The 230,686-nt window shown below is 58.0% G+C and carries 195 protein-coding genes, 1 tRNA gene and 11 pseudogenes (1 of these 207 running past the window's edge); 119 read left to right on the forward strand and 88 right to left on the reverse strand.

The annotated features are described in order from the left end of the window. Positions 1–199: 199 nt before the first annotated feature. The 5 genes from ycaC to AC07PQ_RS02245 form a co-directional block, all read right to left on the reverse strand. Positions 200–826 (reverse strand): isochorismate family cysteine hydrolase YcaC, encoded by a 627-nt coding sequence (gene ycaC / locus AC07PQ_RS02225; RefSeq protein ID WP_007924341.1) that lies wholly within the window; start codon positions 824–826, stop codon positions 200–202. A gap of 68 nt (positions 827–894) precedes the next feature. After that, positions 895–2,733: an amidohydrolase gene (locus tag AC07PQ_RS02230; RefSeq protein ID WP_493184862.1), complete on the reverse strand. Its 1,839-nt coding sequence runs from the start codon at positions 2,731–2,733 to the stop codon at positions 895–897. A 118-nt stretch (positions 2,734–2,851) separates the two neighbouring features. Next, positions 2,852–3,481 carry an antibiotic biosynthesis monooxygenase gene (locus AC07PQ_RS02235; protein WP_493184580.1) on the reverse strand — a complete coding sequence of 210 codons (630 nt, stop codon included), beginning with the start codon at positions 3,479–3,481 and terminating at the stop codon, positions 2,852–2,854. Continuing rightward, on the reverse strand, positions 3,474–3,890 hold the full coding sequence (locus AC07PQ_RS02240; RefSeq protein ID WP_493184579.1) for a DoxX family protein: 417 nt from the start codon (positions 3,888–3,890) through the stop codon (positions 3,474–3,476). Before AC07PQ_RS02240 ends, AC07PQ_RS02235 begins: the two co-directional genes overlap by 8 nt. A gap of 125 nt (positions 3,891–4,015) precedes the next feature. Continuing rightward, positions 4,016–4,939 carry a LysR family transcriptional regulator gene (locus AC07PQ_RS02245; RefSeq protein ID WP_493184578.1) on the reverse strand — a complete coding sequence of 308 codons (924 nt, stop codon included), beginning with the start codon at positions 4,937–4,939 and terminating at the stop codon, positions 4,016–4,018. 306 nt (positions 4,940–5,245) lie between these two features. Between AC07PQ_RS02245 and AC07PQ_RS02250 the strand changes: the two genes are divergently transcribed. Then, a complete protein-coding gene (locus AC07PQ_RS02250) occupies positions 5,246–5,671 on the forward strand; it encodes a helix-turn-helix domain-containing protein (protein WP_493184577.1) in 426 nt (141 codons plus the stop codon). A gap of 94 nt (positions 5,672–5,765) precedes the next feature. Here the strand turns inward: AC07PQ_RS02250 and AC07PQ_RS02255 are convergent, their stop codons facing one another. Both AC07PQ_RS02255 and AC07PQ_RS02260 read right to left on the reverse strand, forming a co-directional pair. Then, entirely contained in the window at positions 5,766–6,590 is an 825-nt protein-coding gene (locus AC07PQ_RS02255; protein ID WP_007924364.1) for an alpha/beta fold hydrolase, read from the reverse strand. 33 nt (positions 6,591–6,623) lie between these two features. Next, positions 6,624–7,199, reverse strand: a complete 576-nt coding sequence (locus AC07PQ_RS02260; RefSeq protein WP_101338332.1) for a flavodoxin family protein — start codon at positions 7,197–7,199, stop codon at positions 6,624–6,626. A 389-nt stretch (positions 7,200–7,588) separates the two neighbouring features. On the opposite strand from AC07PQ_RS02260, the gene AC07PQ_RS02265 reads away from it, so the two are divergent. Next, the gene (locus AC07PQ_RS02265) at positions 7,589–10,405 is read left to right on the forward strand and encodes an ATP-binding protein (protein ID WP_493184576.1); all 2,817 of its coding nucleotides are present in this window, start codon (positions 7,589–7,591) and stop codon (positions 10,403–10,405) included. Here AC07PQ_RS02265 and AC07PQ_RS02270 read toward each other — a convergent pair. Both AC07PQ_RS02270 and AC07PQ_RS02275 read right to left on the reverse strand, forming a co-directional pair. Next, positions 10,352–11,848: an ATP-binding protein gene (locus tag AC07PQ_RS02270; RefSeq protein WP_493184575.1), complete on the reverse strand. Its 1,497-nt coding sequence runs from the start codon at positions 11,846–11,848 to the stop codon at positions 10,352–10,354. The two genes, AC07PQ_RS02265 and AC07PQ_RS02270, sit on opposite strands and share 54 nt — an antisense overlap. A 152-nt stretch (positions 11,849–12,000) precedes the next feature. Continuing rightward, positions 12,001–12,951, reverse strand: coding sequence for a GlxA family transcriptional regulator (locus AC07PQ_RS02275; protein WP_493184574.1), 951 nt, complete (start codon positions 12,949–12,951; stop codon positions 12,001–12,003). A 222-nt stretch (positions 12,952–13,173) separates the two neighbouring features. Between AC07PQ_RS02275 and AC07PQ_RS02280 the strand changes: the two genes are divergently transcribed. Further along, on the forward strand, positions 13,174–13,896 hold the full coding sequence (locus AC07PQ_RS02280) for a pirin family protein (RefSeq protein WP_493184573.1): 723 nt from the start codon (positions 13,174–13,176) through the stop codon (positions 13,894–13,896). A 210-nt stretch (positions 13,897–14,106) separates the two neighbouring features. Here the strand turns inward: AC07PQ_RS02280 and AC07PQ_RS02285 are convergent, their stop codons facing one another. Both AC07PQ_RS02285 and AC07PQ_RS02290 read right to left on the reverse strand, forming a co-directional pair. Next, positions 14,107–14,511, reverse strand: coding sequence for a DUF3077 domain-containing protein (locus AC07PQ_RS02285; RefSeq protein WP_101338336.1), 405 nt, complete (start codon positions 14,509–14,511; stop codon positions 14,107–14,109). Between the two features lie 672 nt (positions 14,512–15,183). Then, positions 15,184–15,309: pseudogene (locus AC07PQ_RS02290) on the reverse strand (hydrolase); the annotation flags it as partial. Positions 15,310–15,562: 253 nt separating this feature from the next. On the opposite strand from AC07PQ_RS02290, the gene AC07PQ_RS02295 reads away from it, so the two are divergent. Continuing rightward, complete coding sequence (locus tag AC07PQ_RS02295; RefSeq protein ID WP_493184572.1) at positions 15,563–16,924, forward strand: OprD family porin; 1,362 nt, start codon at positions 15,563–15,565, stop codon at positions 16,922–16,924. Here AC07PQ_RS02295 and AC07PQ_RS02300 read toward each other — a convergent pair. After that, a complete protein-coding gene (locus AC07PQ_RS02300) occupies positions 16,894–19,776 on the reverse strand; it encodes an ATP-binding protein (protein WP_493184571.1) in 2,883 nt (960 codons plus the stop codon). The two genes, AC07PQ_RS02295 and AC07PQ_RS02300, sit on opposite strands and share 31 nt — an antisense overlap. A gap of 307 nt (positions 19,777–20,083) precedes the next feature. Here AC07PQ_RS02300 and AC07PQ_RS02305 point away from each other — a divergent pair, with 307 nt between their 5' ends. The 19 genes from AC07PQ_RS02305 (at position 20,084) to AC07PQ_RS02395 (ending at position 44,431) form a co-directional block, all read left to right on the forward strand. After that, positions 20,084–20,602 carry a MarR family winged helix-turn-helix transcriptional regulator gene (locus tag AC07PQ_RS02305; RefSeq protein WP_007924376.1) on the forward strand — a complete coding sequence of 173 codons (519 nt, stop codon included), beginning with the start codon at positions 20,084–20,086 and terminating at the stop codon, positions 20,600–20,602. Between the two features lie 162 nt (positions 20,603–20,764). Further along, on the forward strand, positions 20,765–21,943 hold the full coding sequence (locus tag AC07PQ_RS02310; RefSeq protein WP_493184570.1) for an MFS transporter: 1,179 nt from the start codon (positions 20,765–20,767) through the stop codon (positions 21,941–21,943). 117 nt (positions 21,944–22,060) lie between these two features. Next, entirely contained in the window at positions 22,061–22,867 is an 807-nt protein-coding gene (locus tag AC07PQ_RS02315) for an AfsA-related hotdog domain-containing protein (RefSeq protein WP_007924378.1), read from the forward strand. 49 nt (positions 22,868–22,916) lie between these two features. Beyond that, entirely contained in the window at positions 22,917–23,615 is a 699-nt protein-coding gene (locus AC07PQ_RS02320; RefSeq protein ID WP_493184569.1) for an HAD family hydrolase, read from the forward strand. Continuing rightward, the gene (locus tag AC07PQ_RS02325; RefSeq protein WP_493184568.1) at positions 23,615–24,181 is read left to right on the forward strand and encodes a DUF2165 family protein; all 567 of its coding nucleotides are present in this window, start codon (positions 23,615–23,617) and stop codon (positions 24,179–24,181) included. Before AC07PQ_RS02320 ends, AC07PQ_RS02325 begins: the two co-directional genes overlap by 1 nt. Then, complete coding sequence (locus tag AC07PQ_RS02330) at positions 24,178–24,846, forward strand: hypothetical protein (protein WP_493184567.1); 669 nt, start codon at positions 24,178–24,180, stop codon at positions 24,844–24,846. The genes AC07PQ_RS02325 and AC07PQ_RS02330 overlap by 4 nt, the downstream gene beginning before the upstream one ends. Before the next feature lie 42 nt (positions 24,847–24,888). Beyond that, entirely contained in the window at positions 24,889–26,118 is a 1,230-nt protein-coding gene (locus tag AC07PQ_RS02335) for an efflux RND transporter periplasmic adaptor subunit (protein WP_493184566.1), read from the forward strand. After that, positions 26,115–29,297 carry an efflux RND transporter permease subunit gene (locus AC07PQ_RS02340; protein WP_493184565.1) on the forward strand — a complete coding sequence of 1,061 codons (3,183 nt, stop codon included), beginning with the start codon at positions 26,115–26,117 and terminating at the stop codon, positions 29,295–29,297. The genes AC07PQ_RS02335 and AC07PQ_RS02340 overlap by 4 nt, the downstream gene beginning before the upstream one ends. A 176-nt stretch (positions 29,298–29,473) precedes the next feature. Continuing rightward, positions 29,474–29,851 carry a RidA family protein gene (locus tag AC07PQ_RS02345; protein ID WP_493184564.1) on the forward strand — a complete coding sequence of 126 codons (378 nt, stop codon included), beginning with the start codon at positions 29,474–29,476 and terminating at the stop codon, positions 29,849–29,851. A 447-nt stretch (positions 29,852–30,298) separates the two neighbouring features. Further along, positions 30,299–31,288, forward strand: coding sequence for an AAA family ATPase (locus AC07PQ_RS02350; protein WP_007924387.1), 990 nt, complete (start codon positions 30,299–30,301; stop codon positions 31,286–31,288). Then, entirely contained in the window at positions 31,285–32,220 is a 936-nt protein-coding gene (locus tag AC07PQ_RS02355) for a DUF58 domain-containing protein (protein WP_493184563.1), read from the forward strand. The genes AC07PQ_RS02350 and AC07PQ_RS02355 overlap by 4 nt, the downstream gene beginning before the upstream one ends. Then, a complete protein-coding gene (locus AC07PQ_RS02360) occupies positions 32,217–32,717 on the forward strand; it encodes a DUF4381 domain-containing protein (RefSeq protein ID WP_007924391.1) in 501 nt (166 codons plus the stop codon). Before AC07PQ_RS02355 ends, AC07PQ_RS02360 begins: the two co-directional genes overlap by 4 nt. Beyond that, positions 32,704–33,693: a vWA domain-containing protein gene (locus AC07PQ_RS02365; protein ID WP_007924393.1), complete on the forward strand. Its 990-nt coding sequence runs from the start codon at positions 32,704–32,706 to the stop codon at positions 33,691–33,693. Before AC07PQ_RS02360 ends, AC07PQ_RS02365 begins: the two co-directional genes overlap by 14 nt. Before the next feature lies 1 nt (position 33,694). Next, entirely contained in the window at positions 33,695–35,272 is a 1,578-nt protein-coding gene (locus tag AC07PQ_RS02370; RefSeq protein ID WP_493184562.1) for a vWA domain-containing protein, read from the forward strand. Continuing rightward, the gene (locus AC07PQ_RS02375) at positions 35,269–36,621 is read left to right on the forward strand and encodes a BatD family protein (RefSeq protein ID WP_493184561.1); all 1,353 of its coding nucleotides are present in this window, start codon (positions 35,269–35,271) and stop codon (positions 36,619–36,621) included. The genes AC07PQ_RS02370 and AC07PQ_RS02375 overlap by 4 nt, the downstream gene beginning before the upstream one ends. Before the next feature lie 279 nt (positions 36,622–36,900). Further along, positions 36,901–39,426 (forward strand): fused MFS/spermidine synthase, encoded by a 2,526-nt coding sequence (locus tag AC07PQ_RS02380; RefSeq protein WP_493184560.1) that lies wholly within the window; start codon positions 36,901–36,903, stop codon positions 39,424–39,426. 106 nt (positions 39,427–39,532) lie between these two features. After that, positions 39,533–41,887: a tetratricopeptide repeat protein gene (locus AC07PQ_RS02385; RefSeq protein ID WP_493184559.1), complete on the forward strand. Its 2,355-nt coding sequence runs from the start codon at positions 39,533–39,535 to the stop codon at positions 41,885–41,887. A gap of 278 nt (positions 41,888–42,165) precedes the next feature. Beyond that, positions 42,166–43,473, forward strand: a complete 1,308-nt coding sequence (locus AC07PQ_RS02390) for an OmpP1/FadL family transporter (protein ID WP_007924400.1) — start codon at positions 42,166–42,168, stop codon at positions 43,471–43,473. A 148-nt stretch (positions 43,474–43,621) separates the two neighbouring features. Next, positions 43,622–44,431, forward strand: a complete 810-nt coding sequence (locus tag AC07PQ_RS02395; RefSeq protein ID WP_007924401.1) for a DUF2092 domain-containing protein — start codon at positions 43,622–43,624, stop codon at positions 44,429–44,431. A gap of 319 nt (positions 44,432–44,750) precedes the next feature. On the opposite strand, the gene AC07PQ_RS02400 is transcribed toward AC07PQ_RS02395, so the two are convergent. Next, a complete protein-coding gene (locus tag AC07PQ_RS02400; RefSeq protein ID WP_493184558.1) occupies positions 44,751–47,024 on the reverse strand; it encodes an FdhF/YdeP family oxidoreductase in 2,274 nt (757 codons plus the stop codon). A gap of 650 nt (positions 47,025–47,674) precedes the next feature. On the opposite strand from AC07PQ_RS02400, the gene AC07PQ_RS02405 reads away from it, so the two are divergent. From AC07PQ_RS02405 to AC07PQ_RS02425, 5 genes are all read left to right on the forward strand, one after another. Then, a complete protein-coding gene (locus AC07PQ_RS02405) occupies positions 47,675–48,541 on the forward strand; it encodes an alpha/beta hydrolase (protein ID WP_007924404.1) in 867 nt (288 codons plus the stop codon). Between the two features lie 394 nt (positions 48,542–48,935). Next, on the forward strand, positions 48,936–49,886 hold the full coding sequence (locus tag AC07PQ_RS02410) for a LysR family transcriptional regulator (RefSeq protein WP_493184557.1): 951 nt from the start codon (positions 48,936–48,938) through the stop codon (positions 49,884–49,886). Between the two features lie 93 nt (positions 49,887–49,979). Further along, the gene (locus tag AC07PQ_RS02415) at positions 49,980–50,111 is read left to right on the forward strand and encodes a hypothetical protein (RefSeq protein WP_007924406.1); all 132 of its coding nucleotides are present in this window, start codon (positions 49,980–49,982) and stop codon (positions 50,109–50,111) included. Positions 50,112–50,268: 157 nt separating this feature from the next. Continuing rightward, on the forward strand, positions 50,269–51,378 hold the full coding sequence (locus tag AC07PQ_RS02420) for an alkene reductase (RefSeq protein ID WP_493184556.1): 1,110 nt from the start codon (positions 50,269–50,271) through the stop codon (positions 51,376–51,378). Positions 51,379–51,491: 113 nt separating this feature from the next. Beyond that, positions 51,492–52,421 (forward strand): catalase family peroxidase, encoded by a 930-nt coding sequence (locus tag AC07PQ_RS02425; RefSeq protein WP_007924408.1) that lies wholly within the window; start codon positions 51,492–51,494, stop codon positions 52,419–52,421. A gap of 472 nt (positions 52,422–52,893) precedes the next feature. Here AC07PQ_RS02425 and AC07PQ_RS02430 read toward each other — a convergent pair whose 3' ends face one another. The 3 genes from AC07PQ_RS02430 to AC07PQ_RS02440 all read right to left on the reverse strand — a co-directional run bounded on the left by AC07PQ_RS02430 (position 52,894) and on the right by AC07PQ_RS02440 (position 57,740). Further along, positions 52,894–53,820 carry a LysR family transcriptional regulator gene (locus AC07PQ_RS02430; RefSeq protein WP_007924412.1) on the reverse strand — a complete coding sequence of 309 codons (927 nt, stop codon included), beginning with the start codon at positions 53,818–53,820 and terminating at the stop codon, positions 52,894–52,896. 1,244 nt (positions 53,821–55,064) lie between these two features. Continuing rightward, a complete protein-coding gene (locus AC07PQ_RS02435; protein ID WP_007924414.1) occupies positions 55,065–56,645 on the reverse strand; it encodes an arylsulfatase in 1,581 nt (526 codons plus the stop codon). 84 nt (positions 56,646–56,729) lie between these two features. Then, positions 56,730–57,740 carry an HAD family hydrolase gene (locus AC07PQ_RS02440; RefSeq protein WP_007924416.1) on the reverse strand — a complete coding sequence of 337 codons (1,011 nt, stop codon included), beginning with the start codon at positions 57,738–57,740 and terminating at the stop codon, positions 56,730–56,732. Between the two features lie 751 nt (positions 57,741–58,491). Here AC07PQ_RS02440 and AC07PQ_RS02445 point away from each other — a divergent pair. The 4 genes from AC07PQ_RS02445 (at position 58,492) to AC07PQ_RS02460 (ending at position 63,252) form a co-directional block, all read left to right on the forward strand. Beyond that, on the forward strand, positions 58,492–59,793 hold the full coding sequence (locus AC07PQ_RS02445; protein ID WP_007924419.1) for an OmpP1/FadL family transporter: 1,302 nt from the start codon (positions 58,492–58,494) through the stop codon (positions 59,791–59,793). 65 nt (positions 59,794–59,858) lie between these two features. After that, a complete protein-coding gene (locus tag AC07PQ_RS02450) occupies positions 59,859–60,530 on the forward strand; it encodes a DUF3313 domain-containing protein (protein ID WP_007924421.1) in 672 nt (223 codons plus the stop codon). A 606-nt stretch (positions 60,531–61,136) separates the two neighbouring features. Further along, positions 61,137–62,234, forward strand: a complete 1,098-nt coding sequence (locus AC07PQ_RS02455; RefSeq protein ID WP_007924423.1) for an AI-2E family transporter — start codon at positions 61,137–61,139, stop codon at positions 62,232–62,234. A gap of 16 nt (positions 62,235–62,250) precedes the next feature. After that, the gene (locus AC07PQ_RS02460; protein ID WP_037034343.1) at positions 62,251–63,252 is read left to right on the forward strand and encodes an AraC family transcriptional regulator; all 1,002 of its coding nucleotides are present in this window, start codon (positions 62,251–62,253) and stop codon (positions 63,250–63,252) included. A 184-nt stretch (positions 63,253–63,436) separates the two neighbouring features. Here the strand turns inward: AC07PQ_RS02460 and AC07PQ_RS02465 are convergent, their stop codons facing one another. Further along, positions 63,437–65,236, reverse strand: coding sequence for an ATP-binding protein (locus AC07PQ_RS02465; protein WP_493184555.1), 1,800 nt, complete (start codon positions 65,234–65,236; stop codon positions 63,437–63,439). A gap of 424 nt (positions 65,237–65,660) precedes the next feature. Here AC07PQ_RS02465 and AC07PQ_RS02470 point away from each other — a divergent pair, with 424 nt between their 5' ends. The 5 genes from AC07PQ_RS02470 to AC07PQ_RS02490 all read left to right on the forward strand — a co-directional run bounded on the left by AC07PQ_RS02470 (position 65,661) and on the right by AC07PQ_RS02490 (position 71,351). Continuing rightward, positions 65,661–66,206, forward strand: coding sequence for a fimbrial protein (locus AC07PQ_RS02470; RefSeq protein WP_493184554.1), 546 nt, complete (start codon positions 65,661–65,663; stop codon positions 66,204–66,206). Between the two features lie 46 nt (positions 66,207–66,252). Beyond that, on the forward strand, positions 66,253–66,990 hold the full coding sequence (locus tag AC07PQ_RS02475) for a fimbrial biogenesis chaperone (protein ID WP_493184553.1): 738 nt from the start codon (positions 66,253–66,255) through the stop codon (positions 66,988–66,990). A 53-nt stretch (positions 66,991–67,043) separates the two neighbouring features. Continuing rightward, a complete protein-coding gene (locus AC07PQ_RS02480; protein ID WP_493184552.1) occupies positions 67,044–69,632 on the forward strand; it encodes a fimbria/pilus outer membrane usher protein in 2,589 nt (862 codons plus the stop codon). A 15-nt stretch (positions 69,633–69,647) separates the two neighbouring features. Next, positions 69,648–70,658 carry a fimbrial protein gene (locus AC07PQ_RS02485; RefSeq protein ID WP_493184551.1) on the forward strand — a complete coding sequence of 337 codons (1,011 nt, stop codon included), beginning with the start codon at positions 69,648–69,650 and terminating at the stop codon, positions 70,656–70,658. A 69-nt stretch (positions 70,659–70,727) separates the two neighbouring features. Beyond that, complete coding sequence (locus AC07PQ_RS02490) at positions 70,728–71,351, forward strand: response regulator (RefSeq protein ID WP_493184550.1); 624 nt, start codon at positions 70,728–70,730, stop codon at positions 71,349–71,351. An 8-nt stretch (positions 71,352–71,359) separates the two neighbouring features. Here AC07PQ_RS02490 and AC07PQ_RS02495 read toward each other — a convergent pair whose 3' ends face one another. After that, positions 71,360–75,040, reverse strand: coding sequence for a transporter substrate-binding domain-containing protein (locus AC07PQ_RS02495; RefSeq protein ID WP_493184549.1), 3,681 nt, complete (start codon positions 75,038–75,040; stop codon positions 71,360–71,362). Between the two features lie 475 nt (positions 75,041–75,515). Here AC07PQ_RS02495 and AC07PQ_RS02500 point away from each other — a divergent pair, with 475 nt between their 5' ends. Continuing rightward, positions 75,516–76,706 (forward strand): EAL domain-containing protein, encoded by a 1,191-nt coding sequence (locus AC07PQ_RS02500; protein ID WP_493184548.1) that lies wholly within the window; start codon positions 75,516–75,518, stop codon positions 76,704–76,706. A gap of 617 nt (positions 76,707–77,323) precedes the next feature. Here AC07PQ_RS02500 and AC07PQ_RS02505 read toward each other — a convergent pair. Then, positions 77,324–77,548 carry a hypothetical protein gene (locus AC07PQ_RS02505; RefSeq protein ID WP_493184547.1) on the reverse strand — a complete coding sequence of 75 codons (225 nt, stop codon included), beginning with the start codon at positions 77,546–77,548 and terminating at the stop codon, positions 77,324–77,326. A gap of 121 nt (positions 77,549–77,669) precedes the next feature. Then, positions 77,670–77,924, reverse strand: coding sequence for a DUF2790 domain-containing protein (locus AC07PQ_RS02510; RefSeq protein ID WP_493184546.1), 255 nt, complete (start codon positions 77,922–77,924; stop codon positions 77,670–77,672). 371 nt (positions 77,925–78,295) lie between these two features. On the opposite strand from AC07PQ_RS02510, the gene AC07PQ_RS02515 reads away from it, so the two are divergent. From AC07PQ_RS02515 to AC07PQ_RS02535, 5 genes are read left to right on the forward strand one after another with little or no spacing between them, the layout of a single operon-like run. After that, positions 78,296–79,231 (forward strand): MBL fold metallo-hydrolase, encoded by a 936-nt coding sequence (locus AC07PQ_RS02515; RefSeq protein ID WP_493184545.1) that lies wholly within the window; start codon positions 78,296–78,298, stop codon positions 79,229–79,231. A 14-nt stretch (positions 79,232–79,245) separates the two neighbouring features. Next, a complete protein-coding gene (locus AC07PQ_RS02520; RefSeq protein WP_493184544.1) occupies positions 79,246–79,548 on the forward strand; it encodes a hypothetical protein in 303 nt (100 codons plus the stop codon). Continuing rightward, positions 79,545–80,378: an MbnB/TglH/ChrH family RiPP precursor modification enzyme gene (locus AC07PQ_RS02525; protein WP_493184543.1), complete on the forward strand. Its 834-nt coding sequence runs from the start codon at positions 79,545–79,547 to the stop codon at positions 80,376–80,378. The genes AC07PQ_RS02520 and AC07PQ_RS02525 overlap by 4 nt, the downstream gene beginning before the upstream one ends. Further along, a complete protein-coding gene (locus AC07PQ_RS02530; RefSeq protein WP_493184542.1) occupies positions 80,375–81,034 on the forward strand; it encodes a hypothetical protein in 660 nt (219 codons plus the stop codon). Before AC07PQ_RS02525 ends, AC07PQ_RS02530 begins: the two co-directional genes overlap by 4 nt. Before the next feature lie 12 nt (positions 81,035–81,046). After that, positions 81,047–81,637 (forward strand): HvfX family Cu-binding RiPP maturation protein, encoded by a 591-nt coding sequence (locus AC07PQ_RS02535; protein WP_493184541.1) that lies wholly within the window; start codon positions 81,047–81,049, stop codon positions 81,635–81,637. A 179-nt stretch (positions 81,638–81,816) separates the two neighbouring features. Here AC07PQ_RS02535 and AC07PQ_RS02540 read toward each other — a convergent pair whose 3' ends face one another. The 27 genes from AC07PQ_RS02540 to AC07PQ_RS02670 form a co-directional block, all read right to left on the reverse strand. Further along, positions 81,817–82,692, reverse strand: a complete 876-nt coding sequence (locus AC07PQ_RS02540) for a LysR substrate-binding domain-containing protein (protein WP_493184540.1) — start codon at positions 82,690–82,692, stop codon at positions 81,817–81,819. 298 nt (positions 82,693–82,990) lie between these two features. Further along, positions 82,991–83,983 (reverse strand): YopT-type cysteine protease domain-containing protein, encoded by a 993-nt coding sequence (locus tag AC07PQ_RS02545; RefSeq protein WP_493184539.1) that lies wholly within the window; start codon positions 83,981–83,983, stop codon positions 82,991–82,993. 172 nt (positions 83,984–84,155) lie between these two features. Next, positions 84,156–85,430, reverse strand: coding sequence for an OprD family porin (locus tag AC07PQ_RS02550; RefSeq protein ID WP_493184861.1), 1,275 nt, complete (start codon positions 85,428–85,430; stop codon positions 84,156–84,158). A gap of 224 nt (positions 85,431–85,654) precedes the next feature. Next, the gene (locus AC07PQ_RS02555) at positions 85,655–86,515 is read right to left on the reverse strand and encodes an IQM protein middle domain-containing protein (RefSeq protein ID WP_493184538.1); all 861 of its coding nucleotides are present in this window, start codon (positions 86,513–86,515) and stop codon (positions 85,655–85,657) included. A gap of 273 nt (positions 86,516–86,788) precedes the next feature. Then, complete coding sequence (locus AC07PQ_RS02560; RefSeq protein ID WP_493184537.1) at positions 86,789–87,403, reverse strand: thiol:disulfide interchange protein DsbA/DsbL; 615 nt, start codon at positions 87,401–87,403, stop codon at positions 86,789–86,791. A 641-nt stretch (positions 87,404–88,044) separates the two neighbouring features. Beyond that, a complete protein-coding gene (locus AC07PQ_RS02565) occupies positions 88,045–89,202 on the reverse strand; it encodes a TDT family transporter (protein ID WP_493184536.1) in 1,158 nt (385 codons plus the stop codon). 506 nt (positions 89,203–89,708) lie between these two features. Next, a complete protein-coding gene (locus AC07PQ_RS02570; RefSeq protein ID WP_493184535.1) occupies positions 89,709–90,569 on the reverse strand; it encodes an IQM protein middle domain-containing protein in 861 nt (286 codons plus the stop codon). 875 nt (positions 90,570–91,444) lie between these two features. Further along, positions 91,445–92,521: a hypothetical protein gene (locus AC07PQ_RS02575; protein ID WP_493184534.1), complete on the reverse strand. Its 1,077-nt coding sequence runs from the start codon at positions 92,519–92,521 to the stop codon at positions 91,445–91,447. A 68-nt stretch (positions 92,522–92,589) separates the two neighbouring features. Continuing rightward, positions 92,590–93,456, reverse strand: a complete 867-nt coding sequence (locus tag AC07PQ_RS02580; RefSeq protein ID WP_493184533.1) for a hypothetical protein — start codon at positions 93,454–93,456, stop codon at positions 92,590–92,592. Between the two features lie 166 nt (positions 93,457–93,622). Beyond that, positions 93,623–94,369: a hypothetical protein gene (locus AC07PQ_RS02585; protein ID WP_493184532.1), complete on the reverse strand. Its 747-nt coding sequence runs from the start codon at positions 94,367–94,369 to the stop codon at positions 93,623–93,625. Positions 94,370–94,452: 83 nt separating this feature from the next. After that, a complete protein-coding gene (locus AC07PQ_RS02590) occupies positions 94,453–95,352 on the reverse strand; it encodes a hypothetical protein (RefSeq protein WP_493184531.1) in 900 nt (299 codons plus the stop codon). Between the two features lie 107 nt (positions 95,353–95,459). Continuing rightward, positions 95,460–96,386 (reverse strand): Pvc16 family protein, encoded by a 927-nt coding sequence (locus AC07PQ_RS02595; RefSeq protein ID WP_493184530.1) that lies wholly within the window; start codon positions 96,384–96,386, stop codon positions 95,460–95,462. A gap of 29 nt (positions 96,387–96,415) precedes the next feature. Then, complete coding sequence (locus tag AC07PQ_RS02600; protein WP_493184529.1) at positions 96,416–98,533, reverse strand: ATP-binding protein; 2,118 nt, start codon at positions 98,531–98,533, stop codon at positions 96,416–96,418. Between the two features lie 169 nt (positions 98,534–98,702). Beyond that, a complete protein-coding gene (locus tag AC07PQ_RS02605; RefSeq protein ID WP_493184528.1) occupies positions 98,703–100,664 on the reverse strand; it encodes a contractile injection system tape measure protein in 1,962 nt (653 codons plus the stop codon). 19 nt (positions 100,665–100,683) lie between these two features. Further along, positions 100,684–102,021, reverse strand: a complete 1,338-nt coding sequence (locus tag AC07PQ_RS02610) for a hypothetical protein (protein ID WP_493184527.1) — start codon at positions 102,019–102,021, stop codon at positions 100,684–100,686. Positions 102,022–102,161: 140 nt separating this feature from the next. After that, entirely contained in the window at positions 102,162–104,960 is a 2,799-nt protein-coding gene (locus AC07PQ_RS02615; protein ID WP_493184526.1) for a baseplate wedge protein, read from the reverse strand. A gap of 8 nt (positions 104,961–104,968) precedes the next feature. Continuing rightward, entirely contained in the window at positions 104,969–107,680 is a 2,712-nt protein-coding gene (locus tag AC07PQ_RS02620) for a baseplate J/gp47 family protein (RefSeq protein WP_493184525.1), read from the reverse strand. 13 nt (positions 107,681–107,693) lie between these two features. Then, positions 107,694–108,110 carry a contractile injection system spike tip protein gene (locus tag AC07PQ_RS02625; RefSeq protein WP_087092654.1) on the reverse strand — a complete coding sequence of 139 codons (417 nt, stop codon included), beginning with the start codon at positions 108,108–108,110 and terminating at the stop codon, positions 107,694–107,696. Next, a complete protein-coding gene (locus tag AC07PQ_RS02630) occupies positions 108,107–108,526 on the reverse strand; it encodes a GPW/gp25 family protein (protein ID WP_493184524.1) in 420 nt (139 codons plus the stop codon). Before AC07PQ_RS02630 ends, AC07PQ_RS02625 begins: the two co-directional genes overlap by 4 nt. A gap of 42 nt (positions 108,527–108,568) precedes the next feature. Beyond that, complete coding sequence (locus AC07PQ_RS02635; RefSeq protein WP_493184523.1) at positions 108,569–110,152, reverse strand: phage baseplate assembly protein V; 1,584 nt, start codon at positions 110,150–110,152, stop codon at positions 108,569–108,571. After that, positions 110,149–110,823: a CIS tube protein gene (locus AC07PQ_RS02640; protein ID WP_493184522.1), complete on the reverse strand. Its 675-nt coding sequence runs from the start codon at positions 110,821–110,823 to the stop codon at positions 110,149–110,151. Before AC07PQ_RS02640 ends, AC07PQ_RS02635 begins: the two co-directional genes overlap by 4 nt. Continuing rightward, on the reverse strand, positions 110,823–110,999 hold the full coding sequence (locus AC07PQ_RS02645) for a DUF5908 family protein (protein ID WP_156376432.1): 177 nt from the start codon (positions 110,997–110,999) through the stop codon (positions 110,823–110,825). The genes AC07PQ_RS02640 and AC07PQ_RS02645 overlap by 1 nt, the downstream gene beginning before the upstream one ends. After that, positions 110,996–111,466 carry a phage tail protein gene (locus AC07PQ_RS02650; protein ID WP_087092650.1) on the reverse strand — a complete coding sequence of 157 codons (471 nt, stop codon included), beginning with the start codon at positions 111,464–111,466 and terminating at the stop codon, positions 110,996–110,998. The genes AC07PQ_RS02645 and AC07PQ_RS02650 overlap by 4 nt, the downstream gene beginning before the upstream one ends. Continuing rightward, complete coding sequence (locus AC07PQ_RS02655; protein ID WP_493184521.1) at positions 111,466–112,716, reverse strand: phage tail sheath family protein; 1,251 nt, start codon at positions 112,714–112,716, stop codon at positions 111,466–111,468. Before AC07PQ_RS02655 ends, AC07PQ_RS02650 begins: the two co-directional genes overlap by 1 nt. Before the next feature lie 69 nt (positions 112,717–112,785). Further along, positions 112,786–114,165: a phage tail sheath family protein gene (locus AC07PQ_RS02660; RefSeq protein ID WP_493184520.1), complete on the reverse strand. Its 1,380-nt coding sequence runs from the start codon at positions 114,163–114,165 to the stop codon at positions 112,786–112,788. Between the two features lie 57 nt (positions 114,166–114,222). After that, positions 114,223–115,278: a phage tail sheath family protein gene (locus AC07PQ_RS02665; protein ID WP_493184519.1), complete on the reverse strand. Its 1,056-nt coding sequence runs from the start codon at positions 115,276–115,278 to the stop codon at positions 114,223–114,225. Positions 115,279–115,349: 71 nt separating this feature from the next. Beyond that, complete coding sequence (locus tag AC07PQ_RS02670; protein ID WP_087092646.1) at positions 115,350–115,799, reverse strand: phage tail protein; 450 nt, start codon at positions 115,797–115,799, stop codon at positions 115,350–115,352. A gap of 304 nt (positions 115,800–116,103) precedes the next feature. On the opposite strand from AC07PQ_RS02670, the gene AC07PQ_RS02675 reads away from it, so the two are divergent. The 6 genes from AC07PQ_RS02675 to AC07PQ_RS02700 all read left to right on the forward strand — a co-directional run bounded on the left by AC07PQ_RS02675 (position 116,104) and on the right by AC07PQ_RS02700 (position 119,570). After that, the gene (locus AC07PQ_RS02675; protein ID WP_493184518.1) at positions 116,104–116,730 is read left to right on the forward strand and encodes a winged helix-turn-helix domain-containing protein; all 627 of its coding nucleotides are present in this window, start codon (positions 116,104–116,106) and stop codon (positions 116,728–116,730) included. Between the two features lie 234 nt (positions 116,731–116,964). Next, positions 116,965–117,282, forward strand: a complete 318-nt coding sequence (locus AC07PQ_RS02680) for a phage holin family protein (protein ID WP_493184517.1) — start codon at positions 116,965–116,967, stop codon at positions 117,280–117,282. Between the two features lie 5 nt (positions 117,283–117,287). Continuing rightward, positions 117,288–117,755, forward strand: coding sequence for a lysozyme (locus AC07PQ_RS02685; protein WP_493184516.1), 468 nt, complete (start codon positions 117,288–117,290; stop codon positions 117,753–117,755). Beyond that, the gene (locus AC07PQ_RS02690; protein ID WP_493184515.1) at positions 117,752–118,153 is read left to right on the forward strand and encodes a DUF2570 family protein; all 402 of its coding nucleotides are present in this window, start codon (positions 117,752–117,754) and stop codon (positions 118,151–118,153) included. Before AC07PQ_RS02685 ends, AC07PQ_RS02690 begins: the two co-directional genes overlap by 4 nt. Then, the gene (gene lysC, locus AC07PQ_RS02695; RefSeq protein WP_493184514.1) at positions 118,047–118,295 is read left to right on the forward strand and encodes an Rz1-like lysis system protein LysC; all 249 of its coding nucleotides are present in this window, start codon (positions 118,047–118,049) and stop codon (positions 118,293–118,295) included. Before AC07PQ_RS02690 ends, lysC begins: the two co-directional genes overlap by 107 nt. Before the next feature lie 852 nt (positions 118,296–119,147). After that, positions 119,148–119,570: a hypothetical protein gene (locus tag AC07PQ_RS02700; RefSeq protein ID WP_493184513.1), complete on the forward strand. Its 423-nt coding sequence runs from the start codon at positions 119,148–119,150 to the stop codon at positions 119,568–119,570. Here AC07PQ_RS02700 and AC07PQ_RS02705 read toward each other — a convergent pair. Both AC07PQ_RS02705 and AC07PQ_RS02710 read right to left on the reverse strand, forming a co-directional pair. Then, positions 119,567–126,106: a hypothetical protein gene (locus AC07PQ_RS02705; protein WP_493184512.1), complete on the reverse strand. Its 6,540-nt coding sequence runs from the start codon at positions 126,104–126,106 to the stop codon at positions 119,567–119,569. The two genes, AC07PQ_RS02700 and AC07PQ_RS02705, sit on opposite strands and share 4 nt — an antisense overlap. Positions 126,107–126,986: 880 nt before the next feature. After that, on the reverse strand, positions 126,987–127,877 hold the full coding sequence (locus AC07PQ_RS02710; RefSeq protein ID WP_493184511.1) for a LysR family transcriptional regulator: 891 nt from the start codon (positions 127,875–127,877) through the stop codon (positions 126,987–126,989). Between the two features lie 143 nt (positions 127,878–128,020). Between AC07PQ_RS02710 and lldD the strand changes: the two genes are divergently transcribed. Then, on the forward strand, positions 128,021–129,163 hold the full coding sequence (gene lldD / locus AC07PQ_RS02715) for an FMN-dependent L-lactate dehydrogenase LldD (RefSeq protein WP_493184510.1): 1,143 nt from the start codon (positions 128,021–128,023) through the stop codon (positions 129,161–129,163). Positions 129,164–129,519: 356 nt separating this feature from the next. Next, positions 129,520–129,780: a hypothetical protein gene (locus tag AC07PQ_RS02720; protein ID WP_493184509.1), complete on the forward strand. Its 261-nt coding sequence runs from the start codon at positions 129,520–129,522 to the stop codon at positions 129,778–129,780. A 188-nt stretch (positions 129,781–129,968) separates the two neighbouring features. Here AC07PQ_RS02720 and AC07PQ_RS02725 read toward each other — a convergent pair whose 3' ends face one another. From AC07PQ_RS02725 to AC07PQ_RS02755, 7 genes are all read right to left on the reverse strand, one after another. Beyond that, positions 129,969–130,568, reverse strand: coding sequence for a disulfide bond formation protein B (locus tag AC07PQ_RS02725; RefSeq protein WP_493184508.1), 600 nt, complete (start codon positions 130,566–130,568; stop codon positions 129,969–129,971). 11 nt (positions 130,569–130,579) lie between these two features. Beyond that, entirely contained in the window at positions 130,580–130,738 is a 159-nt protein-coding gene (locus tag AC07PQ_RS02730; RefSeq protein ID WP_219735174.1) for a DUF5993 family protein, read from the reverse strand. A 477-nt stretch (positions 130,739–131,215) separates the two neighbouring features. After that, on the reverse strand, positions 131,216–131,377 hold the full coding sequence (locus AC07PQ_RS02735) for a DUF2474 domain-containing protein (protein ID WP_102680949.1): 162 nt from the start codon (positions 131,375–131,377) through the stop codon (positions 131,216–131,218). 15 nt (positions 131,378–131,392) lie between these two features. Continuing rightward, positions 131,393–132,400: a cytochrome d ubiquinol oxidase subunit II gene (gene cydB, locus AC07PQ_RS02740; protein WP_493184507.1), complete on the reverse strand. Its 1,008-nt coding sequence runs from the start codon at positions 132,398–132,400 to the stop codon at positions 131,393–131,395. A gap of 3 nt (positions 132,401–132,403) precedes the next feature. After that, the gene (locus tag AC07PQ_RS02745) at positions 132,404–133,843 is read right to left on the reverse strand and encodes a cytochrome ubiquinol oxidase subunit I (protein ID WP_493184506.1); all 1,440 of its coding nucleotides are present in this window, start codon (positions 133,841–133,843) and stop codon (positions 132,404–132,406) included. Positions 133,844–134,110: 267 nt separating this feature from the next. Further along, a complete protein-coding gene (locus AC07PQ_RS02750) occupies positions 134,111–134,707 on the reverse strand; it encodes a disulfide bond formation protein B (RefSeq protein WP_493184505.1) in 597 nt (198 codons plus the stop codon). A 13-nt stretch (positions 134,708–134,720) separates the two neighbouring features. Further along, on the reverse strand, positions 134,721–134,879 hold the full coding sequence (locus AC07PQ_RS02755; RefSeq protein ID WP_495072379.1) for a DUF5993 family protein: 159 nt from the start codon (positions 134,877–134,879) through the stop codon (positions 134,721–134,723). 1,109 nt (positions 134,880–135,988) lie between these two features. Here AC07PQ_RS02755 and AC07PQ_RS02760 point away from each other — a divergent pair. The 12 genes and pseudogenes from AC07PQ_RS02760 to AC07PQ_RS02815 all read left to right on the forward strand — a co-directional run. Continuing rightward, positions 135,989–136,744, forward strand: a complete 756-nt coding sequence (locus tag AC07PQ_RS02760; protein WP_493184504.1) for a hypothetical protein — start codon at positions 135,989–135,991, stop codon at positions 136,742–136,744. A 108-nt stretch (positions 136,745–136,852) separates the two neighbouring features. Beyond that, positions 136,853–137,083 (forward strand): AlpA family transcriptional regulator, encoded by a 231-nt coding sequence (locus tag AC07PQ_RS02765; RefSeq protein WP_493184503.1) that lies wholly within the window; start codon positions 136,853–136,855, stop codon positions 137,081–137,083. Positions 137,084–137,087: 4 nt separating this feature from the next. Further along, positions 137,088–137,930, forward strand: coding sequence for a ParA family protein (locus tag AC07PQ_RS02770; protein ID WP_493184502.1), 843 nt, complete (start codon positions 137,088–137,090; stop codon positions 137,928–137,930). Positions 137,931–138,014: 84 nt separating this feature from the next. Further along, positions 138,015–138,224, forward strand: a complete 210-nt coding sequence (locus AC07PQ_RS02775; protein ID WP_493184501.1) for a hypothetical protein — start codon at positions 138,015–138,017, stop codon at positions 138,222–138,224. A gap of 14 nt (positions 138,225–138,238) precedes the next feature. Next, complete coding sequence (locus AC07PQ_RS02780) at positions 138,239–139,804, forward strand: ParB family protein (RefSeq protein ID WP_493184500.1); 1,566 nt, start codon at positions 138,239–138,241, stop codon at positions 139,802–139,804. Then, entirely contained in the window at positions 139,801–140,349 is a 549-nt protein-coding gene (locus AC07PQ_RS02785; protein WP_493184499.1) for a DUF2857 domain-containing protein, read from the forward strand. The genes AC07PQ_RS02780 and AC07PQ_RS02785 overlap by 4 nt, the downstream gene beginning before the upstream one ends. Next, positions 140,346–141,536 carry an STY4528 family pathogenicity island replication protein gene (locus tag AC07PQ_RS02790; RefSeq protein ID WP_493184498.1) on the forward strand — a complete coding sequence of 397 codons (1,191 nt, stop codon included), beginning with the start codon at positions 140,346–140,348 and terminating at the stop codon, positions 141,534–141,536. Before AC07PQ_RS02785 ends, AC07PQ_RS02790 begins: the two co-directional genes overlap by 4 nt. A gap of 233 nt (positions 141,537–141,769) precedes the next feature. Beyond that, positions 141,770–142,525, forward strand: a complete 756-nt coding sequence (locus AC07PQ_RS02795; RefSeq protein ID WP_493184497.1) for a PFL_4669 family integrating conjugative element protein — start codon at positions 141,770–141,772, stop codon at positions 142,523–142,525. After that, positions 142,522–143,040 (forward strand): DUF3158 family protein, encoded by a 519-nt coding sequence (locus AC07PQ_RS02800; protein WP_493184496.1) that lies wholly within the window; start codon positions 142,522–142,524, stop codon positions 143,038–143,040. The genes AC07PQ_RS02795 and AC07PQ_RS02800 overlap by 4 nt, the downstream gene beginning before the upstream one ends. After that, positions 143,037–143,508, forward strand: a pseudogene (locus tag AC07PQ_RS02805) (single-stranded DNA-binding protein). The gene AC07PQ_RS02800 and the pseudogene AC07PQ_RS02805 overlap by 4 nt, the downstream one beginning before the upstream one ends. A 223-nt stretch (positions 143,509–143,731) precedes the next feature. Then, positions 143,732–144,022: pseudogene (locus AC07PQ_RS02810) on the forward strand (DNA topoisomerase III); the annotation flags it as partial. Beyond that, positions 144,018–144,380: pseudogene (locus AC07PQ_RS02815) on the forward strand (topoisomerase DNA-binding C4 zinc finger domain-containing protein); the annotation flags it as partial. The pseudogenes AC07PQ_RS02810 and AC07PQ_RS02815, both read left to right, overlap by 5 nt. Before the next feature lie 44 nt (positions 144,381–144,424). Here the strand turns inward: AC07PQ_RS02815 and AC07PQ_RS02820 are convergent. After that, entirely contained in the window at positions 144,425–144,682 is a 258-nt protein-coding gene (locus tag AC07PQ_RS02820; RefSeq protein WP_087092619.1) for a hypothetical protein, read from the reverse strand. 209 nt (positions 144,683–144,891) lie between these two features. On the opposite strand from AC07PQ_RS02820, the gene AC07PQ_RS02825 reads away from it, so the two are divergent. The 12 genes from AC07PQ_RS02825 to AC07PQ_RS02880 all read left to right on the forward strand — a co-directional run bounded on the left by AC07PQ_RS02825 (position 144,892) and on the right by AC07PQ_RS02880 (position 154,467). Next, positions 144,892–145,233, forward strand: coding sequence for a helix-turn-helix domain-containing protein (locus tag AC07PQ_RS02825; RefSeq protein WP_493184495.1), 342 nt, complete (start codon positions 144,892–144,894; stop codon positions 145,231–145,233). Between the two features lie 905 nt (positions 145,234–146,138). Beyond that, positions 146,139–146,720, forward strand: coding sequence for an STY4534 family ICE replication protein (locus AC07PQ_RS02830; protein ID WP_493184494.1), 582 nt, complete (start codon positions 146,139–146,141; stop codon positions 146,718–146,720). A gap of 70 nt (positions 146,721–146,790) precedes the next feature. Continuing rightward, positions 146,791–147,048: a hypothetical protein gene (locus AC07PQ_RS02835; protein ID WP_493184859.1), complete on the forward strand. Its 258-nt coding sequence runs from the start codon at positions 146,791–146,793 to the stop codon at positions 147,046–147,048. Between the two features lie 100 nt (positions 147,049–147,148). Then, positions 147,149–147,643, forward strand: a complete 495-nt coding sequence (radC, locus tag AC07PQ_RS02840) for a RadC family protein (protein ID WP_493184493.1) — start codon at positions 147,149–147,151, stop codon at positions 147,641–147,643. Between the two features lie 52 nt (positions 147,644–147,695). Next, positions 147,696–148,442: a DUF5983 family protein gene (locus AC07PQ_RS02845; protein ID WP_493184492.1), complete on the forward strand. Its 747-nt coding sequence runs from the start codon at positions 147,696–147,698 to the stop codon at positions 148,440–148,442. A 106-nt stretch (positions 148,443–148,548) separates the two neighbouring features. Continuing rightward, entirely contained in the window at positions 148,549–149,091 is a 543-nt protein-coding gene (gene pilL2 / locus AC07PQ_RS02850) for a PFGI-1 class ICE element type IV pilus protein PilL2 (RefSeq protein WP_493184491.1), read from the forward strand. Continuing rightward, positions 149,088–149,759 (forward strand): chemotaxis protein, encoded by a 672-nt coding sequence (locus AC07PQ_RS02855; protein WP_493184490.1) that lies wholly within the window; start codon positions 149,088–149,090, stop codon positions 149,757–149,759. Before pilL2 ends, AC07PQ_RS02855 begins: the two co-directional genes overlap by 4 nt. Positions 149,760–149,768: 9 nt before the next feature. Next, a complete protein-coding gene (locus tag AC07PQ_RS02860; protein ID WP_493184489.1) occupies positions 149,769–150,488 on the forward strand; it encodes a TIGR03759 family integrating conjugative element protein in 720 nt (239 codons plus the stop codon). Next, a complete protein-coding gene (locus AC07PQ_RS02865; protein ID WP_493184488.1) occupies positions 150,470–151,018 on the forward strand; it encodes a lysozyme family protein in 549 nt (182 codons plus the stop codon). The genes AC07PQ_RS02860 and AC07PQ_RS02865 overlap by 19 nt, the downstream gene beginning before the upstream one ends. Continuing rightward, a complete protein-coding gene (locus AC07PQ_RS02870; protein ID WP_493184487.1) occupies positions 151,015–151,530 on the forward strand; it encodes an integrating conjugative element protein in 516 nt (171 codons plus the stop codon). The genes AC07PQ_RS02865 and AC07PQ_RS02870 overlap by 4 nt, the downstream gene beginning before the upstream one ends. A 9-nt stretch (positions 151,531–151,539) precedes the next feature. Beyond that, positions 151,540–153,645: a type IV conjugative transfer system coupling protein TraD gene (gene traD / locus AC07PQ_RS02875; RefSeq protein ID WP_493184486.1), complete on the forward strand. Its 2,106-nt coding sequence runs from the start codon at positions 151,540–151,542 to the stop codon at positions 153,643–153,645. A 90-nt stretch (positions 153,646–153,735) separates the two neighbouring features. Continuing rightward, the gene (locus AC07PQ_RS02880) at positions 153,736–154,467 is read left to right on the forward strand and encodes a TIGR03747 family integrating conjugative element membrane protein (RefSeq protein WP_493184485.1); all 732 of its coding nucleotides are present in this window, start codon (positions 153,736–153,738) and stop codon (positions 154,465–154,467) included. Between the two features lie 266 nt (positions 154,468–154,733). On the opposite strand, the gene AC07PQ_RS02885 is transcribed toward AC07PQ_RS02880, so the two are convergent. Further along, a complete protein-coding gene (locus AC07PQ_RS02885; protein WP_493184484.1) occupies positions 154,734–155,102 on the reverse strand; it encodes a histone-like nucleoid-structuring protein, MvaT/MvaU family in 369 nt (122 codons plus the stop codon). Positions 155,103–155,358: 256 nt separating this feature from the next. Here AC07PQ_RS02885 and AC07PQ_RS02890 point away from each other — a divergent pair, with 256 nt between their 5' ends. Genes AC07PQ_RS02890 through AC07PQ_RS02930 form a run of 9 tightly spaced genes read left to right on the forward strand, consistent with a single transcriptional unit; the run spans position 155,359 to position 162,826 of the window. Then, positions 155,359–155,694 carry an integrative conjugative element protein, RAQPRD family gene (locus AC07PQ_RS02890; protein ID WP_493184483.1) on the forward strand — a complete coding sequence of 112 codons (336 nt, stop codon included), beginning with the start codon at positions 155,359–155,361 and terminating at the stop codon, positions 155,692–155,694. Then, the gene (locus AC07PQ_RS02895) at positions 155,691–155,930 is read left to right on the forward strand and encodes a TIGR03758 family integrating conjugative element protein (protein WP_493184482.1); all 240 of its coding nucleotides are present in this window, start codon (positions 155,691–155,693) and stop codon (positions 155,928–155,930) included. Before AC07PQ_RS02890 ends, AC07PQ_RS02895 begins: the two co-directional genes overlap by 4 nt. A 17-nt stretch (positions 155,931–155,947) precedes the next feature. Beyond that, on the forward strand, positions 155,948–156,319 hold the full coding sequence (locus tag AC07PQ_RS02900) for a TIGR03745 family integrating conjugative element membrane protein (protein ID WP_493184481.1): 372 nt from the start codon (positions 155,948–155,950) through the stop codon (positions 156,317–156,319). A gap of 7 nt (positions 156,320–156,326) precedes the next feature. Then, entirely contained in the window at positions 156,327–156,740 is a 414-nt protein-coding gene (locus AC07PQ_RS02905) for a TIGR03750 family conjugal transfer protein (RefSeq protein ID WP_493184480.1), read from the forward strand. Then, positions 156,737–157,378, forward strand: coding sequence for a PFL_4703 family integrating conjugative element protein (locus AC07PQ_RS02910; protein WP_016978885.1), 642 nt, complete (start codon positions 156,737–156,739; stop codon positions 157,376–157,378). Before AC07PQ_RS02905 ends, AC07PQ_RS02910 begins: the two co-directional genes overlap by 4 nt. Further along, positions 157,375–158,187: a TIGR03749 family integrating conjugative element protein gene (locus AC07PQ_RS02915; protein WP_493184479.1), complete on the forward strand. Its 813-nt coding sequence runs from the start codon at positions 157,375–157,377 to the stop codon at positions 158,185–158,187. Before AC07PQ_RS02910 ends, AC07PQ_RS02915 begins: the two co-directional genes overlap by 4 nt. Next, entirely contained in the window at positions 158,177–159,694 is a 1,518-nt protein-coding gene (locus AC07PQ_RS02920; protein ID WP_493184478.1) for a TIGR03752 family integrating conjugative element protein, read from the forward strand. Before AC07PQ_RS02915 ends, AC07PQ_RS02920 begins: the two co-directional genes overlap by 11 nt. Next, positions 159,657–160,073 carry a TIGR03751 family conjugal transfer lipoprotein gene (locus AC07PQ_RS02925; protein WP_493184477.1) on the forward strand — a complete coding sequence of 139 codons (417 nt, stop codon included), beginning with the start codon at positions 159,657–159,659 and terminating at the stop codon, positions 160,071–160,073. The genes AC07PQ_RS02920 and AC07PQ_RS02925 overlap by 38 nt, the downstream gene beginning before the upstream one ends. Further along, a complete protein-coding gene (locus AC07PQ_RS02930) occupies positions 160,073–162,826 on the forward strand; it encodes a conjugative transfer ATPase (RefSeq protein WP_493184476.1) in 2,754 nt (917 codons plus the stop codon). The genes AC07PQ_RS02925 and AC07PQ_RS02930 overlap by 1 nt, the downstream gene beginning before the upstream one ends. Before the next feature lie 41 nt (positions 162,827–162,867). Here the strand turns inward: AC07PQ_RS02930 and AC07PQ_RS02935 are convergent, their stop codons facing one another. After that, positions 162,868–163,125, reverse strand: coding sequence for a LasR-specific antiactivator QslA (locus tag AC07PQ_RS02935; protein ID WP_087092598.1), 258 nt, complete (start codon positions 163,123–163,125; stop codon positions 162,868–162,870). 169 nt (positions 163,126–163,294) lie between these two features. On the opposite strand from AC07PQ_RS02935, the gene AC07PQ_RS02940 reads away from it, so the two are divergent. From AC07PQ_RS02940 to AC07PQ_RS02960, 5 genes are all read left to right on the forward strand, one after another. Continuing rightward, positions 163,295–163,549: a helix-turn-helix domain-containing protein gene (locus tag AC07PQ_RS02940; RefSeq protein WP_087092597.1), complete on the forward strand. Its 255-nt coding sequence runs from the start codon at positions 163,295–163,297 to the stop codon at positions 163,547–163,549. A 117-nt stretch (positions 163,550–163,666) separates the two neighbouring features. Next, a complete protein-coding gene (locus AC07PQ_RS02945; RefSeq protein WP_493184475.1) occupies positions 163,667–164,623 on the forward strand; it encodes a TIGR03756 family integrating conjugative element protein in 957 nt (318 codons plus the stop codon). After that, a complete protein-coding gene (locus tag AC07PQ_RS02950) occupies positions 164,620–166,002 on the forward strand; it encodes an integrating conjugative element protein (RefSeq protein WP_493184474.1) in 1,383 nt (460 codons plus the stop codon). Before AC07PQ_RS02945 ends, AC07PQ_RS02950 begins: the two co-directional genes overlap by 4 nt. Positions 166,003–166,005: 3 nt before the next feature. Next, on the forward strand, positions 166,006–166,320 hold the full coding sequence (locus tag AC07PQ_RS02955; protein ID WP_493184473.1) for a hypothetical protein: 315 nt from the start codon (positions 166,006–166,008) through the stop codon (positions 166,318–166,320). Between the two features lie 10 nt (positions 166,321–166,330). Beyond that, positions 166,331–167,875: a conjugal transfer protein TraG N-terminal domain-containing protein gene (locus AC07PQ_RS02960; RefSeq protein WP_493184472.1), complete on the forward strand. Its 1,545-nt coding sequence runs from the start codon at positions 166,331–166,333 to the stop codon at positions 167,873–167,875. A gap of 9 nt (positions 167,876–167,884) precedes the next feature. Here AC07PQ_RS02960 and AC07PQ_RS02965 read toward each other — a convergent pair whose 3' ends face one another. Next, positions 167,885–168,268: a DUF3742 family protein gene (locus AC07PQ_RS02965; protein WP_495072380.1), complete on the reverse strand. Its 384-nt coding sequence runs from the start codon at positions 168,266–168,268 to the stop codon at positions 167,885–167,887. Positions 168,269–168,723: 455 nt separating this feature from the next. Here AC07PQ_RS02965 and AC07PQ_RS02970 point away from each other — a divergent pair, with 455 nt between their 5' ends. Both AC07PQ_RS02970 and AC07PQ_RS02975 read left to right on the forward strand, forming a co-directional pair. Beyond that, a complete protein-coding gene (locus AC07PQ_RS02970) occupies positions 168,724–169,053 on the forward strand; it encodes a hypothetical protein (RefSeq protein ID WP_493184471.1) in 330 nt (109 codons plus the stop codon). Between the two features lie 131 nt (positions 169,054–169,184). Beyond that, on the forward strand, positions 169,185–170,144 hold the full coding sequence (locus AC07PQ_RS02975) for an ArdC family protein (RefSeq protein WP_493184470.1): 960 nt from the start codon (positions 169,185–169,187) through the stop codon (positions 170,142–170,144). A gap of 128 nt (positions 170,145–170,272) precedes the next feature. Here AC07PQ_RS02975 and AC07PQ_RS02980 read toward each other — a convergent pair whose 3' ends face one another. Beyond that, positions 170,273–170,470 carry a DUF7740 domain-containing protein gene (locus AC07PQ_RS02980; RefSeq protein ID WP_007901093.1) on the reverse strand — a complete coding sequence of 66 codons (198 nt, stop codon included), beginning with the start codon at positions 170,468–170,470 and terminating at the stop codon, positions 170,273–170,275. 221 nt (positions 170,471–170,691) lie between these two features. Here AC07PQ_RS02980 and mobH point away from each other — a divergent pair, with 221 nt between their 5' ends. After that, entirely contained in the window at positions 170,692–172,416 is a 1,725-nt protein-coding gene (gene mobH / locus AC07PQ_RS02985) for a MobH family relaxase (protein WP_493184469.1), read from the forward strand. A 182-nt stretch (positions 172,417–172,598) separates the two neighbouring features. On the opposite strand, the pseudogene AC07PQ_RS02990 reads toward mobH, so the two are convergent. The 11 genes and pseudogenes from AC07PQ_RS02990 to pgsA all read right to left on the reverse strand — a co-directional run. Next, positions 172,599–172,936 (reverse strand): annotated as a pseudogene (locus tag AC07PQ_RS02990) (ATP-binding protein); the annotation flags it as partial. A gap of 156 nt (positions 172,937–173,092) precedes the next feature. Then, positions 173,093–173,519 (reverse strand): annotated as a pseudogene (locus AC07PQ_RS02995) (IS21 family transposase); the annotation flags it as partial. Between the two features lie 76 nt (positions 173,520–173,595). Beyond that, positions 173,596–174,300 (reverse strand): response regulator, encoded by a 705-nt coding sequence (locus tag AC07PQ_RS03000; RefSeq protein WP_493184468.1) that lies wholly within the window; start codon positions 174,298–174,300, stop codon positions 173,596–173,598. A gap of 175 nt (positions 174,301–174,475) precedes the next feature. Then, a pseudogene (locus tag AC07PQ_RS03005) lies at positions 174,476–174,763 on the reverse strand (histidine kinase); the annotation flags it as partial. Between the two features lie 52 nt (positions 174,764–174,815). Continuing rightward, the gene (gene kdpC, locus AC07PQ_RS03010) at positions 174,816–175,367 is read right to left on the reverse strand and encodes a potassium-transporting ATPase subunit KdpC (RefSeq protein ID WP_037005296.1); all 552 of its coding nucleotides are present in this window, start codon (positions 175,365–175,367) and stop codon (positions 174,816–174,818) included. Between the two features lie 114 nt (positions 175,368–175,481). Further along, positions 175,482–177,523, reverse strand: a pseudogene (kdpB, locus tag AC07PQ_RS03015) (potassium-transporting ATPase subunit KdpB); the annotation flags it as partial. Positions 177,524–177,548: 25 nt separating this feature from the next. Then, positions 177,549–179,243, reverse strand: coding sequence for a potassium-transporting ATPase subunit KdpA (gene kdpA / locus AC07PQ_RS03020; protein ID WP_493184467.1), 1,695 nt, complete (start codon positions 179,241–179,243; stop codon positions 177,549–177,551). Between the two features lie 8 nt (positions 179,244–179,251). After that, complete coding sequence (gene kdpF / locus AC07PQ_RS03025; protein ID WP_087092744.1) at positions 179,252–179,341, reverse strand: K(+)-transporting ATPase subunit F; 90 nt, start codon at positions 179,339–179,341, stop codon at positions 179,252–179,254. Positions 179,342–180,383: 1,042 nt separating this feature from the next. Further along, positions 180,384–182,219 carry a tyrosine-type recombinase/integrase gene (locus AC07PQ_RS03030; RefSeq protein WP_493184466.1) on the reverse strand — a complete coding sequence of 612 codons (1,836 nt, stop codon included), beginning with the start codon at positions 182,217–182,219 and terminating at the stop codon, positions 180,384–180,386. Positions 182,220–182,441: 222 nt separating this feature from the next. Beyond that, a tRNA-Gly gene (locus AC07PQ_RS03035) sits at positions 182,442–182,517 on the reverse strand. 63 nt (positions 182,518–182,580) lie between these two features. Further along, complete coding sequence (pgsA, locus tag AC07PQ_RS03040; protein WP_493184465.1) at positions 182,581–183,141, reverse strand: CDP-diacylglycerol--glycerol-3-phosphate 3-phosphatidyltransferase; 561 nt, start codon at positions 183,139–183,141, stop codon at positions 182,581–182,583. Between the two features lie 319 nt (positions 183,142–183,460). On the opposite strand from pgsA, the pseudogene AC07PQ_RS03045 reads away from it, so the two are divergent. Together AC07PQ_RS03045 and AC07PQ_RS03050 are read left to right on the forward strand one after the other, a co-directional pair. Then, a pseudogene (locus AC07PQ_RS03045) lies at positions 183,461–184,560 on the forward strand (polymorphic toxin type 44 domain-containing protein). Next, positions 184,541–184,960 carry a hypothetical protein gene (locus AC07PQ_RS03050; RefSeq protein WP_037034347.1) on the forward strand — a complete coding sequence of 140 codons (420 nt, stop codon included), beginning with the start codon at positions 184,541–184,543 and terminating at the stop codon, positions 184,958–184,960. Before AC07PQ_RS03045 ends, AC07PQ_RS03050 begins: the two are co-directional and overlap by 20 nt. 8 nt (positions 184,961–184,968) lie before the next feature. Here AC07PQ_RS03050 and uvrC read toward each other — a convergent pair whose 3' ends face one another. The 3 genes from uvrC to AC07PQ_RS03065 all read right to left on the reverse strand — a co-directional run bounded on the left by uvrC (position 184,969) and on the right by AC07PQ_RS03065 (position 187,947). Beyond that, complete coding sequence (gene uvrC, locus AC07PQ_RS03055; protein WP_053279749.1) at positions 184,969–186,792, reverse strand: excinuclease ABC subunit UvrC; 1,824 nt, start codon at positions 186,790–186,792, stop codon at positions 184,969–184,971. Positions 186,793–186,794: 2 nt separating this feature from the next. Continuing rightward, positions 186,795–187,436: a response regulator transcription factor GacA gene (gene gacA / locus AC07PQ_RS03060; protein WP_020295157.1), complete on the reverse strand. Its 642-nt coding sequence runs from the start codon at positions 187,434–187,436 to the stop codon at positions 186,795–186,797. A 145-nt stretch (positions 187,437–187,581) separates the two neighbouring features. Next, positions 187,582–187,947: a helix-turn-helix domain-containing protein gene (locus tag AC07PQ_RS03065; protein ID WP_007924437.1), complete on the reverse strand. Its 366-nt coding sequence runs from the start codon at positions 187,945–187,947 to the stop codon at positions 187,582–187,584. A gap of 81 nt (positions 187,948–188,028) precedes the next feature. On the opposite strand from AC07PQ_RS03065, the gene AC07PQ_RS03070 reads away from it, so the two are divergent. Further along, entirely contained in the window at positions 188,029–188,259 is a 231-nt protein-coding gene (locus AC07PQ_RS03070; protein WP_007924438.1) for a DNA-binding protein, read from the forward strand. Positions 188,260–188,316: 57 nt separating this feature from the next. On the opposite strand, the gene AC07PQ_RS03075 is transcribed toward AC07PQ_RS03070, so the two are convergent. Both AC07PQ_RS03075 and AC07PQ_RS03080 read right to left on the reverse strand, forming a co-directional pair. Beyond that, on the reverse strand, positions 188,317–188,763 hold the full coding sequence (locus tag AC07PQ_RS03075; protein WP_277589117.1) for a GNAT family N-acetyltransferase: 447 nt from the start codon (positions 188,761–188,763) through the stop codon (positions 188,317–188,319). Further along, positions 188,760–189,518, reverse strand: coding sequence for a carbon-nitrogen hydrolase family protein (locus AC07PQ_RS03080; RefSeq protein WP_493184464.1), 759 nt, complete (start codon positions 189,516–189,518; stop codon positions 188,760–188,762). Before AC07PQ_RS03080 ends, AC07PQ_RS03075 begins: the two co-directional genes overlap by 4 nt. Before the next feature lie 641 nt (positions 189,519–190,159). On the opposite strand from AC07PQ_RS03080, the gene AC07PQ_RS03085 reads away from it, so the two are divergent. From AC07PQ_RS03085 to AC07PQ_RS03140, 12 genes are all read left to right on the forward strand, one after another. Next, the gene (locus tag AC07PQ_RS03085) at positions 190,160–191,251 is read left to right on the forward strand and encodes a 3-deoxy-7-phosphoheptulonate synthase (RefSeq protein WP_087092736.1); all 1,092 of its coding nucleotides are present in this window, start codon (positions 190,160–190,162) and stop codon (positions 191,249–191,251) included. Between the two features lie 212 nt (positions 191,252–191,463). Next, a complete protein-coding gene (locus AC07PQ_RS03090) occupies positions 191,464–191,745 on the forward strand; it encodes a peptidylprolyl isomerase (protein ID WP_007924449.1) in 282 nt (93 codons plus the stop codon). 135 nt (positions 191,746–191,880) lie between these two features. Next, on the forward strand, positions 191,881–193,749 hold the full coding sequence (locus tag AC07PQ_RS03095) for an extracellular solute-binding protein (protein WP_493184463.1): 1,869 nt from the start codon (positions 191,881–191,883) through the stop codon (positions 193,747–193,749). Beyond that, complete coding sequence (locus tag AC07PQ_RS03100) at positions 193,749–194,810, forward strand: microcin C ABC transporter permease YejB (RefSeq protein ID WP_493184462.1); 1,062 nt, start codon at positions 193,749–193,751, stop codon at positions 194,808–194,810. The genes AC07PQ_RS03095 and AC07PQ_RS03100 overlap by 1 nt, the downstream gene beginning before the upstream one ends. After that, positions 194,810–195,832 (forward strand): ABC transporter permease, encoded by a 1,023-nt coding sequence (locus tag AC07PQ_RS03105; RefSeq protein WP_062822787.1) that lies wholly within the window; start codon positions 194,810–194,812, stop codon positions 195,830–195,832. The genes AC07PQ_RS03100 and AC07PQ_RS03105 overlap by 1 nt, the downstream gene beginning before the upstream one ends. 17 nt (positions 195,833–195,849) lie before the next feature. Beyond that, a complete protein-coding gene (locus AC07PQ_RS03110; protein ID WP_007924455.1) occupies positions 195,850–197,424 on the forward strand; it encodes an ABC transporter ATP-binding protein in 1,575 nt (524 codons plus the stop codon). 275 nt (positions 197,425–197,699) lie between these two features. After that, positions 197,700–199,118: a sigma-54 interaction domain-containing protein gene (locus tag AC07PQ_RS03115; protein ID WP_493184461.1), complete on the forward strand. Its 1,419-nt coding sequence runs from the start codon at positions 197,700–197,702 to the stop codon at positions 199,116–199,118. Between the two features lie 285 nt (positions 199,119–199,403). Continuing rightward, complete coding sequence (locus tag AC07PQ_RS03120) at positions 199,404–200,795, forward strand: GntP family permease (protein WP_007924461.1); 1,392 nt, start codon at positions 199,404–199,406, stop codon at positions 200,793–200,795. Between the two features lie 7 nt (positions 200,796–200,802). After that, complete coding sequence (gene hbdH / locus AC07PQ_RS03125) at positions 200,803–201,588, forward strand: 3-hydroxybutyrate dehydrogenase (protein WP_493184460.1); 786 nt, start codon at positions 200,803–200,805, stop codon at positions 201,586–201,588. 157 nt (positions 201,589–201,745) lie between these two features. Next, positions 201,746–203,701, forward strand: coding sequence for an acetoacetate--CoA ligase (locus tag AC07PQ_RS03130; RefSeq protein ID WP_493184459.1), 1,956 nt, complete (start codon positions 201,746–201,748; stop codon positions 203,699–203,701). A 178-nt stretch (positions 203,702–203,879) separates the two neighbouring features. Further along, positions 203,880–206,417 (forward strand): PAS domain-containing protein, encoded by a 2,538-nt coding sequence (locus AC07PQ_RS03135; RefSeq protein ID WP_493184458.1) that lies wholly within the window; start codon positions 203,880–203,882, stop codon positions 206,415–206,417. Positions 206,418–206,469: 52 nt separating this feature from the next. Further along, positions 206,470–206,745, forward strand: coding sequence for a peptidylprolyl isomerase (locus tag AC07PQ_RS03140; RefSeq protein WP_007932676.1), 276 nt, complete (start codon positions 206,470–206,472; stop codon positions 206,743–206,745). 195 nt (positions 206,746–206,940) lie between these two features. Here AC07PQ_RS03140 and AC07PQ_RS03145 read toward each other — a convergent pair whose 3' ends face one another. From AC07PQ_RS03145 to AC07PQ_RS03160, 4 genes are all read right to left on the reverse strand, one after another. Beyond that, complete coding sequence (locus AC07PQ_RS03145; protein WP_493184457.1) at positions 206,941–207,858, reverse strand: sugar kinase; 918 nt, start codon at positions 207,856–207,858, stop codon at positions 206,941–206,943. Positions 207,859–208,018: 160 nt separating this feature from the next. Beyond that, entirely contained in the window at positions 208,019–209,236 is a 1,218-nt protein-coding gene (locus tag AC07PQ_RS03150) for an amino acid deaminase (RefSeq protein WP_493184456.1), read from the reverse strand. A gap of 37 nt (positions 209,237–209,273) precedes the next feature. Next, complete coding sequence (locus tag AC07PQ_RS03155) at positions 209,274–210,038, reverse strand: IclR family transcriptional regulator (RefSeq protein ID WP_009044425.1); 765 nt, start codon at positions 210,036–210,038, stop codon at positions 209,274–209,276. A 238-nt stretch (positions 210,039–210,276) separates the two neighbouring features. Then, the gene (locus AC07PQ_RS03160; RefSeq protein WP_007927369.1) at positions 210,277–210,663 is read right to left on the reverse strand and encodes a RidA family protein; all 387 of its coding nucleotides are present in this window, start codon (positions 210,661–210,663) and stop codon (positions 210,277–210,279) included. A gap of 738 nt (positions 210,664–211,401) precedes the next feature. Between AC07PQ_RS03160 and AC07PQ_RS03165 the strand changes: the two genes are divergently transcribed. The 3 genes from AC07PQ_RS03165 to AC07PQ_RS03175 all read left to right on the forward strand — a co-directional run bounded on the left by AC07PQ_RS03165 (position 211,402) and on the right by AC07PQ_RS03175 (position 213,344). Next, on the forward strand, positions 211,402–211,935 hold the full coding sequence (locus AC07PQ_RS03165) for a KwaA family protein (RefSeq protein WP_493184455.1): 534 nt from the start codon (positions 211,402–211,404) through the stop codon (positions 211,933–211,935). Beyond that, on the forward strand, positions 211,932–212,792 hold the full coding sequence (locus AC07PQ_RS03170; RefSeq protein WP_493184454.1) for a Kiwa anti-phage protein KwaB-like domain-containing protein: 861 nt from the start codon (positions 211,932–211,934) through the stop codon (positions 212,790–212,792). The genes AC07PQ_RS03165 and AC07PQ_RS03170 overlap by 4 nt, the downstream gene beginning before the upstream one ends. Before the next feature lie 279 nt (positions 212,793–213,071). Next, the gene (locus AC07PQ_RS03175) at positions 213,072–213,344 is read left to right on the forward strand and encodes a hypothetical protein (RefSeq protein ID WP_007927368.1); all 273 of its coding nucleotides are present in this window, start codon (positions 213,072–213,074) and stop codon (positions 213,342–213,344) included. Between the two features lie 470 nt (positions 213,345–213,814). Here AC07PQ_RS03175 and AC07PQ_RS03180 read toward each other — a convergent pair. Then, positions 213,815–213,988, reverse strand: a pseudogene (locus AC07PQ_RS03180) (ATP-binding protein); the annotation flags it as partial. Positions 213,989–214,078: 90 nt separating this feature from the next. Here AC07PQ_RS03180 and AC07PQ_RS03185 point away from each other — a divergent pair. From AC07PQ_RS03185 to AC07PQ_RS03195, 3 genes and pseudogenes are all read left to right on the forward strand, one after another. After that, positions 214,079–214,870, forward strand: a complete 792-nt coding sequence (locus tag AC07PQ_RS03185) for a class I SAM-dependent methyltransferase (RefSeq protein ID WP_007930528.1) — start codon at positions 214,079–214,081, stop codon at positions 214,868–214,870. Positions 214,871–215,335: 465 nt separating this feature from the next. Next, positions 215,336–215,837 (forward strand): annotated as a pseudogene (locus tag AC07PQ_RS03190) (acyl-CoA thioesterase). Positions 215,838–215,870: 33 nt separating this feature from the next. Beyond that, positions 215,871–217,520, forward strand: a complete 1,650-nt coding sequence (locus AC07PQ_RS03195; protein ID WP_007930525.1) for an FMN-binding glutamate synthase family protein — start codon at positions 215,871–215,873, stop codon at positions 217,518–217,520. A gap of 186 nt (positions 217,521–217,706) precedes the next feature. Here the strand turns inward: AC07PQ_RS03195 and AC07PQ_RS03200 are convergent, their stop codons facing one another. From AC07PQ_RS03200 to AC07PQ_RS03210, 3 genes are all read right to left on the reverse strand, one after another. After that, positions 217,707–217,988 carry a type II toxin-antitoxin system RelE family toxin gene (locus AC07PQ_RS03200; protein WP_007930524.1) on the reverse strand — a complete coding sequence of 94 codons (282 nt, stop codon included), beginning with the start codon at positions 217,986–217,988 and terminating at the stop codon, positions 217,707–217,709. Further along, the gene (locus AC07PQ_RS03205) at positions 217,978–218,226 is read right to left on the reverse strand and encodes a type II toxin-antitoxin system Phd/YefM family antitoxin (RefSeq protein ID WP_007930518.1); all 249 of its coding nucleotides are present in this window, start codon (positions 218,224–218,226) and stop codon (positions 217,978–217,980) included. Before AC07PQ_RS03205 ends, AC07PQ_RS03200 begins: the two co-directional genes overlap by 11 nt. A 95-nt stretch (positions 218,227–218,321) precedes the next feature. Continuing rightward, a complete protein-coding gene (locus AC07PQ_RS03210; protein ID WP_062822800.1) occupies positions 218,322–219,110 on the reverse strand; it encodes an AraC family transcriptional regulator in 789 nt (262 codons plus the stop codon). An 84-nt stretch (positions 219,111–219,194) separates the two neighbouring features. Between AC07PQ_RS03210 and AC07PQ_RS03215 the strand changes: the two genes are divergently transcribed. Continuing rightward, entirely contained in the window at positions 219,195–220,193 is a 999-nt protein-coding gene (locus AC07PQ_RS03215) for a bile acid:sodium symporter family protein (protein ID WP_007930514.1), read from the forward strand. A 153-nt stretch (positions 220,194–220,346) separates the two neighbouring features. Here the strand turns inward: AC07PQ_RS03215 and AC07PQ_RS03220 are convergent, their stop codons facing one another. Then, positions 220,347–221,102 carry a hypothetical protein gene (locus AC07PQ_RS03220; protein ID WP_493184453.1) on the reverse strand — a complete coding sequence of 252 codons (756 nt, stop codon included), beginning with the start codon at positions 221,100–221,102 and terminating at the stop codon, positions 220,347–220,349. A 363-nt stretch (positions 221,103–221,465) separates the two neighbouring features. On the opposite strand from AC07PQ_RS03220, the gene AC07PQ_RS03225 reads away from it, so the two are divergent. The 5 genes from AC07PQ_RS03225 (at position 221,466) to AC07PQ_RS03245 (ending at position 226,942) form a co-directional block, all read left to right on the forward strand. Continuing rightward, a complete protein-coding gene (locus tag AC07PQ_RS03225) occupies positions 221,466–223,232 on the forward strand; it encodes a hypothetical protein (protein ID WP_007930510.1) in 1,767 nt (588 codons plus the stop codon). A gap of 67 nt (positions 223,233–223,299) precedes the next feature. Then, positions 223,300–223,752, forward strand: coding sequence for a YccF domain-containing protein (locus AC07PQ_RS03230; RefSeq protein ID WP_007930508.1), 453 nt, complete (start codon positions 223,300–223,302; stop codon positions 223,750–223,752). Positions 223,753–223,859: 107 nt separating this feature from the next. After that, positions 223,860–224,936, forward strand: coding sequence for a GGDEF domain-containing protein (locus AC07PQ_RS03235; protein WP_007930501.1), 1,077 nt, complete (start codon positions 223,860–223,862; stop codon positions 224,934–224,936). A gap of 93 nt (positions 224,937–225,029) precedes the next feature. Further along, positions 225,030–226,004, forward strand: a complete 975-nt coding sequence (locus AC07PQ_RS03240) for a response regulator (RefSeq protein ID WP_007930498.1) — start codon at positions 225,030–225,032, stop codon at positions 226,002–226,004. Between the two features lie 20 nt (positions 226,005–226,024). After that, complete coding sequence (locus tag AC07PQ_RS03245; protein WP_493184452.1) at positions 226,025–226,942, forward strand: LysR family transcriptional regulator; 918 nt, start codon at positions 226,025–226,027, stop codon at positions 226,940–226,942. On the opposite strand, the gene AC07PQ_RS03250 is transcribed toward AC07PQ_RS03245, so the two are convergent. Together AC07PQ_RS03250 and AC07PQ_RS03255 are read right to left on the reverse strand one after the other, a co-directional pair. Further along, the gene (locus AC07PQ_RS03250; RefSeq protein ID WP_493184857.1) at positions 226,939–230,508 is read right to left on the reverse strand and encodes a PAS domain-containing protein; all 3,570 of its coding nucleotides are present in this window, start codon (positions 230,506–230,508) and stop codon (positions 226,939–226,941) included. The genes AC07PQ_RS03245 and AC07PQ_RS03250 overlap by 4 nt on opposite strands. Before the next feature lie 118 nt (positions 230,509–230,626). Next, positions 230,627–230,686 carry the 3' end of a TolC family outer membrane protein gene (locus tag AC07PQ_RS03255; protein WP_493184451.1) on the reverse strand. It continues 1,398 nt past the right edge of the window, so only the last 60 of its 1,458 coding nucleotides appear in the window; the start codon falls outside the window, past its right edge; it ends in the stop codon at positions 230,627–230,629.

Genomic DNA, 230,686 nt, shown 5'->3' on the forward strand with positions numbered 1-230,686 from the left:
TGCGAGGCTGCGAACGGCAACGCAGTTGCCGCAAAACCTGAGTCCGCGATCTGCCTGGAAAACCACCTCGCCTGGTTTTACGACGGCTGCGCCGCCGATCGCAGGCTACGCCAGCGGCTATAGGGATCGCGGTGTCCGCGAGGCAAAAAAATGCCCGCACAATGGCGGGCATTCATTCGTACCAGCGGTAGCGCAAGGTTTACTTGGCAGTGAACGCCGAGTAGCTGTTCATCAGGTTGCGATAGTTCGGGATACGCTGCGACAGCAGGTTGGCCAGGCCTTCCATGTCGTTGCGCCAGTCGCGCTGCAGCTCGCACGCCACGGAGAACCAGTTGACCAGTTGCGCGCCGGCGGCGGCCATGCGGGCCCAGGCAGCCTGCTGCACCACCTCGTTGAAGGTACCGGAAGCGTCGGTCACGACGAACACGTCAAAACCTTCTTCCAGTGCGCACAGGGTCGGGAACGCCACGCAGACGTCGGTCACCACGCCAGCGATGATCAGTTGCTTGCGGCCGGTGGCCTTGATTGCCTTGACGAAGTCTTCGTTGTCCCAGGCATTGATCTGGCCTGGACGAGCGATGTAGGGCGCATCCGGGAACATCTGTTTCAGCTCGGGCACCAGCGGGCCGTTCGGGCCGGATTCGAAGCTGGTGGTGAGGATGGTCGGCAGTTTGAAGAACTTGGCGCAGTCGGCCAGGGCCAGCACGTTGTTCTTGAACTCGTTCGGCGAGAAATCCTGGACCAGCGAGATCAGGCCGGTCTGGTGATCGACCAGCAGGACAACGGCGTCATTAATGTCCAGACGTTTGTAGGGTACGTTGCTCATGTGAAACTCCTAGGTGGATGGATGTCGCTATGGGCGCCGGCCACTGCGGCCGGCACTGTTGTTGATCGTCAGAAGGCAAAGCACGAGCAGCCGAAGGCGCCCCAGAAACCCTGGAAGTCACTGACCGGCACATTCGACAGGCGCGCCCGCTCGTGGCTGTGGGCATGCACCGCGCACGGGCCGCTGCACTGGTGCACCTGGGCCACCAGCGGCGAGGTCGGACGCCAGTGCCCCGGCACCTTGACCACCGGCGACCAGTCCGGCAGCACCGGCACCATCGGTGGCGAGAGCTTGGAGAAATCGCCGGCGGCGTACACCACCTTGCCGTCGACCACGGTCAGCACCGACTCGATCCACTTGATGGCCTCTTCCTCGACGCTGAAGAAGTCCGCAGACAGCGCCGCCAGGTCCGCCAGCTGGCCGACCTTGATCTGGCCCTTCTTGCCCTGCTCCGAGGAGAACCAGGCGCTGCCATGGGTGAACAGTTCCAGCGCGGTCTGCCGCGGCAGGCCTTCGGCATGCAGCTCCATGCCGCCCACGGTCTTGCCGCTGACCATCCAGTACAGGGACGTCCAGGGGTTGTAGCTGGAGACCCGGGTAGCATCGGTGCCGGCGCCCACCGGCACGCCTTCGGCCAGCATGCGTTTGATCGGCGGGGTCTGTTCGGCGGCCTTGGCGCCGTAGCGATCGACAAAGTATTCGCCCTGGAACGCCATGCGGTCCTGGATCGCGATGCCGCCACCCAGCGCCCTCACCCGCTCGATGTTTTTCGGCGTGATGGTTTCGGCGTGGTCGAAGAACCACGGCAGGCCATTGAACGGAATGTCGCGGTTGACCTTCTCGAACACGTCGAGCATGCGCGAGATCGACTCGTCGTAGGTGGCGTGCAGGCGGAACGGCCAGCGCTGTTCCACCAGATGGCGCACCACCGGTTCCAGCTCCTGTTCCATGGTCTGCGGCAGGTCCGGACGCGGTTCGAGGAAGTCCTCGAAGTCGGCGGCGGAGAACACCAGCATTTCCCCGGCGCCGTTATGGCGCAGGAAGTCGTCGCCCTGGTGCAGCTTGACGCTGCCGGTCCAGTTCTTGAAGTCGGTGAGTTCTTCCTTGGGCTTCTGGGTGAACAGGTTGTAGGCAATGCGCACCGTCAACTGCTGCTCCCGGGCCAGTTGCTCGATCACCGCGTAGTCGTCCGGGTAGTTCTGGAAACCGCCGCCGGCATCGATGGCGCTGGTCAGGCCCAGGCGATTGAGTTCACGCATGAACTGGCGGGTCGAGTTGACCTGGTATTCCAACGGCAGCTTCGGCCCCTTGGCCAGGGTCGAATAGAGAATCATCGCGTTCGGCCGCGCCACCAGCATGCCGGTGGGCTCGCCGTTGCTGTCGCGCACGATCTCGCCACCCGGCGGGTTCGGTGTGTTGCGGGTGTAGCCGGCGACCCGCAAGGCTGCGCGGTTGAGCAAGGCGCGGTCGTACAGGTGCAGGACGAACACCGGGGTGTCCGGCGCCGCCTGGTTGAGCTCTTCCAGGGTCGGCATGCGTTTTTCGGCGAACTGGAACTCGTTCCAGCCGCCCACCACCCGCACCCACTGCGGGGTTGGCGTGCGGTCGGCCTGGTCCTTGAGCATGCGCAGGGCGTCGGCCAGCGACGGCACGCCTTCCCAGCGCAGCTCCAGGTTGTAGTTCAGGCCACCGCGGATCAGGTGCAGGTGCGAGTCGTTGAGGCCGGGGATCACCGTGCGGCCCTTGAGGTCGATGACCTGGGTGGCGCTGCCGCGCAGGGCCATGGCCTCGGCATCGGTGCCCACCGCGACGAAGCGCCCCTGGCTGATGGCGACCGCGCTGGCGCGGGGCTTCCCGCGGTCGACGGTGTGGAATTGACCATTGAACAGAATCAGATCGGCGTTCATCGGATGTCCTTCTGAATGGGAAGAGGCAAGGGACAGGCGCGGCCAGAAAGCCGCCGCGGCGCTGAGCAAGGACCCGGCTGCGAGCAAGTGGCGGCGCAGCGGATCGGTCGGGTCATCGTTATTGGCCATGGCCGGGCTCCAGGTGTCGATCGGCGACAGAGGCTTGCAACCAGGGGGCGAACAGCCGGGTCGCCAGGGGCATGAACAGATAGACCACCGAGAGCACGATGGTCAGGGTGATCAGGAAAGTGGCGACCACGTAATTGCCAAGCCAGGCATTCAGTTGCAGCACAGGCCCCCAGATCAGCGGCACCAGCAGGGTGTGCGGCAGAATTACCAGCATAGTCAACAGCGCCTGCTTCCAGCGTGGCGGTGGCGAAGCGGCGTCGGTCTGGATAGAAAACCAGAACTCATGGACCGGGTGGACTTCGGTCTGGTCGCCGTCGGCCAGCATCGGCGCGGCTTCGTCCACCAGCGTCCGGCGTTGCGGCGAGTCGAGCCAGCGCTGCATCGCCTCGGTGGAGCAAAAGCGCAGCACGCAGGTGAACAGGTCGAGGCCGCCGCTCTTGCCGCGAATCACGTCCACGCCCAGGTGCCCCTCGTATTGCCCGGCCACCCCGACAATGCGCCGCAACCAGGCTTCATAGGGCGCTTCCAGGCCAGCCTTGACCCGGTGCTTGACGATCAGCGTCACGACCTCATCGGAGTCCGGCCGCGCAGTGGCTTCGAGGCGATTGGGATCAGACATAACGCAAGGCTCCGGCGAAACGATCATTGAGGGCCAGCCGTCCCGGGCCAGCGATAAAAATGCTGCTGAACAGGATCAACAGCAGCCAGGCGAACTGGCCTTCGGCCAGGCTCCACTGCGGATGCACCACCACCAGCGCCACCAGCAGCACCGCGAGGATCGGCAGGCAGGCAAGGCGTACCAGCACCCCGGCAACAATCAGCAACGGGCACAGCACCTCGGCGAAAATCGCCAGCATCAGCGTCAGGTTGGCGCCCAGCCGGAACGGGTCTTCGATGCGTTGCAGTTGCGCGCTGTAGTCGAGCAGTTTCGGCAGGCCGTGCACCCACAGCAGAAACAGCCCGGCGCTGACCCGCAAAAACAACAGCCCGAGATCCCGGGCTCGTTCATCCCATGGTGAAGCGTTCATTGGCGCACCCGCACAATTTGAAAATCCCCGGCATCGCCGCCGAGATTGCATGGTGCCGCTGCGCGGTCGGGAAAAATTGAATGTATGTGCTCTCTTGCCGCAGGGTCCGGAGCGACCGCCCGCGCCTAGGCGCCGTGGATCTTCAAGGGCTCGGACATGAACTGGGCAATCCGCGAGCGCAACCAGCGCTCGGCCGGATCGTTGTCATGCACCCCGCTCCAGGCCATGGACAGCTGCGCCGCCTCGATGGCGAACGGCGGGTCCTCGGCGCGCAAGGCGCAGCCTTCGACCAGGGCACAGGCCGCGTAGTCAGGCACGGTGGCGATCATCTCGGTGCCGGCGAGCAAGGCCCGCAGACCGCTGAACTGCGGCACCCCCAACACCACCCGGCGGCTGCGCCCGACCTTGGCCAGGTCGAGGTCGATATTGCCGCTCAGGTCGCCGGAGAACGACACCATGGCGTGGGGCCGCCGGCAGTATTCATCGAGGGTCAAGGGTTCGGGCCGGTTGTCGCCGCGCAGCACCTTGCAGCCGATGTCCCGCAGCTTCTTGCGCTTGGCATTGGCCGGCAACTCGGTGGTGTAGCTGACCCCGACCGAGATCTCGCCGGAGGCCAGCAAGGCCGGCATCAACAGATAGTTGGCCCGGCGCACCACCACGACTATGCCCGGGGCCTCCTCGCGCAACCGGCTCAACAACGGCGGAAACAGACCGAACTCGGCATCGTCCGACAGGCCGATGCGGAACAGGTCGCAGCTGGTCGCCGGGTCGAACTCCTTGGCTCGGCTGACCGCGCCCGAGATCGCATCCATCGCCGGTTGCAGCTCCTTGAGGATCACCAGCGCCCGGGCCGTCGGCTCCATGCCGCGACCGTTGCGCAACAGCAGCGGATCGTCGAACAGGTTGCGCAGGCGGCCCAGCGCGGCGCTCACCGCGGGCTGGCCCATGAACAGTTTTTCGGCGACCCGGGTCAGGTTCTTTTCGAACATCAGGGCCTCGAAAATCACCAGCAGGTTCATGTCGATGCGGCGCAGATCGTTACGGTTCATCGGTGCAGTTCCATTGTCTTGTCAGCCCTGTACGAACTATCCAGCGGTAGGCCGCCCCGGCTTGCGGCTTGCGGCTTGCGGCTTGCGGGAGCATGCACGCCTGTCCCACGGAAAAATTGCAGCCATGTGCTCAGTTGCCGCGAATACGTGACCTGCGACTGAGCGGAATTAACAACGTTTAACTCGCAAGCCCACCGCCCCGCCACCAAGATTGAAGCCCTCTGCGCAGACCTGTTTTCTAAATCGGGAAGCGCCCGGCTCACCCCGCGGTGCGCCGGCGCATGCCCACCGACACGGAATTTCGTCATGGCCCACGCTCAGCACAACGCCGTCAGGGCGTCCGTCCCGCAACCCCGAAAAACCACCCCTGGCGGCCTTTCTCCCTGGCGCGAAAGCCTGGTCAAGCAAATGATCCTCGACGGCCTGAGCGACACCCTGGAAGTCACCGAACTCGCCCGCGCCTGCGCCCTGTCCCGCAGCCATTTCTCCCGCGCCTTCAAGTGCAGCACCGGCCTGTCGCCCCAGGAATGGATTCGCTGCCAGCGCATCGCCCGGGCCAAGCAACTGATCCGCAACACCGACCTGACCCTGACGCAGATCAGCCTGGAATGCGGCTTCTGCGACCAGGCGCATTTCTGCCACATCTTCACCCACAGCGAAGGCATCAATCCGTTCGCCTGGCGGTGCCGGGTCCTGGGCGCCCGCCCCTGCCTCAACCAGGCGAACGCATAAGGCCGCGGCACGCTCGATAGCCGACAATAAAAAACGCCGGGGGGTAAAACCTCCCGGCGTTTTTTCATGGGTAAGGCGCGGGTCGCCGGGCGATTCAGGCCTCGATGAACGCCAGCAGGTCGGCGTTGAGCTGATCCTTGTGGGTGTCGGTCAGGCCATGGGGCGCGCCGGGGTAGACCAGCAGCTTCGCATCCTTGACCAGCCTGGCCGAGGCGATGCCGGCGGCTTCGATCGGCACGATCTGGTCGGCGTCGCCGTGCACCACCAGGGTCGGCACGTCGAACTTCTTCAGGTCTTCGGTGAAGTCGGTTTCGGAGAAGGCCTTGATGCAGTCATAAGCGTTCTTGTGGCCCGCCGTCATGCCCTGCATCCAGAACCAGTCGATCATGCCCTGGGACGGCTTGGCGCCAGGCTGGTTGAAACCGAAGAACGGCCCGCTGGCGACGTCCTTGTACAGCTGCGAACGGTCGGCCAGGGACGCTTCGCGCAGGCCGTCGAAGACCTCGATCGGCAGGCCGCCGGGGTTGGCCGCGGTCCTGAGCATCAGCGGCGGCACCGCGGAAATCAGCCCGGCCTTGGCGACCCGCGCCGTGCCGTGACGACCGATGTAGCGCGCCACTTCGCCACCGCCGGTGGAGAAGCCGAACAGCACCGCGTCTTGCAGGTCCAGGTGTTCGAGCAACTGCGCCAGGTCGTCGGCGTAGGTGTCCATCTCGTTGCCCGACCAGGGCTGGCTGGAACGGCCATGCCCGCGGCGGTCATGGGCGATGACCCGGTAGCCCCTGGATGCCAGGAAGATCATCTGCGCCTCCCAGCTGTCGGCATTCAGCGGCCAGCCATGGCTGAAGACGATGGGTTGGCCGCTGCCCCAGTCCTTGTAATAGATCTCGGTACCGTCGCGGGTGGTGAATGTGCTCATGGCGTTTTTGCTCCTTCAGGGGGGGTGGGTGACTCAAATCGATGAATGGCCCAGGCGCTCGGCCAGGCGCGCCACCCGCTCGCCCAGGTGCGCGGCGGTGCGGCGGTCTTCCAGGGGCGGCGCGTGTTCGGGGGACTGTTCGACATTCGACTGGGCCATGGCGCCCAGGGAACTGCCGAGGCGATTCAACTGGCCATCGAATACCCCGCGGCTGGAGCGCGCCGGCAGCAGGTCGAGGCCGACCCAGATCATCGAGTGCTGGGCCGCGAAGACCGCCATCTGCACCAGGGTGTTGAGCTTGTCGCCACACAGGCAACCGGAATTGGTGAAGCCGGCGGCGAGCTTGTCGCGCCAGGGCTGGGCCAGGTAGAACGCCGCGGTGGCCTCCATGAACCCCTTGAACGGCGCCGAGGCGCTGCCCATGTAGGTCGGCGCGCCGAAGATGATGGCGTCGGCCTGGTGCAGGCACTCCCACTGCTCGTGCACCGCCTCCACCGGAATCAGCCGGCAGGCGCTGCCCAGGTGACTCTCCACCCCCTGGGCCACGGCTTCGGCCATGACCCGGGTATGGCCATAGCCACTGTGATAGACCACCACCACCTTGCTCATTCCGGCATCCTCCAGAGGTGTTCATCCCTTTTTTCTTCGCGTGGCACGCACAACCGTCCCTTCGATTGGCCAAGGTGACGGCCTCGAGTTTTGGGCATAGAGCGCAGGCAGGACGAGTTAAACGTTGTTAATTTTCAATGGCGCGGGCACCGCCCCTGCTTGCTCGTCGCCAAGGCCGCGGTCAATGAATACAGGCGCCATCGCCGGCAAGAAGATTGCTGCGGCCAATGCAGTCGATGCACGCTCATCCGCGCCGCGTTGCGTTGTTCGGGAAACCTGAGGAACATGCTCGAAAACCGCGGGATAGAAGGCCGTGCCCTTCGTCCGCCCTTCCCGCCCAGGTGCAACGGGAAGCACTAGAAAAAGACCACAGCAGCAGGAGTGAGCCGTTGACCCTAGCCCCCGAACAGGCCGTGCATTTCGGCCCCTACCGGATCTACCCCGGGCAACGCCTGATCCTGGAAGCCGAGCGGCCCTTGCGCCTGGGCCGCCGCTCCATGGACATCCTGCTGATCCTGCTGGAGCACGCCGGCGAAGTGGTCAGCAAGCAGCAACTGATCGCCCGGGTCTGGCCCAGGAGCGTGGTCGAAGACACCAACCTGCGGGTGCACATGGCGGCGCTGCGCAAGGCCCTGGGCGACGGCCAGGCCGGCCAGCGCTATATCGTCACCGTGGCCCAGCGCGGCTACAGCTTCGTCGCGCCCTTCTCCCTGGAGCCGTTCGCCCCCGAGCGCTTCGAGCAAGGCCCCAAAGCCCCTTCGGCCGAGCCGGGCGGGCATAACCTGCCGGTGCGCCGCACCCGCCTGATCGGGCGCCAGGCCCTGGTGGACAATGTGATGACGCAACTGGCGCGCCAGCGCTTCATCACCCTGGTCGGCCCCGGCGGCATCGGCAAGACCACCGTGGCCCTGCGGGTCGCCGAACAGCTGATCGGCCAGTACCGGGACGGCATCCGCCTGCTGGACCTGGCCCCGCTCAACGACCCACGGATGATCACCAGCCACCTGGCGACCCTGCTCGACCTGGCGCTGCACGACGACGAACCGCTGGCCAGCCTGGCGAACTTCCTGCGCGAGCGGCAGATGCTGCTGGTGATCGACAACTGCGAGCACCTGCTCGACGCCATCGCGCCGCTCTGCGAAAGCATCCTGCGCGCTGCACCACAAGTGCATGTCCTGGCCACCAGCCGCGAGAGCCTGCGGGCCGAGGGCGAATTCGTGCAACGCCTGGAGTCCCTGGATTGCCCACCGCCCATCGCGGTGCTGGACCGCGCCCAGGCCCTGACTTTCTCGGCCCTGCAATTGTTCGTCGAGCGGGCGATGGCCAGCCACGACAGCTTCGAACTGAGCCAGGACGAACTGCCCCTGGCGATCGATATCTGCCGGCGCCTGGACGGCATTCCCCTGGCCATCGAACTGGCCGCCGCCCAGGTCGGCAACCTGGGGCTCGCGGGCTTGCTCAGCCAGTTGCACGGCAGTTTCCGCCTGCTGACCCAGGGCTGCCAGGTCACCCCGGGCCGTCATCAGACCCTGCGCGCCACCCTGGACTGGAGCTTCGAACTGCTCAGCGCCTGCGAGCAGGCCTGCCTGCGCCGGCTGGGCGTATTCAGGGGCGGCTTCACCCTGCCATCGGCCGCGGCGGTGATCGTCGACGCGCACATCGAAGCCAGCGCGGTTTTTACCGCGATCACCCAGTTGGTGGCCAAGTCCCTGCTGAACGTGGAGGTCGGCGACGAGGAAGTGTTCTATCGCCTGCTGGACACCACCCGCAGCTATGCCCTGGAAAAACTCGAGCAGGCCGCCGAACTGCCGGCTACCCGCAGGCGCCACGCCGAGCGTTGCCTGGCCTTGATGCATCAGGCCCGGGATGACTGGGAGCAGACGCCCTCGACGCTGTGGGTCGAGCGGCACGCCCGCAGCCTGGAAGACATCCGCGCGGCACTCGACTGGGGCTTGAATGCCCAGGGTCCGCAACAGCTGGCGATCCACCTGGCCGCGGCCTCCGCACCGCTGTGGCAGGAGCTGTCGCTGCTCAAGGAACACGGCGGCTATGTGCGCCAGGCCCTGGCCCTGCTTCATACGGCGGGCGAGGCCTGCCCGCGCCTGACCCAGGCCCTCAAGCTGGCCCTCGGCAGCGCCTGCTACCACACCCAGGGCAGCAGTACCGAGGCCATCGAGGCCTTCGTCGCGGCCAGGGCCCTGGCCGAAAGCACCGACGATGTGGCCGCCCAGCTCAAGGCGGTGTCCGGGCACATGGCGGTCAACCTCAGTTGCGGTCACTACCAACTGGCCCTGGAGCAAAGCCGGCAGTTCGACCACCTGGCGCGGCGCGGCGCCGGCCCGACCGCGATGTCCCTCAGCACCCAGCGCCTGCAGGTGCTGGCCCTGCACTTTGCCGGCGACCAACCACGGGCCCGGGACCAGGCCGAGCAAGTCATCCAGCTGATGGCCCAGAGCGGCAATCTGAGCCGCTTCACCCGCGGCTTTGGCGTGCAGTACGACCAGAGCGTCGCCGCCCTGACGATCCTGGCGCGGATCCTCTGGCTGCAAGGCCATCCGGAACAGGCCTGGCGCACCGCGCGCCAGGCCCTGGACATCGCCCTGCAGATCAACCACGGCACCTCTATCTGCTACACCCTGGCCCTGGCCGGCTGCCTGATCGCCCACTACAACGGCGACGCCGCGACCGCCCGCGAACTCCTGCGCCTGCTGCTGGAGCAGGCGCAGAAGCATTCGGTGCTGCTGTTCTACACCTGGGGCCGGCACTATGCGCAGGTCATCGAAGGCGCCCCGGAGTTCTCGCCGCCGCAATCCGGCACCGGGCTGATCGGCGAAATCATGGTGACCCTGGACGGCGCTTTCATCGACAACGCCTTGCTGCAACGGGCCGAAAGCGGCACCGCGGGCTGGAGCACGGCGGAGATCCTGCGCACCCGGGCCGAGGCGCTGCTGACCGACAATGCGCCTGACGCCGCCGAAGCGGTGCTGCACCAGGCGTTGGCAGTGGCCAGGGCCCAGGGCGCGCTGACCTGGGAATTGCGCAGCGCCACCTCGCTGGCCCGGCTCTGGCAGCGCCAGGGCCAGGCCCGGCGCGCCCATGAGCTGCTCGAACCGCTCTACGCCCGCTTCACCGAAGGTTTTGCCACGCCGGACCTAACCCGCGTCCGGGAGCTGCTCGATGAGCTGCAACGACAGGTGCCTGACTGACAGCCAGCGGGCCTTGCCGATGGCGTGGGCATGCCGCCTTTCGAACACCCGCAATTGCCCGCTGTGTTCCAGCTTCTGCAGCGCGTAGGCGCGGGTAGTGTTGAGAAAGCGGTAATGCGTCGTGCCCTGGCCGGGCTCCACCACCAGCAGCGATTTGCGCGCCAGTTGCGCCATCACCTCGGCCACGCACTCGGGCCGCAGCACCGCACAGCTGATGACGTCGGTGGCGGCCTGCACGGTGAAGGCCATGTCGAACACCGCCAGGCGCTGCAACAGGCTTTGCTCCAGCGGGCTCAGCCGCTGATAGCTCCAGTCCAGGGCGGACTCGAGCGTCCGATGCCGGGCCACGGCGGTGCGCCGGCCCTGGGTCAGCAATTGAAAGCAGTTGTCCAGCTGCGCTTGCAGCCCCACCAGCGCCAGCGCATCGATCTGCGCCGCCGCCAGCTCGATGGCCAATGGCAAGCCATCGAGCCGCCGACAGATTTCGCGCACCGCGGCCAGGTCCTGTTCCCGCAAGGCAAAGCCTTGCTGGCGGGCCCGGGCACGGCTGACCAACAGCTGCACCGCCGAATGGCTCATGACTTCCGCCACGCTGTGCAACGACGAAGCTGGCGGCACCGACAAGGCCGCCAGGCCATGCACCGTCTCCCCCGAAACCCGCAGCGGTTCGCGGCTGGTGGCCAGGATCGACAGCCGTGGCGCCGAGGCCAGCAACGGCTCAACCACGGCCCGGCAGCGTTCGAGCAGATGCTCGCAATTGTCCAGCACCAGCAAGGCATGCCGGGTTGCCAGCGCCTCCAGGCCGGCGTCCAGTTCGAGGCTGTGCCTGAGGTGCTCGACCAATTGCGCCGGGTTGTCGATGCTCGCCAGGTCGATAAACCACACGCCGTCGCGGTAGTGCTGCAACAGCAGCTCGGCGACCTGCAGCGCGACCGTGGTCTTGCCGATCCCCGCCGGACCGACCAGGGTCATGAACCGGCGCACCGGCAACTGCCGGACCAGGCTGCCGACCACCGGGTCGCGACCGATGACCGGGGTCAGCCGTGCCGGCAGGTTGTGCTGGGGCTTGTGCAGGCTTGCCAGCGCGACCGGCTCCCCTTGCGCCTCACGCCGCACCGGGGCGGTGAAGCAGTAACCGCGCTGCGGAATGTTGACGATGTAGCCTTGCCCGTCCTGGCCCTCGCCGAGGGCGCGGCGCAGGGCGGCGATGTGCACGCGCAGGTTGATGTCCTCGACCACCGAGTTCGGCCAGACACGAGCGATCAATTCGTCCTTGCCCACCACCTGGCCGGCGCGCTCGACCAGCACCCGCAGGATGTCCAGGGCACGCCCGCCCATGCGCAACGGCCGGTCGCCGTCCAGGACCAGCCGCTGCCGCAGGTGGAAGGCGTAGGGGCCGAACCGCAGCAGTCCGTCGCCGTTCAAATCTCTGATGCTGTTCATACGCATCCACATGCTGGAAACCTGGCCGGCGCCAGGCTCCCGCACCTCCTTTACCAAGGGTTCCCCGGTATCTTGGCAGGCACCGATGACGGTACAACCGCCCTGGAGGGAGCGTCACGGCCATCGCGGTGCGCCAGACGGACAAGCCGGCGCTAGCTGAACTGTTCGCGGTACTGGGTGGGGGTCAGGCCGAGCTTTTCGCTGAACAGGAAGCGCATGTGCCGCACACTGCCGAAGCCGCTTTTGTAGGCCACGGTCTTGAGCGGCAGGTCGCTGCTCTCCAACAGGTTCCGCGCCCGATCGATCCGTGCGCTTTGCAGGAACTCCATGGGTGTCATGTTCACTTCCCGGGCAAACACCCGGGCGAAATGCCGCGAACTCATGTTCGCCAGGCTGGCCATGCGCTCGATGCTGAAGGCTTCGTCCAGGCGTTCGAGCACATGGTTCTGCACCCGGGTCACCGGCGTCTCCTGCGGCGCCACCGTGGCCATCAACGGGCTGAACTGCGCCTGCCCGCCCTGGCGCTTCATCACCACCAGCAACACCTTGGCCACGTCCTGGGCGACTTTCTTGCCGTGGTCCCGGGCGACCACCGCCAGCGCCAGGTCGATGCCGGCGGTGACCCCGCCCGAGGTGATCAGGTTGCGATCCTCGACAAAGATCTGGTCGGTCTCCACCGTCGCCTCGGGGAAGGCCCGGATCAGGCGTTCCGTGTAGTGCCAGTGGGTCGTCACCCGATACCCGTCGAGCAAACCGGCGTGCCCGAGGATAAAGGCCCCGGTGCAGATCGAGCCATAGACCGCCGAGCGGCGCACGGCCGCCGCCAGCCAGTCGAGCAAGGGTCGGTGCTTTTCGTTGTAGGCCCCCGGCCCCCCGGGCACCAGCAGCAAGTCATAGCTGTCGCGCGCCTGATCGATATGCAGATCGGCCTGCACCTTGACGCCGTTGGAAGCGCGCAACGCGCCGTGCTCGGTGCCGATCGTCGAGAGCTGGTAATGGTCCTTCGGCTCCAGATAACGGTTGGCGATGGAAAACACCTCCATGGGCCCGGCCATGTCGAGCAGGAGAAAGTCTGGAAACAACACCATTGCCACGGTTTTCATGGGTAAATATCACTGATATCAAAGGGTTGGAAGCATAACGCCGACCCTGGACATTATGCCCGGACGGCGCGCGCTCATCGGGCAAGAATACGTGATTCATCGCACAAAATTGTCAACCTGAACCGGACAGTATTTCAGTTTCCATCTACTTATTGCGCCGCAGGGTAAACATTAGCCTTCTCCTCAACCGGACGAATTCCCGTTCCGACAGGAGATTCCCTCATGCTGACCCTTCGCAAAGCCTCTGATCGCGGCGCCGCCAACCACGGTTGGTTGAAGTCGTTCCACACCTTTTCCTTCGCCAACTATCGCAACCCGCGGGAACAGGGTTTTTCCGACCTGCTGGTGATCAACGACGACCGGGTCGCCGCCGGCAAAGGCTTCGGCCAACACCCGCACCGGGACATGGAGATTTTCTCCTATGTGCTCGAAGGCGCCCTGGAACACAAGGACACCCTGGGCACCGGTTCGGTGATCCGCCCTGGCGACGTGCAACTGATGAGCGCCGGCAGCGGCGTGGCGCACAGCGAGTACAACCACTCGGCCACCCAGCCGGTGCACTTCCTGCAGATATGGATCGTGCCGGATGTCAGCGGCGCCAAGCCGCGTTACCAGCAAGAGCATTTCAGCCCGCGGCAAAAGCGCGGCCGCCTGCAACTGATCATCTCCCCCGAGGGGGCCGACGGCTCGCTGCAGGTGCGCCAGGATGCGCGGGTGTATGCCGGGCTGATCGACGGCCAGGAAAGCGCCACCCTCAAGCTCGACGCCAACCGCTACGCCTACGTGCATGTGGCCCGCGGCTCGGTCGACCTCAACGGCCTGCTCTTGCAGGAAGGCGATGGCGTGCGGGTGCGCCAGGAGCAGGCGCTGACCTTGAGCAACGGCGTAGATGCCGAAGTGCTGGTGTTCGATCTGCGTGCGCAGGAACTGCCGGAAATGCCGTGACCGGCACCGGCCCGGGGGCTTGCGTCCCCGGGCCTTTTTTCGACGTTGACAGGCGCCCAGGGGCCGGTGGAAGCCCTCGACCGCAGCGGCTGACAGCCGCTAGCGCCTATTCGTTCGCTTCAACCAGCCTGACCGAGTTGCACAAGGGGCGTTCGCCTTTTTCCCCTGCCCCTCTGCGGCCGTTCGACGGGTGTGCGATGCCCTCCCGCCTCAAAACGTCTGCGCTGCTCCCTGCCTTCGCGCCCCATCCAGCAACGCATCCACCACCGCCCGCGCCATCTCCACCGAATGAATCATCGACCAGATCAAGCCCCGCTCGATGCCGCTGGCACTGGTGATCTCATCCGCCGTCTCCTCGGCGCACTTGAGCAACAACGACACATGCAACAACGCCTCCTCGGCGCTGACGCCAGGGCGAACGGCGAATAGCGGACGGCCGTTGCCGTCATGACAACCGAACGTGCTGCTGCCGGTTTCCTGCAAGGCACGGTGCAAAGGCTCACCCTCAACGCGACTTTCCAGTGCCTGAAGAAGGGTTTGATTGGGAATTTCCAGCTGAACTATTTGTTCGCGGCTGGGCGAAAGAATGGGCGGATCGGGGACGATCTTTTTCATGACGCGGCTCCTTCTTTGATGAAGACCGCCAGCATCACTTGCAGATGATGGGTGGCGGCTACGTGCAGGTCTGCAAGACCGGGAAGAAGAAGCAAACCCGGCAGACCCGAAAGTCTCCCGCACGCAGCCACCATAAATCGAGCTGACATCTCAACGATTCCGTGTGTGCGTCTAGCGCTTCTTGCTTGTTCAGGCTTGCAGTCCCGATCGCTGATTTTGCAGCGACCGGGGCAGCCTAGCCCCGAACATTCAACAGGCACAAGACGCCAAAACCACACAAATGTAACCCGGCAATTCTCTCGGAAATGCCCTACAAATCAAAGAGAAAAGCCGCTCAAGCCACGAGCTTTTTTCGCGAGCGAACTTGCGCCTGCAAGGGAATGTACAACGTAAGAACGCACCGCTTCCTGTAGCCGCTGCCGCAGGCTGCGATAAGGCCGAAGGCCTTCAACGATCTCAAGATCCAACGCCCGCTACGTCGGAATGCCGCCCAGATCGATCGCAGCCTGCGGCAGCGGCTACAGGGTACGGGAAAGCTCGCATCCGAGCGCCAGGTGCCCGCTCAGCCCTGGCCGACACTGCCGAGCCATACGCCGAACGGGGTCGCGCTGCCCTGCAACTCGCCACGAGGGACCGGCCAGGCTCACCAGGACGCCGGCGATGGCCAGGCAAGATCTTCGCCGCCTTGGCCAGGCCCACGGTGTTGTTCTTCAGGGTCTGGCGGTCGATCGACTGCACACCGAAGGACATCTGCGGCTGGTGGTCGATCAGGATCAGGGCGGAGTTGCTTAGAATCATCGATTCCAAAACAGGGACAATTCAAAAGCTACCGCACAGCCCACAACGAACCGCACCTGCCGCCTACCGGCCCCCGCGCATGGCCGAATGCAGCACAGCCGTACAATCCCCGCGCCCTGTAATAGGCAACCATGCTTCGCCTCGATCCGATGGCCACGCCGAGCGGACGCAGGCAGGCCAAAGGTGTGCCGGCAGCTGCCGGAACCGCGACCAACCGCGTCCTGGGCCACCCACCTTGACGCGGGAAATCAGCATGCTGCTTGCCTCCAAACACCTCACCGCCCCAGGGCCGATGCACATCCGCCTGAAGCCGCTGTGGCTGCTCGCCTTGCTCAGCCGCGGCGCCCCGGCGCTGGCGGCACAGAGCAGCGCACAGGACACCCCCGGTTTCCTTGAGGGGGCGAGCCTTGAAGTGCTCAGCCGCAACTTCTACCTCAACAACGACTATCGCTCCCCGACCCCAGCCGGCAAGAGCTACCAGCAGGAATGGGCCCAGGGCTTCATCGCCTCGTTCGCGTCCGGCTTCACCCCCGGCCCCCTCGGCGTGGGGGTCGATGCCCACGGTTTCCTGGGCTTGAAACTGGACGGTGGCAAGGGGCATTCCGGGACGGGCCTGTTGCCGCTGGATCATGACGGGCGCAGCGAAGGCAGCTATTCCAGCGCCGGCGGCGCGCTGAAGTTCAAGGCTTCGCGGACCACCCTGGCGCTCGGTGAAATGACCGTGGCGACCCCGGTATTCGACACCGCCGACAAACGCCTGCAACCGGAATACGCCAGTGGCCTGCTGCTCTCCAGCCGGGAACTCGAAGGGCTCGACCTGCAGGCCGGTCACTTCAACGCCTTCAAGAACCAGGACGCCTCGACCGCCAAGGGCGACTTTTCCGGCTACGGGGCAACCACCCGCCACGCCAGCATCGACTTTATCGGCGCCGACCTGTTCACCGGCCAGGCGCTGGGCGGCGCCCTCTACGCCTCGGAGCTGAGCGACACCTGGCGCCAGTACTACGCCAACCTGCATGCCAGCCTTGGCCAGTGGTTCCTCGACGGCAACCTGTACCGCACCCGCGACCAGGGCCAGGCCGCGGCCGGCGCCATCGACACCACGGCCTACAGCCTCTCCGGCAAGTACCGGATCGACGCCCAGGCGTTCACCCTGGCCTATCAGAAAGTCCACGGCGACACGCCCTTCGACTTTGTCGGCGGCGACTCCATCTACCTCGCCAACTCGATCAAGTACGCCGACTTCAACGGCCCCGGCGAACGCTCCTGGCAGGCGCGCTACGACCTCGACCTGGGCGCCCTGGGCATTCCCGGCCTGAGCTTCATGGCCCGCTATGTGAGCGGTCGCGGCATCGACGGCGGCCACGCGCCCCAAGGCGGCGCCTACAACCCCTTCGATCCCGCCAGCGGCACCTACAGCCCGCAACAGGGCCGGGGCGGACGCCACTGGGAACGCGACCTGGACCTGCACTACATCGTGCAATCGGGCCCGGCCAAGGACCTGTCGCTGCAACTGTCCCACGTCAGCCACCGGGCCAACGCCGCCCAGGCCGGCGACGACATCGACCGGCTGTACCTCGTCATTCAGTACCCGCTCAAGCTCGGGCCGTTCTGATCCTGCGCGGTAGACGCGATAGCCTGCCGCAGCGTTTCAAGGGTTGCAGGCTTGAACAAGACCTGGTCCATCCCGGCGGCCATGCAGCGCTCCACCGCACTCGCCTCAATGCTGGCCGTCAGGGCAATGATGCGACAGCGTGGCAGGCCGCTGTGGGACTCCTCCCAGCGGATCCGCCTGGCGAGTTCGAAGCCGTCCATTCTGGGCATCATGCCGTCCGTGAGCACGATGTCGAAGTCCGCGCTCAGCCAGCGCTTGAAGGCTTCCTGCCCGTCTTCCGCAACCACGACTCGATGCCCCAGGGTCTCAAGCTGGGTGTTGAGGGTGACGCGATTGAAGGCGTTATCTTCGGCCAGCAAGATGGACAATGGCTGCACTTGGGCAGAAACGGGCTGGGCCTGCTGCGCAGCTTCGCCCTCGACAGCGGCTGGAGGGTCGCAGATGGGCAGGCTCAATTCGAGGCTGAAGCACGACCCTTTGCCAGGTTCGCTACGCGGGTTGAGCGTGCCCCCCATCAGTTGCACCAGGCGGCGGCTGATGTTCAGTCCCAGGCCGCTTCCGGACATCTGTTCAGTGCCTGGTACGCCCACCTGGGAGAAGGGTTTGAACAGCTTGCCCATGTCTTCGGCACAAATGCCGATGCCCGTATCGATGACATCGAGGTCCAGGCACAAGCTGTCCCCCTCACGGCGGGTGCGGGCCTGCAGGGTGACGCCGCCGCGCTCGGTGAACTTGATGGCGTTGCTGAGCAGGTTGAACAGCACCTGCTTGAAATGCAGCGGGTCCAGCAGCACCCATGCCTGCAGGTCGCCTTCCACATTGACGTCCAGGGTGAGGCCTTTTTGTCGCGCCATGCCCGCCACTACCGAGACGACGCCTTCAATCTGGTGTTTGATGAGCACCGGCTCAGGAAACGAATCGATCTTTCCGGACTCGATGCGAGCAATATCCAGCACATTGCCCAGCAGCAACAGCAGCCCCTGGGCCGCGTCCTGGGCCACAGACAGGGATACGCTGTCGGCCTCCCCCTGTTTCGCTCTGCGCAGGGCGAGTTCCTGCAGGCCGATGATCGCGTTCAGCGGCGTGCGTATCTCATGGCTCATCGTCGACAGGAAGACGCTCTTGGCCTGGTTGGCGGCCTCGGCCCGTTCCTCGGCCGCCCGGGTCCTGCGGACCTGGCGTCGCAGGTAGAAGGCCCAGATCAGCGAGATGGCGATCAGGATCGCGAAGAGGCTGCCCAGCTGGAGAATCTTGTCGCGATGGTCACGCCAGAAGTCGCTCCCGCCCCTAGAGAAACGCGGCGCCCAGGCTTTGACTATTTCCGCGACCTCTTCAGGCGCGATTGCCAGCTGCGCCTTCTCCAGGATGCTGCGCAACTCCGGCTGGTTCTTCGCCACCCCGATGCCGATGGGCGTGGAGGTGCTTTGCAGGATTCCGGTGACCTGGATGCGATTGTCGAAGTACTGGGCCGACAAATAGCGGCCGGTGTAGTCGCTGCTCAGGTACACCTCGTTCTGCCCCGAATCGACCGAGCGCATGGCCTCGAGGAACGTGGGGTACACCTTGAGCTGAATCTCCGGATAATCACGTCTTATGGTATCGATGAAAAAGTAGCCTTCACCCGTCGCCAGCGTCTTCCCATTCAGATCGGCAAGCCCGGTGAAACGCCTGCCGGCGCGGCGGCCAGCACTGGCTGCGGTCATCAGCACGGTGGAGCTGCGCAGGTACGGCGGCAAGACATCCAGTGGCGTCTCGAACAGCTCGGACTGAGGCATGGCCGGGGTCAACAGCGCGCGCCCCTCGGCGATGAGCTTGTTGGTTTCAAGGGTGTTTGGCGTGCCCAGGTAGGAGAACTTCAGGCCGCTGCGCTGGCTGATCAACTCCAGGTAGTCGCGGCCAATGCCGGTGACGTCGCGGTCCCGTCCCAGCTCGCCCAGCGCCCCAAGCGAGTAATTGATGGCCACGGGTACCTGCGGGTGGCTGTCCAGCCAGCGCTGTTCCGCGGGCGCCAGCTTCACCCGCGCTTCGTCGATGCTCAAGCGGCGGCCGGCGCTCCAACTGCGCAGGATATCGTCCCCATAGCGCCTGGATATCCCGGGGATCGCCCGGTCGATGATGCCCTTCAGCGGCTCGTCGCCCGGGCGCAGAAGGAAACGGAAACCCTGGCTGTCGACAGGAGCGAAGTTGTCGATGCGCAGGCCCAACAGATAATGGGTTTGCATCAAGTAATGCGAGGACAGCGCATCCCCCAACACCGCGTCGACATCCCCCAGTACCAGCGCTTCGAGCGCGCGCTGGGGCGAATCGAAAAGCTCGACCTTGCTATGGGGATAGACCTCTTGTACCGCCTGTTGCGGAAGATAGCCGACGGTCATTCCCAGAACGCTACCGGCCTGGCCGGGATCGAAGGGCTGGGCCTGCGACGTCACCAGCACCGGCCGGTCGGGCAGGTAAGCCTCGCTGAGCAGCAGGCCATTTTCCCCGCCTTCGACATCGCTGCCCGCGCCCAGCAGGTCGATCTCGCCACTGCGCAAGGCCGCCAGCGCGGATGCCCGCGACGAGTAGGCGCGCACCTTGAGCGGCCGCTCGAACATCAGGGCCAGATAGTCGGCGGTGATGCCCTGGTAGCGGTCGCCATAGAGCACTGACAGGGGCGGATAATCGAGACGCACGACCCCCACCGTGAGCGGCCCCCGCCCTTCCAGCCACTGCCCCGCCCTGGGGTCCAGCCAGGGGTGGCTGCTGGTGGTCATCCGACCGGACAACGCGATGTCTTGCGCGTGAGCCGGAAATATCGGTGAAAGAAAACCCAGCAACAGAATGCCAATAGCTGCGAGGGACCTCAGTAGCATGGGGAACCTTCCTTGAGGTACTTGCGGGATTTGCGGCAGATGGCGATTCGCAGGCGGTCACTGCGGCGCGGTCGAAAATGTCGTGAACTCAATTGCAACTCTAGGTCTTGGCGGCTTTGCCGACGGCAAATAGCCCATCCTAGACCATCAAAGGCAGGGGCTGACAGACGAATACCGCACAATGAGTACGACTGTTTCTTGCCCCTCCATGATTTATCTGAATTGGTCAGCCCAATTAGCGTTGGCTTGACATCCCGACGACTCGGTCACCAACATGCAGCCGACTACACAGCCATGCACAGATACCATGTTCGAACTGAAAGACCTGCCTTCGCGCGAAACCCTCGAGCACTTCGGCAAGCTCTATGACAACCCCGATGTCGAAGGGCTCTATACCTGGCTGGTATGGGCGTCGGCGACGGATGAAATGCTCTCGGCGTTTAATGCCAACCTCGCGCACGAGAATCTTGCCCAAACACCCTTCTTCGTCCTGCTGCTGCTCAAGCGTAACCCCGGGGGGCTCTCGATCGGCGCGCTGGCTGATGGGGTAGCCGTGGCTTCGCAGACGATGACGCGCGCCATCAAGCAGATGGAAGCTGCCGGTCTTTGTACGAAACATCCGGACCCGGACGATGGGCGCTACTGGATCGTCCGGCTGACCCCGGAGGGCGACAGCACCCTTGGCCGGGTGCTACCCAAACACTACGAGTGGGTCGCCAAGTTCATGAGCCACTTCAAAGACGATGAGCGCGAGCTTCTGGTGAAGCTGATGATGAGGGTGGCCCCTGCCCTGCGGACAATGCGCCTGGAAACGGAACTCGGCTGATCGGCCGAGTCTTTTAAAAATCATGTAGCACGCTACACAGCAACCTACAGAAAATTAAACCTTGGGCGGCTCCCTCGCGTCGCGGCCAGTAACGCCGCGACTTCAATGCCCTGGCGCCTCTATTGATCGAGATATGTAGCAATGCACACATCTACACAGGATATGGCTCAACAACCCACAGCGACTTTGCTGGTGCAGATGGTGTTCTGCGCGCTCGCCGTGGTCTCTCTCTTGTATATCCCGGTGCCTATCCTGCCCCTTTTGGCACAGGCCTATCAGTTGCCGCAGGAACAGGCTGGCCTCGCACTGGGCGCCTTCGGGTTCGCATACGCCACGGGTTTTCTGGTGTTCGGGCCTTTGTCCGATCGCCTTGGCCGCAGGACGGTCATGGTCGGCGGCCTGGTGCTGCTGGCCATCATCACGCTGGGGCTCGCATGGGCGCAGACGCCGACCCTGTTCATCTGCGGCCGGGCATTGCAGGGATTCGCCGCCGCCTCCTTCCCGCCCGTGGCCCTCGCCTACTTGTCCGAGCGCGGTACCCCCAAGCAACGTGTGTGGGGGGTGGCCTGGATGAGTACGGCGTTCCTGTCGGCAGGTTTGCTCGGGCAGATCTACGGCAGTCTCGTTGCGGGGCGTTGGGGCCTGGGTTACGCCCTCATGCCACTGGTGGTGATCTATGCCGCGACCGCGTTGCGCCTGGCCACAGTCCCGGAAGGAGCTCGAGCGGTACGTCCGATGGGCTCGATGTGGGAAGGATATCGCCCCATCTTCACCTTGCTCGGTAACCCGGCCCTGCGCCGTGTCTATCTGCCCGCACTCCTGCTGCTGATGTCATTCGTCGCCTTTTACATAGGACTGGATATGCACCTGGGTGAGCTCATCGAAAGCCAGGGCATCAGCAGAATGCAAGCACGTGGCGTGGCGTTGCCGGCGTTTCTCGCGCCACTGCTCGCTGCCAAATTGATTGGTCGCTGGGGAGCCAAGCGGGTCGCGACCACGGGGCTTGGCGTCGCGGCGTTTGGACTGGTGCTCTGTGCAAGCGCCGGTCAAGAACACATTCCCCTGCTGCTGGTAGCCAGTGTCGTTTATGTCGCGGGAGTGGCCATCAGTGTCCCCGGACTGATCGCTCGAATCGCCGCGGCGGCATCGCCCGATGTTCGTGGCCTGGCAGTGTCCTTCTACACCTTCGTGCTCTTTGTCGGGGCGAGCCTTGGACCGTGGCTGGCAAACATCAGTCGTGCCTGGCAGGTGGAATCTTTTCTTCTGGTACTCGCAGCGGGGCTCGGCGCTGCAGCGTTGTACAGCGCTGCACGGGTAGATGACAGCTCCCGTGTGCGCTAGTCGAGCGGCCCTGGTTTCCACGCAGGACGTCAGTGGGAAGCGGGTCTGTTTTTGTAGTAATCCGGTATCGGCCAAACGACCTGCCGAAGGCCCCGGGTATAGAAAGGGAATCCATTGATGGGTATCTACGTTGTAGTTGCAAACCAGTTCGAAGACTTCGCAAGGCATGAAAACGTGATGTCCTACAGCACGCTGCTGCTGGTGCTAAAGACACCGGGACCATCCGTGCTGAGAGGTTGCAAGGTCGTTGCCGGGCAGGGGCTTGGCCGCAAGGAAATTCAGCATGCCTATCGCATGGCGATCGCCAGCGGGCATGCCGATGAATTCGATCATTGGGACCTGTGGACGGGCGCTGAGCTGGCGGGCCAGGAGCTCGCCCACAAGCGCCAGCGCAAGAACGTGCTGATCTCCGTTCCGGAGAGGAACGAGGAAGGCCTCTATACCGCCAGCCTCCTGCTCCATGCCGAAAACGAGCTGATGCTCGACCACCTCACTGGACAGCATGTGCAAGGCATGGTGCTGCTCGAAGCGTGCCGCCAGATGTTCCTGGCGGTGACGGAGCGCTTCCATCTGGACGACTACAAACCGCATAAACGCTACTTCGTCCTCAACGAGATGAATGTCCGCTACACCGCCTTCGCCTTCCCGCTGCCGGCGCAGATCCGCTATCGCTTGATCGACCTGAAGCAACCACGCCCCGACCGCGTCGAAGTGCAGGCGACGATGGAGGTCTGGCAGGGCGAACAATCCGTCACTGGGGTGGATGTCAAGTTCTGCGTCATGGATGCCGAGCGCCTCGGTCTGCGCGAGGCCACGCTCGCCTCGCGCGCCCTGTCCTCACAAGTCGACACCTTGCGCCGCCGCTTGCGCATGACCCCGCACCCGCATGCGCAGTTGATGACCGAGCCGATTCCCACGCTTTGATCCCATCGCCCGCTTGCACCCAGGTGCAAGCGCCTTTCGAGTAATCGTAATGACAGCACGAAGAATCGCTTTCTTCGACGTCGATGAAACCCTCATCGATCTCAAGAGCATGTTCAGTTTCCGAGCGTTCTACTTTCGCTGGCTATGGGGAGAGGAACGTGGCGGTGAGGCGGAAGTTGCCGCTGCCAAACGTATCGATGAGTACGTCAGGAAAGGTTTCGATCGCTCTGCCATCAACACGCTGTTCTACGAAGACTTCCGCGATCACCAGCCCGACCTGGTGGCCGAGGCGGCCCTGGCCTGGTACGTACAGGAAAGGGCGCGCTCGGAATTCTTCATCCTTCCAGTTCTGCGGGCACTTCAGGAGCACCAGGGCAACGGAGACATCGTCGCCTTCGTTTCGGGTTCGGCCGTGGAGTTTCTGGCTCCACTGGCAGCGGAGCTGGGTGTGCCCCATGTCCTGGCAAATCGGCTGGAAACGCGCGATGGGCGCTTTACGGGCCAGCTCATCCCGCCGCAAACCATTGGCCTGGGCAAACAGCAAGCTGCCTTGCGCCTGATGGATACGCTCAGCGTCGATCCAGCCGACTGCTATGGGTACGGCGATCACCTGACGGACCTCCCCCTCCTGATGAGCGTCGGGAATCCTACGGTAGTGGCGGGCGACCCGGCCCTGGTCAGGCATGCGGAGCAACGTGACTGGCCCATCCTCTACCCCGACGCGTCCCTGCATCGAGGAGAACCATGATGTCGTTTCACCCGTTCTCTTTCAGCCGCCTGGCGGTGGTGGCCAGCCTTGCCCTCTGGTTGAGCATCGCCGTACTCAACAACCTCACCGACCCGGAAACCAACCGTTTCCATATCGGCAACACGCTTTCCATGGCGTTGCTGGAAGAAGAGGAACTGCTGGGCGCGGCCCTACGCTGGCGCGCCTGGCCAGCGCACTGGGCCGAAACAGCGCTGTACGCGGTGGCAGGCATCCAGATCGTCGTTTCGATGCTGCTCTGGTATGCGGCATTCGCCTACGCCAAGGCTTGGCGCCTGGGCAGTCGTACCGCGCTGGACGTCGCCCGCAACCGCGCCGTCGTCGCCCTGACCTGCTTCCTGTTGCTGTGGTTCGGCTTCATCTGCGGAGGCCTGTGGTTCGGCTACTGGCTGAAGCAGGGCGCCATTCAATCGGTGCACATGACGCTGATTCTGATAGGCCTGGTGGCACTGCTCTTCGTTCAAGGCGAGCCCCAATCATGGCCAGCTGTACAGCCCGCAGCCCCTGCCACGCCTGGCAGTCAACCACTCGAAAGGAGCCTTCCATGAACTCGCCGGTTCGCACCGCAAGCATTGCCCTCGCCATGGCTCTGGCAGCGATCACTGCCACCGCAAACACCGATTCGCCCAAGGAGAAACCTGCCATGAACCAGCCCGCCACCCGCCCGATCGCAGTGCCTTCCATCTACCAGGAGTCCGCTCGTCGCCAGGTGACTGTCGACGGCGAGCAAGCGCTACTCACCCGCTACGTGCGCAGCGATGGCCGCAACTCAGGACTGGATGGCGAACACTTCAGCACCGTGGTTTCGGACACCGGCGTGCTCAAGGGCTTCGCCAATATGTCGCTGGACCTGGTCGGCAAGCCACTGCCGTCGCGCGAACGCTCCGAGGAAATTGCCAGGCTGTTTCTCGAGCAGCATGCCCCCGACCTGATCGAGCGTATGAAGATCAGCTGGATCGAACCCCACGATGAACCGTTGAAGGTTACGCGCGACGGCCACGAAGAGGTCGTGACCTTGAGCGGCATGAAAGTGAAGGCACGCAATCTGGCCGACGGTCGCTGGTTCTGGATCATCGTCGGCAGCGACGGGAAGCCCATGGTGTTCGAACGCGACATCGTCTGGATCACCTTCCCCGGCAAGCGCCAGACCGAGAAATGGCTGCATGACAGCTGGCTGGCAAAGCAACCAGGCGCTTGGGCCCAGTCGCTCTGACGCCGCCGTCAAGGCCAGGTGAACCATCTTTGGGAGTCAATCATGCGCACCTCCAGTTCCAACAGCCTCAAGCACGCCTTGGCGCTGGTCGCCGTCAGCACGCTGAGCGCCTGCGGCCAGCCCAACCAGGGAGCGAGTACGGAACAACCCCTCCCCGTCGTCAGCGTCGCGGAGGTCGTCGTCCAGTCCCTCGCCGATTGGGACGAATTCTCGGGCAGGCTTCAAGCCCCGGAGTCAGTCGATCTACGGCCACGGGTCTCCGGGCATATCGACCGAGTGCTGTTTCGAGACGGCTCGCTCGTCAAGAAAGGCGAGCTGTTGTTCCAGATCGACCCCAGGCCCTTGCAGGCGGAGGTCAATCGCCTCGACGCACAACTTCAGCAGGCCCGCGCCAAACAGACCCGCGCCGCCAGTGAAGCCCAGCGCGGCGAGAAGCTGAGGGCCAACCAGGCGATTTCCGCCGAGCTGGCTGACGCACGCAAGACGGCGTACCACGAAGCCAGTTCCGCCGTTGCGGCGATCCGCGCCCAACTCGACGCCGCGCGCCTGAATCTGAGCTTCACTCGCATCACGGCGCCCATCGACGGCCGCATCGGTCGCGCGCAGGTGACCGCCGGGAACCTGGTCAATGAGGGGGCCACACTGCTCACCACGCTGGTGGGCACGAAGGAGCTCTATGCGTACTTCGATATCGACGAAGCCACCTACCTGAAGCAGATTCGCCGCATACGAAGCGAAAAGGCCTTCTCCCCTTCCCGTGTGCCGGTGCATTTGGCACTGAGTACCGACGAACGACCCGCGTATGAAGGTCGCCTGGACTTCCTCGACAACCAAGTCAATCCACGTACCGGTACCCTGCAGGCACGTGCTGTCATCGACAACGGCGAAAACGAGCTGACCCCCGGGCTCTACGTTCGCCTGCAATTACCCGCCAGCGACCGCTACCCCGCCACCCTGGTCCGAGACGAAGCGATTGGCACCGACCTGGGCAATCGCTTCGTACTGGTGCTGGGCAAAGATGCGGTGGTGAGCTATCGCGCCGTCCAGCTTGGCCCCAAGGTCGAAGGCCTGCGCGTGATCCGCAAGGGCCTGAAGGCAGGAGACCGCATCGTGGTCAATGGCCTGCAGCATGCCCGTCCCGGTGCCAGAGTTACACCGGAAGCGGTGGCCATGGCGACCGCTGAGGTGCTGGCCCGTTTGACGCGGCTGAATGCCTCTACCGAACCGACGCCTGTCGCACAACAAGGCCCGGAGCGGAGGACATCGCCATGAACATCTCGCAGTTCTTTGTGCGACGCCCGATCTTCGCCATCGTCCTGTCGCTGCTCATTCTGATCGGCGGAATCGTCTCTCTGTTCCAGTTGCCGGTCAGTGAGTATCCGGAAGTCGTGCCGCCCACTATTGTGGTGCGGGCACAATTTCCGGGCGCGAACCCCGACGTGCTCGGCAAGACCGTAGCCTCACCGCTGGAACAGGCAATCACCGGCGTGGAGAACATGCTCTACATGTCCTCCCAGTCGACCTCGGACGGCTCGATGACCCTGACCCTGACCTTCGCGCTGGGCACGGACCTCAATGCCGCGCTGGTCCAGGTGCAGAGCCGGGTCACCCGCGCGACCACCCAGCTGCCTCCCGATGTCCAGCGGCTGGGCGTGACAGTCGACAAGACGTCGCCGGCACTGGCCCAAGTCGTTCACCTGTATTCGCCGAGCGGCCAGTACGACCCGACCTATCTTGCCAACTACCTGACCATTCACGTCATCGACGAGCTGTACAAGATCGAGGGTGTCAGCGACATCCGCCTGCTGGGGATGGGCGATTATGCCCTGCGGGTCTGGCTGGATCCGGACAAGGTGGCTTCCTACAATCTGGCCGCGACGGATGTGATACGCGCCATCCGCGAGCAGAACCGGGAGGTCGCCGTCGGCTCGCTCGGCGCACCGCCAAACGCCAGCGACAACGCCTTCCAGTTGCTCATTAACGCCCGAGGCCGGCTGGTCGACGAGGACGAGTTCGAGCGTATCATCGTGCATGTCGGCGAGCGCGGCGAAATCGTCCGCCTGCGCGACGTCGCGCGCATCGAACTGGGCTCGAGCCAGTACGCCCTGCGCGCGCACCTCGACGGTCGCCCCTCCACCGCCTTGCAGATTTTCCAGGACGCGGATGCTAACGCCATCGAGCTGTCCGACCGGATTCGCAAGCGGATGAGCGAGCTCGCTCAAGACTTCCCACCAGGCGTCGAACACTCGATCGGCTACGACCCCACCATCTTCGTGCGCAGCTCCATCACCGCGGTGGTGTATACGCTGCTGGAGGCCGTCGCGCTCGTCGTGCTGGTGGTCATCCTCTTTCTGCAGACATGGCGCGCGTCGATCATTCCGCTAGCCGCAGTGCCAGTGTCCCTGATCGGCACGCTCGCGGTCATGCAACTGCTGGGCTTTTCCATCAACGCGCTATCGCTGTTCGGCCTGGTGCTGGCTATCGGTATCGTGGTCGACGACGCCATCGTCGTGGTGGAGAACGTCGAACGCAACATCGACATGGGCAAGTCGCCGGTAGAAGCGACCCGCCAGGCGATGAAGGAAGTGACCGGCCCAGTCATCGCCACCGCCCTGGTTCTATGCGCGGTGTTCATTCCGAGCGCTTTCATCTCCGGCCTCACCGGGCAGTTCTACCGGCAATTCGCGCTCACCATCGCGATATCGACGGTGATCTCGGCGTTCAACTCGTTGACCTTGTCGCCCGCCCTGGCCGCGATACTGCTCAAAGGCAAGGACGCACCCAAGGATCGTCTGTCGAAGCTGATCGACCGACTGTTCGGGGGCTGGCTGTTCGCTCCGTTCAACCGACTGTTCCAACGGGCAAGTGCGGGCTATGTCAGCCTCGCCACGCGACTGCTGCGAGCGGGCGCCATCGTCCTGATGTTGTATGTCGGCCTGGTGGGACTGGCCTATCTGGGGCTGGAGAACCCCCCCACAGGCTTCATCCCTCAACAGGACAAACAGTACCTGGTCGCCTTTGCCCAGTTGCCCGAAGGCGCCAGCCTGGACCGTACCGAGGCCGTCATCCTGAAGATGTCCGAGCTTGCCCTGAAGCATCCGGGGGTGGCCAATACCGTGAGTTTCAGCGGCCTGTCCATCAACGGTTTCGTCAATAGCGTGAGCGCGGGGCTCATGTTCATCCCGCTCAAATCCTTCGATGAACGCAAGGACGCCTCGATGTCCGACACCGCCATCGCCCAGGCCTTGGCCGCTGAATATGGCCGGATCCAGGAGGCCTTCGTGATGGTGGTTCCCCCACCGCCAGTGGAAAGCCTGGGCTCTATCGGGGGCTTTCGGGTACAGATCGAGGACCGCGGCAGCCTGGGGGATGAAGCGCTCTACCAGCAGATTCAGTCGCTGGTGGACAAAGCCAGGGCGCTACCCGAACTGGCCGGCGTCTTCTCCAGCTACCAGGTGAACGTCCCGCAGATCGACGCGGATATCGATCGGGACAAGGCAAAGGTCCATGGGGTGGCGATCGACGAAATCTTCGACACCCTGCAGGTCTACCTGGGCTCGATGTACGCCAACGACTTCAACCGCTTCGGGCGGACCTACCACGTCAATGTCCAGGCCGAGCAGGCATACCGCGTGGCGCCGGAGCAGATCGGCAGGCTGAAAGTACGCAACCGGCAGGGCGACCTCATTGCGTTGTCGTCCTTCGTCCGGATACGGGAGTCGGCCGGTCCCGACCGAGTGATGCATTACAACGGCTTCCTGTCCGCCGAGATCAACGGCAGTCCGGCTCCGGGGTACAGCTCCGGCCAGGCCCAGGCAGCCATGGAGCGGCTGTTGCAGCAGGAACTGCCCAACGGCATGGCCTATGAGTGGACCGAACTGACCTACCAGCAGATTCTCGCCGGCAATACCGCCCTGCTGGTTTTCCCCTTGTGTGTGCTGCTGGCGTTCCTGGTGCTGGCCGCGCAGTACGAGAGCTGGAGCCTGCCGCTGGCGGTGGTGCTGATCGTTCCGATGACCCTGCTGTCAGCCATCGCCGGGGTGCTGCTCAGCGGCGGGGACAACAACATCTTCACCCAGATCAGCCTGATCGTATTGGCAGGGCTCGCGTGCAAGAACGCCATCCTGCTGGTGGAGTTTGCCCGGGAGAAACAGCAGCAGGGCCTGGATTGCGTCAGCGCAGTGCTAAAGGCCTGCCATCTGCGGTTACGCCCGATTCTGATGACATCCATCGCCTTCATCATGGGCGTGGTGCCTTTGGTGTTGTCCTCCGGTGCCGGCGCCGAGATGCGCCGGGCCATGGGAGTCGCGGTGTTCTCGGGGATGGTCGGTGTCACCTTCTTCGGCCTGCTCCTGACCCCGGTCTTCTATGTATGGCTGCGTCGCCTGGTGGAAAAACGCACCCAACGGCGCGCCGCCATGAAGAAGGTGTTTTGGGAGGGCAAAACATGAGTCGCCTGCTATCGGCTCTTGGCGGAGGCTGGCAGCCCAGCTGAAGCAGCATTTTTTGTGGAAGGAGAAGTAGCGTTATGAAAGCTCTTGCAGTTGCCTGTGTGTTGGCAGGCTTGGTCAATGCTCTGCCCGCATCGGCGGCAGATAGCCCCATTTCCGCTAATGGAGAAACCTCAGTGGTCACCCGAAAAAACTATCCCACCCTGCCCGAACCGGCCGGCCCCTACTCCGTTTCGGTTCGTCACAACGGCACCCTGTACCTGTCCGGCATGACAGCCTTCGGTACGCCGGCCCAGGGCAAGGACATCACCAGGCAGGCCGAAGCCATATTCGAACAGGTCAAGCGCGTCACCCAGGCCGAGGGGATCGGCATGCGCGACCTTATCAAGGTGACCATCTTCGTGACCTCGATGGACGAAGTCGGCGCATTGCGTGAAGTCCTGTCGAAAAACTATGACGGTGCCTACCCGGCCAGCTCGCTGGTGAGGGTGGCCGGATTGTTCTCGCCAGAGGTCAATATCGAGATCGAGGCGGTATTTGCAGTACCTGGCTGAGTTCCGCCATCGAACCTGTGGAAGGCCCTCATTATATGGTCGGACTCAAACCAGAGCTCGACCAATGCAACACGAGGCAATTCAGCGACTACTGAGGGCGAGTACAACCTGTACTCGCTGAATCTGGTGGCACTCCGCTGCGGGTGAAACTGATCCGCGAGTATTGATATCGCTGATCACTTTATTGCTATCTTGTACGAAGTAGGAGCTAATTCAGACAGGCGCCGCCGGCGACGAACAGGGCCGCCCCAATCGTGCCCGAAGCCACTGCGCTATTCCAAGAGGCTATTGGGCATCGCGCTGATGAATTTGCGCCCCCATATATCAGTGATGAAATATTTTTTGGGCGGTGAAATAAATGCGAAATATTGCCAGTGCGACGGTAATGTATCCTTCGTTTCATCGACTACTGTCTGTTCATGTATTGAGTCAGCTTTTTGAAAACGGATGCTCCCAGTGACTGAACTCAACAACTTCAATGTCCTGCAAGCTAACGTCGCCGAAGCGGTTCTCGGCCAGGATCAGGTGATCCGGCAGATTCTGCTCGGCCTCCTGGCCAACGGCCACTTACTCTTGGAAAGCCTGCCCGGCCTGGCCAAGACCCGCACGGTCAAGGCGTTGGCAAAGCGCCTGGATGCGAAGATGAGCCGTATCCAGTTCACTCCCGATCTGCTGCCATCGGACATCACTGGCGCCGAGGTGCTGCACCAGATCGATGGCAAGAACGAGATCCGGTTCCAGCCCGGCCCCCTGTTCGGCAACCTGATTCTGGCGGACGAAATCAACCGGGCGCCGGCCAAAGTGCAAGCGGCATTGCTCGAAGCCATGGAAGAACGGCAGATCACCGTGGCCGGCAACAGCCATGCGTTGCCGGAATTGTTTATCGTGGTGGCGACACAGAACCCGATAGAACAGGAAGGCACTTACCCGCTGCCGGAAGCGCAGATGGATCGTTTTCTGATGAAAGTCCTGCTCGATTATCCGAGCGTGGAAAACGAGAGCCGGGTGCTGCAGTTGTTGCGTGAAGAAGAATTTGCCTTGGGCGCCAAGACGGTCCCGATGCAGGGTCCAGCGCTGTCGCAGGAGGTGATTTTCGCCGCGCGCCAGGAAGTCAGGACGGTGCACGTATCCCCCGCCATCGACCGCTACCTCATCGACTTGATCAACGCCACGCGCCACCCGGCGGACTACGACGCCGATCTCGGGCGCTGGATCGCCATCGGCGCCAGCCCGCGTGGGGGTATCGGCCTGGACCGTTGCGCCCGGGCCGACGCCTGGCTGCTGGGGCAGGACTTTGTCTCCCCGGACAATGTTCGCGCCGTGGTGCATCCGGTGCTGCGCCATCGTCTGCAACTGAGTTATGACGCAGTGGCTGACGGGGTCACCGCCGACCAGGTGCTGGACCGACTGCTCGATAGAGTCGCGATTCCGGCATGAACGCGGATGGCCGGGTCCATGTCTGTCTGGCGCAATTGATGGCGCTGGAGTTCAAGGCGCGTGACCTGAGCTTTCTCGCTCGTCAGCCGCACGGCAGCATCCTGGCCGGCAACCACGCTTCGCGCCTGCGCGGCCGCGGATTGAACTTCGATGAGCTGCGCCGCTATCAGCCGGGGGACGATCTGCGCCATCTGGACTGGCGCGCGTCGCTGCGTACCGGCAAACCGGTGGTGCGAACCTTTACCGAGGAGCGCGACCGTCCAGCGTTGATACTGGTCGACCAGCGGATGTCGATGTTCTTTGGTTCGCAGCGCAGCTTCAAATCCGCCATCGCCGCCGAACTGGGCGCATTGGCGGCGTGGATGGTGTTCCACGCGGGCGACCGGGTCGGCGGCCTGGTGTTCAACGACCAGCGCATCGACAGCATCGCCCCGTTGCGCAGCCGTAAACGGATCGAGGCCCTGTGCAGTCGCATCACCGAGCAGAATCGGGCACTGCACGCGGCCAATCCGGACGCCGAAGGTGAAGACCAGCTCGACAAGGTCTTGCAGCATTGCCTGGCGGTGGCCGGGCACGATCATCTGATTTGCATCGTCAGCGACTTTGCCGGCGCGGGCGAACGCACCTTGCAACTGATGCGCCAGTTGGCGGCCCACAATGATGTGATTGCGATGCAGGTGTACGACCCCTTGGCGCTGAACCTGCCGCAGAATGGGCGGGTGCTGGTGACTCAAGGCCAATTGCAGGTGGAACTGGCCGTCGAGCACCGCAGCGTCCATCAGCCGCTGGGGGATTTTCTCAGCGGTCGGCTCAAGGATGTCGCGACGCTGCTGCGCAGCAGCCAGGTGCCGCTGATGATGTTCAACACCGCTACCGAGGCGCACGAACAATTGCGCGCCGAACTGGGCAAGCTCGGCGGGGCCCGGCGATGAACCCGAATGTCCCGGGCATTGAACAACTCCAGGAGATCGGCCTGCCCGCCCCGGTCGGTTATGCGCCGCAGACGTGGGGTTGGGCGGTGTTGCTCGGGATGCTGGTCGTGACTGCGTTGCTGGCCAGCGCACGACGGTATTGGCAGTGGCGACGCGATCGCTATCGGCGGGAGGCATTGGCGCGCCTTGCCGAACTGCAAAGCGCCGACGACCGGGTCAGCGCTTTGCGTGAACTTCCGGAACTGCTCAAACGTGTAGCCCTGTCGATGCCCTGCTCCTCGCTCCCGCAAGGTCACATCGGCGCGCTTGGGAACAAGGATTGGCAGGCCTTTCTGGTACGCCACAGCCCGCAGCCGTTGCCTGCCGACTTCAGCCGGCAACTGGCGCAACTGGCTTATGCGCCGGACGCGACGCTACGGGCATTACCCGACGAACAGTGCCAGCAGTTGTTCGACACCTGCAAACGCTGGGTGGAGCGGCACCATGTGGCAGTTTGATTACCCGTGGCTGTTGCTCCTGTTACCGCTGCCCTGGCTCGGCTACCGCTTCCTGCCCGATTATCGCGAAGCCCGCAGCGCCTTACGCGTGCCGTTTTTCGACGCCATGAGCCGTGCGGTGGGCCAGGCGCCGAGCCAGGCCGGTACGCGCAGCAATCGCTGGCAGCTGTTATTGAACCTGTCGATCTGGGTGCTGTTGCTGCTCGCCGCCGCCCGCCCAGTGTGGCTGGAGAACCCCATCGAGCGGCAGAAGCCGGTGCGCGACCTGATGCTGGCCCTCGACATTTCCCAGTCAATGGAAACCAGCGATTTCACGGATGCCAACGGCCAGAAAATCAATCGTCTGGCGGCGGTCAAGGAGGTGGTGCAGGGTTTCATCGACAAACGCAAAGACGATCGCCTGGGCCTGATCGTCTTCGGCAGCGGCGCCTATCCGCAGGCACCGCTGACGCTGGATCACGCCAGCCTGTCGTTGTTGCTGGACGAGACCGGCATCGGCATGGCCGGCCCCAACACGGCGATTGGCGACGCCATCGGCCTGAGCCTGAAGCTGTTCGAGCAGGCCCGCGAACAGGAAAAAGTGCTGATCCTGCTGACTGACGGCAACGACACCAGCAGCGCGATCACGCCGGATCACGCCGCGTCGATGGCCGCCGCCAGAGGCGTGGTGATCCATACCATCGGCATCGGCGACCCTGGCGCCGAAGGCGAAGCCAAAGTCAACCTGCAAGGTTTGCAGCAAATCGCCCAGGCCACCGGCGGCCAGTTCTTCCGCGCCGAAGACCGCAGCGCACTGGATCAGGTTTACAGCGCCCTCGACCAGCTCACCCCGCATCAAGTGAAAACGCTCAGCCACCGGCCCAAGAAAGATTTGTTCTGGTGGCCGCTGGGCGCGGCGATCGGTTTGCTTGCGCTCTTCCATGTGTGCGCCCTGCTCCGTTCGCGCCTGACGCTCGCGCGTCAACCGGAGGCCTGAGATGGAGATCAACTTCGGCGACTTCCATTTCCTGCGTCCGCTATGGCTGTTGCTGGTGCCTTTCGGCGCGCTGCTGCCGTGGCTCTGGCACCGCCATCGGGATGTGCAACGGCGTTTACGCAGCCTCATCGCCGGGCATTTATTGCCCTATTTGCTGATTACGCCACAGGACCGCCAGCGCTTTCGGCCCGTGCACCTGATCTGCGCGTTGTGGGTCCTGGGCGCCATTGCCGCTGCCGGCCCGACCTGGGAACAGGACCGCCCGGATTTTCTGGAAAACCGGGCACCGTTGATCATCGCCATCGACCTGTCGCCATCCATGGACGCCAACGACGTAGCGCCCAGCCGGCTGGAGGCCGCCAAACACAAGCTGCATGAGCTGATCCAACGCCGGCCCGGCGCCCATAGCGGCTTGATCGCTTACGCCGGCAGCGCCCACCTGGTGTTGCCGCCGACCGACGACCCGGCTCTGCTCGACACCTTTATTCAGGCGCTGAGCACCGACCTGATCGCCAGCCGGGGAAAAAACGTGGGCGCCGTCATCGAGCAAGCCAAACGCCTGCTGGCCGCCGAGAAAAGTCCGGGCACGCTCTTGCTGATCACTGACGGCGCCGACACGTCCCAACTCGACGCCCTGGACAAGCAACTGGACGACAGCGCGCTGCAAGTGCTGATTCTGGCGGTGGGCAGTGAGGACGGCGGCATCATTCATGACGCCAGCGGCCAGCCGCGCACCGACAGCAACGGTCGCCCCGCGCTCGGCAGTTTCGACCAGGCCGCGCTCAAGCAACTGGCCTCGGCCGTGGATGCGCCATTGGGCAGCCTGACCCTCAACGCCGACGATCTGGACTGGATCGAATTGCACGCCCAACGGCATTTCCAGCGTGCCGGCGCGGAACAGGAACTGCACTGGAAAGACGCCGGATACTGGCTGTGCTGGCCGCTGCTGCTGATCGCTTTCTTCGGGGTGCGCAAGGGCTGGAGCCTGAACTGGGCAGCGGGTTGGGTGCTGGCCCTGGGCATCGGACTGCAACCGGCACCGGCTGAAGCCAACGCCCTGATCGATGCTTTCTTCACCCCGGACCAGCAAGGCCGTTGGGCATTCGAGCATGAGCGTTTCCCCCAGGCCGCCGCCCGTTTTGTCGATCCGTACTGGAAAGGCATTGCCGCCTACCACGCCGCCGATTTCGACGTGGCGCTGGCCAGTTTTGCGCGACTGCAAACACCCCAGGCGTATTTCTACCTGGGCAATATTCAGGTGCGCCGCTTCAAGTTCGATGAAGCGATTGCCGCCTATACCCAGGCACTGAAGCTACAACCGCAGTTCCCGGAAGCGACCGCCAATCTGGCGTTGGCGATTGCGTTGCAGAAAGACACCGAAAGCGCCGAACAGAACGCGCCCCAGGTCAAACCCGACGAAGTCAAAATGGACAAGGCGCCGGGCAAGGGGCAGAGCAAACCTCTGGAAACCGCGCAAGCGGCTTCGGATGAGCAGTGGTTACAGAACCTGAGCACGTCGCCGGCGAAATTCCTGAAGCAGAAGTTCAGCTTGCAGGATCAGGCAGGGAGCCAGCCATGAACGGCCTGCTAGAGCGAGCCCACAATGGCGGCGCTGCCATCGCTAATAGAATCGGCGCCCTATGCCTCTGCCTGCTCGCCACCACCGCGCTGGCCGCCGAGCCCCAACTGCGGATCCAGGCCAGACTGCAACCTGCCGGCCCGGTCATGGTCGGCGGCATTCTCGAGCTGCAACTCGATGTCCTCACCGACAGCTGGTTTACCGATGCCCCTGTGCTGCCCGACCTGAAGCTGCCCGGTGCGCTGGTTTCACCGCCAGACAGCCGCGCCCAGCACATTAACCAGACGTTGGACGGCGCCGCTTTCAACGGCATGCGCTACCGCTACAGAATCAGCCCAAATCTCGCTCAAGGCTTCGACATCCCGGCACTGACCGTGCGCGCCAGACCGGCACAGGCCAGCGCCGAATTAAGCGCGCGCAGCCAACCCCTGCATTTCGGAGCCGTGCAACCACCGGGGTTCAAACCCGGCGAACCGGTGCTGGTGGCACAAGGGCTGCGCCTGACTCAGCAAGTCATCCCTTCGGCCACGCCGCTGAAGGTGGGCGACAGCCTCACCCGGCAACTGACCTTGCAGGCCGACGGCGCCCTGGCCATGTCGCTGCCGGCGCCTGCGCTGGCCAATGTCGAAGGCCTCAGCCGCTATCCGAAAGCGGCGCAGGTCATCACCCTCGACGACGGTCGCGGCAATTTCAACGGTGGCCAGAGGATCGACGCCGCGACCTATCGGATCGACACCGAAGGCCGCCACCGCTTGCCGCCCATCGAGTTGAAATGGTGGGATTCAAGCAGCCAGCAGACCCGCACCGCGCAAGTCCCGGCCGTGGTCATCGACGCTGTGGCCAACAACACGTATCGCCCGTTTTTTTCTATCGCCGAAGACTTGAAAGAGCTCGGCCAGCAAAGCCGCCGGCATCTGTCTGGGCGTTGGTTGGGGCTGGCAGCGTTACTGTTTGCGCTAAGCGCACTGGGCTACTTCGCCCGCCCGTTCGGACACCGGGCCTACGTTGCCTGGCAGTCTCGGCGCCGCGCAAGGCAGGCCGCCTGGCTGCAGTCCGCCGACTACGCCTGGCGGCAGATTCCGGCACAAATCGCTGCCAGGCCCGCGCAATTGAGTGCCTTGTACCTCTGGGCCAGACGCCGGCGCATGGGCCTGGAACTGAATCCCCTCGACCCCCGTCTGACAGATGTGCTTCGCGCCTGTTACGGCCGTGAACCGAGCGAGGACCAGGCGCTGCGCCAACTCAAGCAGTGCTTGGCTGCGCTGCGTAACCTGGCCGGACGCAGCAAGGGCCCGGCAGCTCACGCGTTGCGCCCCCTTAACCCCGTTCCCGAGAAGCAACGCCCATGAGCGACCCGATATCGTTCCTGGACTACCATGGCCTGACGCCGGATAAAGGAGCGGTCAGATGACTCGCCTGCGCAACGGGTTAGCCAGCCTGCGGGGTGACCGCGGTGACGCCTTCGTCGAATATCCGTGCGCGCATCGATCGGACCCGCGCGGCGGTAGATGCAAAAAATGCTGAAAAAATCAAAGCTGCACTGGCTGCCAATCAGGCCCTGCCCGAGCGTCGTTCGCCTTCACCGGCGAGCGGCTTATTTCGCTAGAACATGCATAAGGCAATCCGCAATGTCCTCACGTGACGCCAGCAAGTCATCGGCCGTACCCGCCCCCCGCTCCGCCGCCTCCCTGGCCTTGCGGGTCCCTGCCCTGCTGCTGTTCGTTTCCGGCGCTGCGGCGCTGGTGTATCAGGTGCTGTGGATCAAACAGCTGTCGCTGGTGGTGGGCGTCGAGGTGTACGCCATTACCACCGGGATCAGTGCGTTTTTTGCGGGCCTGGCCTTGGGCGGCCTGGTCTTCGGCCGCTGGGCGGATCGCTCGCGGCAACCGGTGCTGCTCTATGCGGGGCTCGAAGTGCTGGTCGCGGTGCTGGGTGTCGGTACGACCTTTGCGATGAGCCTGGCGGCGGGTCCTTTCGCCTGGCTGGAACAGCATGTCGGGCTGTTGGCCTGGGTGCTGCCGTTTGCCCTGGTGGGCCTCCCTGCGTTGTTGATGGGCGGCACGCTGCCGGTGCTGGTGCGCTCGCTGGCCACCGACCCGCAGCAACTGGGCAAGGCCGGCGGCCAGCTCTACGCCGCGAACACCGCCGGCGCCATTGCCGGCACCCTGCTCGCCGCGTTCGTGCTGATTGCCACCTTCGGTGTGCGCGGCAGCGCGTTGGTCGCAGCGATCTTTAACCTGCTGGCCGCTGCGGGAGCCTTGTGGTTCCAGCGGCATCGCTCGCTAGCGCTAGAGGCCCCGGCCCGGCACCCCGCGGACAAAGCGCCGGATCGGCTCGCCTTGTGGCTGTATTCGATCGCCGGCGGCGTGGCCCTGGGATACGAAGTGGTCTGGTCGCAGTCCATCGTGCAGTTCATGAGTACCCGTACCTACGCTTTTGCCGTGGTGCTGGCCACGTACCTCACCGGGCTGTTCATCGGCAGCGCGTTACTGGCCCGGCGGGTGGATCGACTGCGCGATCCCTGGGGCGCATTCGGCGTGTTGATCGCCGGGGCCGGGTTGATCGCCTTGCTGGAAATCGCTTTGCTCGGACGCTGGCTGGTGCTCTTGCAATCGCAGGCCGAAATGGCCGTGCTGGCGATGGGCGGCAGCAATCTGCTGGGCATCAGCGCTCGGTTTGCAGTGGCGGCGTTGAGCATCGTATTCGTGCCGACCTTGTTGCTGGGCGCAGCGTTTCCCCTGGCGCTGCGCTTGAGCGTCGGCCGCGAGCGGGTCGGTCGGGATGTCGGCGCCGTGGTGGCGTTCAATACCCTGGGCGGCATTATCGGCGTGATGCTCTGCGGCTTTGTGCTGGTGCCGTTACTGGGGCTGGTCCGGACGCTGGGACTGCTGGCGATGGTCGCCGCCGCCATTGGCTGGTTCGCGGTTCGCAAAGGTCATGGCGTGAAGAAAGGCCGGCGCCAGGCGGTGGTCGCCATCGGCCTGCTCTCGGTGGCCGTGGCCGTCTTGACTCCGATCGACAAACTCGCCGGCCTGCTCCCCGGCGCTCGTAAAGGGACATTGGCGTTCTACGAAGAAGGACGCGGCGGCACCGTCGCGGTCGTCACCCAGGGCAAGGGGCAGAACAGCTTCCAGCGCTTGTACATTCAGGGCGTTTCCAACACCGGCGACGCCATGCCATCGCTGCGCTACATGCGCCTGCAGGCCTTGCTGCCGCTACTGATCCATAACGGCGAGCCGCGTTCGGCGCTGGTCATCGGTTTCGGCACGGGCATTACCGCCGGCGCCCTGACCCGCTATCCGGGGCTGGAACATCGCGTCGTCGCCGAATTGCTGCCTGCAGTGGTCAAGGCGGCGCCCCTGTTCAAAGGCAACTTCAACGCCGCCGATTCGACGGTGGATATCCGCCTGCGGGACGGCCGCCAGGAATTGCTGCGCAGCCCGCAAGACTACGACCTGATCACCCTCGAACCGCCACCGCCCTCCGCTGCCGGGGTGGTGAACCTGTACTCCCGGGACTTCTACCAATTGGCCGCCAGTCGCCTGGAGAAACAGGGGCTGGTCGCTCAGTGGCTGCCGTTGCCGACCCAGAACATCGACGATTCGCGCTCGCTGGTGCGCAGCTTCCTCGATGTGTTCCCCTACGCCACCCTGTGGACCAGCGAGTTCCACGAAATGCTGCTGGTGGGATCGCTTGCCCCCATCGAGCTGGATGCCGCGAAAATCAGCCAGCGCTTCCAGCAGGACACCGTGCGCAGCACGTTGCAGGATGTGGGCATCGGCTCAGCGCCCGCCCTGCTGGCGACCTGGGTGACCGATCGCGCCGGGCTGGAACGTTTTGCCGCCGATGCCCTGCCCGTGACCGACGACCAGCCGCGGATCGAATACGCCCCGTGGGTGCGCGCCAAGGAAATCAGCCGTGTACTGCCGGCCCTGCTCGACTTGCATCAACCGCCCGTGCTGGTGAATGCCGATGCGGCATTTGTCGAGCGCATGAAGGTCCATCGGCAACGCTTGATGCAGTTCTATCGGGCGAGCCTGCACGCTTATGACGGTGACCGGGATGCCTGGGCCAGGGATGTGCGCGAAGTGATGCGCGGGGATGGAGGCAACCCGTATTTCCGCTGGTTCGTCAGCCCGAAAAGGGATGAATGAGCCCAGCAGTCGGATCACACTGTCACTTGCACGCCGGACCTCCGGCAAACTGCGTCAAGTTGAACGCGCGCCTTAGGGCAAACGCACCTGGACCACGGAAGTCGTAATGCCAAAACCTAAAAATAAAGCAAAAAGCCTGATACCTGATTCGCAACCGAACCTGATCAAGCGTTACCTGTTTCCCGTCACCATCGGCGTATTGCTCCTGGCTGTAGCGGGCATCGGCTGGTTTCTGTTCAGCAGTACGCCGGCCGTCCCGAAACCCGCCACCGTCAGTATGCCCGCGGCTCAGCCGGCCAAAGCGCAGCCGGTGGCGATGGCCCCGGCGACCATGGTCGACGAACAGCAATGCCAAGGCTGCCACAATGAGCAGGCCAAGGACTGGCAAGGCTCCCATCACCAATTGGCGATGCAGGAGGCCACTGCCGAGACGATGCTGGGCGACTTCAATAACGTCACCTTCAAGGCGGAAAAAGAAACCACCCGTTTCACGCGTAAAGGCGGCGAATTCTGGGTCAACACGCCCGGCCTCGACGGCAAGAACGCCGACTACAAAGTCGCCTACACCTTCGGTATCGCACCGTTGCAGCAGTACTTGATCGAGGTGGGCGAAGGTCGCCTGCAAGCGCTCGGCGTGGCCTGGGATACCGAGAAGCATCGCTGGTTCCACCTTTATCCGGGCCAGGGCGTCAACTTCAAGAACCCGTTGCATTGGAGCAAGCCGAGCCAGAACGCCAACTTCATGTGTGTCGAGTGCCACACCACCGGTTTCAAACGTGACTTCGATGCGGTCAGCAACACCTTCGACAGCCACTGGAACAGCCTCGGTGTCGGTTGCCAGGCATGCCATGGCCCGGCCTCCAATCACCTGGAATGGACGGCGAAAAAAGCGGATGTGCTCCACGCCGGTTTTGCCGTCGACCTCAAGGACAAGGACGCCACCGTCGAGATCGAAACCTGCGCCCGCTGCCATTCGCGCCGCGCGCCGCTGGCGGATGGCTACATCGTCGGCAAACGGCTGATGGACGACTACCTGCCCAGCCCCCTGACCCGCGAGCTGTATGCGCTGGACGGCAAGATCAAGGATGAAGTGTTCGAGCACGGCTCTTTCGCCCAGAGCAAAATGGCCGACAAGGGCGTGCGCTGCAGCAACTGCCATAACCCCCACAGCAATCAACTCAAGGCGCCGGGCTCCGGCGTATGCCTGCAATGCCACAACAGCGCGGGCAAAACCGCGGTGGAAGGCGTCGATGGCAAGGGGCTGCAAGCCAAGAACTACGACTCCATCGAACACACCCGCCACACCATGGGCCAGCCGGGCTCGCAGTGCGTGGATTGCCACATGCCCGGCAAGTTCTACATGGGCAATGACTTCAGGCATGACCACAGTTTCAGCATTCCGAATCCCGAGCGCGCGAAAAGACTGGGTACGCCGGACGCCTGCCTGACGTGCCACCAGGGCAAGGCCGGCGACAAGGTCACCGAACAGTTCAAGCTCTGGAACAGCGCCAGCGCCGCGCAGGCCCCACGCTATGACGAAAGCCTGTGGCTGATTCGCAACGGCCAGCCGGGGGCGGCGCAAGCCTTGTACGAGCAGTTGCAACGGAGCAATTTGCCGGCGATTCAGCGAGCGACCCTGCTGGCCGAGCTGGCGCTCTACCCAAGCGAGCAGGCGTTGAAACTGGCAACCAGGGACTTGAGCAACCCGGCCCCGCAAGTGCGCGAAAGCGCCGTCCGGGCGATCAGCGCGCTGCTGCCGCCGCCGGAGCGTGTGTCGCTGTTGACCCCCTTGCTGGACGATCCGGTGAAAGCAGTGAGGATCGTTGCCGCCCGGGATCTGCTCAGTGTGGCGCGCAATGGCCTGCAAGGGGCCCAGATCAGCTGGAACGCAGCGATCGGCGAATACGAAGCGGTGCAAAAGAGCCTGCTGGAACGGGCCGAGGCCAACCTCAACCTGGCGATGCTCTATCAGGCCAGCGGGCGCAATGGCGAAGTCGAAGCGCTGCTGCGCACCGCCCTCAAACGCGACCCGGACTTCTACCCGGCCCTGGTGACGCTGGTGCAATGGCTGGAGGCGAACGGACGCGGCCAGGAGGCGCAGACGCTGCTGTCGCAGCGCCTGAAAGAACAACCAGATGCCGCGCTGCTGCAACACACGCAAGGCTTGGTGCTGATCCGTGCCGGTAAAACCGCCCAGGCCATGCCTGCCCTGCGCAAAGCCGCAACGCTGGAGCCGCAGAATGCTCAGTACGGCTACGTGCTGGCGGTGGCGTTGCACGACAGCGGCAAGGTCGATGAAGCCTGTGAAGAGCTGGAGCGCCTGTTGAAAGTACAGCCGGCCAACCGCAATGCGCGGCTGTCGTTGATCCAGTACTACCTGGATAACGGCCAGGAACCGAAAGCCCAGGTGCTGTTGCAAGGCTGGAAGAAGATGAACATGGGGGATCCGGCGCTGCAGTAATCGCACGCTCAGCCATCGCCTGGGGAGGGAAACGGTTTGCCCCCCAAAGCGTCGAATCCGCTTCCCGGGTCATAAAGATGACTCAAGGCAGGACGATCGATGAGGGCGATGGCTGGCCAGCAGGCCGGAGATCGAAAGCAGGTAAGCGGTTTTCTGCCTCACGGCAGACCGGCTAGCGGCTGCAAGGCACACAACGCAAGCCTGATCTAGACTCGTGATTATTCCGATTCTGTTCGCTTGCCGCCGTGTGATCCCCGACGCCTCTCAAGGAAAGCCGCATGAACTCGATGCACATGCGCCGTACTTCGCCCTTACGCCTGCATGGACTGCTGGCGCTCTGCGCACTCTGTGTATCGAGTGGCAACAGTTGGGCGGGCGGCATCATGATTTACGAGGCAGGCCAGGAAGGCAACGGCCTGGCCAACGCCGGCGCCGCCGCACTGGCCGACGATCCCAGCGTGCTGATGAGCAACCCCGCCGGCATCACGCAATTGGCCGGTACGCAGATCAGCGCCAACGCCCAGGTGATCCTCGGCAGCCTCGGTTTCTCCCGCGACGCCAACAACCAGTTCGATGGCAACGAAGGGGGCAACGCGCTGCAATGGCTGCCCGGCGCCAGCTTCTTCATCAGCCATCAGATCAACGAGCGCTCGGCCGTGGGTTTTGGCATGTATGGCAACTTTGGCCTTGCCCTGGACTATGACGACGATTGGGCCGGCCGTTATTTCACCCAGGAAGCCGCCGTCATCGGCGTGTCGTTTCAACCGACCATTGCCCACCAGTTCACCGACCAGCTCTCGGTCGGTATTGGCCCGCGCATCGTATACGGCTACTACCGCACCGAGATGGCCATCGACAACAACCTCCTCGGCATGCTCGACCGCCCGGACGGCCAACTGGAATACAAGGACACCGATGTCGGGACGGGGGTCAACCTCGGCTTGCTCTATCAACTCGATGAACGCACGCAGATCGGCCTCGCCTACACCAGCAAGGTGAAGCTGGAGTTCAAGGACAGCCCCCAGGTGCGCGATGTCAGCAACCCCATTATCAACACCGCCCTGCGCCGTCTCGAGGTCGACGCCCTGGAACTGGACATGAACGTGCCGCAGACGGTGCTGCTGAGTGTGGCGCATCGGCTCGACCCGCAGTGGAAGCTGCTCGGCAGCCTCGGCTGGCAGGACTGGAGCGACTTCGGTGAGATTGGCGTGGAAGTCGACTCCAACGCTGGCGGCGTCGACCGCACGGTCAACCGCAAATACAAGGACACCTGGCATGCCTCCGTCGGCGCGCAGTACCAGGCCACTCCGAAACTGCGCTGGAACATGGGGCTGGGCTACGACAGCTCTGCCGTGGATGAAAAGGATCGCACCGTCGACAACCCGATGGGCGATACCTGGCGGCTGGCGACCGGCGTCAACTATCAAGTTGAAGAAGGATTGGATCTGCACCTGGCCTACACCCTGGTGTGGCTAGGCGACATGGACGTCGAACAGACCAAGGCACGCTCGGGCACCACGCTCTCCGGTACCTACCGTAATAGCGCGTTGCACATCATCGGGGGCGGCGCCACTTGGCGCTTCTAGCATTGACATGCGCCAGCGCCGACTGACAGCACACGGCGCTCCGCTCGGAAGATGAATGGTCGATCAATACACGGCGAACCACTGCAGATAGAGCTAACTTTATAAATCAGCACTGCCAACCCGGCCTCCTTATAGCAGGTGACCTGCCGTGGAAAAGATCGCCCGAAAGTTAATCGAATCCTCTGTAACCCGCCTAGCTGGAGCAGGACTTGTACTGATCGTCGGATTTGGCGCCGCGACAGCGGCGCATGCCGATGAAGCCTATGCCAAAAGCTTGCTCAAGAACATGTCCGATTATATGTCAGCGCAAAAGGACATAGCCTTCAACTATGACACCCTCCTTGAAGTGGTCACTAAAGATCAGCAACGACTTGCCTTGGCGGGCTCCGGCACTGTCGTTATTCACCGACCTGACAAACTGCGGAGTACACGCTCCAGCGGGTTTGCAGACATCGAGATGGTGTTTGATGGCAAGACGTTAACCTTGATCGGAAAAAGCAAAAACATTTACACGCAGATCGAAGTCCCCGGCACGCTTGACCATCTACTCGATGTACTAAGAGACAAATACAACAGGCCGCTTCCCGGCGCAGATCTGTTCATGTCAAACCCTCAAGAACAATTGATGTCAGGCGTGAATGACATTAAAGATTTGGGTAGTGGTGTGATTGGCGGTGTCGAATGCGATCATCTGGCTTTCAGGAAGAAAGACATTGATTGGCAGATATGGATTGCCCAGGGCGACCAACCCTACCCTTGCCGTTATGTCATCACTTCAAAACTGATTGCTGGAGGTCCGCAGTACAGCATCCAACTGAGTGGCTGGAAAAGCAGCGCTGCTGTTGCGCCTGATGATTTCACCTTCAACAACGCGACAAATGCCAAAAAAATCGAGCTGAAAGATCTGCCCAACGCCGAGGACTTGCCCAGCAATTTTGTGCGAGGAAAAACCAAATGAACCTCATGATGAAATCGGCCGGCTTCCTTCTGACAGGATTCGTTCTGATGTGTGCCCTTGAACTTGGCGAGACCTTGTCCATCCCTGGCGTGCACAGCATCATCCCTCCAGCCGAGGCTGTCGTGGGTCGCCCTCTCACCCCCGTCAGCGTTGCCGGCGTAGCACGCCGCACGGCACGGCGAAATGACTAGGGAGCGCTGACCCGCACGCTTCGCCCCCCTCATTCAGCGCGGAGAGGTCGTAGTGGTGACCCACCCGACCTCCCCGCATTAGCCCGGGCCGTAGCAACCTGACCTGGAGTCCGGACTTGGCGCCTATCTCAACTGGCCTGTGAGCGTACTACACGAACAGGCACCGATTTATAAGAGGGCGTTCCACTTTCGACGTCGATGTAGTTCAGCGGGACCAGTCGGTTGGCTTCTGGGTAATAAGCACCGATCGAACCTTGGGAGATTTCGTATTCGATTGCGGTGATTTTTTCATACCTCAGCGTTCTGTCCTGAGAGACCGTTTCGATATCGACCAGATCACCGTGGGCCAGGCCGCGAGCGTCCAAGTCAGCCCGATTCATGAACAAAACGTCGCGTCGGCCAAACACGCCTCGGTATCGGTCATCCAGGGCATAAATGGTGGTGTTGTATTGGTCATGGCTACGTAGCGTGATCAGCCGCAGGACATCATCGCCGTCAACCTTCTGGTCTTCATACAATCCGGCAAACACAAAAAACTCAGCCTTTCCCGAAGGGGTGGCCCAGACGCGTTCAGCGGCTGGAAGCGGCATGCGGAAACCACCAGGAACCCGAATCCGCGCATTGTATTGCTCGAAGCCTGGCACGGTTTTCTCGATCAGATCACGGATCCGATCGTAATCCGCCACGAGTTCCAACCAGGACACCCGAGTGGTCGGGAGAGTGGCATGGGCAATGCCCGCAATGATCGCCGGCTCCGAACGCAGGGAGCCAGACGCGGGGGAGAGTTTGCCTGCCGAGGCGTGCACCATTGACATCGAGTCTTCAACGGTAATCGACTGAGGTACGCCATTCTGCATATCCACCTCGGTCCGGCCCAGGCAAGGAAAGAGGTAGGTTTCCTTGGCCACCAGAAGGTGCGTGCGGTTGAGTTTGGTGCCGATGTGGACACTCAGGTCCAACGTGCCCATCGCCGGAAAACACTGCTCAGGATCCGGTAGCGCGACAGCAAAGTTGCCCCCCAGGCAAATCAGCGCCCTGGAGGAGCCGTCAACCATCGCCTGCATGGCTTTTACCGCGTCATGACCATGCGCGGTCGGTGGCTTGAAGCCGAATGCCTGTTCAATGTTCTGCAGAAAACCAAGTGACGGTTTCTCTGTGATGCCGACCGTCCGGTTACCTTGCACGTTCGAATGCCCACGTAACGGACAGATACCGGCGCCCTGCTTGCCGATGTTGCCCCGCAGCATCAGCAGGTCGCAGATCAACCTGACGTTCGCGGTACCTTCATTGTGCTGAGTGACGCCCATGCCATAGGTGACGATGGTGGCATTGGACTTTGCATAGGCTGCCGCCACGGTTTCCAAGTCGGCCTGCTGCAGCCCACTGGCTTGTTCGATAGCGGGCCATTGGGTGGCGTCCAGGTCAGCCACCAAGGCGTCAAAGCCCAGGGTATGACTGGCGATGAACTCATGGTCCAGCACTTGGCCGACGCTGCGCTCCAGCTCCAGCAGCGCCTTCATGATGCCTTTGATTGCGGCAGCGTCGCCTCCGGCTTTGACTTGAAAATACGCAGACGCGATCGGGGTGGAGCCATAAGTGGCCATTTCAACCATGTTCTGAGGATCGGCAAAACGCTCAAGGGCTCTTTCGCGAAGCGGATTGAACACCATGATAGGAACCTTGCGGCGCGAAGCTTCATGCAGCGTCCCCATCATGCGGGGGTGGTTGGTACCAGGATTGTGGCCGATGGAAATGATCAGCTCGCAAAGGTCGAAGTCGTCCAGCGAGACCGTCCCCTTACCGATGCCGATGGAGCGCGGGAGCCCGACGCTGGTTGGCTCGTGGCACATGTTCGAGCAATCTGGAAAGTTGTTGGTCCCATATTCCCGAGCGAACAACTGATAGAGATACGCGGCCTCATTGGAGGCTCTGCCGGAGGTATAGAACTCTACCTGGGCGGGATCCAGCCCTCGGAGTACCTCGCCGATTCGCGTGAACGCGGTTTCCCACTCGATGGGCCGGTAGGTATCGCTGACACGGTCATAGACCATGGGGTGAGTCAGGCGCCCAAGGTCTTCCAGCTGATAATCGCTGAGGTCCAGCAGCGAGGTCACCGTGTGGCTGGCGAAAAACTCTGGAGGGGCTCGTTTGCTGGTTGCCTCCCAGGTCACGGCCTTGGCACCGTTCTCACAGAACTGAAAGGTGGATTTATGTTCTTTGTCAGGCCAGGCGCAGCCTGGACAGTCGAACCCATCAGGCTGGTTAGTGTGTAGCAGGGTGATAGGCGCCTTCAGCGAATCCCACTGCTCTCGTACCGCTTTCGCGGTGGCTTTGAGCGCTCCCCATCCACCCGCTGGGCCGTCATAGTCATGAATACCTGGTACTTCACGTCGATTGCTCATGGGGGCTTCCTCGTAAAATTCCTGCCAGCCTGGCCAGCGTCGAAGGTATCTGCATCTACATCCGCAGTAGTCCTTGGAGTGATATTTCTTGATCTGGCTTAATAAAACGAAAAGAGTCTGGCACCGCCACTTTCGCCTGTCAAAATCAATTAACCAGTAGTTGCCAGCCTGGCAAAATGGCATCACCCAGTACAATAACGTTCAAACTTACAGCCCTGGAACCAGCCTATATAAGCGTGACACTCACTCCGTGTGCATTTCATAATATGCCCTCGGATCAATAACTTGCACGAGCATTTAAACGTGTCGCTGGAGTTACTTTGCAGCGATCCAGCGTTGGAACTAGCGTGCTATCAACGCTCCTGCTCCAGCTGCCCATGAGTTGCATCTCCGTCGTGGTGACGGGTCATGGCCAGATTATTTCAGCCAGCCATCTGCGCGTGAACCCCTGGCATGGATAGCATGAAACTCCCTTCCCTTCCTATCATTTTGCGATACGTATTTTTATCAGGGTAAGTGCTATCCTCTGGAACCCGCTCTACTTGAAATGACGGCGCGCTCCACTTCGACATTTTTCGTTTGATGCAGGGAACCGGCAATGAAGGCCTGTATCTAAGCGCCTTGCCTGTACCCATCACCGAGGATGCAACATGGAAAACCACAATGACTTGTTAAACCTGGCTTTATCCTTTAGGCAAAGTTACAGATCCTTGATTCCCTTGGCCGGAAGCAAAGACGAGGTTGGCAAAATTGACGACGTCGACATCAAGGCGCAATCTCCTGATCGGCTGATACCCACAAAACTCTATCAGCCGATCGATGATAAAAATGAAGCCGTCATTTTATTTGTTCATGGTGGTTGGTGGATTTCCGGGGACCTTGAAACCCATGATGTCATGATCAGGTACATCGCCAACAAGCTGAATGCAGCTACTTTATCGGTTGGCTACAGGCTTGCCCCGGAGAACCCGGCCCCAGCGGGGTTGAACGATGTCATCGCCTCATTCCACTGGCTAAAGGAGAACATCGGCAAAGGGAAGAAAATAATCCTTATCGGCGACAGTGCTGGAGGAAATATTGTATCGAGCATCAGCCATCTCTTGAAGAAAGACGAAATTAGCGCCTGCTGGATGATCTACCCAGTGCTGGATGTCAATATCGATGAAACATCATTGACGCGAGCGTTGAGCAATAGTTTTCCTGATTTAAAGGTGCTGAACATGATAAAGCACAGTTACATCAGCGAAGCTTATGACGAAAAAGATCCCCTTGTGTCTCCTATCTATGGAGAACATAGCAATCTACCTCCCTCCTTGATATCGGTTGGCGATAACGACCCCCTTGTCGATGCTGGATTGAAGTATGCCGATGCCTGCGAAGGAACTGTAATAAAAGTCTACAAAGGCCAAAGACATGGATTTATTCAGTTCTTCAAGGATGAAGAAGAACACCCTTTGGGGTACCAGGCTATCAATGAAGGCATAGACTTCATAAAAGAAGCGATAACGTCCAAATGACGCAAGTAGCCAGCATCGTTACATGCCAATCGAAAAGAGCTGTTGATCACTAACGTGCGCAAAATCAGAAAGCCTCTTGACATGACAAGGGGCTTTCTGGCCAATCTATCAAAGAGCCACTTTGAAAAAGCGCCTGAAACCCTGGCAAGTAAATCAGGGAGTGGCGCTTGCATATATCCCCCATCCCATGAGATCTGTATAGCGTCCCGAAGTTATAGGCTTCGAGCATTCCGATCCGTGAATTCTTAATCTCTGAATCATAAAAAGAGCCGCCCCTGCAAAGTGGGTACAGACTTCGTCCGTTAATCTAACCAGGCAGGCGTCAATCCCGGCGACGAGATGCCCACAGTCATGCCAGAGTAAAAAAGAACTTCCCCTACTGGAGGCAAGGTACTTGAACAAACTGTCCGAAATGCACTTCTTCGTTGCCGTGGTCGATACCGGCAGTATTTCCGAAGCCGCGAAGCTTCTGGGGACGGCCAAATCCATGGTCAGCCAACGGATCCAGCAACTGGAAAAACGCCTGGGCAGCATCCTGCTCGAGCGCGGGCGCCGGCTACGCCTTACCGAGCCAGGACAGGTGTTCTATCGCTATTGCGTGCGCATCCTGGCCGATGTCGAGGACGCCGAGGACGCGGTCCTGGCATTCACCTCAAGCCTGCGCGGCAGCCTGCGACTGTCCGCGCCCATGGCGTTCAGTATTCGCTACCTGACGCCGATCCTGGCCTCTTTCGCCGTGCGCTATCCCGAGTTGCACCTGGACGTCGAGTTCGATGACCGCTACGTGAACCTGCAGGAAGAGAACTTCGATGCCGCCATCCGCCTCGGCGAACTGCCAGACTCTTCCCTGATCGCCAAGACCATCGCCGTCAACCGCCATGTCATCTGTGCCAGCCCTGACTATCTCGCGGCCCATGGCACTCCGCAAACGCCCCAGGACCTGGCCGGCCATTACGGCCTGCTGTACGTGCATCGCGAACCCCACGGCATGTGGAGCTTGCCGGTCGGTGAGGGACTTGAGTCGTTTCGTGTGCAGTGCCGCCTGCGCACCAACAACGCTTATCAGCTGATGGAAGGCGCCAAGGCCGGGATGGGATTGGCGATCCTGCCGACCTTCCTCGCCGTGGACGCCATCATCGCCGGCGAACTGAAGGTGGTGCTGGAACCCCACGCGCCTCCTGGCGGCAATATCTCGGCGGTGTACCGTCAGTCCCACAGGGCATCGCCCAAACTCGAAGCCCTGATCAGCTTTCTGAGCGAACAGATCGGCAGCCCATCGGTATGGGAGCAGAAACTGGCGGTTCATGCTCAATCGATTGAGCGTTCACAAAAAGCGAAACCATGATTCGGTTTTTTCTGGCTTATTCGATGCCTTGAGCATGCTTTAGCCTCTGTCACGCAGACGCTCCACCCCCCGCGTCCAACAGGGAGATGATGCATGAACAAGACGTTGAACAACCCCGAGCGCCGTACCTCACTCGCCAGTGTTGTGGTGATGGCCGCCGCCATGGCGGCACGCGGTGGCGCGGCCAAGAAAATCGCCCGTGCTTGCGTAGGAACCAGAAATTGACGCCATGGGCACGCCCCGAGACGAAACCGGAGCGACGACCAATGGCTGGACACCGTTGACCACACGGATGCCATCGACCTGCGAACGCATCGGCCCGCGCCAATAACGTCAATACGCCTGCGCTTCTGGCGCAGGGACCACTGCTGAGACATGCCCTATGACGAACACCAAGAATCTGTTGTCTCCCCTGGACATCGGCCCCGTGATCCTGGCCAACCGGGTACTGATGGCCCCCATGACCCGCTCGCGTTCGGCCCAGCCCGGCGACATCCCCACCGCCCTCAACGCCGAATACTATGGCCAGCGCGCCAGCGCCGGGCTGGTGATCAGCGAAGGGATCCCGATATCTCCCGGAGCCAAGGGTTACGCCTACACACCGGGGATCTATACCGATGCCCAGCAGGCCGGCTGGAAACTGGTCACCGATCGGGTGCATGCCAATGGCGGGCTGATTGCGGCGCAGCTATGGCACGTCGGGCGCATCTCCCATCACTCGGTACTGCCGGCGGGTCACGCCCCCCTGGCCCCTTCGGCGGTTCGCGCGCGGTCCAAGACCTTCGCCTTCGACGAGAACGGCCTGCCGGGCATGGTGAATTGCGACCCACCCCAAGCGTTGAGCGAAGAGGGTATTGCCGCTGTGATCGAGGAGTTTGTACAAGCCGCCAGGCGTGCCATGGCCGCCGGCTTCGATCTGGTGGAGTTGCACGGGGCCAACGGCTATTTGCTCGAGCAGTTCCTGTCCGTCAGCACTAACCAGCGCACCGACGGTTATGGCGGCACCCTGGAAAATCGCGCACGGTTTGTACTCGAAGTCGTCGATGCGGTGTCCGCTGCCATTGGCGCCGAGCGCGTGGGAATCCGCCTGTCACCCTGGTGCCCTCCAATCGTCAACGACATGGACTTCCATATCGAAGCCCGCGACATCACCCTGTACCTGGCCGCGGCGCTCAGTGTGCGGCGCATTGCCTACCTGCACCTTGCCGAATGGCCCGGCGCGCCCTACCCGCCCGCTTTTCGCTGCCAGCTGCGTTCGGCGTTCACCGGCGCGATCGTGGTCTGTGGCGGCTATCAACAGGGCTCCGCGCAAAGCCTGCTGGAGCAGGGGCTCATCGATGCCGTGGCGTTTGGCAAACCGTTCATCGCCAACCCCGACTTGCCACGACGCTTTGCCCTCGACGCCCCTCTGGCGGAGCCTGATGGCAGCACCTTTTACGGTGGCGACGCCCGCGGCTATACCGACTATCCCTCTCTCCCGTCCCTGGGCTGAGCCCTATGGACCATCCAGGGCGCCTGGTTGCCGCGTTGCTGCTGGGGATATTGAGCATGCCCCTGGCCACCGCCCGGGCCGGGGACAATCCAACCACGATCAGGAGTCCCGCCATGAGCCAGGAAGCGCTCTACGACGCCTTGCTCGACGCCCTCTACGCCACCTTTGGCCGGCATGCGGGGTTTCGTGTGGCTCATGCCAAGGGGGTGTTGGCGCAGGGAACCTTCGTCGCCACCAGCAGCGCGTCCAATGTGAGCCGAGCGGTGCACTTTCAGGGGGGGTCGATACCGATACGCGTACGCTTTTCCAATTTCAGCGGGTTGCCGGGCACCCGAGACGGCGACCCCACGGCCAGCCCGCACGGACTGGCGATCCGCTTCTCTCTGCCCGACGGGCAGTCCACCGATATCGTTGCCCATTCGTTCAACGGCTTTCCGGTCGCGACTGCGCAGGACTTCCTGAGTTTTCTGCAAGGCATCGCGGCCAGCGTGGCCACGCCGCCCGACCCGGCGCCTCTGGCCGCTTTCCTGGCTGAACATCCGCGGGCCCGGCAGTTTCTCGATACGCCCAAACCGGCCCCCCGCAGCTACATCGCCACCGAGTACTTCGGCGTCAATGCGCTGGAGTTCAGCAACCTCAAAGGCGAGCGTCGAATCGGGCGCTACCGTATAGAACCCTGGGTCGGCGAGCCCGCACTGAGCGACGAACAGGCCGCGGCCATGCCTGACGATTATCTGCGGGACGAACTGACGACACGCCTGAGCAAAGGGCCGGCGAAGATCCGCCTGGTACTGCAACTGGCGGCACCGGGCGATGCGGTCGAAGACGGTTCCATCCCCTGGTCGCGAGCCAACGAAGAGATTGAACTGGGTGTCCTCACCCTCGACAGGCTGATTTCCCCCGAAGCCCAGCAAACCGAGCAACAACGCCTGGACTTCAATCCCGGTCGCCTGCCGGATGGCATCGCCCCCAGCGCCGATCCGATGATCGAAGCCCGCCAGGGTATCTACGAACGGGCCATGGGCAGACGGCGTCAGCCATGAGCGACTTGCACAGCTGGGCCCTATTGCAAGCGCTAGGCCTGTCGAGCTCCGGCTTCATCGACTCGGGTTTAGTGATACAGCAGGAAAGGAGTCCGCATTGTCCCGCTATTTTTATCGGGTTGGCGGAACGCGGATAGCCATTGAACCTGCAGACTCACCGCTGCCCTACCTTCCTTTCAACGAGATGCCGATAACTTGAGCCCCCAGGGTTTGAACGCACTGAGTGGGGAACCCGTTATGCCCGCCTCGACCACCTTGAAGTGGTCAAGGATTTTATCGCCGTTACTACAACTGTGAGTTTTCAATAAGCCGACCGCGGCCGGCGCAATCTATACTCTTCAAACTTGGAAAATCTGTGCTCACGCTGCATGAGTTACCTCATGCAGCTTTTCTGCTTTATGGCGAGCGCCTTTTTCTGATAACACACTACAGGTATCTTGACCGCCCCCTTTGCTAGACAAAACATGAGTACTTAGTAAAACAGTCCTCGCTCTAACAACCTTCGGTCCCACGGCGCGGGATGACCAACTTCATCCCCAAGAAACTTGGCCAGCGCAAGGATCTTATCAGGAGTCTTTATGGTTTTCCGGTAGACCACCGAAAGATGACCGCCCGAAGGTGAATAAGGCTGAAGTACTGGTATCAACTCTCCGCAAAGCAAAGCATCTTCGGCGAGAAAAGTTGGCAAAATGGCCAGGCCGATACCGGCTTTGGCACTTTCCAGCAGTTGATGTCCGGAATCGGTGCGTAAACGCGTGCGAATTCGAAAAGACTCTTGCCGACCATTAAAAGGGAGCCTCCAGAAACCATTGGGTTCACGGTTGTAGTACATCAACCCATCATGTAGCTGGAGGTCCTCTGGATGTTGAGGCGTGCCATTCCTCTCCAGATACTCGGGACTGGCACAAATCAGGTGATGATTATCCGTAATGATTCTCGCGACCAAAGACGAATCTTCCAGTCGACCAAGACGTATGGCCATATCGAAGTGCTGGTCCTGGAGGCTGACAAAGCTATCGGTGCTTTGCACGTCAATATCCAGATCAGGATGTTTCTTAGCAAATTTCGAGAAAATCGGCGCAAGATAACGCGGAGTGAATGCCAGTGGCGCGGAAATGCATAGACGCCCCTGGAGAAAAGCGTTCGCCCGCCTGACTGATTGTTCAGAGTTTTTCAGTTCTTGCAGAAGATGAACGGCCTGACTGTAATACAACTGCCCCGCATCGGTAACCGAGATTGGCCGAGTTCTGCTGACCAAGGTACAACCCAGATGTTTTTCCAACTGTTGAATACGTTGACTTACTTGAGATTTTGTTGCACCCAGGCGACGTGCGGCTTCGGAAAAACTCAGGGCGTCAACGACTGTGACAAAGGTGTTCATGTTGATGAATATATTCATATAACTCTCGGTGCTTTCGCTTTTTGTACTATTTTTGCCTGATGGTATTTTTACGCCAGCCACAATCCTGACGCCAAAAAAATTAGCTACACCGCATTTAAGGCGAATAAAAAACTCAGCTGCTAAAGGACTATGACTTTGGTGAAAATGAGAAGTTTCACAGGATTACAATGATTAATCCAGCAGGATGAAGATGCTCTTAAAATGAATATTTTTCTTCTATCGGGATGGTTTTTTTCGGCACGCAGGAACCGCACGATTTCCATCGATCCGGGCACACTCTTATACGGCGCACGCCATTTTTCGAGTAACGGCCAAACACCATTTTCGCGGATTCCCCGAGAAAAAGAGCGGTCAGGCCAGTACTCAAAAATCACTCTTGAGCCATATCCAGGCAAGTAGCCTGCAACAATTGCCGAACACTCTCAGCCTCTAGTGCCAGCCGTTTCGGTAATACGGCGTAAGCTCCAGTTCACGGCGGAACTGACGCGCTCGATGCTGCACCATGGGTAGAAGTGTAATGATCAAATGCGCGCTACCGCTATCGCCGCCATCTTTCCTGTATCACCCCGTTGAGGCGCTCAGCCAGCGTCCAAGAGGCGACTGGAGATGGCTGCCGTGCTTCCGCAGATCCAAGCTCTCCAGGTGAAACGCCGGCAGCAAGCGCTCGAAAAAGCCTCTCGAAGGTCAACCAATAGCGGAGTCAGAAAAAGCATCAACCCGGTGCCGGTCACTGATTTCTCTCACTTCTAAAGAGCCATCCGGGTAATGGGCCAATTCCTGAAACTGGCACAGATGCCTGCACCACTGTTGTCGAACAGGAGCGGGAAACGCCGTGGAGAATACAGAACATCTCGCTGAACCTGGTGGCCTATGAGTGCACAGCACAAAAGTCGCGGTCAGGGCGCCGACATGTGAAAGGCGACAACCAGGCCCACGGGCCAGGATCGTCTTCAAGTCAGGCAAAGGGACGGAGGCACAAAGCCCCGGAATTGTGCGCGTACCACGAACAGGCGCTAGCCGTTCCGGTGCCGCATCGAGTAACAGAGGGTGAGACTTGATAGGCAAAACCTGCGCTGCTTGAATCGTGCGCCAGCGCAACAGCGGACTGCAGTGAAAGATCTGCAATGAGGACTTTGGGGTATCACGCGCCGACGGCGCATGTGGGCAGTATCGCCAACGGAAGGGCATGAACATACAGCGTGCAATGGCGAAGCCACCGCACGCTGTATCGGGACTCGGGCTTACTCTTTCTTGCCCATTTTCGCTTCGATCCGCCGGTCTACGTCGGCACGGATCTGATCGATGCTGAAGCTCGCCGGTTTCTGGCTAGGTGGATATTCAACGAAGGTTTCGAGGAACTTCGACGCCTTCATGGTGGCGACTGCCAGCATGTAGATGTTTTTCGCCGACCAATCGTAATACTGGTCGGAAACGACATCGGCCCTTTCATAGGGGTCCATGCGCAAGTTGAAGATCTTCGGCGCGCGCAGGCAGACGAACGGCTCGCTCCAGACCTCGAAACCACCGCGCTTGCGCTGTTCGCAAAACACGACTTTCCAATCGTTGAAACGCATTGAGACCAACTCGCCGTCATCGTTGAAGTAGTAGAACTCCTTGCGTTCGCTTTTCGGCTGCTGGCCGGTCAGGTACGGCAGTTGATTGTAACCGTCCAGATGCACCTTGAAGTTGCTGCCACCCGAGGTCGGAGCCCAGCCTTTGAGCAGTTTCTCCTTCACGCCGGTGTCGCCCGCGGCGGCCAATAGGGTGGGAAACCAGTCAAGACCGGAGAACATCTCCGTGGACACCTCGCCGGCCTTGATTTTGCCCGGCCAGCGGACCATGGCCGGGACGCGGTAAGCACCTTCCCAGTTGGAGTTCTTCTCGTTGCGAAATGGCGTGGTTGCCGCATCCGGCCACGACCACTGGTTCGGGCCGTTGTCGGTGGTGTAGACGACAATGGTGTTGTCGGCGATCTTCAGGTCATCCAGGGTCTTCAGCAGTTTGCCGACGTCACCGTCATGTTCAAGCATGCCGTCGGCATACTCGTTGCCGGGCATGCCGCTCTGCCCCTGCATGGATTCACGAACGTGCGTGAAGGCGTGCATGCGCGTGGTGTTCATCCAGACGAAAAAGGGTTTGTCCGCCTTGGCCTGTTTCTCGATGAAGGCCTGCGCGGCGGCGGTGGTCTCGTCATCGATGGTTTCCATGCGCTTCTTGTTCAGCGCGCCGGTGTCTTCGATCTTGCCGTCGGCGAAGCTGTGGATCACGCCGCGTGGAGAGGCCGCCTTGACGAACTCGGCATCGTCCTTGGGCCAATACGGACGCTCGGGTTCTTCCTCGGCATTGAGGTGGTACAGGTTGCCGAAGAACTCGTCGAAACCGTGGTTGGTCGGCAGGTATTCATCCTTGTCGCCCAAGTGGTTCTTGCCAAACTGGCCAGTGGCATAGCCCTGAGACTTCAGTGCCTGCGCAATGGTGATGTCGCGCTTTTGCAGGCCGACCGCCACGCCTGGCATGCCCACTTTCGTCAGCCCGGTACGCAGTGGCGACTGCCCGGTAATGAACGAGGAGCGTCCCGCGGTGCAGCTGTTCTCCGCGTAGTAATCGGTGAAGATCATGCCCTCTTTGGCAATCCGGTCGATGTTCGGCGTCTTGTAGCCGACCACGCCCATCGAATAGGCACTGATATTGGTCTGGCCGATATCGTCGCCGAATATCACCAGGATGTTGGGTTTTTCAGCGGCTGCGGCAGTTGCAGAAACGGCCATAACCGAGGTCACCACCAAGGCGAGCTTGGGCAACCATTTACGTATGCGAGTCATCTGACTGCTCCTTTTGCTCACTCAAATTGTCGTGTTACACGACTAACGTCTATCAAGGGTCTTGCGTAACGCTTTTTGTTGAATTTATTCGGTTGTCGTGGCTTCGAAGGGGTAAATCCGACGCCATTCGGATGCCATATCAACGATAGTCCAGCCATTGGCCGTTGCTGCGTCGAGGGCCTTGTCCAGACGGCCGACCTGCGACTGGCGGTCATAGGCCCACTCGCGCTTGGCGTCGGTGTGACGCACCAACCCCATGAAGCGCTTGCCCGAACCTGCGGCTGTCCATTGCAGCATTTGCAGGTCGCCATCGGAGTTGCCGAAAGCCAGGATCGGCCGCTTGCCGATGATCGCCTCGATGCTTTCCGGCTTGCCCGGACCATCGTCGTTGTGCTTCAGCTCCGCCAGGCGCTGGATCGACAACTGTCCGTCCTTGTCCTGAAACCGTGTGGCGAAGGTGGTGCCGATCACTTGCTCCGGCGGGATGCCGTAGACCTCTTCAGCGAAAACCCGCATGAAGGCCACCTCGCCGCCGGAGACGATGTAGGTTTTGAAGCCGTTGTCCCGCAGAAAGGCGAGCAGCTCCAGCATCGGCTGGAAGACCATCTCGGTGAAGGGCTTGTGGCTGCGCGGATGCACCGCAGTGGCCAGCCACCGGCGCGCGTTTTCGCTGAATGCCTCGGTATCGATGCCGGTATGGGTGGCGGTTACGATTTGCATCAGCCCTCGCATGCCGCTGGTGGCCAGGGCTTGCTGATCGTCCTCCAGCACGGCTTTGAATGGCAGCTGGGTCTTCCATTCCGGGTGCTGGGGAGCAAGGCGCTTGACCTCGGCGAAGGCGAAGAGAATCTGGAAGTAGAGGGGCTGTTCGCTCCACAAGGTGCCGTCGTTATCGAATACAGCGATACGCTCCGACGGCGGCACGTAGCCTCTTGCGCCTTCCTCGGTGACCGCCTCGACGAAACCGATGATCGCGGCACGTGAAGGACCGTCGCGCCAGGACGGCAGAATCTCTCCAGCCTGACCCCAAAGCGGCAGCATCAGTAAAAGCGCGAAAAACCAGCGCAACTTAAGCGAAGCCGGACTCAAGTACATGCAACTTCCTTGATAAATACAAAAGGTTGGAACCGAGTTATACAAGTCGAATCGCCCAGGCACCGCTGGGTTTGCGCTGCTTTTCTCTGGTTCGATGACGCACAGTTGTTATGTTGCGCCTCTGATAGTTCCAACAAACACTAGCAAAGTTCTGCGTAATGCGCCGAACAGGGTCTTTTAACCCATATTCATTACACGACACCCTGTTACTCCATGCATTTATAAGTACAGCCCATGAGACTGGGGAAAAGCGCCCCGGAGATTTCTTCTTCAACCTGATCAGCCGCCTCCAGGCAGACGCTCGGCCGTGCCGAATGTCATCTTTTTTCCAGCCTTAAACACCTCAGGATAGCCACTAATATGCCGCTACCGTTTTCCGCGAGAGTGCCAATAAGGCCGGGTGCGCAGTCAAGTCTTCCGATTGAGTCCACGGGGAGGCACAGCCTGCCCACAGCACTTGCGGCGCCAACCATCTCAATACGGGAAAAACAGAACGACCTCTTGCTTATTCTCTCTGGTGCGATAAAGACACTCGCCTTAGAGACTTATCGCCTAGTTGTCGCGTAAAGAGCATATTGACTGTTTCCCGTGCTGCGCCTAGAGCGCCATCTAAGCCGGTTTACGTTATCGTGGCCTCCACTATTCATAGTCAAAACAGTTATCTGTGCATCGAAAACTGTATTGCAATATGAGTCCTGTATTTTTATCTGCCGCAGAACTTTCAAGCCATGGGATCCGACAAGGAAGCGTTATGAAGACGAATAAACGCCACCTCTCTCGACGACTCTACCTTTCGATATTTTTCTATGGCCTTGGTCTTCTCACGAGTGAAGCCCGGGCCGGTGGCATTTTGATTTACGAGGCGGGTCAGGAAGGTAATGGTTTGTCCAATGCCGGCGCAGCAGCCCTGGCAAACGACCCTAGTGTGTTGATGAGCAACCCGGCAGGCATTACCGAATTATCCGGCACGCAGATCAGCGCAAACGCTCAGGTGATATTTGGCAACATCCGTTTCTCTCGTGATGGCAATAACCAGTTTGACGGTAACGAAGGCGGCAACGCGCTGCAGTATCTGCCGGGTGCCAGCCTGTTCATCAGCCACCAAATCGATGAAAAAACAGCTATCGGTTTCGGCATGTACGGTAACTTTGGTCTGGCGCTGGACTACGACGATGACTGGGCCGGGCGCTACTTTGCCCAGGAAGCGGCAATCATCGGCGTGTCTTTCCAGCCCACGTTGGCCTACAAGTTCACTGATGACTTGTCTGTCGGGATCGGCCCTCGGTTCATGTATGCCTACTATCGCACCGAGATGGCCATCAACAATAACGCACTCGGCCTGCTCGACCGGCCAGATGGGCAGTTGGAGTTCAAGGACACTGATGTGGGTACGGGCGTCAACCTTGGTGTGCTCTATCGGCTGAACGAACGCACTCGGTTAGGGCTCGCTTACACCAGCAAGATCAACCTTGAGTTCAAGGACAGTCCGCAACTGCGCGACGTCAGCAATCCCCTGCTCAATACGGCCTTGGGGCGCCTCGGTGTCGACGATCTCAAGCTGGATCTGCAAGTCCCCCAAACCGTGCTATTTAGCGTTGCCCACGCTCTGGACAGTCAATGGACGCTGCTTGGCAGCCTCGGCTGGCAGGACTGGAGTGAGTTCGGCAGCATCGGGGTCGAGGTCGATACCAATGCAGCAGGCGTCAGTCGCACCGTCGACCGTCAGTACAAAGACACCTGGCATGCCTCTATCGGCACCCAGTACCAGGCGACCCCCAAACTGCGTTGGAATATGGGGCTGGGCTATGACAGTTCGGCGGTGGACGACAAAGACCGGACGGTGGACAACCCGATGGGCGAGACATGGCGCCTGTCTACCGGAATCAATTATCAACTTGAGGATGGTCTTGACCTGCACATGGCGTACACGTTGGTGTGGCTAGGTGATATGGACGATGAGCAAACCAAGGCCCGTTCGGGCGACACACTCTCGGGCACCTACCACAACGCCGCTCTGCACATCATTGGCGGTGGAGCAACATGGCGCTTTTGACGTGCATTGACCGTTCGATGTCCCCCCAGCGATTTACTGTAGATCTGTCCATAAGGAGCACCACCATGAAGTCGAATTTTCTTCTGGCCACGTTGTGTACGGCAACGCTCGCGCTGACCGGTTGCGCCAGCAAATACGTCGATCCCGAGCAGTATTCCGGGTTTCTAAAAAATTACAGCACGCTCAAGGAAGACAAGTCGCCCTCCGGAGCGCCGGTAATGCGCTGGATCAAACCGGGTGTGGACGTCAGTCGCTACAGCCGGGTCTATATCGAACCTAGCCAACTGTATCCGAGGCCACAGCCTACCGAGAAGATCCCGGCCAGCACGTTGCAAGGCATCACCCAGTACTACGACCAAACGCTACAGCGCGAATTCACCAAGGTCTTGCCGTTGGCCAAAGGCCCTGGCGCAGGCGTTCTGATCGTGCGACCGGCTATTACTGCGGTCAGTGCGAAGACCAAGGGGCTGCGTCCTTACGAAGTCATCCCGATTGCCCTGGTTGCCGCCGGTGTCAGTACCGCCACCGGTATTCGTGACCAGGACACCAGCCTTGCCACCGAAGCCGTCTTCGTTGATGCCGAGAGCAATGAAGTGGTCGCCGAAGTCGTGCGCAAGGGAGCCGGGGCCGACCTGGAGAACTCCGATCAGGTCATGCAGGCCAAGGACGTCAAGGCTGTACTCGATGGCTGGGCCAAGGATATGGCCAAGTCCTACGAAATGCTGAAAACGAAATAAGACTTCGGTCATGTGAGGGGGACTCACACGCGCCCATCGATCAGTCTGTCCCGGCAGGCGCCAGGTAAATTATGGCTCTATGCCATAGCTGTCGGAACAGGCTATCACCCCTCTTTATTGGATCCATTACTTGCTCCTTAAGTTGTGCTCCCATACGGATAGGATTCACGCGCTATCCTTATTCGCACATGATGCAAATGAAGTAAGCTCTGGAAGTTTTGCTTGTCGAGAATCAGCTGGATTTTATTGACCGAGGCAATCTCTTAATACGCCTTGAGACGGATGCTGATTGCTGCGGATGATCGAAATCATTCGGTGATATGACCCGATGTTCGTTGAAAACATGATGAACCTTTAATTACAGAATACTGAGCATATGGCACTGAACGTTATAGTTGTCGGTACGACTCTAACATAACCACGTTCAGTCGCCCGGCAGACGCGTAATGCTCATTACACGACACGCCGCACAAACCGGTATTTTTTTGTGTAGCGTTCATACTTAGTGTCTATATATTAATACTATCGCTGCCCACGCAGCATGATCGCAGGCATATGGCGCCCGCACAGCCCAAGAAGGCGAAAGCTATGACAACCGGAAAACCCATGACGCCCCTCAATGCCAAGGAGCTTCTGGATGTATTGATACGGGCGGGGCTTATCGCCGCCTTGACCCTCTTCTGTTATCAGATCTTTCAGCCTTTCCTCGGAGTCATGCTTTGGGCCGTGATCCTTGCCGTCACCCTGAACCCGCTCAATAGCCGTATGGCCAATGCCATAGGCATCTCCCCGGGCAAATCCGCCCTATTGCTGGTCTTGCTGATACTGCTCTGCCTGATGGTGCCGCTGAGTTTTCTCGGCGAGTCGCTCGCCGTATCGGTGCAAGGCGCATTGCAATCAGCCAATGAGTGGAACCTAAGCCTCCCGCCGCCCACGGAAGCCGTGCAGGGATGGCCGCTCATCGGCAAACCGCTCTTTCAAATCTGGAGTCACGCCTCCTCTGATCTGACGTGGGCGATGCAGCAAGTGGTGCCTCATCTCAAAGGCTTCAGCACCATGCTCTTGCTCAAGCTGGCAGGCGTCGGGACTGGCATCCTGATCTTTGTCCTGGCGCTGATCATCGCCGGCTTGTTTATCGCGCACGGCGACAGTAGCGCCCGAAAAGGCATTGCCATCTCCAAACGAATCTTCAATCCGGAACGTGGAGAGGAGATGGCCACGCTGTGCGCCGCCACCATCCGGGCAGTCGCCCAGGGCGTGGTGGGTATTGCGTTCATCCAGATGCTGCTGGTCGGGATCGGCCTGGTGGTGATGGGCGTTCCCGGCGCCGGACTGCTCGCACTGCTGGTTCTGCTGCTGGGTATCATGCAACTGCCCGTGCTGCTGATTACTGCGCCGGTGGTGATTTACGTCATCAGCCAGCAAGGGGTCAGTACCCCTACCGTCATTTTCTCCATCTGGACAATAGCCGCCGGGCTCTCGGACAATGTGCTCAAGCCATTGCTGCTGGGGCGCGGGGTTTCGGTGCCGATGCCGGTGATTTTGATCGGTGCCTTGGGAGGCATGATCAGCTATGGTTTCATCGGTCTGTTTATCGGCCCCGTCGTCTTGGCGATCGGGTACGAACTCTTCAATACATGGGTTGGCCAGGCCCCGGAACTACCAGACGCGGTAGGGCCGGCGGCAGACCCTGTCGACGATTGATTATCAGGGCAGCTCAATGGACAGTGTTCGCGGCACCGCCTTCCTGCAGTACGGTGAGTTGCTCGCCGTACGAGGCGCATCGATGCGTGAATACCTGACGCCCCATCACATCGATCTGGGCGTCGTCGGCAACTATGAAAGAACCTGCTCCTACAAGAGCCTGGTGCATATCTTCGAAGGCAGTGCGCACGCCTTGCATATGCCGGAATTCGGCATGGAGCTGGCTTCGCGCCAGAGAACCACGTTGCTGGGCCCCCTGCACTATCTGGCGCAATCGGCTCCCACTGTGGGCGATGCCCTGGTCGCGGTCATTCGTTACATGCATGTCTATAGCCAATCCATTCACTTCAGCCTGGAACGCCGACACGGCCAGGCGCTGCTGTGTTTCAAAAACGCTCTTGGGTGCAATCTGGTAACACCACAGATCGTCGAGAAGTCCGTACTGCAGGGCAGCCTGCTGATCGCCGAACTGCTGAGTGGCCCATTCCAACCCAAGACCGTACTGTTTCGACACCTGCCCCAAGCCAGCCAAGCCATCTACCAAAGCTATTTCAACTGCCCAGTGCTTTTCTCGCAGGAACATAACGTCTTGGTGCTGCATGCCGAGGATCTGCAACGGCCCTGTGTGCAATTCGATCCCGTGCTCCATGACATCATGCGCTTCTACCTTGAGGCCAACTGTTCCGCCAATCGTAGCCTGCATGACCAGGTTGCCCAGAAGATCCAGATGCTCCTGCCCCGACAACGTTGCAGCCTGGATCAGGTGGCTGTAACCCTGGGCCTTAATCCCAGGACACTGCAAAGGCACTTGGCCGAAGACGGAATCGAATTCGAACAACTGGTGGACCGGACACGGCGCCAGCAAGCCAGACAGTTGCTGACCAATACGGCCCTCAGCGTGGCGCAGATTGCCCAGGAACTCGGCTACCGGCGCACCACTTCATTTTGCCGGGCGCACTTGCGCTGGTTCGCATGCACGCCACTGGAACATCGCCTCCAGCAAATGCCCAATCGCTAGCGACCAGACAGCCATCTGCCCGACGCTTTACGCAAGCAGGTTAATGCCTGCTGAAGCAGTTTGGAAAGCGCGCCCGGATCGGCAGGAACTGTCGCCCGCCCTGCAAAATTACCCGCCGTCGCACTGGTCACGATATGGGCGAATGCCCCTGGCGTCGATACGCAAGATGGGAAACGTCCGCACCCTAAAGTTTCAAGGACTGCGGCACTTCAAAGTCCACCTGGAAACAGGTGCCCTTCCCTAGCTGGCTGGTGAGGAGGATCTCGCCCTTCATCTGCGCCACCAACTGGCGACACAGCGCCAGCCCCAGGCCGGTGCCACTTTGCCGATAGCGTCCGGCCGCCTGGATTTGAATAAAGGGTTCGAATATCCGGATCTGGTCACTTTCGGAAATCCCTATCCCCGTATCCTCGACCACCAGCCGGACCTTCACCAGGCCCTCTCCACAGCCAATCGCACGGAGCTTGCAGACCACCGAGCCGGTATCGGTGAACTTGATGGCATTGCTCAACAGGTTACGCAGCAATTGCTTGAAGCGATCCGGATCGATCCAGACCTCGGACTGCAGCACCTGATGCAGTTCGACGATGTACTCAAGGCCCTTGCTGGTGGCCGCCCCACGGAGTTCGTTGGCGACATCTTCGGCCAGTTGCTGCAGGTCCGAGCTTTGCGGCGCGAAGTGACGCTTGTCAGATTCGAGTCGGGAAAGCTCTCGCAAGTCCAAAAGCATGGTCGTGAGCTGAGTGATCGAACCCTGCACCAGATTCAGTCTGTCGCGCAGCGCGGAATTCGCGATGGGCTCGCTGAGCACCAGATTGAGCAAGGCCTCGGCGGTATTCAGCGGCAATGAAATCTCCCGTTCTATTGCCGACAGGAACTGACTTCGGGTGCGCTGACCGGCTTCGAGCAACTCATAGGCATTGCGTAACTCGACTAACAGCTGGGTTCTGCCGGTAATATCGACGCCGCCTCCAATCATCCCCAACAAGGTGCCATCAGAGTCCCGGTAGGGGCTCAACCAGGCATGCATCACTCTATGCCCACCTTTGGGGTCGACAATGAAATCACCTTGCCAGGGTTTTCCTTCCTCGACGCATTTCAGGTACATCTCGTGGAGGAACTGGGACTGTTCAGGCGGATACCAGTCGCCTTCCAAGATGTTCTTGCCCAGCACCTCCTCAGGGGTCGCCTGGAGCATGTCCAGAAGTGCCTGATTACACATCAGCAACCGCCCTTGCAGGTCGCGGAAATGAATGGGGTTGGGCATCAACTCGATCATCTGATGCAACATTTCCAGGCGTCTGAGCCGCTCGGGGTCGATCTCCTGCTCTGCGGTTTTGCCCTGCTCGGCCTGGCCAACGACCAGCCCCTGGGTTCTGGCGATATCGACCATTTCGACAAAGGAATTCGCCTTGAGCTTCTGCATCAGACGAGTCTTGTAGGTGCTCACGGTTTTCCCACTGATCAGGAGCTGATCGGCGATCGCAATATTGCTCAGTCCCTGGGCCAGCAGTTGCAGGACCGTCAATTCCCGTGCCGACAGTTGGTTCAGCTCCGTGCTCAAGGTAGAGAGTGCAGTCTGCGTCTGGACGGTGCCCAACGCATGAGCCGGAAAGTAGGTTTGCCCACAAGAAACGGCCTTCATCGCCATCATGAATGTCTCAGGCGGTTCCTGCTTGCTGACGAACCCCGCCGCACCAGCCTGCAGGCAACGCCCCGCATAATATTCCGAGTCCTGGGAGGTCAGGACCAGGATCCGCACCGGACTTCCCCGGTCGGACAAACGCTTGATGAGCTCCAACCCACCCAGCTTCGGAATGGAAAGCTCCAGGACCATCACCTCGGGTACCTGGATGCGCACCTGCTCGATGGCGTCCAGACCGTTGTCGACTTCCAGGACCACTTCGTGACCGGCGGCCTCGAGCAACAAGCGCAACGCATGTCGGGTCACCGGCTGCTCATCGACGATCAGGACTTTGCTCATGACAGGTGGCCCCCACGTCCAAATACCTCTAACAGCTATAGCACTTGTGGCAGCCCCCATCTGCCATCGTCTGCGACGAACAAATTCTTTTATGGCGCTCAACTGACTTAGCGATCCAGGTGATCGAGCACCGTGGTCCATCGATAACCCAGGCGGTCATTTTCCTTTCCCCCTGCCTGATTCGTACTCGACCCACCCTCAGCAAGAGGCGCACAGGCAAGTTTCCGGCAATTCTGGCTCGGCATGTGCCCCCCTCAAACTTAGATAATCCCTACAGCCTAGTCAGACTTTTCCTACAGGCCCTGAAACCACCCATCGATAGAGTGCTGGCCCGTCCAAGCCACCCGTTTCCATGGTGATCAGCAGATTCTAACTGCCTGGTTTTGACGGATTTCTTTGTTCGATTTTTCTGGAGAATTCACTCATGAAGTTGAATCAGTATGCTGCCGCCACCCTGTTGGTCACCGCCGGCATATCCGTGAATGCTGTAGCTGCGCCACCACAAACCGGCGTGATCAACATCACCGGCAAGGTCACCGAAACCAGCTGCGTGCTCGACTCGTCCGTCACCAACCTGGCCGTCAAGCTGCCCAGTGTCGACAAGGACCTGCTGACCAGCGCACAGAGCAGCACCGGCCGTACCGGTTTCGCCATGAAAGTTACCGGCTGCGCCGATGGCGTGAAAGTGTCCGCCGCCTTTGTGCCGGACAGCAACGTCGATGCCTACGGCAACCTGAAGAACACCGCCACCTCCGCTGCGAGTAACGTTCAGGTGCAGCTGCTAGACCAGGCGCAGACCGCGATCAACATCAACACCGACGACGCCACCGCCCAACTGGCCCGAGCGGTCACCGTCAACGGTTCGACCCCGGTCACCCTGCAGTACTACGCCCAGTACTACTCGCAAGCAGGCAGCGCCGGCGCCGGTGATGTCGCCGCCATGGCCAACTACCAACTCACCTACGAGTGATCCATTGCGCCCGGGGCTACCGCCCCGGGCCCGTGAGGTACCTGAGATGCTGTCTGCCCCAACCCGCCGGCTGTATTCCCTGATCGCTGGCATGCTGCTTGGCGCCTCGGTCCTGTCCGATGCCATCGCCGGCGTACTGATCGATGGAACACGAATCGTCTATCCCGCGAAGGAACGCGAGGTCACCGTAAAACTCACCAACAAGGGCCAGACGCCCGTGCTGATGCAGACCTGGGTCGACCGTGGCGATGCCCAGATCAAGCCACAGGAGGCCGATGCCCCCTTCCTGGCCACGCCGCCGATCTTCCGTCTCGACCCGCAGAAGGGTCAGAGCGTGCGCCTGGCATTCACCGGAGAGAATCTGCCGCAGGATCGCGAGAGCCTGTTCTGGTTCAATGCCCTGGAAATTCCTCCGATGCCGCAGGACGCCAGCAGCAACATGATGCAGGTGGCTGTGCGCTCACGGCTGAAGCTGTTCTACCGCCCGAGCGGGTTGCCCGGCGATCTGCCAAGCGCCGTTGGCAAGGTGAGCTGGCAGGTGCAACGGCAAGGTAGCGGCTATGTGCTGCGTGGCGAGAATCCGAGCCCCTATCACCTTTCGTTCAGCACGCTGGTCCTGAGCAAGGGCGGCCAGAACGTCGAAACCGGCGGCGGCATGATCGCGCCTTTCAGCCACCAGAATTTCGCACTGCCCGGCTACTCCGGCGGCAGCGGCGGTACCTTGCGCTTTCGCTGGCTAAGCGACTTCGGCGCCGCCCCCGAACAGACCATCACCCTGCCCTGACTCACGCAAACCCGAAGGCCGAGCTCGCCCCACCAACGCTCCAAGGTACTCCCATGTCTACGACGACCCGTTCGCCGCGCCACCACGCTGGCGGGCTGCCCCATGCCCGCCGCGTGCTTCTGGCCACTGCGATTGGCTCTTGCCTGGCTGCGAAAATGACTCAGGCGGATGTTCTGCAAGCCTCGTTCAACCCTGACTTCCTTCAGGGCCCGGGCGGGCGCAACGTGGATGTTTCCCGCTTCGAACGGGGCAATCCGGTGGCGGCGGGCAGCTACCGGCTGGACGTATACATCAACCAGAGCTGGATCGGACGCCAAGATGTACGAGTACAGGAAACCGAGGACAAACAGTCAATGCGCTACTGCTTCAAGCGCAGCCAACTGGCCAGTCTCGGCCTGGATGTCGAGCGCCTGCCAAAAATCGCCGAGGCGGCGGACGCTGACTGCATCAACATCACCGAGCATGTGCCCGGTGCGCGCACCGACCTGGACCTGTCCGCCCTGCGCCTGGACCTGAGCATTCCCCAGGCCTACCTCCGCCGTGCCTCCCGTGGTTACGTTGATCCGCACGACTGGGACCGCGGTGTCACCGCGGCGTTCGTCGACTACAACAGCAATGCCTTGCGCAGCGACGCTGGCGGCCAGGACACCAGCCAGTACTACGTCGGTTTCAATGCCGGTGTGAACCTGAGCGACTGGCGCCTGCGTCACAATGGCAGCTACAGCCGCAGTAGCGGTGCGGGAGCGACCGCCAGCCACTACGACGCGGTCAGCAGCTACGCGCAACGCGACATCACCGGGCTGAAGTCACAGCTCACCCTCGGCGAGTACTACACCCCGGCGGACCTGTTCGACAGCGTGCCTTATACCGGTGTGCAACTGGCCTCCGACGACCGCATGCTGCCCGACTCGCAGCGCGGCTTCGCCCCGGCCGTGCGCGGCACGGCGGAAAGCAACGCCCGGGTCACGGTGCGCCAGGCTGGCGCCGTGCTCTATGAAACTAGCGTAGCGCCAGGTCCCTTCGTCATCGACGATCTGCACAGCACCGGTTATTCGGGTGACTTGGACGTTACCGTCACCGAAGCCGATGGCCGGATTCGTCGTTTCGTAGTGCCCTACGCCTCGGTGGCGCAATTGCTGCGCCCCGGCACTGCACGCTACAGCGTGACGGCCGGCCGCTATCGCGACGATGACCTGCAGGAGCAACCGGTGTTCGTCCAAGGCACCTACCAGCGGGGCATCTCCAACATGTGGACCGGCTATACCGGCAGCATCATTGCCGACCAGTACATGGCCGTACAAGGCGGTCTGGCGCTGAGCACCCCGGTGGGTGCATTTGCCTTCGACGTCACCCACTCCAGTGCCTCGGGGCTGGACGCCGACTCAGAGCTGAGCGGTTCTTCCAGCGGGCAGAGCTATCGCCTGAGCTATAGCAAGCTGGTGGAGACCACACGGACCAACTTCGTGGTTGCCGCCTACCGTTTTTCCAGCGCCGGCTACCTGAGTTTCAGCGACTTCACCCAGGCCCGGGATACCACGTCACAAACTCCGCACCGCCAACGCAATCGCCTGCAGGTCAACGTCAACCAGCCGCTCGCCGACGATTACGGCAGCCTGTTCGTCAGCGGCTCGGCGCAGAACTACTGGCAGACCGGCAAGGACGGCGATGTCGGTTACCAGGCCGGTTACTCCAACAGTTTCCGCTGGGGCAGCATGAGCCTCTCGGCCAGCCGCACCGAGACGGACCAGGGAGAAACGGACACCCAGTACATGCTGACCCTGTCACTGCCCCTGGGACGCTCCAGCCATGCCCCTCACCTGAACAGCTCGACGACCTATTCAGACAAGGGCGAACTCAATAGCCAGGCAGGCATTTCCGGGTCGCTGGGGGAATTCAACCAGTTCAACTATGGCGTGTACGGCACGCGCAGCAGCACCGACGGAGACAGCAGCAGCGCCGGCGGCGCCAACGTCCAGTACCGCGCGGCCAGCACCAACGTGTCGGGCAGCTACAGCGATGGCGATGGCTATCGCCAGGTCGGCATGGGGCTCTCGGGCAGCATCGTCGCCCACCCCGGCGGTATAACCTTCAGTCAGGCCCAGGGCGAGACCCGGGCGATAGTCGAAGCCAAGGGCGCCGAAGGTGCGGCGTTGCTCAACAGCAGCGGTGCCAAGGTGGACGGCAGCGGCTACGGTGTGGTTTCCAGCCTGATGCCCTATCGCCAGAACGAAGTGACGCTCGACCCCAAGGGCACGGCCGACGACGTCGAACTGCAACTCACTTCGCAGAACGTCGCGCCACGCTACGGCGCGGTGGTAATGCTCAGGTACCCGACCGTCACCGGCGAGCCGGTACTGCTGACAGTGCGTGACGAGCGTGGCGAGATGCTGCCGGTAGGCGCCGAGGTGCTCGACGCCGGGGGTAACAGCCTGACACTGGTCGGCCAGGGCAGCCGGGTGTTTATCCGTACCGCCGAACCCGAAGGCGAGCTGACCGTACGCTGGGGCCAGGGCGATGAACGTCAGTGCCGTACGCACTATCGCTTGCCGCCGGCCTCCGCGAAACCTGTCAAAACCGGTCACTTCATCAAAGTCGAGGCGCTGTGCAGCCGTATCGGCGCGCCCCAAGTCGCCACTCATTGAGTCATCGAGGCCACCATGAAAATTCTTCCGTTTCTGCTCTTGCTGCTGGTATCGCCCTCGGTATGGGCAGCCGGCTGCACGTTCGACAACGGCTACAGCACGTCGAACGCCGCCATCGCCTTGCCGGCGTCGATCCCTATCCCGCGCAACGCCACCAACGGTACAGTGCTGTGGGAGAGCGGCTGGAGAGCATTCAGTTCCCCGCAGTTAAATTGCTCGTCGAGCGGAACCATGTCTGGCACCCTTCCTGGCAGCATCGGCGCGGCGGTACCCGGCTACACCAGCAGAGGCTTCAGTTCGGTGTTCGAAACCAATATCCCCGGCGTCGGCATATCGGTATTCTGGTGCAATCAGGCGACTGCTTCCTGCAACCCCGACGCAACTCAGAACTACCCGGTACCCAACACCGCCTGGGAAGTTTTTGCGCAAAAATATACAGTGAACATCAACTGGCGGGTGCGCCTGATCAAAACGGGCACTATCGAAGCCAGCGCCGGCGTGTTGAGCGTCAGTGGCATCTCGACCATCAAATATATCGACCTCCCCGTGGCCCATCTCAGCCTGACTGGCGGCACCACGATTACCGGCCTGGGTTGCGAAGTGAACGCCGACAGCCGCAACATCGATGTCCATCTGCCGACCATCGCCAAGACCGACTTCGCGGATGGCCCGCCCGTTATCCAGGCCAATGACAAGGCCCGGGCGTTCGCCATCAACTTGCTGTGCGACCCGGGCGTGAAAGTCAGTTATCAGATCGATGGCACCGAGGTCGCCCCCGACGTGCTGGCCAACGCCAGCGGACCGGGGATGGCCACGGGCGTGGGCGTACGCCTGTTCCGGGGAGACTTGAACAGCGTCGAGACGTTGTCCCTGGGTAAGAAGATCCTGCATATGCAGACCTCGGGCACCACCCAGGGCGTCAGCATTCCGCTGACTGCGCGCTATAACCGCACAGTGACCAATAGCAGCGATATGACCTCGGGCCTGGTGTCCACAACGGCCATTTTTACCTTGTTCTATGAATGACCCAGGTTCCCAGACTACTTCGCGGGAAACAGCAGCGGCATTTAACTCAAGTACATCGCGGAAATTACCATGAAAAAAGTAGTCATCATTGATGATCATCCTGCCATCAGAATGGCGGTCAGAATTTTGCTGAAGCAGGACGGTCACGAGGTCGTCGGCGAATCGGGCGATGGTGTGGAAGCGGTTTCGATGGTCCGCGAACAGAAGCCGGATATCGTGGTACTCGATATCGGCATTCCCAGGCTCAATGGCCTGGAGGTCATCTCGCGCATTCGGTTGAACGGTTCCAAGCCCCGCATCCTTGTGCTGACCTCTCAGCCCTCCGAGTTGTTCGCCGCCCGCTGCATGAAGGCCGGAGCCAACGGTTTCATATCCAAGGATGGGAGTCTCAACGAGTTGCAAAGGGGGATAAAAGTCATTTCGTCCGGCTACAGCTTTTTCCCGGACAATGCCCTGTACCCCGAAAATCCGTCGTCTGCCCAGTGCCCCGAGAGTGAACTGCTTAAATCCCTGTCCAATCGCGAAATCATGGTGCTGAAAAGGCTGGCCACCGGGCAACGCAATCTGGATATTGCCAACGAACTCATTCTCAGCCACAAAACCATCAGCACCTACAAAAGCCGCCTGCTCCTGAAGCTCAACGTCAAGACAGTTGTGGAGCTCGCCGAGATCGCGAAAAGGAACGACATTTAAGCGCCGACTCAAAGCTCGGCGAGCGTTTTCATCAGGTCCGCTTCCAGTCGATGTATTTCCTGCGTTATCAACTCGATGGCGCTATTCAAGTCAGCACTGCTCGCTGAGGGTAACTGGCTACGTTGCTCGACGGACTCGCAGGCGCTGATCAAGTTGCGTGCCTGCAGGACTTTTGCCCCTCCCTTGATCTTGTGGGCGGCTTGCGCCAAACCTTGCCAGTCCTCTTGAGCATAGAGCGCCAACAGCTGATCAAGGTCCTTCCTGTTCGAAGTCATGAACTCCTGGAGCATCTGTTTGAGTGCATCGTGATCGGTCCTGGTTATCGCTATCAGCGAGGCAAGCTCGAATGTCGCCTTGCTTCCAAGAAGGCCTGCCATCGAAGGGCTACTCCTCTCTGGAACTTCGATTGCCGCCGCGGCCCTGTGCTCGGCAATCCCGAACCATTTGCGCAGTCGCTGCTCCAGATCATCGATGGTTACGGGCTTGAACAGGCAATCGTCCATACCCGCATCAAGGCACTTATTGATTTCATCCGTCTGGGCATTGGCGGTAAACGCAAGAATGACGGACCTAGAGGTGCCGCGCTTCGCTTCCTCCTCGCGAAGTGTTCTCGCCAGTTCATACCCGCTCATCCGCGGCATATTGCAATCGGTAACGACAAGATCGAAGTCACTCGCCTTCCATGCCAGCAGCGCCTCGACACCATCACAAGCGCTCGTGACACGATGTCCCAGGAAGGTGAACTGCTGAAAAAGTACTAGTCGGTTCGCTGAATTGTCGTCAACCACCAATATCTTCAGGTCAGGCCGGTAAGACTGGGCGATATCGATGTGCTTGCCTTGATCCCGCTCGGAAGGAGTTAGCGGCTCCAGCAGACTCAGCGCCAACTGAAGCCTTACCCGTGTGCCTACCCCCGGCCGGCTCTCCAGCGACAGAGTCCCCCCCATCATCTCGGCCAGAGAGCGGCAAATAGCCAACCCCAGGCCCGCCCCTCCTCTTACATTGAGTTCCTGGGTTCCCACCTGCTCGAATGGCCTGAACAGGTTGCCCTGGTCCGCCTGTGAAATACCGATGCCGCTGTCCTCCACCAGAACCTCGACTTGCAACTGCCCTGCTGCCATTTGAGTGCCGGTAACCTTGATGCGAACGTCGCCGGAGTCGGTGAACTTGATAGCGTTGCCGACCAGGTTGGACAGGATCTGTTTATAACGCACGGGGTCGATCAATACTTCGCAACCTAGCGCGCCGTGAAACGCAATACTCAAGGACAGCCCCTTTTGCCTGGCCAGCCCATCGAATACTCTGACAACCGATTCCGACAACTCGCGCAGGTCGGCGCGACGTGAGCTGAGACTCAGGTTTCCGGACTCGATCCTTACGATATCGAGGATGTCCCCGATCAACTCCAACAGGCTGATCGTCGAATCGTAAGCGACTTCAATCAGCGAGCGACCGAAGGTTTCTTTGCTGGTGCCTCTCAGATAAAGCTCCAGCAGACCAATAATGGCATTCATTGGCGTGCGGATTTCATGGCTCATTGTCGCCAGAAAGGTAGTTTTGGCGCGACTTGCAGCATCGGCCTGGTCCCTGGCGGCCGCAATTTCTTCGATGAGCTTGCGGCGCTCGCTTATATCTATCCAGCCACAGATCACGCCCTGAACTTCACCGGCGGCATCTTTGTAAGGGTATATCCAATGATAGATAGTCGTGGCCTGATCTTTTACTTGCAGGGGCCGGTCCATTTCAATCGGCCTCCCTGACCTGACAACTTCCATGTAGTCGGCGTGCAGTGCGTGAGCCTGTAACCTATCGATTTTAGAGCCTTCGAATGAACGCTTCCCTTTCAGCTCGTCGAAACGACGATCAACGGCGTGCAGGTAATAGGTGTTACAGGATAACAGGCGACCTTCGCGATCCCTTACATAAATGGGATGAGGCGTACCATTGATCAACGACTGCATGAACCGGAGTTGCTCGTCCAGTTCCTTTTGCGCTTGATTACGCTGGGCGACCTGGCGACGCAGGTAAATATTCCAGATCAGAGAGACGGCCAACAACAGGGCAGCCACACCGATAATCTGCAAAATGATCAGACTGTAATCTTTCCAGCTTTTTATCCAGACAGCGGGATTGGCGCGCCAGCGATTGCTGATCACTGTCAACTCATCCGGTGGAATCACCGCCAGGACCTTGTTCAGGATGGCGTGTAGATCTGTGTCCGCGCGCCGCATGGCAAACGAGAACCTGGCGCCATCCTCATCGACGATGCTGTTGATGAACGTCTTGTCGCCACTCATGCGCTCCGAGTAGAAGCGGGCAATGCTCAAGGGTGCGATGGTGGCGATGGCCTTGCCCTCGGTAACCAGACTCATCGACTCCAGCAAATTGCTGGTTTCCCTGATCTCGATATCCGGAAATGCATCCTGCAAAATTTCTGCAGCGACATGCCCCTTGGGTAGCGCCACCCGCTTGCCGCGCAGTTGTTCCAGACTGACGAGACTACGACCGACCTCGCCTGTCATTATGACAAAGGGCGAAAATGCGAAATTCTCGCTAAATCTGAACTTTGCCTCCCTCGCGGCTGTTTTGGTCAAGCACGCCAGGTCCGCTTCACCCGCGAGGATAGCGCCTTGCAGGTTTTCGAACTTGTCATACGCCACCGGCTCGAACTTTATACCGGTGTCGAAGCTGACAATTTTTAGAATATCCGAAGCGATGCCACTGAAGTTTCCATCGGTATCGATGAAGGCGACCGGCGCCTGCCCAGTATTGACAGCAATGCGAACAATCGGGTTTCGGGCGATCCAGTCCCGTTCGCTTTTATTGAATATTATTTTTCTCCCCATCACCGCGCCAATACCACCCGCCCATCGCCGCAAAATCTCATCGTATTCTTGACTGCTTATGCCTCCAATGGCGTCATCAATGAGATGACGCAGTAGTAGATTATCTTTCCTAAGTGCGTAACTGGTGCCTCCGCTATTGATATCTGCGAATCGCTCGAATTTTACATAGTTGAAATAATTTTCATTGATCAAAAGATTGGACGACAGTGCGTCTCCCAAGTAAAGATCCACTCGCCCGAAGGCCAAGGCCGCCAGCCCTTTCTCCCGGGACGGATAGAACTCGACCATGGCGCCGTTAAAGTCGTTAACCATGACATCATGGGTGATGTAGTCACTGGCAACAGCCACACGAATGCCTGCCAGGCTGCCCTGGAAATCACGAGCGTCATTCAAGCGACTGAACAGCACAGGCTGGTCGGGGGCATAAGGCTTCGAAAGTACGATGTCCGGATCACTCGCTTCATAACCATTTGCACTGGCTAGCAAATCGATGCTGCCTGACTTCAAGGCAGCTATAGCGCTGTCCCTGTTGGCAAACGGGCGAATCACGAAGTCCACACCCAGCATTTTTGCCAGCGCGCCTGATATATCTGCAGTCACACCCTCATACTTGGCGCCATTGAGGGTTATATCAAAAGGCCTGTAGTCAGGCTGTGAGACCCCAAGGACCAGCTGCCCCTTTTCCCTCAGCCATATCCGGTCGCTCGCCTCAAGGTCCATTTCTTTGTGTTCGGTCATTGGCCTTGAATACAACTCCAGTTGTGCAAGGTCACCATAGAACTCTGCCAGACCGGCCAGAGCGGGCTGGACTATTAGTAGCAATGCGAAAATATAGGCGCGCATTGGTGGTCAGCCTCATATCTCTCAAGATGCGCTCTGGTGGGCATCTGACGCTTCTCGCACTCAACCCCCATCGCCTCCACCTGTTAACTTAAGTTATAGCAGGACATAGTAAATCTTCAAATTATAAAGTTTAAACCTCCTTGAACTTCTACAGCATTTTCCTGAAGAAACTCCAGGCATTGGGCCTCAACATCGCTGGCTTGTTTTAAAATATCCGACATCAAAACTTAATCCAGCGCAAAGAGTGCGAAACTTATGGGCGCCTCACAAAGATTGACCACGATCAAATTAACTTGCACGACGCTTGATACTCCAAGCAAGTAAAAGACAAGCGTAATGGTGAGTTGGGTAGATTGATCCAACCAAAATCCAGAATACCCAGATGATTCCTACACGTATGTAGGACGCGACCTACAAACAAAGAAAAATAGGCGTAGGAGAATTCTGCTGCCTCGCTCAGGAACAGGAACATACCGTGCCCACGCTATCCGCTTTGGTTTTGCAAGACTCCGGCCTCCATCGTTCGATGGCCATGAACTCGCTACGCTGTCTTGGCTACGACGCAGTGGAAATATCCAGTGAAACGACGGCGCTGGCCAGGTTGCGGGCTGTTGGCGTTGTACGTCTGCTCTTGTGCGAATTGCGCAGCAACCCGCTTGGACGCCTGAGCTTTCTGCAGGCCGTTGCTCGCGAGCGGCTTGCCGACGGTGTCATCGTTACAGGTGAGCTGGCGCCCGGTTGTTGGGCAGCCCTGACGCGATTACTCAGCCTGCAAGGGCTGTCTGCTGTGTATCTGTGTACGGGCTCGGCAACCCAGGAGGCTCTGGTGGCGCTCTTGAACGAATTCGACTCACCACGTCCGACCGGCAGTTCGCTCCCCGCTTTGGTCAGAACGCCTACCGATGAAGAGGTGGCAAGCGCCTTCAACCAAGGGGAATTCCGGGCGGTGGTTCAACCGAAAGTGTCAGTGATTGGCGGCGAGATCCATGGCGTTGAAGTGTTGGCACGCTGGGTACGTCCGAATGGTGAAGTGCTATTGCCCAGCAGCTTTCTTGCGGCATTGCGCCGCTGTGGCCTGATGGATGCCCTACTCTTTCAAATGATGGAGCAGACGCTGGGGCATTTGCCCAAAAGCAATTATTCCGGATGCTCTGTGGCCTTCAACCTGGAACCCGAACAGATTACCCGGCCGGGGTTCGCCGTCGAGATCGAGCACCTGTTACAGCGCCTCGGTGTCGCCCCCGGCGACGTCACCTTCGAGCTGACGGAATCAGGCCTGATCCAGGCCCCTGCCCTCAGTCTGGATTGCTTGCTTCGCCTGCGCCTTCTTGGTTGTGGCCTGGCCATCGACGACTTCGGCAGCGGCCATTCCAGCTTGCAACGCCTGATGGAGTTACCCTTCACCGAGCTCAAGCTTGACCGCAGCTTCCTGGCCGAACCCGACATCTCGCGCCGTAATGCAGTGCTGACCAACGCAGTGGAACTGGGCCGCGCCCTGGGACTAGCCGTTGTGGCCGAGGGTGTGGAAACCGAAGAGCAGTTGCAGTATCTGCACCACATTGGTTGCGACTACGCCCAGGGGTTCCTCTTTGGCAAGCCGATGATGACCGAGGCGTTGAGGCAACTGGTGCGACGCTCCCACGCGTCGCACACATGTAGCACTTAGGCAGAGTAGAACAAGCAGTTCTGCCAGCTGAAAACTAGCCCTGGAATTGTTGTGCGCCTTTTCGTTGAGCCTATCCAGACGCGGCCTAAGGCATCACCCCGATGCCGTGCCGGTGGCTGTGAGCTAGCGTCTTTCGTATTCACGAAAAGGATGAGGCCGTCGCAGTCAGGAAGGGGGTCGTTCTTGAAATCAGGCTTGGTGTGTCGGACCGTGGTAGCGGTGAGAGCCATCGTACAGTCTCCATCTCGTATGGATTGAGGAGCTTTGTACGATCTCCAGTGAGGCTGGCACCAAGAAGCAAGCAATTTGCAAGCCCCGGATCGGTGCACATAGAAATGCACTTACTTGAGCCTGTCTCTTTGTGCTTTTTCAGTAAGCGCCGCCGGAAGAATCAAAGAAAGACTTTTCTTTGGGGCAAAAAAAACGGACCTCATAAGAGGTCCGTTTTTAATATTTGGAGCGGGAAACGAGACTCGCATCTGGCGTCCGACCCATTGAAATCTAAGGGTTTTCTCTTCTTGCCGAAACAGGAAGAGACTCAATTCTGGACTTGTTTTCAGGGAGCATCAAGCGCAGCAAAGCATAGAAGAAGTGAGTACCGGGAATGGTTCGAGCAATCAGGTATCGGGCTGTTGCTTCTGTTCGGTAGTGTCTACTGCGGAAGAACCGTTGTTTTTGGTCTGAGCGGTCAAGGTCTTCTGCACGGCTTCAGAGTGGGCCTGCGCCTGGCTGGCCTGGAACGCTTCCCAACGGGCGCGGGCCCGGTCAGAGCCGTCTTCGGCAACAGCGGCGATAGAAGTAACGGACAATAGGCAGGCAATGACAAGGGTGGAGCGTTTCATAGAATCAATCTCCTGAGGTGATAAAGGGAAGAGCCGCTTGGGCTAAATGAAAGTTATGGATGGTGCTTTAGGAAGTGTCGTTATCAACTGACCGTTAAGTATTCATAAAGAAAACAAGCCATCAGTTTTCGTTCGTGCAATGTCCTTGAACCTGATAGTCCAGAACATGCTCCCGCCCCTGATGGTCCAGATAATCCAGACGCGCAGGAACCACACCGCACTGGTCCGGGATTTGAGTCATGGATATGATTTTTGCTACATCCATATGAACGTAGAAGCCGGTCTTGTCGTGAATGACCGGAGAGGTCTCGGTAGTGTCGGCAAACGCTGAACCGGTGGCGAGCAAGACAGCAAATCCAAGCATAAGCAATTTCATGAAGGTATCTCTCTAGTGGGAAGTTGCTTGTTAACTGGTAATGGGCCCACAGCAACTAGCAAGTAACGCGGTATGGGCCGGTTAATGGCTCGAATTCATCCTCCCACTCTCCCCCGCTATGCACGATGACATTTTTTGCATGTACGCCATGCCCTAACGGCATGGCTCAAGTCCCCCCAGCCCAGAGAAAGCGTCAAAGCCACCCACACGGCCGCATCGCGCCAATGCATACCAAAAAGGCATGCGACATATCAAAAACAAGCAATAGTGCATACGTCAGCAGTAGGTGACGATATGTCACACCTCATTGGTGCTGCTTGGCACCACTCGGTGACCTGCACATTCCACTTCAGCCCGCTTGGAGCCTCACTGTGAAAAAAATCTTGCGCATCGCCACCGCTCTCGGCTTGGCGGCACTCTCCACCGGCGCATTCGCCGCTACGACCAGTAACGACACGTCGCATTCCATGGGCATCCAACTGCTCGGCTCCGGTGGCCCCATCTCTGACGACGCCCGGGCTTCATCGGGCGAGATTGTCTGGATCGATGGCAAGTCACGGCTGCTCATCGACGCCGGCGGCGGTACGTACCTGCGCTTTGGTCAGGCCCATGCCCGGTTGGAAGACCTGCACTTCATCGGCATCTCGCACTTTCACACGGACCATAGTGCCGACTTGCCCGCCATCTTGAAGGGCGCGTACTTCATGGCCACGAGCAACACAATTGCACTGGTCGGTCCAGACGGGTCTGACTCGTTCCCGAGCATGACGGAATTCTTCCACGACATGTTCGGCGCCAAGACTGGCTCGTTTGCCTACCTCGAGGGTCTGCATGATGGAAGCGATGGGTTGAACCTAAAGGTCAGCCCGATCATCGATGTGGATCGCCACGCCGAGAAAGCGTCCCTCGTTTATCAAGACGCCGAGGTCAAGGTATATGCCTACGGCATTCCGCACGGCGATGTACCGACCCTGGCGTTCCGCATCGAGGGCAAGCGCGGCACGATCGTGATCTCCGCAGATCAGAACGGCAGCCGTGCCGGATTCGTCGACTTTGCCAAGGGCGCTGACATCCTGGTCATGCCGGCTGCCATCGACGACGACGCCGACGCCACCTCTAAATTCCTCCATGCAACGCCGACGGTCGTCGGCAAGATCGCCGCAGCCATCAACCCCAAGATGCTCGTTCTCAACCACTTCATGGGCAAGTCCCTGAAGAACAAAGATAGCAACGTCGCAATTATCAAACGCTACTACCACGGCCCGGTCTACGCAGGTCGTGATCTGTCGCGCTTCGAAATGCCATGACCCAGGAGCACACAATGAAACATACACTCGCGCTATCCATCGCCGTTGCCTCGCTCGCCTCGCTCGCCGTCATCAGCCAGCCGGCTCACGCCAGTGAAACTCCGCCACCGGCCATTGCCAAGACCACCAAGAGTGGCGGCAAGTGTGCCAGTGGCAAGTGCGGCACCGAGAAGATCTACAGCAAGGCCAAGATCAATCAGAACCCACAGGATCGCCTGGTCCGTACACGGGACGGCAAATGTGGTCTGACCGCCCAAGGATACGACGTCGCCGAAACGACCCAGAAGAAACTCGCCGAAGGGGTCTGTGGCCAATGATCACCCAAGGACGAGGGCTTGGGCTCCGGCGTGAGTTTGCCTTGCCTCTCGCCAACGGCCCCGTTCGGACTGACTTCGACTTTCTAGAAGTCGTACCGGACAACTGGATGGGGTTGGGTGGAGAGAGCACGGAACAATTCGACGCCATCGCGGATAAATATCCAATGGTGGCACACAGCTTGAGCCTGTCCATCGGCGACGCTCAGCCACTGGATATGGACTACTTGAGCGCGGTGAAGACCTTCTTAGACACCTACGACATTGCGATCTACAGCGATCACGTGAGCATGTCGCGCGATAGCCGCGGCTACCTGTACGAGCTGATTCCTGTGCATCGCACGCAGGCGAGCCTGCAGCTAATGGTCGACAAGGTCAAGGCGGTACAGGACTACCTGTCCCGGCGTATCGCGTTGGAGAACATCTCCTACTACTACGATGAGGAGGGGCAGATGGCCGAAAGCGAATTCATCGCTCGCCTGGTCGACGCCTCGGGCTGTGGGCTGCTATTGGATGTCAATAATGCGTATGTCAACGCGCGTAACCACGGATCCGATCCACGCGCATTCATCGATGCATTACCGACGGACGCAGTAACCTACTTTCACATGGCCGGCCATCTCGATAATGGTCCTCAAGAGCGGGTCTTGGACACCCACGGCGCCGATGTCTCGGCCACCGTGCTGGGCTTGGGGATTTATGCGGTCCATCGGTTCGGCGAGCGGCCCATTGTGCTGGAGCGCGACAACAATATACCCAGCCTCGACGAGCTATGTGAGGAACTGCGCGGCATCCACCAGGCCATGACCGGCTCGACGGGGAATCTGCAATGAACTTTCACATCGCCCCGGATGTCGCCAGCGAAGCTGAGCGCCGGTGCCAGGCTGTGCGTCGCGGCGATCTCGGCCCGTATGGCGAGTTGGTCCGTGCGAACGCGCAAGAGCTGGTCGCCACGATGTTCCCACGGTTTGCCCAACATCGCGGTGCCGAGCGCCTGCGCCAGGATATCGACGCATTCTACAAATGCTTTGGCGCAACACGGGCCGAATTCATTCACCTCGCGACCGAGTTTGTCCGCTTCATGCAGCCGCGCCTGCCATCGGGTATTGGGCGCGCCCTTATCGAGTACGAATGGATGCTGTTTGACGTTGAGGTCGATAAGACCGCAGTTCCCCGTCCCCATGGAGAGGAGGCTCGTCGCCCTACCCTCATTCGCCTCAACCCCACCGTGCGATGGCTGGCCACTCCGTTTGACCTGTACGCGGACGACCGACTTGCGGAGCAAGCATTGCTATACAACAACGCGCCTTGTGCCTATGCCGTCTTTCGCACCTTCGACCATAGGGTCGTGACGCAACGGCTTTCAAACCACGACATCGCAGAACTGTCCACCTTCACGGGCGGTGAGCGACTCGTATCCCCGATGGAATCAGCCCACTGGTTCACGCACGCGCTTCAGCGCGAACTCATCACCTCACACCACGAATAGTAAGGCATCGCCATGGCTAAACTGATCGCACTCCTCAATCGCGGCCTCGAAAAGTCCAAAAAGCTGGATTTCGTAGCGCTACTTTCTATCCGCCTGTATCTGCTACCCACCCTCTACGAGGGCGCCCACGCCAAAGTCACCGGTTTCAGTGGCCTGGTCGAGTGGTTCTCCACCCCAGTGGCCCAAGGCGGCCTCGGCATGCCCTTGCCCACGCTGATGGCCACGCTTGCCACGGGTACCGAAGTAGCAGGGCTCATCTGCATCGCCCTGGGGCTGTTCACCCGCATCGTCACCGTTCCGTTGGCGATCTTGATGACCGTCGCCGGCTTGTCCGTGCACTGGGCGCACGGCTGGGCCGCGATTGCCGGCAAAACCACGGAAGCAAGCATGCGCCTCAGTGGTCTCATGACCTGGCTGCAGCATTCCTTCCCGGGCCGCTTCAACTATGTGACGGAACTGGGTGATCCAATCATCCTCAACAACGGTATCGAGTTCACGGTGACCTATGCGGTCATGATCATGGTGCTGTTCTTCTATGGCGCAGGTCGCTATGTCAGCGCCGACCATTGGCTGGCCAAGGTCTTCCCGCGCTGGCCGAAGTGACCGGGTGCCTGGCACAGCGACCCGATCTCATTCAGGGTCGCCATGCCAGCCACAGGGTCAATGTCGCCGGGCATGTCCTTCAACGACCGACGACGGGTAACAGCTAAACCCGAGCGGTGTTCTGATAGCTTTTGGGCAGAGCTCACCGCTCTGCCCTTTTTTTTGCCCGTCGTTTGCGGTTACTGCTCGAGCAAGGAAAGCAATTCGCGCTCGGCCGGCCCATCAGGTACGGCCGCGCGACGCACAATGCTCAACGTCCGGCGAAGCGTGAGCTGCGCGCAGGGTAAAGGGATGAGTACGTCGTTGGCCAATTCATCCGCGATACTGATGGCGGGCAGCCAGGCAATGCCGCCGCCATGAATGGCAGCCTGCTTGATGGCCTCGGTGTTGCCAAACTCCATGATCGATCCTTGTTGCACGTCCAGATCTTCGAGTACTGCCGCAATCAATTCGCGCGTACCCGATCCCACCTCGCGCATCAGTAACGGCTCGTCATTAAGATCCCGGGGGTTGATGGCGGTAGCATCGGCCAAGCGGTGCCACGCGGCCACTACCGGCAACAAATCGTCCTCGCGAAAATGGGTCACGGTCAAACCGTTTATATGCAAAGGACCTTCAATGAACCCCAGCGAGTAGCGCATGTCCGCAACGGCCTGAGAAACCTGTCCCGTGTTACCCACGAAAAGACTGACCTTCACACCTGGATTGTTACTGCGAAAACGAGCAAGAACGCGCGGCAACACATAGGTACCGATGGTGTTGCTCGCGGCTATGGATAAGTGCCCAACCTTGGCGCTTGCGAGTTCCTTCATCGCCAGGTCAGCCGTTCTGGCAATATCAAAGAGGCGATCGGCATATTCGGCAAGAACTTCGCCGGCGTGCGTCAAACGCATGCCGCGCGGTTGCCGTTCAAAGAGTGTCAGACCGAAGCGTTCCTCCAGTTTGCGCAACTCGCGAGACAGCGCCGGCTGCGAGATGTGCAGCGCTTTTGCAGAGGCGGTAATGCTGCCGGTTTTGGCAATCGTGTGAAAGACTAAGAGGTGATGAAGGTTCATATAGGCGAAGAAAGAATGGCTATGAGCAAATGCTAGCGGGTACTCAGTCTATCCAGGATCTGGACGATGCAGTCAGCGCCAGCCGTAAAATCGAAGTGACGTGACAGCGCTGAGCCGACACCATGGCTAAGCAAGTCAAATAACCGCACGATATTAGCCTATCCGCTACTCCCTGCACATCGTCCCCCCCGTAAGTAGATCCAGCCAGAATAGAAACACCGCCCCATTCCCGCCGATCCGCGCGCACAATTGTCCGAGCATCGTCGGAACGAGATATCGAGCACTGGGCAGCAAGCTGTTATATGTTGCAAATCAAGCGTAATCGGCCTTTTGTCAAGCGCCGATAGCAAATACTGATGTAATCGTCCAGGAAAGAATTGATCTGGTGTTCTTCCTTGAAGGAAAACACGCCTCTATTAGGGTCGAACATCAGGTAAAGTGAGTCTTTACGATCAACAAAAACCCCCATGGTATGGCCTGTTGTTTTCGAGTCCTGATCAATTAGATTTACAAAATACTTTCCATCACCCTCAATTTCTTCAAAGCACTCTGTACTCTTATCCTCCCAGGCAAGTTGCCTATCTCTCATGTATCTGCCTATAGCGCCATGGTCCTCCACTAAAGACATCAACTCTTTACGACCTTCGTAGGCATTAATATTGTTAAAAAAATCCACAAATTGCCCTGAACCTTGATCCGCCAGCCACTTCAACACTAATGGATAACAAAGCCTCTTTTTGCTTAAATCATCAGTGCCTGAAAAACCCTCTTGGCTGAATTCAACTTTCAGCGCCCCTTCATATACAGCCAGCATGTTGTGAAGCAGCTCAGGAAATGTTTTTTGCAGCACGCTTATTAACTTATAGGCCTTGCGCGGAGAAAACAAACTGTGCAAATCAATTTTTTTCTTTTCACATTGACTTTTGATAAAAGCTTTGGCCCCCACCGTCGGCATGGCTTCATGTAAGTCCAGATAAGTTCTCGGCTGGGACTCAAACGTAGCACCTAACAACTCGAACATTTTTTTGAGATGTACAGGGACTGGTATTTTTTGGTTTTTTGGATTATTTCTTGAATCTATCTGCATTGAGCTTTTACAGTCAGTATCTACAAGAGGTTCATCATTGATGGCGGGCCTTTCAAGAAGGGTAATGCAATTTTCTCTCCAGGCAATATAAGCTTCTTTTGCCTTTCTGTTTTCTCTTTTAACTCGAAGGGAGGATTTACTTAAGTTCTCTTTTGAAGCCATTGCCTTGGCAGACCATACTTCTGCTATTTTGTTGATTTTCATATATTCTGAAATAAGCTGGAATATGAATGTATTGATGAGCTGAAAGATCCTTTTTCTTGAGTCTTTAGAAAAGCCAATGCCCCAACAAGCTGGGGCATTGGATTTTTCTTAACCTTGGTAGATCGCGCTTTCAAACCCTCTGAAAGCCTGCTGACCTGTTGCTTTTTGATGCCTAGAAGATATTGAGTGGGTAATCGACTATCACCCGGTACTCATCGGTGTCGGTACCCAGTGCCCCATAACCATTGCTGCCACGGTTGGTCGCCCATTGCAGATCTACCGCTAGATCCTTGGCCGTACCGCCCTGTACCACATACTTGAGATCGATATCACGCTCCCAGTGTTTGGCATTCTCACCATCTGCATTGTAGAAACTGGCATAACCACGGCTGTTCGGATCAACCTTGCTCAGGTCCAGCGTGCCACGGGAATAGGACATGGCCGAGCTCAGGCCCGGCAGGCCGAGGCCGGCGAAGTCGTAGGCGTACTTGAGCTTCCATGAACGCTCGTTGGGGCCGTTGAAGTCCGAGTACTGCTGCGAATTATCAAGGGGGATGCTGCCCTGGCTGATGTAGTCGAACGGGGTGTTGCCATTCACTCGCTGGTAGGCAGCGGTGAGGCTGTGATGGCCGACCCCCAGGGTGAAATGCAAGCTGTAGGTGTTGTTGTCGATGTCGCCCAGTAGCGCGTCGCCGGTGTCCTGAGTGTGATAGAAGTGCAGGCCTGGGTTCAGGGTTACCAGCTCGTTCAGCGCATAGCTGTAGTCGAGGTCGTAGTAGTACTGGTTCCAGATGTCCTTGAGTTCGGCGGCGTACAGGCTGCTGGTCAGGCCCGGTAAGCCGCTCCAGGCTACGCCGGCCCAGTTCAGGTGCCGACTTTCGTCATTGTCTGCCAGTTTGCCGTAAGACGTGCCGATACGCCGGTGGCCGCTCTGGTTGTAAAGCTTGGTGAAGCTGGCCTGGCCGCCTTCGAGCAGCCAGCCGTCGAAGCTGTGGTTGGTCAGGCTGATCCCGCGGAAGGTCTGTGGCAACAGGCGGGTCTGGCCAGCAATCACCGGATTGTTGAGAAACAGGTCACCAGCTTTCAGCTCAGTGTCCAGGGCACGCATTTTTAGGGTGCCACCACCGGTTGAAAACGAGCCTGGCGCTTTGCCGTTGCCATCGCTGACCGGCAGGATAGTCGAACCATCAGTGCCGCCACCACCGTCGAGTTTGAGCCCGAGCATGGCGTTGGCATCGAGACCGAAACCGACCGTACCCTGGGTGTAACCCGACTCGAAGATACCGATGAAACTCTGACCCCACTCAATGTTGTCGTCGGTCTGCTGCTGACGGTTGCGGTTCATGTAGTAGTTGCGGGTGTCGAGTTTAAGGCTGGAACCTTCGATAAAACCTTCTTGACTGGAATGCTCTGCTGCCTGAGCACTGGCCCCTATCGCCGCGGCCATTGCAATGAATAACGGACTGAGTTTGAGGATAATACTCACGTGAGATATAGCTCCTTGATTAAAAACAGAAGATGCTATTTTAATTATTTGCCCACTCTACCCGTATAAATTTATAGTAAAAAAAACACCTTTTCTTCAATATCATGATCAAACGCTACCTTAGCAAGTTAGCAATAGCCCCCCATCTTCTCCATGGATCACTGATAAAATAGCCATAGTTGTTCTCAAGGCCCATATTTGGTTAACTTGGAAAATGCTATTTTCTTCTGTTCCATATCGCTGCCGTTCAGGTAGTCACGATTCAAGGGGGATGCCACCAGACCCTCACGACGAAGGTTATCAGCCTTATACAACACCCATTCCCACTCATCTGGCGCACTGCTTTCTGAAGGAAGGCGAATCAGTGCCTGGCTCAAATCTGCATGTTTTTCGTGTAGAAAATCTAATGTTGCTAATTTTTGCTCTTTTTTAGGTCTGTAGTGACCACTAGTGGAGTCGATATACAATATTCTGCCATGTGCAATCGCTATCATCCCAGCATCTTGAATATTTCCTCCCGCAGTAAAGCTAGAGTGTTGGAAGCGCCCTGGAATACTCTTGTTTATGTACATCCTGCCATCCACATCAAGAACATAGGCGTACAACCCCCAGCGCCACTCAGTATAGTCGCCCGACTCTTTTGCATTTTTCCCCAGTAAATCACTTCCATTTGCTGCGTACATCAAACTCCCTTCTTGAGACACGCTCACCTCATACTTTCTACGTTGTTCCTTAGTAAGATATTGAACATTTCCTTTTTTATTCTCCCCTTTATATTCTGACAGCATAGGGATGCTTTTTTTATATTCGGGCTTTGCAGGTCGCGATGATCTCCCGGTGCTCCCAGGCAGTTCTAATGAGCGAGGAGCATATACGCAATTATCCGAGCTATCTTGCCCTCCTCCAAAACAAGCGTTGAAGATCCAGGCACTACCACTATTGGTTGCCTGGCTTCGAACTGACACCTCCTTGGACAGCTCTTGATTTCTGCAGGAGGATGACTTCGCTCCAGAGTACTTATCTTTTTTCAATGCATGCTTCAACATAAAATACTCGCCATTTTAAATCTGCCTATTTTCATATACAGCACACCAATCAAACACCAGAATCCAACGGCGCTTAATTAGATTATATTTCCAAACGAAAAATAGGATAACGCAGCCAACCATCCACCACTACTGACTAATATTAAAAAATAAAAATATTGATATTAACGTGAGAGAAGCAAACCTCCGCCTCCCTCATGCCATGGCCATTACATGAACGCCTACTTCGGCGCCATTGAACAACCCGTTAACTCCTTAGCACTTTCCAAGAGTCTAACCGTGTAACGTTAACAAACGTGTAAGAGCAGCAGATACTGCTTCAGGGGACCCCATCATATTGGAGTCAGTAACGTATTTATCATTCACCACAAAACTGGGCACCGCTTGGATTTTATAGCGTTGGGCAAGTCTATCTCCTTGAGCCATCCGGCTTTTAACTGCAAATGAATCAATTTTTTGCTCAGCAATTTTTCTTTCTATGCAGAGCCCAACAAAAAAGTCAGCAATCTCCTTACTGGTCTCCAGCTTCCCGCCGCGGCGCGCCAGTTCAAATAGCGCATGGTTCGTGACGACTTGAATATCAAGCGCCTCACCAATATAAAAGGCTTTAGCGTAACCTTCCCATTGTTTGCTGCCAAAAGTGACAGGGACTCGAGTCAGGGCTACGTCGTTTCCAGCCTTGGCAGCCCATTGGGTAATGCTCGGATCGAGTTGCCGACAGTGAGGGCAGCCATACGAAAAAAACTCGAGTACTTTTGGCGATTGGCTTACTGGCTCATTCGTCACTGTATAATTCTTTCCAGCCTGTAATGAAACAACCGAGTCAGCCATGCCCATTGGAATATAAAATATCGCGGGCATAACCAAAGCCAAGCAAAACTTACGCATATAAGTATCTCACCTATTGATGAATGGAAATGTATATATGAGGGTTACTGCACTAGAACAAAGTCCGCCAGTTGCTTCAACTCAACCGACTGCAAACCTGGAAAGGGTGGCATCGGTATCGCCCTCCAACGTCCAGAGCCACCGTGACTGATGTGATCGATAACTTGCTAAATAGCCTGGGCATTGCATCGGTAAGGTGGCAGCGAACAAAGAATGCGTCATTGGGCGTCAGTAGCGACTCATTGAACACCGAAACCGGTGTTTCCAGATGCGGTGTACGAGCGATAACACGCATCAACGGTCTTTTCTGCGGATAAGCCACCAACTCCCGGGTTCCGTTAGCAAAGTCCTGAGTCTCGGTTTCAGCCGCTCGACTGCGCAAGGGTTTGAATGCAAGCCCCGCAGCTACCAGGCTTGCGCCCTGGAGAAAGACACGGCGCTTAATAGTGTTTCCGTTATCAGTGGGCATACGTTCTGTACTCTCAACAAAGGATCGAAGATCACAACCTTCACTTTATTTTTCCCAAGCGCTGCCAATGGCCAGCTCTACGCGCCTGTAGTTGGTCAGATAGGTAATACCGTGAGTCAGATAGACCGCTGACCTCAGGCTTGTAAGCCTGAGGTCGCTATTGATGAGTTGACTATTTAGCTAAAGAGGCGATGCAGGGCGAGACGAAAAGATTGCCTCGATATGCACCCGCGAGCGTCCTGCAAGCCACGATCGACCACATGACCGCCAGCACAAACACCAGACATCCGCCAAAGATATTAAAAAAGCTGGAATGCAAGACCGATCCCAACTTGAGAGTGGTGACGGCATAGACACCGATAGGGAACGTAAAACCCCACCACCCCAGGTTAAAAGGAATACCTGCCTTGAAGTAACGGATCGTGATCAAGGTGGCCATTGCCATCCACCACAATCCCAGGCCCCAGAAGAGAATGCCGGAAATCAGTCCAATACCTTGAGCTACCTCGCCAACTCCTTGCAGCCCCTGCGCCGCAAAGATCGCTGGGGCGTCGCCGCCGATGACCAGCATGCCCAATGCCCCCGTACCGATAGGCCCCAGCGACAACCAACTGGATGCGGCCATGCTTTCGTGAGGAAGTTTGTGCAACGCCATGCGCAACAACAAGATGACCAAAATGCTCAACGCGACGGGAACCGAATAGGCCCACAGTACATAGCTGGTGATCAACATAATGAATTGCGCGCCTGTATCGAGCAGGTGCGGAGCCAACAACCCACCGCTGGCAGCCGCCACTTCTGCAGCAACCACGGGCAGCAACCAGACAGCCGTCATTTGATCGATGCTGTGCTGTTGACGGGTGAACATCATGTAAGGAATCAACACACCGCAGACGAGTGCCATGGCGACATCGATCCACCATAGGGCTTCGGCAAGCGGTATGAGGCCAGAGCCCCAACGAGGAACCCCAAACACCAGCAGACCATTGATAATGGTCGCAAGCCCCATCGGAATAGTGCCGAAAAACATCGAGACCGTGGAATGCCCGAAGATCTGCTTGGCCTCATCGAAAAACATGATCCACCGAGCCATGTACAGGGCACTGAAGGTGCAGAACAGCACGATGTTCAACATCCAAAGCCCTTCGGCAATGGATCGCAGGCCCGGGATGGCCAGCGGAAACTGAGCCAGGGCCAAGGCCAGGATGCCGGTGCCCATGGTGGCGGCGAACCAGTTCGGCGTGAACTGGCGTATCGCCTCCCGTGGTCGGCTCAAATGGCTAAGGGGTTTGGCTCCCGCATTGATAGCTGCGAGATCTCTAAGCGACATGGTGATCTTCCTGATGTGTGAATGACCGTGTGTTCATTCTAGGGGATTTCTTTATCGGCTTTTCGCCGTATTATCGTCATACGTTATCGATTTTACCGATAAGGATCTTTCTACGATGACGCACTACGTACGCGCCAAACCGGCAATCTTGCCAGAGCCGGTGTTGAGCAGCGAGTAGATGGATTGGGCAATGGCCCTGACAAACTGGTCATACAAAGTCATTGCGCTGGGCAAAGCCGTAGGTTATTTGGCCAGCAACCGAAGTACGCTGGTGCGGTATACCAAAGCCAATCACTTGCCCAACCCCAGTTTTGGCGCCGGGGGCATCATGAGTAGCATGCTCCCGAAAGAAATCGAGTCGGGAGCACAGCATCGAGGATTAAGGGGCGGCTTTGAATACGGGACTCATGGGACAATTACGCCGTAACCAGGAATGCTTTTCATCACCACATCTAAGGGGACAGAAAGTCTCTGCCCCCGATACAGGCAGCTGCTCCAATTCAATTTCAATGAATATGGGTTGCCGAGCGCGCTGTAAGAGTTGCCAAACGTGCACGAACATCCATCGAGGGGCGCATGGCCTCTTTTTCCGCCATAGTCGGAGCCCATCGAGGTTTTGCATTAATGCCTTTTAGTCTCAAACTGCTGGCTCGATAGAGATCTGTTTGATGGATCAATGAGAATCTTGAAGTGGGATGCGGCAGAACGAACACCTTCGACAGATCTAGTCCATGTTCTGTAAGGTAATCGACTGAAACCAGCTTCTGTTCGGCGGAAGGTTTGTAATGACCGCTCTTTGAATTAAAAAAAAGCAGCTGGCCATTAACTACTGAAATCATGCCCGCATCTCGGACTTCACCTCCAGACATGAAGCTAGAGTGATGCATCAACCCAGCTTCATGCCTGGCAATGTACATGGTATTGTCCGGAGCGATTACATATGCCATCACATTTTGACTCCAGTCTCTATAATCATTGTGCAATGACTCACCCCGCTCATTGACTAACGTGCCCGTTGCCTTGTATTTAATCAAACCGCCATCAATGGTTATTGCATATTGCTTTCGCGTCTCCTCATCAAGATATTTTACGCCGTTGGCGGACTCTCCAACATACTGAGGATCCATTGATATGCTTGACTGATATTCCGGTGTGGCCGGTCTGGTAAATGCTATTTCTGGTATCGTTTCAGGAGACAAAACGGCAAGCCTGTTTTTTTTTGACGGCCTATTAAAACCAAAACAGGAAAAACAACCGTGGTTCTCATCGACTTCCTCTTGATCTACGTCAACGCTAGAATTCCTTGATGAAACTGACTTTTTCGAGACGCGACGCCCCCTTAATAAACTCACGAATTTATTTGGCATACTACCTCCTATTCTTTTGCTATGGGAAATTCAACAAGCCTTATCTAACCGCTGCAGCGTAAAGACTCCTAACAAAGGGTTATTCAGACGGAAATTAATGTTTTCACTACACTTAGCGCCGAAAGAACTCAGCCAACTCGGATTAGGGTACTCGAGAGTTTTCGACATACTACAGACAAGGTTTAGGGCTTTCGGTTTAACCCCTTATCATCGTCCTGAGTAAAACTGCGCCAGTGCACCCTATTAGCGCACACTGTGGACTTCTTGTGCCAGTTTCTTTTATCAGTTCTAAAGCTTTGTTTTTTACAACAAACCTCTTGCGCCTGATTAATACTCTCTTTCACATTCCGGATAGCCCTGACTGTACCTGTATAGTCGTTAACAACTCTATCAAAAAGATCAAGACTATGACTCAGACCATCAATCAGGATTATTTCGGCGCGTCTATTTCCACCGGATTCCCGGACAGCATAATAGGCTCTAAGCTGTGGAAATCCATACAGTAAGATAATAGGTACCAGGACTGGCTCCCGACATTATTGCTCGCCCCCTCCCTCAACCCTATCGATTTTTTGAGCTGCCTCAGATATCGTCGCTTCATATTCACTATCCATACCTACCTCAAACCCCACCCATATCGAAACCCATTAAACATCCAACTTTCAAGAAAACATCTATTCGGCCAAATTACTTCTAAAACTTCTCAGAAACCCATACTTCAATTAAGCTCGACTACACCCTCAACTACAACGCCAGAGTAAAACATGTAGAGCATCCGTTGTCGTTGCCTTGCTCACATTTGGCGAATACGTCATTAACTTATGCCTGTTAGAGCGGCTAAATCTCACCTTGATCCATTTTAACGAGCCTAGCGCTCAAGCTAGAGGGTATTCTTGGATGGTGACATAACCATTTTTCCCCTCCACCAATGCACCATCTTTCCAATGGGAAGGTAATGGTGTATTTATTCGCCTATAAAACTCAACGAGTTCTTGTCTACCCTCCAGTATTTCCCAACAGCCTCTGTTCACAACAGCCACAGGAAAGGGGCCAGGATTGGCAACCACACCTAAATACCCATTATCTCTTACAACCTTTTCACGTTCGAACTTCCACATATACGGCACAAAATTAACTTGAGGGCCATGACGAATAACATTCATGGTCGTGCTTTCAAATGGCCGTTTTGAATCTACAGCTGCGACCTCTTTATTGATCAAGTCGATCACAGCTTTCTCCTCTGAGGAGCCCGCCTCGGGGATATGCCCTGAGGCGCCGCTTTTAGAGAAAAGAATGATGTCATGCATATCATAGTCCCCTGTATAAGGCGTGATGAATTTTCGCCTTACCAGGGTATGAAAAAGCTCTTGATTTTGAGGATGATCCAAATTAATCGAAAACTGTTCATCATCACCACTTATATGGTTATATACATAAACCCCTTTAATATCGGAAGAGCTACTTTTTTTACTACTTATCTTTTCTTTCCACACTCCCACAAACCCGCGAAGCTTATTCTCCTCAATCGTTGACAACCTTGCAGGGCTTTGTGATCGATAGGCTTTTTTAATCGAGTCAGGTTTGATGGTTTTTTCTAAAATATTGTGTCCTTTGGCTGCCGCTCCGATCTTCAAAGCTTCAATAGTGCTAGGACCCGTCTCGCGAAAACTAACCGCCATATTATTTTCACGAGATGCTTTCTCAATAGCTCGCATATGAAGTTCTAGAATAAACCTTTCTGCCACTTGAGTTCTTGCTACCTCATCAACGACTCGAGGCTGCATCGTACTCTTAGCGCGAACGGACCTGAAACTCAAAGCAGTCTTCTGCTGTGGAGGGATAAGTTCTGCAGAACTTCGCTTATAAAATCCGGCCTTTCTCGTAGTGGGTGATATAAAGCCATGCAACCTAGTAATAGGTGCCGAATACTGACTCTCCGGAGTTGTTTGCATTCCCTCCTCCGCCCGCCCCTTTTTTCGAGTCCTCTCGGACATCACTGTTTCATATTCTCCATCCATACCTAGCTCGCATTTTCTCTCCCATCTAGATACCTCTGATATGCAACCCTAAGTTCCTCTTTATATTTTCGATATTCTTTATAATTGGAAATATAATCAATATCATAAGGTGATAAACCTTGCCCAGCCAAGTCATCCTTGGCATTTCTCGCCCCCCTGTCCCAACGCAGCCTAAGCCGAGCCAACCAATCATTTTTATTATAAATCTCTGTAAGCAGGGTCGCTTCCGGCAACGTCTTAACTTTATTCTGTATAACAGTCGCTCGTGACTTGATTAGCCTCCAAGAATCCAGTGAGTTTCTGATCAGTGATAGCTCTCGATAATCTTCATCTGATATTCTCTTCGCGCTGTAAACGGCAATAACATCTGATTTTTCAACCCCATTATAAATAAGCCCTTCCTGGGAGCCCTTGGCAAAATTGATTGCCAGGTACTTGTTAGGGTCGAGATCTATTTTTTTTCTCGTCTGTTTAGCATAATCACTTAAAAGTATTTGTTGATCTCTAGATGTAGTGAGATCATAAAACTTCCGCCCCTTCGGGACTTTAAACTTTACCACCCTCCCATCAAGATCTTTTGCAGCCCAACTTCCCGCCACCTTTAACGAACGACTATATGAAACCCAGCGAGATTTAACTTTAGCCTTTGTGCCAGCACGAACATGAGCAAAGGCCGATTTTTTCGGATCTGAGTTCGCGGGTGGTTTAATGCCATTCATTACGGGCTCTTCATCCTTTCTGAGCGTCCGATATCCGATCTTACTGCATTCACTTTCTGATTCACCTTCAGAATCAGGGTGCCGCTTCCTCACCCTTGGTGTTTGCTTCTTTAGTGAGGCCTTATCTTTTTCGGATTGCACCCTAGGCATCTTTTAATCTCCAAGCTTGGCTACCAGTATATTTACAATTCTATCTTCTGGAGCATCACTACCTATATTAGAAAGCATGGCAGGTGGTATGACTGCATGCTTCATATTCAACCATTCGACTGCAAAACACTCTATTTCGTGCACCTAAATATAAAACTGATAAGACTCAAGATTTTAATTCGAAGCGGCGGTACTCAAGCGTCTCAATCTTCCTAATGGTAAAACGTTGACTCAAGGACGAAGCACCGATGATCACTTCATAATCCTCAATATTTTCAGCGGAATCTATACTATGCGGTCCTTTATAAATTAAGGCTCGCTCTGAAAGAGCATTCATTAGCGGCAAGTCGCCAAGATCCAAGTCCGACCTCGAAGACGCAAGGTAACTGCGTACAGCATCTGCCTTGCTTTGCCCTGTGAAGTCTGTAGAGCCATGAGAGGGTTTATCATTGACAATCATGCGAACAGGGGAGTTTGCTATCGCCTCATATAAATACACTTTTCCATTTCCATTATCATCAAGATAATCAAAAGCGTACCCCCGAGAAGTCTCCGGGTCGTCAGCAAAATATTGGCCAACCCAATCCTTATCGACATTATTAACATCTGCCAAACGGGCTTGGTCACCTGTCTCTGCAAGAGCAACATCGAAAGTTTCGTATGGAGACATCTTGTAAAGCTTTGCACCGGCTTCAAGATCGATAAACTTTACGTCACTACTGCTCAATGCCAGATCTTTTGAGACTGCATTGCGTGCCCCCCCCCCCCGAGCCCCGTATAACCTCCTAATATCAATTGAGCTATCAATATCATCTTGCATATCGTCATTGAGATCATGCTGGCTGCCAACCTTCCCTGCATTTGATTGCAAGGTCTCCTTGCCAAACATACTTGGATCTGCTTGCTTATACATTCAGGCACCTATAATTATTTATACATCTCGAAGCCCACATGACAGCCTCCAACGAACATCAGCTCAGCTATAGCAGAGCCAACTCAACACCACGCAATACATTTATCAGCACCAGAATCCAGCCTCGAACTCCAAGTTTCCATATCAATTGGCTCTCCTGTTTTCAGATCATAGACATGGCTTGGAAATTCTATTACAGATGACAGCGTTCTAGCACTTGCGCACTTCGGGCTTAATGATTCTATTTCATGCAACAACACCTCAACATAGGTCTGATGCTTCCCGGAAAGAAAAGCGTTCACCTCATTGACACTAATAGCCTTAAAGAATTTTCCTGGGGCGATTAATGACTCTGCTTCAGAATAAGGCTCGTCACTACGAATGGAAAGTGGAGCAAAAACCTTAGCACTCTTATGCCTCTCCAATATATATATTACAGAGCCCCCTTCAAAATATTGCTCATCGCCTTTCTTAAACACTGAAAACTCCTTGGCGATATAGGGACTTTCGGTAAAGGACGTGAAATCAGTGTTACATAAAACATCACCGCTTTTTACTGCACCAACTCGAAACGCCTCTCCAGATGTGCCACCTCTGTAGAGGGTAACGTCTCCAGTCGAAGGTAGCCTATCGACAATATCTATGAACTGCTCTACCCGAGAAAGGCTATCGCGCGGAATATTCGCCTCTCTTGGAAAATAGCCATCCGGGTAGTTCTTCTCGCGACCACACCTTAAAAAGTCGTTCATAAATGGGGAAGAGTCATAGCTGTATGCTTCCGCAAATATTTTTCCATGCTCTCCAAGAGCAAGTGATGATTCTTTGAGGATTGCCTCCTGACGCACTAAGGCTTTTTGACCTTCTTGATATTTTCCCGTAGAGTTATCTGACCTTATTGCCTTTTGCAAAGTTGACTCCTCCCCTGATCGGCTGAAACGAAACATTTCACGTGGCAAACGAGCGTCACCAATATCGTCCTGCATTCCTTTGCTAAGGTCATGCTGGCTCCCCCCCAGCACTTGATTGCAAAACCTCCTTGCTACTTACAACGGGGCTTACCTGCTTATACATTCAAATATTCCTCCTTGGTTTACACCGCTGCAATTAACTTATTGTCGACACTATCAACAAACAGTGCCCCCCCCTCCAACTCGCCAATTGCTTTAGCTTCTGCTTTCCAACCATCGACAACACTCTGGATTACAGCCAAATTGGCCTCCAGCACGACACCAGACAATGTGATATCAAGGTGCTGATCAGGCAACTTGTCATCAGTAAAAGGAGTCCCCACGCAGGTAACAGTCACCTTCTTCAACTGTGCACGAGCGGTATCATCCAACGGGCTCTTCGCATCCAGTGCCGCGACCAGCGCTTCCCAAACCACAGTTCCAGCTTGCCGATAAAAATCAACGCCGGGCTTTTGCGCAACCGCGGCCGATACGGACTTCACCGGGGCCAATTCCGGACTGCGACTGGTCAAACTGATCGGCACCGTGACTTCATAGGTCAAGCACAACCGTGGTTTATTACCCAGCGATTGCCAGAAGTTGCCCAGGCTGTTCAGTTGTTCTGATGGAGGGATCACTCGCCCGTAGAAGTCTGACAATCCGGGATAAGTACGCGCATTGATCAAAGCATTGAGTACATCGTTCATGATCAACACGGCCTGGCTATCGGCCATGGTCGCGGGGGAATCGCTGCTGTTGCTGGCTTTCATTTCCCAATAAGTGATCAGGTAACGGCAGCAAACATTGATGCTTCCTGGCATCAGCATGCCAGTGGACGGTGAAAACTGGCGGCTTGCCCCGGTTCTTAGCGACAGGTCTTCATGCACATCGTAAAGAAACACACTGACTGTTGGATGTGCCGGTGGCTCACCGGTATCCGGCAAGGTAAAAATAATGTCCACGGGATCAGGCAGATATTCTGCCAGCATTGTGCCAATGGTTTTGTTCACTTGAATCAATGTGCTATCGGCAATACGTTTTGGGGACGGATCATCTTGCAAGTTAGCCATAAAGAAACTCCAGATAAACGAAATTCAAATTAACGGGATAGGACAAGCCGGCCGATCTTTCCGAGCTCACGCTGTAAAGCTCGCTCGATATGGTGCATCGCAACATGCGGGGACTGTTCTTCTGCCGCCAGCCAACTGGCCAGCATGGCCGCATTACGGATATTGGCGCCGGTGATTTCTGCCCTTTGGGCCAGGGAAGTGAAGTCGACATCTTCGGCCACTGGTGTTTCTGCCGGCCAGATAGCCCGCCACATCCGCTCACGCAGGGTTTGATCCGGAAAAGTAAAACGCAGAATGAACGTCAAACGCCGGCTGAAGGCATCATCCAGATGGCTACGGTTGTTGGTGGCCAACACCACCAGGCCTGGATAACTTTCCAGCCGTTGCAACAGATAAGAGACTTCAATATTGGCATGGCGATCCTTGGCATCCTTGGTTTCACTGCGTTTGCCAAAGAGCGCATCGGCTTCGTCAAAAAACAGCACCCCGGCATCGGCCTCGGCACAGTCGAAGATGCGCGACAGGTTCTTCTCGGTCTCGCCGATGTATTTATTCATGACCGTGGAAAGATCGACCTTGATCAGGTCAACGCCCAGCGCCCCGGCCAAGACTTCCGCCACCATGGTTTTGCCAGTACCGGAATCGCCATGGAACAGCGCGCTGATGCCGGTGCCGTAGCCGACCTTGCGACCAAACCCCTGCCCCAATACCTGTTCCCGCTGGCGAATCGCCGCCAGTACTTCATTAAGGTGCTGGTGCAAATCGTCGCTGATGATCAGGTCATCGAAACCGCGTACCGGGGTAATACGTTGCGCCAGGTTGCCAAAGTCCTGTTGCGACCGCAGCCCAAAGGCATGGTAGAGATCAGTATTGGACAGCAATGCATTCCCCCCCCGTTGCTGGCAGTAGGCTTGCGCTTCATGCAGCACCGACACCAGGGTCTCGGAAGAGGGATGGAAACGTTTTACCAGCCCTGCAACATCGATATCCGGCTGTTGCGGGATGCCCTCCAACCGGCTGGCCAACAAGGCAACCTGATCGGCGAACGCCGGCATGGGCATGGCGATCACCAGCTGCGCCATCCCTTCCAGCCACATCAGTGAGGCGTGGGGTGCGGTCAGGCAAAAGATCGGCAGCTCAGACTGGCTCAGCGCCTGGCCCAGCCATGCCATCAACCGTGGATGTGCTGCACTGAAATCCGCCAGCGAACGCAGCAACAGGCACCCTGCCTGCAACCGCGTTTCGCGCAACGCCACGCTGAGCACGCTCTGGGCTGTTTCATCGTCTTCCGGCAATTGCGCCAGATCCAGCGCCAGTACCGCTTTCCCGACGCTGGCAGCCGCACGGGCGATGGCCATTGCCCGCCCGCTGCCCGGGCGCCCCTGCAACTGCACCAGGGTTTTCACCTTGGCGCCTGCATCCGCGCAATAAGGGGCCAGCCGTTGAGTCAAGGGCGCAAGCAGGTCGGCCAAGGCAGAAGGGGTCAGCCAACTGGCACAGGAGCGCAGCTCACTGGGAAAAGCCGAATGGCCGATCAACCAGCTGTAAATCTCGGTCGCCGGGTGCAGCAGGGCATTACCCCAATGCTCGCCACTGCGCTGGGTGAATGTGAGCAGGCAATTTTTCAGCAAGCGGGCCTGCGGTAGCAGGCTCGCTAGCTGCGCAGTCTTCTCGACAACGCCCGGGCAGAGGATGTTCAAGGCGAAATCCACTGTCAGGGATTTTTTCTGGTTGCTCTCCTGCATATAAGCAAACAGCAGCGAGTAGCGACTATCAAACAGCGGCAACAAACAGAGCAACAACACGTCCCGTTCGAAATCGGTCAAACCGAAACGGTTGACCAATTGGCCCAGGCGACTGCGTGGATCAATAGCTTCAGCCGAAAGTTGCTGATCGCTCTGCTCCAGCGCCCAGAACGGAATCCCCATCCGTTGTGTGTTCAGGTGTTCCAATTCCTCCGGGGAAAGTGCCAGCCCCTGGAGTGCTTCTTCGGGCTCGGCAAAGCGTTGCTGCAGGGTGTGCAACTGCTGTTGTACCAATACATCCAGCCGCTCGAATTGGGCCAAGAGTAGATGCAAATCTTCATCCTGGGATAATTCAGGCGCCAGCTCGTCACAAAGACGCAGCGCATTATGCTGTTTCGGCATGCTGACTCTTCTCTATTGATCATTGAAATATCACCGGGCACAAGTAACCGGCATGGCTAAGCAGACTGATAAGACAGTCAAGGCTTGCAACTAAACAGGCTTATCTATTCAGCACTGAACCTGGGTTCTGCACTTATAAGTAGCAATACCGTTTACTGCGCTTTCTAATTCAACTAACCGTCGGTAACCACTTCACCTGCAGAGGCTGTTCCATCCAGGGGAACCGGATAAAGTCCATGGCCCACGGCAGTTGCGACAGTAGAAAGTCGCTGGCATCCGTCTCTACCGACAGTTGCCAGCCCGAGCGGGTTTGCAGCAGTTGCCCGGGGCGCTGCAGAAACAGGCTGCGCAGATCATTGGCCTGGCACCGTTGCAAACCGGGTAACTGCGCGGGAATCGCCGCCAGCCAGTCCTGCAACTGCTCCCTCACCTCAGGGGCTGGCGTCGACCAGGGCACCAGTGGTGATTCCAATGGCAACCCACAGAGCAACTTACTCAATGGGGTGCGCCATTCCGCCATGGCTTCGTCCCCCCAAATCAACCCATCCAGCCAGCACACTGCCTCCAACTGGGCCTGCGGGCTGTTGAATTGCTGTTCCTCGAGCAGGCCCAACTGGCGCCATAGCCCGGGCAGTAGTGGCCATAGCAGTACCAGGCCAGCGTTGGAGACCGATAGCGGTTCCTGCTCTAATAATGAGGCGTTAAAACGCTCTGGCAGCTGAGTTGGATTTCTCCCCATTACCGGTGTTCCTGTGTACTGACGCCCCCCTCTCTGCCAATCGCTCACTTCCTTTTGGATGTGCTGTTTGGCGTTCTCCGCTTGCAATGGAGATCTGCTCAGTTGTCCGATATCTGCTGGGAGCCGGCGATCCTTCTCCGGCCACTCTGGTACTGCAGCTTGGTGTTCCCGTTTACCTTTCCCAGCCTGCAATTGAGATCCGCTCAACTGTACGATTTCCATTGCGGATGACTGATGATCCTCTTCCGACCGCTCTGGCTCTGTCGCTTGGGATTCCCGTTTACCTTTCCCAGCCTGCAATTGAGATCCGCTCAGCTGTACGATTTCCATTGCGGGTGACTGATGATCCTCTTCCGACCGCTCTGGCTCTGTCGCTTGGGATTCCCGTTTGGCCACCTCGCTTTGTGGCGCCATTTCCTCCATCTGTTGTTGCACACGGATAAAGTCAGGTTTGGATAACCCCGACGCTAATAGTTGCCGCACCACAGGTTGCTGCCAGAACAGCTGCAACCAAGGTAGTGACGCTACAGGTAGTGGCAGATTGCCGAACAATACCAACAACCAGGGCGCCAGCTCAGTCAACAAACTGCTGTCCAGAACCAGCGAGGAAGGTGCCGGTAAAGCCTCTATCGGCGATTGCCGACAAGCCCAAAGGCTACTGAGCAGCAGGCAAAGCTCTAATGCGGGTTTCCCTGCCGGTGGTATCAGCTCCGGTTTATCATTCAATAATAAACGGCAAACGGCCTGCAAGTTCACAGTACTAAAGGTTTGCAACAACCTCTGACGTGGAACTATCTGCAAACAGTACCGGGCAAGAATCTGTCGTTGCTCGGTCGATGAGTTTGCCAGATACAACTGTAGCCAGTTATCCGCACCATCAGACATATCCCACTCAAACAGCAACGTCTGATGCAGGGGGGGCAAATGCCCCCATTGCAGATAATGGAACAGGGGCATCAATCCTATGTCGCTCTGAGCAACTCCCTGCTTATTAGTGAGAGTAGGTTTTGAAGAGTGTTGCGGCGAGCCCAAATTCCCCTGAAGGGTACTGCCACCATAATGTATGGGAGCAGTAATACCTTGTTTGAAAGATAGTGGAGCCCTAGGAACAGTGGGTGCCATTACCAAGAACGTGTTGAGTTGAGCTTCTAACTTCGTCAGTAACCGCTGCATTAATAGCTCCTCGAACTGCGCCATCGGAACCCCCCCCACATCAATGACTAGCCGCTCAATAGTCAGCACACTACCGGCTGATATAAGCGACCTATTAAACAGCCTAGACAATCCTTCTAACAGATAAAAATTAAATAGATCGCTACAACGCTGTTGAACAGCAGGAGCTACCATACCAGGAACTTCAAGAATGAATTCCATCCTATTTATAACATTCATGGCACGCACAGGACAAAACTTACAACTTCATTATGTAAGAAATATCAAACGGAAAATTATAACTTCCACCATCTATCTCGTTATAGGTACGGTCAGTAACTCTCCCATTGCCTTTAAGTGTGTTCGAACCTCTCAAAACACACCCAAAAAGATTTGGAGTTCCATTTTTGCCATCACAAAGCGCCCACCCATCAGGCAGTGTTTCACTCCAAAGTGGTACTATCGTACCTTTGGGAATAATTAAATCAGCAAGCTCTTTAATGAACGTTTTATCTGTGAGACAAACAGCCACCCCACTTTCGCTCACCGTAATGCCAGGACCAGCTTTTACGGAAATAGCACTACCAACCCGCATAGGACAGACCAACCCACCATTCGGGTCCACATTAATATCTATATGTGGAGTATCTGGAGAAAACGTCCAGCCTGCTCCTTGGGCGACGGCCAACCCATCACCATCAATCACAAGACCAGCCTTGTTTTTAACTTTGACCCGCACCCCATCGCCATCAACATTAATAGCACCGTTTACAGCAGGCTTGACAGTGAGATGGTCGCCATCAATTACTACCCCATCTTTTACTCGTACATATAGAGCATCGTTGCTATCTGTCGTCAGCCCATCTCCTGGATGCGCTTGCAATGCCCCATCAGCTATCCGCAATCCACGACCATAATTAACCGCAACACCACTGCCATCAACCTTGATACCGCTATTAGCGAAAGTTTTGAGCTTCAAGCCATCGGAGCTCACATCCAATCCGCCATCGGTTTTAGCATTAACAGTGAGATGATCATCGTCAATTTTCACCCCATCTTTTACGTTTACACATAAATTTCTATCGTCGCCATCTGTCGTCAACCCCTTTCCTGGATGCGCTTCCAATGCCCCATTAGTTATCCGCAATCCACGACCATATTTGACCGCAACACCATCGGCATCAACCTGAATACCAAGGCCAACCTTGACAGAGAGTTGGCTCCCGACTTCTCTTGCACAAAGAACGCCTCCCTTCTCATCAACAAGGATGTCAACATCTCCATTTGGTGCAAACCCCCAACCAGCCCCTTGCTTTAAACTGAGCTTCCCGTCAACAAATGTAAAACCATTATCATTAGCCTTGACCTCTAACTTCCCCTCATCAGTCATCGCGATACCATGGCCAGGCTCATTATTTGACTGATCTGCACTCAAACCCACTGCCTTGCGGCCGACATCGGCAATCTCGATCAGGTTTTTAAAGTCCACCTCCAACGGAATCGACTGCTCTTTAAACTTGTTGGTGAGGTCCGCTACTTTTGGCCCAACGGCCTCGATACTTGCCGTTTGCACAGTGGGGGTCTTTTCTTTAGCCATGACACTACTCCAGTTATTTAGCTTACTAAAAGCATGACAAGGTCATCACGCCGAAACAAAAATCCGGCATAAGCACTTGCAGAAAAAATTAACGACAACAGCCACGAAATAACACTGAAAAATAAAAACTAATAAATCACTCAATTATTAATTTCATTTTTCGGTAGGTAGAACAGCTCATTTCCAGAGATGTAATCTGGGTTCCAATCAGGTTCTGTTGCAGCCTGTTGTTGAGTGGCTGTGGCAATGCGCATATGCCCGAGACCATCCACGGCACTCGGCGTTCGCCCCAGGGTCAGTTGCTTTAACAGTTGGTAGGAGCGGTCACCCAAGGGCGCTCCATTGTTTTGCCACCCCTGGTAGGCCACTCCGAACTGGGCAAAGGCGCTGTCATCCAGCCAATGCACCAATGCGGATACATGGCAGGGGATTTCATCCTGAATACATTTTCTGATCCAGGCCTCTGTGGCGCTGGCGTCCTTGACGCCCGCTAGAAGACTGCGCGGAAATACCAGGCTGACCATAAAGGAGAAGCGGTCACTGATGGTTTTACCCTGGTGATCGATATACCAGCGGTAATGCCCCGTTTCCTCAGGAAGCGTGCTACCTTCTTTGGCTCTAATGACAAAGCTGCCATTAATCCAGTCTCTCGATACTACTTGCGCATAGATAATAGTTTTATCATCCCCCTCCAGCTGTGAAGAGTCCGGAGAGGTATGGTGACAAATGGCAATCTGATCATCCTGCTGCAACATCACCGGATAAGGCGCATCATGTGTCGCCACAATGCGCTTTTCACCTTCGTTAAGCAGTTTTGGATCAGCGTCATAATGCAGTGGATACCACATATCCTGCAGCCAGACATTGCTGTTTCTCCAGCGCAACTTATTGGCTTTCATTGCCTCTGAAAGCTTATCGAGGTTGCGTGATAGCTGTTCATTGTCCTGAGAATCTAAGTACAACATAACAGTTAAACCAGTACCATAGTCAATATGCGTCACCAAGACATTTGGGAGAATGTAATCATTTACGGCCCCACCACCATCTTTAATAATCAACTCAATCAGCATCCCAGCAGAAAAAACTTCAGAAAGCGATGTTCCACATACATATAGAATAGTTCCAGGTCTGTTCCCATCAAAATTTTCTGGCACCTGCTCAACATTGTAGTGTTCATTCGGCATCACCGGCAATAATGCTCGATGCTCTACCAGATAAAATGGTAGCTTATCCAACGCTGGCTTCTGATCAAAAAGCTTACTACCAACTCCAATACGGGCAGCAATACGTTTTTGTAATGCCGAAACTTCCTGAATCTGGATATTGCTACGCTGATATCCCAGATCGGCATGCTGACGCAAATATCCACGCTGCACTTTCAAAAAATCGGAAAATGGCCTAGAAAGAATGCGCGGCGCACGCTGGCTGCCAAAATAGCCGAGGAGGTAGTCAATAGTTGCCAACTCTTTATTGTCATCTTGCTTGCAGTTTTCCAACAGCGATAACAATTTTGGTTTATAGGCTTGATGAACCTTATCGGACAAACCTTCTGCAGCAAATGGCCATTGAGCACCCCATACAGGGGTGGACTGGGAACGATCAAATGCCAGTAGATCCGGCAGTAATGCCAATTGCTGGCAACCATTGGCCAAGGCTTGCTCAAATGGCAAGAGAAACTGATGCAGCTGTTTCTGTGTATCTTCAGGTGAAGGCTGCTGCAATCCATAACACGGCGGCAAGCGCTTGCTGAGCGAGTGGAGTTCACTCGGCTTGCGGTTGCGGCCATAGGGCATTACCACGTCTTTTTCGCTGATCAGCGGTGCAGCTGTGATGTATTTCTCAATACCGGCGCGATCACCAACACAACGCTGACCTTTCTTATAGAGATAAGCAAAGCCCTGGTCGCTCTCAAGAGAATGAACTGGATCACTCCCCCACAACTGCAGGTACTTATTGGGCTCGATCGACACATGCCAATTGCCTGGTTCATTGTCATGTCCCAAGCTATCAATACTTTTCACACCTTCAATGGATAACCAGATATTTACCAGCGGACTAAGGTCTACTTCAATCGACTGAGTGTAATTACGCTCTGGTGGCAATTGAGTAATCCAACCGTGCCGTAGCTGCGGCCCCTGATAGATCGCCTCATTTCCAACGCCTTGTGTCGCCAACTCGGACGCGGTGGCACGCGAAGCCATCGGGCTGAGGTAGGCTTCAGTCCGCATATACAGCTCTGCCAGCACCCGGTCATAATCGGTACAGTCGTCCTCAAGTTCCAGGTATGAGATCAGTTCAACCACTTGCGGCTCGACCCAGGTGGTTTCACGCACCGCTTCACACAGATTGCGATTAACCTGCAGAAATGCATCGAGGGCAGTCTGTGCCTTGGCCTTATCGGCACCACGGGCCAACTCAACGTAGAGATGATAATTACCCTTCAGGGTCAATTGCGTCGGCTTGGCATTACTGGCTGGCCGAGCAAAGGTGAACTCCCGCTTATCGGGATCGGGGTCATACCAGTACTGATACTGCTCCGCTTCACTTTCAGGGGTCAGTTGCACATTGCGAAAATAGAAGCCGACTGGCGTTTCTCCATCGGGGCTGTGCAGATCCAACAGCGCACGGCGGTAGTCATCCACCGTAACGGGCCCACAGGTCAGCACCCGATGTGGCCCGAATGACGCAGGGAAGATCCCGTCCCCGGAAGACGTGTCCGCAGGGGTCAACAAGTCCACCAGCGGCAAGGTGTGACGATAGGCCAGGTCGGAAACGCCATAGGACAGGTCCTGTAGCAGGGTCACACCTGGGTCCTGTTCGCCCTTATCGGTCCACACCTGCCCGGAATACTGCTCGATCGCCTCCATCCCCTGCTCCAGCAGGCTATCGAAGTGGATAAGGCTTTTGACCTCGTCAGGTAACATGCTGTTATTGCTCATAATAATCCTTAGCGATGATTGTCATCTGGCAGAGTCAGGACCAGTACTTGGGTATCGGCACTGACCAGCGAAGCGGCTTGGCCATCGAGGGTCAGGCTATGCACACACTCGACCATGGGTAATTGCTGGATAAACGCCACCATGGCGTAGTAATCCAGCGCGGTGCCCACGATGGCGCTGCTCTGCCCATCCCATCCCCAGGGCATGTACTCGTGCTCCAGTGCCTGCCTCAGCTGGCGCTGGGCAAAGTCCTGGTTGGTGCCCGGCATGAACGTCACCTTGTAGGTCACTGGCACTTCCCTGTAGTCAGGGTTGAGCACGCTGATATCGACCCAGGGGCTGCTCAGCCCTTGCAGGTACACCTTCATCGCGGCCAAACGGGCCGGGGCGAATTTCGGGCGCAAGGCATCGCTGTTGTCCTGTTCGCCATTGGCGGGAATCACGATCAGCTGCTGCGTACAACGGGCAGGCAAGCTGGACAATTGCTCGGACAGCGGAATATGCACATAGCCGATTTCGGGATAGCGATCTTTGAGCAGCGCCGCCATATCGGACCAGGTCTGCGCCCGGCCGCGGTGGACCAGTTGCCGTGCTGCCCGTGGCAAAAACTGCGCATCCGACTCGGGCGCCCGGCCGCCTTGTGATGGCCAGGGTTGGGTAACCTGGGCCAGCCCATTGAGCTTTTGTACGGGCTGGCGAACAGTGCCCGCTGGCAGCGGCTGGATGAAATGGCTGTTATCCAGCGACTCGCCGTTGATCAAGGTCGCCGTCACCGCATTGGCCAGCAGCCCTTGTAAACGCGGATAAGTCGAAATGGAGGCATCGGCCCCGCAGGCTTGAGCGGGGGGAGTCAGCACCGCGCGGACCCAGTAACGCCCCGCCGGCATCTGTACACCCTGCGCGGCATCGTCCGGTAAAGGAGCCGACCACAGGCCCGAGGCGAACAAACCGCCAGTGCCATCAATCACCTGCGCTTCCAGAGATTGCCAGGTGTTGTTTTGATCGAGGTACTGCCACTTCAGATCCTGGGACTGCGGGCTTTGCAGTTGCCAATGCAGGTTCAGTTGCTGGCCGGGTTCGATATCGCTGAAGCCCAGATACAGTTGGGGGTTTACATCATCGGCCGCTGTAGTGCTTTCCGGCTGTTCTGCGGCATAACCAAAGGGGGTTAGCAGGTATTGCTCTTTAATCACCCCATCAGTTCCGGTGTAACTGATGTCGAAAGATTTAATCTGCGGAGTATAGGGTGGATTCAAATCTGTTTTTGTCGGCAGGCGTTTCCAATATTGCTGGTGCAAAAAATCATGACCGCTTAGTTCCAGACGCAAGTAGCATTGCCACTCTTGTGGATCGACACTTGCCATGGATGAGCCAGCAAGGCTCTTCACTTTAAGTTTGATAGGTTCAGCAACTGGAGTGCCGTCGCCAGAAAACAATTTAGTACTGCGACTTTTTTGTGCATCCTCATCAATATAAGGTGAGGTCACCTTGAACACTGTATTGTCGGCAACAGGACTTTCGCCATCGTTGACATAGCCCATGTACCACTCTTTAAATGACTTCTCCGGTAAATCCAGCCATTCAGGTGTCAGGGTAATCGTCAGTTCCTGCGGCTTATTGCACCAGTCCGCGGCCACCAGGTTAAATCCGTTCCCCATTACCGGGCTATGGCCGAACGGATAACTGGTACCGGAGAGTTTTTCCACTCCCGCATCGCTGCTGTACATCACCTGAGTGAGGCCGGATACGGCCACTGCAAGCGCTGTCACTTCAGGCACGGGCTTGCCATCGATTCGGCTCAACTTCAGCAACGGCATGGCCGAGGTAAAACCATCCAGCCCGCCAGGAGGGGTGATCGCGCCCTGCGTAGCCGACAGTTTCAGGCTGAGGGACTTGTCGTCCCCTCCCTTATCGATAGCCAGCGCCAGCCACTGCCCGGCACTGCTGACACCCGCGGTAATGGCCTTGATATCGTCATCCGTCACTGCCGTTTTCAACACCACAGTGATGGTGCGGTCCCCGCCAGACATGGCCAACAACTCGGACCCCACGACCCGTCCTGTCACCACTGGCTGGTCCTCGGCGTCAGTACGGTTGAACAAACGGACACCAGACTCTGGCCACGCGATTTTATTGGTCTGGTCAAACAGGACTCGGGATACCCGCTGACCGGCGGCGCCCGGCTGGCACCAACGCAAGTCGCTCCACTGCCCCTGATTGGCCAGCAATGGGTTATCCAGCGCGTACTGCACGGGGTTACCCTGGCTGTCTTGCCCACCCTCCATCAGGGTTCCGGCCGGCAGCAGGCATTCATGGACCCCTTTTTCCAGTTGACAGGCCAATGCCACCTGATCAGGAACCATTGCCCGTGGTTTCAGCCCCAGCAGGCCACGGTAGTAAAGCTGGCGGTGCATCGCTGGAAGGCGATTCAAGAGCGCCTTGGGGGTTTCCAGCAAGCGATAAAACGCCAGCAGTAGCGCCTGTTGCGGCGCGAGCGAACCGTCGGCCAGCTCGGGTTGACGATAAATCGCAGCCAACCGTTGCGCGTTGGCTGGTGCCAGGAAAATCTTGTCCCAACTGCTGTTCTCAGCCAATGGAATCAGTTGGCTATAGCCTTGAAGGAATTGCAGCAGACCTTCGACGGTTCGGTCATCCAGGGCAAATCCGTTATCTGACGATGCATCGGCTTTGCTCTGATGAAAGGTACTTAAATCAAACATGCTAATTTTTCCCTTACCCTGCGGTAGCAAATGATTGTTTAGGGATAAAACGTCCTTTCCCCATACTCGGCGCAGGCACGTCCGGCACACCACTGGCGCTATTGATTGCCGGTTGTGTTGGGGTAAAACGGGCAATGAATTGTTGCCCCTTCAACAGCAATGCCGCGCCGCTGGTACAACGAGGTGCCTGCTGATCACTGCCCAGCGCAGCGATCGTCAGCAACCCCATGCCGGGGCTATAGCCGGGAATCTGATATTGCGCGGGGATCTGGACCTTTTTTTCATCCCCTACCACGCACATTTTCTGTTGGTTGATACTGGCCAGGCCGGAGCCACTGATGATTGCAGGGCCAACTGGCGTAACCTGGCGATTACCGAACATTGGATCAAACTGCAGTTGATCGCCATTGACAATAATAGTGTCGCTCATAGCACCCTCACGCCCTGGCCATCAGCGATATCCAATTGCCCTTTAAACTGCTGAACGATATCGCTGCCGCGCAAACGGTAAGTTACCTGCACCTGCAACAAACTTGGGTTTTGCCGGTTCTGAGCAACTTGCACATTATCGACAGCCGCCCGCGGCTCATAATGCAACAGCGCATCGGCAATACTGGTTTTTACCTGCGCCAATAACTCTTCGCGGATATTGGAGAACATATAGGTTTGCAGATCACAGCCGTAGTCAGAGCGCATAATCCGCTCCCCCGGCTGGGTACTGAAAAGAATGTGCAAGCTCTGATGCACAGCCTCTTGGCCTTCTGCCATTCGTACGCCATCTTGCATGGTAAAACGGGGGGGAAATGCCCAGCCACGCCCATACACTTGCGTGAGGTTATTGTTCATCTTCGCCTCTGATAATAGTTTGCCAACCACTCTGGGAGCCGGTTAGTTGGTTAAATCCACTTTGGCACCCTTGACCTGTACACCACTGTTGCCTTCGGCCTTTACTTGCTGTTTGGCATTCAGTGTCAGGTTCTGCGCTGACAGCGCGATATCCTGCTCACTGGCCAGTTGCATACCTTGATGCAGGGTCAAGGTGTCTTTATGCACTTGTAGAGTGGCGTTGCCTTTCTGACGATCGAACATCAAGAGTTGCTTATTATCGCCCTGGCCAAACACCAACCCTTTTTGACTGTTTTCCGCGCTAGGTGGAAACGGGGGGAGATTCTTCGGGTTGTGCATGGCTCCGAGAATCACCGGATAACAGGGGTCATCGGCAAAGAATCCGACAACCACCTCATCCCCTGCTTCCGGGTACAAACACAAGCCACTCTCTTGACTGGCATAAGGCGTGGCAAACCGCGCCCAGAGTGGTTTTTCGTTTTGCATCAATGCGGGGATCTTGACCCGTAGCCGGTTGAGCTTGCCTGGGTCTTCCTGATAGCTATCCACCACACCAACCAGCACACCCGCGGCTTTGGGGACCACTCCCGCATCGACATCCTGCAAGAGCGGCTGACCGATCAGCAGCGTGGTGCGCCAGCGCTCTTTGCTGATCTGGTGCTGTACCCCGGTAATTAACGCCGAACCATCAAAAGAGCCGCCGAACCCCGATAGCGCCAAGGTTTGGCCCAACTGGTACTTAGTGTCTCCCTCTACGGTGAAACGCCCTTGAATACCCGCTGCCTGCTGTGCCAACCAGCGAGCGTTGGCCAATGCGCCCTGCTCTTCAGTTGTCAGCGGTTGACTCTTGGCCAACGACCAGGTGCTGCTGTTCAGCGCGGCCAGGTTTCCAGAATCGAATGCATCACGCCCGATCGACAGCGAAGTCGGTGTAGCAGTGCGAGACATCGCCTGTCCCGACAGATCCCAGGCGCAGACGGCCAGTTGCTTGGGTTGCTCCTGGCAGGAAAACTGCCACTCGGCGTCCTCGATACCCGGGCCTTTTTTGCCATTTTTGTAGAGCGTGTGGTCTGCTTGCCCGGCTAATGCAGGCTTCATTACATTGACGCTATCCAGCTCAGGTACCAGCCAAACCCGGTTAGCCCGCAGACGTGCCGTCATAAATTGCCAGTCGGAACACGCAAACTGCACCATCTGCTGGTGAGTGGCGTCGACGCCCTCCAGCTTTTTGATAGTGATGCCTTGCCCTGAACACAACTCGCGCAGAATGGCGTCTTCTTTGGCATCCATAAAAACCTGGCTGCGCAAAGAAGCGGTCAGGCGCTGTAGTGGATGCTTAATGGTCAGCGTTAGTTCTGAACTGCCTTTTTGCAGTCGCATTGATTGCTGCACCAGAATACCGCTGAACAAGGTTGAGCCCTTGTGGGTAGCAATACGAAACTCACTGCCCGGCTTACACAGCGCTACTTCCGTTTCTGCTTTAGCCAGTGCGTTATCCGCAACACTCAATACCAGCCGGGCACTTGGAATATGGTTGACCTCTGTATGAATCTCCACCCAGGTAGGTGCTAGTACCGATAACTGTTTCCCGCTTGCCCACAGCGTGAAATCCTTAAGCGAACTCATGATGCCCCACCCCGGTTCACCACTAATGTTCCCCCAGGTTGAGTATCATCCAGATTATCCAGCCCATTGGTCACCGCCAAAGCCAGATAGTCCACCGCACTGGCAGCGGCAATCAGCGCCAATGGGCTGACATCCGGCACAGTGACTATGCTCATGTCTGCCTTGGAAGAATCAAAAGACAGCGACTGCGCCTCAAGGCTTTTATCCGCTCTCAACGATAGTGTTGCTTTGGCCCGCAGTGGCGTGGCATCACGATCAAACAAGGTGTAACCCAAGACTAAATTGGCCATACGCCCGGCAAAATAACCGTTGCCATTCCAACTCATCTTGCCCCATCTAACCTGCAAAAACCGCGGCGCATTATTTTTGCTGTCTACATCGCAACAGAGCGCGCGCAAGTTAGCCAGTTGGCTGTCCAGCGAAACATTATTTCCCGGTAACCGGGCATCAAACAGCAGTTCCAGATTCAAGCCCCCCGGACGAGCCTTATGGTATTTGCTGACCTCTGCATCACGGTTAAGGAATGAATCTTCGGTAAAGTCAGTGTGATAACTCAATTGAATACTGGCGGGGTTATACATCGCCTTGATTTCCCCGACCTTGCTTTTCATCTCCCTGTCGCTGAAAGCAGTGATGGTGAGTTTTGCCAGCCCGACATCCAAGAGTCCCATTAGCGACTCCCCCGCTCACTGCGCAGTTTTTCCAGCACCGCTCGAGTGATTTCCGCAACCAATCGAGCCCGTTCCGGGTGCCCCAACTGGGGCAAGGTTGCTACCAGGGGAGCGGTGGTGTGTTCGGGCGAAGTCACCCGAGCCTGAATTACCAGTTCTCTGATTTCGATGGTCATGCTTTTACTCCCAGCCAATGCATATCCCGATAACGCAGCTCCAGGGTATTGAGCAAAATACTGTTGCTGTTAGCGTCCAGGTTACTGGTGCTCCATTTCACGGGTAGCGCTTTACTGATCGTCCAGCTGCATACCGGCAAGGACAGGTGATTCATCAACATCACGACAACGTTGCAATAACTCACCGAGGCACCACTGAGCACCGAATCGAAATTCAAGGTCAGTGGCGTCACCGCCATCACCCCTCGCTGTAGCACTAACGAGCCGTGCTGGATGTTCTCCGGCAAGTACAGGTTTCCACTATTGTCCCCCCCTTCACGATAAGCACTGACATTCAACTCTCGGCTCAAGCCGGAAATCTGTTGAAAATAAATATCCACTGGACTGGGTACAATACCGCCAAAGAAAAAGGTCGCCATAAAACGGTGAGAGACTGAAGGTTCGAACAACTCGGAAACTATACTCATCAGAACACCCCTTTATTCAATGCCAATGTCCCTTGATCACTATTACTCTCATTGGTAGTGAACTGCAGATCCAGCTCAATAAACTCAGCAGGCGAGAGCAGCGCCAGGGAAACACGCATGATCAAGCGACCCGCATTGACATCCTCACGAGTCATGGTTTCATCCAGGCCCAAGGCTAATTTGAACGCTTCACTTTCCTGCTGACCATAGAGTGCGCCTTGTTGCCATAGCTCACGTAGCCAGGTCGTTGCCTGCCCTTTAAGTTTCAACCAAGTGATTTCATTGTTGGGCTCAAACACTACAAAACGTGCAATATCGCTTAGTGTGGACTCAATATAAGAAACCAATCGCCGGCGCTGAATGTAAACCCACGGAACACGCGCACCGGTATTCGCATTACACAAGGTACGAGATCCCCAAACCCGCACGCCACGGCCCGCAAAGCTACGAATCACATTCAGCGATGTACCTGAACGATCAAACAGCGATAAGCCGTCCTGATAGGCCTGAGTAGGTTTGACCACTTCGTTCAGTGCCGCATTAGCGGGCGCAGTCCAGATACCTTGTTCGCAATCGGTCTTCTGGAACACCGCTGCAACTGCCGCAGAAGGTGGAACACTGATCCGCTGCTTATCCTCTGCAACATATGAGGTCGCCAATCGAGGCCAATAGGCCGCGCCGGACATGCACTGACCAGAGTCCCATTTGGCACTGGTATCGAGGCACTTTTTCGCCTCGATGACGCTCTCAGGAGCATCCAATACAGCAAATAGACCGCGACGGCGTTGACAGATCTGCAGCAGAGCCTGCCAAGCGCTTGACCAATTAGCTGCTACTGATGTGCCTTCACCCAACAACTGCAGATCTGGCATTGCCACCAGGGTAATTCTCGACTCCGCAACAATCAGTTGCATTACCGCATCAGCCTTTAAAGCAGTCAGCAGTTGTTCGGGAGTCAGGCTGTCAATCGCACTATAAATACCGAGACATAAAACAAAACAGGGGCCACCACCATTATCAAAATAGTGTTGCAATGCATAATACAAAGCCCCTTTAACCGCTGTACCGCTACGCTTATCCGCCCCGCCCAGTTGTCGCTGGTAATCCGCCCAGTTAGAAATGAAATAAAGCGTATTAGCCGTACCTTTCTCGCAATACCCGATAAACACCGGTACTGCCGTGGGTACGTCCGATTGCGTCTGACCAAATGGCGTGTCAGAAAACTGAATACCTGGGAAACTCATCTCCATCACAATCACACCTCATACATTGTGGGAAATAGCACCCGCAGGTGCTATTTCATGTCACAGAGATAAACTTTATTGCCCAACGTTCTGGGTGAATTGCAGAATAATGAATTCTGCCGGGCGCACCGCGGCCATACCGACTTTGACAATCATCTTGCCTTGTTTGATATCGTCATCGGTCATCGTCAGGCCTTTACCAACCTGAACAAAGTAAGCTTCGCTGGCTTTACTGCCAGACAACGCTCCTTGTTGCCACAGGCCATACAGATAATGGTCAATCGCGCTACGTACGGTTTCCCAGGTTGGTTGGCTGTTCGGCTCAAACACCGCAAGCTGCATGGCGCGCTTGATGTCGCGTTCAACACTGTTGAACAGACGACGTACAGGGACGTAACGCCAGGCATCTGTTTTATCCAGAGTACGGGCGCCCCAGATCAGCGTGCCTTTGCCGGTAAAATTACGGATGGCATTAATACCCTTGTTATTCATGGAGCCCTGATCAGCATCAGTGACCACAGTTACCGGCGTTGCGTTGTTGAGCGCCACATTGGCGGGCGCTTTCCATACACCTCGGCTGGCATCTGTTCCGGCATAGGCACCGGCGACAGCCGCACTCGGAGGCAATTTGACGATTGTCGGTACGCTGGCTGCCGTCCACGCTGTATCAACTGCAACTTTCGCAAGCGCATATTCATCAGCTGAAGCGGATTGCAGTGCAGCCAGGTTTGTAACTTTAGTGTCCGTATAGCCAGTCAAGACAATATTGGCGTCTGCCGGGCGACTGCAAGTAAAGGAAGTCAGCAAGTCAGGGTAATAGACGGCTGTCTTTTCTGCTTTCGTTGAAGGGGCATCACTACCATTGGTGCTGTCAGCAATCAGGAAGTAATCCACTTTGTTCTGCAACAGGTCATTCAGGGCGTTATAAACTTCCTGTTTTTTGCATGTTACCAAGGTTTTATCCGTTTCCGGACAGACCAGCAACGTAATCTCTTGTTGTTGTTCGATTAGACTTGGCAGGGTTGCCAGCTCCTCTTTTACTTTAGCCTCATCAGACTCAACCAGCGGCAACACGTAACATACGCCACCACCATTATTGAAGTAGTGCTGCACTGCAAAAGCACCGTTAGAAATTGACGTAACGACAGCCGTGTAGGTATTTTTTACGTCCGCCCGCAATGGCGCATCAGCCTTATTCAAGGCTGGCTCGCCCTCTTTAAGAGCTGGCGGAGTTTTGGCCGTAGCCGTTACTGAGATTGTCGGTGACAGCAAAAATTGCGAGGTAAAATCCAACCAACTGGTGATTTTAATGCAACTTCCCTTCGCTGGCTGACTACCGTCTTTCTTGAGGAACTTACCAATAAAAACCGGAATGGCCGTTGGGCTGTTGCTGATCGACAACGACAGCGAAGCGTCTTCCTCGATGTAAACACCGGGCGCGGCATAAGAAGGCATACTTGTATCCTAAATTAATTTATATACTTAGCGGCCTTGGCAAGCCGCTATTGCTTATCAGGCTTCGCCGACCGATTGGCTGAACTGCAGGACAATAAACTCTGCCGGGCGCACTGCCGCCAAGCCGATTTTGATGATCATCTTGCCTTGCTTGATATCATCATCGGTCATGGTGACACCTTCGCCAATCTGAATGAAGTAAGCCTCATCCTGTTTGGTTCCCGCCAGGCCACCTTGTTGCCAGAGGCTATAAAGATAATTATTGATGGCGCTGCGCACCCGTTCCCAGGTGGGCTGGCTATTAGGTTCAAACATAGCAAAGCTCATGGCATTTTTAATATCTCGCTCCACGCTGTTAAACAGCCGGCGAACCGGGATATAACGCCATTTTTCAGAGTCCTCGAGGGTACGCGCCCCCCATACCGTGGTGCCGGTATTAGGAAACTCGCGGATCATATTGATGGCTTTACCGGTGTTATAGGTGGCCTGCAGGTCATCGGTCACTTTATACTTTGGTTTGACACCGCCTTGCAGCACAACATTGGCTGGAGCTTTCCATACGCCACGGCTGCGGTCGATTGAACAGTAAATACCGGCAATGGCGGCACTGGGTGGAATGGGAGTAGCAGGGTCAGTCGCCCAATCGGCAGTCAACCAAGGGTAATAAACGGCAGCATAGGGGGTTTTATCATAATTATCCCGAGACGCGTCATCGGATTTTAGTTCATCAATTGGGCCGTCCAGGATGGCAAACAAGCCTTTACCTTCCTGACATAGCTGAGCAACTTCCGTTTTGATATCCAAACCAGCGGCCACCAACACTGTAGCTTCACTCAACTTCGGTACTTCTTGCAAAAGTTCATCTTTATATACAAGGTAGCACCTCCCGCCGCCATTATCAAAATAGCTTTTTAGGGATACATGGAGAGTATGTTTTGGACTAAAAGCTCCAACGCACGTAATAAAATCTAACCACGAGTCTAGCTTTTTAGCTCCTTTCAACGTATTAAGTTCACAGGCAAATACCGGCACAGCCGTTGCACCGCTCGATACCGACAGTGACAGCTCAGCACTTTCTTCAACATAAACACCTGGATAATTTACATCTGTCATTACATCATCCTTTCAAGAGTCACCTAAACTTAAGTGCCAGGTAACACCTGACACCCTGAAGCCCTGCTTAATCAGTGAAACTCAACGGTCACCCGATCAGCCTTCAGGCTCATTTCCTGCACCGCAACTTCGTTACTGCTCGCGTCGAAGCTAGGGGCCGTGAGCTTGTCCGGGAAGGCATTGGAAATATTCCAGGTGATCAGCAGATTCGAGCCTGTTTCGTCGGTCAAGCTGATAGAAATATCTTTCTTCTCGACTTGATTAAGAGAGATGGAATTAATCCAGTCATAGAGTTTGGATTGTCCCTTGAACACACCTCGTTTCAGGGTAATGGTCGGTCGCTGACGCTGACCCGGCATTTGCAGCCAGTTACCGCCCCCATCGCGGTACTCAATAGTGTCATGGCTGATATCCAGACCCGATACGCTCTGGAAACACATCTTTTCATCACCCACACTGACAGCGAAGCGATAGGTTGGAATAGGGTACTGAACAGCAATTTGATCGGTGGTTGTGGACATCGTACTTCCTTTAGAGAGTTGAGTATTTTTACAACGAACAAGACAGTTACCCCTGCCTCTTGAGACAAACAGTGTCCCCTCCCCACGAAAAACAAAAGTGACAAATCAATAATTATAATTAGTTCGCAGCTCGAAAGATCAGAAAACAAAAATAATCAACATTACATAATAAAAACCATTACTTGAACTCGACAATTCTCTTGCATTACTGCGAGAATCATATAAATTTTCAATGAGTCCAGGCTATCCAAGCCAGACCTACTCATGGCGGATGTATAAACACTAAACAGAGAGGGATTATGTAATGTTAAGACTGACAAAAAATGTTTCTTTAGACAGCAACTTAAACAAAATTTCCAACGGCGAAAACGTCTTTCCGATTACAGAGAAAGAAAAACAACTGCTACTAGCGCTATGGGAGCATGCACAAGAAGGAAACGTATTGAGCCGTGAACAGCTGATTCAGCTAGTCTGGCCTGAACGTAAAAACGGTGTCGAGGAAAGCAACCTGTTGCAGCTGGTCTGTAAACTACGCCGGACATTGCGCTACTGCGAGCTGGGTGAAGCTATACATACCGTATACCGCCAAGGTTATCGCTTCATTTTGCCCAAAGAGAAAGAGGTGGAGCAGATCAAGACAGATGATAGTTCGTCCGAAGAGAGTGAATTACCCCTTCCCTCGCGCGCACATGAAAAGCCATCCAAATGGTATTCCATCCGGCGAGTTGCAATTTTTATCACACTGAGTTTCTGCGCTATATATGCTTACCGATTATTCGTATCTGTCACAGAAGCGCCCCTTCTTGTTGATCTACAACAGCTTCCTGTCGATGGCGTTGAGAGTGTTTACGTAACCAGAACAATAAATGGATATGACTTATGTTTTAAAAACGAAAAGAACACCGATGAACATATGACTATCAGCTTCTAGTGTTATGGGTGCCTGCCAAGAAAGACCATATTGATATTGAGTAAACTATGCTACACGTGTGGGGCCTCCAAGTTCGCCCCACGTAAATGGAGCATAGTTGATTCACTACAGTGCAAGCATCCACACTCGCACCACTTAGAAACCACCAAACTAATAATTATATATAATATATACATTGCCATTAAGCACATACCACCTCTACATTTTTCAGGTCAACAACATAGAGGTGACAAAATGCTTTCCATACTTAATGATATTAGCATTGTCTGTGCCGGGTTATTTGCCATTTCCATTTGGAGTGGCATTGTGGCCTATATCATTCATATCCGAGAAACCCATGAGAAAGCGTCATGGGTTCTGCTTGTTTCGCAAATCTTTGTCTCCTGCTTTACAGGGGTTCTGGGTGGGCTATTGGCATTGGATAACAATCTATCCATCCCCATTACCTTCAGCATTGCTGGAATCTCCGGCACCTTGGGTATCGCCCTGTTAAAAGCCCTGCAGAAAAAGCTGCTGTCCCTTATTCAACGTTATACGCCAAGGGAGTCATAAGCCTCATGACTTACACACTATCCAAACGCGGGCTGTCTGCCATCAAAACCTCTGAAGGTTGTAAGCTCAGTGCTTACCAAGACGGTGCCGGGATCTGGACCATTGGTTATGGAACGACAGGAAAGGTAGATGGAGAACCTATCAGCCGTGGCATGACCATTGATGAGGAGTGCGCAGAGCGCTTATTGAAAACTTCATTGCAGACTTTTGAAAAGGATGTCAATCGACTGGTAAAGCTCATTGGGCTAACCCAGAATCAGTATGATGCCCTGGTTTCCTTGATCTATAACATCGGCTGCACCAACTTCAGCCAATCAACCCTGTTGAGGGAGCTGAATAAAGGGAATGTCATGCAGGCCGCGGAACAATTTTTAGCCTGGTGCAAGCTGACCGATGCAAAGACTCGACAGAAAATCACCTCTGCCGGCCTACTTAACCGCCGACGCCTCGAACGTGAGTTGTTTTTGTCATGAGCTGGCTACTGCGCAACTGGTCCTGCGCCCTGCTGGGCGCGGGTGCCATTGTCATCGGAGGGCTATGGCTGCAGTTACGCTGCATGCAGGCAGATGCTCGTACGCTGCAACAAGAGAATCGTTACCTGACCGAACAACGTGATGAAGCCCAAGCACAACTCGCACAGCAGGTAAAAACCATGCGTTTTTTTGATCAAATTACTCAGGCTACGGAAGATGCCAAGCAACAACGCCAACAACAGAGTGAACACGTACAAACCATTATCAAAACCGTGCTGGTTAAAGAAGCCAGTGCTCGGGAGCCTGTTCCTGCTGCTGTTGTTGAGCGGTTGCGCCAGCACGCCGAACGCATTCGCTCCTCCTCCCCCAGTTCCGCTGCCCGCCAGCCTACTGGTTGAATGCTACGGGCCTGCAATCCCCGCAACCATGACCTACGGCGATAGCCTGATACTCAATGAACAACTGCTCGATGCGCTGGAGCGCTGCAACCATCAGATACGAGGAATCAGGCGGTTAGAAGCCTATCGTTCATCCCTTTGAACAAGCCGGTTCTGCTCTAGGGAGCGTAACGAGGCTGCTCTATCTGAAGCTAATTAACATCTACAAGTAACAGTGCGATGGATCTGGGTGTGCCTGGAAAGGCTTCGAGTGCCTGGTCGAGCCGCACTATCCGAAACCAATTGCCCAGTATGCAGCGGCCTGCGAACCCGACTAGGCCGCCCTGCCAAATATGTTTTTAATGGTTTGGCGAACTGGCGCTTTCGTGAGCGCAGCGCCGCCATTATTTTCACGCCGCTCCCCCCCCAAAAAGCACTCGGTGCCCAGAGCATTTTGAGCTCGGCCGTCATCCAATAGACCGTCCCCAACGATTGGTTGTCCTCCAGGAAGGCCTGCAGGCGAAGTAGTCGCTCCGTTTATCCTCAGGCTGCGGATTGCGCAACGCCAGCCAGCGCGCGTGCTTGCATAACAGTGCCCCCGGTCAAGGGCGCGCTCATCCATGATTGAACGTTTGGGACGCGCCTGTAAGGCTGTCCGCGATGCCCGTTTTTCAAGTTGACGAATCGTCTCCCAAGGCAGGCCAGACCTCCGAGCGACATGCACAACCGGGAGCCGCGCGCCGTTTTTCGTCACGGCCTGTGCCGCCCGATCGGTTACCACTGGAATACCCAGCGTGCCTCAGCCTGCCGATGGCGCCGAAATGTCCACTGACCGAACCCCAAATAAGCCCCACGACCACCTACCGCTTCAAACCTTGTAAATTTCGTCGCTACCGATCGACGCCGAAGCGCCGGTCGATGTCCTGCGCAACACAGTGGCGTACCGAGTTCGCGACGCGCCCCCACCGCAGGCAACGCTTTCCCTGGTCGAGGACATCAGCGGTGACGCCTGCTGTTGCAGAAATCTGCACCGGCGCTGGCGCTACTGCTGCGCGCCGGGTGCGATGGGATGGGTATGACGGTCGACGGCTGCGGAGCAAATGAAAACGGGCGCCCCCTGGGCGCCCGTTTTTTAACGTGGGTACCGGTAAATCAACTTCCATCCAGCAACCAGTACAACCTGTTTCTCCTATCAAGCCTACTTCGTATTCGAGACATAAGGATCGATGCCAGCCGCTATCAAGCGTTTCTGCAAAGCGAACAACATGTTCATAGCAGCTTCGTTACTCATCGAACCTTCCCGGGCCTCCTGCTCAGATATCTCGTCCTCGCGCATGGTCACCTGATGCGATCCGGCATCGTATCGAACAAAGAAACGATCGCCGCGAGCCCAGATCTCCATGTCGCTGAACTGGAACAATTGCTTATCCACATCTAACCCCGACTGAAAACATTGGAAATAGTATAGCCTTCTGGTGGAATAGGATCTATCACCGCTTCTGGCAAACCTCCAGGATAAGTAAATCCACCGGGCCTCCAGAAGTTGTTTGCGCCAAACTCATTGCCCGATGGGATGCGAAGTCCTTTAGGGTCTTTAATTTCCACTATAACTGGGTTATTTCCCAAGGTTCCTTCATTGAATCCTAGCGCTTGCTCCAACTTCGATACATCCCCGTTTGCCTCGACAATCATCTTTTCCGCAACACTCTTAGGCAATACCCAAGTCTCAGTTCTGCCAATAGTTCCGGTAGGTGCAGTGGGTTGAATACGAACGACACCTTCGTCAAATATTTTGGCGTGCGCATTTACATAATTTCGAGAAAGGTAAAGTTTAGGTTCAGGTCGCGAGCCTTTTTCAAATGACAAAACATCCTCAGCGATATTTGGGGCTAACGTGTCAGGCGTGATTTGAGGCGATATATCCCTAGCCGGTAGTGACGGTACTTTCGATGTTTGTGCAGATGACTGCGTTGCCTGATTTTCCCATGGTTTAGCTCCTATTTTGATTTCTGGATCCCGTGGTCCCAGCACCAAGGTAATTCTTGTAGTACCTTGAATACGTATCTCGACGATTTTTTTACCCATTGGAAAGGTATTTAGCATACGAGCTGTGGGCTGTACATTTGGTGTAGCCAACATTACATAGAACGCATCCCTCGTTGGCCCATCGGGAGTAAGCACTACCGGTTTCCTCTCACTTGCAAGAAGACCATCGTCGCCTAACGTCAATCTTATCGCTTCCTGCGTGTCTGGGTTCGCTATACCCTCCTGTGTTATATAGGTGATATCACCCTCCATCCCTCTATTCATTATGAACTCACCTTGAACTTCGTTCATATTGAATGCTGATACCCTCCCCTTTACCGGCACATCCTGTTCTCTATACATATCATCAACAACAAGAGCCCGCCCATCTTCAGAAGCTCTGAATCTATAAGGAGTTAGCTTTCCACCTTCAGGCTTTACATCAACAGTCTCTCCAGGCTTATAACGAACCTCACCCGCCCCATTTATACAAGGCACCTTACTACATCCTGATACAACCTGCTCTTTATACCTAGCCTTATATCGACCTAACTTAAACACCTCCTTGCCATCTCGATTATAAAACTCATCATACTTACTACGCCCTTTTTCTAACCGCTTGAGCCATTTATAGTATTTCTTGAGATCCTTCCGGTATTTTTTGAGATCTTGCTGATATTTTCTCTCCGTTGTACGGCTTTCTTTCTTATCGCTCTTACCTGATGCAACAGTTTCTTCCGACTCCTCGGGTATGGTTTCTAAAGTAGTCGTCGGACGCTCAGGTAGTTTAGGTTTTTCCTGTCCATACTTTGTGGACTTCTGCTGTACAGGGTTCTTTGACAGTGGTGGCGGTGGTGGACTTTTTTGTAATTGGTCCTGTGTTGGTTTCTTTGATCCTGACTCTTGCTGCTTCAGGGGCGGCTTCTCAGGCTCAGTTAGCGGGTTAGACAGGGGTTGTCGTGAGCCCGCTTCCATTTCTGGATCAGTTTCCCCCAAAACCAAGGTTATTCTTGTAGTGCCTTGAATACGTATCTCTACAATTTTTTTACCAATTGCAGGATAAGTACTTAGCATACGAGCTGTGGGTTGTACATTCGGTGTAGCCAACATCACATTGAACGCGTCCGCCGTTTCCCCATGGGGGGTAAGTACTACCGGCTCCCTTTCACTTGCCATTAAGCCATCGTCACCTAACACCAGCCTTATCGCTTCCGTCGTATCGGAGTTCGCTATACCCTCCTGAGTTACATATTTAATATCACGCGCCATCTCTCTATTCATTATGAACTCACCTTGAACCTCATTCATATTGAATGCTGGTGCTATTGCCGGCCCCTTTACCAACGCATCCTTGTCTTTATACATATTATCAACGACAAGAACTTTCTTATCCGCAGAAACCCTGAACCGGAAAGGGACAAGCTTTCCAGTTCTAGGCCTCACCTCGTAAGTCTTTCCAGTCTTATTACCTTCCTCCCCCCCTACATAAGGCACGTCATCATCTGATATGTATTCTTCTATATACCTCTCTTTGTATCGAAATGATTTAAACGCCTCCTTGCCTTTTCCATCATAGAACTCATCATATTTTCGCCGCCCTATCCTTAAACGTCTTTTCCAGTTATTGTGTTTTTTGACATTTTCATAGTAGTTATTTTCTTCACTATTCAGACCAGCAGGTTTTCCACCACCTTTACTATTTGGTCTAGCAGCTTTTCTCAGCTCTTTGGCTCTCGTACTTGAAATACCCTTCGGGCGCTTAGGTTGTTCACGTCCGAACTTTAATCGCTTCTTGGGCTTCAGCTTTGGTGATATTACTTCTAAGGGCTTCGGTGACGCAGGCGGCCGCGCAGGCGGCGGCGGCGGACTTCTTTGTAATTGATTCTGGTTCGTTTCCGTTGACTCTGGTTGTTGCTCCTGGTTCGATTCCGTTGACTCTGGTCGTTTCTTCTCCTTAGTCGACTCCTCTGATCCGAATTGTTGCTGCTCCTGAGTCGACTCCTCCGATCCGGATTGCTCTACCGATATTGGGTCAGTGGTACGCATCTTCATCATGTCTGGGGTCTCTTGCCCCCCATAGCGCTCATAACTAGCTTTTATATAATCCCCTGCCTCAGTCTTCGGTTCGTGAGCAATTGACATAAGCGCAGCGAAAGCAGTTGTTTCAAAAGCCTCCTTAAGGTATGCCTTCCTCTCTTCAGGTGTGCTGGCATTTTCTGCTTGTCCCAGAGCTGCAAGTACCTGGATGGCTACCAGAGCAAAGCCCTCTTCACCGGGTGCAAAATTGCCCAACGCACCAGCAGATTCCTTAACAACCTGGAGAAAGAAACCTACATCAAGCTGTGCATCTGTGTAAAAAGCACCATTATCAAGTGCTTCTTTTAATTCAGATATACGCTTATAGATATCAAACTTCTCCCCCCCCGAAATCTTATGAATCCACGTATAATAGCGATCAATCCCCTTGGCATCGTACTCTTCTATATGGGCCAAATAATTTTTGTATTCATCACGAAAGCTATTAACATTGAACAGTTGATCGCGAATACGTGCAAAGTATTCTATTTTTTTCGGATGCTCCCAGTCTATATCTACAGGTAATGTTCGATAGTGAGTAAGCGCATTGCTAGCTTGCCCAGTTATAATTTCATAAGCAGTAAATGTTATTTTTTCTGGCGGATGGCTCTTCCTGAATTCTTCTTTGGCGACCGGATGATCTCTGTCCTTATCTAATCCGCGACGAGTTATAGTTACCGTGTACTTCTTATCTGGATCCACACCTATGGATTCAAGCCTATTCTTGATATATTGCTGTGGTGTCTGAAGGCCAGCTATTTTTTCCTTTTGCTTTTTCACAAAGTCAGCAGCTTCTTCAAATGCCTTGTATTGATTATCCGTCGCTATTTTTATTTCCTCATAGACTTCCCCACCGACGATCTTTCGCCATGTTTCCATTGCAATAGAATCAGGTTTAACGAGTTTACCGACTGCCCAATCCGGTACATCTCCTTTAACCACAGAGAACAAGCTGAATGTTTCATTACTTCCTGACACAGCGATACGAGTTGAAGCCAATATTTCCCCATGCGAGTGAACAGTGCAATCATTCCGCGCCTCGAAGTACCTTATGATGTTTTCATCATAACGAGTTTGTGAACTCCCTTGTACTTCTGCTTCCTCCGTTCTTTCCCTATTGATGAGATAGTTCTGGTCCAAATCCACATAAGGAGGCGCCCCCCTGCGCCTAATCCCACTGTCAGAAAGTGATCGCTTAGGCCGGGATCGGTTTTCAGTAATCCCACTGTCGGGTTCCCTCTCCTTCACTTCCTGAAAATTTACTTCGTCCTCGAGCTCAAAACTGATATCAACCTCTTGCTCAGCAGATTCACCAGAGAACGACTCCCATGTTTCTAGCTGTTCCTGCAGTGCATCTTGAACAGCCTGCCTAACAGACTGCACAGCCATCTTTATCCCTACACTCCCACCAGTCCAGGGCAACTCTTTCAACGTATTGATAGCTATTTCTTTAGAGGTCTTTTTAAGCCCCCTATTATATAAACGCTCGATGGTAATTACCGCTGAAATGCCATATCCCACGACTGGAGAGACCGACAATGCAACTCTGATCGCAGCCTTGGAAAACTCTTGATTGATACATTTGTTTTTTACCCGCGTTGCCGGCCCCTGACCCAGCCTGACCCCCTGATTTATTTTCCTCACGGTCCGTGCGGTTCGGCCCGCGTTGACTGCAATACGCAGAGGGAGAGATACTCCACCCACTACCAGCCTGAAGCCCCCTCTAAGCGCAGCGGAAATGGCGCCACTCATCACTTTTTTCAGGGCCCACTGCCGTAGGTCATCGGAGATACTGCGTGACCTCGCCAGAATCTCTTCCGGTGTAGGCGGATATACCGTGGTCTTTTCAGAAGCATGTTTTAATTCAAGCTGTAATCTTTTCAGGAATCTATTTCCCTCAGGATCCGAGGTTTTGGTAAAATAGATACGTTTTTCCTCCAGGGCCTCCTCCAATGCGCACTCAAACAACCGGGTGGCTTCATCCCTATTGCCCGGGTGCTTTTCCTGCAGATAACTCTGCTTTAGCTCCTCAAGCCATTCGCCCATTCCGCGCGCTAACATACCGTCACGGGAAAAGTTATTTAGTGATCTTCCGGTAGTCTGTACAACGCTGGTTTTGACATTGCTTTTGAGCTCGCTGAGCTTCAGTAGCCAAGGAGCCAGTTTTTTTTGCAGATCCTTACCGCCAGCATGTCCGTGGCTCGCCAGCGACACGACTGAGCCATCGAGCTCTCGAGCAAGATCTGCCAGCTCGTCGACAACTGTTTCTATTCCTTTATCAAAAAGATTGATTTTCTCCCACTGCACTGAATCCCATGGGTTGATACTTAGTTCAGCTCTCAACCTGGATAGCAGCGCCTGCCTCCCTTCTTCTTGCTTCAACCAGGTTACCGGGGTTAGCATCTCCCGTAGTTCGTCTTCCGCTTGTTGCTTGACTGCCTGCCACCGCTGCGCTTCCTGCTCCAATTGTCGATCAAGCTGGTCACAGAGCCCCGGCCCTGGCCGCGGATCGATATTGTCTGGAAGCTTTACCAGACTACTGTGCTGTTCCACTGCCTCCTGCAGGTCCACAGTAAATGACGGTAAGAGTTTTATCCGGCGTTCGGCCTGCTGGATTTCATCCAGTAGCAACAACGCAGCACCTTCGACAACTCCATTAACCTCTTCAGAGCAGATTTTGGATGACGGTTTTAATTTATGCGCCAGCCTGGATGTACTTTCTCTGCCTTTGTTGGCAGCCTTATTTAATAGGGCCGGAGCCAGCGTTTTTGCCTGCCTGCCAGCCTTGACTACATCCTTGTATGTATCTTTGAATGTTTTTTTCGCTGCCTCCGCCAAGGTCTGCTCAGGTTCATAGCGCTCTGCCTCTGAAGGCTGGATACTATTTTTCTCCCCCCCGAGAGCAACAACGATGTTATTCAGAGCATCAGATACGGAGATAATGGCACGGGCGATTCTGATATGAGCCTGCTCATCGCTCGTTTTATTTCTGACTGCATCAATCAGAGAATTTCCCAAATAGGTGTAGCCATCCTTCTCCCTGTCAAGGACGCGGGTATTCTTGGCATAACTTCTGAAACTCAGGCTCCAATGAAGAAGCAGTCTTTGATTACTCAGACGTGCCGGATTAATCTGCGCATCCGCCAGTAGCATTTTCGTTGCATACTCCCTGGCATCTTTGGCACCCGCTAATATCTCGGCAGATTTTACTTCCAGGCTTAGTACAAGTTTTTGTCGCGTTACCTTGCTCTCGGCAAGCAACGAGTTCTTTAGCTGGCTGAATTTAAAATTTTCTGTCGCTGACGATCCTTCTCCATCGAAAGATAAGCCCTTTGACTCAAGCTCACTCACTCTCCTTTCAACTTCCTGCTCCCACGTCACCCGACTTATCTTTCCGACAGCGTCCATGGTTTCCAGAGCATCGATGACATTTCTGACGAGCGCATTTGCCTGTTGTATTGTTTCCCGATGTTCGGGAGAGGAAACTTCTTTAGTCTCAGACCAGGGTTTCAACTCATTCAGAAAACCCTGCGTGGCGCTCAGGATCCCCGAAACATCCTGTCTCGGCGTCTCCTTCAGCATGTCCTCGAGTGCTGCTATCCCCTCATTATCAGGCCCCGGGATGTTATATCCCTTTGCCCGATACTCCAACAGCTCCGGGAGTTTTTCCATAAGGGCATCACTAATTGCCTCCTCCAGTTCGCCTACAGCCTCCCTCTTTGCAATATCCACAGGTATATCGACAGGGTTATTAGAAAATGACGGGGAGTTGCTCACTCCCGACTGTGCAGATTGCTCATCATGGCACTCAGAGTCTTCATTATTTTTTTTGGATATTTTTAAATTTTCGGCAACCGTATCGTGATCAGGCATAACAACTCCGACACATGATTATTCATGACACATTTATAAGACACACCTTTTTGCTGCATGCTTTTATTGTTCGCCACCACGATGACGAACTGCAGAAGCCATTAGGACAGAGAAAGGTTTATCCCAAGGTGTTACCAGGTTTAGCCAAAGCTTGTATATTGGATTCATTGCGAATCGCTGGATATCAACACAAGCCGGGGCATCGCATGATTAAATTCCAATCTTATTTCATTGCGGATCCTCATTTCCTGACGGGGACTCCAGGTCGCTTGCCCCCTCCATAATTATGAACTATTTCATTGGCTTCAATTGCAGAGCAGCTATAATTAAATCACCCACCCTGACTGCATACATTGCCTGCTTCGCCCCTAAAACAAAAAAGATAAATCAATAATAACAATTCACCCATTTTCAAAAACCCTAAATTCATATAATAAATGTTAAGCCCCCTACCAAAAACCAAGCACATCCAGAAAGTAAAATAACCGTTGATCAATCACACTAAACACCTCATAAAAACAAACAATAAAACATCAAAACTCACACTTACAAAATTACATGCAAATGCAGCACTACTCATACAGCAAGCCAAATCTGAGACTAGACAATATGATCCCCCTATATGGTTGAGCGTTTTTTTTGGACATCACGGTGTATTTACGCTGCGGCAGTTTCAGTTCGGTGCGCGAACTCGAGGCCCCAATTACAAGCTTCCTAAGCCCTGCGAAACACCCTGCCGACCCGGTAAGCCTGGAATGTAAAAACGAAGATATTTTGTACAGCGCTCAGCGCGCCCGTGAGGCAATAGCCTCACAGGCACATAGGCAAATCATTTAGAGAACAGAACATTAATTCAGATACGACCCATTAAACGCCCTTGCTAACTGTGCGTTGAATTGTGCATTTCTTTCGCAAGATCCAGCCAGGCGATAGCGGCTGGCGGCAAGTGGGCGCTCTTTCGCCATGCCAGGGCGATATGCCAATCGGTATCTGCTGCGTCCAGCGGTACCAGGGTGATCCCTGGACGCAGGTGTTTATGAGCCAGCATCCGTGGCAGGAACGCCACCCCCAGCCCAGCCCCTACCAGGTCGACGATAAAGTCGATCTGCGCACTCCGGGCCGTGATTTTCGGCACCACCCCCTTTCTTTCACACGCCGCGAGAATCATCGCATTCAGGGCAAAGCCCGCTTCGAACAGGATGAAAGGCGAGCCGGCCAAAGCCTGGAAATCCACGTGTTGACGTTTGGCCAGGGAATGGGCCTGCGGCATTAGGACCATCAGCGGCTCCTTGCGCACGTCCTGATAGTCAAAGTCCTGGTGAATCGGCATCAGCAGCGCCGCCAGATCCACTTCGCCGCGCTCCAGGCTTTCATGCAGTCTCTTGCTGCCGTGTTCGACCAGCTCGATATCGATCTGCGGATAGCGCTCCCGAAACGCCGCAAACATCGCCGCAAACAATGCACCACTGCCCACCGGTGGCAAGCCAAGGCGCAGCACCCCGCGCTTGAGTCCGCGCAAATCATTGATTTCGGCGATCAGGTCACTGCGTTCGGCCAGCAATACCAAGGCGCGTCGATAGGCAATCTCGCCGGCGGCAGTCAGTTCGCTTTTATGGCCAATGCGGTTGAGCAAAGGCATGCCCAGTTCGTCTTCCAGCGTCTTGACCGCCTTGCTGACGGAGGACTGAGTGAGGGACACCACTTCGGCTGCCTGGGAAAAACCACCCTGGCGCACAACCTCAACAAATGCACGTAACGTCCGCAGATTCATATTAAAGTCAATTTCCGACTACAAATGAGTTGTAAAAGTTGTTTTTATCATAGTTTGGTTTTCCTTAGGCTGAACTCCTTTCGCAGAGACCCTGAAGCAAAACACTACAGATGCAGGCCTTTTCTTACCCAAGGAGTATTCCCATGATCATTTCATCGGCTTCCGATTACCGCGAAGCAGCCAAGCGCAAACTTCCACGCTTTTTGTTCGATTACATCGACGGCGGTGCCTACGCGGAGCACACGCTCAGGGCTAACAGCTCGGATCTGGCCAATGTGAGCCTGCGGCAGCGCATTCTGAAAAAAGTCGACAACTTGAGCCTGAAAACCACCCTGTTCAAACAAGAGCAAAATCTGCCGATCATTCTCAGCCCAGTCGGACTCACGGGTATGTATGCTCGTCGAGGTGAGGTGCAGATGGCCAAGGCGGCGGCCAACAAGGGCATCCCTTTCTGTCTGTCGACGGTATCCGTGTGCTCCATCGAGGAAGTCGCTGCGCAAAGCCCGCAGCCGATCTGGTTCCAGCTGTATGTCCTCAAAGATCGCGGCTTTATGCGCAACGTCCTGGAGCGGGCCCAGGCGGCGGGCGTCACTACCCTGGTGTTTACCGTCGACATGCCTACGCCTGGTGCCCGCTATCGTGACGCCCACTCTGGTATGTCCGGGCCATTCGCAGCTTCCCGACGAATTCTGCAAGCCACTGCTAAACCGGACTGGGCATTCAATGTCGGGATGCTGGGAAGACCGCACGACTTGGGGAATATCTCCAGATACCTCGGTAAAGCCACCCCCCTTGAGGACTACATTGGCTGGCTGGCTAATAACTTCGACCCTTCGATCAGTTGGAAAGACCTGGAGTGGATCCGCGAATTCTGGAAAGGTCCGATGATCATCAAAGGGATTCTCGACCCTCAAGACGCCAGGGATGCCGTGAGTTTTGGTGCCGATGGCATCGTTGTCTCTAATCACGGGGGACGACAACTGGATGGCGTGCTATCCACTGTTAAGGCCCTGCCCCCTATTGCCCAAACGGTCGGCAACGACCTGACTGTACTGGTGGACTCGGGGATTCGTTCTGGCCTGGATGTGGTGCGGATGCTGGCCCTGGGTGCCCAAGGGGTACTACTGGGTCGTTCGAGCGTCTATGCGCTGGCCTCCGAGGGCCAGCGCGGGGTGGAAAACCTGCTGGATATTTTCGCCCAGGAAATGCGCGTGGCGATGACCCTGACCGGGGTGACTGCCCTCAGCCAGATCGACGAAACCACTCTGGCCAACGCCAGCGCTTGAAGGCTCCCATGCAGCTGGTTCCTTACGTCGCCTGGTGAACTTGCCGGCCTTGTGCCACACCTCTCTCAGTGAAACAGTGTGGGAAAGCATTGCTTGTACTGCATCAGCGATGCTGGCCGCTTACCTACACGACCCACTGTTCAGTTGGTTAGCAAGTGCTGCGTTCTGGACCTGCTTGGCAATTTCTGTTGGCTCATACTGGAGGCGGTACCTATACGCTCTGATTTTCGCTTCACGGGGGCGCTTGCCTCAAACTTTGGCGCCTGGGCCGCGGCTTACCCGCTGCTAATGACTGGGCTTATCGCCTTGTTGGCTTCGGGGGGGCCTTCGCCCAAGCTGTCGACATAGAAATCAGCTTGTCCGCCCTCCTGGTGGCGACGGCCTTTGCAATTTCAATAGCATTTTCCGACAAGGATTTTGCTCATGGTTTGATATATGGCTGCTACTTTTTCTACGGCAATCTGTGGGATTGCGGAAGTAAGTTGGCATTGGGATATCTCGGCGGCCACCCGTTCTATAGAGTGGAGTTAGGGCCAGAGCTTCAGATTTGGGGCAAGGCGATCAGCTTTTTTAGATGGGACTTAACTCTGTTATATCTGTCGAACCAGCTCTTTTGATTGGCGTCAGCTGGTGCCAATCCTGATCTCATGCTTTACAGTTGATTAGTAGTTCAAGGTTTTTCATACCAATGATCTAACCATGCAGCCTGTTAGCTAGGAATGTAGCCAGACACAACATCTGGAACACAAAGAGCCTGTGAGGCAATAAGCTCACAGGCCCATGGGGCTATTACCTTTGAAAAGTATTATGAACCCAGTAGCTGATAATAGGTGGGGTCAGCCTCACACTCTCCGGCACCACACTCCAGGACTGTAGATACCAAGTTTGCAGCTATCAGGAAAATAAATACGACCATGACCAACTTCCCAAGAGCATGCGCCTGTTGCCTGATAGGTGATGGTTGCTCCCAGCTCTTAAGCAGTAAAAGCCCCGAGATGAATACCATGGACGCAAGGGCAGACACCACGGCCCACGTATAGAAATGCAGGCCCAAAAGCGTTACCCCATAGCCCGGATCTCCCGGGAGAATATGCAAAAACACCTGACGTGAAGCAACAGCTCCGGTTAATAGACTCCCTAATAGGGCAACACCATAGTGTGCGCTACGTACACCGAAACGCACATTCATTAAAAAGCCAAAACCTATGGTAATCATGCCTACCCGTTGCAGGAGACATAAAGGACACGGTAATTCGTGCTGAAACAGCTGATAATAGAATGCAATTGCCAGCGACACACTTATACCTAAAAGACCAAGAATATTGAGCGTATCGCCAATATTGAGCTTGGAGGATTGGGGAGGGTTGTCCCCGTTCAAGGGTTGCGAGCGGTAGTTACTTATCATGGCAATGCCTTTCAAAAGGATAAGGTAAGGGGATCAGTTGAGTGGTAGTTAAACCATACTAGACTGACAATTACTAACAGCCCCCACAGACAGAATCCTGCTCGCCTTTTTCCGAAAAAAATAGCAATCGCACTCAGCAAGGCAATTAAGAATGGTAAAAACATATACATTATGTAGCTTTCCTTTATGAAGACCGATGCAAACTATGTTGATTCAAGCCTGGTCGCAGCACCTGCACTGACTTATGCATGCCAGTTTTTTCATGCACGATCAGTCTTAACGCTTATATCAACTTTTTGATCATATCTGGTCCAACAAGAAAAACGTACAACTTTCATTTGCAAAGCGTAAAGAAACGTGATCGCCATCACCAAAAACACAATCCAACAAACGTGTATCGAACGTTAAAGGCTCAAGATGGAACACGCTCCCCCCTTGTCGCCCTTCAGATGATTCGCATCAATTGGCGTAGGTCTTTTGTGTATATGCGAAAACGAGGACGAAGCTGTCTGAGACCCAAACACAACTCCCAAAGGAAGGAACGCCGAGCGTGAAGCAGGTGCAATCGTTTTGTATTGATCCCATAGCAAAAACAGCCCCTCGGACATCCATATCCTGAAGAGGCTGTTCCAACATCGAAAAATCTGTCAGTGCGACTTCATCCCCGCCGCCTGCATGAATAGCCGGATCAGCATGGCAAACACACCTAACGCCGCCACGCTGCCTGCATAAATCACCAGCATCCAGCCCAGTCGCTGCCGTAGTAGTGGCTTGTGCTCGGCCGGTTCAACAATTCTCTTACTGTCCATTGGGGCGTTCCTCTGCTAGTGGTAGCCGTCTTCGTGGGTGACCTTGCCGCGGAACACGTAGTAGCTCCAGAAGGTGTAACCCAGGATGAATGGGATGATGAACAAGGTACCGACCAGGAGAAAACCCTGGCTTTGCGGTGGTGAGGCGGCGTCCCAAATTGAAATGGATGGTGGCACGATGTTCGGCCATAGGCTGATGCCCAAGCCGCTGTAGCCGAGGAAGATCAACACCAGGGTCAGCAGGAACGGTGTGTAGTGCGCATTACGCGCCACAGCCTTGAACAGACCCCAGGTTGTTACCAACACCAGGATCGGCACCGGCAGGAACCAGAACAGATTCGGCAGGGTGAACCAGCGTGCGGCGATCTCGGGATGGGTTATTGGGGTCCAGATACTGACGATAGCGATTGCCACCAGCAGCACGAGAGCCAGCGGCCGCGCCAGGTCGTGCATCTGCTCCTGCAACTTGCCTTCGGTTTTCATGATCAACCAGGTGCAACCCAGCAAGGCATACGCGACGATCAGCGCCACGCCACAGAACAGGCTGAAGGGTGTCAACCAGTCCAGCCCACCGCCAGCGAACTGCCGATTGACCACTGGTATGCCATCAATGAATGCGCCCAGTGCTACACCCTGGAAGAACGTGGCGACCAGTGAACCACCGATGAAGGCCTTGTCCCAGATATGACGCTTGTTTTCCTTGGCCTTGAAGCGGAACTCGAAGGCCACGCCACGAAAGATCAACCCGAACAGCATGAAAATCAGTGGCAGATACAACGCCGACAGCACCACCGAGTAAGCCAGCGGGAAAGCACCGAGCAGCGCTGCACCACCCAACACCAGCCAGGTCTCGTTACCGTCCCAGACAGGGGCGACGGTGTTCATCATCACGTCGCGGTCACTCTTGTCCTTGATAAAAGGGAAAAGAATGCCAATCCCCAGGTCGAAGCCGTCCATGACCACGTACATCATGATGCCGAAGATGATGACCACGGCCCAAATTAATGGAAGATCAATACCCATGACTCAATTCCCCTTGATCAGGCTGTGGCTGTGATCGCCTTCACCGTTGTTGTCGGCGGCCGATAGCGGACGGGCCGGCGTACGTTGCTGACCAGGGCCTCCGTGGCTGATCTCTGCGCCTTCATTGGTCTTCGGACCTTTGCGCACCAGACGCATCATGTAGCCGAAACCGGTCCCGAACAGCGCGAAATACACCACGACAAACAGACCCAGGGTAAGGCTCATCTGCGCCACACTGTGGTTCGACGAGGCATCGGCAGTACGCAGCAGGCCATACACCACCCACGGCTGACGGCCGATTTCAGTGGTGAACCAACCGGCGAGAATCGCGATCAGGCCGGACGGTCCCATAAACATCGCCAAGTACAGAAACGGACGGCACTGGTACAGCGTTCCGCGCTTACGCAACCACAAGCTCCACAGTCCTGTGAAGACCATCAACATGCCGAGGCCGGCCATGACCCGGAACGACCAGAACACAACGGTCGAGTTGGGGCGGTCCTCAGGGGCAAACGACTTCAGCGCGGGTACCTGCTTGTCCAGGCTATGGGTCAGGATCAAGCTGCCCAGGTAGGGAATTTCGACGGCGAACCTGGTCTTCTCGGCTTTCATGTCCGGCCAGCCGAACAGGATCAACGGGGTCGGTTCATTGCCATGATTTTCCCAGTGACCTTCAATCGCGGCGATTTTTGCCGGTTGATGTTCCAGGGTATTCAGGCCGTGCATATCACCGACCATGGCCTGAATAGGCGTGACGATCAGGGCCATCCACATGGCCATCGACAGCATGGTGCGGATCGCTGGGTTATCACGGCCGCGCAACAGGTGCCAGGCAGCCGATGAACCGACGAAGAAAGCGGTAGCGACGAACGCGGCAATCGACATGTGTGCAAGGCGGTAGGGAAACGAAGGGTTGAAAATTACCGCCAGCCAGTCCTGCGGAATCATCTGGCCGTTAACGATTTCGAAACCCTGAGGGGTCTGCATCCAGCTATTGGACGCCAAGATCCAGAAGGTCGATATCAGCGTTCCCAGAGACACCATAACGGTAGAAAAAAAATGCAGGCCGCGCCCAACCCGGTTCCAACCGAACAGCATCACTCCCAGAAAACCCGCCTCAAGGAAGAAGGCTGTGAGTACCTCATAGGTAAGCAGAGTACCGGTGATGGGGCCGGCGAAGTCCGAAAAACGACTCCAGTTGGTGCCGAACTGATAGGCCATAACAAGACCGGACACCACGCCCATGCCGAAGTTGACGGCAAAGATCTTCGACCAGAAGTGGTACAGATCACGGTAGGTATCGTTGCGGGTCTTCAGCCACAACCCCTCAAGAACCGCCAGGTAACCGGCCAAACCGACCGTGATTGCCGGAAACAGAATATGGAACGAGACCGTAAATGCGAACTGCATTCGTGCCAAGTCTAATGCCTGTAGATTAAACATAACTGCCCTCTTATATGCAGATAAAGCATGACTGCAACAGTGCTTTCAAGTTAGTTGCTGCGCTCTACATGACCAACATGCTTTCTCTGCCGGGATGGCATGCAGGATTACGAACGGTAAGCCGGCTCAAGTTTCCTTTCGATCAGCAAAAGACCATAAAGCAAACTTCAACCACCAGAATTGAAATACAAGAAGCGAGTCATTGGATTACGGCGAGCTGTGAGCTCATTACCTCACAGCCCGAAGAAAAGTCATGTCTGAGCAACACTAGTTTGTCAGTAACTGATAAACCACGGGGTTAGCCTCACACTCTCCGGTACCACACTCCAGGACTGTAGATACCAGGTTTGCAGCTATCAGGAAAATAAATACGGCCATGGCCAACTTCCCAAGTGCGCGCGCCTGTTGCCTGATAGGTGATGGTTGCTCCCAGCTCTTAAGCAGTAGAAGCCCCGAGATGAACAACATGGATACAAGGGCAGACACCACGGCCCATGTGTAGAAATGCACGCCCAAAAGCGTCACCCCATAGCCCGGATCCCTTGGAAGAATATGCAGAAACATCTGGCGTGAGGCGATAGCTCCGGTTAGCAGACTCCCTAATAGCGCAACACCGTAGTGAGCACTACGTACACCGAAACGTACATTCATTAAAAAGCCAAAACCTATGGTAATCATACCCACTCGTTGTAGCAGGCATAGCGGACATGGCAGTTCATGCTGAAACAGCTGATAATAGAATGCGATTACCAGCGAAAAACTGATGCCCAAAAGACCAAGAATATTTAACGCATCGCCAATACTGAGCTTGGAGAGCTGAGAAGCGCTCTCCCCCATCGAGGGCCGCGAGCTATAGTTACTCATTCTCTAATACCTTTCAAAAGGATAGGCTAAGGAGATCAGTTGAGTGGTAGTTAAACCACACCAGACTGACAATCAGTAACAGCCCCCACAACCAGAACCCTGTTCGCTTTTTCCCGAAAAATATAGAAATGGCGCTCAGCAGAGCAATTAAGAACGGCAAGAACATATACATTGTGGACCTTCCTTTATAAGAAGTGATACAGCGCTACTTTTTATTTAGGATCAGCCAAAGCCCTAAATTAATCAGTCTCGCTAGAGCGCATCCGAAAATCTGCTTGTTCCCATCAAAAACATGACCCACCGAGCTGTGTACAAACACTACAACGTGCAAAACAGAACGCTGTTCAACATCCAATGCCCTTTAGAAATGGAGCGCAGCCTGGGGAGTCCATGAAAGTCAAGTCAAGATCAGTGAAAAGCTGCTAGCCCATGGTCGCCAGCATGAATTGGCGCACCACCCCAATGGTCCGCTCAAATGCCCAAGAGGTTTGAGCGGCAAGATACCTACGCGTCATAGCAATCCTCCTGATGTGTGTGTGTGTGGATGACCATGTGTGCAGTCTAGGTCATTTCCTTATCGGTTTTTCACCGTATTATCGGCATGCGTTATCGATTTTACCGATAATGATTTGACGCGGCGCCAATGTGGAACACATTAGAGGTGCACGGTGGAGCCTATCGCCATCGCTTGTTCCGTTTGCGATGGTGGATACCCCAAGGACAGGACAAACGGCCCGTTTTGCCAGAAACGCCAGTGCCCGGTTCTCAGCGGGTCGAGGTTCTGGCAGGAACATCCAATCTGTCCGGGTGCCGCCGACGAAAAAGATGCCCAATGGGATCGACAGGCCTTGGCCAACTTGAGCATCACAGCTATGACGCCGATGAACTCGCGCCGGGCCTTTGCCAGCTATCACCTCACACCAGAGCCACACATCGGGCGGTCAAAAGCCCAACCATTTCGTGTTCTATCGGGTAACAAGCGACGAGAAGAATCGCGACTATCGGTATGAACGCATCACAAAACAGGTGGTCTTCACCATGGATCCGCTGTCATTATCAGCCAAGAAATCACCGTAGCCCCCTACGATGAGATTCGCCCACCTACCTTCGGGCGAACGCCTTAACAAAAATAATGGCATTACCTTAGGAAATGGATAGATGGAATGATCTCATCGACCTAAAGATCCATATAACAGCCACTGCCAACAGTGCCAAATAGGTAGGCGATGTAGAGATGCTTCGCGAGAGGCCCATCCATCAGGAATGGAGGCCCGTTCGCGCATGTCTTCAAAGAATTTTAATCCGCAGGCTAAAACCTTCTATCGCCCCATCGACGCAGCGTTGCGCTGGTGCAATCTCATTCGTTTCGAGGCACAAATCTTACAGGCTATTTGGTCTTCCCCAGAGGAGCTCAAGCTCCTATTTCCTCAGTGGCCATGCCTACAGTCCAACACCGAACTCATTTATGACGCCATTCGCAATGGCGAATTACCCTATGGCTGTTTCGGCATTTCGGTACCCCTAGGCACTATCGTGGAACCCAATTTATTGACGATTCGGCATGCAAGTCTACGTCAATGGATGCAGGTCTATTATCCTGATCAAAGACCCACCTTTTTATTCGAGTCTGGCGACAACACTCAAGAAAAAATCAGCCTGGGTGTTTACTTTAGCCTCCAGGCCGAGCGTGATGCCTTACTGCGAGAACGGGATACTCTGCGGCACCAGCTCCAAAGTGTCGAAGCAGACCTTCGGACTCTAGGACTTGAACAGGAAAGCCTTAAATCACTGGCGAATGTCCAGGGGCAGCTCAGCGAGCGGGGCGAGAACACCTATCTGAAGATCATCGGCGCCTTGCTCAACATCTTTTTGGACTCATCACCTGCTGGCAAGCCTCTTTCCGTATTCAAGAGTCAAGCTGCAATAGTTGACGCTGTGACTGCTCGCCACAAGGACATTCCCGGTCTCAGCAAACGAACATTGGATGAGAAGTTTGCTGCCGCCAACCGTAGCCTCAAAAAAACACCTGGACCATAGCATTGCACTGCAATCCTCCTGATTGCAGTGCAATGACTTCGCGCCTTTGCTGCCATTTAATTCAAGTCACTTCCCACCACGCGCCAAGCGGCGCCAGGAGTGACCAGCATGTCCAGCCAATCCTCCCCCATCACTGAAACACCTCAGCCACAGGTCGAACGGCACATCATGCGCCGCGACGAAGTTGAAAGAAAAACCGGCTTCAAGCGTGCGCACATCTACAACCTGATGAAGGAAGGCAGATTCCCTCAAGCCAAGCGAATTGGGCTGCGCGCGGTTGGCTGGGACTCGCTGGAGATCGAGCAGTGGATCGTTGAACGCTTAGGTCAGCAGGCCTGATGCCATGCGTGTGGTGTCGGTGATTTCCACCAAAGGTGGGGTAGGAAAAACCACAGTAGCCGCCAACCTCGGTGGTCTGCTGGCGGATGCTGGCCTACGCGTTCTGCTGCTCGATCTGGATAGCCAACCCACCCTCTCCAGCTATTACGCATTGAACCGGAAGGCTGACGCAGGCGCGTACGAGTTCATCGCACTCAACCTAACAGCATCAGCACAGATTATTTCCAGGACAGTGATCACGGGGCTCGACCTGATCCTCTCCAATGACGATCAAGGCCGACTGAGCACCTTGCTGCTGCATGCCCCCGATGGTCGATTACGACTGCGCAATTTGCTCGACAATTTCCCCCCCAATTATGACCTGCTGTTGATCGACACTCAGGGCGCACGAAGCGTATTGCTGGAGATGGTTATCCTGGCCTCCGATCTCGCCGTCTCTCCCATCCCCCCAGAAATGCTCGCCGCCCGCGAACTGCAGCGCGGCACCTTGCAGCTGCTCAGCGAACTCGAACCGTTCCGCCACCTGGGTATTCCCCCACCACCCTTGAGATTACTACTGAACCAGGTGAATACCATTCGGATAGACACCCGAATGATCATCCGCGGACTGCGCGATACCTATGCTGGGGCTACCAACATCTCAATCCTGGAAACCGTAGTTCCAGACCGAGTGGCGTACCTCAATGCCGCATCCCTCGGTCTACCGGTCCATCGAGTCGAGAAACGCCAGTCAGGTGATCGACGCTCTCCATCAGCCCTGGACACCATGCTAGCGCTGGCCATCGAGCTATTTCCAGAATGGCGCGAAGCGATCTCTGCAGTGAATAGATGTCCGGAAGCGCAATGAGGCGAATCGCCAAGCTGACCGTTCCCAACAAATCGTTTTATTTACTCGACATTAGGCCAACTGTATTTGGCGAGGAGTCTCTAGATGTTGGATCAGCATCCCATCATCATTCAACCATCCATTCGACCACAGCACCCACCTTGCGAAGAGTACTGCACCGTAGTCTTTCGCCTGCAGGGTGGTCGCTCGGCCATGGGCTGGTTCCTCGCAGAACTCTCTAAACATTTCGAAGGTTCGGGGACTGTCGAGATCGTCAAGTTCGAGGTCGGTGACCATTTGCGAAATCGGCGCTAACTGAGGTTATTTAGATGAAGAAGCTCAGTCAGGAGGAGATCACCGACAAGCTGCATCAGGAGCGTTTCTCTCGAGCTCCAGAGCTGGAGCGACTGTCTGATCCAGTCATTGACACACCTATGCTAGTCACTCTGGAGCAGTTGCGGCCCTATGAACACAACCCACGCTTTATCCGTAATCCGCTTTACGACGATATCAAAGCCTCAATCCGTGAGCGCGGACTAGACCAACCACCACCGATTACCCGCCGCCCGGGAGAAACCTATTTCATCATCCGCAACGGTGGTAATACCCGCTTGGCGATTCTTGGCGAGCTGTGGCAGGAAACCCGTGACCCGCGCTTCTTTCGCATTCACTGTCTGTTCCGCCCCTGGAACAGTGAGATCACTGCCCTGCTCGGCCATCTGGCTGAAAGCGATCTGCACAGCCAACTCACCTTCATCGAACGTGCTCTTGCAGTAGCCAAGCTCAAAACCATGCTCGAAGCAGATGGAGTTGTGCTCTCACAACGTGAGCTGGCACGACGCCTTGCCTCTGGGGGTTATCCCATTTCGCAGTCACACATCAGCCGGATGCTGGACACCCTCGAACACTTACTGCCCGCTATTCCACAAACCCTGTATGCCGGATTGGGGAAGCCCCAGGTTGAACGCCTGATCGCTCTGCGCAGCCAGGCTGAACGAACCTGGAACCGCTATCCAACCACCACTGTTGCGTTCACCGAGTTCTGGCTCGAAACCCTGAGCGACTTCGATGCCGCCCCAGAGTCCTTCGATCTTGAGCAGCTCCAGGATGAACTGCTCGAGCGCATGAGCCGCTTGCTCGGGCAGTCCTACCGCATGCTGGCCCTGGAGCTGAGCGACACCCAACGGGTGATCTCGACGCCTGACATTGTCGCCACCACGCCCTCGAAAAACAGCCCTCAGCCGGGTATTGATGAGGCCGCGGCAAAAGCTCCCTCCTCCAAGCTCCGCCCCGAGGCTGAGACAGCGCAAGGGGAGTTGCTCACGCCGCCTGAAACGCATATCAAATCATCGGTCAGCCACCCGTCACGTGTTCAACAGATTCGCGAACAGATCGATCGTGAGACCTCCATAGAAGCGTTGCCGACTGTCGAAGCCTGCGCGATGAGCGAGATCTGGGCCATCACACCTGAATTGGATACCCCCGAACAACTGCGTTTGGCCATTGCCACACTGGCGCGGGAAATGGCGACCTACGCCGGACATCCCGAGAGCATCATCGATCAGCAGCTGGGTTTGGGCTTCGCCCTCAACATCGAGCGGCTTGATCTTGCAGCACCTCGCGCGACCGGCATTCACCTACTGCTTCTAGCCCTGCTGCGCGCTCAAGACGACGTGAACTGGGAGGATCGTCAGCAACTGCCCTCGGCCTTGTTCGGCCAACTGTTGTTGGGGGTCTATCAACTCCCGCTGACAGATCGTCCCGCCGTGGATGTGGGGCTGGAGCGACTGCCCGACAGCTTGCTAATCAAGCTGTATCGCCTGATCCGTCTGGCCCGTCGTTTGATCGATTTAACGCTTGCGCCTGAAAATAACTCACCGAAGGAGCTGCCATGAGCCTGTCCTTTAATGTGCTCAACCAAGCCATGTTGACCCAGGTGTTACATGAGCTGCGCCTGGGTAACCCACAGCGCTGCAAAGCCCTCGGACTGGGTGAAGACGACATCTACCTGTTGCAATCCTTACCGCCCACCACGCTGTCGCGCCTGGCTCATGCCACTGTACCCTGGGTTGAGGTCAAGATTGACTCGCCAGTGCTGCACCGGTTGATCGAACAAGCCGAACGCGACGAGCAGAACGAGAGGTTGATCAATCGGGCGCTCAAGCTGGGCGCCAGCAGCACCATCATGTACCAGTGCTTCGGCTTGGCACATTCGGAAACCGCCCTACGCCGCCGTCTACTCAAGATAGAAACCCGTAAGGGCCGCCCCCAGCATTTGAGCGAAGCGCAGGAACATGCGCTCTGGCAGCGCTGGTGCCAGCTACGCGCGCAGGACAGTGCCGAGGATCAGCTCGACGCGATGATGATGCTGGCCGAAGAACAACAGATCAGCTTGACCATCGTTTGGCAGCAGATTGACCAGTACAGCAATGGAACATGAACACTGCCCCTTGCAGTCGCTGGCAGCGTGTCCTGCAGCAATGTACCCAGCAACTGAGTGAATGCTGGCCCGCACGTCCGACTACTGAGCGACCCTCCAACCAGGCTCTGCAGGCTGGCTTTCTGTTCAGTGGCCAATCACACGAAGTCGTGCCACGCCGATTGCTGCTGGATAATCGGCTGACGCCGTTGGAGCGTAATGCCTGGCAGGTGTTCCGGCTCATGCTGCAAGGCCAGGGTGTGGTCACACCGCGCTATGAGGATTTGCAGCCTTACCTGTCCAGCGTGCCCTACGGTGCATCTGCCTCCCGTGAAACCATCGCGCGCATCTTGACGATGCTCAGACTGACGCGCTGGCTCAGTTTGGTGAGTCGTGGACGCGATCAGGTCAGCGGACGCCTTCAAGGTTCTCTGTACGTCCTGCATGATGAACCGTTAACCCCCGCCGAAGCCATGGAGTTGGATCAGGATTACCTGGAGCTAGTCGGACATGCCCTAGGTCATGCGACGAAGGCAGTGCGTATTGTCGCCCAGCACGTCGTAGAGGAAGTCAGCCAGGACACGAATATTGATCGGGGTCGGTTACCGACGCGGCTCGACAGCTGGGGCGAATACTGGATGTGGCAAGGGTTGGATCAGGCAAACGATGCCGTATTGCACGAATCCGAATTGGGGGAAGATTACCCGGTTCGGAATCGTGCAAAGCCTCGTTCGGATTGCGAACCAGGCTTGAATACCAGTGTTTCCAGCACCGTTCGGAGTCCGAACGCCGCCTGTACTGTATTAGAAGAAAGTCTTTGTACTGTACCGCGCGCGACCCCAGCGGTAGATAACTTGCACTGGCCCAATCCACTGCATCTGAGCCCAAGCGAACGTCAGGCTGTCACCGTGGCGCTGAACAAGCTCAAGCCAGCGGATCGGCAGGCGGTGCTCAACGAGGCGGGGGCACGCTGTGCGGCAGGAAGTGTCCGCAAGCCAGCAGCCTATCTGATGGGCCTGATCCAGCGTGCGCTGAAAGGCGATTTTCGTCCTTGGGCAGGTCAAGCAGGACCGCCGCCAATTGCAGAACCGTTCCTACCCGTCCCCTCGCGCCCGCCCCGAAAGCAACGCGAACCCGCTTCAGCTCTCGCCCAAGCATGCCTGAATGAGCTACGCCAACTGCGTGGCAAACGTCCTGGACCTCAGTAGATTTGATGCCACTGGCATCAAATCTACTGAGGTCCAATGTGGGATCGCGATCTATGTAATGCGAACAACACGGCTATAGACATCCACAGAAATGATGCCACCGGCATCACTTATAAACGCCTCCGAAATTAGCCCTCTCAAACCAAACCGAACAGACCGCTTTCAACTTTTCGGCTGCCCTTACCTCTCATCTATCACAACGTTCTCGCCCAAGCCTATACGAGGACAACACCGTGGCCGATCACTACCAACTCAACCTGGGCTCATTGCGCAGCAGCATCACCCTGACCCTGCACACTCACCATGCAGCCCGTATCTGGCAAGGCCGGGCTGCGCGTGAAGGTGTGCACTCGATCATGGGCATGGCCGGCTACATCAGCGTCACCAACCTGATCAAACAAACCGCAGCCCAGGACGATCCGTATGCCGACTGGGCCATCGTGCAACTCGAAGAAAAGCTGATGCAGGCCAAGGCAGGGATGCTGGAACTGACCCAACAGCTGGATCGGATTAGACAGGACTTGCCGACACAGATCGATATGAGCGACAACCTCAACATCCACCCCGTCACCTTGCCGTTGTACATCGGCAGCCAGCTGGGTTTTCTGGCGGTCTATCTGCTGACCGATTACGACACCCTGGTGCGTCGTACCCTATTGGCCCATCACACCGCCTTGATCGGCCGTATCGATATGGAAGCCTGGATCGACGACGGTGCCCATCTACTGCGCAGCCTGTTCGGCCAGGCGCAGCGCTATCGGCATGCCGGTGTCACCCGCGATGACATGGCAGCGAACAACGCCCGTGCCCTGGCGGCCATCGATAAATTGGGGTTGCCCCCGATGGACATTCTTGAGGGCCATCGCCGCTCCCAATTCGCGCCACCGATCATTCGTCGTGGTGCTACGGCAGTGGATGACGCTGACGCGTTGGCAGAAGAAGCAGGAGAGCCCTCTGCGACGGTGAATGAACCGGAGGACGAAGAATGAACTCAATGATCCCCGCTCAGCCAATGCACCTCGAAACGTTGACACCGGGTGCCTATCGACAACTCGAACACGCAGCCTCCCTAAAAGGCCTTTTAAAACCTTTTAAGGGTAAGGGGGAGTTGGAGCACCTGGCGCAGGTGGCGAGGAAAATCGAGGCGCAATTATGTCACCTGATGGAGGCTGTTGTGCAGCAGGCCGAACAGCCCCCTTATTCACTACTGGATATTCGATTGGTGCTGCAGAACACCAGCGCTGGCAGCACATTTTTACGTTGGCGCACCCGTGACTTCGCCCATATGGGGGTTGCAGTCTGGGAGCGTCAAATCCGCAACCAAGCCCTACCGCAGGCCGTACGCGAGAGATTGCACCGTTTCGAATGCGATCGCATTGCCCTGAACCTACAGATGAGCGTGGTGCATTCGCTCTACCGCCAGGCCACGACCTGCGCGATCAAAATGGACAGCGCCGAACGGCTGCTGCGCCAGTTCACAACCGCAGTGGAGGTTTCACAATGAGTACTTTTTTCCTCGGCGAAGGCAACATCGGCAGTGCGCCAGAGTTCCAGGAATTTCCATCAGGCAATGACGAGCCACGGCGCTTGCTACGGCTGAATGTGTACTTCGACAACCCCGTGCCACGCGAGGGTAGCTATGAAGATCGAGGCGGCTATTGGGCACCGGTTGAGCTCTGGCACCGCGAAGCTGAACATTGGAGCACGCTGTACCAGAAAGGCATGCGTGTACTGGTCGAAGGTCGCACCGTGCGCGATGAGTGGGAGGACAGCGAAGACAACGCGCGGGTGACCTTCAAGATAGAGGCCCGCCGAGTCGGCATCCTGCCTCATCGTATGCACAGCGTGGTCATGCGGGAGCGATCCCATGAGTCGGCAGCGCCGGCGAAACACGTTGGGCAAAATACAGAGCAGGCCAGTTCACCTTCGTCGAAACCAAAAAAAGCGTAGAGGGTCACCACCTACGGACTGATCGATTTCAGGCATAAAAAATGCGCCTTTGCGCGAAGTTGCTGGCCTGTTGTTACTTGCTGCTCGTGAAGATCCGTACTGCAGTCCAACTTCAACGGGGGCAGCCTCCGCCCATTCAAGCCTGCCCTCACCGGCTAATATGAGGCACCTGCCATTCAGATCTCTCATATCCTGCCACTGCTATTTCCAACAACTCTACTCCGGACACCACCCGGAGCAGTTTCATGCGCCTATTCCTCTGCGCGAAACCTTCTCAAGGTCGAGACATTGCCAAAGTACTCGGAGCCACCCGACGCGGTGACGGTTGCCTGATCGGCAGCGATTCAACCATCACCTGGTGTATCGGCCATCTGCTGGAGACCGCCCCACCCGAAGCCTATGGCATTCAGTACAAGAACTGGTCGTTGGACCATCTACCGATCATTCCCGCGCAGTGGCAGGTCGAGGTAAAACCCAAAACGACAGCACAGTTCAAAGTCATCAAATGCCTGCTCAGTAAAGTCACCACCGTTGTCGAAGAAAAAACGCGCCTTAATGGCCTCGGCGGCTGCCCATACCCTGATCAAAGCGGTACCAACAGCGGTTGCAGATCCGGGTATGACCGCGATCTGGGAACAGGCTCTGGACGAAATCGAAGCGAGACGTCTGACCCTGGATGCATTCGTCGCCAAGCAGGCAAACTGGATAGCGCAACTGGTCCCACACTGCGGCTCACTGACTTTAGCTATGCCTGTCGAAGCCAGCCCAGTCTGTCCCACTTGCAACGCCTCAATGCTCAAGCGAAAGGGGAAATCAGGGCCGTTCTGGTCATGCTCTCACTACCCGGACTGCAAGGGCACTGCCCCGATCAGAAAAGATACGCGTCGCCCATGATGCGCCAATGGAGATCAACATGAGCATTGGGGTCAATGTAGTGATCAGTGCATCATCAACGGCGACTGATCCCTCTCTAAGTCGATTAAGGGCTGCCCAATTTCGCGGGCCAAAGCAATGCCTGCTGCCATCCATATCTGCCCCAATTCGTTGAAGGCTTGCAGGTGTGCAGAATCTTCGTTGAGCCAATGGACAAGGCTGTCGAAGTGTTCGGGGTTATCAGGGCAATCATGGATCCTGATGAACAACTCCAGTGTTCGATCCCAGATCAGATCCATGACGTTCTTGCTCACCTCTTCCATGCTCAACCTTTCCTCAGCTTGGCCCTATCAGACCGTTCACTCACACTGGCTACCCTGAACTCTGACTCCTGGAGGAACAGAACCCACATCGCGCCACACAGCTATTTCAGTCAGAATAACGACCTAATAAGTCGATACTCAACCTTTAAGGATGTTCATGTCAATGGGTCTTTGCTCAACCATTCGGGTTGAACTGGAGAACTCATCACTTGGCACATAAACATCCAACCCAAGCCCAAATCGGGCGCATGATCGCGAAGCGCCGCACTGAGCGTAATCTGACCCAGGAAGAGGTGGCTGAACGCTTAGGGATCGGCAGCGAAGCCATCTCGCGCTTGGAACGGGGGATGGTGGAGCTTTCCGTGGTCAAGCTGATGCAACTGGCGGATATCTTCGACTGCCGGATGGATGAACTGCTGACAGCGTCGAGCAATCGCCCCAATGACCAGGGCCAGATGATCGCGGGTCTGCTGAGTGGACTGAAAGAAAGCGACCGTGCCTTTATCTTGGCAACCGTCGAACAATTAGCCGCTCATCTCGCCAACAAGTGAGTTCATTCACTCGCATCCGATACCGAGGTCTTTGAGGCGGCGCACTCTGCCTTGACGTCGTCCCACCCTCTCTGCTGTAGTGCCCCAGGATCATCGCCAACAGCGACCCAAGACCGATTCGCTCCGGGTAGCTTGGTCGGACTCCTAGAGTTCGGAGCCTTCTCTTCTGTGGGATTTCATTCCCGATTTTTACTCGACCTGATCGTGGTGGCGGATGACCAGTGTTGCCTCTACAAGGCAACAGCGGTCATCCGTCTCGGCGATCGTATTCAGCCCCGGGGCCCGCCGGGGAAACACTGGGCACCCTTTGTGCGCGGATGCGTGCCAGCATATTCCGACCCAGGCCGCGACAAGGGTCGGTTGACAAATCAAGGCGCAGTTAAACCAAGCTTTGCGAGGAGCTTTTCGACTGCGTATGACCGTCAAAGGTGGCTTTTCTATTCCTCGCCTGGTGACCCACCAGGCCAGCTCTTCTTTTTCTCATTCCAGTGACTGCCACCGTATTCCGGCCATAAAAAATCGGATTGCAGCGTCTTGACGCTCCCCTGTGACAGGCTTATACAAAGGGCGTGGTTCGCTGTCGTTGACAGCCCAGCCCAGGTAGCCTGAACCTTCAAGGCTACGCCACGTTCGTGGTGGTTTACCCAAGTGCGATCAGCGTTCGGAAGCTCGCGCGGTTACCGCTTCAGCGGTGATGAATGCCCACTACCCCATGCCTGCGGATCACCACCGCAGACGCTCCCCTGCGTCACCGCTATTCCCCCAAGGCGCATCGTTCTGATCCTCATCGGCTTGCCGGTGGCGAGTCGCTCATCGCTTGCCTTCATCTTACCCACCCTGACGGGGACTCACTCCCCCGTCAGGGACAGTGCGTCACCGTTTTCCCTTGAAACAGGAGAACTATCATGGCCCACGCCAACCAACCCCAAGAAGCGATCACTTACTTCAACCTGCACACCGTCGGTATCGGCTACCTCAACCGTGTTCGTGAAGTACAAATCCGCCGCGGCCAACCCTTCATGGCGTGCGATATCGCCGCCCTGCACGGTGCCACCGATGCGGTGGAGTACACCCGCTTCGACTGCAAAGTCGCCGGGGGCGAAGCTGAACGCTTGATTCGTCTCTATATGGACGCCGTCAAAGCCGAGAAAAAGGTCTTGCTGTCGTTCCGTATCGGCGACCTGTGGATCGATCCGTTTCTCTACGAGAAAGGCGCTAAACAAGGCCAGCCAGGCGCCAGCCTGAAAGGTCGTTTGCTGTTCATCGACTGGATCAAGGTCAACGGCACCTTCGAGTACAAAGCGCCCGCCAGGCAGGAAGCAACAGCACCTGCTGAGCAAGCGCCCAACATTGAGCCATCTTCACCATCGACTGATGCCGATGCTGAGGAAAACGACAAACCAACAGAGGCTCAGGTCGAATCTGAATCTCCATCCACTCCCCCTACGACCCGCCGTGTTGCCACCCGTACCGTTCAGTCCGCCTGAACAGTCCACGATGTTGCTCATCAAGGCGCTCCCTCGAGCGCCTTTCTTCAATCCGCACAGGGGAACCATCATGGAATCCTTTTGGCTTTGCGACGACTGCCTGTTCGCAGCTGCTTACGAGGACTACGGCATGTTATCGTTCTACTATACGACGGATGAAATCGAGAAACGCATCGCCGGTATCCATCGTGGACTGACTCGATTAATGCCCATCAGTGCCGACTTTGATCCCGAAGCCGGCTGGGGAATAAAAGCCTTTTCCCCATTGCCCTGCGACTGTTGTGGTTCACACCTACACGGTCAACGCCACCGATTCACTCGGCTGTAAACAGCGCGCCATTTGCTAACACCCGCGACTCTATATCCACCTTGGGGACACCACTCCCCTCGGGCGTGTACCCCTGATTGTTCCCTTCGGAGGTACCACCATGAGCACCCAACTCACACTGATTGAAACCTCGGATCTCGAAGCTGATCGTATCGTCCAAGAAAACCAGGTGATCGACGAAGCGCTGCATATTCTGGATCGTCGGCTGTTCGCCCGCGGCCCTGACCTGACGTCGCCTGACACCGTAGCCTCGTACCTAAAACTGCATCTTGCACAACAAGAGCATGAAGTCTTCGGTGTGATTTTTCTCGATGCCAAGCACCGTGTGTTGGCGTTCGAGGTGCTCTTTCACGGCAGTATTGATGGAGCCAGCGTTTACCCCCGCCAAGTCGTTAAGCGCTCCCTCGCGCATAACGCTGCAGCCGCCATTTTTGTTCACAACCACCCCTCAGGTTGTACGGAACCCAGCCAGGCGGATCGCCTCTTGACCGCACGGCTGAAGGAGGCCTTGGCATTGATCGAAGTGCGCGTACTGGATCACTTCATCGTGGGTGAGGGTCGTCCGCTCTCCCTTGCCGAATATGGCTGGCTTTAACCCTCACAGGTGCCTTCGGACGCCTTGTTCATTTTCATCCTGGAGAATGCTCATGAACCTCGTATCCCAAGCCGCAGCCCTGCTACCAGCCTCAAACCCATTTGCTCGCGGCTACGACAACCTGCATATCGAACGGCTGCTACTGATCACCTACGAAGACGACTGCCCTCCCTGCTTTCGACCTGTGCATGACGCACAAGCCCATCTGCCCGACAATGAGCTGCAACTGTTCCTCTGCCTGTTCAATGACGATTTCGCCTTGATCAGCGAAGGCCAATCCATTCCGGATGATTTGGATGAATGCTGTCAGTCCACCGGACTGGTGCGCCAAGTGATCTATGCCGTGATGGGCGAAATACACAACGAGCGGCATCACCTCGGTGACCTGTACTCCCTGGAAGAGGCTCAAGCCATGGTCCATCGCTTGAGCTTCAAAACAGGACACTACAGTCGAGCCTGGGAGATCAGTGCCGCACACCTCACTGAAGAAGCATTGCGCTACTTGGAAAACCGGGCTGGCAATTTCGACTCCAGACCAACAGGTCTGCTGTTCGAACCCTTTGCCTTGACAGACTGCAATGGCGTCGGGTGTAAGCTGATCGGCACGCCCTGGACCGACGATAACCTAGTGAAGATCGAGGGCCGTCCTTACTTATCGCTGAGGCAAGAGCAACTCGATGCCGGTACGCCAGTAGCGTTGATCAGGGTGCTGTACCTCGCGGCATTGGTGGATGTGCGATTGTTAATCTTCGACCCCGACGCTGCCGTCTTGGAGGGGCTCGCCATTTTTGATGAATAGCAACGTGTTCAGCGTTAACACGACCCATCTTGAATCAACTTTCTCACTGAATCGGCCCGTCACCTCATGCCAGGTTCTGCACTGAATCTGACATGAGGTTTTTTCCATGGAGCGTTTTTTCACGCCTGTCTGCCTGCTGGGTTTGTTGAGCGCCTGCAACGCGCAAATCCCCACCCCATTGCCGCCCCATCCAAAAATCGGCAGTGGCGCCTATCAAAGCCCGCACTCGAGGGGTACAGCCGAAGAAAGCCATCCGGCAGAACTTCGTTATGGCCGCTATACGCTGGTCAGCACCGAGCCCACCACGGAACAACGCGATCTTCTTGCCCAAATCATTGAAGTAAACATCCCGTCCAGCCTGAGCCCTTCGGTGCAGGAGGCGATGCAGTACGTATTGCAGCGCTCGGGCTATTCGCTCTGCCCCGTTACCGCGTCAGTGAGGGTGCTCTTTACTCGGCCCCTACCCGCGGCCCATTACCGGCTTGGTCCAATCCCTTTGCGCAGCGCACTACAAGTGTTGGCTGGCCCCGTCTGGCAACTCACGACCGATGAAGTCAGCCGTTCGGTCTGCTTCGAACAGCAGAAAACGGAGGCTGGCGTCGTGCTGATTACACCCGTCTCGCCCCATCAGTCGGAGGCACGTCCATGAAAGCCTCAACGTTTCAAACCCTTATTGTCGGGTTGCTTTGCCTGGCAATTGCCGGCCTAAGTGGTGGTTTGTATAACCAGTATCAAGGCGTGGCCGAGCTACAGCGTACAAACACCCAACACCTACAAGCTCTGGATACCCTGCAACGTGATTCAAGCGCCCTCAAGGACGCCCAGGAGAAGCTGCAGTACGCGCTGAAAGACCTGAAACAGATGGTCGATACCGGCGAGCAACAGGCCAATACCCTCGATCCGATGTTGGATCAGTGGGCGCAAGAAATACAGGAACTGCGCGATGGTCTGGCAGCCCGCGCCACCGTGGCAGACCTGACAGCGCTACGCGCACGCCTTGAGCAGGTCGAGCAGCAACTCCTGGACCTCAGGACAAAGCCATTCCCTCCACCGCCGACGCCTTCTGCGACTAAACCGAAAAAGACCGCTCGCCCCAAACCCACCCCGCTTTCGCCACCGTTCTCAGTGTTGGGAGTCGAGTTCCGCGGGGGTGAGCGCTTTCTGGCGGTCGCCCCCCATGACAGTCGCTCGCTCATGGATGTCCGGCTGCTACATAGCGGTGAGCAGCTCGGGGCCTGGCACCTAAAAGTGCTGGAGCCGAACTCAGCCATCTTCGCGGTGGCCGCTCAGCCAGACCAGACCGTGCAACTCCCTTGAGAAGCGATCATGAACAGAACGCTACTGCCCGCCGTCATCTGTCTGGCATCGCTACTGACCACGGGCGCGGCGATGGGCAATCCTGTCCTGACACCGTCACGGCGTCAGGACACGCAGTCCACTCCCCTGGGGCGCTCTCACTCTGAACAGGCTGCGAGCTGGGGGCTGACGGAGCAGGAGTGGACGCGCTTCGAACAGATCCAAGCCGGCCCGCGCGGTTTCTGGAGCCCGAACCTCGATCCGTTGACCGCACTCGGGGTCGAGGCCCAGACCGACCAAGAGCGCCAGCGCTATGCCGAATTACAGGTAGCGCTGGAAGCCAAACGCGCTGAGCGCGAGTTGGCCTACCAAAACGCTTACACCGCGGCCTGGGCCAAGCTGTTTCCCGGGCTGCTGCCGATCCAGGGCATGGCATCCCCGTCCCCTGCCAGCTCAGCGGTCATGCCGCGTCAAGCCTTGTTTGTGGAGGACCACTGCCCAGCGTGCACCGCCGAAGCGCAGCGTCTGCAAAGCAGCGACACGGTGTTCGATATCTACCTGGTGGGCAGCCAAGGCGAGGATGAACGCGTCCGTAGCTGGGCTCGGCAAGCAGACATCGATCCGACCAAGGTTCAACGCCGGCAGATCACCCTGAACCATGACCGTGGTCGCTGGTTCAGCCTGGGGGCCCCGGGGCCATTGCCTGCCACATTTCAACAGGTGAGTGGACAATGGCAACGCCTCGACTGAGTGGTATTGCACTCATGCTGACGATATTCGTCGTCCAGGCTGACGAACTTCCGCCTCCGGCCTACCAACTGGCAGCGCATGACGCGGATATCCCTTCTACGGTGCTGTTCGCGATTGCCCTGCAGGAGAGTGGTACCCGCGTCCGTGGTCGACTGCTGCCCTGGCCTTGGACCCTGAACATCGCCGGAACCCCCTACCGTTTCGCCACTCGCCAGGCCGCCTGTCACGCGTTGCTTCAGGCGCTCGCCCGACATGACGCCAAGCGGGTTGATGTCGGACTTGGGCAAACCAACCTGGGCTACCACGGACAACGCTTTTCCAGTCCCTGCGATGCCCTCGATCCCTACCGAAATCTCGTCGTGACCGCCGCGCTGCTGCAAAAGCATCACGCCGCCACCGGTGACTGGGTGTCAGCGGCCGGACGCTATCACCGCCCGGCAGGAGGAACGCTGGCGGCACGTTACCGCGCCGGATTTTCCCGGCAACTCGAACGGTTGCTGGTTTCCTTCAAACAGGGCGCACCGCCATGACGCGAATATTCCTTACCTGTTATTTCATCCTGTTCTTGGCACCTGTCGCCCAGGCGAAACCAACCGTAGTCAGGGATCCGGCTGGCGACGTCACCCAACCCTATTTCCAAGCTACGGGCCTGCCCATAAATAATAGAGTTCAGGCTGACCGGGCCGTGCATGCGGACTTGTCCACGTTTGCCGATGAAGCCTGGATACTGCCAATCAGTAGTTCTCGGTTGAGCCCCGGCCAAATCACGCCTCGTGCCCTCAACATGCCTGGCTTGCGGCCATTTTTCTTGGTCGGTGACAATCCCCAATCTCTGGTTTGGTTGCGTCAACGTGCGGCTGAACTGCAGGAAATGGGCGCGGCTGGCCTCGCCGTCGAAGTGACCGATACCGAAGCCCTGGCCCGGATTCGAGCAGCCGCTCCGGGCATCACTATCCTGCCGGTCAACGGCAACGACATCGCCACTCGCCTGCAGATTGAGCACTACCCCGTCTTGATCACTGCCACCTCACTGGAACAGTGAGTCCAGGTCATGGCCGAGCATGCGATGGAGTCCAAGCTCCGGCCCGCTGTGGAGCTGTACTCCGTAGCGATCTGCATCGCCGCTGCAGTGTTGTGCGTGTACTCGCCCTGGGCTGTGGCCCTGTCACCCGAGATCGGTCTGGTTGCAGCGCTGGCCTATACCCTGTTCGGCCTGATCCGACTGCAACAAGCCTGGGAGGTGCTGCGTTATCGGCGCAATATCCGTCGGCTGCCCCGCTACGAGCTGACCAGTCGGCAGATTCCGGTCAGCCGCAAGCGGCTGTTCATGGGCCGAGGCTTTCGCTGGACCCGACTGCACACCCAGCGCTTGGTCGAGGCCCAGGATCCTGCTGTCGCTCACTATGTCGACCAACCGACCCGTTACCGCCTGGCACGTGGACTCGAACGGCGTCTGGAACATGCACCGTTCCCGTTCTCGACACTGGCCCGTGTCACTGCCTGGGACAGTGCCCTCAATCCATTGCGGCCTTTGCCCCCGGTCGGTGGCTCGCCGCTGTTGCATGGAGTCGAGCCCAACGAAACGGAGGTCAGTCTGCCGCTGGGCGAACGGGTCGGTCACACCCTGGTGCTCGGCACTACCCGTGTCGGCAAGACGCGACTCGCCGAAGTGTACATCACCCAGGACATTCATCGCATCGAACATGAGGTGGTCATCGTCTTCGATCCGAAGGGCGATGCCGACCTGCTCAAGCGCATGTACGTCGAAGCCAAACGCGCCGGTAGGGAGAAAGAGTTTTATGTCTTCCATCTCGGCTGGCCGGAGATCTCCGCTCGCTACAACGCCGTGGGACGTTTCGGACGTATTTCGGAGGTGGCGTCACGCATCGCAGGGCAGCTCAGTGGCGAAGGCAACTCGGCGGCCTTCCGTGAGTTTGCCTGGCGTTTCGTCAACATCATCGCCCGTGCCCTGATCGAGTTAGGCCGGCGTCCGGACTACCTGCAGATCCAACGGCATGTGGTCAACATCGACGCACTGTTCATCGAATACGCCCAGCAGTTTTTCGCCAAGACCGACCCGAAAGCCTGGGAAGTGATCGTCCAACTTGAAGGCAAGCTCACCGAGAAGAACATCCCGCGGCATATGGTGGGACGCGAAAAGAGGGTGGTGGCCATCGAGCAGTACCTCGCGGCGAAGCGGGTATTTGATCCGGTAATGGACGGACTGCGTTCAGCAGTGCGATATGACCGTACTTACTTCGACAAAATCGTTGCCTCGCTGCTACCGCTGCTGGAGAAACTCACCACCGGCAAGACCGCCCAGTTACTGGCTCCCAACTACACCGATTTAGATGACTCGCGGCCAATCTTCGACTGGATGCAGATTATCCGAAAACGCGGCATCGTCTACGTCGGTCTGGATGCACTGACCGACGCCGAGGTGGCCGCCGCTGTCGGCAACTCCATGTTCGCCGACCTGGTCTCGGTCGCCGGACACATCTACAAACATGGCATCGACCATGGCCTGCCCGCATCGGGCAGCAGCGGTGACAAGTTGCCGATCAACCTGCACGCCGATGAGTTCAACGAGTTGATGGGTGATGAATTTATCCCACTGATCAATAAGGGCGGTGGTGCCGGTATTCAGGTAACCGCCTACACCCAGACCCTCAGCGATATCGAAGCGCGAATCGGCAACCGCGCCAAGGCTGGCCAGGTCATTGGAAACTTCAATACTTTGCAGATGCTGCGGGTGCGCGAGACCGCCACCGCGGAGCTGCTCACACAGCAGTTGCCCAAGGTCAACGTGCTGACCAAGACCTTGGTGTCGGGTGCCACTGACACCTCCGATCCTGACGCCAATACAGACTTCACTTCGTCCTCCCAGGATCGCGTCAGCAGCACCAGTGTGCCGCTGATCGAGCCTGCTCATATCGTCAGTTTGCCCAAGGGGCAAATGTTCTCCTTCCAGGCCGGTGGACAGCTCTGGAAAGTCCGCATGCCCTTACCAAAACCCTCCAACGACGATGCCATGCCTAAGGACCTGCAGGATCTCACCCAGCGGATGCGGGCCACCTACAACGATCAGGCGGGACTATGGTGGAGCGCCAGCGGTGGTGGTCCAACAATTAACTTCGATCTGGATCAGGTGGGGTAGCTCTACCCTGACCTAGGTTTCGACTCAGCAGAAAACGATCGAGAAGGCGTCGTACCCACCTCAACTCTGCAGCACGCAATGGAGTGAACGATGGTGACTTCCGCCCAGAACACGCCGCCACAACCGATCCAGCGCCCAGGATTGATTCTTTCAATTATCAACCTGGTACTGCGCATCATCGGCTTGTTGATCGCCTCGTTGCTGTTCTCGATCCTGATCGAGTTCGTGGGCCTGCTACTGTTCTGGGGTGATCAGGGCTGGCGACATAGTCAGGCCATGCTAACCAGTGAGTTAGGCTGGCTCAGCGAGCACTTCAAATCTTCACTTTTCATCCAACAACCTGGACAAACGATTGGCCAGTGGTTGGAGCTCCTCAATCAGTGGCTGGTGGTCAAGACAGGTTTGGCGGATTTTGCCCAGCAGGCGCGGGTGTCTAGCATAAGCAACAACTTCTGGGGGTGGATTAACCAGTTTTACGTGAGCATTGAAGATTTCGTGCTGGCCGCGGTGTATGTAACCTTCATCTTTGTAGTGCGCCTAACTATCCTTGCTCTGGCAACACCACTATTTATGCTGGCCATGCTCACTGGTTTTGTCGATGGACTGGTGCGCCGTGACCTACGTAAATTCGGAGCAGGGCGAGAAAGTAGCTTCGTCTATCACCGCGCCAAACAAGCATTGACTCCACTACTGGTCATGCCTTGGATTATTTACCTATTCCTGCCCTTTTCGCTCAATCCAATGGCCGTATTTTTGCCCTGTGCTGTGATGCTCGGTATCACTACGAAAATCACAGCAACTACATTCAAGAAATATCTCTGACCCGGAAAAAGCCGTTGTTCTTTTACATATCCCAATAGTTATCCAGAGACCTAAAACTGACGTACCACGCAAATGCGGATTAAGCTGCTATAGGTCGTTCTCGGCTTCCGCTATGAGTTAGGGTATCAGATGAAATGTAGGCTTCCCAGATGTAGGGGAATCAAGGACCTGCCCCCCCAATTAAACAGGTGCGTGAATGGGGCAAGGTTTGTATTCCGGACTTTCACCAACAAAAAGGGCCCTTGCAGGCCCCCTCAAAATCAATCTTACTGAGTGCGCCACGACTCAACAACATCTGCACCAAACTCGGTTTTCCATTCTTTCAGTTGGCGATGGTTGCCGCCCTTGGTTTCGACCAGCTCACCAGTGTTTGGATTTTTGTAAATTTTCACTTCGCGAGCTTTACGGGCCACCTTTACAGGTGCTGCTATTGGTTTCGAGAGACGATTAGCCTGTGGATCCAAAATGCTAATGACGTTCTTCAAACTGAAGCCGTACTCACTAAGCAACGCACGTAGTTTGCTCTCGAACTCCATTTCTTTTTTCAAACCGGAGTCGCTTTTCATCGACTCGAGCTCTGCGAGTTGTTCAGCCAGTTGTTGCTCAAGCTTACGAAATTCAGCCAAACGAGACATGTGAAGCTTCCTTCAGGTTAAGGAGATGAGAAATGAACGTTTCTATATTAAGCCATGATTCGATCTTCGTCATCCATACTCCCTTTAAACAGTGGGTAAATCGACTCATTGCCTGATGAGTAGCACATTGCATTATTAAAAGGACAGGAGTGCTAGCTCACGCGTCCCCAAAAGCGATAGATCCCACCTCGCGTTTACTACTGAATAATTCAATCTCTCCCTTGACCCTGGCTCCATCTCCTCATGGGCCAACATCATGTCGACTACTGCCTTTCGCTGTTTTTTACTTCTTTCACTAACCATCGTTCACGGCAGCACCTTTGCCTCATCGCTCTATGAGCAAGACCAACTCAACCTGGTCATCCAACAGCTCGACACTATCGACCGTCTTACGGCGCGAGCTGAGACAGCCCGCACGTTGGAACCAAACGAGCGCTATCGCTTCGACTATCCCCGGCTGACTCAGGATATCCAACGTATTCGCCAGGGGGTGCAGGGCTATCTATCCCCCTCTCGCGCTCAACCCCACGATCCCGGTGAACTGGTCGGTGATTACCGCCTCGACACACTACCTGCGGTGCTCTCGCCATGAGCATGACCGACGCCCAGACCGCGGCCTTCCAAAACGCCTCAGGGTTTTCGGCGCAGAGCAGTTCGACGCTGTGGCAATCCCTGGTTCTGGTCCTGGCTTTGCTCTGGTGTGTCTGGGTGATGTGGACAGCTTACCGAGGGTGGGCGGCGGGTAGCGTGCGTTTCGGCGCGTTTGGCGGCAGCGCCATGCGCGTGCTGCTCACCTTGCTGGTTTTGATGTTCTTCACCCTGTCCTAACCCAGGAGATCACCACCATGTTCAAGTGTTTTGTACCCCTGAAAAACAACCTGCGTGATCGTGCGAGCCAGCGCTTGATCAGTCTGCTGCTGGTGCTCAGTCCGAGCCTCGCCTTTGCTCAATTACCTACCATGGAAGCACCTTCGCGTGGTGAAGGCAGCGGGTTGATCGAGACCATAAAAAACTATGCCTACGACGGCGGCATCCTGCTCGGCCTGCTGATCGCCCTGCTCGCTTTTCTCGGTGTGGCTTGGCATTCCCTGACCGTCTATGCCGACGTACAGAACCAGCGCAAAACCTGGAAAGACCTCGGCGCCGTAGTCGGCATCGGAGCCCTGCTGGTGGTGATCATCATCTGGTTCCTGACCAAGGCTGCCGCTATTCTGTGAGGTTGGCATGAACGACTCTATCGAACGCCTTGCCGACGGCACCTTGGTCTTTCTCCCAGAGCGACTCAATCGTGATCCCGCCGTATTGCGCGGTTTAACCAATGATGAGATGTGGGCAGCGCTCTGCACCGGCGCCGTCATTGGCCTGCTGCTGGGTGTTCCTCTGGCGATCGCCACCGCCTCCATTGCCGTGGCGCCGACCAGCATGATCGCAAGCATGGCGGTGGTGTTATTTGCCGGTGGCACACTACTGCGTCGGGCCAAACGGGCCCGTCCCGAGACCTGGTTGTACCGCAGGCTCGAATGGATGCTCGCCATGCGTTGGCGCCTGGGTCGCGGCAGTTTGATCCTTCACTCTGGTGCCTGGACGGTTCGCCGTTCGCGTCGACTGCGCCCTCCCCTGTCCCGGTGGCAACCATGAGTCGTTTTCGGAACAAGGTGGACGCCCAACAGGCGCATATCTTCAGCCTGCGTCTGGCGGTAATGATCCTTGCCCTGGTCTGTGCCGGTCTCTGGTACGGCTGGCGCTCGGCACCGACCGATCTGACCGTGCATGTACCCCCGGATCTGCGCTCAGGCAGCACGCGCAAATGGTGGGATATTCCTTCAGAGAATGTGTATGCCTTTGCCCTGTACATCTTCGGTCAGCTCAACCGCTGGCCTTCGGATGGTGAGCAGGATTACCGCCGCGCCATCTATGGCTTGCAGTCCTACTTGACACCCGCCTGCAAGGCCTTCCTCGACGGCGACTACGAGTACCGCAAGGCCGCCGGCGAACTGCGCCAGCGGGTGCGTGGGGTCTACGAAATTCTGGGTCGAGGTTACAGCGAAGATCCGGAACTCAGAGTGAAGCAACTCGATCGCGACAGCTGGCTGGTCAAGCTCGACCTCAATGCCGATGAGTATTACGCCGCCGAACCGGTGAAACGGGTGGTGGTGCGTTATCCATTGCGCGTGGTGCGTTTTGACCTGGATCCAGAGCGCAACAAGTGGGGGCTGGCGCTGGATTGTTATCAGGGCACACCGCAAAAAATCTCCCTGCCTGGAGGTGAGCCATGAAGCGGATTTCTACCCCGGGACTCACCGCCGCACTGATGCTATGGGGGGCTGCAGCGCAGGCCGTCGAGCTGATGCACTGGGAACGCCTACCCCTCGCGGTTCCGCTGGTAATCAATCAGGAACGGGTGGTCTTTGTCGATGAAAATGTTCGAGTCGGCGTGCCCTCAACCCTGACAGGTAAGCTGCGCGTACAATCAACTGGCGGCACGCTGTACCTGCGCGCGTCGGAAGCCATTGCCCCGACCCGGCTGCAACTGCAATCGGTCGAGACGGGCGAGATCATCCTGCTGGATATTGCTTCCACGCCTGGTGATCAACCGCTGGAGCCCGTGCGTATTGTTAAAAATGATCAGGTTCAGTCTGCCGAGAAGGAATCTAGCCCCGTCCCGGCTCCAGATCGTACGCCAATCCCAGTCGCCTTGACCCGCTACGCCGCACAAAGCCTGTACGCACCGCTGCGCGCCGTGGAGTCCCTGCCCGGGGTACGCCGCTTCCCGCTCAAGCTTCGCACCGAACTGCCAACCCTGCTGCCGACCGAAAACGTGTCCAGCACACCTGTCGCCGCCTGGCGACTCGGTGATTACTGGGTGACGGCGGTGAAGTTGCGCAATCGTGGTTCAGCGACGGTGCAACTCGACCCGCGTCGGCTTCAGGCCAAGCTGTTCGCCGCGGCCTTTCAGCATGCTTTCCTCGGGCCTGTCGGCAGCGCTGAAGACACCTCGATTGCCTACCTCGTCACCCGCGGTGCTGGCCTCGAAAACGCCGTGCTGCTCCCGCCCGTTGCGCGAGGTGCTGACGATGAAGGCTAACGCCTTGCTCAAATGGCTGGTACCGGCTGCGCTGCTGGCCATGGTGTTGATCATCCTGAAAACCTGGGTCGCGGGTGGCAGCACGCCTTCTCCAGAAAACCCAGTTGATCAGGGCAACATTCAGTTATCCGCCGAGCAAGCCAAGTCGCTCGGCATTGCGGGCGATACCCCACACGACACGGTTGCCACCCTGGTCGGCCAGGTGAAGGCCATGCGCAGCGACATGCTCGGCTTGAAGAAACACAACGACTCACTGCAGACGGAGAACAACCGCCTGCGCGAGCGGGAGAACAGCGTCGATTCGCGTATCCAGACGGCACTTGGCAGTGTGACCCAGCAGGTCGACGAAGGCCGCCGTCAAGCCAACGAAGCAAGACTCAAGGCTGAACAAGACAGTCGCCAGGCCCGTGGTCTGCTGAAGCAATTGCAGGACCAGTTGTCGGGACTGACCGGCAAAGGCAAGGACATGCCGATCGGATTGGGGCTTGAGCCGGGCGACGGGGCTCAGTTCGACGGGCAGCATTCTGCCAATGATGCGCTGCAGTGGATTGAACCCTCGGATGCTCTGTCCACCGACGCCCGAGGCAAAACCAAGACCTCCTCCGCTCTGAGCCTGCCTACCACCTTCAACTCACTGGAGAGCTTGAACGATAACCCTATTGATCGCAGCCAGAAACAGCTGCGCGCCGTCACCCAGGGTGAACGTGACCTGACACGATCCGCTAATCGAACCGAAGGCGCGAAGCCGGTCTACACCATTCCCGAAAACGCGACATTGATGGGCTCGGTCGCCATGACCGCGCTGATCGGCCGAGTCCCGGTGGACGGCACAGTGAATGATCCCTACCCCTTCAAAGTACTGGTCGGCCCGGAGAATTTGACCGCCAACGGCATCGACCTGCCGGACGTCGCGGGTGCCGTGATGAGCGGCACGGCGTCCGGAGACTGGACCCTGTCTTGCGTACGCGGGCAGGTCGAGTCAATCACCTTTGTGTTTTCCGATGGCACCATCCGCACGGTGCCTCAGCCGAAAGCGGTAGCCAGCCGGAATACCTCCACCACCCAGAGTTCGAGCACTGACAAGATCCGTGGCGGACTCGGTTACCTGTCCGATCCGTATGGCATTCCTTGCATTGCCGGCGAGCGCCGCTCGAACGCCCAGCAGTACCTCGGCAGCCAGAGCCTGATCACCGCGGCCGGCGCCGGTGTCGCCGCCTTGCTTGGGGATGAGCAGAACAACAGCAGCGTGATCAGTTCGGGCGGCAGTACGCTCGGAATCACCAATAGCAGTGGCAATAGCGCACTGAATTCAATCCTCAGCAGTGGAGTCAGCGACATCCGCGAGTGGGTTAACAAACTCTATGGCGAGGCCTTTGCGGCCGTTTACGTACCGCCTGCAGCACAAGTCGCACTGCACCTCGACCATGAGATCACCATCGACTACGAGCCCAAGGGCCGGAGCGTTCGCCATGAAAAAGACCATGCCTCTCTGCCTGACCTGGATTAGCTTGCTCTGCTGGGTCCTGGCGGGGTGTTCCACCGACAAGGAAACGCTTCTACCCCATGGCGAGCAAACCATGCTGGACATCTGGAACGGCGCCGGTTCACAAGGTGCTCAGCAGCAACTGCTGGATGCTCGGCAGCAGTTACGTCGCCCGCTGGCTCAGGCAGATTTCTCTATCTCTCTCCAAGAACCGTACACTCGCACCGCGACGAACGAGATCCGCAATTTGTTTCCTCGACTGCCCAATCCCGATCTGATGCTGTACGTGTATCCGCATTTGAGTGGTACCGAGCAGGCACCGGTCCCGGGTTACTCGACAGTCTTTCCGTTCTACCAGCGTGTGCAGTACGCATTGCCGGGTGAACGTCAGGAAGACTTGTAGTGCGTACCGGCGATTCGAGCAACCGCACTGCCGCGTGGAAAGCCTGGCGCAACCCACTACGTCCTCGTGCGACCATGGCCGATGACGCCGCACTCTATGCACACCAACCCAGCTTCACCGATCACCTGCCGTGGGTCGAGTACCTCGACACCGAGCAGTGTTTTCTGCTGGATGACAATCGCTCGGTGGGTGCAGTGTTCGAGTTGCTGCCTATCGGTACCGAAGGGCGCGAACCTGACTGGCTGATGGCGGCTCGTGATGCCCTCGAGGATGCCCTGCAGGACAGCTTTGACGAGCTGGATCAAGCGCCTTGGGTGGCGCAGTTTTTCTGCCAGGACGACAACGACTTCACCCCCTACCTGAACCGGCTGACTGGCTATATTCGAGACAGTGCGCAAGGTACCGTCTTCACCGAGGCGTATTTGGAGCTCAGTCGCCGTCATCTGAAGGCCATCGCCAAGCCCGGTGGGCTGTTTGAGGATAAGGTGGTGACACGCCTGCCCTGGCGCGGCAATAACCGACGGGTGCGCCTGGTGGTCTATCGCTGGCTTGAGTCTGACGCTGAGGAGAGGGGACTCACTCCGGTGCAATCCCTGCAACAGGCTTGCGAACGTATCGCGGCTTCGTTGCAGGCGTGCGGGGTGCAATCGACGCGAGTCGATGGCCAAGGTCTGTATGCCTGGTTGTTGCCCTGGTTCAATCCAGCACCCAAGCTCACCGATGAAGCACCCGAGGAGTTCTACCACCGTGTGGCCTATCCGGAGTCGGGCGACGGTGAGTCGCTGGAACTGCCCTTCGATCACGATTTCGCCGAGCGCCTATTTTTCAACGAGCCCCGTTCGGATGTCCAGCGCGGACTCTGGTTCTTCGATGGCCAACCCCATCGGGTCATGGTGGTGGACAAACTGCGGCGGGCACCATCGATTGGTCAACTCACCGGAGAAACTCGCAAGGGTGACGCGGTGAATGCCCTGTTCGACCAGTTACCTGAAGGCACGGTGATGAGCCTGACCTTAGTGGTCAAACCACAGGATGTACTCGAGGATCAGTTGAACCGCCTGGCCCGCAAAGCCATCGGTGAAAACCTGGCCTCGACCCAGACCCGTCAGGATGTCGAAGAGGCTCGCGCGATCATCGGCCGCCAGCACAAGCTGTACCGAGGAACCCTGGCGTTCTACATGCGCGGTCACGATGAACAGCAACTGCATCAGCGCTCGGTCAGCCTGGCCAACGCATTGCTGAGCGCGGGACTGCAACCGGTACGTGAAGGCGACGAGGTCGCCGCCTGCAACAGCTACCTGCGTTGGTTACCCATGGCTTACAACCCAGCCCGCGACACGCGCAACTGGTACACCCGCCTGATGTTCACCCAACACCTGGCGAACCTCGTTCCAGTGTGGGGCCGCAGCACCGGCACCGGCCATCCGGGCATCACCCTGTTCAACCGTGGTGGCTCGCCATTGAGCTTCGACCCTCTGTCACGCCTGGACCGGGCCATGAACGGTCATCTGCTGTTGTTCGGCCCCACCGGTGCCGGCAAGTCGGCGACCCTGGTCCCCCTGCTGATGCAGGTCATGGCCGTGTACCGCCCTCGCCTGTTTATCGTCGAAGCCGGTAACTCATTCGGCTTGCAGGGCGACTACTTCGCGACACAGGCCCTGTCGGTCAACAAGGTCCAATTAAAACCGGGCGCCTCGGTCAGCCTCGCGCCCTTCGTCGATGCCTGGCGCCTGGTCGAGCAGCCGGATCAGGTGGCGAGTCTTTCGATCGATGAGCTGGACGATGAAGCGGTAACCAGTCGCGAAGACCAGCGCGATGTTCTCGGTGAATTGGAGATCACCGCCCGGCTGATGATCACCGGTGGAGAGGCCAAGGAAGAAGCCCGCCTGAACCGAGCCGACCGCAGCTTGATCCGCGAATGCATTCTGGATGCGACGCACACGTGTGTCGCAACGGGCCGCCAGGTACTGACCCGCGACGTGCGCGACGCCTTGCTGCGTGTCGCCGCTGACACGCACTTGCCGGAGAAACGCCGCGAGCGTGCCCAGGAAATGGGTGAGTCCATCGACTTGTTTTGCCAGGGTTTCGAGGGCGAACTGTTCGATCGCGAGGGTACGCCTTGGCCCGAGAGCGATGTGACCATTGTCGATCTCGCCACTTACGCTCGCGAAGGCTACGAGGCACAGATGTCTATCAGCTACATCAGCCTGATAAACACCGTGAACAACCTCGCCGAACGCGACCAGTACCTGGGGAGGCCAATCATCATGGTCACCGACGAAGGCCATATCATCACCAAAAACCCGCTGCTAGCGCCATTCGTGGTCAAGGGCACAAAGATGTGGCGCAAGCTCGGCGCCTGGTTCTGGCTGGCGACGCAAAACCTTGCCGACTTCCCCACGGCTGCGCAGACTATGCTCAACATGATCGAATGGTGGATTTGTTTGAACATGCCGCCTGCGGAAATTGAAGAAATCGCTCGCTTCAAGAAACTTTCACCGGCGCAGAAAGCCCTGTTGCTGTCCGCCAGCAAGGAACCCGGCAAATACACCGAAGGGGTCGTGCTATCGAAGAAGCTCGAGACGCTGTTTAGGGCCGTGCCGCCCAGTCTCTATCTCGCCCTAGCCATGACGGAACCCGAGGAAAAAGCCGAGCGCTGGACACTGATGCAGGAGAACGGTTGCTCAGAGTTGGAAGCGGCTTACCGGGTAGCTGAACGGATCGATAGAGTGCGAGGAATAGAACCCGCATAGGGAAATCTATTCAGGTCTCGCGCTCTAAAGCGAGCGACAGGTTATCGCGCTGCACCTCGAAGCCGCTGCTGAATCCTCAACAGGAATCCGGCTTCAAAAGCATCTTGACAGTCACCAACAGGAAAAGTCTTGCGGGTTTGCGCCAGCTCCCACCACAGAGGAATCTCGCCGGGCGTATCAAGCCAAGCCTGGGCGCATTGCACGCCACGTTCGATCATCGGGGCAAATTCGTTGCCCCAAGGTGTCAGAAGACTTGGGCAACCATCCGCCGCAGGAATTGAAATGTAGTTTTCGTCCATACATACCCTAGATTTCTGATTTATTGTTAGACGCAGAGTCCAGCCTCGAAAATCTTAACGACACCAAATGAATGCTCGATAACAGGCATGAACATCAAATGGCCTAGATCACTACCAATGTAGACTATATCCCGTGGATTGAGAGTCCCTCAAAGCGCAATTTGCGCGCATGACTCAAGACTACGAACAGCTTCGCCTGCAATTGGCGGAGAACATCCGCTTGATACGGCGCGTGAAGAACCTTACCCAAGAGCAGTTGGCGCTCATGGCCGAGGTGGATCGTACCTACGTCAGTCAAATCGAACGAGGGGTAGGCAACCCGTCGCTATTGGTCCTGTGCAAACTCGCCAATATTTTCGAGATCACCGCGGATCAGCTACTCATCGAGCCTGACGCCCTTCGCCGTGTGCTGGACATCGAGTAGCCATTTCATCGTCCTGTAAATCCTTGTAAACCGACAACATCACGTTCGGCTTTATCACCGACACCCCCTCTTACGTCATTGATCCTGTCCAGGCCATCAGTTCAAAGAGCCTGGATCATGCCTGTCGTATGCCCGTCAATTGCACTCCAGAAGCTACGACCTTTGACGCTGAGCATCCTGCTGGCGGGCGGGCCAAGCTTGGCGCTGGATACCGGCAGCATCACGTCTTCTGTGCTTTCTCCAAATTGTCTCGCATACAGGATCGTCGGTATTTGTTTCTGGCTCCTCTGCACGCCCTTCGGCTGCACAGTCAAAACCTCGACCAAAGTTCGTCATTTCATTCCCGAACTCGTGGTCTCGAGCTACGCCACCACCGGCAATAGCCCATGGACTGAGATGGCCACCCTCTCCTCTCCCATCAGCGGTGCGGAAGGTGGCGGCAACCTGATCACCCTGAACACCCGCCGCGACAACCTACCCCGTTTCAAGAACGTCGACGGTATCGGCCACCCCGGTGGTTGGGCCGCAACGCAACTGGCTTCGAAATCCGGCTATGCCTGCGCCAGCGGTGCAACTGCGTTCATGCCCTACTACCTGAGTACCCTGGACTCAATAGCCTGGCGCCATGGCATTCCGGAAAGTCTTTACCCCGAATCGCTCATGCCGGGGATCCGTGAAATCGGACGTCAGGCTTCTGGAAACATGTGGGGCAACGTTTATCCCCGGCAGGGCTTTCTGGTACAGCCCGACGATTTCAAAGCGGCCGCAGTCATGGCGCAACGAGCCGGCGATGTGATTACCCGAAACTGGCAGCCGCATGTGTACTTACCACTCACGCCCGCCAAACGCGACGGCTACTGGCCGCCTGGCCCGATCGTTGAAAACGACGCCTCAACCCACAAATGGCAGTTGCTCTACCCCCAGGTGCAGCCCACGTGCGCGCTCTTCCCCAGCGATCCGGTACAGAGCGCGGATGGCGGCTACGCCTGGTCGCTGTGGCGTCCCTATAGCTGCTGCAAACGTAAGGGACAGACCTTCCTGTTCAGCATCGACTTCGAAGGCGGTGCGTCATGAGTCGGCTTCGTGCGCAATCATGGTTTGGTCTGGTAAGTCTATTGCTCTACGGGCTGCTCGCCATGGCCACGCATGCCCACGCCGCCGAGGGCGATTACCGCCTGGGCACTCAAGGCGAAGTACTCGATGACCGAGTGATGTACACCATTGGTGGCGGCTCGGCAGTCGGCTCACCGAGTTCGCTCTACCGACCCAGTGGTCTCGGTGTCGGCGGGTCCTGGCGAGCGAACATGATGTGCGGAAACATGAGCCTCACCAACACCCTGCAAAACCAACTGAACGGCGTCACCGAAGGTTTCCAGCAGATCATGGGCAGCATTGTGCAAAACGCGACCCAAGCGGTGATGTCGCTGCCAGCGTTGATCATCCAGCGCGCCAACCCCGGTCTTTATGAGTTGCTGAGTAACGGAGTGCTGCAAGGTCGTATCGACTTCGACCGCTCCAAGCTGACCTGCCAGGCCATGGCCGAAAAGATGGCGGACAAGGTCAGTCAAGCCGGTTGGGGCGCGCTGGCGAAGAACCAAGAAATGCAGGGCAATCTGGAGCAAACCGGCGGTGATGCGGTAGCGGCGGTGAAAAATACCGAGATCCATAACGGCAACAATGGGGTGTCCTGGGTCGGCGGCCAGAAGGCTGGAGGTAGTGGGCAGACACCCATTCGAGTGACCGCCGACGTGGTGCGCGCGGGCTATAACCTGCTGCATAACCGGTCAGTGGATGACATTACATCAGTCAGTAGTAGCGACTGCTTGGGTGGGGCCATTTGCCAAACCTGGACCTCGCCCCATGAGGAATCCGAATGGGCCGTTCGCGTGTTAGGCGAGAGCGAAGTCGCGATCTGCGACACCTGCGAAACCCTGCGTGCGACAGCTGGCAGCGGACTGACGCCACTGATCCAGGAGGCCTACAGCGAACATCTCAAAGCACTGCAAGAGTTGCTGTCCGGCTCGCTGCGGCCTACTTCTGACAATCTGGCTAAAGCCTCCAGCCCGATGTTGCCGGTGACCCGTGGTGTGATCGAAGCCCTGCGTGACGACCCCGACCAGGATCTGTTGGCACGGCGCTTGGCCAGTGAGACGGCCTTGTCTAGTGTGCTCGACAAAGCGTTGCTGCTACTGCGCACTCTGCTGGCGGGCAGTCACGAACCCAACATCGCCTCCGCCGAACCGGCACAGACGGCCTTGACGAAAAACATCGACGCTCTGGAGCGCGAAATACGCCTGCTGCAGACCGAACTGCAGGTCCGGCAGATGCTGGCCACCAATACCGCCAGCCTGGTGCTCGACCGGCATGCCGGTGGTGCTGATGCTTCGCGCACCGTCGAGCAAGGCGACCCTGAGCCGGGCCGACTCAATGATGCTGACGCCAGGCGCAAGTGAGCCATGAAACGCTCACCGTTTTTCACTCTGCTTTCAGGTCTGGGGATTGCTGCGGTGATGATCCTAATCGCCGTACTGGTCGCCTGGATCGGCCGCACTGCGCTGGGTAGTTTCGAGACCTGGCAGCAGGCACTCGAATCCGTACGGCCCTATCTGCGGTGGTGGCGTGCCCTGCTCTACGGTGCTCTCTTTGCGCTCTGGTGGGATCTGCTTCGGCGCCACCGACATCGACATCGACCACAGGATCGACTGCGCGTGAAGCGCATCGGGGCATTAGGGCTCGTGCTCTTTACCTGCGTCGAACTCACCCGACTGTGAGGTCACCACCATGCTCATGAGCACCAACAGTTACTTGGAGTTTTACCTCTCTCTCCTGGCCTGGATCATCAACAACGGCCTCTGGAGTGTCCTGTCCGACACCGGGCTGTTCGCCGCGCCCTTCGGCGCGATCATCTTGCAAGAGTGGTTGTCGGCCCGTCAGCAAGGCGCAGATGAAGGTAACAAGGGGCTGCTCTCGGTACCGCGGATCGAGAACCGGTTGTGGCTGGGCTACATCGTCGTGTTGTTCGGCTGTGCGCCCGTCTTTCCACTGAGCCTCGCCTCAATGGCGTTCGATGATGCGGCGAGCCAGCGCTGCGGCATCAGTGTGGCCAGGCCAGCAGAAACCGCCTGGGGTGCCACCTTCAATACCATCGGCGAACGCTCCGCCAATGTGCCGATCTGGTGGTTTCTGGTGCATGCCTTGAGCAAAGGTGTGACCGCGGCGGCCACCGCCTCCATTCCCTGCGCGCCGGATATCCGGCAGATGCGCATGGAGATCGACAGTTCGCGCATCGAAAGCCAGGTACTGCTGCAAGAAGTCGCCGACTTCACTCGCGACTGTTATGGCTACTCTCGTTCCCGGCTGTTCACCAATCGCCCGCAGTTGGACAAGGCACAAAGTCACGACGCGTCCTGGATCGGCTCAAGCTATTTTCTCGATACGCCTGGCTACTACGATACGGATCGCTCACGCACACCGCGAGTCAGTTGGCCGTATGACGACAACCGCGATGTTTCCTTGCCGCGGCTGGAGAATGGCGCGGGCTACCCCACCTGCAAGCAGTGGTGGAGCGACAGTGGTGTCGGGCTACGCGAGCGCTTGATCGAGCAGGTCGATCCTTCGCTGCTGACTCAGCTGAAAGGTTGGTTGACTGGCCGTTCGAGCAACGAGATCGAGGATGCCACCCTGCGCGAGTTGGTCAGCCCGCGCCAGCAATCAATATCCATGTCGCCCGGACAGGTGTACCAGGACTACGGCTCCAGCGCTCGCGGTAGCTCGATCAATCAGGGGCTCAACAACCTGGCCACCAACACCGGGCTGGCCCTCGGTTCCTTCAGCAACTTCCCGGCGATGAATGCGCTACGCGCTGCTCTGCCGATGGTGCAGGCTTTCCTGATCATGGGCGTCATCATCAGTCTGCCAGTGATTCTGCTGGTCAGTACCTATCAGTTGAAGACCGTCATGACCGTGACGTTCGCGCTGTTCACCTTACACATGCTGACCTTCTGGTGGGAACTGGCGCGCTGGGTCGACTCCAGCATGCTCGACACCTTGTACAACCAGGTTTCGGCGTCCAATCAGGTGCTGTTGTCGCTGCCCACATCCGGACTTATGGATGGGACGGTCACCGCGCAGGTGATTGAGTATGTGATGGGGGCGATGTTCGTCGTGCTGCCAATGTTGTTTTTGGCTGCGATGAGCTGGGCAGGATATAGCGTTGGCTCAATTGCCGACGGCATGCTTAGCAAAGGTGCAGCTCAAGCGCAGGACGCTGGTGCGAAGGGTTCTGGAGCTCTGATATCTGCTGGAAAGGCCTTAAGGAAGGAGTGAAGAGCTCGACTACAGGTCTTTTAAATCAGGCTGACCGGGTGCACGGCCATACTCATACTCACCATATGGGTCGCCATATGCCTTGTACCGGAGAGCATCCTTAGGTTTGATAGGCGTTCCATTGGCGATGGCCCAACACAAGACAATAAGGATCATAACCGACACTGTGAACCATAAGCTGACTAAAAGGAGTCCTGCGGCTACTGCCAACTTGATGACTAGAAAGCTCCCGCGAACGAGTAAATTACCCGCAGGTATACCTGCTGTCACCGCACGCTCAGCCACGCAGGACTCAAACGTTTTCACCTTACGGTAACCACGCTTTACCAACATGCCACAGGCGTACACCCAGCGGTGGGCACGCGAGTTCTGAACAGCTTGCTGAGTCGGCATGCTATCGCCCTCTTCTGAGCGTTTTCATGGTTGAGACAGGAGTAACAGCCTACTACTGAAAACGGTCCGTGCCTGACCGTTTATCAGTTTACTCAGCCGAAAAATCTTCACTGGAAGACAGAAGACAAGCCCCGTGAAACAGCTTCTCTACAGTGATTGACCCATATAAATCGTCCGGCTAAATACAAGGTACGGATCGCTGTTATCGACAGCATCTTCCCAGGTAGCCAGAGCCTTCAAGACTACGTCACTTCGGTGATGGTTCTCCCCAAGTGCGATTAGCGTTCGGTGGCTCGCACGGTGACCGTTGCTACGGTGATGAACGCCTACTGCTCTCCTGAGCGCCTTTCGAACGCTGCTCGTGAGGTAAGCCCTCTTGATTTTCTTCTACCCACTGCGGGGAAATCTTTCCCCGTACGGGACAGGTTTCTTCGCGTTTTCAACGGAGACATACCATGCCCGACTCACTGACACCGGAAGCACTGAACACCCTTCGGTTGCCCATCGTGTTCACCCCTGGCGCGTGGCAACGCGCAGTACAGCTCGAGCGTTCCGATCACGCTGGGAAGCTGCAGGTCGATCGGTTGAGCCACGTATTGCGCGCAGCCTTCGAAGCCCACCTGGCCTATCCACACAAGCCCTATGTGCTGTTCGAGGTAGTCCACATTGAACCAACCGATCACTTCGACCACGACCCGTTGCTGCAATTGAGTCTCAGCCTACTCCAAGAACCTGGTCAGCCTGGCGCCTTGCTGATTGCGCTTGCAGGAGAATACCAGCGCTAAGCGCAATTGGCGGCGCCCACCTCCACATTCGGACGGCATGCAATACCTGCATCAATCCAGCCCATCACCAACCGGGGAACCCTCCCCCGACGGGCAAGGCGTTCCTCCTTTTTTCTCTCGAGGAAATTGCCATGCGCGATATCTACCAAGACGTGACTGACAAGATCGTTACCGCGTTAGACCAAGGCGTTGCTCCCTGGATCAAACCCTGGTCCTCAAGTGGCCCCGCTGACATCGGCCATCAACCCTACCCCATCAACGCCATCACGCGACGTCCGTATTCGGGCATCAATTTACCGCTGCTCTGGGCCGAGGCCAGGATGCAGGGGTTCACTCAAGATCGTTGGCTGACCTTCAACCAAGCCAAAAAGACCGGTGGGCACATCCGTAAGGGTGAGCACAGCACTCTGGCGGTGCTCTACAAGCCGATGGAGCGCGAGGAACAGACCGAGTCAGGCCAGCCCATACTCGATGAAAACGGTCAGCCCAAGGTCGCTCACTTCGGCATTCTCAGGACACATTTTCTGTTCAACATCGAGCAAACGGAAGGGCTCGAGATGCTCAATGAAACCCTGCTCGAGACGGAACAGAGTGATCCCTTCCAGCCCAACAGCGCCGCGGAAAACCTGTTGTTAAGTTCAGGTGCACGCATCGTTCATCGGCCTGCCGACGAAGCCTTCTACCATCCGATTAGGGATCTCATCCAACTGCCGACAAAAGCACAATTTCACGACGAAGGTGGGTACTACGCAACGGCACTTCATGAGCTGACGCACTGGACCGGGCATCACGCTCGGTTGCAGCGCGAAGGCGTGACGTCACCCTGTCCGTTCGGCTCGCCTGGCTACGCATTTGAGGAGTTGATCGCCGAAATGGGTGCTGCGTTTTTATGCGCCTACACCGGTATACAGGGAGAGCTGCGCCACGAGGGCTACATCGACTCCTGGCTCGGCCTGCTCAAGGCTGACAAACGCGCAATCTTTCGCGCCAGTGGTCACGCCCGAAGCGCCTCGGAATATGTACTCAACCTGGAGCAGCAACTGAAGCGAGCGGTCTTGGACGACTCACTCTACATGAACGATGGAGTTTGATCGTTACCTCACCGCTGCAATCGCATCACAGGGCCCAACGCGAGTTGGGCCCTTTTTTCTGCGCCCAGCCCCCCATTCCGCGGGGCTCTGATGCAAAGAGTCAGGGATGGGCGCACACCCGTAGCCTGTCATTCCGCATCCAGGTTCTGCGCCAGAAAATCCACCAGCTCGAGCGGACTTCGGCTATCGATCACCTTGTAGATCAGATCGCGCTTACTGCGCGGCAACTTCTTGACCACGCTCTTCGCCGAGGCTCTGACAGCTTCGTCGGTCCCATGGATACGTGCCGCGAGCAGTAGCACGAGCGTGGCGTCAGTGAGGTTCATGGCAAGACCCAAAAAATAGGCACCGCAGTGTACCGACACTTTTCTTTTTCGTACCAGTCCCAACAAAACGATGCCTAGCCGTATCAATATTCCGATTGCCGCACAAAAGGACAGGCGCCAAAAGGATGGGTAAGGGTTGGAAGGGAATGGGGAGGCAAGGGTAAGAGCCCTATCCGAAAAGGCTAAAAGGCCACTGACCCAGCCACTTCCCGGAGGTCGCGATGCTCAGCCTGTTTCGCCGCAAAAGGCAGAAGCCCCCTCCGCCGCCAACCGTGAGCGTCACCGAAGGTTACCTGCCCATCGAGTCGGCCCTCAGCTTGTTAGCAGCGGAGCACCGCCGTCAGTTGCTCGATCGCATCTGGCAATACACCGCCCTCTCCCACGCGCAGTTCATCCAACTCTATTTAAATCCGATCCATCGCTACGCCGAACAGGTCCAGCAACTCCCGGCCAGCGAGACACACCACCATGCGTATCTCGGTGGCATGCTCGACCATGGTCTTGAGCTGGTCGCCTGTAGTCTGAAGCTGCGCCAGTCGTATCTGCTCCCCACTGGTGCCGCTCCAGAAGATCAGGCCGCCCAGACCGACGCCTGGTCCGCCGGTATCGCCTATGGCGCCCTGCTCCATGACATCGGCAAGATCGCCGTGGACCTGCAGGTCGAACGCCAAGATGGTCGTCTTTGGCATCCTTGGCAGGGCCCGCTGGATCAGCCATACCGTTTTCGTTACATCAAGGGTCGTGACTACCACCTGCACGGCGCCGCTGCCGGTTTGCTCTACACCCAGATTATCGACCGCCCGATACTCGATTGGCTCAGTGGCTTTCCGTCGCTCTGGGCCAACTTGCTGTATGTCCTGGCCGGTCAGTACGAACGTGCCGGCGTGCTGGGCGAGTTGGTAATTCAAGCCGACCGTGTCTCCACTGCGCAGAACATTGGTGGCAACCCGAACAAGGCGCTACAAGCACCGATTCATTCGCTGCAACACCACTTGATCAGCGGACTGCGTCATTTGGTTCAGCACAAACTGAAACTCAACCAGCCAGGTGCCGCGGGATGGTTGACTCAAGATGCTCTCTGGCTCGTCAGCAAAACATTCACGGACAAGCTGCGAGCCTATCTGCTGTCGCAATCGATTGATGGCATCCCCTCCTCCAACATTGCCGTGTTCGACGAACTGCAATCGCATGGATTAGTCGAGTCAACCCCGGAAGGCAAAGCCATCTGGACAGCACTCGTGGTGCAGGGAAGCTGGCAGCAGAGCTTTACTTTTTTGCGCCTTCAACCAGCGTTGATTTGGGGGAGCGAAAACCGCCCAGAAGCTTTTAGTGGAACAGTAAATGTGGTGCTTGATGACCACCAAACCGACGCGTCGGCATCACCATCCAAGACTGTCTTTGCAGAATCGCGCCAAAGTCAATCGCAGCCAGACCCCATGGTGATGGAGGATGCTGATTACCTTAGCGCGCTGCTAGATATGTTCGAGCTAGAGAGGCCTGAGGCCAGTCCTGCATCGTTCGCAAGTGCCCTCGAAATATCAAATCCCTCGTTAAATACTTCTGGTCAAGTATTCCTGAACTGGATCAAGGAAGGTATCCAGAGTCACAAGCTGATCATCAATGACAGCAAGGCCAAGGTACACATTGTCGGCGGCACTGTCTTTTTGGCCACACCTGGTATTTTTCAACGTTTTGCTCAGGAGTTTCCTGGTATTTTTCAGGAGTCAGACCAAGATATTGAAGAATGGCGTTGGGTGCAGAGGCAATTTGAGAAACTGAAGATCCATAGAAAACGGAGTGATGGTTTGAACATCTGGATCTGTCAGGTCGAAGGTCCTCGAAAGAAAGCAAAACTCAAAGGTTATCTATTAGAAAAACCAACACTATTGTTCGACACTATATCTGTACCTCCCGACAATCCTTTCCTTAAAGTCGAAAAAGCTTAAGTTCCCGGTGCACTTCATTAATCGAGGCTAGGTACACTCGCCACTGAACCGATCTGTTACCGCTCCCCAGCGACTGATAGCGTTCGATGATGGATAGGATTCAGTGAGTCCTGCCTGAGCTTTTCACTCCACTCGGACGGTCTTAGCCCAAGACGACCAGGACATGAACGCCTGCATTAAGTGCGGCTCGTCTTGCCATCGTATTTTTCACGTTCCAAAAAATTCACCAGATCTACCGTGAAGTAGAAGCACACGAGTTTGTTATACCTCGTGATCCCGGGCACGGCCAAAGCGGTGGTACGTCTTGCCTGTTCGAGGCCCACCGATGAAAACGAAATCCAATGCAGTATCCATAAACTTCAGGTTGGCCAAATCTCTAACCAAACACGCATCTGTGCTGGAAGCACTGAAGTCGAAACCCGTCAGATCACAATACATAGGGAGCCTGACCATGTTCATCTGGTGGTCAATAGAGCGTATAGCTCAATTCGCATGTTTCCTGTTGGAGAAGATATTTTAAGCAGCTATTTCGAGCCGATGGCGCATCTGCGCTCAATGCTCAAAACGGCATGTTCCACGCCTTCGAGAAACTGAGTGCCTGGTTCGGCCAACACTGCCGGGCTCTCTGGAACGAACTGCTTCATCCACAGTACAAGGGGTTGACGGTAGCAGAAGACATCTCACGGCCTTGGCTGGGATATACAACCGACCAAATGCGCGGCTGATCGGCAATCAGAAGACTTCTCGCTCCAGCTCACCGAGTGCGAACGTCAGCGGAACAAAGACACGTAAAGACTGGCCTTGGCCTTCACCGCACCATGAGCGAATAAGGGTCGTGAGCTGGCTATAGCTACCTCATAACCGGCCTTGATCTGCATGAAGAGCGCTTGGCACTCCTGCGATTGTGCTTTGGACAAAACGAATCGGTTTTAAGTGCCGGCTCCACACTGAGTTTGTGGAAGACTGTACACCGCTGGTAGACAGGCTGAGTTGCTTCGGGTGCCCGCCCCACTTTCGGATAGTATTTCTCGACAGCCCGATACGCTGGCTATCTGATGTAGTGACGGTCTGTCGCGAAAATACATCCACTGAATTGTTCCCATCATTTCTATGCTGATCACCCTGCGTTCCTGCCCGAAAATTGAGCAGAGACAGTTGAGCACCTAGGCCAGCTTTCGGTCAGCGGCAACAGTTGCCCTCACTCAACAACCGGTACCCCACTCCTGACTCGGTGACGATGAATCGTGGCTGAGTTGGATCATCCACCAGTTTCTGCCGCAAGTGCGACACCACTATCCGCAGATAGTGGCTGTCCTCGGTGTGCGTCGGCCCCCAGATATCATTGAGCAATTGCTGCTGGGTGATCACCCGCCCCGGATGCCGCGCCAGTTGCGCCAACACCGCATACTCCTTGCGTGTCAGCGCCACCTCTGTACCGTCCAGTAGCACCCGGCGATAAGCCAGGTTCACAATGAGCGGGCCGAAACTGAGTACCGCTTCCTGAGCCTCACCGACCGGCATCTGACGCAACAAGGCGCGCACTCGGGCCAGAAACTCCTGGATACCAAACGGCTTGGTCATATAGTCGTTGGCGCCGCCATCCAGGGCTTGGACCTTCTGCCCTTCGCTGGCGCGCACCGAGAGCACCAGCACCGACACCGTCGACCACTTGCAAAATTCGCGCAGCACTTGCTGGCCGTCCATGTCCGGCAGGCCAAGATCGAGCACCAGCAGGTCGGGCTTGTTCAGCGCCGCCTGGACCAGGCCCTCGTTGCCGGTGCCGGCTTCAAGCACCTTATAGCCCTGGGAGGTGAGGCTGATGCGCAGGAATTTGCGGATCTGCGGTTCGTCATCGATGATCAAAATGGTCGCGGTCTGGTTCATGAGCTCACATCAACACAAAGAGATAGCACGAGAGTAATGCAGGCGAGTTCAGGCTTAACTCTCCAATTCCGGTTGAGCCTGCAACGGCAGGCACAAGGTGATACAGGTGCCACATCCCTCAATCACCTCGCCCACCGCGATGTGCTCACCATGAGCACCGACCATGCCTGGCCTTGAGCAGGCCATCGAGGTCCATCTCTTCAAGCATCACCCCGCGGTATTCGGAACGCACCAGCGGCTGTTGCGGCAAACCGCCGAGCAAGGCTTCGGTTTCCGCCCGGCCATGGGTTTCCACCACCCCGGCCAGGACCGTCACCCCCTGACGCAATTGCGTGTGCGCCGCCTGCAACATGGCGTAGGTCTTGCCGACGCCCGGGGCGGCGCCAAGGAAGACCTTGAGCCGGCCGCGGCCGTCATGGGACAGATCGGCTAACAGGGCGTCGGCGCGGCCGGAATCACTCATGCATTGTTCTCTCTGGACTCAAATCATCGACATACAAACTTGTAGCAGCTGGCTACAGGGCGAGCTTTTCCAACGCCCTGTTCAAGGCCAGCACATTCACCACCGGCGGGCCGATCAGAGGCTGCTCGACATGGGCATCCACCAGTTGCTGCAACGTGGCGACCGGCAGGTTGCGCGCCGCCGCGACCCGCGCCAGTTGATAGTTAATCGCTGCCGGTGGCAAGTGCGGATCCAGGCCGCTGCCCGAAGTCGTCAGCAGCGCCAGCGGTACCGGCCCCTGCCCTGGCACCGCCAGCTTGTTGGCGTCGTCGATCACACGGCTGGCCAGGGCCGGGTTGCTCGGCGCCAGGTTGCTCGCGCTGCTGGACACCGTGGCAAAAGCCCCGGCCGATGGACGCGGGTGGAACCAGCTGTCGCCGCTGAAATCCTGGGCGATCAGGGCCGAACCACGGACCTGGCCCACGCCATCGAGCACCAGGCTGCCATTGGCCTGTTTCGGGAACGCCACCTGGGCCACACCGGTGACCACCAGCGGATAGGCCACGCCAGTGATCAGGGTCATCAACACAATCAGGCTCAAGGCCGGACGCAATACAGTGGACATCATCAAATCCTCGATTCGGTTAACAAGCTCATCCCAAATGCTGCAGGAGACGACCTGCTGGCGATGCTTCAGTGACAGCGCCTCGCCAGCGGGCTCGCTCCTCCAGGGATGGGGTTACACCAGGTGCAAAGCCGTCAGCAGCATGTCGATCAGCTTGATGCCCAGGAACGGCACCAGGATCCCGCCCAGGCCATAGATCAGCAGGTTGCGGCGCAACAGATGGGCCGCGCTGGCCGCCTGTACCCGCACGCCGCGCAGGGCCAGCGGAATCAGCACGACGATGATCAGGGCGTTGAACACGATCGCCGAGAGGATCGCGCTCTGCGGGCTGCTCAGTTGCATGACATTGAGCACGCCGAGCTGTGGATAAATCGCCGCGAACAGCGCCGGCAAGATCGCGAAGTACTTGGCGATATCGTTGGCAATGGAAAAGGTGGTCAGGGCGCCACGGGTCACCAGCAGTTCCTTGCCGATCTGCACCACGTCCAGCAGCTTGGTCGGATCGCTGTCGAGGTCGACCATGTTCGCCGCTTCGCGCGCCGCCTGGGTGCCATCGTTCATTGCCATGCCGACGTCGGCCTGGGCCAGCGCCGGGGCGTCGTTGGCGCCGTCGCCGCACATGGCGACCAGGCGACCGTCATTCTGCTCGTGGCGAATGCGCGCCAGCTTTTTCTCCGGCGTGGCTTCGGCCAGCACGTCATCCACCCCAGCCTCCGCGGCAATGGCGGCGGCGGTCAGCGGGTTGTCGCCGGTCACCATCACGGTACGGATCCCCAGCTTGCGCAACTCGGCGAAACGCTCGCGGATACCGGGCTTGACCACGTCCTTGAGGTGAATGGCCCCCAGCAGCTTGCCCTCGGCGCACACCAGCAGCGGCGTGCCGCCACTCTGGGCAACCTTGTCGATCTCCCGGGACAGCGCCGGGGCCAGGTCGCCCCGTTGCAGACCGACGAAGGCCAGCACCGAATCCACCGCGCCCTTGCGATAGACCCGCCCCTGATAGTCGACACCGGACAGCCGGGTCTCGGCACTGAACGGCACGGCGGTCAGCATTTCGGCGCCCGGCTCGGGCTGTGGATAAAGCCCGCGCAGGTATTCGACGATGGATTTGCCTTCCGCCGTGTCGTCCGCCAGCGAGGCCAGCAAGGTCGCCTCGGCCATTTCCTGGTGGTTGACCCCGGGCGCTGCGTGGATGGCCGCGCAACGACGGTTACCGAAGGTGATGGTGCCGGTCTTGTCCAGCAGCAGGACATGCACGTCACCCGCCGCTTCCACGGCACGACCGGATTTGGCGATCACGTTCAGCCGCACCAGGCGGTCCATCCCGGCGATCCCGATGGCCGACAGCAGGCCACCGATGGTGGTCGGAATCAGGGTCACCAGCAACGCCACCAGGAACACCAGCGGCAGGCTGCCATTGGCAAAGTGGGCAAACGGCTGCAGGGTCACGACCACGATCAGGAAGATCAGGGTCAGGCCGATCAGCAGGATGTCCAGCGCCACTTCGTTGGGGGTCTTCTGGCGCTTGGCGCCTTCCACCAAGGCGATCATGCGATCGAGGGTCGACTCGCCCGGATTGCTGGTAATACGCACCAGCAACCAGTCGGACACCAGGCGGGTATTGCCGGTCACGGCCGAACGATCGCCGCCGGACTCGCGAATGACCGGAGCCGACTCACCGGAGATCGCCGCCTCGTTGACCGCGGCAATACCTTCGATGACTTCACCGTCACCGGGGATCATTTCCCCGGCTTCGACCCGCACCACATCGCCTTTGCGCAGATTGGCGGCAGGGATCACCTGGAAACTGCCATTGGCCTTTTTCAGGCGGGCACTCAGGCCTTCGCTGCCAGCCTTGAGACTGTCGGCGCGGGCCTTGCCACGACCTTCGGCCAGGGCCTCGGCGAAGTTGGCGAACAGCACGGTGAACCACAGCCAGAGGGCGATCTGCGCGGCGACGAAGGTTGGTACCGCGGTATCCGGCACAAGGCACAGTACCGTGGTCAGGATCGCGGTCAGCTCGACTACCAGCATCACCGGCGAACGTTGCAGCTGGCGTGGGTCGAGCTTGACGAAGGCCTGTACCAGCGCTGGACGCCACAGGGCTGCGATCGAGGTTTTCGATTGTTCCGACGCCTTGACGACGATCGGTTTAGTTACGGGCATATTCATCAATAGTCCTCAGAAGCCCATGCTCAAGTGTTCAGCGATAGGACCCAGGGCCAAGGTCGGCAGGAAGGTCAAGCCACCCACCAGCAGAATGGTCATGGTCAGCAATGTGACAAACAGCGGACCATGGGTCGGGAAGCTGTTCTGGCCGACCGGCGCGGTCTTTTTCAGCGCCAGGCTGCCGGCCAGGGCCAGCACCGGCAGGATGTAGCCGAAGCGGCCGATCAACATGCCCAGGCCCAGCATCAGGTTGTGGAACGGGGTGTTGGCACCAAAGCCGCCGAACGCCGAACCGTTGTTGGCACCGGCCGAGGTGTAGGCGTACAGCAACTGGCTGAAACCATGAGCGCCAGGGTTAGTCACCGAGGCCGCAGGGCCTGGCAGGCTGGCGGCTATCGCGCCGAGTACCAGTACGCCGACCGGCATCACCAGCAAGGTCACCACCAGTAGCTGAACTTCCTTGGCCTGCAGCTTCTTGCCCAGGTATTCCGGGGTGCGCCCGATCATCAGGCCGGCGAGGAAGACCGCGATCAGCACGTTCAGCAGCATGCCGTAGAGGCCCGCGCCGACGCCGCCGAAGATCACCTCGCCGACCATCATGTTGATCATCGCCACCATGCCGCTCAGGGGGTTGAGACTGTCGTGCATGCCGTTGACCGACCCGTTCGACGCCGCGGTGGTGGTTACCGACCAGAGCACGGTGGCGGTGGTCCCGAAGCGTACTTCCTTGCCTTCCAGCGGCGCGGTCTGTTCGACGGCAGCGTTGGCCAGGGTCGGATTGGGTTGGTACTCGGCCCACAGCGAAATCGCGCCGCCGATCAGGAACAGTGCCAGCATGCAGGCGATGATCGCGCGGCTCTGGCGTAGGTCTTTGACGTAGTGGCCGAAAGTGAACACCAGGGCCACCGGGATCAGGATGATCGAGGCCACCTCGAACAGGTTGCTCCAGGCCGTCGGGTTCTCGAAGGGGTGCGCCGAGTTGACGCCGAAGAAAGCCCCACCATTGGTACCCAGTTGCTTGATCGCAATCTGGCTAGCGGCCGGGCCGAGCGGGATCACCTGATCGACGCCTTGCAGGGTCACGGCGTGGACATACTGGGCGAAGGTTTGCGGGACGCCCTGCCAGACCAGGAACAATGCCAGCAGCAGGCACAGCGGCAGCAGGCCGTAGAGGGTGGCACGGGTCATGTCGACCCAGAAGTTGCCCAGAGTCTTGGTCGACTTGCGGCCGATGCCACGACACAGGGCGACCAACACCGCCAAACCGGTGGCGGCGCTGACGAAGTTCTGCACAGTCAAGCCGATCATCTGACTCAGGTAGCTCAGCGAGGCTTCACCGCTGTAGGCCTGCCAGTTGGTGTTGGTCATGAAGCTGACCGCGGTGTTGAACGCCAGCGTCCACTCCTGCCCCGGCAGATTCTGCGGATTGAGCGGCAGATGATCCTGGAACAGCAGGATCGCGAACAGCAACAGGAAGCCGGCCAGGTTGAACGCAAGCAAGGCCAGGGTGTATTTCTGCCAGCTCTGTTCGCTTTGCACATCGACGCCCGAAAGCCGGTAACAAGCGCGTTCGACCGGCCCTAACAGCGGAGAAAGCCAGGTGCGCTGGCCCTCCATTACCTTGTAGTAGAACCGCCCCAGGAAAGGCGCGGGCAGCAGCACCAGGGCAAAGAAGCCGAGGATCAGCCAATAGTCATAACTGTGCATCGCCGCTCCTAGTTCCGATCCGCGCGCAACAGCGCAATCATCAAATAAATGAACAGTCCCACTGCCAATAGCAGTGAGACCCCATCCAGAGTACTCATGGAAATTCCCCCTATTACGGCGTATTGCCGCGTTCGGAGTATATTGTCCGTAGAGTGGCCGTAAAGGTGCGAGATCGAAGGGTGTGACGGGGTATAAATAAAACGTAAAAAGTGGGAGGTTATACAGTGGTAGGTCTCTTCACGAGCAAGCCTGCACGGGCTTAATAGCTTCGAACATCGGTTACGGTTTTTATGCAGACTTTTGTTCCATGGTTACTGGCGACAGGTAGTTTTTATAGCAATGAAGCCTGGTCCGGTTGTAGTACATGAAGAAGCGCACCATGTTGGCTTATACCTCGATCGTGTCATAGCCGCTGCGAGGGGCCCATTCTGACTTCAGCGTGCCGGAAAATAGCTCCGTTGGTGCATTGTCCCAGCATTGTCCGCAATGACTCATGCTTTGACGCATCAGCTCTTTTTGAAACTTGCGACTGGTGTCGCTGACAGCCCTGATCTGAATGAAACTTCAATTCAGGTGTCGCCATGCGTAGCACCTTGCTAACAAGGCTGGCGTCATTGACCAAAGAAAAATGCCCCCCAATGACTCGGCGAGCAAATAAATCAATCACGATGGCTGGATGAAACCAACGCCGCCTACTAACAACCACTAATAGACCAGACAAGATCAATGCTTTCAGAGTGGATGGTGCGGTTGTTGAACTAGTGAGTGTTCAGCCAAGTCATCGAAAATGGCCGGGACAGAGTGATTCTGACACTCGCCCCCCTAGCACTCCATTAGACGAGGGGCTGAATATTCCAAATTTTTGCGCCAACCATGTTTGCCGGACGAATAAAAAACCCGGCACGAGGCCGGGTTACCCACCATATCCAAGACGCAGCCCCCAAATGAGAGGGATGGAGAGCTGACAGGAGAATGTGGGGACAAGATATTGCCAAATGGTGTCATTTGACGCAATAGAAGCCTCTTCCCAATCCTTCTCAACATTCCAGGTGACTTGTGAATTTCACACATCCAGAAGTAGCTCGCGCCTGATGCATTCAGCGAGTGACGACATCATTGCCACCACTCGAAGACAGCACTTCAACTTGAGCCCAGAACACTGCAAACGATCTGTGCAGTTACGTCAAAATTCTCCAGAGTGAGCACATCGATTGGCGAACGACCTTTTAGTCGCTCCTGAGGCTTACAAAGAGCGCCATAAAGTCTCCATGCATCCGCATCCGGTGACTGCATCAGCACCGAGAGAACCAACTTGTGCCGCAATGGATCAAGCTGCCAATCGGGAATACGTTGACCACGATTTCCCAAGCTCAGGGATAGAAGACGTCGAGCTTTGATATCGCGATTGATCTGATCGCGGGATTTTCCTGCCAGCCTGGCGAAGACAAGCAGTGGCAAGCTACTCGAGGCCTCAAACGTTGCTAGCATCTCGGCGCGCTCGCGCTGGATGTCAGACACGTGAGAGTTGTGAGCTTTTTCAGTCCGTATTGGAGCGGGTACAACAGGCGATTGATTGGACCTAATGGGGACTTTCTCGCTACTGACCAGCATCGTCGATGAGGCAGTCGCCGGTGGAAAGCTGCTATACAGAACAGCATTTGCGTTCGCGTTTTGCAGCAAGGGCAGCGAAGCTGCGCCCTCTAAACGAATAGTCAACGGAGAGCTTGCTGCTTTCGGTTTACCCTGCCCCCAAAGGTCCAATCTATTTGCCCAATCCTGCATCATGGTCCGACGCTGCTCGACATATTCCGCATGGTTGTAGGCCGCGCTCACCTTGTCTGGATCGGCATGAGAAAGCTGCGCGTCTACCCATACCTTAGGGTAGCCAATCTCGTTAAGCGCCGTCGAGATCGTAGCCCTCATCCCATGACCTGTGAGTTGATCGGCATATCCCATCCGGTGTAGCGCTCCATTCAGGGTGTTCTCGCTTATGCGCTTGCTTAGGTCGCTTCGATGCGCGAACAAATATCGTTGCGCAGGGAGAACCTGGTCCAACAAGTGACGCACTATTTCAAGCGCCTGAACCGAGAGCGGGACGATGTAGGGCGGTATATTGAGGACCTGCTTGCCTGGCTTCCGCATAGCTAACTGGAGTTGCTTCACCACCTCCGCCGGTATGATCCATAACCGCTGCTTCAGATCGAACTGATCGGGTGTCGCCAAGCGTAGCTCACCCGTGCGGACACCGGTCAGCAACAACAATCGAAGGCCAAGGCGTGTTTGGTTCGCTCCACCATAGTTTCGGAGAGCAGTCATCAACTCAGGCAGCTCGTCCATACGAAGAAACGGATTGTGTGACACCGGAGGTTTGGGGAGTGCGACAACATCGAGGTCTGAAGCCGGATTGTGTTCCAACCCCTCGATCTTCACCAGCGCATAGCGGAACAATTGGTTGAACCAGGTCCGGCACTTTTCAGCTGTCGTTAATGCCTTGCGTTGTTCGATCCTGCTTAGCAAATCCAGCAGATCGTGACGACTGATATCGTAGATGGACCGCCCACCCAGTGTAGGCAAGACGTCTTTATTGAAGATTCTCAAGATTTGCGAGAGCGTGCTCTGACGCCCTTCCTTTAGGCTCAGCCTGCGGAACTCCACCCACTGATCGAACACGGCCTCGAAGGTATGCTCTGTCACAAAACGAACAGCACGGCGCTGTTCTTTACGGTGCTCATAGGGATTGATCCCCTGGGCAACCAAGGCACGCGCTTCATCACGACGAGTACGCGCTTCTTTAAGCCCAATTTGGGGGTAACTACCTAGGGACATGCGTTTCTGCTTGCCCATCCAGTAGTAACGGAAAAGCCAGATTTTTCCGCCGCTGGCAGTCACATTAAGTGTGAGGCCATCACTGTCACCAAGGGTGTAGTCAATACCAGTGATTCGGGCGTGCCGAATAGACATTTCTGAGAGTGCCATCGCGAGCTCCTGAACAGAGTCAGGGCCAGATGTTCATCTCGCTACGCAAACTGCTCCAGCAACAAACCGATTCCTTACGCGTCAGAATCCTGGACTTAATCCTGGACTTAAACGCACCGGATAGTGCTGGATTTCAGTGGTTCCCGCCGGAACGAAAAAAGGACCCGAAGGTCCTGATTTCAATCGCTTACAGAATTCAGTGGAACTCTGCAGCGCAATATTTGGAGCGGGAAACGAGACTCGAACTCGCGACCCCGACCTTGGCAAGGTCGTGCTCTACCAACTGAGCTATTCCCGCGTCTTGGTGGTGTGCATTCTATAGAAATTCGAAACTGCGTCAACCCCTTGATTCAAAAAAGTTTTATTTCTTTTCCACATCGGTCTTCAGATGCGGCCAGGCCGCGCGCAGGTACTGCAGCATGGACCACAGGGTCAGGCCTCCCGCGATCAACAGCAAGGCATAACCCAGCAGCACCCAGAAGGTGAAGGCCGGCGGGTTGGCCAGCAGGATCACCAGCGCCATCATCTGCGCGGCGGTTTTCCATTTGCCCATGTTGGACACCGCCACTTGCGCACGGGCACCCAGTTCGGCCATCCACTCACGGAGGGCGGAGACGACGATTTCGCGTCCGATGATCACCGCCGCCGGCAGGGTCAGCCACAGGTTGCCGTGCTCTTGCACCAGCAGCACCAGGGCCACCGCCACCATCAACTTATCGGCCACCGGATCGAGGAAGGCCCCGAACGGCGTGCTTTGCTCCAGGCGTCGCGCCAGGTAACCATCGAGCCAGTCGGTGGCCGCGGCGAACGCGAAGACGGAACTGGCGGCCATGTAGCTCCAGGAGTAAGGCAGGTAAAACAGCAAAATGAAGATCGGGATGAGCAGAACGCGTAGAACGGTGATCAGATTAGGGATATTCATCGGCACAACTGGCTACGAGGTGAGTTGGCAATCTACTCGAAAAAGACAGCAGATGAGGTAGGCACGGCCATTCTACGGGCTTCTCGCACAGCGTGTCTAACACTGTTCCAAGACTTTGAGCGCCTCGAAAGAGCAACTTCAGGAGGCCTGAACGAGCGCGACAAGAATCAGGCACGGGTACTCCGCATGTCAGGTGCTCAAGCTCGCGGCAGGCTCCATCCAAGTTCAGAATCGTCCTAAAGCCCTGCCCATCGCCACTTGCTAGGTTCGCAAAGCTCTACAAAGAACTTCGCTGATCAGTCAACGCAAGGACGATAAAATGCTCTCTTCTGCTCGCCTGGGCGATAAACACGTCTGCCCGCTTCCCGGTCACGGCATCACATCGATTGCTTCTGCTTCCTCCGATATCCATATCAACTCCATGGGGGCAGCCCGTGTCGGTGACACTTGCGGCTGTGGCGCGGTCATCACCACGGGGTTTCCATCGATCATCCTGAATGGTCGCCCCATGGCCCATTTAGGGAGGCCGACCAGTCACGGCGGGACGATCATCACGGGGTCGGGTGACACCTTCGGTGGCTTTGTCCTTGGGCCCACTCCTGACGCGGTGATCATTAACTTCGCGGCCCTCGGCGTGTTTCGCCCGGACGGCTCGGTAGACGATGAAAAGATGGCGACCTTGCTGGTGCGGTCTCTAAGGCGCCTGAAGAGCAGCCAGAGGAGAAGGTTTGCACCGATCCCGACCGCATGGAGGAACTGGCGAGCTACATCGCGGGTGAAATGAACGCCAATATCAATAGCGCGTCTGTGCGGCAAATGAAGGACCTCAACAGCTTTAGCCCAACTGCTGAGGCAAAGAAGTATAAGGAGCTTCCTTTCTATCTTCGTCTTGGTCAAAGCCCTGACTTCTACAGCTTAGCGCTGGGGAAGAGAGCGAAAGCCTTAGCTATCTGGACAGAACGAGTAGGTCAAAATCGACCGTGGGACCACAAGCCTATTATTCGCAAGACCATCGGGGGAATTTGGCACAAACAGGGTGACTACGATTACTTCTACGACATCTGGTCGAACATCCACTATGGCTATGTGGGGATGGCTGGAGGCCTTTCTGAAAGCGTCCTCTTGGACGGTGCAGGTATAGAACAAATAGGATCAGACGCCGCTCGGAAGGTTGAAGAGATGTATAAAAAACCTAAAGCAGAATGGGAACTACCTGGCCCACATCGCTCAGCAGATATCGAAGGTATGCGGGCATGGGATGATGCGCCTGACCGAACATCCATTAGTATTGGCATTAAACTCTATCGACAACACCCCCACGGAGGCGTCACGGCAAAGATGATCATGGACGAGGTTCTTGCAGTACCGCTTCAAGAATGGAGAAAGGGGGCCCGGGTACATGTCTGCAAAGAAACATAAGGTCCGATATGGCCGCTGGCTGTTTCTGATTCTTGTCATCCTCCCTATAGCACTTTGGCATTTTGCCTCCCCGGTTGTATCGGTCGACTTTTCCCCGGATAGCAAGGAAGAGTTCCGATATGTCTGGAACACTCAGGACAGAATCCATAGAGGCGACATTAAGCATGGGGGCACTGCCATTGAGTCCAGCTACATATTTCCTGACGAGGACTTCTTTATGATGTTCTTTTGGTGGACGGATAAAGGGCTTCAACAATGCATCGATATCACACCGAAGCGCTGGGCAACGATAGACATCTACCTTGATGCAGCAGGCAGGATCGACACCACTAAAACTGCTCCTGACATTATTGCTCGCTTGAAGAAATGCGAGGGCGAGCCTGACCCTTTCCGCCCCTGAACTCTCCCCTACTCGCTATGCAAGTTCGCATAAATCAGTTCAGCGAGCTTTTTACTGATCCCCGGTGCCTTGGCGATTTCGTCGATGCTGGCGCGAGACAGCTCCTGCAATCCGCCAAAATGCTTCAGCAGGTCGCGGCGGCGCTTGGGGCCGACGCCGGCCACGCCTTCGAGGGTCGAAGTGCGGCGGGTCTTGCCGCGACGCGCGCGGTGCCCGGTGATGGCGAAACGGTGAGCCTCGTCGCGGATCTGCTGGATCAGGTGCAGCGCCGGTGAGTCGCCCTTGAGGGTGAACTCATGGGCCGCATCGTTGAGGTAGAGGGTCTCGAAACCGGCCTTGCGCGTCGCGCCCTTGGCCACCCCCAAGAGGATCAGGTCGGGCACCGCCAGCTCGTTGAGCACGTCGCGGGCCATGGACAGCTGGCCCTTGCCGCCGTCCACCAACAGGATGTCCGGCAGCTTGCCCTCACCGTCCTTGAGTTTGCTGAAGCGCCGGGTCAGGGCCTGGTGCATCGCCGCATAGTCGTCGCCGGCGGTGACGCCTTCGATGTTGTAGCGCCGGTAATCGGATTTCAGCGGACCTTCCGGGCCAAATACCACGCAGGACGCCACGGTCGCCTCGCCGCTGGAGTGACTGATGTCGTAACACTCCAGGCGTTGCGGCGGCTCGTCCAGGTTCAGCACTTCAGCCAGGGCTTCGAAACGTGCGGCCACATGCTGCCGATTGGCCAGCCGCGCGCTCAGGGCCTGCTCGGCGTTGGTCACCGCCAGTTGCTGCCAGCGCGCCCGCGTGCCGCGCACCCGGTGGCTGATGCTCAGCTCACGGCCGCGCAAGGCCTGGATCGCGGTGATCAGGGTCGGGAAATCTTCATGGACCACGTTGACGATCAGCTCGCTGGGCAGGTCGCGCTCCGGGCTGCTGAGAAAGTACTGGCCAAGGAAGGCCGACATGACCTCGGCCACCTCTTCCTCGATACCCACCTGGGGAAAGAAGTTCTTGCTGCCCAGTACCCGGCCGCCACGCACGCTGATCAGGTGCACGCAGGCGCCGCCCGGATTGACGAAAGCCGCCACCACGTCGACGTCGCCACTGCCGCCTTCCATGCTCTGCTGGTCCTGCACCCGCCGCAGCAGGGAAATCTGGTCGCGTAGCTCGGCGGCCTTCTCGAAGTCCAGGGTGCTGGCCGCCTGCTCCATGCCCGCCGACAGTTCATCGGTCAGGGCATTGCTGCGGCCTTCGAGGAACATCACCGAGTGGCGCACATCCTCGGCGTACACCTCGGCCTCCACCAGGCCGACGCACGGCGCCTTGCAGCGCTTGATCTGATATTGCAGGCACGGCCGGGTGCGGTTCTTGTAGTAGCTGTCCTCGCACTGGCGGACCATGAAGGTCTTTTGCAGCAGGCTCAGGCTCTCGCGAATCGCCCCGGCGCTGGGGTACGGGCCGAAGTACTTGCCCTTCTGCTTCTTCGCCCCGCGATGGATGCTGAAACGCGGAAACTCGCCGTCCGACAGAAACACATAGGGATAGGACTTATCGTCGCGCAACAGGATGTTGTACGGCGGCCGCCATTCCTTGATCAGCGTCTGCTCCAGCAGCAGGGCCTCGGTTTCGTTGGCGGTGATGGTGGTTTCGATCTGCGCGATGCGCCCCACCAGGGCAGCGGTCTTCGGCGCCAGGCCGGTCTTGCGAAAGTAGCTGGCCAGGCGGCTCTTCAGGTTCTTGGCTTTACCGACGTAAAGCAGACGTGCATCGCTGTCGAACATGCGATACACGCCAGGACGGCCACTGCAGGTAGAAAGAAAAGCACTGGGATCAAACGGGTCGGTCATTGTCAGGCGCTGGCATCGACCATGCCGTGGCGAACCGCCAGCAACGTCAGTTCGACATCACTGCTGATCGAGAGCTTCTCGAAGATACGGTAACGGTAGGTATTCACGGTTTTCGGAGACAGGCACAGCTTGTCAGAGATGATCTGCACTTTCTGGCAGCCGACAATCATCAGCGCAATCTGGATCTCGCGCTCCGACAAGGCGTCGAACGGTGAATCACTGGACGGCTGGAATGACTTGAACACCAATTGCTGGGCAATTTGCGGGCTGATGTAACGCTGGCCGGCAAACACCAGGCGGATGGCCTGCACCATTTCGTTGAGACCCGCGCCCTTGGTCAGGTAACCCGCCGCACCGGCTTGCAGCAAGCGGGTCGGGAACGGATCTTCTTCACACACGGTGACGGCCACGACTTTGATATCCGGGTGACTGCGCAATAACTTGCGCGTGGCTTCAAGACCGCCAATCCCGGGCATCTTGACGTCCATGAGGACCACATCGGGTTTCAACTCCCGGGCCTTGAGCAGGGATTCCTCCCCTGATTCGGCCTGACCGACCACTTGCAGGCCATCGATGTCAGCCAGCATTCGTGTAATACCTGTACGAACGAGATCATGGTCATCGACTACTAGCACCCTAATCAAGCAGACACCTCGCGATTTGGTCTTATAGGTTGCCGGACACCTTAGCAAAAAAGCAGCGTGCTGACCTAATGACAAACACCATATAAAAAGCACTTGTTCACCAGGGGTATCCGGTGGATGGTTGATGCGCTGCGAACGCCCTGCCCTAAGGCTCTCGGGCGTCCGCCTTTCTTTTCATGAGGCTGGAAACCGAAAGCTCGGCAAGGGTATGGGTCAGGTGCCGGATCGCGTCCTGATCTTCCTTGTACAAGGCCCGATAACTGACGAGGATTTTCTCTTCGCTCTGGCTGAGGTTATCGGCCCTGGTCGGGGTCCGCCTGCCGGTCACTATATAAAGGACATCGACCCCTTTTGCCGCCACCCGGGACAAGTAATCCGCCTTGGGCACACGGTCTCCACTTTCATATCTGCCTTGGGCATTGGCTTCCACGCCGCCAACTTCACCAAATTTTTTCTGCGACAACCCCAGGCGTTCCCTTTCCTGTCTTAACCGCGAACCGATTCCACTCATTTGGATGTATGATCCTTTTTTATGCACCCCTAGGGGTGTTACACCCTTCAAGCATTGAACAAATTTGAACGGTTTTGAACTATGCCCGGTATCCGCACTGCCGCACAAGCCAAGGCCTGGCTTGAACATCAAGGTAAATCGGTTCAACAGTTCGCCCGTGAACACGGGGTCGACCCAGCCACCACCTACCAGGTATTGGCCGGCCGCAAGAAAGGACGACGCGGAGAGGCGCACAAGGTGGCCGTATTGCTGGGTATGAAAGACGGCATCATCCTGGCCGAGCCGGAGGACCCCGATCAGGCGCCCGCCTGATCCTCGACTGTCGCCACACTGCTCGGGACAACCGCCGTCCCACACAAAAACCAGCGGCTACGCATCCGCGGCGCTGCTTCGCTCCATCCGTAGAAAGCACTCGTCTTCCCCGACCACCTTCAGCCCCATGCGCCCATAGAGCGCCTGCGCCGGGTTGTCCTTGAACACCGTCAGTCGCAGCAGCGCGCGCCGTTCGCCGCGCGCCATCGCCCGCACCTGTTCGATGGTCCAGGCTCCGGCACCTTGCCCGCGAAACGCCTCGAGCACATGCAACTCGCGAATATACAAGGCCCTGGAATCGCGACTCAGGCTGACGAACCCCAGCACCTCGGCGCCCTGGCAGATCAGCAGGTTCTCCCGCCCGGCCCAGGCCACATCGAAAGCTTCGTCCAACCACAACAGGTCGTGACGGATGTAATAGCCCAGCATGGTGCTGCGGGTCAGGTCGCGGGCGAACAGCAGATCCTCCGGGGTGATGGCCGGACGCAGTTGGAAACCGTTCAAGGCGCTTCGACCGTCACTTGTTGACCACTCCAGCGACCGGCGTCGCGCCGGGCGATCAGCAACTCGTCGCCACAGCCTGCGGCGGCCACGATCAGAGCGCCATCCGGCCCCCAGATCGCGCTGCGGCCCGCCGACACCCAGCCCCCGGTCGGTCCGCCGTGGTTGGCCATCAGCACCAGCATTGCGTGCTCCACCGCGTACCCCTGCAACAAGGCACTGTCCGCGGCGTAGCCGTTTTCGCTGATCAGCACGCCGGCGGCATAGATGCCGGCGCCGGACTGCGCCGCCGCATGCGCGTGGCTGGCGTGGGAGAAATCGGCGCACACCGCCAGGGCCACCCGGTCCTCGGCGAACCTCAGGTTCGCGCCACCCGTGCCTGGGCTGAACACCAACTTCTCGCCGGCATGCAGATGCTGCTTGCTATAGACCGCCAACGAACCATCGGCCGCCAGCACCAGGGCGCCGATCAACAACGGACCCTCGGCCGACAGGCGAATGGGCATGCCCACCACCGCCGTCACCCCCAGCTCCCGGGCCAGGTCGCGCAACGGTTGCAACAACAGGCTCTGGGGCAAGACCGCCAGCTCGGCCGCCAGCGCCGGCTCATAGCCGGTCAGGGACAGCTCGGGAAACACCAGCAATTGCACACCCTGCTCCGCCGCGGCGCGGATAAAGGCCTGGTGCCGGGCGATATTGCCCGGCAGGTCTCCGGCAACGGAAATCGATTGGGCGGCGGCAAGGGTCAGGGAGGTCATGATTCGTCCTGAATGAGCACAAATGAGGGCGTGGCGAGTGTGTCATAAAACTTCAAAACGCTTCACTCATAGGCACTTACTGGCCAGGTAATAGGAATTTCTGATTGAACCGCCACCCCGGCCTCTAGTAAGCTCGGCCCACTTCACGGAGAAACAGCATGTCGTCCCTCACCCTTTCCATGCATCGTCACACTGCCAGCGCCTCGCGCGTCGGTGCGGCTGCCTGGGTGAAAAACGCCTGTGCTCCGGCGAGCTTTTATTTTGGGTATTGGTTTAGCCACTGGCGCGCCTGATACCCAAACGGCGCCCACTTGAACGGGTCGCCTACCAGAGAAAATCTCACCCCCGGTCGGCCTCCCGACCGGGGGTTTTGTTTTTCTGGGCCAACGATTTTTAACCACGACTTTCAGCAACACACCGAACTTACCGAGGATTGAAACCATGAACTACGCCACCTATTACCGTTACGACACTTGCACCACCTGGCGATTTAGCAGCCTCCGTTCGGGACAGCCTGCCGCCTCCGATCGGTCACCTACTGGTGGCAAACACACCTGCACAGCCAATCCGGCCAATTGTCGAACACCCCAGTAGGGCCGCGCGCGGGACACTACCCGCCGCCTGCCCAGGAAGCCTTGAACATGAACTCGTCCGTATCCGCTCTGCCGCTGTCCACCCGCAACTGCGCCAACGAAACCCTGAGCCAGCGCCTGCCCAGCTCGCTGGAGCTCAAGCAGCAACTGCCGCTCAGCCCGGCCCTCGGCCAGCAAGTCGCCGCCCATCGCCAGGCAGTGCGCGCCATCCTCAACGGTGAAGACTCCCGTTTGCTGGTCGTCGTCGGCCCCTGCTCGATCCACGATCCCCAGTCCGCCCTGGAATACGCCAGCAACCTGGCCAGCCTGGCCGCCGAGGTCAGCGACGACCTGCTGCTAGTGATGCGCGCCTACGTCGAAAAACCGCGCACCACCGTCGGCTGGAAAGGCCTGGCCTACGACCCGCGCCTGGATGGCAGCGACGACATGGCCGGCGGCCTGACCCTGTCCCGTGAACTGATGCGCGAAATCCTCCGCCTGGGCCTGCCGATCGCCACCGAGCTGCTGCAACCCATGGCCGCGGGCTACTTCGACGACCTGCTGAGCTGGGTCGCCATTGGCGCGCGCACCACCGAATCGCAGATCCACCGGGAAATGGCCAGCGGCCTGGGTATGCCCGTGGGCTTCAAGAACGGCACCGACGGCGGCGTCGGCATCGCCTGCGACGCCATGCGCTCGGCGGCGCACCCGCACCGCCATTTCGGCGTCGACAGCCAGGGCCATCCGGCGGTGATCCAGACCCCGGGCAACCCCGACACTCACCTGGTGCTGCGTGGCGGCCATCGCGGCCCGAACTACGATCGCCAGAGCGTGGCCCAGGTCCAGCACGACTTGCAGAAACTGAAGATCCCGGCGCGGATCATGGTCGATTGCAGCCATGCCAACAGCGGCAAGGACCCGCTTCGCCAACCGGCGGTGTTCGACGAAGTCCTGGAGCAGCGCCTGCAGGGCGATTCGTCCCTGGTCGGGGTGATGTTGGAGAGCCATCTGTTCGAGGGTTGCCAACCCCTGAGCCCGACGCTGCGCTACGGGGTTTCGGTGACGGACGGTTGCCTGGGCTGGGACGCCACCGAGCAACTGCTGCGCAATGCCGCCCGGCAACTGCGCAACAGCCGGCAAGCCATTCCGGCTTCCGCCTGATCCCGCCCCCGTAGGAGCGAGGCTTGCCCGCGATACAGGCGACGCGGCAAGTCAGGTACACCGCGTCATCGTTATCGCGGGCAAGCCTCGCTCCTACAGAATAAATGCCATCGACCGACCATCCCTTGCTGCAACGCTTTGACGGAACTTTGACGAGAAATAGGCTACACAATCCGGTAGGCTCACCACTTTCTTGAAAGGAGCAACTCCCCATGGCCAAAGCCACTGCCCGTCACATCCTCGTTGCCAGCGAAGCCAAGTGCAACGAACTGAAAGCCGAGATCGAAGCCGGCGCCGACTTCGCCGAAGTCGCCAAGAAGAACTCCACTTGCCCATCCAGCCGTGACGGCGGCAACCTCGGCTCGTTCGGCCCGGGCCAGATGGTCAAGGAATTCGACACCGTGGTGTTCAGCGCCCCGGTCAACGTCGTGCAAGGCCCGGTGAAAACCCAGTTCGGTTATCACCTGCTGGAAGTGACCAGCCGCCAGGACTGATCCTGTCGCGATTTGCGTGAACGACGGCCCGCCCTTTGGTGGGCCGTTGTGTTTGGGCTACGGCCCGCGCTGGTCAGCAGCGCGCCGGTAGCGTACAAATCGTGATCATCGATCACCCGGCTCTTAAGGCTGACAATGCGATTGCTTTTCCCCTCCCTGCTCTTCACCGCCCTGGCCCTGCTGCTGGGCACCGCGAGTGCCGACGCCGCACCGCAACACGCCTTGACCGTCTATGGCGAACCGGCCAAGTACCCCGCCGGCTTCAGCCACTTCGCCTACACCAACCCACAGGCGCCCAAGGGCGGGAGCATGCGCCGCTCGGCCATCGAGATCGGCCGCTTCGACCATGTGTTGCCCTACATCGACAAAGGCATCGGCGTCTCGCAACTCGACGGCTATATCTATTCCCCCCTGGCCCAGCGTTCGCTGGACGAGCCCTACACCGTGTACGGCCTGGTGGCACAAAAGATGGAGCGCGCCGACGACGGCCTGTGGCTGCGTTTCTACCTCAATCCCAAGGCGCGCTTCGCCGACGGCCAGCCGATCACCGCCGAAGACGTGCGCTACACCTACGACCTGCTGATGACCCAGGGCAGCCTGCGTTATCGCACCCAGTTCGCCGACGTCAAGGACGTCGAAGTCGAGTCGCCGCGGGTGATCCGCTTCGACTTCAAGAGCAATGAAAACCGCACTCTGCCCCTGGATATCGCGACCCTGCCGGTACTGCCCGAGCACTGGTGGAAGAGTCGCGACTTCGCCGGCGGCGGTGGTTACGAAGCGCCCCTGGGCAGCGGCCCGTACAAGGTGGGCAAAGTCGATAACGGCAACAGCATCACCTTCACCCGCGATGCCGACTGGTGGGGCAAGGACCTGCCGGTCAGCCGCGGCCTGTACAACTTCGACCGCTTCAGCATCGAGTATTTCGGCGACACCGACGTCGCCCGCCAGGTACTGCGCGGCGGCGCCTACGACTACAACCGCGAATTCTCCGCCACCGGCTTCTCCATCGGTTACGACAGCCCGGCCCTGAGCGATGGCCGCCTGCAAAAGGCCCACCTGGCCAAGCAGGCGCCGCAACCGGCCCAGGGCTTCGTGTTCAACCTGCAAAAGCCGATGTTCCAGGACCGCCGCGTGCGCCAGGCCCTGGCCATGCTCTGGGACTTCGAGTGGAGCAACCGGCAGATGATGCGCGACCTGTACATCCGCCAGCAGAGCTTCTTCTCCAACAGCGCCCTGGCGGCGCGGGCGCTGCCGGATGCCGAAGAACTGAAGATCCTCGAACCGCTGCGCGGGCAGGTTCCCGACGAAGTCTTCACCCAGGTCTTCGAGGCGCCGAAAACCGACGGCAGCGGCCTGATCCGCGATAAACAGCTGCAAGCCCTGGCCCTGCTCGAAGCGGCCGGCTGGAAACCCGACGGCGACCAGCTGGTCAACGCCGACGGCGAGCCGCTGCGCTTCACCTTCCTCAACAGCCAGAACGGCATCGAGCGCCTGCTGCTGCCCTACAAGCGCAACCTGGCGCAGATCGGCATCACCCTGGAAATCCGCCGCATCGACGCCTCGCAGTACGTCAACCGACTGATGGCCCGCGACTACGACATGATCGTCACCGGCTACCCGGTGACCACCTCGCCAGGGCTGGAGCTGTACAACTACTTCGGCTCGGCGGCGGCCAACGACCCTGGCTCCAGCAACCTGATGGTGCTGAAGAACCCGGCGGTGGACAGCCTGATCAGCGGCCTGGTCAAGGCCACCAGCCAGCCACAGATGCTGAGTTACGCCCACGCCCTGGACCGGGTGCTGCAATGGAATTACTACTGGATCCCCAACTACTACCCGCCGGGCACCTCCACCGTGTGGTGGAACCGCTTCGGCATGCCGGCCATTCCCGCCAGCAATGACGAAGCCATCGAAAGCTGGTGGGAAATGAGCCGCACGCCCCTGACCAACGAGCAAATGGCTGCCGAGCGCGTCCAGCGCGGCAAGCCCGGAGGACCGCACTGATGCTGGCGTATATCCTGCGGCGCCTGCTGCTGATCATCCCGACCCTGCTGATCATCCTGCTGGTCAACTTCGCCATCGTCCAGGCCGCCCCCGGCGGCCCGGTGGAACAGGCCATCGCCCGCCTGCAAGGCATAGGCGGTGGCGGCAACCTCGGCGGTTCGAGCGATGGCATCAGCGGCAACTCACGGGCCAGCCGCGGCCTCGACCCGCAGCTGATCAAGGACATCGAGAAACAGTACGGATTCGACAAGCCGGCCCACGAGCGCCTGTGGCTGATGCTCAAGAGCTACGCGCAGCTGGACTTCGGCAAGAGCTTCTTCCGCGGCGCCACGGTCACCGAGCTGATCCTGCAGAAAATGCCGGTGACCCTTTCCCTCGGGCTCTGGGCGACGCTGATCACCTATCTGGTGTCGATCCCCCTGGGGATCCGCAAGGCGGTGCACCACGGCAGCCATTTCGATATCTGGAGCAGCACCGCGATCATCATCGGCTACGCCATGCCGGCCTTCCTGTTCGCCATGTTCCTGATCGTGGTCTTTGCCGGCGGCACCTCGCTGAACTGGTTCCCGGTGCGCGGGCTGGTCTCGGAGAACTTCGAGCAACTGAGCACCCTGGGCAAGATCGCCGACTACTTCTGGCACCTGGTGCTGCCGGTGACCTCCCTGGTGATCGGCGGTTTCGCCACCCTGACCATCCTCACCAAGAACTCGTTCCTCAACGAGATCACCCGCCAGTACGTGGTCACCGCCCGGGCCAAGGGCCTGAGCGAGCGCCGGGTGCTCTACGACCATGTGTTCCGCAACGCCATGCTGCTGGTGGTCTCGGGCATTCCCCAGGCCTTTATCAGCGTGTTCTTCGCCGGCTCCTTGCTGATCGAGGTGATCTTCTCCCTCGACGGCCTCGGCCGCATGAGCTACGAGGCCGCGGTGTCGCGGGACTATCCGGTGGTGTTCGGCTCGCTGTTCATCTTCACCCTGTTCGGCCTGCTGATAAAACTCATCGGCGACCTCTGCTACACCCTGGTCGATCCGCGTATCGACTTCGCCGCGAGGAACGCCTGATGCTCAAGCTCTCCCCGCTGGCGCGCCGGCGCTTCGAGCGCTTCAAGAAAAACCGCCGTGGCTGGTGGTCGCTGTGGCTGTTTATCGGCCTGTTCATCCTCACCCTCGGTGGTGAGCTGATCGCCAACGACAAACCGCTGGTGGTCAGCTACCAGGGCTCGCTGTATTTCCCGGTGTTCAAGCGCTACACCGAGCAGGAGTTCGGCGGGCAGCTGCCGTTCCAGGCCGACTACCGCAGCGACTACGTGCAGCAGCTGATCCGCCAGGACGGCGGCTGGCTGCTGTTCCCGCCGATCCCGTTCAGCGAAGACACGCCCAACTACGACCTCAGCCGCCCGGCCCCAAGCCCGCCGACCGCGGTCAACTGGCTGGGCACCGACGACCAGGCCCGTGACGTGCTGGCCCGGGTGATCTACGGCGCCCGGGTGTCGATCCTGTTCGCCCTGGCCCTGACCTTTATCAGCGCCCTGATCGGCATCGCCGCCGGCGCCCTGCAGGGCTATTACGGCGGCTGGGTCGACCTGCTGGGCCAGCGCCTGCTGGAAGTCTGGTCGGGGCTGCCGGTGCTGTACCTGCTGATCATCCTTTCCGGTTTCGTCGAGCCGAACTTCTGGTGGCTGCTGGGGATCATGGCGCTGTTCTCCTGGCTGGCCCTGGTGGACGTGGTGCGCGCCGAGTTCCTGCGCGGGCGCAACCTGGAATACGTCAAGGCCGCCCGGGCCCTGGGCCTCAACGACCGCAAGGTGATCGTGCGGCACATCCTGCCCAATGCGATGAACGCCACCCTGAGCTACCTGCCGTTCATTCTCACCGGGGCGATTTCCACCCTCACCGCCCTGGACTTCCTCGGCTTCGGCATGCCCGCCGGCAGCGCCTCCCTGGGCGAGCTGATCGGCCAGGGCAAGCAGAACCTGCAAGCGCCCTGGCTGGGCCTGACGGCGTTTTTCACCCTGGCGCTGATCCTCTCGCTGCTGGTGTTTATCGGTGAGGCGCTGCGCGATGCCTTCGATCCACGCTCCTGAATCAAGCGGACTGTTAAATGACTGACAACCTGATCGAAATCCGCGACCTCAATGTGGCCTTCAACGGTCAGAAAGTGGTGCGCGACCTGTGCCTGGATATCCGCCCCGGCGAGTGCCTGGCCCTGGTCGGCGAGTCGGGGTCGGGCAAGTCGGTGACCGCTCATTCGATCCTGCAACTGCTGCCCGACTGCGACACCCAGAGCAGCGGCAGCATCCGCTACCGTGGCCAGGAATTGCTCGGTGCCGAAGCACGGACCTTGCAGAAGCTGCGTGGCGACCGCATCGCCATGATTTTCCAGGAGCCAATGACTTCGCTGAACCCGCTGCACAGCATCGAAAAGCAGATCGGCGAAACCCTGTTGCTGCACAAGGGCCTGGGCGGCAAGGCGGCCCAGGCGCGGATCCTCGAGCTGCTGCGCCTGGTGGGCATCCAGAAACCCGAGGAGCGGCTCAAGGCCTACCCGCACCAGCTCTCCGGCGGCCAGCGCCAGCGGGTGATGATCGCCATGGCCCTGGCCTGCGAGCCGGAGCTGCTGATCGCCGACGAACCGACCACCGCCCTCGACGTGACGGTGCAGCGCAAGATCCTGCTGCTGCTCAAATCCCTGCAACAACGCCTGGGCATGTCGCTGCTGCTGATCAGCCACGACCTCAACCTGGTGCGCAGCATCGCCCAGCGCGTCTGTGTGATGAAGGCCGGGCAGATTGTCGAGCAGGCGCCGTGCGAAACCCTGTTCAGCGCGCCCCAGCACCCCTACAGCCGCGTGCTGCTCAATGCCGAGCCGGAAGGCGAAGCCCTGCCCCGGGACGAGCGCGAAGTGGTGTTGCAGGTGGACGACCTCAACGTGCAGTTCCAGATCGGCGGCGGGCTGTTCCGGCGCAAGCAATACCTGCGGGCGGTGGACGGTATCAGCCTGAGCCTGCAACGGGGCAAGACCCTGGGCATCGTCGGCGAGTCCGGCTCCGGCAAGTCGACCCTCGGCCAGGCGATCCTGCGCCTGCTGGACTCCGAAGGCAGCATCCGCTTCCAGGGCGAGGCCCTCGACGGCCTCAACCAGAAGCAGCTGCGGCCGTGGCGCAAGCAGATGCAGGTGGTGTTCCAGGACCCGTTCGGCAGCCTCAGCCCGCGGATGTCGGTGGCGCAGATCATCAGCGAAGGCCTGGAAGTGCACAGCCAGTCCACCGCCCAGCAGTGCGAGCAGCAGGTGATCCAGGTGCTGGAAGAAGTCGGCCTGGACCCGGCCAGCCGCCATCGCTACCCCCACGAGTTTTCCGGTGGCCAGCGCCAGCGCATCGCCATTGCCCGGGCCCTGGTGCTCAAGCCGGCGCTGATTTTGCTGGACGAACCGACCTCGGCCCTCGACCGCACCGTGCAGAAACAGGTGGTGGCGCTGTTGCGCCAGCTCCAGGAACGCCACGGCCTGACCTACCTGTTTATCAGCCACGACCTGGCGGTGGTGCGCGCCCTGGCCCACGACATGATCGTGATCAAGGACGGCAAGGTGGTCGAACGCGGGCCCAGCCACGAAGTGTTCGACGCGCCGCAACATCCCTACACCCAGGAACTGCTGGCCGCCGCCCACCCCGCCTGACCCTGTTCCGTAGGAGCGAGGCTTGCCCGCGATAGGTTCGACGCGGTGTACTTGCAGTACCGCAGCGCCTATATCGCGAGCAAGCCTCGCTCCTACAGAAGCCCCCCCTGTAGCCGCTGGCGGAACCTGCGATAGGTCCGAAGGACCTCCGGCGGCCTCAAGACCCTGCGCCCGCTGCGCGGTCGATCGCAGCCTGCGGCAGCGGCTACAAGGCAAGAGCCAGCCGCGAGGATTCCCGGCATAATCGGCGCCGCGCTCCCTTCAGGACCTCCCCCATGAACGACACCGAAAGCCTCAAGGATTACCAGCGGGTCCGCCAATTGGCGATCCGTTCGCTGTTCGAGATCATCGAGCAATCCAGCGAGGGCACGGTGATCGTCGACCGCGACGCCAATATCGTCTGGATGAACGAGCGCTACGCCCGGCGCTTCGGCCTGGAGTCGGCGGCGTTCGCCATCGGCAAGGCCTGCGAAAGCGTGATCCCCGGCAGCCTGTTGCGCGAAGTGGTGCGCACCGGGCGGCCGATCCTGCTGGACATGCAGGACACCCCCAAGGACCCGCTGGTGGTGATGCGCCTGCCGATCCACGACGACGCCGGGGCGGTGATCGGCGCCATCGGCTTTGCCCTGTTCGACGAGCTGCGCAGCCTGTCGCCGATGCTCAAGCGCTACCTGAGCATGCAGGAAGAGCTGGCCTCGACCCGCTCGCTGCTGCGGGCACGGCAGGCCAAATACAACTTCGCCCACTTCATCGGCACCAGCGCCGCCAGCCTGGAAGTCAAACGCCGTGCCCGACGCAGCGCCAGCGCCGACTCGCCGGTGCTGCTGCAAGGCGAGACCGGCACCGGCAAGGAACTGCTGGCCCAGGCCATCCACGCCGCGTCGCCACGGGCGCACAAGGCCTTCGTCAGCATCAACAGCGCGGCTATTCCCGAGGCCTTGCTGGAGGCCGAGTTCTTCGGCACCGCCCCCGGCGCCTTCACCGGCGCCGACCGCAAGGGTCGCGCCGGCAAGCTGCAGATCGCCCAGGGCGGCACGCTGTTTCTCGACGAGATCGGCGACATGCCCCTGCCGCTGCAAAGCAAGCTGCTGCGGGTGCTGCAAGAGAAAGAGTTCGAGCCAGTGGGCTCCAACGAGGTGATCCAGAGCGACGTGCGGGTGATCGCCGCCACCTCCACCGACCTGGAAGCGGCGATCAAGCGCGGCGAATTCCGCGCCGACCTGTATTACCGCCTCAATGTGCTGCCGATCCAGGTGCCGCCGCTGCGCGAACGCCTGGACGACCTGCCGGCCCTCAGCGAAGCCATCCTCGAAGAACTGCGCAGCCAGCACGAACTGACCCCCGATGCCCTGGCCCTGCTTGGCCAGCACGCCTGGCCGGGCAATATCCGCGAGCTGCGCAACGTCCTTGAACGCGCCGCCCTGCTCAGCGACGACCTGATGCTCAACGCCGGCGACCTGCGCGCGGCCATCGGCACCTTCAGCCCGGTGCCGCGCGCGGCCAGCCCCCAGGCCGCCGAAGTGCAGCCCGACGAAACCTTCGCTGCCGCGCGGGAGCGTTTCGACCGCCAGGTGATTGAGTCGGCCCTGGCGCAATGCAACGGCAAAGTGGCGCAAGCCGCGGCACGCCTGGGGCTGGGGCGCTCGACTTTGTACAAGAAGATGGCGGCGCTGGGGATCGAAGAGTCTCAATAAAGAGATATCAATCTCCATGTAGAGACAGCCTTGAGCGCTTCGCGCTCATCGCGAGCAAGCTCGCTCCTACAGGGGTTTGCAGCGTACCTGTAGGAGCGAGCTTGCTCGCGATAGAAATTTCCCGGCCAACACGTCTCAGATCAGAGACAAAAATCCTAAAAGCCTTCTAATAAAAATAATAATACCCTTATAAATCAAACACCTAACCATATGGCACAAAACTCGCTATAGCCCCTCCCACACCCGCAACACCCTACAAAAATAACAATCCTGGAGAGACACACCATGAGTGTGATCATTGCCCTAGCAGCCCTCGCGCTGCTGATGTTGGCTGCTTACCGTGGCTACAGCGTTATCCTCTTTGCCCCCATCGCCGCCCTCGGCGCCGTCCTGCTCACCGACCCGTCCGCCGTGGCGCCCGCCTTCACCGGCGTGTTCATGGAGAAGATGGTCGGCTTCATCAAACTCTACTTCCCGGTGTTCCTGCTCGGCGCGGTGTTCGGCAAGCTGATCGAGCTGTCGGGCTTCTCCCGCTCCATCGTCGCGGCGGCCATCCGCCTGCTCGGCACCCGCCAGGCGATGCTGGTGATCGTGCTGGTCTGCGCCCTGCTGACCTACGGCGGCGTGTCGCTGTTCGTGGTGGTGTTCGCGGTCTACCCGTTCGCCGCGGAGATGTTCCGCCAGAGCAATATCCCCAAGCGCCTGATCCCGGCGACCATCGCCCTCGGCGCGTTCTCCTTCACCATGGACGCCCTGCCCGGCACCCCGCAGATCCAGAACATCATCCCCAGCACCTTCTTCAACACCACCGCCTGGGCTGCGCCCTGGCTTGGGGTGATCGGCACCGTCTTCGTGTTCTGCGCCGGCATGCTGTTTCTCCAGCGCCAGCGCAACAAGGCGCACAAAGCCGGTGAAGGCTACGGCAGCGACCTGCGCAACGAGCCGGAAACCGCCGCCGACATCCAGCTGCCCAACCCCTGGATCGCCCTGTCGCCGCTGCTGCTGGTGGGCCTGATGAACCTGCTGTTCACCCACTGGATTCCCCAGTGGTACGGCAAGACCCACAGCCTGGCCCTGGCCGGCATGGCCGCCCCGGTGCAGACCGACGTCGCCAAGCTCACCGCCATCTGGGCGGTCCAGGCCGCCTTGCTGGTGGGCATCATTATGGTCCTGGTGTTCGGCTTCTCGGCCATTCGCGGCAGGCTCGCCGAGGGCAGCAAGAGCGCGGTCAGCGGCGCCCTGCTGGCGGCGATGAACACCGCCTCGGAATACGGTTTCGGCGCGGTGATCGCCTCCTTGCCGGGTTTCCTGGTGCTGTCGGACTGGCTGAAAAGCATCCCCAACCCGCTGGTCAACGAAGCCATCACCGTGACCCTGCTGGCCGGCATCACCGGCTCCGCCTCGGGCGGCATGAGCATCGCCCTGGCGGCCATGTCGGAGACCTTCATCAGCGCCGCCCATGCCGCCAACATCCCGCTGGAAGTGCTGCACCGCGTGGCCGCCATGGCCAGCGGCGGCATGGACACCCTGCCGCACAACGGCGCGGTGATCACCCTGCTGGCGGTCACCGGGCTGACCCACCGCCAAGCCTACAAGGACATTTTCTGCATTACGCTGATCAAGACCCTGGCCGTCTTCGTCGTGATCGCCACTTTCTACGCCACCGGCATTGTGTGAGGTATTCATGAGCAATCTTGCGGGCAAGACCGCCCTCGTCACCGGCTCCACCAGCGGCATTGGCCTGGGGATCGCCCTGAGCCTGGCCAAGGCCGGCGCCAACCTGATCCTCAACGGCTTCGGCGATGCCTCGACGGTGCTCGCCGAGGTCGCGCGCCTCAATAAAGACCACGGCGGCAAGGTTGGCCATCACCCGGCCGACGTCAGCGACCCGGCGCAGATCGCCGACATGTTCGCCTACGCCGAGCGCGAGTTCGGCGGCGTCGACATCCTGGTCAACAACGCCGGCATTCAGCATGTGGCGGCGGTCGAGGAATTCCCGGTGGAGCGCTGGGACTCGATCATCGCCATCAACCTGTCGTCGGTGTTCCACAGCACCCGCCTGAGCCTGCCCGGCATGCGCGCCAAGGGCTGGGGGCGGATCGTCAACATCGCCTCGGTGCATGGCCAGGTCGGCTCGGTGGGCAAGGCCGCCTATGTGGCGGCCAAGCACGGGGTGATCGGCCTGACCAAGGTGGTCGGCCTGGAGACCGCCACCAGCAACGTCACCTGCAACGCCATCTGCCCGGGCTGGGTCCTGACCCCGCTGGTGCAAAAGCAAATCGACGACCGCATCGCCGCGGGGGTCGACCCGCAACAGGCGCAACACGACCTGCTGGCGGAAAAACAGCCGTCCCTGGAGTTCGTCACGCCTTCGCAGCTGGGCGAGTTGGTCCTATTCTTGTGCAGTGAGGCCGGCAGCCAGGTGCGTGGCGCGGCGTGGAATATCGATGGCGGCTGGCTGGCGCAGTAAGCCGTTGTAGCCGCTGCCGCAGGCTGCGATAAGACCCGAAGGGTCTTTCAGCGCCAGTGATATCGCCACGACCGTTCCGGTCGATCGCAGCCTGCGGCAGCGGCTACAGGGCGTTTGAAAATCGCTTTGTGTGCATTAGAAAAACAAGAGGCCACCCATGTCCGAATTACTCTGGCAACCCAGTGCCGAGCGCATCAGCAAGACCCGCATGGAAGCCTTCCGGCGCTTGATCAATCACCGTCACGACCTGGACCTCGACGGCTACCCCGCCCTGCACCAATGGAGCATCGAGCAGCGCGAAGCCTTCTGGCAGGCCATAGTCGACTTCTTCGATGTCGAGTTCCATGCGCCCCCCAGCGCGGTGCTGATCGAAGGCCGCGGCATGCCCGCCGCCCAGTGGTTTCCCGACGCCACCCTGAACTTCGCCGAACACCTGCTCAAACGGCGTGACGATGGCGTCGCGGTGGTGGCGATCAACGAGAACGGCCAGCGCGAACAGCTGACCTACAACCAGCTGGCGGCCCATGTCGCCGGCCTGCAACACAGCCTGCGGGCCGCCGGCGTCGGCCTTGGCGACCGGGTCGCGGCCTGCATGCCCAATACCTGGCAGACCCTGGTGGGCATGCTCGCCACCGCCAGCCTCGGGGCCGTCTGGTCCAGCTCCTCGCCAGACTTCGGCACCCAGGGGGTGATCGACCGTTTCGGCCAGATCGAACCCAAGGTGCTGATCACCTGCGCCGGCTACCGCTACGCCGGCAAACAGATCGACCAGACGGCCAAGGTCAACGAGATCCTCGAACGCCTGCCGTCCCTGCAACAGCTGATCATCGTGCCGTACGCGCGGCCCGAAGCCCGCGCCGAAGACTTTCGCACCTCGGCCAGCGTCGCGCTGTGGGACGACTTCTACCGCTCCGGCGGCGAGCCGGCGTTCGTCGCCGTGCCCTTCGCCCATCCGCTGTACATCCTCTATTCCAGCGGCACCACCGGCGTGCCCAAGTGCATCATCCACAGCACCGGCGGCGTGCTGTTGCAGCACCTCAAGGAGCACGGCCTGCACTCCGACCTGCGCGCCGGCGAAGTGCTGTTCTACTACACCACCTGCGGCTGGATGATGTGGAACTGGCTGGTCTCCGCCCTGGCGGTGGGCGCCACGGTGCTGCTGTACGACGGCTCGCCGTTCCACCCGGCGCCCGAACACTTGATCGACCTGATCGACCAGGAAGGCATCAGCGTTTTCGGCACCAGCCCCAAGTACCTGGTGGCCCTGGAAAAGGCCGGCATCCAGCCGCGCCAGAGCCATTCCCTGGCCAGCCTCAAGACCCTGCTCAGTACCGGCTCGCCGCTGTCGCCGCAAAGCTTCGACTACGTGTACCGCGCGTTCAAACAGGACCTGTGCCTGGCCTCCATGTCCGGCGGCACCGACATCATTTCCTGCTTCATCATCGGCAACCCGCTGTTGCCGGTGCACCGCGGCGAAATGCAAGGCAAGGGCCTGGGCATGGCGGTCGAGGTGTGGAACGACCAGGGCCAGGCGGTGGTCGGCGAAAAGGGCGAACTGGTCTGCACCCGGCATTTCCCGGCCATGCCCATCGGCCTGTGGCACGACCCGCGGCACGAGAAGCTGCGCGCCTCCTACTTCAGCCAGTTCCCCGGGGTCTGGGCCCAGGGCGACTACGCCGAGCAACTGGCCCATGGCAGCTGGCTGATTCACGGCCGCTCGGACGCCGTGCTCAACCCCGGCGGCGTGCGCATCGGCACCGCGGAGATCTACCGCCAGGTGGAGAAACTCGAGCAGGTCCTGGAAAGCCTGGCCATCGGTCAGCAATGGGACAACGACGTGCGGGTGGTGCTGTTCGTGCGCCTGCAGGACGGCGTGCAACTGGACGACGCCCTGCAGGAGCAGATCCGCCAGGTGATCCGCGCCAACACCACGCCACGCCATGTGCCGGCGAAGATCCTCGCGGTCAGCGACATCCCGCGGACCATCAGCGGCAAGATCGTCGAACTGGCGGTGCGCAACGTGGTGCACGGCCTGCCGGTGAAAAACACCGACGCCCTGGCCAACCCCGAGGCGCTGGAGCAGTTTCGCGATCGCCCCGAGTTGCGCGACTGATCGTTGCCCCTGTAGCCGCTGCCACAGGCTGCGCCCGGCACCGCAGGGGCCGCAAAACTTGGCGACGCGGTCCACCTGCTGGATCGGGAAAACCGCCCTTGCGCTGGCTACGCCGTCGATCGCAGCCTGCGGCAGCGGCTACAATGCCGGCGTGATGCACGCTCAGGACACCCCCGACATGAACGCCTCCCCCTCCGGCAGCGAAGCCGAAACCCTGATTGCCCGGCTGGACTGGGCCGCCACGCCGCTGGGCGCGGTCGACCACTGGCCGCAGAGCCTGCGCACCGCGGTGGACATCGTGATCCACTCGCCAATGCCGATGCTGCTGTTGTGGGGCGCGCAACTGACACAGATCTACAACGACGGTTTCGCCCTGCTGGCCGGCAACAAGCACCCTGGCGCCTTCGGCCAGTCGACCCACCTGACCTGGCCGGAACTCCAGGACTTCACCGCGCCGATCTACCAAGCCGTGCTGCAAGGCCAGGTGCGCACCTTCAGCGAAAAACCCTTCACCCTGCTGCGCCACGGCCGCGAGTCGGACGTCTGGCTGGACCTGACCTACAGCCCGATCCGCGACGAAAGCGGCGAAGTCGCCGGGATCCTGGTCACCAGCATCGAAACCAACGAGCGCCGGCGCATCGCCCTGGAACTGGAGCAGCGCTCGGCGGCCAGCCTCAAGGCCCAGCACGAAACCGAAGAGCGCCTGCAACTGGCGCTGGCGGCGACCGACGCGGTCGGCACCTGGGACTGGGACATCGGCGACGACCGCTTTATCGCCGACGCCCACTTCGCCCAGCTGCACAGCATCGACCCGGCCCAGGCCGGGCAACTGCCCATCAGCGACTACCTCAAAGGCGTGCACCCGGAAGACCGCGGCATGGTGGCGCGCAGCATCAAGCACTGCATCACCCACGGCACCGAATACGCCGAGGAATACCGCCTGCAACAGCCCGACGGGCAGATCCGCTGGGTCTTCGCCCGCGGGCGCTGCTACAAGGATCACCATGGCCGGCCGGTGCGCTTCCTCGGCGCCGCCCTGGACCTGACCGACCGCAAGCAGATGGAACAGGCGCTGCGCCAGAGCCAGACCGAATTGCAGTTGATCATCAACGCCATGCCGGTACTGATCGGCTACGTCGACCACGAAGAGCGCTTTCGCCTGAACAACAGCGCCTACCTCGACTGGTACGGCCTGACCCCGCAGGAGCTGTACGGGCGGACCATCCGCGAAGTGGTGGGGGACGAGATCTACGCCACCCGCGCCGACAAGATCGCCGCCGCCCTGGCCGGCAAACCCTGCAGCTTTGAAGCCAACTCGCCGCACCGCGACGGGCGCGCGCGGCACGCGCTGATGAAGTACCTGCCACGCTACGGCGCCGACGGCGCGATCAATGGTTTCTACATCTTCGTGATCGACGAGACCGAGCGCAAACAGACCGAGGAAGCCCTGCGCAACCTCAACGAAACCCTGGAAGAACGGGTGGCCGAGCGCACCCAGGCGCTGGCCGCCGCCAACCAGCGCCTGCAGAGCGAGATGTTCGAACGCGAACGCGCCGAAAACGCCCTGCGCCATGCACAGAAGATGGAAGCCGTGGGCCAGCTCACCGGCGGCATCGCCCACGACTTCAACAACATGCTCACCGGAATCATCGGCAGCCTGGAGCTGATGCAGCGCTACATCGACGCCGACCGCAGCGCGGAAATCGGCCGTTTCACCGAGGCCGCGATGTCCTCGGCCAAGCGCGCGGCCGCCCTCACCCACCGCCTGCTGGCGTTCTCCCGGCGCCAGTCGCTGGACCGCCGGCCGCTGGAACCGAACCAGCTGGTGCGTTCGCTGCAGGACCTGTTCAACCACACCAAGGGCGAGCATATCGAGCTGAAGATGAACCTGGGCGCCAACGTCTGGTCGATCAACAGCGACGCCAGCCAGCTGGAAAACGCCCTGCTCAACCTGGTGATCAACGCCCGCGACGCCATGCCCGACGGCGGCGTGCTGACCATCGAGACCGCCAACAGCTACCTCAACGGCAGCGACCTGGGCACCCTGGAACCGGTCAAGGCCGGCGACTACGTGATGCTCGGCGTCAGCGACAACGGCGCCGGCATGACCCCGCGAGTGCTGGCCAAGGCCTTCGACCCGTTCTTCACCACCAAGCCCATCGGCCAGGGCACGGGCCTGGGGCTGTCGATGATCTACGGCTTCGCCCAGCAATCCGGCGGCCACCTGACCATCAGCAGCGAACCGGGCCAGGGCACCTGCGTGCGCCTGTACCTGCCGCGCCTGTACAGCGGTGCCCAAACCGACAGCCCGGCACCGGCCAGCGTCGAAGCGCCGTACGCGGTGGCCGGCGAATCGGTGATGCTGGTGGAGGACGACCCGGCGGTGCGCATGCTGGTGCTCAACGTGCTGAGCGAACTGGGCTACAGCGCCTTCGAGGCCGAGGACGCCAAGAGCGCCTTGCCGTTGCTGGAGTCCGAGCGGCGCGTCGACCTGCTGGTGACCGACGTCGGCCTGCCGGGCATGAACGGCCGGCAGCTGGCGGAGATCGCCCGCCAGCAGCGGCCGCAACTCAAGGTGCTGTTCATGACCGGTTACGCGGAAAAGGCCGCCGAGCGCCAGGGCTTTCTCGACGCTGGCATGGACCTGATCGCCAAGCCGTTTTCCATCGAGGCGCTGGCCCAGAAGATTCGTCAGATGATCGGCCGGCAGGGCTGATTTCAGGCATAATCCGCCCCCGCCGTCCGCACCGTTTCAAGGTAACTTCCCCATGAAAGCCCAAGCCCGCCACATCCTGGTGAAAACCGCCGAAGAGGCCGAACAGCTCAAGCAGCGCATCGCCAAGGGCGAAGCCTTCGACGTGCTGGCGAAGAAATACTCCACCTGCCCCTCCGGCAAACGCGGCGGCGACCTGGGTGAAGTGCGGCCGGGGCAGATGGTCGGGGCCATCGACCAGGTGATCTTCAAAAAACCCCTGCGCACCGTGCACGGGCCGATCAAGAGCAAGTTCGGCTATCACCTGGTGCAGGTGTTCTACCGCGATTGACCGCGTCGCTCACCACGCTTCGACCACGCCCCTGTAGCCGCTGCCGAGCCTGCGAGGCTGCGATCGACGGCGCAGCCGGCGCAAGGGCGGTATCCCCAATTTTTCAGGTAGACCGCGTCGCCAGGTTTTGCGGCCCCTGCGGTGCCGATCGCAGCCTCGCAGCCTCGCAGGCTCGGCAGCGGCTACAGGGTTGCCTCAAGGTCTTGGGATCAACGCCCCCGGCACCTGGATCACCCGGCTCGCCAAGCGATGCCCGGCCTGCGCCGCCTGCTGCGGACTGCCGCCTTTCAAGCGACACGCCAGATACGCCGCACTGAACGAATCCCCCGCTGCAGTGGTGTCCACCACCTGCTCCACCCGCTGCGCCGGCACCTCGAACGACTCGCCGCCACAGCGGATCAGGCACGCTTCGGCGCCCCGCTTGAGCACCACTTCCGGGGTGTCCGCGTAGGCCGCCAATACCGCCTGGCTGTCGGCATAACCGAACAGCGCCTGCTCATCATCCACCGTCAACAGCGCCAGATCGACATAGGCCAGCGCCTCGCGATAAGCCGCCTGCGCCTGCTCCACCGAGGCCCAGAGCCGTGGCCGGTAGTTGTTGTCGAAGACGATCTGCGCCCCACGCTTGCGTGCTTCAACCAAGGTCTCGATCAGCTTCTTGCGCCCCAACTCGCCGAGCACCGCCAGGGTGATGCCGCTGAAATACAGCACCGCGTAGGTCGGCAACGCCGCGAGGATCGGCTCGGCCGCGGGGGTGGTGAAACAGTCGCGCACCGCCGCTTCGTTGCGCCAGTAAAGAAAGCGCCGCTCGCCCTTGGCGTCGGTCTGGATGCAGTACAACCCGGGCAAGCGCCCCGGCAGGCGCTGGACCATGCCCAGGCCGATGCCTTCCTCGGCCCAGCTCTGGCACATCGCATCGCTGAAACTGTCGTCACCGAGGGCGGTGACATAGTCGACATGGGCGCCCTCGCCCAATTCACGGGCCAGGTACACCGCGGTGTTCAAGGTGTCGCCGCCGAAGCTCTGTTGCAGGCTGCCGTCGGCGCGGTGTTGCAGTTCGATCATGCATTCGCCGATCAGGGCGATGCGTTTCCCGGTGGTGCAGGTGTTCATGGTGGGGTGTCTCTGAGAGTTTTTTGTTGTGAGAAAGAACGTCTTCGCGGGCAAGCCTCGCTCCTACAAGGTTGGTGTCGTTTGCCAAGGCGTGTACGCCTCATATCCGTAGGAGCGAGGCTTGCCCGCGATCACCTGCGCAGCAGGTGCCAGCCCCACCTTAGAAACAGGTCTCCATGCTCTCCAACACATCCAGCCGCTCATCCACCAGCAACCCGGTGCGCCACTTATCAAAGGTCAGACACGGGTGCGAAGTACCAAAAGCAATAATGTCCCCCACCCGCAACTCAACCCCCGGCGCCACGGTCATGAACGCATGCTGGTCCATCACCGCCGTGACCTTGCAGGCACTGACATCATAGCCCCTGGCCGGCAGCACGCCCGGCTTGTAGCGCAACAACGGCACCGGCAAGCCGGCGTCATAGGCCACATCGCGCTTGCCCAAGGCGATCACCGCGAACCCCGGCTCCGGCAGGGACTGCACATGGGCCCAGACTTCCAGCGCCGGACGCAGGCCTTCGTGCAGGTCGCTGCGCCGGTCGAGCACGCAGCACTGCGCCTCTTTATAGATGCCATGGTCGTGGGCCACGTAACTGCCGGGGCGCAGCACGCTGAGGAAACGCCCCTGGGCGTTCTGCGCCTCGAAGGACTCGGCGATCAGGTCATACCAGGCCGACCCCGAGGCAGTGATGATCGGCTTATCGATGGCGAACAACCCGTCGTCCTGCAACTGCACCGCCAGGCGCACCAGGGACCCGGCAAACTCACGGATGCCACTGACGGCGTGATCGCCATGGATCACTCCTTCGTAACCCTCGATGCCGCACAAGGCCAGGGCCGGTTGCGCCTGGATCGCCTGCGCCAGCGCCAGTACTTCCTGCTCGCTGCGGCAACCACAACGACCACCGACCACGCCGTACTCGATCATCACGTTCAGGCGCACCCCGCGCGCGGCGAAGAATTGCCCGAGGTCGGCGACGTTGTCCGGGTGATCGACCATGCAATAGAAGTCGAACGTCGGGTCGGCCAGCAGCTCGGCGATCAGCCCCATGTTCGGCGTGCCCACCAGCTGGTTGGCCATCAGCACCCGGCGCACACCGTGGGCATAGGCCGCGCGGGTCTGCACCGCGGTGGCCAGGGTGATGCCCCAGGCGCCCGCCTCCAGCTGCCGACGGAACAGCGCCGGGGTCATGCTGGTCTTGCCGTGGGGCGCCAGCTCGGCGCCGCTGTCGCTGACGAACTTCTGCATCCAGCGAATGTTGTGTTCCAGCGCCGCGCGGTGCAGCACCAGCGCCGGCAGGCTGACATCGCGCACCAGGCTGACACCCGGTTGGGCGGCGCCCTTTTCCACCGCGGCATTGATCAAGGCAGAAGGCATATTCGAACTCCTTACGGCGCAGCCACAGGGGCTGACATTAGTCGTTGATGCGACGGGCCAGGCGATTCGCGCTGTCGATCAGCACCCGGCGGTAGTCGGCGTAATTGTTCTGGGCATCGGCCCGTGGCGCGACGATGCACAGGGTGCAGATGCACACCCCGCGCTCGTCCCGCACCGGGGCGGCGAAGCAATGGGTAAAGGTGTCGGCCACGCTGTCGAAGGAAAAGAAACCGTCCTGCGTGGCCTGGCGGATTTCCTTGAGGAAGGTCGCCACAGGCAGGCGTTCCCCGTCGGGGAGCATGAAGTCGCGCTCGTCGATCAACTCGACGATCTGCTCATCGCTCAAATGCCCCAGCAACAGCCGCCCGGAAGCGGTCCAGGGAATCGGCGCGTTCTCGCCGATATTCGAGGAAATGCGGAAATGCCGCTCGCCCTCCTTCATCAGCGCCACCGTGTATTTGCGCCCGTTGAGCAGGCACATCTGTGCGGTCTCGCGGGTCTGGCTGACGATCTCCTGCAAGGCCGAGTCGGCCTCGCGGGTCAGGTCGAAATGGCGCAGATGGGCCTGCCCAAGAAAGTACAGCTGACGCCCCAGGTACACATGCCCATCCTGGCCCACCGGCTCCAGAACCCGCCGCTCCAGCAGGGACGCCACCAGCTCGTACACCGTGGACTTGGGGCTGCCGATCCCCTTGGCGATATCGTTGGGCCGCAACGGCTGGCCGATCTCCTTGAGGAAATCGAGAATATCGAACGCCCGGTCCAACCCCTTGGCCCGGCGCTTGATGGTGTCTTCGGTCATGTCTGTGCCTTTTGCAAAAAACTGCGAAATTTCCGGCGCCCCAAAACCCCGGCATTGCCCCTATCCCCGTAGCCGCTGCCGAGCCCGCGAGGCTGCGATCGACCGCAACGCGGGCGCAAGCTCTTGAAATCGTCGCGCCCCCTGCGGGGTCGATCGCAGCCTCGCCAAAGCTCGGCAGCGGCTACAACGAACCCGCCCCTGTAGGAGCGAGCTTGCTCGCGATCAGCGGCCTACAGCCCTACTTCTTCTTGTAAGCCACACAATCGATCTCAACCTTGCAATCCACCATCATGCTGGCCTGCACACAGGCCCGCGCCGGCGCATGCTCCGGCTTGAAATACTCACCGAACACCTTGTTGAAACTCCAGAAATCCCGCGGATCCTCCAGCCACACCCCAACCCGCACCACATCCTCCAGCCCGTACCCCGCCTCCTCCAGAATCGCCACCACATTGCGCATCGTCTGATGCGTCTGCTCAACGATCCCGCCATGAATAATTTCGCCATCCAGTGCCGGCACCTGGCCAGACACATACAACCAACCATCGGCCTCAACGGCACGAGCGAAAGGACGGGGTTGGCCACCGCCGGCGGTACTGCCGGTGCCGTAGCGAGTGATGCTCATGGGTGTTTCTCCTGATTGAAAAATGAATGGGTTGAAAACCTGGATTCTTAAGAAGCCAGACCAAACGTAGCACCTAAGCTTCCGACAGCTATTGCTCGACGACTGCGCCTTGCCATATGTAATTCATCCTGGAATGCCACTGCGCATTGGTACTGCCGATCCCCACCATCAATGACCACGTTTGAACACAGCATTCCGCTTGCTATCCACTACTTGAATGGCACTCACAGAAGAAGCCAACGACGCCACGAGCAAAACATCCGCTTTAAACAAGGGAGACTGTGATGCATAACAAACATTTCAAGGGCGGCAAAATTCCACTACAACGGAAAAATGTATTAAATAGCGGAATTAATGGCGTGAAGTGTGCCATGGGGTGGGGTCGGATGACAGGGGGATGGGGAAATTGATGAGGTTTGATCTGGGCGATGGTATAGCAGAGAAGAATGGGAGTCGGTGATACGGAAAAGCTACGATCAACGAAGGAAAAGGCTTAAATGAGGCATGACGTGACACTAATGAGTCAGTTCAGAAAGCCCCAGTAAAGCAACGCCATCAATCCAGAATTGAGCATCAACTGCGCAACAATACTCTCCAAAGCATACCGTATCGCGCCTTGATAACTGTATATACATACAGTATAATTTCCTATACTTTTTCTTTATCCATCTGACCTAAGTCTACAGAGCAAACTCCGAACCTTAGGCTATGATCCAAACGAGACTCTACGGAGGCAACATGCTAGGAAAGCCAACAAAAGTCTTGCTAACACTAACAGCCATTGCACCATTGTCTGTTTCATTAGCTTATATTTTCGCCACTCGCGACCATGATTGGTTAATGGCTATTTGGGCTATTTGTTGCTGCATTATATTAGGAATAATTTCAAGCTGGATTATAAGTTCAGCCTCTACTAAATTTGAACAACTACCGATAATAATAAAAAAGGCAAAAAGCGCTGACAAAGAGGTAGTTGGATTTTTTATCGCCTATGCTTTACCTCTAATTTTCAAAGGCCAAACTCATGTAGATATTGGAGCTTGGGTACTAGCCTGCTTAATGTTGATATTCGTACTTTGGACCACACATGCACTACAGGTAAATCCAGTCTTAGGACTATTAGGATTTCATTTTTATGAAATTGAAACTCAAGAGGGTATAACCTACCTACTAATCAGCAAACGGGCCATCAACAACGTCACAAGCATCAGAAAAGTTGTTCAATTAAGTGAGTATGGAATACTTGAAGCAGACATAAAGGATAAAACATGAATCTCTTCGCACTTACAGATGTTGCCGGTTCAAGAATAATTAGATTTCCGCTTTCAGCAGAATTGAGAGAGGAAATTTCCGCAATCTTTGAAACTCAAGGTGATGCATTTTTCGAGGGGGTCGATACAGTTGTACCATTCGATGGTCGTTATACTCCTGAAGAAGGCGAACTATTAGCAATTAACGACTTCATCGATATTGACGGATTATCAAATGCCATCGCAAGCCCTTTATCGATAGACCAATACAACCCAGGAACTCATAGCCTAGACTCAGTAAAGGCCATTTTTATGGGGCACCCAAGTAACCAATTACAGATACTAATTCAACTTTTTGAAAGAAGAAGACTCATTGCACGAAGTGGGCTAGCAATGTTTTTTGCAGGTAATCAATTTCAAAAAATGACTGACTCCGGCCTATCTCTAGACACAAAACTGCTTGCTGTAATTGATAATGGCACACTAAAATTTCAGAGTTTTCACTTTACCCGAAGAGTCTTCGATCTTAGCGAATATTTTAAAGAAGCCACAAACGAGGAGGTTACTAGCTTCGCTAGGCATGAAAAGCTCTCAGTGGCAAATGTAGATGATTTCCTGGAGTCCGCAGGACCGCAGGTACGTAAGAAAATATCTCTAATTAGGCAGTCTGCTGTTTTGGAAAACTATTCCGTTCAAGACATCATCGCAGTAGCCTCTACATTTCAGTTCCCCATCAACCTTAGTGAAGATGGTAAAATTGAGATCCCAACAAACCGCACAGAACTCCGAAAATTATTGCGCTTCCTAGATGAAGACTATTATGAGTCGCCGCTATCTAGAACACATTTCATATCAAATTCAAAGAGAATTGCTGACTAGTGATCACGGGGCAGTCGAAGTTATTTTCAACTGCCCTTCCCCCACATCTCTTATTAACACCAAACAATCCCCCCCCAAAAAAAATAAGCTCACTATCACTCCTTCCAAACTCCTCACGCAACGTAGGTTTTTTCTGATAATACGACTCATCTCACATATATATTGCCTTCATAACCCTGAGCTTCTACAGTCTTTATGTCCCTGCTAGTCAGCGACCGGATTTGGCCGTCCGAATCTCCATGAGCACACCCTAAAATTCCTTCATGGAGCGTCACCGTTATGGATTTCCAACCTCTCACCTCCTCCAACACCACCGACCACCCCGTCGCCTTTATCAACCCTCAAGCCCCCTTGCTTGACCTGCTGACCTACGCCGGCCTGCGCATCCGCGCTGCCCGGGACATGCTGGACAGCGTGTCCGGCATGACCAGCCGCAACGCCGACGACCTCGACCTGATGCGCTTCTCCAGCGTGGCAACCTTGTTGTTGCAGGACGGATGCGATGTGTTGCACGTGGTTGAACAACGGGCGATGGAGTTGCCAGAGCCTTAACCGAACCGCCTTGGCTCTTGCTCTTGCTCTTGCTGTGCTTTGGCTTTGGCCTTTGATCCACCCGCCCCATCGGGAGGCCGAGTGGAGGCGTTCATCAGGGGGATGGCGCGCAGCGCCCCTCGACGCAGTCGAGGACATCGTATGGAGGTCGAAGCGAAGCCGACCGGAGTCGATGCCCCCTGATGGACGCCGGAGCGAAGGCCGTACGCCAGGGGCGAGACCTTTTGGTTACTTTTGGCTGGGCCGGCATTCCGGGCGTTTGCCAAAAGTGACCCGCCGTAAGGGCGGAACCATAAGCGGCCGTGACCGCAGGAATGGATATGTACCCCGTCCAAAAAATGCAGCGCCAGCACAGACGCCATCGCGGGCAAGCCTGAACTGGGCCTCGCTCCTACAGAAGCTTGTAAAAAGTGACCCGCCGTAAGGGCGAAACCATAAGCCGCCGTGACCGCAGCAATGGATATGTCGTGTTTGATCTTTGTCTGGGCGACCAACCTGCTGTGTTGCAGGCAATAGGACTCGTTGCCCGTTTCGACGATGTGGCAGTGGTGTGTCAGCCGATCCAGCAACGCCATGGTCATCTTGGCGCCACCAAATACGCTCGACCATTCCGAGAAGCTGAGGTTGATCGTGATGACCACGCTTTTGTTAAGGCTGCACGCCTAATGTGAATCCACCTGCGGCCGATAGTCTGGAAGGACCACCAGTATCGACGTCTTATTTCAGGGTTATCAATGGAAATTCCATACAGCGTCAGGCTTTCATTTTTTGATTTCTGGAAGGGGCTCTTCAAAGGCACGCTTTTCATCCAGAAACGTTTGCGAGGGCATTTGAAGGAGCAGCAGAAGAACTGGCCAAAGAAGCAACAATACAGCCAAGGATATTTCTATCAGGGCTTGGAAGAACTGGGAATCACAGGCCTGAAGCCTACGGGCTTTCGGTTCAAGCAATACGCCATCGATGAAGAATTGAAGGGCGCTGACGTACTGGACATCGGCAGCAACTGCGGTTTTGTCTCAGCTTATTGTTCGCGACTGGCAAAATCCGTGACAGCCGTCGAACTCAACCCTTTTCTCAATAAAGTGGCAAAGGATACCGCGCGTTATTTGAAGCGCGACAATATAGAGTTTATAGAAAGCGATTTTTCGGTATTTGCCACAGATAAAAAATTTGATGTGGTGCTGTCGTTTTCCAATCATCACACCATTGATGGCAACCTCAATATGGGGTTTGAAAACTACATGAAGCGCCTGGTGTCGTTTCTAAAGCCGGGTGGCTACCTACTGTTTGAAAGCCACAATGTTTTCGGGCCAGGTGCTGGCAACGTAGGCGATGACGGTGATATGGACGAAAAAATCAAAATAATGAACACCTATTTCGCCATAGAACGCTATCGAATGGTCAACTGTTACATGCGACACATGGTCGATGATGTCGATAAGCTCTTCATTGTTGCGCGGCTCGTGGACAATCCTCCGAAGACGGAATTCCGTCTTGAACAAGCAATCCGTCGTTATCATTATTGACCCTGTATTCGATTCTTTGGCTACCTATGACACCGTCCAAAAAACGGCAGCGCCAGCACGGACGCTATCGCGAGCCAGCTCGCTCCTACAGGTCGGTGTCATGCAAAGAAACAGTCGTTCAAGTCGTGGATCAGGTTTGGCAGGCGCAAGCGCCTGATCGCAGCCTGCGGCAGCGGCTACAGAGTTCGCGGTATTACCGATAGGCGTGAACGAATCTGCTACCCATGCGCGTGAACTCGGCAGGGTTGTTAGCCCTGACTGCAACCAAAGCGACTCACCGTTGAATAACAAGCGCTAGGTATCGCCCCCTCCCCACTCATTATTGCAATCCCCACAACAGCTCATTGCAAAAGATAGCTAGCTAACTATCAAGACTTCTTATTACCCTCCGATCTCCAGCCAAATACTGTCCGCGGGGCTCTAGCCTGCCTATGCGGACAGCATCGATTACTGATGAGGTCACCCATGGAACCAGGCAGTTATCAATTGAGCATGAGCGTGCTCATGACGCCCGACAAAGCCAATTTCTCCGGCAACGTGCACGGCGGCGCCCTGCTGAAGCTGCTCGACGAGGTGGCCTTCGCCTGTGCCAAGCGCTATGCCGGGCGCTATGTGGTCACGCTGTCGGTGGATCAGGTGATCTTCAAGGAGCCGATCCATGTCGGCGAATTGGTGACCTTCCTCGCCTCGGTCAATTACACCGGGCGCACCTCGATGGAGGTCGGGGTCAAGGTGATGACCGAGAACATCCACGAACGCACGGTGCGCCACACCAACAGTTGCTACTTCACCATGGTCGCCGTCGACCCCGACGGGCGCCCGCACCCGGTGCGCGCCTTCGTGCCGGAAACCGCCACCGAACAACGCCGCTACGCCCAGGGTTTGCTGCGCAAACAGCAGCGCCAGGAGCTGCAGGAGCGCTATCGGCAGATCCGCAACTCGGATTGAGCCCGCCCTGCCCGCCTGAACCCATGTCTTGCGATTTGCCCAAGGAACGACCATGAAGATATCGCTGCTCAGTCGCTACGCGACCCTGATCCTTTGCCTTGCCCTTACCTTGTTCGGCCTGTTGTTCTGGCCCGCCAGCCTCTGGGGCCAGGGGCTGATCGTGCTGGCCGGGGTGCTCAGCCTGGTCGGCCTCAACGACCTGCTGCAAAGCCACCATGCGGTGCGCCGCAACTATCCGATCATCGGCAATATCCGCTACCTGATCGAGTCGATTCGCCCGGAGATCCGCCAGTACCTGCTGGAAGGCGACGACGAGAAGCTGCCCTTCTCCCGCTCGCAGCGTTCGATGGTCTACGCCCGCGCCAAGAACCAGCCCGCGGAGAAGGCCTTTGGCACCCTGGCCGACGTCTATCAGCCCGGCTTCGAATTCATCAGCCACTCCATGGTCCCGGGCGATGCCTGCGACCCCAGCCAGTTCCGCGTGGTGGTGGGCGGGCCGGACTGTCTGCAGCCCTACAGCGCCTCGGTGTTCAACATCTCGGCCATGAGCTTCGGCGCGCTGAGCGCCAACGCCATCCGCGCCCTGAACAAAGGCGCCAGGCTCGGTGGCTTCGCCCACGACACCGGGGAAGGCAGCATCAGCCCCTATCACCAGGAATTCGCCGGCGACCTGATCTGGGAAATCGGCAGCGGCTACTTCGGTTGCCGCACCCTGGACGGCCGTTTCGATGCCCAGCGCTTCTCCGAGCAGGCCAGCCATCCGCAGGTGAAGATGATCGAGATCAAGCTCAGCCAGGGCGCCAAGCCGGGGCATGGCGGCATCCTGCCCAAGCACAAGGTCACCGCCGAAATCGCCAAGACCCGTGGCGTGCAGATGGGCCATGACTGCGTGTCGCCGGCGCGGCACTCGGAGTTCAGCACGCCCATGCAACTGCTGGAATTCATCGTCAAGCTGCGCAACCTGTCCGGTGGCAAGCCGGTGGGCTTCAAGTTCTGCGTGGGTCATCCCTGGGAGTTCATGGCCATCGTCAAGGCCATGCTCGAGACCGGCATCCAGCCGGACTTTATCGTGGTCGACGGCAAGGAAGGCGGCACCGGCGCCGCGCCTCGCGAGTTCACCGACAACATCGGCATGCCCATGCGCGAGGGCCTGCTGTTCGTGCATAACACCCTGGTCGGCGCCGGCCTGCGTTCGCAGATCAAGCTGGGCGCCAGCGGCAAGGTGGTCAGTGCCTTCGACATCGCCAGCGTGCTGACCATCGGCGCCGACTGGGTCAACGCCGCGCGCGGTTTCATGTTCGCCATCGGCTGCATCCAGTCGCAAAGCTGCCACACCAACAAATGCCCCACCGGCGTCGCCACCCAGGACCCGCTGCGCCAGAAAGCGCTGCAGGTCACGGACAAGGCCGAGCGGGTGCACAACTTCCATCGCAACACCCTGGTCGCCCTCGGCGAGATGCTCAGCGCCGCCGGCCTCGACCACCCGGCGCAGTTGCAGGCCAAGCACCTGGTACGGCGCCTGACCACCACCGAGGTCCGGCTGTTCTCGCAGATCCACGTGTTCCTCGAACCCGGCGAGCTGCTGCAACGCCCCATCAGTTCGGAGTTCTACGCGCGCATGTGGAACATGGCCCAACCCCACAGCTTCGCGCCACTGGCCGTGGCCGCGCCGTCCAGGGCCGAGCGGCTGACGCCGGCTTAGTTTTTTGCATGACGAAGTGGCCGTTCGCGCTGGATGACGGGTACAAAGTCCAGGGTTGAGGGGCGGCCACCGACGCCAGTGCACTCCAGAAGCCGGATCGTGCCGGGCGCAAGCGCCCGATCGCAGCCTGCGGCAGCGGCTAGATTGCGCACAGCCTGGGCGGCGTCTTGAAGCTCTCCTGGCCGGCTAACGCTTCCTGGCTTGCTGATAGACACTCCCCCGCTCCCGCTTGCCCACAGCAATGACCGTCACCACCAACACCTCATCCACCACCCGATACACCAGACGGTAGCCAGCCGTGCGCAGTTTGATTTTGTAGGCATTGCCCAAACCGCTCAGGCGATCGGCCGGGACATGGGGGTTGACGAGGCGTTCCTGCAGCTTCTTCTTGAATTGCTCTTTCAGCGTGGGACCCAGCTTTTGCCATTCCTTCCAGGCTTTCTCGGAGAACTCCAGCTCATAAGTCATCGAGCGAAACCCTGACGGTCGGGTCGTTCTCTCGCTCACGGCACAAGGCGAGCAGTTCCATGTCTTCCAGGCGCTCCATCATGGCTTCGTATTCCTTGGCCGGAACGCAGTAAAACGCCGGTTCGTTGCGATTGAGAATGGCCACGGAGGAGCCGCCACCGGCCGCAACAGTGCCCATGGGGTTTTTCTTGAGTTCGGAAATGCTCGCAACGACGTTGGACAGAAGGACATGGGTCATGGAGTGCTCTCATGAGTGCTGTTAAGAGCACTCAAAATAGCACCTTTGTGCAGACAAGTACCTTGAGAGCAGACCAGAAGTATCAGAAGAAAGCGCTAGCGAAAAAACTCCCCGGGCGTGGCGTCGAACTGCTGGCGGAACGCCGCGATGAACGCCGAGGTCGAGTCGTAGCCGCAGGCCAGCGCCACGTCCGTCACCCGCTCGCCGTTCTCCAGGGGCGTGAGGGCGCCCAGCAGGCGCAAGCGCTGGCGCCAGGCGCGGAAGGTCAGGCCGGTGTCCCGCAGGAACAGGCGGCTCAGGGTTTTCTCCGTCACCCCCAGTTTCTCGCTCCACTGCCCCAGGGTGGTCGGCTGGTCCGGGTGCGCTTGCAGGCTGCGGTAGATCTGCCGCAGGCGCGGGTCCTGGGGCAACGGCAGCATCAAGTCCAGTTGCGGCGCGGCGGCCAGTTGATCCAGCAGGACCTGGGCCAGACGCCCGTCGGCGCCATCTTCGGCGTATTCCACCGGCAGCTCGCTGAAGGCGCGGATCAATTCGCGCAGCAGGCTGCTCACCGCCAGCACCTGGCAGGTTTCGCCGGCCCAGGCGGTGACACGGCAATCCAGGTACAGGCTGCGCATTTCAGTACGCGGCGAGCTGAACACCTTGTGCGGCATGCCAGCGGGAATCCACACTGCCCGCTGCGGCGGGGCGATGAAACGCCCGGCGCTGGTCTGCACTTCCAGCACGCCCTGGATGGCGTAGGACAATTGCACCCAGGGGTGGCTGTGGCGCCGGGTCAGCGCCCGGTTAGGCAGGGATTCGGTGCGCCCGTACACCGGTCGAGGCAAGCTCGGCAGACCGGGAATACTGCGGCGGACGATCTTTTCATGTCCTTTAGGCGGCATTTACTGGCTCATTGGCGTTAGTCGGCAGTCCATCATCACGTTAGAGTCGGCCAACCGCTCTGGCAACCCTTGGATGGTCCCATTATGAGTCGCTCACGTCTTTTGCCCGACAATTTCACCCTGACCCTGATCGGCGTGGTGCTGCTGGCCAGCTTCCTGCCCGCCAGCGGCCAGGTGGCGCTAGGCTTCGGCTGGCTGACCAACGCCGCCATCGCCCTGCTGTTCTTCCTCCACGGCGCCAAGCTGTCGCGCGAGGCGATCATCGCCGGGGCCGGCCACTGGCGCCTGCACCTGCTGATCTTCAGCCTGACCTTCGTGCTGTTCCCGCTGCTGGGCCTGGCGCTCAAGCCGCTGCTGTCGCCGCTGATCGGTAACGAGCTGTACCTGGGCATGCTCTACCTCTGCGCCCTGCCCGCCACCGTGCAGTCGGCGATTGCCTTCACTTCGCTGGCACGGGGCAACGTGCCGGCGGCGATCTGCAGCGCCGCGGCGTCCAGCCTGTTCGGGATTTTCCTCACGCCGCTGCTGGTGACCCTGCTGCTGAATGTACACGGCGATGCCGGCTCGACCGTGGATGCCATCGTCAAGATCAGCGTGCAATTGCTGCTGCCCTTCATCGCCGGGCAGATCGCCCGCCGCTGGATCGGCGCCTGGGTCGGGCGCAACAAGAACTGGCTGAAATTCGTCGACCAGGGCTCGATCCTGCTGGTGGTCTACGGCGCCTTCAGCGAGGCGGTGAACGAAGGCATCTGGCACCAGATTCCGTTGTGGAACCTGGGCGGGCTGGTCTTGGCCTGCTGCGTGCTGCTGGCCTTGGCGCTGCTGGCCTCCAGCCTGCTGAGCAAGCTGTTCGGCTTCAACCAGGAAGACCGCATTACCATCCTCTTCTGCGGTTCGAAGAAAAGCCTGGCCACCGGCGTGCCCATGGCCCAGGTGCTGTTCGCCGGCAGCACCATGGGCGTGCTGATCCTGCCGCTGATGCTGTTCCACCAGATCCAGCTGATGGTCTGCGCGGTGCTGGCCCAGCGTTACGCGAAACGCCCGGAATCGATCCCGGAGCTGATGGCCCAAGTCGATCCCTGAGTGCGGCTCCTGAACTGCATGTCGCCTTTGTAGGAGCGAGCTTGCTCGCGATAAATCGTCAACGAAAACGCGCTGCGCCTGACCGCCTCAGCTTCGCTGATCGCAAGCCATCGAGGGTCGAGCGGCTCCTCCTACAGATCCCTGTGACGGCGGTCAGTTGTATTTCTGACCGCCTTTCCACGGCGCGTATTCCACCAGCACACTGCCCCGCGCCAGCCCCTTGTCATCCACCTTGAAGCCAGGCATCTGCCGCAGGTTCAGCTGCTTGCACTGCGCAGTCAGGCGCGCCTGCAGGTTGCTGTCCAGCTTGAAAGCGTCCCGCCGCTCGGCAACCGGATCGAGGTTGACCAGGCACTCCTGCACCTGCCCCTGGGCATTGGCGACAAAGCGCACATGGGCCTTGCCAATGCTGTCGACGGGCTGCTTGCCCAGGGCCTGGGTCCAGAAGAAGCGGCTTTGCGCATAAGCCTGGACCGTCCGCGCTCGCCACTGACGCTCAGATTCGGGCTCGTCGAGGGGCGGAAATACCAGCGGCGCGACTATCACCATCTCCTCCTCGGTTCCGTACATTTCGACCGGCACCTTGGGAAACAGGCTGTCCCAGCACACTTGCCTGGCCAGGCTTTCCAGGGCCGGGACCGGCGCCAGATGGGCGTTGGGCTGGATCTCGCAACTGCGCAGCTCGTTCTGGCGATCGATCTTCACCACCAGATCCACTGTCCCTACCAACGCCTGGCTGTTGGCGGCAAAGGCATTGCGCACCATCAAGGCCCTGAACTGATCGCTGAAGGCCCGGGCGTTCTGCTGTAGCGATGCTTCTGCCGTGGTCTGAAGGGCCGGCGCGGTGCTTTTTGGCGTCTGGCAACCGGCCAGGGACAACAGGCTGGCCAGGATCAACGGTAGCGCCATCCGGGATGCGATAACGCGCGATGGACTGGACGACAGGCTCAATTCCATTTGTTCGAAACTCTCAGCTGAACAGGCAAGTAGCGTGGGGACACAAGACTCAGTGCGTTACGTCACTAACGATTGAAGCGCGCACTATTTAGTACTCAGCTCAGCAACCATCGTCGATCACTATGTCGATCGGACGACGCCGATCTACAGGAATATCAAGCGGTTGCTCCGTCAAAGCGTGAGGATTTTTGCTTTTGTCTGGGCCAACAAGAAGATGGCATAATGCCACTTATTTTCCGATCAGTGATCCTACATGGAAGTTTTTATGCGTTCCCCACTCGTACCTTGTGCTGCATCAACAAAAGAGATGACTCAATGAGCGCTGTACAAGGTCGTCTTCTCGAACACTTCCTGCCGTTACGAGAAGCAGAAGAAAAACTGCTCGCACGCTGCACCTTGGGCCAACTCACCCGGCTCGATAAAAACACCCCGATCGAAGCGACAAAGCAAAACAGCATTCGTGCTAAGTTCCTGCGCTTCTTGATTCTGGGTGGGGACCATAACGTCAAGATTCACGAAAGTGGCATTTTGCTGAGTGGGGCCTGCATTGAAGGAGTTCTTAATCTAAAGTCGGCGACTATAGCCAGCAACTTAAAACTCCGTAACTGTCGATTCGCAGAAAAAATTCTACTGGCAAACGCACGAGTACGAGGTCTTATCGACCTGTCTCACAGCGCGCTACGTGGTTTCTCTGCGACGCTGCTTTCGATTGATGGAATATTGTGTTTCGACAAAGTGGTCTCCTCCGAAACCATCAACCTGCGAGATTCAAGAATTGGTGGATCACTGCTATGCAGAGGTAGCCAGCTCAATGGTCCCGACGGAATCGCCTTCACCGCAGATCGGGCGATAATCGAGGGCAGTGTGCGTTTACAAGACGATTTCCAGGCTATCGGTGAAGTTCGATTCTGCGGGGCAACCCTCAACAATCAGCTAATCATCCAGAACAGCTATTTCCGCTGTATGGATCGGATAACCTTAAACATCACCGACTCCACCACCAGAGGTGGTGTATTCCTGTCTCCAGGCTTTAAATCAGAGGGTACCGTTCGTCTTACCAATGCTCGTATCGCAGGAACCTTGAGCCTCACGGGGGCTAGCCTGCAAGGAAAAAAAGGAGCCTCGTTATCAGCAAGAAATCTCCAGGTCGAGCAAGAATTGCGCCTCACAAAACTGGAGACACCACTGGACTGGGTGATTCTTACCGATGCTAATGTCAAAACTCTGAATGACTCTCCCGACTCCTGGGGCGATCGCCTGTATCTAAGCAGGTTTACCTACAACAATTTGTTAACGAGCAGACCACTGACAGCACGGGATCGCATCCAGTGGCTCGATAAACAGAACCCAAGAGATGCAGGAACCGACGAAAAAAAGGGAGTAGCCAGTCAGTTCAAGAAACAACCCTGGCAACAGATACAGAAAGTGTTTGAGGAGATGGGGCGTACGGAGGAAGCCAACCAACTCGGCATGGAACTTGAACGTCGATTGCACAAGGCTGGCCTAGCCGGTCGTTCGACCATAGGCCCCCACCCTACGTTGGTGCATCATCTGTACGGTATTCTGCTCGGCTTCGGTTACAAGCCAATGCGCCTGGTTCTGTTCTTCTTTTTAACCTGGTTATCTTGGGCGGCCTTTTATTGGTATGTGGCCTTGGAGCAAGCGGTCTTCGCCCCGAGCGACCCCGTGGTTTTTCAACACGACGACTATCTCACCTGCCAGCCCGAACATAAGGCCGCCTGGGCCAGGCGTTTTCCTTCAAAGCCCGAACCCCAGCCCGAAAAACCCGAGGGCGCCGGCAATTGGTACACCTGCGAGGTGCTTCGCGGTGAGTACACCGGGTTCAGCCCATTGGGATATTCGCTGGATATCCTGCTGCCACTGATTGACCTGCAACAGGAAAAGTCGTGGGGGCCGATGACGCCTACCCCCAAGAAGGACCCGCTGGAAGAGTTCGACAACTTTACCTGGGGGCACGTGACACGCTTGCTGGCATGGATCCAGACCCTTATCGGCTGGGGCATCAGCCTGGTACTGGTAGGCATGGCATCCGGACTGATACGCAAAAGAAACAATGAATAATGAGCCGCCAGGCCACACAATGCCCCGCTGTCTCGAACATTGAATGGACCCAACAAGGAAGCTTCACATGAGCGCCATCGGCAACTTTCTCTGGTTTATCCTCGGCGGCATTTTCATGGGCCTGTGCTGGTGGCTGTGGGGCATCCTGGCCTTTATCAGCATCGTCGGCATTCCCTGGGGCCGGGCCTGTTTCGTGATCGGCGCGTTCTCGTTCTTTCCGTTCGGCAAGGAAGCGATCAGCCGTCGCGAGCTGAACAACAAGGACGATATCGGTACCGGCGGCCTGGGGGTGATCGGCAACGTGATCTGGTTCGTGTTCGGCGGGATCTGGCTGGCGCTGGGGCATCTGATGTCGGCGCTGCTATGCTTTATCACCGTGATCGGCATTCCCTTCGGCATCCAGCACCTGAAACTGGCGGGCATCGCCCTGGCGCCGATCGGCAAGACCATCGTGAGCAAGGATGTCGTGGCCGCCGCGCGGCAGTTCAATGCCCAGGAGACTGCGTTGAAACAGCGGTAACCGAGCGATTTCGAAACCCCGGGAGGGTAGAGGTTCCCGGCCCGTTACGATCCCTGCTTTCCCCATCGGGCCAGTCGCTTGCCTGCCCCTCACGCCCAGAGCCTGCAATGTTCAAGACCATTGAAGCGCAAGTGCTGAACCAGACCACTACACCTGCTTTCAGAAAGGAGTTCGTCCAACATGACTTCGAGCGCTTGCGCAGTTTTTGCCTGTTTGTCTATATCGCCAGCATCGGCATCTGGCTGACCGTCAATCTGACCGTCAGTTTTCGCGACGGCCAGGGGTTCACGCTCCAATCAGGGCTGCTGCTGGCGACGCTGAGCGTTCTTACCCTCCTGCTGGCTATCGCTCGCCAGGCCCGGCACTTCCAGTGGATCAACCTGAGCTTCGTCCTGGTCCTCACCCTGGCGCTGCGCCTGGTGATCACGCAGTTGCCCACGGACTTCCAGTACGGATGGCTGATCCTCGCCGCATCCAACATGCTCTACAGCGCCTCGGCACTGCCCTTGAGTCGCCGGTCGTTCTTCATCTGCGTGCTGATCACCTGGAGCATCCTCAATCCGTTTTACCTGACCGAAATCTCGATATTCGATTCCAGGGCCCCCCTGACGCTGCTCTATACGACGTTTCTGACCTCGTTGATCTACTACAGCTTTCTGCGCCTGCGCCAGGCCAAGCTGCACAACTACATCATGTCCAAGCTGCTGCTGGAGCAGGCCTACAACGATACGTTGACCGGTATCCCCAACCGGCGTTCGTTCATGGCCCAGGCCAGCGAGCGCCTGGAAACCCTGCCACGGCGGCACGACCACTACCTGGCGATGATCGATGTCGACAACTTCAAGACAGTCAACGATGTGTACGGCCACGATATCGGCGACGAAGTGCTCAAGCGTGTGGCCGCGGATATCAAGGCGGTCATGGCCGACTTCGACTATGCGCGCCTGGGGGGCGAGGAGTTCGCCATCTACCTGTCCGGGGTGCATCGTGACGACGTCGAGCAATTGGCCGCCAGCCTGTGCCGGACAGTACGCGAAGCACCGGGCCGGCACCCGGTGACCATCAGCATCGGCCTGGCCCGGGTGGAGGACAGCGACAGCCTGAACCAGGCGCTGGTCAAGGCCGACCGGGCGCTGTATCGGTCAAAACATACGGGGAAGGATCGTTATACCTTTCATCAGTGACGGCTGCGCAGCACGGCCTGCGGCAATGCACCAGCGCGACCACCGGGTCAAATAAGATAGACTGCCGTCCTATCTTGTTCAGGCACTTGCGCCATGCCCGCAGAGCACGTCCCCAAACCCTACACCCTCCTGGCGATCGACGACGACCCGCAGTCGTTGATCGTGCTCTCCAATACCCTGACGACCGAATACGAAGTGCTGCTGGCGAAGAACAGCGAGCGTGGCCTGGAACTGGCGCGCAGCGCCAGCCCCGACCTGATCATCCTCGACATCCTGATGCCCGAGATGGACGGTTTCCAGGTTCTCAGCGAACTCAAGAGCCACCCGGCGACCGCGGCCATTCCGGTGATTTTCCTGACCTCGCGCAGCAGCGTCGAAGACGAGCGCCTGGGCCTGCTGCTCGGCGCCGCCGACTACATCGCCAAGCCGATTTCGCCGCCGGTGGTGCTGGCCCGGGTGGCGACACAACTGGGTTACCGCGACAAACCCCTGCACAGCCCGCAACCGGCGGCCGAGCCCTCGGCCGGCAGCGACATGCGCGACGGCTTCGTCGGCGCCCTGGCCTTGCAGCTGGCCGGCAACCCACGGATCCGCCTCGAGGCGCTGCTCGACACCCTGTCGATCCTGCTCGACAGCGGTGTGACCCAGAGCGACCCCGCGGCGTTTCGCAGCGCCGCCTGCCTGGCCCTGATGGGCCTCAACCAGCCCGGCGGCAGCATCGGCCAGGCCCTGGCCCACAGCCGGGTGCTGATCGAAGAGATTCTCGCCCACGCCGACCCGGAAGACCGCATCCTCAACCTCGCCTGGAAAATCACCCATGCCGAGGCGCTGCTCCAGGGCGACCGCAGCCCGGCAAGCCTCGATCTCCCGCTCTCGGCCCGCCTGTTCGCCCTGGCGCTGGACTACCACCTGAGCCTGCTGCAACCCGGCGGCGACCTTCCCGGCCGGCACGCCCAGGCCATGGCGCGGATGTATGAACAGCCGGGGTTCGAGCAATGCATCGCCTGCGGCCCGGCGTCGCTCTCGGCGGCCTTGCTGAGTTCGTCACAGAGCTTTTTCGGCCTGTGAACGGACAGTGAGCCTTGCCCATGCCTAACCTCGCCGACCTGGAACTGTTCGTGCTGATTGCCGAGCTGCAGGGCCTGTCGCCCGCGGCGCGCATCATGTCGATCACCCCGGCCGCCGCCAGCCTGGCGCTCAAGCGCCTGGAAAACCGTCTCGGCGTGCGCCTGTTCACCCGCTCCACCCGCACCCTGAAACTCACCCCCGAAGGCGTGCGTTACCTGGAAAGCGCGCAGCACGCCCTGAAGATCCTGGCCAACGGCAAGCGCTCGTTGACCCACGACGACGGCATGCTGGAGCTCACGGTGTCTTCCGACCTGGGCCGCAACCTGCTGCTGGACCTGCTCGCCCGGCTCAAGCAGGAACGCCCGCGGCTGTATATCAAGCTGGCCCTGAGCGACAAGGAAGAGGACCTGCTCAAGGGCCGCTTCGACGCGGCGCTGCGCTACGGCAAAAGCCTGGCGCTGGACCTGGTCGAACTGCCGGTGCTCAAGCAGCACCACTTCATCGCCTGCGCCGCGCCCGGCTACCTGGCCGAACATGGCACGCCCGAATCGCCGGAACAGCTGAGCGAGCACGAGTGCATCATCTGCCACAGCATTGGCCGGCCAGAGAGCCGCTGGCGTTTCCATGCGCCGGGCCAGGTCGAGGACGTGCGGGTACAGGGGCATTTCTGCTGCGACGATGGCGATGCCGCGCGGCGCTGGGCGGTGGCCGGCCACGGCGTGGTCTACCTGCCGCTGTTGAACGTGGTCGAGGACCTGCTCGCCGGGCGCCTGCTGCCCCTGCTCCCCGGCTGGCAGGCCGACGCCGCGCCGCTGAGCCTGGTGGTATCGCACCGCTCGCAAATCACCGAGTCGCTGCGGGCCCTGCACCAGTGCCTGGTGGAGCACTGCACGGACCGGATGGCCCGCTACCTCGAACTGACCCGCGCCGCGCGCTAGCCCTGGGCCGCGCGCAACTCGACCAGCAGCGCATAAGCCTGCTGGAACTCCAGCCGGTAGATCCGCTCCTGAATCGCCCGCAGGGCGCCGCTACGGCTCTGCTCACACAGCTCATCGATCAGCGCCAGGGCCTGCGCATTATGGTTGTGCAGCAGCTTGGCCAGCCGCTCCAGTTTTAACAGCTGCTCAGTGCCCAGTGCCTCGTTCTCCCGGACCGGAGGCTCGGCACCCGCCGTTGGCAAGCCCACCAGGCCGGCCAGCAGCGGTTCCAGGCACCGCGCCAGCTGGCGGATCAAGGGCACCAGGTCGGCCTGCCCGACACATTGCTCCTCCAGTTGCCTGGCGGCCTGCCGGACCGCGGTGGCGCCAATGTTGCCGGCCGCCCCTTGCAGGCTGTGGGCCAGAAAGCCGATGGCCTGCAAGTCCTCGGCGGCGTGGGCCAGCCACAGGCGCTCGATGACCTGCTGCTGGTCATCGCGAAAATCCGCCAGCAGCTTCTGGTGCAGCGCCAGGTCCTGGTTCACCACCGCCAGCCCCAGCGCCGAGTCGATGCCCTCGTAGCTCGGGGTCGAGACGGCGCTGGGCAGGCTTGTCGCAATCTCCCCCGGTGGCAGTTCTAGGTGCTTGATCCAGCGCACCAGGGTCCGATAGAAGGCCGTGACCTCCAGCGGCTTGCTCACCAGGTCGCTCATGCCGGCGGCCAGCACCCGGCCCTGGATATCGGCCTGGCTGCTGGCGGTCACCGCGATGATCGGCAGCGAGCGCAGGTGCGGGTAACCGCGGATCTTGCGCGTGGTGCCGTAGCCGTCCATGACCGGCATCTGGCAATCCATCAGCACCCCGTCGAAGCGCCCGTCCTCGAGCAACCGCTGCAAGGCCTCGGCGCCGTTGGCGGCCAGCACCACCTGGACCCCGGCGCGCTGCAGCAGCCCCTGCAACACATCCTGGTTCAGCCGGTTGTCCTCGACCACCAGCACCCGCGTCCCCGCCAGCAACCGCGCATAGTCGTTGACCGTGCACAGCCCCGCCGCGCCGGCCACCGATGGCGTGGCCGGCGCGCTGCAACTCGCCGCGGGCAACGCCTGCGGCCGCTGTTGCGGCACGTTCAACTGCACGGTGAATTTGAACACTGCGCCCTGCCCCGGCTTGCTGTGCACCCAGATGTCGCCCTGCATCATCTGCACGATTTTTTTCGAGATGGTCAGCCCCAGGCCGCTGCCGCCGTAACGCCGGCTGATCGACAGGTCGGCCTGGACAAAGGCATTGAACAGCCGCGCCTGCTGCTCGTCGCTGATGCCCACCCCGGTGTCGGTGACGCTGAAGCACAGCAGGGCCTTGTCGTTCCACTGGCGCACCAGGCACACGCCGATGCACACATGGCCGGCCTCGGTGAACTTGATCGAATTGTCCACCAGGTTGGTCAGCACCTGGGCCAGGCGCAGCGGATCGCCGACATAGCTGCGCGGCAGCAGGGCCGGAATGTCCAGGCGCAGCTGCAGCGCCTGTTCTTCCGCGCGCTGGCGCACCAGCAGCAACACATCGTCCACCAGCTCGCGCAGGTCGAAGCAGACCTGCTCCATGCTCAGCTTGCCGGCTTCGATCTTCGACAGGTCGAGCACGCCATTGATGGTGCCCACCAGGTTGCGCGCCGCGCGGTCGATCTTCTCGATGTAGTCGCGCTGCACCCGCTCCAGGGGCATGTCCTGCACCAGGTGGGCCATGCCGATGATCGCGTTCAGCGGCGTGCGGATTTCATGGGACATGCTGTCGAGAAACTCCGACTTGGCCTGGGTCGCCAGCTCGGCGTCGCGCCGCGATTGCTGGACCTGGGCTTCCACCGCCTTGCGCTCGCTGATGTCGAAAATCACCCCGTCCAGGTACTGCGGCACCCCGTCCACGACAATGGTCTGGCCCTTGTCGTAGACCCAGCGCACCTCCTGGCTGGCGGTGATGATCCGGTATTCGAGCATGTAGCTGGCGCTGCCCAGGCAGCCGGCGAAAATCTCCAGGTCGTCGGGGTGGACCCGGTCGCGATAGCTGTGCCCGGCGAGGAAATGCGCCGCCGCAAAACCGCTCAGGCCCTCGATGGCCTCGCTGACGAACACCATGGTCCGCGAGGCGTCCGGCAGGCTGCGAAACACCACCCCCGGAATGTTGGCGATCATCGATTGCAACTTGGTCTGGCTGTCGACGATCGACTGCTGCACCTCGACTGCCTGGGTGATGTCCTGCAGCACGCCGGTGACCCGCGTCGGCGTGCCATGGGCATCGCGCTGCATGACCCGGCCGATGTCCAGCACCCACAACCAGCGCCCGCTTTTGCTGCGCATGCGGTACTCGGCGCGGTACTCCTCGACTTCGTTGTTCAGGTGCGCCCTGAGCCTGGCCATGACCGGCTCATGGTCCTGGGGATGGACCAGGCAGGCCCAGCGATCCAGGCCATTGCCGAAGGTCTGGTCCAGCTCCTCCTTGCTGTAGCCGAGGATCCGCAGCCAGACATCGTTGTTGATGACGATCCCCAGGCTGACGTTCCAGTCCCACAGCCCCAGCGCGCCGCTTTGCAGGGCCATGTCCAGGCGTCGCTCGCTTTGCTCGATCCGCGCCACGTCGGCCTTGTGCCGCCGGGCATCGGCCAGGCGCCGCAGGCCGCCCCACAGCAACAGCAGGAACACCACGGCGCTCAAGCCCTTGATCAGCAGCACCTGCTCGGCCGGCAGCACCGTATCCAGGTCGCCCAGGGTGACCAGGGTCCAGGGACCGCTGGGGTCGTTCCAGTCGAAATCGGCCCGGGACAGGCTGTAGCGCCGGCCGTCCAGCTTGACCTGCGGCTGATGGACATCGAAGGGCAAGCGTTCGGGCACCCCGTGGGCGAACGGGTAGTCGCCGAACTGGCGGCGGATCTCGCCGCCGAATTCGCGCAGCGACCAGGCGCGATCGGCCTTGAGCAGAAAATCCGGGGTGCTGGCGGCCAGCACCACGCCGCTGGGCGACAGGATCATTTTCAGGTCGTCGCCATACTGCTTGCTCAGGCTGGTGTCGAGCATCTTGCCGTCGAAACGCGCCACCAGTACCCCGATCACCTGGTCCTGGCGCGTGCGCGACTCGTAGACCGGGACCGCCATGTAGAACATGCGGGTGCCGGTGGTGACGCTGATCGCGCCATAGACGCTGCTGCCGCCGTTGAGCGCCACCTTGAAGTAGGGCCGGAAGGCCACATTCAGCCCCAGCGGCACCTGGCCCTGGTGATCGTGGGCCGCCACCACCACCCCGTCGCGGTTGAGGACAAAGGCGTGGTTAGCGCCCACCACCATCGACAGCGTCTTCAACGGGATCGCCGCCTGCGCCATCAATTCTGCCGAGGGCTCGCGCTCCAGGATCACCCGTTTCAGCGAGGGGTTGTAGCGCCCCAGGATCGACAGCGCGCCAATGGCAAAACCGTCGGACTTCCACTGCTGCAGATCCGCCGCGTACTCCTGGGTCTGCATCTCGATACTGGCCTGGTAGATGTCCTCGACCTGCAGGCGGTAGTAGTTGCCCAGCGCCACCGCGGCACCGACCGCGAGCACCACGCCCAGGGCGTAGCAACACCGTCTGTGGCTGTCGAAGAAGTTGGTTAGCCTGTGCAACACCTCGCCCCTTTACCTGATAAACCCGTGCGCATACGCCTGTGCCCTGACAAACAGCTCAACGCGCCGCCAGCCGGCGTGGAAACTCCGGCGGCAGGAAATCGCGGTCGGGATCGTA

The sequence above is a fragment of the Pseudomonas sp. GW821-FHT09E12 genome (genome assembly GCF_059416085.1).

Excerpts from the sequence above, each read along its gene's own strand:
- AC07PQ_RS02435 (WP_007924414.1), bottom strand. The coding sequence starts at position 56,645 with ATGACTCGCATACGTAAATGGTTGCCCAAGCTCGCCTTGGTGGTGACC.
- AC07PQ_RS03130 (WP_493184459.1), top strand. The coding sequence starts at position 201,746 with ATGTCCGAATTACTCTGGCAACCCAGTGCCGAGCGCATCAGCAAGACC.
- AC07PQ_RS03240 (WP_007930498.1), top strand. The coding sequence starts at position 225,030 with ATGCCCGCAGAGCACGTCCCCAAACCCTACACCCTCCTGGCGATCGAC.
- AC07PQ_RS02855 (WP_493184490.1), top strand. The coding sequence starts at position 149,088 with ATGAAAGCCTCAACGTTTCAAACCCTTATTGTCGGGTTGCTTTGCCTG.
- AC07PQ_RS02705 (WP_493184512.1), bottom strand. The coding sequence starts at position 126,106 with ATGCCTGATCACGATACGGTTGCCGAAAATTTAAAAATATCCAAAAAA.
- AC07PQ_RS02620 (WP_493184525.1), bottom strand. The coding sequence starts at position 107,680 with ATGTTTGATTTAAGTACCTTTCATCAGAGCAAAGCCGATGCATCGTCA.
- pilL2 (WP_493184491.1), top strand. The coding sequence starts at position 148,549 with ATGGAGCGTTTTTTCACGCCTGTCTGCCTGCTGGGTTTGTTGAGCGCC.
- AC07PQ_RS02845 (WP_493184492.1), top strand. The coding sequence starts at position 147,696 with ATGAACCTCGTATCCCAAGCCGCAGCCCTGCTACCAGCCTCAAACCCA.
- AC07PQ_RS02750 (WP_493184505.1), bottom strand. The coding sequence starts at position 134,707 with ATGAGTAACTATAGCTCGCGGCCCTCGATGGGGGAGAGCGCTTCTCAG.
- AC07PQ_RS02950 (WP_493184474.1), top strand. The coding sequence starts at position 164,620 with ATGAGTCGGCTTCGTGCGCAATCATGGTTTGGTCTGGTAAGTCTATTG.
- AC07PQ_RS02260 (WP_101338332.1), bottom strand. The coding sequence starts at position 7,199 with ATGAGCAAGGTGGTGGTGGTCTATCACAGTGGCTATGGCCATACCCGG.
- AC07PQ_RS03080 (WP_493184464.1), bottom strand. The coding sequence starts at position 189,518 with ATGACCTCCCTGACCCTTGCCGCCGCCCAATCGATTTCCGTTGCCGGA.
- AC07PQ_RS02925 (WP_493184477.1), top strand. The coding sequence starts at position 159,657 with ATGAAAAAGACCATGCCTCTCTGCCTGACCTGGATTAGCTTGCTCTGC.
- AC07PQ_RS03205 (WP_007930518.1), bottom strand. The coding sequence starts at position 218,226 with ATGACCCATGTCCTTCTGTCCAACGTCGTTGCGAGCATTTCCGAACTC.
- kdpC (WP_037005296.1), bottom strand. The coding sequence starts at position 175,367 with ATGTCCACTGTATTGCGTCCGGCCTTGAGCCTGATTGTGTTGATGACC.
- AC07PQ_RS02900 (WP_493184481.1), top strand. The coding sequence starts at position 155,948 with ATGTTCAAGTGTTTTGTACCCCTGAAAAACAACCTGCGTGATCGTGCG.
- AC07PQ_RS03070 (WP_007924438.1), top strand. The coding sequence starts at position 188,029 with ATGCCCGGTATCCGCACTGCCGCACAAGCCAAGGCCTGGCTTGAACAT.
- AC07PQ_RS02525 (WP_493184543.1), top strand. The coding sequence starts at position 79,545 with ATGATCACCCAAGGACGAGGGCTTGGGCTCCGGCGTGAGTTTGCCTTG.
- AC07PQ_RS03200 (WP_007930524.1), bottom strand. The coding sequence starts at position 217,988 with ATGACTTATGAGCTGGAGTTCTCCGAGAAAGCCTGGAAGGAATGGCAA.
- AC07PQ_RS02465 (WP_493184555.1), bottom strand. The coding sequence starts at position 65,236 with ATGAGCAAAGTCCTGATCGTCGATGAGCAGCCGGTGACCCGACATGCG.
- AC07PQ_RS02975 (WP_493184470.1), top strand. The coding sequence starts at position 169,185 with ATGCGCGATATCTACCAAGACGTGACTGACAAGATCGTTACCGCGTTA.
- AC07PQ_RS03160 (WP_007927369.1), bottom strand. The coding sequence starts at position 210,663 with ATGAGCATCACTCGCTACGGCACCGGCAGTACCGCCGGCGGTGGCCAA.
- AC07PQ_RS03100 (WP_493184462.1), top strand. The coding sequence starts at position 193,749 with ATGCTGGCGTATATCCTGCGGCGCCTGCTGCTGATCATCCCGACCCTG.
- AC07PQ_RS02665 (WP_493184519.1), bottom strand. The coding sequence starts at position 115,278 with ATGACAGATGTAAATTATCCAGGTGTTTATGTTGAAGAAAGTGCTGAG.
- AC07PQ_RS02955 (WP_493184473.1), top strand. The coding sequence starts at position 166,006 with ATGAAACGCTCACCGTTTTTCACTCTGCTTTCAGGTCTGGGGATTGCT.
- AC07PQ_RS02470 (WP_493184554.1), top strand. The coding sequence starts at position 65,661 with ATGAAGTTGAATCAGTATGCTGCCGCCACCCTGTTGGTCACCGCCGGC.
- AC07PQ_RS02560 (WP_493184537.1), bottom strand. The coding sequence starts at position 87,403 with ATGCGTAAGTTTTGCTTGGCTTTGGTTATGCCCGCGATATTTTATATT.
- AC07PQ_RS02275 (WP_493184574.1), bottom strand. The coding sequence starts at position 12,951 with ATGAAAACCGTGGCAATGGTGTTGTTTCCAGACTTTCTCCTGCTCGAC.
- AC07PQ_RS02675 (WP_493184518.1), top strand. The coding sequence starts at position 116,104 with ATGTTAAGACTGACAAAAAATGTTTCTTTAGACAGCAACTTAAACAAA.
- AC07PQ_RS02240 (WP_493184579.1), bottom strand. The coding sequence starts at position 3,890 with ATGAACGCTTCACCATGGGATGAACGAGCCCGGGATCTCGGGCTGTTG.
- AC07PQ_RS02890 (WP_493184483.1), top strand. The coding sequence starts at position 155,359 with ATGTCGACTACTGCCTTTCGCTGTTTTTTACTTCTTTCACTAACCATC.
- AC07PQ_RS02295 (WP_493184572.1), top strand. The coding sequence starts at position 15,563 with ATGCTGCTTGCCTCCAAACACCTCACCGCCCCAGGGCCGATGCACATC.
- AC07PQ_RS02400 (WP_493184558.1), bottom strand. The coding sequence starts at position 47,024 with ATGAGCAATCGACGTGAAGTACCAGGTATTCATGACTATGACGGCCCA.
- AC07PQ_RS02580 (WP_493184533.1), bottom strand. The coding sequence starts at position 93,456 with ATGCCTAGGGTGCAATCCGAAAAAGATAAGGCCTCACTAAAGAAGCAA.
- AC07PQ_RS02540 (WP_493184540.1), bottom strand. The coding sequence starts at position 82,692 with ATGAACCTTCATCACCTCTTAGTCTTTCACACGATTGCCAAAACCGGC.
- AC07PQ_RS02655 (WP_493184521.1), bottom strand. The coding sequence starts at position 112,716 with ATGGAGATGAGTTTCCCAGGTATTCAGTTTTCTGACACGCCATTTGGT.
- AC07PQ_RS02355 (WP_493184563.1), top strand. The coding sequence starts at position 31,285 with ATGAACGCGGATGGCCGGGTCCATGTCTGTCTGGCGCAATTGATGGCG.
- AC07PQ_RS02460 (WP_037034343.1), top strand. The coding sequence starts at position 62,251 with ATGGACAGTGTTCGCGGCACCGCCTTCCTGCAGTACGGTGAGTTGCTC.
- AC07PQ_RS02745 (WP_493184506.1), bottom strand. The coding sequence starts at position 133,843 with ATGTTTAATCTACAGGCATTAGACTTGGCACGAATGCAGTTCGCATTT.
- AC07PQ_RS03225 (WP_007930510.1), top strand. The coding sequence starts at position 221,466 with ATGAGCGCTGTACAAGGTCGTCTTCTCGAACACTTCCTGCCGTTACGA.
- AC07PQ_RS02970 (WP_493184471.1), top strand. The coding sequence starts at position 168,724 with ATGCCCGACTCACTGACACCGGAAGCACTGAACACCCTTCGGTTGCCC.
- AC07PQ_RS02785 (WP_493184499.1), top strand. The coding sequence starts at position 139,801 with ATGAGCCTGTCCTTTAATGTGCTCAACCAAGCCATGTTGACCCAGGTG.
- AC07PQ_RS03000 (WP_493184468.1), bottom strand. The coding sequence starts at position 174,300 with ATGAACCAGACCGCGACCATTTTGATCATCGATGACGAACCGCAGATC.
- AC07PQ_RS02545 (WP_493184539.1), bottom strand. The coding sequence starts at position 83,983 with ATGAAAATCAACAAAATAGCAGAAGTATGGTCTGCCAAGGCAATGGCT.
- AC07PQ_RS02370 (WP_493184562.1), top strand. The coding sequence starts at position 33,695 with ATGGAGATCAACTTCGGCGACTTCCATTTCCTGCGTCCGCTATGGCTG.
- AC07PQ_RS02920 (WP_493184478.1), top strand. The coding sequence starts at position 158,177 with ATGAAGGCTAACGCCTTGCTCAAATGGCTGGTACCGGCTGCGCTGCTG.
- AC07PQ_RS02405 (WP_007924404.1), top strand. The coding sequence starts at position 47,675 with ATGGAAAACCACAATGACTTGTTAAACCTGGCTTTATCCTTTAGGCAA.
- AC07PQ_RS02585 (WP_493184532.1), bottom strand. The coding sequence starts at position 94,369 with ATGTATAAGCAAGCAGATCCAAGTATGTTTGGCAAGGAGACCTTGCAA.
- AC07PQ_RS03150 (WP_493184456.1), bottom strand. The coding sequence starts at position 209,236 with ATGCCTTCTGCCTTGATCAATGCCGCGGTGGAAAAGGGCGCCGCCCAA.
- AC07PQ_RS02965 (WP_495072380.1), bottom strand. The coding sequence starts at position 168,268 with ATGCCGACTCAGCAAGCTGTTCAGAACTCGCGTGCCCACCGCTGGGTG.
- kdpF (WP_087092744.1), bottom strand. The coding sequence starts at position 179,341 with ATGAGTACTCTGGATGGGGTCTCACTGCTATTGGCAGTGGGACTGTTC.
- AC07PQ_RS03140 (WP_007932676.1), top strand. The coding sequence starts at position 206,470 with ATGAAAGCCCAAGCCCGCCACATCCTGGTGAAAACCGCCGAAGAGGCC.
- AC07PQ_RS02680 (WP_493184517.1), top strand. The coding sequence starts at position 116,965 with ATGCTTTCCATACTTAATGATATTAGCATTGTCTGTGCCGGGTTATTT.
- cydB (WP_493184507.1), bottom strand. The coding sequence starts at position 132,400 with ATGGGTATTGATCTTCCATTAATTTGGGCCGTGGTCATCATCTTCGGC.
- AC07PQ_RS02735 (WP_102680949.1), bottom strand. The coding sequence starts at position 131,377 with ATGGACAGTAAGAGAATTGTTGAACCGGCCGAGCACAAGCCACTACTA.
- AC07PQ_RS02375 (WP_493184561.1), top strand. The coding sequence starts at position 35,269 with ATGAACGGCCTGCTAGAGCGAGCCCACAATGGCGGCGCTGCCATCGCT.
- AC07PQ_RS03105 (WP_062822787.1), top strand. The coding sequence starts at position 194,810 with ATGCTCAAGCTCTCCCCGCTGGCGCGCCGGCGCTTCGAGCGCTTCAAG.
- AC07PQ_RS02635 (WP_493184523.1), bottom strand. The coding sequence starts at position 110,152 with ATGAGTTCGCTTAAGGATTTCACGCTGTGGGCAAGCGGGAAACAGTTA.
- AC07PQ_RS02600 (WP_493184529.1), bottom strand. The coding sequence starts at position 98,533 with ATGCCGAAACAGCATAATGCGCTGCGTCTTTGTGACGAGCTGGCGCCT.
- AC07PQ_RS02270 (WP_493184575.1), bottom strand. The coding sequence starts at position 11,848 with ATGAACAGCATCAGAGATTTGAACGGCGACGGACTGCTGCGGTTCGGC.
- AC07PQ_RS02320 (WP_493184569.1), top strand. The coding sequence starts at position 22,917 with ATGACAGCACGAAGAATCGCTTTCTTCGACGTCGATGAAACCCTCATC.
- AC07PQ_RS02415 (WP_007924406.1), top strand. The coding sequence starts at position 49,980 with ATGAACAAGACGTTGAACAACCCCGAGCGCCGTACCTCACTCGCCAGT.
- AC07PQ_RS02230 (WP_493184862.1), bottom strand. The coding sequence starts at position 2,733 with ATGAACGCCGATCTGATTCTGTTCAATGGTCAATTCCACACCGTCGAC.
- AC07PQ_RS02630 (WP_493184524.1), bottom strand. The coding sequence starts at position 108,526 with ATGAACAATAACCTCACGCAAGTGTATGGGCGTGGCTGGGCATTTCCC.
- AC07PQ_RS02475 (WP_493184553.1), top strand. The coding sequence starts at position 66,253 with ATGCTGTCTGCCCCAACCCGCCGGCTGTATTCCCTGATCGCTGGCATG.
- AC07PQ_RS02935 (WP_087092598.1), bottom strand. The coding sequence starts at position 163,125 with ATGGACGAAAACTACATTTCAATTCCTGCGGCGGATGGTTGCCCAAGT.
- radC (WP_493184493.1), top strand. The coding sequence starts at position 147,149 with ATGAGCACCCAACTCACACTGATTGAAACCTCGGATCTCGAAGCTGAT.
- AC07PQ_RS02725 (WP_493184508.1), bottom strand. The coding sequence starts at position 130,568 with ATGATAAGTAACTACCGCTCGCAACCCTTGAACGGGGACAACCCTCCC.
- mobH (WP_493184469.1), top strand. The coding sequence starts at position 170,692 with ATGCTCAGCCTGTTTCGCCGCAAAAGGCAGAAGCCCCCTCCGCCGCCA.
- AC07PQ_RS02770 (WP_493184502.1), top strand. The coding sequence starts at position 137,088 with ATGCGTGTGGTGTCGGTGATTTCCACCAAAGGTGGGGTAGGAAAAACC.
- AC07PQ_RS03050 (WP_037034347.1), top strand. The coding sequence starts at position 184,541 with ATGTCTGCAAAGAAACATAAGGTCCGATATGGCCGCTGGCTGTTTCTG.
- AC07PQ_RS02305 (WP_007924376.1), top strand. The coding sequence starts at position 20,084 with ATGTTCGAACTGAAAGACCTGCCTTCGCGCGAAACCCTCGAGCACTTC.
- AC07PQ_RS02755 (WP_495072379.1), bottom strand. The coding sequence starts at position 134,879 with ATGTATATGTTCTTGCCGTTCTTAATTGCTCTGCTGAGCGCCATTTCT.
- AC07PQ_RS02820 (WP_087092619.1), bottom strand. The coding sequence starts at position 144,682 with ATGGAAGAGGTGAGCAAGAACGTCATGGATCTGATCTGGGATCGAACA.
- AC07PQ_RS03215 (WP_007930514.1), top strand. The coding sequence starts at position 219,195 with ATGAGTCGCTCACGTCTTTTGCCCGACAATTTCACCCTGACCCTGATC.
- AC07PQ_RS02535 (WP_493184541.1), top strand. The coding sequence starts at position 81,047 with ATGGCTAAACTGATCGCACTCCTCAATCGCGGCCTCGAAAAGTCCAAA.
- AC07PQ_RS03110 (WP_007924455.1), top strand. The coding sequence starts at position 195,850 with ATGACTGACAACCTGATCGAAATCCGCGACCTCAATGTGGCCTTCAAC.
- AC07PQ_RS02245 (WP_493184578.1), bottom strand. The coding sequence starts at position 4,939 with ATGAACCGTAACGATCTGCGCCGCATCGACATGAACCTGCTGGTGATT.
- AC07PQ_RS03030 (WP_493184466.1), bottom strand. The coding sequence starts at position 182,219 with ATGGCACTCTCAGAAATGTCTATTCGGCACGCCCGAATCACTGGTATT.
- AC07PQ_RS02865 (WP_493184488.1), top strand. The coding sequence starts at position 150,470 with ATGGCAACGCCTCGACTGAGTGGTATTGCACTCATGCTGACGATATTC.
- traD (WP_493184486.1), top strand. The coding sequence starts at position 151,540 with ATGGCCGAGCATGCGATGGAGTCCAAGCTCCGGCCCGCTGTGGAGCTG.
- AC07PQ_RS02520 (WP_493184544.1), top strand. The coding sequence starts at position 79,246 with ATGAAACATACACTCGCGCTATCCATCGCCGTTGCCTCGCTCGCCTCG.
- AC07PQ_RS03155 (WP_009044425.1), bottom strand. The coding sequence starts at position 210,038 with ATGACCGAAGACACCATCAAGCGCCGGGCCAAGGGGTTGGACCGGGCG.
- AC07PQ_RS02670 (WP_087092646.1), bottom strand. The coding sequence starts at position 115,799 with ATGTCCACAACCACCGATCAAATTGCTGTTCAGTACCCTATTCCAACC.
- AC07PQ_RS02385 (WP_493184559.1), top strand. The coding sequence starts at position 39,533 with ATGCCAAAACCTAAAAATAAAGCAAAAAGCCTGATACCTGATTCGCAA.
- AC07PQ_RS02490 (WP_493184550.1), top strand. The coding sequence starts at position 70,728 with ATGAAAAAAGTAGTCATCATTGATGATCATCCTGCCATCAGAATGGCG.
- AC07PQ_RS02940 (WP_087092597.1), top strand. The coding sequence starts at position 163,295 with ATGACTCAAGACTACGAACAGCTTCGCCTGCAATTGGCGGAGAACATC.
- AC07PQ_RS02555 (WP_493184538.1), bottom strand. The coding sequence starts at position 86,515 with ATGTTGAAGCATGCATTGAAAAAAGATAAGTACTCTGGAGCGAAGTCA.
- AC07PQ_RS02380 (WP_493184560.1), top strand. The coding sequence starts at position 36,901 with ATGTCCTCACGTGACGCCAGCAAGTCATCGGCCGTACCCGCCCCCCGC.
- AC07PQ_RS03220 (WP_493184453.1), bottom strand. The coding sequence starts at position 221,102 with ATGGCGCTACCGTTGATCCTGGCCAGCCTGTTGTCCCTGGCCGGTTGC.
- kdpA (WP_493184467.1), bottom strand. The coding sequence starts at position 179,243 with ATGCACAGTTATGACTATTGGCTGATCCTCGGCTTCTTTGCCCTGGTG.
- uvrC (WP_053279749.1), bottom strand. The coding sequence starts at position 186,792 with ATGACCGACCCGTTTGATCCCAGTGCTTTTCTTTCTACCTGCAGTGGC.
- AC07PQ_RS02235 (WP_493184580.1), bottom strand. The coding sequence starts at position 3,481 with ATGTCTGATCCCAATCGCCTCGAAGCCACTGCGCGGCCGGACTCCGAT.
- AC07PQ_RS02960 (WP_493184472.1), top strand. The coding sequence starts at position 166,331 with ATGCTCATGAGCACCAACAGTTACTTGGAGTTTTACCTCTCTCTCCTG.
- AC07PQ_RS02765 (WP_493184503.1), top strand. The coding sequence starts at position 136,853 with ATGTCCAGCCAATCCTCCCCCATCACTGAAACACCTCAGCCACAGGTC.
- AC07PQ_RS02575 (WP_493184534.1), bottom strand. The coding sequence starts at position 92,521 with ATGCAAACAACTCCGGAGAGTCAGTATTCGGCACCTATTACTAGGTTG.
- AC07PQ_RS02340 (WP_493184565.1), top strand. The coding sequence starts at position 26,115 with ATGAACATCTCGCAGTTCTTTGTGCGACGCCCGATCTTCGCCATCGTC.
- AC07PQ_RS02315 (WP_007924378.1), top strand. The coding sequence starts at position 22,061 with ATGGGTATCTACGTTGTAGTTGCAAACCAGTTCGAAGACTTCGCAAGG.
- AC07PQ_RS02710 (WP_493184511.1), bottom strand. The coding sequence starts at position 127,877 with ATGAATCTGCGGACGTTACGTGCATTTGTTGAGGTTGTGCGCCAGGGT.
- AC07PQ_RS02390 (WP_007924400.1), top strand. The coding sequence starts at position 42,166 with ATGAACTCGATGCACATGCGCCGTACTTCGCCCTTACGCCTGCATGGA.
- AC07PQ_RS03120 (WP_007924461.1), top strand. The coding sequence starts at position 199,404 with ATGAGTGTGATCATTGCCCTAGCAGCCCTCGCGCTGCTGATGTTGGCT.
- AC07PQ_RS02530 (WP_493184542.1), top strand. The coding sequence starts at position 80,375 with ATGAACTTTCACATCGCCCCGGATGTCGCCAGCGAAGCTGAGCGCCGG.
- AC07PQ_RS02800 (WP_493184496.1), top strand. The coding sequence starts at position 142,522 with ATGAACTCAATGATCCCCGCTCAGCCAATGCACCTCGAAACGTTGACA.
- AC07PQ_RS02910 (WP_016978885.1), top strand. The coding sequence starts at position 156,737 with ATGAGTCGTTTTCGGAACAAGGTGGACGCCCAACAGGCGCATATCTTC.
- AC07PQ_RS02685 (WP_493184516.1), top strand. The coding sequence starts at position 117,288 with ATGACTTACACACTATCCAAACGCGGGCTGTCTGCCATCAAAACCTCT.
- AC07PQ_RS02255 (WP_007924364.1), bottom strand. The coding sequence starts at position 6,590 with ATGAGCACATTCACCACCCGCGACGGTACCGAGATCTATTACAAGGAC.
- AC07PQ_RS02640 (WP_493184522.1), bottom strand. The coding sequence starts at position 110,823 with ATGGGACTCTTGGATGTCGGGCTGGCAAAACTCACCATCACTGCTTTC.
- AC07PQ_RS02300 (WP_493184571.1), bottom strand. The coding sequence starts at position 19,776 with ATGCTACTGAGGTCCCTCGCAGCTATTGGCATTCTGTTGCTGGGTTTT.
- AC07PQ_RS02895 (WP_493184482.1), top strand. The coding sequence starts at position 155,691 with ATGAGCATGACCGACGCCCAGACCGCGGCCTTCCAAAACGCCTCAGGG.
- AC07PQ_RS03185 (WP_007930528.1), top strand. The coding sequence starts at position 214,079 with ATGGAAATTCCATACAGCGTCAGGCTTTCATTTTTTGATTTCTGGAAG.
- AC07PQ_RS02455 (WP_007924423.1), top strand. The coding sequence starts at position 61,137 with ATGACGCCCCTCAATGCCAAGGAGCTTCTGGATGTATTGATACGGGCG.
- AC07PQ_RS02280 (WP_493184573.1), top strand. The coding sequence starts at position 13,174 with ATGCTGACCCTTCGCAAAGCCTCTGATCGCGGCGCCGCCAACCACGGT.
- AC07PQ_RS02495 (WP_493184549.1), bottom strand. The coding sequence starts at position 75,040 with ATGCGCGCCTATATTTTCGCATTGCTACTAATAGTCCAGCCCGCTCTG.
- AC07PQ_RS02775 (WP_493184501.1), top strand. The coding sequence starts at position 138,015 with ATGTTGGATCAGCATCCCATCATCATTCAACCATCCATTCGACCACAG.
- AC07PQ_RS02915 (WP_493184479.1), top strand. The coding sequence starts at position 157,375 with ATGAAGCGGATTTCTACCCCGGGACTCACCGCCGCACTGATGCTATGG.
- AC07PQ_RS02780 (WP_493184500.1), top strand. The coding sequence starts at position 138,239 with ATGAAGAAGCTCAGTCAGGAGGAGATCACCGACAAGCTGCATCAGGAG.
- AC07PQ_RS03095 (WP_493184463.1), top strand. The coding sequence starts at position 191,881 with ATGCGATTGCTTTTCCCCTCCCTGCTCTTCACCGCCCTGGCCCTGCTG.
- AC07PQ_RS02445 (WP_007924419.1), top strand. The coding sequence starts at position 58,492 with ATGAAGACGAATAAACGCCACCTCTCTCGACGACTCTACCTTTCGATA.
- AC07PQ_RS02425 (WP_007924408.1), top strand. The coding sequence starts at position 51,492 with ATGAGCCAGGAAGCGCTCTACGACGCCTTGCTCGACGCCCTCTACGCC.
- AC07PQ_RS02570 (WP_493184535.1), bottom strand. The coding sequence starts at position 90,569 with ATGCCAAATAAATTCGTGAGTTTATTAAGGGGGCGTCGCGTCTCGAAA.
- AC07PQ_RS02285 (WP_101338336.1), bottom strand. The coding sequence starts at position 14,511 with ATGAAAAAGATCGTCCCCGATCCGCCCATTCTTTCGCCCAGCCGCGAA.
- lldD (WP_493184510.1), top strand. The coding sequence starts at position 128,021 with ATGATCATTTCATCGGCTTCCGATTACCGCGAAGCAGCCAAGCGCAAA.
- AC07PQ_RS03175 (WP_007927368.1), top strand. The coding sequence starts at position 213,072 with ATGGATTTCCAACCTCTCACCTCCTCCAACACCACCGACCACCCCGTC.
- AC07PQ_RS02790 (WP_493184498.1), top strand. The coding sequence starts at position 140,346 with ATGAACACTGCCCCTTGCAGTCGCTGGCAGCGTGTCCTGCAGCAATGT.
- AC07PQ_RS02565 (WP_493184536.1), bottom strand. The coding sequence starts at position 89,202 with ATGTCGCTTAGAGATCTCGCAGCTATCAATGCGGGAGCCAAACCCCTT.
- AC07PQ_RS02250 (WP_493184577.1), top strand. The coding sequence starts at position 5,246 with ATGGCCCACGCTCAGCACAACGCCGTCAGGGCGTCCGTCCCGCAACCC.
- AC07PQ_RS02605 (WP_493184528.1), bottom strand. The coding sequence starts at position 100,664 with ATGAATGTTATAAATAGGATGGAATTCATTCTTGAAGTTCCTGGTATG.
- AC07PQ_RS02440 (WP_007924416.1), bottom strand. The coding sequence starts at position 57,740 with ATGTACTTGAGTCCGGCTTCGCTTAAGTTGCGCTGGTTTTTCGCGCTT.
- AC07PQ_RS03115 (WP_493184461.1), top strand. The coding sequence starts at position 197,700 with ATGAACGACACCGAAAGCCTCAAGGATTACCAGCGGGTCCGCCAATTG.
- AC07PQ_RS02945 (WP_493184475.1), top strand. The coding sequence starts at position 163,667 with ATGCCTGTCGTATGCCCGTCAATTGCACTCCAGAAGCTACGACCTTTG.
- AC07PQ_RS02615 (WP_493184526.1), bottom strand. The coding sequence starts at position 104,960 with ATGAGCAATAACAGCATGTTACCTGACGAGGTCAAAAGCCTTATCCAC.
- AC07PQ_RS03145 (WP_493184457.1), bottom strand. The coding sequence starts at position 207,858 with ATGAACACCTGCACCACCGGGAAACGCATCGCCCTGATCGGCGAATGC.
- AC07PQ_RS02650 (WP_087092650.1), bottom strand. The coding sequence starts at position 111,466 with ATGAGTATAGTTTCCGAGTTGTTCGAACCTTCAGTCTCTCACCGTTTT.
- AC07PQ_RS02335 (WP_493184566.1), top strand. The coding sequence starts at position 24,889 with ATGCGCACCTCCAGTTCCAACAGCCTCAAGCACGCCTTGGCGCTGGTC.
- AC07PQ_RS02590 (WP_493184531.1), bottom strand. The coding sequence starts at position 95,352 with ATGCAGGACGATATTGGTGACGCTCGTTTGCCACGTGAAATGTTTCGT.
- AC07PQ_RS02450 (WP_007924421.1), top strand. The coding sequence starts at position 59,859 with ATGAAGTCGAATTTTCTTCTGGCCACGTTGTGTACGGCAACGCTCGCG.
- AC07PQ_RS02550 (WP_493184861.1), bottom strand. The coding sequence starts at position 85,430 with ATGGCCGCGGCGATAGGGGCCAGTGCTCAGGCAGCAGAGCATTCCAGT.
- AC07PQ_RS02360 (WP_007924391.1), top strand. The coding sequence starts at position 32,217 with ATGAACCCGAATGTCCCGGGCATTGAACAACTCCAGGAGATCGGCCTG.
- AC07PQ_RS02330 (WP_493184567.1), top strand. The coding sequence starts at position 24,178 with ATGAACTCGCCGGTTCGCACCGCAAGCATTGCCCTCGCCATGGCTCTG.
- AC07PQ_RS03230 (WP_007930508.1), top strand. The coding sequence starts at position 223,300 with ATGAGCGCCATCGGCAACTTTCTCTGGTTTATCCTCGGCGGCATTTTC.
- AC07PQ_RS02510 (WP_493184546.1), bottom strand. The coding sequence starts at position 77,924 with ATGAAATTGCTTATGCTTGGATTTGCTGTCTTGCTCGCCACCGGTTCA.
- AC07PQ_RS02420 (WP_493184556.1), top strand. The coding sequence starts at position 50,269 with ATGACGAACACCAAGAATCTGTTGTCTCCCCTGGACATCGGCCCCGTG.
- AC07PQ_RS02365 (WP_007924393.1), top strand. The coding sequence starts at position 32,704 with ATGTGGCAGTTTGATTACCCGTGGCTGTTGCTCCTGTTACCGCTGCCC.
- AC07PQ_RS03085 (WP_087092736.1), top strand. The coding sequence starts at position 190,160 with ATGAACTCGTCCGTATCCGCTCTGCCGCTGTCCACCCGCAACTGCGCC.
- AC07PQ_RS02980 (WP_007901093.1), bottom strand. The coding sequence starts at position 170,470 with ATGAACCTCACTGACGCCACGCTCGTGCTACTGCTCGCGGCACGTATC.
- AC07PQ_RS02835 (WP_493184859.1), top strand. The coding sequence starts at position 146,791 with ATGGAATCCTTTTGGCTTTGCGACGACTGCCTGTTCGCAGCTGCTTAC.
- AC07PQ_RS03210 (WP_062822800.1), bottom strand. The coding sequence starts at position 219,110 with ATGCCGCCTAAAGGACATGAAAAGATCGTCCGCCGCAGTATTCCCGGT.
- AC07PQ_RS02860 (WP_493184489.1), top strand. The coding sequence starts at position 149,769 with ATGAACAGAACGCTACTGCCCGCCGTCATCTGTCTGGCATCGCTACTG.
- AC07PQ_RS02610 (WP_493184527.1), bottom strand. The coding sequence starts at position 102,021 with ATGGCTAAAGAAAAGACCCCCACTGTGCAAACGGCAAGTATCGAGGCC.
- AC07PQ_RS03195 (WP_007930525.1), top strand. The coding sequence starts at position 215,871 with ATGAAGATATCGCTGCTCAGTCGCTACGCGACCCTGATCCTTTGCCTT.
- AC07PQ_RS02505 (WP_493184547.1), bottom strand. The coding sequence starts at position 77,548 with ATGAAACGCTCCACCCTTGTCATTGCCTGCCTATTGTCCGTTACTTCT.
- AC07PQ_RS02645 (WP_156376432.1), bottom strand. The coding sequence starts at position 110,999 with ATGACCATCGAAATCAGAGAACTGGTAATTCAGGCTCGGGTGACTTCG.
- AC07PQ_RS02310 (WP_493184570.1), top strand. The coding sequence starts at position 20,765 with ATGGCTCAACAACCCACAGCGACTTTGCTGGTGCAGATGGTGTTCTGC.
- AC07PQ_RS02905 (WP_493184480.1), top strand. The coding sequence starts at position 156,327 with ATGAACGACTCTATCGAACGCCTTGCCGACGGCACCTTGGTCTTTCTC.
- AC07PQ_RS02690 (WP_493184515.1), top strand. The coding sequence starts at position 117,752 with ATGAGCTGGCTACTGCGCAACTGGTCCTGCGCCCTGCTGGGCGCGGGT.
- AC07PQ_RS03170 (WP_493184454.1), top strand. The coding sequence starts at position 211,932 with ATGAATCTCTTCGCACTTACAGATGTTGCCGGTTCAAGAATAATTAGA.
- AC07PQ_RS03165 (WP_493184455.1), top strand. The coding sequence starts at position 211,402 with ATGCTAGGAAAGCCAACAAAAGTCTTGCTAACACTAACAGCCATTGCA.
- AC07PQ_RS02830 (WP_493184494.1), top strand. The coding sequence starts at position 146,139 with ATGGCCCACGCCAACCAACCCCAAGAAGCGATCACTTACTTCAACCTG.
- AC07PQ_RS02870 (WP_493184487.1), top strand. The coding sequence starts at position 151,015 with ATGACGCGAATATTCCTTACCTGTTATTTCATCCTGTTCTTGGCACCT.
- AC07PQ_RS03245 (WP_493184452.1), top strand. The coding sequence starts at position 226,025 with ATGCCTAACCTCGCCGACCTGGAACTGTTCGTGCTGATTGCCGAGCTG.
- hbdH (WP_493184460.1), top strand. The coding sequence starts at position 200,803 with ATGAGCAATCTTGCGGGCAAGACCGCCCTCGTCACCGGCTCCACCAGC.
- AC07PQ_RS02880 (WP_493184485.1), top strand. The coding sequence starts at position 153,736 with ATGGTGACTTCCGCCCAGAACACGCCGCCACAACCGATCCAGCGCCCA.
- pgsA (WP_493184465.1), bottom strand. The coding sequence starts at position 183,141 with ATGAATATCCCTAATCTGATCACCGTTCTACGCGTTCTGCTCATCCCG.
- AC07PQ_RS02760 (WP_493184504.1), top strand. The coding sequence starts at position 135,989 with ATGTCTTCAAAGAATTTTAATCCGCAGGCTAAAACCTTCTATCGCCCC.
- AC07PQ_RS02350 (WP_007924387.1), top strand. The coding sequence starts at position 30,299 with ATGCTCCCAGTGACTGAACTCAACAACTTCAATGTCCTGCAAGCTAAC.
- AC07PQ_RS02430 (WP_007924412.1), bottom strand. The coding sequence starts at position 53,820 with ATGAATATATTCATCAACATGAACACCTTTGTCACAGTCGTTGACGCC.
- AC07PQ_RS03135 (WP_493184458.1), top strand. The coding sequence starts at position 203,880 with ATGAACGCCTCCCCCTCCGGCAGCGAAGCCGAAACCCTGATTGCCCGG.
- AC07PQ_RS02325 (WP_493184568.1), top strand. The coding sequence starts at position 23,615 with ATGTCGTTTCACCCGTTCTCTTTCAGCCGCCTGGCGGTGGTGGCCAGC.
- AC07PQ_RS03090 (WP_007924449.1), top strand. The coding sequence starts at position 191,464 with ATGGCCAAAGCCACTGCCCGTCACATCCTCGTTGCCAGCGAAGCCAAG.
- AC07PQ_RS02885 (WP_493184484.1), bottom strand. The coding sequence starts at position 155,102 with ATGTCTCGTTTGGCTGAATTTCGTAAGCTTGAGCAACAACTGGCTGAA.
- AC07PQ_RS02660 (WP_493184520.1), bottom strand. The coding sequence starts at position 114,165 with ATGCCTTCTTATGCCGCGCCCGGTGTTTACATCGAGGAAGACGCTTCG.
- AC07PQ_RS02480 (WP_493184552.1), top strand. The coding sequence starts at position 67,044 with ATGTCTACGACGACCCGTTCGCCGCGCCACCACGCTGGCGGGCTGCCC.
- AC07PQ_RS02625 (WP_087092654.1), bottom strand. The coding sequence starts at position 108,110 with ATGAGCGACACTATTATTGTCAATGGCGATCAACTGCAGTTTGATCCA.
- AC07PQ_RS02485 (WP_493184551.1), top strand. The coding sequence starts at position 69,648 with ATGAAAATTCTTCCGTTTCTGCTCTTGCTGCTGGTATCGCCCTCGGTA.
- AC07PQ_RS02595 (WP_493184530.1), bottom strand. The coding sequence starts at position 96,386 with ATGGCTAACTTGCAAGATGATCCGTCCCCAAAACGTATTGCCGATAGC.
- AC07PQ_RS03065 (WP_007924437.1), bottom strand. The coding sequence starts at position 187,947 with ATGAGTGGAATCGGTTCGCGGTTAAGACAGGAAAGGGAACGCCTGGGG.
- ycaC (WP_007924341.1), bottom strand. The coding sequence starts at position 826 with ATGAGCAACGTACCCTACAAACGTCTGGACATTAATGACGCCGTTGTC.
- AC07PQ_RS02730 (WP_219735174.1), bottom strand. The coding sequence starts at position 130,738 with ATGTATATGTTTTTACCATTCTTAATTGCCTTGCTGAGTGCGATTGCT.
- AC07PQ_RS03235 (WP_007930501.1), top strand. The coding sequence starts at position 223,860 with ATGTTCAAGACCATTGAAGCGCAAGTGCTGAACCAGACCACTACACCT.